Origin of the sequence: Chitinivorax sp. B, assembly GCF_005503445.1 — a bacterium.
In the GTDB taxonomy this organism is placed as follows: domain Bacteria; phylum Pseudomonadota; class Gammaproteobacteria; order Burkholderiales; family SCOH01; genus Chitinivorax.
In genome coordinates this window covers 57,672-288,357 of record NZ_SCOH01000001.1, presented here as the reverse complement: position 1 = coordinate 288,357, position 230,686 = coordinate 57,672, and the positions used below count along the sequence as shown (strand labels likewise).

General features: G+C 52.1%; 212 protein-coding genes and 5 tRNA genes (1 of these 217 running past the window's edge). 114 read left to right on the top strand and 103 right to left on the bottom strand.

What is annotated here, in order from left to right:
• The first annotated feature begins 111 nt into the window (after positions 1 to 111).
• The 8 genes from FFS57_RS01355 (at position 112) to FFS57_RS01320 (ending at position 8,186) form a co-directional block, all read left to right on the top strand.
• On the top strand, positions 112 to 1,686 hold the full coding sequence (locus FFS57_RS01355) for an aldehyde dehydrogenase (NADP(+)) (protein ID WP_137935935.1): 1,575 nt from the start codon (positions 112 to 114) through the stop codon (positions 1,684 to 1,686).
• A gap of 164 nt (positions 1,687 to 1,850) precedes the next feature.
• Positions 1,851 to 3,239 carry an aminopeptidase P family protein gene (locus FFS57_RS01350; RefSeq protein WP_137935934.1) on the top strand — a complete coding sequence of 463 codons (1,389 nt, stop codon included), beginning with the start codon at positions 1,851 to 1,853 and terminating at the stop codon, positions 3,237 to 3,239.
• Positions 3,240 to 3,371: 132 nt separating this feature from the next.
• Positions 3,372 to 4,118 (top strand): Nif3-like dinuclear metal center hexameric protein, encoded by a 747-nt coding sequence (locus tag FFS57_RS01345; protein ID WP_137935976.1) that lies wholly within the window; start codon positions 3,372 to 3,374, stop codon positions 4,116 to 4,118.
• Between the two features lie 274 nt (positions 4,119 to 4,392).
• Entirely contained in the window at positions 4,393 to 4,977 is a 585-nt protein-coding gene (gene petA, locus FFS57_RS01340; RefSeq protein WP_137935933.1) for a ubiquinol-cytochrome c reductase iron-sulfur subunit, read from the top strand.
• Between the two features lie 15 nt (positions 4,978 to 4,992).
• Positions 4,993 to 6,228: a cytochrome b gene (locus FFS57_RS01335; RefSeq protein WP_137935932.1), complete on the top strand. Its 1,236-nt coding sequence runs from the start codon at positions 4,993 to 4,995 to the stop codon at positions 6,226 to 6,228.
• A 14-nt stretch (positions 6,229 to 6,242) separates the two neighbouring features.
• Positions 6,243 to 6,998, top strand: coding sequence for a cytochrome c1 (locus FFS57_RS01330; RefSeq protein WP_137935931.1), 756 nt, complete (start codon positions 6,243 to 6,245; stop codon positions 6,996 to 6,998).
• Between the two features lie 150 nt (positions 6,999 to 7,148).
• A complete protein-coding gene (locus FFS57_RS01325) occupies positions 7,149 to 7,754 on the top strand; it encodes a glutathione S-transferase N-terminal domain-containing protein (protein WP_137935930.1) in 606 nt (201 codons plus the stop codon).
• Positions 7,755 to 7,775: 21 nt separating this feature from the next.
• Entirely contained in the window at positions 7,776 to 8,186 is a 411-nt protein-coding gene (locus FFS57_RS01320) for a ClpXP protease specificity-enhancing factor (protein WP_137935929.1), read from the top strand.
• A gap of 100 nt (positions 8,187 to 8,286) precedes the next feature.
• Here the strand turns inward: FFS57_RS01320 and FFS57_RS01315 are convergent, their stop codons facing one another.
• Positions 8,287 to 9,228 (bottom strand): CobD/CbiB family protein, encoded by a 942-nt coding sequence (locus tag FFS57_RS01315; protein WP_349306710.1) that lies wholly within the window; start codon positions 9,226 to 9,228, stop codon positions 8,287 to 8,289.
• Positions 9,229 to 9,412: 184 nt separating this feature from the next.
• Between FFS57_RS01315 and FFS57_RS01310 the strand changes: the two genes are divergently transcribed.
• Positions 9,413 to 10,003 (top strand): superoxide dismutase, encoded by a 591-nt coding sequence (locus tag FFS57_RS01310; RefSeq protein ID WP_137935928.1) that lies wholly within the window; start codon positions 9,413 to 9,415, stop codon positions 10,001 to 10,003.
• Between the two features lie 294 nt (positions 10,004 to 10,297).
• On the opposite strand, the gene FFS57_RS01305 is transcribed toward FFS57_RS01310, so the two are convergent.
• From FFS57_RS01305 to FFS57_RS01295, 3 genes are all read right to left on the bottom strand, one after another.
• A complete protein-coding gene (locus FFS57_RS01305) occupies positions 10,298 to 10,609 on the bottom strand; it encodes a hypothetical protein (RefSeq protein ID WP_137935927.1) in 312 nt (103 codons plus the stop codon).
• A 583-nt stretch (positions 10,610 to 11,192) separates the two neighbouring features.
• Positions 11,193 to 12,545, bottom strand: coding sequence for a GntP family permease (locus FFS57_RS01300; protein ID WP_137935926.1), 1,353 nt, complete (start codon positions 12,543 to 12,545; stop codon positions 11,193 to 11,195).
• Positions 12,546 to 12,647: 102 nt separating this feature from the next.
• On the bottom strand, positions 12,648 to 13,163 hold the full coding sequence (locus tag FFS57_RS01295) for a gluconokinase (protein WP_137935925.1): 516 nt from the start codon (positions 13,161 to 13,163) through the stop codon (positions 12,648 to 12,650).
• Positions 13,164 to 13,338: 175 nt separating this feature from the next.
• Here FFS57_RS01295 and gntR point away from each other — a divergent pair, with 175 nt between their 5' ends.
• From gntR to xrtQb, 4 genes are all read left to right on the top strand, one after another.
• Complete coding sequence (gntR, locus tag FFS57_RS01290) at positions 13,339 to 14,364, top strand: HTH-type transcriptional regulator GntR (protein WP_137935924.1); 1,026 nt, start codon at positions 13,339 to 13,341, stop codon at positions 14,362 to 14,364.
• Between the two features lie 125 nt (positions 14,365 to 14,489).
• Entirely contained in the window at positions 14,490 to 16,895 is a 2,406-nt protein-coding gene (locus tag FFS57_RS01285; protein WP_171013493.1) for a VIT domain-containing protein, read from the top strand.
• The gene (locus FFS57_RS01280; protein WP_137935922.1) at positions 16,896 to 17,672 is read left to right on the top strand and encodes an archaeosortase/exosortase family protein; all 777 of its coding nucleotides are present in this window, start codon (positions 16,896 to 16,898) and stop codon (positions 17,670 to 17,672) included.
• Positions 17,669 to 18,199 (top strand): exosortase Q subunit 2, encoded by a 531-nt coding sequence (gene xrtQb / locus FFS57_RS01275; protein WP_137935921.1) that lies wholly within the window; start codon positions 17,669 to 17,671, stop codon positions 18,197 to 18,199. Before FFS57_RS01280 ends, xrtQb begins: the two co-directional genes overlap by 4 nt.
• A 424-nt stretch (positions 18,200 to 18,623) precedes the next feature.
• On the opposite strand, the gene FFS57_RS01270 is transcribed toward xrtQb, so the two are convergent.
• Positions 18,624 to 19,457, bottom strand: a complete 834-nt coding sequence (locus FFS57_RS01270) for a class I SAM-dependent methyltransferase (RefSeq protein ID WP_137935920.1) — start codon at positions 19,455 to 19,457, stop codon at positions 18,624 to 18,626.
• A 692-nt stretch (positions 19,458 to 20,149) separates the two neighbouring features.
• Here FFS57_RS01270 and FFS57_RS01265 point away from each other — a divergent pair.
• Positions 20,150 to 22,066 (top strand): lipoxygenase family protein, encoded by a 1,917-nt coding sequence (locus FFS57_RS01265; RefSeq protein WP_137935919.1) that lies wholly within the window; start codon positions 20,150 to 20,152, stop codon positions 22,064 to 22,066.
• 35 nt (positions 22,067 to 22,101) lie between these two features.
• Here FFS57_RS01265 and mnmH read toward each other — a convergent pair whose 3' ends face one another.
• On the bottom strand, positions 22,102 to 23,160 hold the full coding sequence (gene mnmH / locus FFS57_RS01260; protein ID WP_137935918.1) for a tRNA 2-selenouridine(34) synthase MnmH: 1,059 nt from the start codon (positions 23,158 to 23,160) through the stop codon (positions 22,102 to 22,104).
• A 72-nt stretch (positions 23,161 to 23,232) separates the two neighbouring features.
• Here mnmH and selD point away from each other — a divergent pair, with 72 nt between their 5' ends.
• Positions 23,233 to 24,273: a selenide, water dikinase SelD gene (gene selD, locus FFS57_RS01255; protein WP_137935917.1), complete on the top strand. Its 1,041-nt coding sequence runs from the start codon at positions 23,233 to 23,235 to the stop codon at positions 24,271 to 24,273.
• 61 nt (positions 24,274 to 24,334) lie between these two features.
• Here the strand turns inward: selD and FFS57_RS01250 are convergent, their stop codons facing one another.
• The 3 genes from FFS57_RS01250 to FFS57_RS01240 all read right to left on the bottom strand — a co-directional run bounded on the left by FFS57_RS01250 (position 24,335) and on the right by FFS57_RS01240 (position 26,702).
• Positions 24,335 to 24,838 carry a cupin domain-containing protein gene (locus FFS57_RS01250; protein WP_137935916.1) on the bottom strand — a complete coding sequence of 168 codons (504 nt, stop codon included), beginning with the start codon at positions 24,836 to 24,838 and terminating at the stop codon, positions 24,335 to 24,337.
• Positions 24,839 to 24,948: 110 nt separating this feature from the next.
• Positions 24,949 to 25,566 carry a peptide chain release factor H gene (gene prfH / locus FFS57_RS01245; protein WP_137935915.1) on the bottom strand — a complete coding sequence of 206 codons (618 nt, stop codon included), beginning with the start codon at positions 25,564 to 25,566 and terminating at the stop codon, positions 24,949 to 24,951.
• Positions 25,566 to 26,702, bottom strand: coding sequence for an RNA ligase RtcB family protein (locus tag FFS57_RS01240; RefSeq protein WP_137935914.1), 1,137 nt, complete (start codon positions 26,700 to 26,702; stop codon positions 25,566 to 25,568). The genes prfH and FFS57_RS01240 overlap by 1 nt, the downstream gene beginning before the upstream one ends.
• Before the next feature lie 294 nt (positions 26,703 to 26,996).
• Between FFS57_RS01240 and FFS57_RS01235 the strand changes: the two genes are divergently transcribed.
• Entirely contained in the window at positions 26,997 to 27,644 is a 648-nt protein-coding gene (locus tag FFS57_RS01235) for a TOL_0243 family YfiR-like periplasmic protein (protein WP_137935913.1), read from the top strand.
• Positions 27,644 to 29,524, top strand: coding sequence for an ATP-binding protein (locus FFS57_RS01230; protein WP_171013491.1), 1,881 nt, complete (start codon positions 27,644 to 27,646; stop codon positions 29,522 to 29,524). The genes FFS57_RS01235 and FFS57_RS01230 overlap by 1 nt, the downstream gene beginning before the upstream one ends.
• Positions 29,525 to 29,536: 12 nt before the next feature.
• On the opposite strand, the gene FFS57_RS01225 is transcribed toward FFS57_RS01230, so the two are convergent.
• Positions 29,537 to 31,804, bottom strand: a complete 2,268-nt coding sequence (locus tag FFS57_RS01225; RefSeq protein WP_171013489.1) for a TonB-dependent receptor plug domain-containing protein — start codon at positions 31,802 to 31,804, stop codon at positions 29,537 to 29,539.
• A gap of 162 nt (positions 31,805 to 31,966) precedes the next feature.
• A complete protein-coding gene (locus FFS57_RS01220; protein WP_137935910.1) occupies positions 31,967 to 32,677 on the bottom strand; it encodes an ArsR/SmtB family transcription factor in 711 nt (236 codons plus the stop codon).
• Between the two features lie 74 nt (positions 32,678 to 32,751).
• On the opposite strand from FFS57_RS01220, the gene FFS57_RS01215 reads away from it, so the two are divergent.
• Entirely contained in the window at positions 32,752 to 33,093 is a 342-nt protein-coding gene (locus FFS57_RS01215) for an NIPSNAP family protein (RefSeq protein WP_137935909.1), read from the top strand.
• A 1-nt stretch (position 33,094) separates the two neighbouring features.
• Entirely contained in the window at positions 33,095 to 33,466 is a 372-nt protein-coding gene (locus FFS57_RS01210; RefSeq protein WP_137935908.1) for an antibiotic biosynthesis monooxygenase family protein, read from the top strand.
• A gap of 284 nt (positions 33,467 to 33,750) precedes the next feature.
• On the opposite strand, the gene FFS57_RS01205 is transcribed toward FFS57_RS01210, so the two are convergent.
• From FFS57_RS01205 to FFS57_RS25085, 4 genes are all read right to left on the bottom strand, one after another.
• Positions 33,751 to 35,073: a sigma-54-dependent transcriptional regulator gene (locus FFS57_RS01205; protein WP_137935907.1), complete on the bottom strand. Its 1,323-nt coding sequence runs from the start codon at positions 35,071 to 35,073 to the stop codon at positions 33,751 to 33,753.
• Entirely contained in the window at positions 35,070 to 36,893 is a 1,824-nt protein-coding gene (locus tag FFS57_RS01200) for a sensor histidine kinase (protein ID WP_137935906.1), read from the bottom strand. The genes FFS57_RS01205 and FFS57_RS01200 overlap by 4 nt, the downstream gene beginning before the upstream one ends.
• Before the next feature lie 218 nt (positions 36,894 to 37,111).
• Entirely contained in the window at positions 37,112 to 38,416 is a 1,305-nt protein-coding gene (locus FFS57_RS01195; protein WP_137935905.1) for a dicarboxylate/amino acid:cation symporter, read from the bottom strand.
• 625 nt (positions 38,417 to 39,041) lie between these two features.
• Positions 39,042 to 39,290, bottom strand: a complete 249-nt coding sequence (locus FFS57_RS25085) for a hypothetical protein (RefSeq protein ID WP_171013453.1) — start codon at positions 39,288 to 39,290, stop codon at positions 39,042 to 39,044.
• Between FFS57_RS25085 and FFS57_RS01190 the strand changes: the two genes are divergently transcribed.
• Both FFS57_RS01190 and FFS57_RS01185 read left to right on the top strand, forming a co-directional pair.
• The gene (locus FFS57_RS01190; protein ID WP_249383836.1) at positions 39,289 to 39,861 is read left to right on the top strand and encodes a hypothetical protein; all 573 of its coding nucleotides are present in this window, start codon (positions 39,289 to 39,291) and stop codon (positions 39,859 to 39,861) included. The genes FFS57_RS25085 and FFS57_RS01190 overlap by 2 nt on opposite strands.
• A gap of 105 nt (positions 39,862 to 39,966) precedes the next feature.
• Positions 39,967 to 40,353 (top strand): nuclear transport factor 2 family protein, encoded by a 387-nt coding sequence (locus tag FFS57_RS01185; RefSeq protein ID WP_137935904.1) that lies wholly within the window; start codon positions 39,967 to 39,969, stop codon positions 40,351 to 40,353.
• A 68-nt stretch (positions 40,354 to 40,421) separates the two neighbouring features.
• On the opposite strand, the gene FFS57_RS01180 is transcribed toward FFS57_RS01185, so the two are convergent.
• A complete protein-coding gene (locus tag FFS57_RS01180) occupies positions 40,422 to 41,399 on the bottom strand; it encodes a GlxA family transcriptional regulator (RefSeq protein ID WP_137935903.1) in 978 nt (325 codons plus the stop codon).
• 125 nt (positions 41,400 to 41,524) lie between these two features.
• Between FFS57_RS01180 and FFS57_RS01175 the strand changes: the two genes are divergently transcribed.
• Positions 41,525 to 42,136, top strand: a complete 612-nt coding sequence (locus FFS57_RS01175; protein WP_137935902.1) for a cysteine hydrolase family protein — start codon at positions 41,525 to 41,527, stop codon at positions 42,134 to 42,136.
• 179 nt (positions 42,137 to 42,315) lie between these two features.
• Here the strand turns inward: FFS57_RS01175 and FFS57_RS01170 are convergent, their stop codons facing one another.
• Positions 42,316 to 44,235, bottom strand: coding sequence for a B12-binding domain-containing radical SAM protein (locus tag FFS57_RS01170; protein WP_137935901.1), 1,920 nt, complete (start codon positions 44,233 to 44,235; stop codon positions 42,316 to 42,318).
• Positions 44,236 to 44,443: 208 nt separating this feature from the next.
• Here FFS57_RS01170 and pstS (FFS57_RS01165) point away from each other — a divergent pair, with 208 nt between their 5' ends.
• Complete coding sequence (gene pstS / locus FFS57_RS01165) at positions 44,444 to 45,490, top strand: phosphate ABC transporter substrate-binding protein PstS (protein WP_171013488.1); 1,047 nt, start codon at positions 44,444 to 44,446, stop codon at positions 45,488 to 45,490.
• 73 nt (positions 45,491 to 45,563) lie between these two features.
• On the opposite strand, the gene FFS57_RS01160 is transcribed toward pstS (FFS57_RS01165), so the two are convergent.
• Positions 45,564 to 46,460 (bottom strand): LysR family transcriptional regulator, encoded by an 897-nt coding sequence (locus FFS57_RS01160; protein ID WP_137935899.1) that lies wholly within the window; start codon positions 46,458 to 46,460, stop codon positions 45,564 to 45,566.
• Between the two features lie 129 nt (positions 46,461 to 46,589).
• Here FFS57_RS01160 and FFS57_RS01155 point away from each other — a divergent pair, with 129 nt between their 5' ends.
• From FFS57_RS01155 to FFS57_RS01145, 3 genes are all read left to right on the top strand, one after another.
• Positions 46,590 to 47,030 carry a multidrug/biocide efflux PACE transporter gene (locus FFS57_RS01155; protein ID WP_137935898.1) on the top strand — a complete coding sequence of 147 codons (441 nt, stop codon included), beginning with the start codon at positions 46,590 to 46,592 and terminating at the stop codon, positions 47,028 to 47,030.
• Positions 47,015 to 47,323 carry a hypothetical protein gene (locus tag FFS57_RS01150; RefSeq protein ID WP_137935897.1) on the top strand — a complete coding sequence of 103 codons (309 nt, stop codon included), beginning with the start codon at positions 47,015 to 47,017 and terminating at the stop codon, positions 47,321 to 47,323. Before FFS57_RS01155 ends, FFS57_RS01150 begins: the two co-directional genes overlap by 16 nt.
• 403 nt (positions 47,324 to 47,726) lie before the next feature.
• Positions 47,727 to 48,176, top strand: coding sequence for a hypothetical protein (locus tag FFS57_RS01145; protein ID WP_137935896.1), 450 nt, complete (start codon positions 47,727 to 47,729; stop codon positions 48,174 to 48,176).
• Positions 48,177 to 48,271: 95 nt separating this feature from the next.
• Here FFS57_RS01145 and FFS57_RS01140 read toward each other — a convergent pair whose 3' ends face one another.
• Positions 48,272 to 49,219, bottom strand: coding sequence for a DMT family transporter (locus FFS57_RS01140; RefSeq protein ID WP_137935895.1), 948 nt, complete (start codon positions 49,217 to 49,219; stop codon positions 48,272 to 48,274).
• Positions 49,220 to 49,306: 87 nt separating this feature from the next.
• Here FFS57_RS01140 and FFS57_RS01135 point away from each other — a divergent pair, with 87 nt between their 5' ends.
• Positions 49,307 to 50,203 (top strand): LysR family transcriptional regulator, encoded by an 897-nt coding sequence (locus FFS57_RS01135; protein ID WP_137935894.1) that lies wholly within the window; start codon positions 49,307 to 49,309, stop codon positions 50,201 to 50,203.
• 157 nt (positions 50,204 to 50,360) lie between these two features.
• On the opposite strand, the gene FFS57_RS01130 is transcribed toward FFS57_RS01135, so the two are convergent.
• On the bottom strand, positions 50,361 to 51,260 hold the full coding sequence (locus FFS57_RS01130) for a LysR family transcriptional regulator ArgP (protein WP_171013486.1): 900 nt from the start codon (positions 51,258 to 51,260) through the stop codon (positions 50,361 to 50,363).
• A gap of 110 nt (positions 51,261 to 51,370) precedes the next feature.
• Here FFS57_RS01130 and FFS57_RS01125 point away from each other — a divergent pair, with 110 nt between their 5' ends.
• The gene (locus tag FFS57_RS01125) at positions 51,371 to 51,991 is read left to right on the top strand and encodes a LysE/ArgO family amino acid transporter (RefSeq protein WP_137935892.1); all 621 of its coding nucleotides are present in this window, start codon (positions 51,371 to 51,373) and stop codon (positions 51,989 to 51,991) included.
• Between the two features lie 88 nt (positions 51,992 to 52,079).
• Here FFS57_RS01125 and ubiA read toward each other — a convergent pair whose 3' ends face one another.
• Together ubiA and FFS57_RS01115 are read right to left on the bottom strand one after the other, a co-directional pair.
• Positions 52,080 to 52,967, bottom strand: coding sequence for a 4-hydroxybenzoate octaprenyltransferase (gene ubiA / locus FFS57_RS01120; protein ID WP_137935891.1), 888 nt, complete (start codon positions 52,965 to 52,967; stop codon positions 52,080 to 52,082).
• Positions 52,964 to 53,563 carry a chorismate--pyruvate lyase family protein gene (locus FFS57_RS01115; protein ID WP_171013484.1) on the bottom strand — a complete coding sequence of 200 codons (600 nt, stop codon included), beginning with the start codon at positions 53,561 to 53,563 and terminating at the stop codon, positions 52,964 to 52,966. Before FFS57_RS01115 ends, ubiA begins: the two co-directional genes overlap by 4 nt.
• A gap of 520 nt (positions 53,564 to 54,083) precedes the next feature.
• Here FFS57_RS01115 and FFS57_RS01110 point away from each other — a divergent pair.
• The 3 genes from FFS57_RS01110 (at position 54,084) to FFS57_RS01100 (ending at position 57,094) form a co-directional block, all read left to right on the top strand.
• On the top strand, positions 54,084 to 55,535 hold the full coding sequence (locus tag FFS57_RS01110; protein ID WP_137935889.1) for a type IV pilus assembly protein FimV: 1,452 nt from the start codon (positions 54,084 to 54,086) through the stop codon (positions 55,533 to 55,535).
• A 100-nt stretch (positions 55,536 to 55,635) separates the two neighbouring features.
• A complete protein-coding gene (locus tag FFS57_RS01105; RefSeq protein WP_137935888.1) occupies positions 55,636 to 56,262 on the top strand; it encodes a YbhB/YbcL family Raf kinase inhibitor-like protein in 627 nt (208 codons plus the stop codon).
• A 46-nt stretch (positions 56,263 to 56,308) separates the two neighbouring features.
• Positions 56,309 to 57,094: a dienelactone hydrolase family protein gene (locus FFS57_RS01100; protein ID WP_137935887.1), complete on the top strand. Its 786-nt coding sequence runs from the start codon at positions 56,309 to 56,311 to the stop codon at positions 57,092 to 57,094.
• A gap of 45 nt (positions 57,095 to 57,139) precedes the next feature.
• Here the strand turns inward: FFS57_RS01100 and FFS57_RS01095 are convergent, their stop codons facing one another.
• The 3 genes from FFS57_RS01095 to FFS57_RS01085 all read right to left on the bottom strand — a co-directional run bounded on the left by FFS57_RS01095 (position 57,140) and on the right by FFS57_RS01085 (position 59,780).
• Positions 57,140 to 57,889, bottom strand: a complete 750-nt coding sequence (locus FFS57_RS01095) for an acetoacetate decarboxylase family protein (protein WP_137935886.1) — start codon at positions 57,887 to 57,889, stop codon at positions 57,140 to 57,142.
• A gap of 639 nt (positions 57,890 to 58,528) precedes the next feature.
• Positions 58,529 to 58,735 (bottom strand): hypothetical protein, encoded by a 207-nt coding sequence (locus tag FFS57_RS01090; RefSeq protein ID WP_137935885.1) that lies wholly within the window; start codon positions 58,733 to 58,735, stop codon positions 58,529 to 58,531.
• A gap of 118 nt (positions 58,736 to 58,853) precedes the next feature.
• Positions 58,854 to 59,780, bottom strand: a complete 927-nt coding sequence (locus FFS57_RS01085; RefSeq protein ID WP_249383835.1) for a histone deacetylase family protein — start codon at positions 59,778 to 59,780, stop codon at positions 58,854 to 58,856.
• A 195-nt stretch (positions 59,781 to 59,975) separates the two neighbouring features.
• On the opposite strand from FFS57_RS01085, the gene FFS57_RS01080 reads away from it, so the two are divergent.
• The 4 genes from FFS57_RS01080 to FFS57_RS01065 all read left to right on the top strand — a co-directional run bounded on the left by FFS57_RS01080 (position 59,976) and on the right by FFS57_RS01065 (position 65,440).
• On the top strand, positions 59,976 to 60,884 hold the full coding sequence (locus FFS57_RS01080; protein WP_137935884.1) for an AAA family ATPase: 909 nt from the start codon (positions 59,976 to 59,978) through the stop codon (positions 60,882 to 60,884).
• Entirely contained in the window at positions 60,881 to 61,849 is a 969-nt protein-coding gene (locus FFS57_RS01075; protein WP_249383834.1) for a DUF58 domain-containing protein, read from the top strand. The genes FFS57_RS01080 and FFS57_RS01075 overlap by 4 nt, the downstream gene beginning before the upstream one ends.
• Positions 61,846 to 63,828 (top strand): transglutaminase TgpA family protein, encoded by a 1,983-nt coding sequence (locus tag FFS57_RS01070; protein ID WP_137935883.1) that lies wholly within the window; start codon positions 61,846 to 61,848, stop codon positions 63,826 to 63,828. Before FFS57_RS01075 ends, FFS57_RS01070 begins: the two co-directional genes overlap by 4 nt.
• Before the next feature lie 361 nt (positions 63,829 to 64,189).
• On the top strand, positions 64,190 to 65,440 hold the full coding sequence (locus FFS57_RS01065) for an SGNH/GDSL hydrolase family protein (RefSeq protein WP_137935882.1): 1,251 nt from the start codon (positions 64,190 to 64,192) through the stop codon (positions 65,438 to 65,440).
• 62 nt (positions 65,441 to 65,502) lie between these two features.
• Here FFS57_RS01065 and rpoS read toward each other — a convergent pair whose 3' ends face one another.
• The 4 genes from rpoS to surE all read right to left on the bottom strand — a co-directional run bounded on the left by rpoS (position 65,503) and on the right by surE (position 69,037).
• On the bottom strand, positions 65,503 to 66,450 hold the full coding sequence (gene rpoS, locus FFS57_RS01060) for an RNA polymerase sigma factor RpoS (protein WP_502705887.1): 948 nt from the start codon (positions 66,448 to 66,450) through the stop codon (positions 65,503 to 65,505).
• 8 nt (positions 66,451 to 66,458) lie between these two features.
• Positions 66,459 to 67,478, bottom strand: coding sequence for a peptidoglycan DD-metalloendopeptidase family protein (locus tag FFS57_RS01055; RefSeq protein WP_137935880.1), 1,020 nt, complete (start codon positions 67,476 to 67,478; stop codon positions 66,459 to 66,461).
• Between the two features lie 159 nt (positions 67,479 to 67,637).
• Positions 67,638 to 68,297 (bottom strand): protein-L-isoaspartate(D-aspartate) O-methyltransferase, encoded by a 660-nt coding sequence (locus FFS57_RS01050; RefSeq protein WP_249383833.1) that lies wholly within the window; start codon positions 68,295 to 68,297, stop codon positions 67,638 to 67,640.
• Positions 68,294 to 69,037, bottom strand: coding sequence for a 5'/3'-nucleotidase SurE (surE, locus tag FFS57_RS01045; RefSeq protein WP_137935879.1), 744 nt, complete (start codon positions 69,035 to 69,037; stop codon positions 68,294 to 68,296). Before surE ends, FFS57_RS01050 begins: the two co-directional genes overlap by 4 nt.
• Positions 69,038 to 69,468: 431 nt before the next feature.
• On the opposite strand from surE, the gene flhA reads away from it, so the two are divergent.
• The 6 genes from flhA to FFS57_RS01015 all read left to right on the top strand — a co-directional run bounded on the left by flhA (position 69,469) and on the right by FFS57_RS01015 (position 77,684).
• On the top strand, positions 69,469 to 71,565 hold the full coding sequence (gene flhA / locus FFS57_RS01040) for a flagellar biosynthesis protein FlhA (RefSeq protein WP_137935878.1): 2,097 nt from the start codon (positions 69,469 to 69,471) through the stop codon (positions 71,563 to 71,565).
• 517 nt (positions 71,566 to 72,082) lie between these two features.
• Positions 72,083 to 73,594, top strand: coding sequence for a flagellar biosynthesis GTPase FlhF (gene flhF / locus FFS57_RS01035; protein WP_137935877.1), 1,512 nt, complete (start codon positions 72,083 to 72,085; stop codon positions 73,592 to 73,594).
• Complete coding sequence (locus FFS57_RS01030) at positions 73,587 to 74,465, top strand: MinD/ParA family ATP-binding protein (protein WP_137935876.1); 879 nt, start codon at positions 73,587 to 73,589, stop codon at positions 74,463 to 74,465. The genes flhF and FFS57_RS01030 overlap by 8 nt, the downstream gene beginning before the upstream one ends.
• A 251-nt stretch (positions 74,466 to 74,716) precedes the next feature.
• Positions 74,717 to 75,472: an RNA polymerase sigma factor FliA gene (locus tag FFS57_RS01025; protein WP_137935970.1), complete on the top strand. Its 756-nt coding sequence runs from the start codon at positions 74,717 to 74,719 to the stop codon at positions 75,470 to 75,472.
• Positions 75,473 to 75,637: 165 nt separating this feature from the next.
• Positions 75,638 to 76,387: a flagellar motor protein gene (locus FFS57_RS01020; RefSeq protein WP_137935875.1), complete on the top strand. Its 750-nt coding sequence runs from the start codon at positions 75,638 to 75,640 to the stop codon at positions 76,385 to 76,387.
• Between the two features lie 175 nt (positions 76,388 to 76,562).
• Positions 76,563 to 77,684, top strand: a complete 1,122-nt coding sequence (locus FFS57_RS01015; RefSeq protein ID WP_137935874.1) for a hypothetical protein — start codon at positions 76,563 to 76,565, stop codon at positions 77,682 to 77,684.
• Positions 77,685 to 77,789: 105 nt separating this feature from the next.
• Here the strand turns inward: FFS57_RS01015 and FFS57_RS01010 are convergent, their stop codons facing one another.
• The 4 genes from FFS57_RS01010 to FFS57_RS00995 form a co-directional block, all read right to left on the bottom strand.
• Positions 77,790 to 79,043, bottom strand: coding sequence for a hypothetical protein (locus FFS57_RS01010; protein WP_137935873.1), 1,254 nt, complete (start codon positions 79,041 to 79,043; stop codon positions 77,790 to 77,792).
• 16 nt (positions 79,044 to 79,059) lie between these two features.
• Complete coding sequence (locus tag FFS57_RS01005; protein ID WP_137935872.1) at positions 79,060 to 80,178, bottom strand: substrate-binding periplasmic protein; 1,119 nt, start codon at positions 80,176 to 80,178, stop codon at positions 79,060 to 79,062.
• A gap of 378 nt (positions 80,179 to 80,556) precedes the next feature.
• A complete protein-coding gene (locus FFS57_RS01000) occupies positions 80,557 to 80,796 on the bottom strand; it encodes a hypothetical protein (RefSeq protein ID WP_137935871.1) in 240 nt (79 codons plus the stop codon).
• A 28-nt stretch (positions 80,797 to 80,824) separates the two neighbouring features.
• On the bottom strand, positions 80,825 to 81,565 hold the full coding sequence (locus FFS57_RS00995; RefSeq protein ID WP_137935969.1) for an SDR family oxidoreductase: 741 nt from the start codon (positions 81,563 to 81,565) through the stop codon (positions 80,825 to 80,827).
• A gap of 431 nt (positions 81,566 to 81,996) precedes the next feature.
• Here FFS57_RS00995 and metF point away from each other — a divergent pair, with 431 nt between their 5' ends.
• Both metF and FFS57_RS00985 read left to right on the top strand, forming a co-directional pair.
• On the top strand, positions 81,997 to 82,824 hold the full coding sequence (gene metF, locus FFS57_RS00990) for a methylenetetrahydrofolate reductase [NAD(P)H] (RefSeq protein ID WP_502705886.1): 828 nt from the start codon (positions 81,997 to 81,999) through the stop codon (positions 82,822 to 82,824).
• 7 nt (positions 82,825 to 82,831) lie between these two features.
• Positions 82,832 to 83,188: a TfoX/Sxy family protein gene (locus tag FFS57_RS00985; RefSeq protein WP_171013482.1), complete on the top strand. Its 357-nt coding sequence runs from the start codon at positions 82,832 to 82,834 to the stop codon at positions 83,186 to 83,188.
• A 641-nt stretch (positions 83,189 to 83,829) separates the two neighbouring features.
• Here the strand turns inward: FFS57_RS00985 and FFS57_RS00980 are convergent.
• From FFS57_RS00980 to ispB, 3 genes are all read right to left on the bottom strand, one after another.
• Complete coding sequence (locus tag FFS57_RS00980; RefSeq protein ID WP_137935967.1) at positions 83,830 to 84,891, bottom strand: trypsin-like peptidase domain-containing protein; 1,062 nt, start codon at positions 84,889 to 84,891, stop codon at positions 83,830 to 83,832.
• A 439-nt stretch (positions 84,892 to 85,330) separates the two neighbouring features.
• Positions 85,331 to 85,407, bottom strand: a tRNA-Pro gene (locus FFS57_RS00975).
• A 35-nt stretch (positions 85,408 to 85,442) separates the two neighbouring features.
• A complete protein-coding gene (gene ispB, locus FFS57_RS00970; RefSeq protein ID WP_137935869.1) occupies positions 85,443 to 86,411 on the bottom strand; it encodes an octaprenyl diphosphate synthase in 969 nt (322 codons plus the stop codon).
• Between the two features lie 181 nt (positions 86,412 to 86,592).
• On the opposite strand from ispB, the gene rplU reads away from it, so the two are divergent.
• The 8 genes from rplU (at position 86,593) to FFS57_RS00930 (ending at position 92,005) form a co-directional block, all read left to right on the top strand.
• Complete coding sequence (rplU, locus tag FFS57_RS00965) at positions 86,593 to 86,904, top strand: 50S ribosomal protein L21 (protein ID WP_137935868.1); 312 nt, start codon at positions 86,593 to 86,595, stop codon at positions 86,902 to 86,904.
• A 16-nt stretch (positions 86,905 to 86,920) separates the two neighbouring features.
• Positions 86,921 to 87,199 (top strand): 50S ribosomal protein L27, encoded by a 279-nt coding sequence (gene rpmA / locus FFS57_RS00960; protein ID WP_137935867.1) that lies wholly within the window; start codon positions 86,921 to 86,923, stop codon positions 87,197 to 87,199.
• A gap of 196 nt (positions 87,200 to 87,395) precedes the next feature.
• Positions 87,396 to 87,848 (top strand): GNAT family N-acetyltransferase, encoded by a 453-nt coding sequence (locus tag FFS57_RS00955; protein ID WP_137935866.1) that lies wholly within the window; start codon positions 87,396 to 87,398, stop codon positions 87,846 to 87,848.
• Between the two features lie 77 nt (positions 87,849 to 87,925).
• Positions 87,926 to 89,092 (top strand): GTPase ObgE, encoded by a 1,167-nt coding sequence (obgE, locus tag FFS57_RS00950; protein WP_137935966.1) that lies wholly within the window; start codon positions 87,926 to 87,928, stop codon positions 89,090 to 89,092.
• Positions 89,085 to 89,570, top strand: coding sequence for a GNAT family N-acetyltransferase (locus FFS57_RS00945; RefSeq protein ID WP_137935865.1), 486 nt, complete (start codon positions 89,085 to 89,087; stop codon positions 89,568 to 89,570). The genes obgE and FFS57_RS00945 overlap by 8 nt, the downstream gene beginning before the upstream one ends.
• Before the next feature lie 49 nt (positions 89,571 to 89,619).
• Entirely contained in the window at positions 89,620 to 90,879 is a 1,260-nt protein-coding gene (locus FFS57_RS00940; RefSeq protein ID WP_137935864.1) for a hypothetical protein, read from the top strand.
• Positions 90,879 to 91,331 carry a GNAT family N-acetyltransferase gene (locus FFS57_RS00935; protein ID WP_137935863.1) on the top strand — a complete coding sequence of 151 codons (453 nt, stop codon included), beginning with the start codon at positions 90,879 to 90,881 and terminating at the stop codon, positions 91,329 to 91,331. The genes FFS57_RS00940 and FFS57_RS00935 overlap by 1 nt, the downstream gene beginning before the upstream one ends.
• A 14-nt stretch (positions 91,332 to 91,345) precedes the next feature.
• Positions 91,346 to 92,005: a hypothetical protein gene (locus FFS57_RS00930; RefSeq protein WP_137935862.1), complete on the top strand. Its 660-nt coding sequence runs from the start codon at positions 91,346 to 91,348 to the stop codon at positions 92,003 to 92,005.
• 17 nt (positions 92,006 to 92,022) lie between these two features.
• Here the strand turns inward: FFS57_RS00930 and FFS57_RS00925 are convergent, their stop codons facing one another.
• The gene (locus FFS57_RS00925) at positions 92,023 to 92,772 is read right to left on the bottom strand and encodes a substrate-binding periplasmic protein (RefSeq protein WP_137935861.1); all 750 of its coding nucleotides are present in this window, start codon (positions 92,770 to 92,772) and stop codon (positions 92,023 to 92,025) included.
• Between the two features lie 107 nt (positions 92,773 to 92,879).
• Between FFS57_RS00925 and FFS57_RS00920 the strand changes: the two genes are divergently transcribed.
• Together FFS57_RS00920 and FFS57_RS00915 are read left to right on the top strand one after the other, a co-directional pair.
• On the top strand, positions 92,880 to 95,681 hold the full coding sequence (locus FFS57_RS00920) for an ATP-binding protein (RefSeq protein ID WP_137935860.1): 2,802 nt from the start codon (positions 92,880 to 92,882) through the stop codon (positions 95,679 to 95,681).
• Between the two features lie 87 nt (positions 95,682 to 95,768).
• Positions 95,769 to 96,239 (top strand): YehS family protein, encoded by a 471-nt coding sequence (locus FFS57_RS00915; protein ID WP_137935859.1) that lies wholly within the window; start codon positions 95,769 to 95,771, stop codon positions 96,237 to 96,239.
• A 299-nt stretch (positions 96,240 to 96,538) separates the two neighbouring features.
• On the opposite strand, the gene FFS57_RS00910 is transcribed toward FFS57_RS00915, so the two are convergent.
• The 3 genes from FFS57_RS00910 to FFS57_RS00900 form a co-directional block, all read right to left on the bottom strand.
• Positions 96,539 to 97,609, bottom strand: coding sequence for a PA0069 family radical SAM protein (locus FFS57_RS00910; RefSeq protein WP_137935858.1), 1,071 nt, complete (start codon positions 97,607 to 97,609; stop codon positions 96,539 to 96,541).
• Positions 97,610 to 97,688: 79 nt separating this feature from the next.
• Entirely contained in the window at positions 97,689 to 98,291 is a 603-nt protein-coding gene (locus FFS57_RS00905) for an alpha/beta hydrolase (protein WP_137935857.1), read from the bottom strand.
• Positions 98,284 to 98,595, bottom strand: a complete 312-nt coding sequence (locus FFS57_RS00900; protein WP_137935856.1) for a (2Fe-2S) ferredoxin domain-containing protein — start codon at positions 98,593 to 98,595, stop codon at positions 98,284 to 98,286. The genes FFS57_RS00905 and FFS57_RS00900 overlap by 8 nt, the downstream gene beginning before the upstream one ends.
• A 145-nt stretch (positions 98,596 to 98,740) precedes the next feature.
• Here FFS57_RS00900 and FFS57_RS00895 point away from each other — a divergent pair, with 145 nt between their 5' ends.
• The 3 genes from FFS57_RS00895 to FFS57_RS00885 all read left to right on the top strand — a co-directional run bounded on the left by FFS57_RS00895 (position 98,741) and on the right by FFS57_RS00885 (position 100,241).
• Positions 98,741 to 99,106 carry a hypothetical protein gene (locus FFS57_RS00895; RefSeq protein ID WP_137935855.1) on the top strand — a complete coding sequence of 122 codons (366 nt, stop codon included), beginning with the start codon at positions 98,741 to 98,743 and terminating at the stop codon, positions 99,104 to 99,106.
• 319 nt (positions 99,107 to 99,425) lie between these two features.
• Complete coding sequence (locus FFS57_RS00890) at positions 99,426 to 99,917, top strand: hypothetical protein (RefSeq protein WP_137935854.1); 492 nt, start codon at positions 99,426 to 99,428, stop codon at positions 99,915 to 99,917.
• A gap of 18 nt (positions 99,918 to 99,935) precedes the next feature.
• Complete coding sequence (locus FFS57_RS00885) at positions 99,936 to 100,241, top strand: hypothetical protein (protein ID WP_137935853.1); 306 nt, start codon at positions 99,936 to 99,938, stop codon at positions 100,239 to 100,241.
• A 77-nt stretch (positions 100,242 to 100,318) separates the two neighbouring features.
• On the opposite strand, the gene FFS57_RS00880 is transcribed toward FFS57_RS00885, so the two are convergent.
• Positions 100,319 to 103,450: a glycoside hydrolase family 3 protein gene (locus tag FFS57_RS00880; RefSeq protein WP_137935852.1), complete on the bottom strand. Its 3,132-nt coding sequence runs from the start codon at positions 103,448 to 103,450 to the stop codon at positions 100,319 to 100,321.
• Between the two features lie 313 nt (positions 103,451 to 103,763).
• On the opposite strand from FFS57_RS00880, the gene FFS57_RS00875 reads away from it, so the two are divergent.
• On the top strand, positions 103,764 to 104,567 hold the full coding sequence (locus FFS57_RS00875; protein ID WP_137935851.1) for a hypothetical protein: 804 nt from the start codon (positions 103,764 to 103,766) through the stop codon (positions 104,565 to 104,567).
• Between the two features lie 238 nt (positions 104,568 to 104,805).
• On the opposite strand, the gene FFS57_RS00870 is transcribed toward FFS57_RS00875, so the two are convergent.
• Positions 104,806 to 105,810, bottom strand: a complete 1,005-nt coding sequence (locus FFS57_RS00870) for a LacI family DNA-binding transcriptional regulator (RefSeq protein WP_137935850.1) — start codon at positions 105,808 to 105,810, stop codon at positions 104,806 to 104,808.
• Between the two features lie 401 nt (positions 105,811 to 106,211).
• On the opposite strand from FFS57_RS00870, the gene FFS57_RS00865 reads away from it, so the two are divergent.
• The 20 genes from FFS57_RS00865 to FFS57_RS00770 all read left to right on the top strand — a co-directional run bounded on the left by FFS57_RS00865 (position 106,212) and on the right by FFS57_RS00770 (position 132,783).
• A complete protein-coding gene (locus FFS57_RS00865) occupies positions 106,212 to 107,375 on the top strand; it encodes an ABC transporter permease (protein ID WP_137935849.1) in 1,164 nt (387 codons plus the stop codon).
• A complete protein-coding gene (locus tag FFS57_RS00860) occupies positions 107,375 to 108,541 on the top strand; it encodes an ABC transporter permease (RefSeq protein ID WP_137935848.1) in 1,167 nt (388 codons plus the stop codon). The genes FFS57_RS00865 and FFS57_RS00860 overlap by 1 nt, the downstream gene beginning before the upstream one ends.
• A gap of 284 nt (positions 108,542 to 108,825) precedes the next feature.
• Complete coding sequence (locus tag FFS57_RS00855) at positions 108,826 to 109,143, top strand: hypothetical protein (RefSeq protein WP_137935847.1); 318 nt, start codon at positions 108,826 to 108,828, stop codon at positions 109,141 to 109,143.
• A gap of 340 nt (positions 109,144 to 109,483) precedes the next feature.
• Complete coding sequence (fusA, locus tag FFS57_RS00850; protein WP_137935846.1) at positions 109,484 to 111,529, top strand: elongation factor G; 2,046 nt, start codon at positions 109,484 to 109,486, stop codon at positions 111,527 to 111,529.
• Positions 111,530 to 112,785: 1,256 nt separating this feature from the next.
• Positions 112,786 to 113,826: a P-type conjugative transfer ATPase TrbB gene (trbB, locus tag FFS57_RS00845; RefSeq protein WP_137935845.1), complete on the top strand. Its 1,041-nt coding sequence runs from the start codon at positions 112,786 to 112,788 to the stop codon at positions 113,824 to 113,826.
• 27 nt (positions 113,827 to 113,853) lie between these two features.
• Entirely contained in the window at positions 113,854 to 114,144 is a 291-nt protein-coding gene (locus FFS57_RS00840) for a TrbC/VirB2 family type IV secretion system protein (protein ID WP_137935844.1), read from the top strand.
• 16 nt (positions 114,145 to 114,160) lie between these two features.
• A complete protein-coding gene (gene trbD, locus FFS57_RS00835) occupies positions 114,161 to 114,475 on the top strand; it encodes a conjugal transfer protein TrbD (RefSeq protein ID WP_137935843.1) in 315 nt (104 codons plus the stop codon).
• A 2-nt stretch (positions 114,476 to 114,477) separates the two neighbouring features.
• A complete protein-coding gene (locus FFS57_RS00830; RefSeq protein WP_137935842.1) occupies positions 114,478 to 116,937 on the top strand; it encodes a VirB4 family type IV secretion/conjugal transfer ATPase in 2,460 nt (819 codons plus the stop codon).
• A complete protein-coding gene (gene trbL / locus FFS57_RS00825) occupies positions 116,934 to 118,736 on the top strand; it encodes a P-type conjugative transfer protein TrbL (RefSeq protein WP_137935841.1) in 1,803 nt (600 codons plus the stop codon). The genes FFS57_RS00830 and trbL overlap by 4 nt, the downstream gene beginning before the upstream one ends.
• Before the next feature lie 8 nt (positions 118,737 to 118,744).
• Positions 118,745 to 119,497: a VirB8/TrbF family protein gene (locus FFS57_RS00820; protein WP_137935840.1), complete on the top strand. Its 753-nt coding sequence runs from the start codon at positions 118,745 to 118,747 to the stop codon at positions 119,495 to 119,497.
• A gap of 31 nt (positions 119,498 to 119,528) precedes the next feature.
• Entirely contained in the window at positions 119,529 to 120,701 is a 1,173-nt protein-coding gene (trbG, locus tag FFS57_RS00815) for a P-type conjugative transfer protein TrbG (protein WP_171013479.1), read from the top strand.
• Positions 120,702 to 120,704: 3 nt separating this feature from the next.
• Positions 120,705 to 121,922, top strand: coding sequence for a TraB/TrbI/VirB10 family type IV secretion system protein (locus FFS57_RS00810; RefSeq protein WP_137935838.1), 1,218 nt, complete (start codon positions 120,705 to 120,707; stop codon positions 121,920 to 121,922).
• A gap of 65 nt (positions 121,923 to 121,987) precedes the next feature.
• On the top strand, positions 121,988 to 124,915 hold the full coding sequence (locus FFS57_RS00805; protein ID WP_137935837.1) for a hypothetical protein: 2,928 nt from the start codon (positions 121,988 to 121,990) through the stop codon (positions 124,913 to 124,915).
• 61 nt (positions 124,916 to 124,976) lie between these two features.
• Entirely contained in the window at positions 124,977 to 126,005 is a 1,029-nt protein-coding gene (locus tag FFS57_RS00800) for a hypothetical protein (RefSeq protein ID WP_137935836.1), read from the top strand.
• 164 nt (positions 126,006 to 126,169) lie between these two features.
• Entirely contained in the window at positions 126,170 to 127,042 is an 873-nt protein-coding gene (locus tag FFS57_RS00795) for a F0F1 ATP synthase subunit delta (RefSeq protein WP_137935835.1), read from the top strand.
• Between the two features lie 115 nt (positions 127,043 to 127,157).
• Positions 127,158 to 129,059 carry a type IV secretory system conjugative DNA transfer family protein gene (locus FFS57_RS00790; protein WP_249383830.1) on the top strand — a complete coding sequence of 634 codons (1,902 nt, stop codon included), beginning with the start codon at positions 127,158 to 127,160 and terminating at the stop codon, positions 129,057 to 129,059.
• Positions 129,060 to 129,107: 48 nt separating this feature from the next.
• The gene (locus FFS57_RS00785; RefSeq protein WP_137935834.1) at positions 129,108 to 130,298 is read left to right on the top strand and encodes a hypothetical protein; all 1,191 of its coding nucleotides are present in this window, start codon (positions 129,108 to 129,110) and stop codon (positions 130,296 to 130,298) included.
• A gap of 92 nt (positions 130,299 to 130,390) precedes the next feature.
• Positions 130,391 to 131,464: a hypothetical protein gene (locus FFS57_RS00780; RefSeq protein WP_171013477.1), complete on the top strand. Its 1,074-nt coding sequence runs from the start codon at positions 130,391 to 130,393 to the stop codon at positions 131,462 to 131,464.
• Positions 131,465 to 131,473: 9 nt separating this feature from the next.
• Positions 131,474 to 132,085 carry a lytic transglycosylase domain-containing protein gene (locus tag FFS57_RS00775; protein ID WP_137935832.1) on the top strand — a complete coding sequence of 204 codons (612 nt, stop codon included), beginning with the start codon at positions 131,474 to 131,476 and terminating at the stop codon, positions 132,083 to 132,085.
• A gap of 23 nt (positions 132,086 to 132,108) precedes the next feature.
• Positions 132,109 to 132,783, top strand: a complete 675-nt coding sequence (locus FFS57_RS00770; RefSeq protein ID WP_137935831.1) for a hypothetical protein — start codon at positions 132,109 to 132,111, stop codon at positions 132,781 to 132,783.
• Between the two features lie 50 nt (positions 132,784 to 132,833).
• Here FFS57_RS00770 and FFS57_RS00765 read toward each other — a convergent pair whose 3' ends face one another.
• From FFS57_RS00765 to FFS57_RS00755, 3 genes are all read right to left on the bottom strand, one after another.
• On the bottom strand, positions 132,834 to 134,165 hold the full coding sequence (locus tag FFS57_RS00765) for an HD-GYP domain-containing protein (RefSeq protein ID WP_137935830.1): 1,332 nt from the start codon (positions 134,163 to 134,165) through the stop codon (positions 132,834 to 132,836).
• Between the two features lie 98 nt (positions 134,166 to 134,263).
• Positions 134,264 to 135,829, bottom strand: a complete 1,566-nt coding sequence (locus FFS57_RS00760; protein WP_137935829.1) for a cyclic-di-GMP receptor FimW-related protein — start codon at positions 135,827 to 135,829, stop codon at positions 134,264 to 134,266.
• A gap of 3 nt (positions 135,830 to 135,832) precedes the next feature.
• Positions 135,833 to 137,455, bottom strand: a complete 1,623-nt coding sequence (locus FFS57_RS00755) for a cyclic-di-GMP receptor FimW-related protein (RefSeq protein ID WP_137935828.1) — start codon at positions 137,453 to 137,455, stop codon at positions 135,833 to 135,835.
• A 132-nt stretch (positions 137,456 to 137,587) separates the two neighbouring features.
• Here FFS57_RS00755 and FFS57_RS00750 point away from each other — a divergent pair, with 132 nt between their 5' ends.
• From FFS57_RS00750 to FFS57_RS00735, 4 genes are all read left to right on the top strand, one after another.
• Positions 137,588 to 138,589 (top strand): class 1 fructose-bisphosphatase, encoded by a 1,002-nt coding sequence (locus tag FFS57_RS00750; protein WP_137935827.1) that lies wholly within the window; start codon positions 137,588 to 137,590, stop codon positions 138,587 to 138,589.
• Between the two features lie 119 nt (positions 138,590 to 138,708).
• Positions 138,709 to 139,257 carry a metal-dependent hydrolase gene (locus tag FFS57_RS00745; RefSeq protein WP_137935964.1) on the top strand — a complete coding sequence of 183 codons (549 nt, stop codon included), beginning with the start codon at positions 138,709 to 138,711 and terminating at the stop codon, positions 139,255 to 139,257.
• A gap of 57 nt (positions 139,258 to 139,314) precedes the next feature.
• Positions 139,315 to 140,103, top strand: coding sequence for a substrate-binding periplasmic protein (locus FFS57_RS00740; RefSeq protein ID WP_137935826.1), 789 nt, complete (start codon positions 139,315 to 139,317; stop codon positions 140,101 to 140,103).
• Positions 140,104 to 140,275: 172 nt separating this feature from the next.
• Entirely contained in the window at positions 140,276 to 140,905 is a 630-nt protein-coding gene (locus FFS57_RS00735; protein ID WP_137935825.1) for an SEN1982 family lipoprotein, read from the top strand.
• 118 nt (positions 140,906 to 141,023) lie between these two features.
• On the opposite strand, the gene FFS57_RS00730 is transcribed toward FFS57_RS00735, so the two are convergent.
• Positions 141,024 to 141,764, bottom strand: coding sequence for a substrate-binding periplasmic protein (locus FFS57_RS00730; RefSeq protein ID WP_137935824.1), 741 nt, complete (start codon positions 141,762 to 141,764; stop codon positions 141,024 to 141,026).
• Here FFS57_RS00730 and FFS57_RS26200 point away from each other — a divergent pair.
• From FFS57_RS26200 to FFS57_RS00690, 8 genes are all read left to right on the top strand, one after another.
• The gene (locus tag FFS57_RS26200) at positions 141,759 to 141,821 is read left to right on the top strand and encodes a DUF1317 family protein (RefSeq protein ID WP_137935963.1); all 63 of its coding nucleotides are present in this window, start codon (positions 141,759 to 141,761) and stop codon (positions 141,819 to 141,821) included. The two genes, FFS57_RS00730 and FFS57_RS26200, sit on opposite strands and share 6 nt — an antisense overlap.
• 116 nt (positions 141,822 to 141,937) lie before the next feature.
• Positions 141,938 to 142,828: a glycine--tRNA ligase subunit alpha gene (gene glyQ / locus FFS57_RS00720; RefSeq protein WP_137935823.1), complete on the top strand. Its 891-nt coding sequence runs from the start codon at positions 141,938 to 141,940 to the stop codon at positions 142,826 to 142,828.
• Between the two features lie 51 nt (positions 142,829 to 142,879).
• Complete coding sequence (gene glyS / locus FFS57_RS00715; protein ID WP_137935822.1) at positions 142,880 to 144,949, top strand: glycine--tRNA ligase subunit beta; 2,070 nt, start codon at positions 142,880 to 142,882, stop codon at positions 144,947 to 144,949.
• Positions 144,950 to 145,130: 181 nt separating this feature from the next.
• Entirely contained in the window at positions 145,131 to 145,679 is a 549-nt protein-coding gene (gene gmhB / locus FFS57_RS00710; protein WP_137935821.1) for a D-glycero-beta-D-manno-heptose 1,7-bisphosphate 7-phosphatase, read from the top strand.
• Positions 145,676 to 146,452 (top strand): lysophospholipid acyltransferase family protein, encoded by a 777-nt coding sequence (locus tag FFS57_RS00705; protein WP_249383829.1) that lies wholly within the window; start codon positions 145,676 to 145,678, stop codon positions 146,450 to 146,452. The genes gmhB and FFS57_RS00705 overlap by 4 nt, the downstream gene beginning before the upstream one ends.
• Complete coding sequence (locus tag FFS57_RS00700) at positions 146,418 to 147,125, top strand: M48 family metallopeptidase (protein WP_249383828.1); 708 nt, start codon at positions 146,418 to 146,420, stop codon at positions 147,123 to 147,125. The genes FFS57_RS00705 and FFS57_RS00700 overlap by 35 nt, the downstream gene beginning before the upstream one ends.
• Before the next feature lie 135 nt (positions 147,126 to 147,260).
• Complete coding sequence (gene gloA, locus FFS57_RS00695; protein WP_137935820.1) at positions 147,261 to 147,656, top strand: lactoylglutathione lyase; 396 nt, start codon at positions 147,261 to 147,263, stop codon at positions 147,654 to 147,656.
• A gap of 111 nt (positions 147,657 to 147,767) precedes the next feature.
• Entirely contained in the window at positions 147,768 to 147,989 is a 222-nt protein-coding gene (locus FFS57_RS00690; protein WP_137935819.1) for a PP0621 family protein, read from the top strand.
• Positions 147,990 to 148,093: 104 nt separating this feature from the next.
• Here FFS57_RS00690 and FFS57_RS00685 read toward each other — a convergent pair whose 3' ends face one another.
• Entirely contained in the window at positions 148,094 to 148,759 is a 666-nt protein-coding gene (locus FFS57_RS00685) for a CCXG family PEP-CTERM protein (protein WP_171013475.1), read from the bottom strand.
• Between the two features lie 455 nt (positions 148,760 to 149,214).
• Between FFS57_RS00685 and FFS57_RS00680 the strand changes: the two genes are divergently transcribed.
• Complete coding sequence (locus tag FFS57_RS00680; RefSeq protein ID WP_171013473.1) at positions 149,215 to 150,024, top strand: substrate-binding periplasmic protein; 810 nt, start codon at positions 149,215 to 149,217, stop codon at positions 150,022 to 150,024.
• Between the two features lie 91 nt (positions 150,025 to 150,115).
• Here FFS57_RS00680 and FFS57_RS00675 read toward each other — a convergent pair whose 3' ends face one another.
• The 4 genes from FFS57_RS00675 to leuS form a co-directional block, all read right to left on the bottom strand.
• Positions 150,116 to 150,781, bottom strand: coding sequence for an HAD family hydrolase (locus FFS57_RS00675; RefSeq protein WP_137935816.1), 666 nt, complete (start codon positions 150,779 to 150,781; stop codon positions 150,116 to 150,118).
• Entirely contained in the window at positions 150,778 to 151,809 is a 1,032-nt protein-coding gene (holA, locus tag FFS57_RS00670) for a DNA polymerase III subunit delta (RefSeq protein WP_137935815.1), read from the bottom strand. The genes FFS57_RS00675 and holA overlap by 4 nt, the downstream gene beginning before the upstream one ends.
• On the bottom strand, positions 151,810 to 152,337 hold the full coding sequence (locus FFS57_RS00665; protein ID WP_137935814.1) for an LPS-assembly lipoprotein LptE: 528 nt from the start codon (positions 152,335 to 152,337) through the stop codon (positions 151,810 to 151,812).
• 266 nt (positions 152,338 to 152,603) lie between these two features.
• Positions 152,604 to 155,225 carry a leucine--tRNA ligase gene (leuS, locus tag FFS57_RS00660; RefSeq protein ID WP_137935813.1) on the bottom strand — a complete coding sequence of 874 codons (2,622 nt, stop codon included), beginning with the start codon at positions 155,223 to 155,225 and terminating at the stop codon, positions 152,604 to 152,606.
• Between the two features lie 454 nt (positions 155,226 to 155,679).
• Between leuS and bufA2 (FFS57_RS00655) the strand changes: the two genes are divergently transcribed.
• The 4 genes from bufA2 (FFS57_RS00655) (at position 155,680) to FFS57_RS00640 (ending at position 158,133) form a co-directional block, all read left to right on the top strand.
• On the top strand, positions 155,680 to 155,940 hold the full coding sequence (gene bufA2, locus FFS57_RS00655) for a BufA2 family periplasmic bufferin-type metallophore (RefSeq protein WP_137935812.1): 261 nt from the start codon (positions 155,680 to 155,682) through the stop codon (positions 155,938 to 155,940).
• Between the two features lie 150 nt (positions 155,941 to 156,090).
• Positions 156,091 to 156,348: a BufA2 family periplasmic bufferin-type metallophore gene (gene bufA2 / locus FFS57_RS00650; protein ID WP_137935811.1), complete on the top strand. Its 258-nt coding sequence runs from the start codon at positions 156,091 to 156,093 to the stop codon at positions 156,346 to 156,348.
• 172 nt (positions 156,349 to 156,520) lie between these two features.
• The gene (gene bufB / locus FFS57_RS00645; protein ID WP_137935810.1) at positions 156,521 to 157,357 is read left to right on the top strand and encodes an MNIO family bufferin maturase; all 837 of its coding nucleotides are present in this window, start codon (positions 156,521 to 156,523) and stop codon (positions 157,355 to 157,357) included.
• Positions 157,354 to 158,133, top strand: a complete 780-nt coding sequence (locus FFS57_RS00640; protein WP_137935809.1) for an HvfC/BufC N-terminal domain-containing protein — start codon at positions 157,354 to 157,356, stop codon at positions 158,131 to 158,133. The genes bufB and FFS57_RS00640 overlap by 4 nt, the downstream gene beginning before the upstream one ends.
• A gap of 70 nt (positions 158,134 to 158,203) precedes the next feature.
• Here the strand turns inward: FFS57_RS00640 and FFS57_RS00635 are convergent, their stop codons facing one another.
• From FFS57_RS00635 to FFS57_RS00585, 11 genes are all read right to left on the bottom strand, one after another.
• Entirely contained in the window at positions 158,204 to 159,337 is a 1,134-nt protein-coding gene (locus FFS57_RS00635; protein ID WP_137935808.1) for an ABC transporter substrate-binding protein, read from the bottom strand.
• 556 nt (positions 159,338 to 159,893) lie between these two features.
• Positions 159,894 to 161,720 carry a putative bifunctional diguanylate cyclase/phosphodiesterase gene (locus tag FFS57_RS00630; RefSeq protein WP_137935807.1) on the bottom strand — a complete coding sequence of 609 codons (1,827 nt, stop codon included), beginning with the start codon at positions 161,718 to 161,720 and terminating at the stop codon, positions 159,894 to 159,896.
• Positions 161,721 to 161,951: 231 nt separating this feature from the next.
• The gene (gene xerC, locus FFS57_RS00625) at positions 161,952 to 162,899 is read right to left on the bottom strand and encodes a tyrosine recombinase XerC (protein WP_137935806.1); all 948 of its coding nucleotides are present in this window, start codon (positions 162,897 to 162,899) and stop codon (positions 161,952 to 161,954) included.
• Positions 162,900 to 163,598 carry a DUF484 family protein gene (locus FFS57_RS00620; protein WP_249383827.1) on the bottom strand — a complete coding sequence of 233 codons (699 nt, stop codon included), beginning with the start codon at positions 163,596 to 163,598 and terminating at the stop codon, positions 162,900 to 162,902.
• Complete coding sequence (gene dapF, locus FFS57_RS00615; RefSeq protein WP_137935805.1) at positions 163,595 to 164,431, bottom strand: diaminopimelate epimerase; 837 nt, start codon at positions 164,429 to 164,431, stop codon at positions 163,595 to 163,597. Before dapF ends, FFS57_RS00620 begins: the two co-directional genes overlap by 4 nt.
• A 7-nt stretch (positions 164,432 to 164,438) precedes the next feature.
• Positions 164,439 to 164,741 carry a Dabb family protein gene (locus FFS57_RS00610; protein WP_137935804.1) on the bottom strand — a complete coding sequence of 101 codons (303 nt, stop codon included), beginning with the start codon at positions 164,739 to 164,741 and terminating at the stop codon, positions 164,439 to 164,441.
• 18 nt (positions 164,742 to 164,759) lie between these two features.
• Positions 164,760 to 165,176: a CoA-binding protein gene (locus FFS57_RS00605; RefSeq protein WP_137935803.1), complete on the bottom strand. Its 417-nt coding sequence runs from the start codon at positions 165,174 to 165,176 to the stop codon at positions 164,760 to 164,762.
• A 13-nt stretch (positions 165,177 to 165,189) separates the two neighbouring features.
• Entirely contained in the window at positions 165,190 to 166,056 is an 867-nt protein-coding gene (locus FFS57_RS00600; RefSeq protein WP_137935802.1) for an LpxL/LpxP family acyltransferase, read from the bottom strand.
• Positions 166,053 to 166,607: a M15 family metallopeptidase gene (locus FFS57_RS00595; RefSeq protein ID WP_249383826.1), complete on the bottom strand. Its 555-nt coding sequence runs from the start codon at positions 166,605 to 166,607 to the stop codon at positions 166,053 to 166,055. Before FFS57_RS00595 ends, FFS57_RS00600 begins: the two co-directional genes overlap by 4 nt.
• Complete coding sequence (locus FFS57_RS00590; protein WP_137935801.1) at positions 166,604 to 167,464, bottom strand: lysophospholipid acyltransferase family protein; 861 nt, start codon at positions 167,462 to 167,464, stop codon at positions 166,604 to 166,606. Before FFS57_RS00590 ends, FFS57_RS00595 begins: the two co-directional genes overlap by 4 nt.
• Complete coding sequence (locus FFS57_RS00585; RefSeq protein ID WP_137935800.1) at positions 167,464 to 168,321, bottom strand: lysophospholipid acyltransferase family protein; 858 nt, start codon at positions 168,319 to 168,321, stop codon at positions 167,464 to 167,466. Before FFS57_RS00585 ends, FFS57_RS00590 begins: the two co-directional genes overlap by 1 nt.
• A gap of 69 nt (positions 168,322 to 168,390) precedes the next feature.
• Here FFS57_RS00585 and metK point away from each other — a divergent pair, with 69 nt between their 5' ends.
• The 3 genes from metK (at position 168,391) to FFS57_RS00570 (ending at position 171,343) form a co-directional block, all read left to right on the top strand.
• A complete protein-coding gene (gene metK, locus FFS57_RS00580; protein WP_137935799.1) occupies positions 168,391 to 169,560 on the top strand; it encodes a methionine adenosyltransferase in 1,170 nt (389 codons plus the stop codon).
• A gap of 126 nt (positions 169,561 to 169,686) precedes the next feature.
• A complete protein-coding gene (locus FFS57_RS00575) occupies positions 169,687 to 170,328 on the top strand; it encodes a DUF47 domain-containing protein (RefSeq protein ID WP_137935798.1) in 642 nt (213 codons plus the stop codon).
• 7 nt (positions 170,329 to 170,335) lie between these two features.
• Entirely contained in the window at positions 170,336 to 171,343 is a 1,008-nt protein-coding gene (locus FFS57_RS00570) for an inorganic phosphate transporter (RefSeq protein WP_137935797.1), read from the top strand.
• A gap of 302 nt (positions 171,344 to 171,645) precedes the next feature.
• Here the strand turns inward: FFS57_RS00570 and FFS57_RS00565 are convergent, their stop codons facing one another.
• The 5 genes from FFS57_RS00565 to FFS57_RS00545 form a co-directional block, all read right to left on the bottom strand.
• Positions 171,646 to 173,976, bottom strand: a complete 2,331-nt coding sequence (locus FFS57_RS00565; protein WP_137935796.1) for a two-component system response regulator — start codon at positions 173,974 to 173,976, stop codon at positions 171,646 to 171,648.
• A 3-nt stretch (positions 173,977 to 173,979) separates the two neighbouring features.
• Positions 173,980 to 174,723: an Hpt domain-containing protein gene (locus tag FFS57_RS00560; RefSeq protein WP_137935795.1), complete on the bottom strand. Its 744-nt coding sequence runs from the start codon at positions 174,721 to 174,723 to the stop codon at positions 173,980 to 173,982.
• Positions 174,724 to 174,770: 47 nt separating this feature from the next.
• Positions 174,771 to 177,023, bottom strand: coding sequence for a sensor histidine kinase, YfiR-like protein-associated (locus tag FFS57_RS00555; protein ID WP_171013471.1), 2,253 nt, complete (start codon positions 177,021 to 177,023; stop codon positions 174,771 to 174,773).
• Between the two features lies 1 nt (position 177,024).
• Positions 177,025 to 177,567: a TOL_0243 family YfiR-like periplasmic protein gene (locus FFS57_RS00550; RefSeq protein ID WP_171013469.1), complete on the bottom strand. Its 543-nt coding sequence runs from the start codon at positions 177,565 to 177,567 to the stop codon at positions 177,025 to 177,027.
• A gap of 92 nt (positions 177,568 to 177,659) precedes the next feature.
• Positions 177,660 to 179,510: a TOL_0244 family TonB-dependent receptor gene (locus FFS57_RS00545; protein ID WP_171013467.1), complete on the bottom strand. Its 1,851-nt coding sequence runs from the start codon at positions 179,508 to 179,510 to the stop codon at positions 177,660 to 177,662.
• 1,185 nt (positions 179,511 to 180,695) lie between these two features.
• Here FFS57_RS00545 and FFS57_RS00540 point away from each other — a divergent pair.
• The 3 genes from FFS57_RS00540 to FFS57_RS00530 all read left to right on the top strand — a co-directional run bounded on the left by FFS57_RS00540 (position 180,696) and on the right by FFS57_RS00530 (position 185,219).
• Entirely contained in the window at positions 180,696 to 182,354 is a 1,659-nt protein-coding gene (locus FFS57_RS00540) for a DUF6345 domain-containing protein (protein ID WP_137935791.1), read from the top strand.
• A 392-nt stretch (positions 182,355 to 182,746) separates the two neighbouring features.
• Positions 182,747 to 184,051, top strand: coding sequence for a hemolysin family protein (locus tag FFS57_RS00535; protein WP_137935790.1), 1,305 nt, complete (start codon positions 182,747 to 182,749; stop codon positions 184,049 to 184,051).
• Between the two features lie 247 nt (positions 184,052 to 184,298).
• Positions 184,299 to 185,219, top strand: a complete 921-nt coding sequence (locus tag FFS57_RS00530; RefSeq protein WP_137935789.1) for a substrate-binding periplasmic protein — start codon at positions 184,299 to 184,301, stop codon at positions 185,217 to 185,219.
• 68 nt (positions 185,220 to 185,287) lie between these two features.
• On the opposite strand, the gene aceK is transcribed toward FFS57_RS00530, so the two are convergent.
• Entirely contained in the window at positions 185,288 to 187,057 is a 1,770-nt protein-coding gene (gene aceK / locus FFS57_RS00525) for a bifunctional isocitrate dehydrogenase kinase/phosphatase (protein WP_137935958.1), read from the bottom strand.
• A gap of 113 nt (positions 187,058 to 187,170) precedes the next feature.
• A complete protein-coding gene (locus FFS57_RS00520) occupies positions 187,171 to 187,818 on the bottom strand; it encodes a pseudouridine synthase (protein ID WP_137935788.1) in 648 nt (215 codons plus the stop codon).
• Positions 187,819 to 188,153: 335 nt separating this feature from the next.
• Here FFS57_RS00520 and icd point away from each other — a divergent pair, with 335 nt between their 5' ends.
• The 5 genes from icd to mmuM all read left to right on the top strand — a co-directional run bounded on the left by icd (position 188,154) and on the right by mmuM (position 192,420).
• Positions 188,154 to 189,398, top strand: a complete 1,245-nt coding sequence (gene icd, locus FFS57_RS00515; protein ID WP_137935787.1) for an NADP-dependent isocitrate dehydrogenase — start codon at positions 188,154 to 188,156, stop codon at positions 189,396 to 189,398.
• A 74-nt stretch (positions 189,399 to 189,472) separates the two neighbouring features.
• Positions 189,473 to 189,934, top strand: coding sequence for a hypothetical protein (locus FFS57_RS00510; RefSeq protein ID WP_137935786.1), 462 nt, complete (start codon positions 189,473 to 189,475; stop codon positions 189,932 to 189,934).
• A 217-nt stretch (positions 189,935 to 190,151) separates the two neighbouring features.
• Entirely contained in the window at positions 190,152 to 190,631 is a 480-nt protein-coding gene (locus tag FFS57_RS00505; RefSeq protein ID WP_137935785.1) for a hypothetical protein, read from the top strand.
• A gap of 189 nt (positions 190,632 to 190,820) precedes the next feature.
• Positions 190,821 to 191,303: an inner membrane protein YiaA gene (yiaA, locus tag FFS57_RS00500; RefSeq protein WP_249383839.1), complete on the top strand. Its 483-nt coding sequence runs from the start codon at positions 190,821 to 190,823 to the stop codon at positions 191,301 to 191,303.
• A 178-nt stretch (positions 191,304 to 191,481) separates the two neighbouring features.
• Entirely contained in the window at positions 191,482 to 192,420 is a 939-nt protein-coding gene (mmuM, locus tag FFS57_RS00495; RefSeq protein WP_137935784.1) for a homocysteine S-methyltransferase, read from the top strand.
• Positions 192,421 to 192,598: 178 nt separating this feature from the next.
• Here the strand turns inward: mmuM and FFS57_RS00490 are convergent, their stop codons facing one another.
• A complete protein-coding gene (locus tag FFS57_RS00490) occupies positions 192,599 to 193,429 on the bottom strand; it encodes a ferritin family protein (RefSeq protein WP_137935783.1) in 831 nt (276 codons plus the stop codon).
• Positions 193,430 to 193,605: 176 nt separating this feature from the next.
• Between FFS57_RS00490 and FFS57_RS26195 the strand changes: the two genes are divergently transcribed.
• Positions 193,606 to 194,070, top strand: a complete 465-nt coding sequence (locus tag FFS57_RS26195) for a GTP cyclohydrolase, FolE2/MptA family (RefSeq protein ID WP_137935782.1) — start codon at positions 193,606 to 193,608, stop codon at positions 194,068 to 194,070.
• A 273-nt stretch (positions 194,071 to 194,343) separates the two neighbouring features.
• Here FFS57_RS26195 and FFS57_RS00480 read toward each other — a convergent pair whose 3' ends face one another.
• A complete protein-coding gene (locus tag FFS57_RS00480; RefSeq protein WP_137935781.1) occupies positions 194,344 to 194,643 on the bottom strand; it encodes a hypothetical protein in 300 nt (99 codons plus the stop codon).
• A gap of 188 nt (positions 194,644 to 194,831) precedes the next feature.
• Here FFS57_RS00480 and FFS57_RS00475 point away from each other — a divergent pair, with 188 nt between their 5' ends.
• Both FFS57_RS00475 and FFS57_RS00470 read left to right on the top strand, forming a co-directional pair.
• The gene (locus FFS57_RS00475) at positions 194,832 to 196,643 is read left to right on the top strand and encodes a Sel1-like repeat-containing protein kinase family protein (protein ID WP_137935780.1); all 1,812 of its coding nucleotides are present in this window, start codon (positions 194,832 to 194,834) and stop codon (positions 196,641 to 196,643) included.
• 229 nt (positions 196,644 to 196,872) lie between these two features.
• Positions 196,873 to 197,082 (top strand): cold-shock protein, encoded by a 210-nt coding sequence (locus tag FFS57_RS00470; protein WP_137935779.1) that lies wholly within the window; start codon positions 196,873 to 196,875, stop codon positions 197,080 to 197,082.
• A gap of 52 nt (positions 197,083 to 197,134) precedes the next feature.
• Here FFS57_RS00470 and FFS57_RS00465 read toward each other — a convergent pair whose 3' ends face one another.
• Positions 197,135 to 197,821, bottom strand: coding sequence for a DUF599 domain-containing protein (locus tag FFS57_RS00465; protein WP_137935778.1), 687 nt, complete (start codon positions 197,819 to 197,821; stop codon positions 197,135 to 197,137).
• A gap of 331 nt (positions 197,822 to 198,152) precedes the next feature.
• Here FFS57_RS00465 and FFS57_RS00460 point away from each other — a divergent pair, with 331 nt between their 5' ends.
• Both FFS57_RS00460 and FFS57_RS00455 read left to right on the top strand, forming a co-directional pair.
• Positions 198,153 to 200,006, top strand: a complete 1,854-nt coding sequence (locus FFS57_RS00460; protein WP_249383825.1) for a phosphoenolpyruvate carboxykinase (GTP) — start codon at positions 198,153 to 198,155, stop codon at positions 200,004 to 200,006.
• 123 nt (positions 200,007 to 200,129) lie between these two features.
• A complete protein-coding gene (locus tag FFS57_RS00455) occupies positions 200,130 to 200,618 on the top strand; it encodes a type II secretion system protein (RefSeq protein WP_249383824.1) in 489 nt (162 codons plus the stop codon).
• A 144-nt stretch (positions 200,619 to 200,762) separates the two neighbouring features.
• Here FFS57_RS00455 and FFS57_RS00450 read toward each other — a convergent pair.
• The 28 genes from FFS57_RS00450 to secG form a co-directional block, all read right to left on the bottom strand.
• A tRNA-Thr gene (locus tag FFS57_RS00450) sits at positions 200,763 to 200,838 on the bottom strand.
• A gap of 78 nt (positions 200,839 to 200,916) precedes the next feature.
• Positions 200,917 to 200,993, bottom strand: a tRNA-Pro gene (locus FFS57_RS00445).
• 65 nt (positions 200,994 to 201,058) lie between these two features.
• A complete protein-coding gene (locus tag FFS57_RS00440) occupies positions 201,059 to 201,439 on the bottom strand; it encodes a MerR family transcriptional regulator (protein ID WP_137935777.1) in 381 nt (126 codons plus the stop codon).
• Positions 201,414 to 201,722, bottom strand: coding sequence for an integration host factor subunit alpha (locus tag FFS57_RS00435; RefSeq protein ID WP_137935776.1), 309 nt, complete (start codon positions 201,720 to 201,722; stop codon positions 201,414 to 201,416). Before FFS57_RS00435 ends, FFS57_RS00440 begins: the two co-directional genes overlap by 26 nt.
• A 9-nt stretch (positions 201,723 to 201,731) precedes the next feature.
• Complete coding sequence (gene pheT, locus FFS57_RS00430; protein ID WP_137935775.1) at positions 201,732 to 204,092, bottom strand: phenylalanine--tRNA ligase subunit beta; 2,361 nt, start codon at positions 204,090 to 204,092, stop codon at positions 201,732 to 201,734.
• 25 nt (positions 204,093 to 204,117) lie between these two features.
• The gene (gene pheS / locus FFS57_RS00425; protein WP_137935774.1) at positions 204,118 to 205,101 is read right to left on the bottom strand and encodes a phenylalanine--tRNA ligase subunit alpha; all 984 of its coding nucleotides are present in this window, start codon (positions 205,099 to 205,101) and stop codon (positions 204,118 to 204,120) included.
• Between the two features lie 106 nt (positions 205,102 to 205,207).
• The gene (rplT, locus tag FFS57_RS00420) at positions 205,208 to 205,567 is read right to left on the bottom strand and encodes a 50S ribosomal protein L20 (RefSeq protein WP_137935773.1); all 360 of its coding nucleotides are present in this window, start codon (positions 205,565 to 205,567) and stop codon (positions 205,208 to 205,210) included.
• Between the two features lie 12 nt (positions 205,568 to 205,579).
• Positions 205,580 to 205,780, bottom strand: coding sequence for a 50S ribosomal protein L35 (gene rpmI, locus FFS57_RS00415; RefSeq protein WP_137935772.1), 201 nt, complete (start codon positions 205,778 to 205,780; stop codon positions 205,580 to 205,582).
• A gap of 106 nt (positions 205,781 to 205,886) precedes the next feature.
• Positions 205,887 to 206,405 (bottom strand): translation initiation factor IF-3, encoded by a 519-nt coding sequence (gene infC, locus FFS57_RS00410; protein WP_171013496.1) that lies wholly within the window; start codon positions 206,403 to 206,405, stop codon positions 205,887 to 205,889.
• Between the two features lie 26 nt (positions 206,406 to 206,431).
• Positions 206,432 to 208,342 (bottom strand): threonine--tRNA ligase, encoded by a 1,911-nt coding sequence (gene thrS / locus FFS57_RS00405; protein WP_137935770.1) that lies wholly within the window; start codon positions 208,340 to 208,342, stop codon positions 206,432 to 206,434.
• A 139-nt stretch (positions 208,343 to 208,481) separates the two neighbouring features.
• Positions 208,482 to 208,558: transfer RNA gene (locus FFS57_RS00400), tRNA-Val, on the bottom strand.
• Between the two features lie 57 nt (positions 208,559 to 208,615).
• Entirely contained in the window at positions 208,616 to 208,903 is a 288-nt protein-coding gene (locus tag FFS57_RS00395) for a DUF2818 family protein (protein ID WP_249383823.1), read from the bottom strand.
• Between the two features lie 8 nt (positions 208,904 to 208,911).
• Entirely contained in the window at positions 208,912 to 210,366 is a 1,455-nt protein-coding gene (gene nuoN, locus FFS57_RS00390) for an NADH-quinone oxidoreductase subunit NuoN (protein WP_137935769.1), read from the bottom strand.
• A gap of 29 nt (positions 210,367 to 210,395) precedes the next feature.
• Positions 210,396 to 211,889, bottom strand: coding sequence for an NADH-quinone oxidoreductase subunit M (locus FFS57_RS00385; protein WP_137935768.1), 1,494 nt, complete (start codon positions 211,887 to 211,889; stop codon positions 210,396 to 210,398).
• 41 nt (positions 211,890 to 211,930) lie between these two features.
• A complete protein-coding gene (gene nuoL, locus FFS57_RS00380; protein WP_137935767.1) occupies positions 211,931 to 213,949 on the bottom strand; it encodes an NADH-quinone oxidoreductase subunit L in 2,019 nt (672 codons plus the stop codon).
• 48 nt (positions 213,950 to 213,997) lie between these two features.
• Positions 213,998 to 214,303, bottom strand: coding sequence for an NADH-quinone oxidoreductase subunit NuoK (gene nuoK / locus FFS57_RS00375; protein ID WP_137935766.1), 306 nt, complete (start codon positions 214,301 to 214,303; stop codon positions 213,998 to 214,000).
• Positions 214,304 to 214,338: 35 nt separating this feature from the next.
• Positions 214,339 to 214,977, bottom strand: a complete 639-nt coding sequence (locus FFS57_RS00370; protein WP_137935765.1) for an NADH-quinone oxidoreductase subunit J — start codon at positions 214,975 to 214,977, stop codon at positions 214,339 to 214,341.
• A gap of 45 nt (positions 214,978 to 215,022) precedes the next feature.
• Complete coding sequence (nuoI, locus tag FFS57_RS00365) at positions 215,023 to 215,511, bottom strand: NADH-quinone oxidoreductase subunit NuoI (protein ID WP_137935764.1); 489 nt, start codon at positions 215,509 to 215,511, stop codon at positions 215,023 to 215,025.
• Between the two features lie 14 nt (positions 215,512 to 215,525).
• Positions 215,526 to 216,575, bottom strand: coding sequence for an NADH-quinone oxidoreductase subunit NuoH (nuoH, locus tag FFS57_RS00360; RefSeq protein ID WP_137935763.1), 1,050 nt, complete (start codon positions 216,573 to 216,575; stop codon positions 215,526 to 215,528).
• A gap of 1 nt (position 216,576) precedes the next feature.
• Entirely contained in the window at positions 216,577 to 218,952 is a 2,376-nt protein-coding gene (nuoG, locus tag FFS57_RS00355) for an NADH-quinone oxidoreductase subunit NuoG (protein WP_137935762.1), read from the bottom strand.
• Between the two features lie 37 nt (positions 218,953 to 218,989).
• Positions 218,990 to 220,285 (bottom strand): NADH-quinone oxidoreductase subunit NuoF, encoded by a 1,296-nt coding sequence (gene nuoF / locus FFS57_RS00350; protein ID WP_137935761.1) that lies wholly within the window; start codon positions 220,283 to 220,285, stop codon positions 218,990 to 218,992.
• Positions 220,286 to 220,759: an NADH-quinone oxidoreductase subunit NuoE gene (nuoE, locus tag FFS57_RS00345; RefSeq protein ID WP_137935760.1), complete on the bottom strand. Its 474-nt coding sequence runs from the start codon at positions 220,757 to 220,759 to the stop codon at positions 220,286 to 220,288.
• Positions 220,759 to 222,012 (bottom strand): NADH-quinone oxidoreductase subunit D, encoded by a 1,254-nt coding sequence (locus FFS57_RS00340; RefSeq protein WP_137935759.1) that lies wholly within the window; start codon positions 222,010 to 222,012, stop codon positions 220,759 to 220,761. The genes nuoE and FFS57_RS00340 overlap by 1 nt, the downstream gene beginning before the upstream one ends.
• Positions 222,005 to 222,598 carry an NADH-quinone oxidoreductase subunit C gene (locus FFS57_RS00335; RefSeq protein ID WP_137935758.1) on the bottom strand — a complete coding sequence of 198 codons (594 nt, stop codon included), beginning with the start codon at positions 222,596 to 222,598 and terminating at the stop codon, positions 222,005 to 222,007. The genes FFS57_RS00340 and FFS57_RS00335 overlap by 8 nt, the downstream gene beginning before the upstream one ends.
• Before the next feature lie 12 nt (positions 222,599 to 222,610).
• Positions 222,611 to 223,087 carry a NuoB/complex I 20 kDa subunit family protein gene (locus FFS57_RS00330; RefSeq protein WP_137935757.1) on the bottom strand — a complete coding sequence of 159 codons (477 nt, stop codon included), beginning with the start codon at positions 223,085 to 223,087 and terminating at the stop codon, positions 222,611 to 222,613.
• Positions 223,078 to 223,434, bottom strand: a complete 357-nt coding sequence (locus tag FFS57_RS00325; RefSeq protein WP_137935756.1) for an NADH-quinone oxidoreductase subunit A — start codon at positions 223,432 to 223,434, stop codon at positions 223,078 to 223,080. Before FFS57_RS00325 ends, FFS57_RS00330 begins: the two co-directional genes overlap by 10 nt.
• A 109-nt stretch (positions 223,435 to 223,543) precedes the next feature.
• Positions 223,544 to 223,629, bottom strand: a tRNA-Leu gene (locus FFS57_RS00320).
• 6 nt (positions 223,630 to 223,635) lie between these two features.
• Entirely contained in the window at positions 223,636 to 223,968 is a 333-nt protein-coding gene (gene secG / locus FFS57_RS00315) for a preprotein translocase subunit SecG (RefSeq protein WP_137935755.1), read from the bottom strand.
• A 289-nt stretch (positions 223,969 to 224,257) separates the two neighbouring features.
• Between secG and pstS (FFS57_RS00310) the strand changes: the two genes are divergently transcribed.
• The 4 genes from pstS (FFS57_RS00310) to pstB all read left to right on the top strand — a co-directional run bounded on the left by pstS (FFS57_RS00310) (position 224,258) and on the right by pstB (position 228,078).
• A complete protein-coding gene (gene pstS, locus FFS57_RS00310) occupies positions 224,258 to 225,301 on the top strand; it encodes a phosphate ABC transporter substrate-binding protein PstS (protein WP_137935754.1) in 1,044 nt (347 codons plus the stop codon).
• Positions 225,302 to 225,417: 116 nt separating this feature from the next.
• Positions 225,418 to 226,422: a phosphate ABC transporter permease subunit PstC gene (pstC, locus tag FFS57_RS00305; RefSeq protein WP_137935753.1), complete on the top strand. Its 1,005-nt coding sequence runs from the start codon at positions 225,418 to 225,420 to the stop codon at positions 226,420 to 226,422.
• 12 nt (positions 226,423 to 226,434) lie between these two features.
• On the top strand, positions 226,435 to 227,277 hold the full coding sequence (gene pstA, locus FFS57_RS00300) for a phosphate ABC transporter permease PstA (protein ID WP_137935752.1): 843 nt from the start codon (positions 226,435 to 226,437) through the stop codon (positions 227,275 to 227,277).
• Positions 227,278 to 227,304: 27 nt separating this feature from the next.
• Positions 227,305 to 228,078 carry a phosphate ABC transporter ATP-binding protein PstB gene (gene pstB, locus FFS57_RS00295; RefSeq protein WP_137935751.1) on the top strand — a complete coding sequence of 258 codons (774 nt, stop codon included), beginning with the start codon at positions 227,305 to 227,307 and terminating at the stop codon, positions 228,076 to 228,078.
• Positions 228,079 to 228,176: 98 nt separating this feature from the next.
• On the opposite strand, the gene glmM is transcribed toward pstB, so the two are convergent.
• The 3 genes from glmM to ftsH form a co-directional block, all read right to left on the bottom strand.
• The gene (gene glmM, locus FFS57_RS00290; RefSeq protein WP_137935750.1) at positions 228,177 to 229,547 is read right to left on the bottom strand and encodes a phosphoglucosamine mutase; all 1,371 of its coding nucleotides are present in this window, start codon (positions 229,545 to 229,547) and stop codon (positions 228,177 to 228,179) included.
• A complete protein-coding gene (gene folP, locus FFS57_RS00285; RefSeq protein WP_249383822.1) occupies positions 229,544 to 230,314 on the bottom strand; it encodes a dihydropteroate synthase in 771 nt (256 codons plus the stop codon). The genes glmM and folP overlap by 4 nt, the downstream gene beginning before the upstream one ends.
• Positions 230,315 to 230,440: 126 nt before the next feature.
• Positions 230,441 to 230,686 carry the final stretch of an ATP-dependent zinc metalloprotease FtsH gene (ftsH, locus tag FFS57_RS00280; RefSeq protein ID WP_137935748.1) on the bottom strand. Its footprint extends 1,662 nt past the window's final position, so 246 of the gene's 1,908 nt are visible here — the last part of the coding sequence; its start codon lies off the right edge, out of view — the gene reads right to left on this strand; the stop codon is at positions 230,441 to 230,443.

The window sequence follows — 230,686 nt, the reverse complement described above, 5'->3', positions numbered from 1 at the left end:
GTTCTGTTGACTTGGTTTCATGGTTCGTGCCGGCCCCTGAAACCATGTCGACAAAACCCATGCCAAGCAGACAATGCCGCTTGGCACCCAACACATCAGAAAGCCCTCAATATGACTGACTTGCAAGGCCGTTCGCTGATCGGCTCACAATTTGGCGGTACCACAGGTGCCGAATTCCGGGCACTCGACCCGGCCACTGGTGAACGGTTGCAACCGGCCTTTCACACTGCAATGCCAGATGAGATCGATCAGGCAGCGCGCCTTGCAGAGCAGGCGTTTGAGCAATATGCACATAGCAGCGGCGCCACCCGTGCCAATCTACTAAGGCGTATCGCCGAAGGCCTCGAAACCCAGGCTGACCAGCTGGCACAACGTATGCCACAAGAGACTGGCCTGCCTGAAGCCCGTGCCCGCGGTGAGCTGGCCCGCACCTGCGGTCAATTGCGATTGTTTGCAGATGTCGCTGAACAAGGACACTGGGTCGATGCCCGCATCGACCACGCAGACCCAGCCAGACAACCACAACCCAAGCCCGATTTGCGATCCATGTGGCTGCCTCTAGGGCCTGTTGCAGTGTTTGGTGCAAGCAATTTCCCGTTGGCCTTTTCGGTAGCAGGCGGTGACACCGCTGCGGCCTTGGCTGCGGGGTGCCCGGTCGTGGTCAAGGCACATTCCGCTCATCCCGGCGTATCGGAAATCGTCGGTCGAGTAATACAAGCAGCGGTGCAAACGGAAGGTTTGCCCGAAGGTGTCTTCTCACTGCTGTTTGGCGATGGTGGTACGGTAGGGGCCGCTCTGGTACAGCACCCTGCCATGCAGGCTGTCGGTTTCACTGGTTCGTTCAATGGTGGCAAAGCGTTGATGGAACTGGCCGCTGCTCGCCCACAACCCATCCCGGTCTACGCCGAAATGGGTAGTCTGAATCCGGTGGTACTGCTACCTGGTGCATTGGATACTCGCGCCGATGAATTGGCTCGCGGCCTAGCCGGTTCCATGACGATGGGTGCCGGCCAGTTTTGCACTTGCCCCAGCCTGATCTTGGCCATCGACAGCCCAGCACTGGATCAATTCCTGCAAACCCTGCAGACAGTACTGAGCGATACCCAGCCAGGTGTCATGCTCAATCCGGGCATTGCCCGTTCCTATCATGCTGGCATCCGCATGCAGACCCATCTCGACGGTGTCGAGGTACGGCTGGGTGATACGGGAGAAGGCTGCAAAGCCAGCCCAGCTTTGCTGGTGACCGACGCCAACAATTGGTGCAAGCAGCCATTGTTACGCGAAGAGGTGTTCGGCCCGTCCACTCTGGTGGTTCGCTGCGCCAATCCGTCAGCACTACTGCAAGCAACAGCGGCACTTGAAGGTCAACTGACCGCCACACTACATGGCACCGCCGACGAACTGGCCGCATGGCCGGCCTTAGTCAACCTATTGCGACGCAAAGCGGGTCGACTGCTGTTTGGCGGCTTTCCAACGGGGGTTGAGGTCAGCCATGCCATGGTTCACGGTGGCCCCTTCCCAGCCTCATCCGATGGCCGCAGCACATCAGTCGGCAGTCTGGCCATTCACCGTTTTGCACGGGTTGCTTGCTATCAGAACTTTCCGCAAAACCTGCTGCCCGCCACCTTGCAGGATCACAATCCACTGGGTGTATGGCGGTTGGTTGACGGGCATTACCATCGCTGACCCGCAAAGAAGATGACAGCGAGCGACGCAACCAAGATAACCTACCATCCGGTCATTGGGACAGCATCCGCTACCCGGCCGATTTCTACTGATCCAGCTCAGGCAGCACGTGCTCACCGTACTGTCTGATACCAGCAGCCAACCTTCCATCAGGATGTATTACCATGTTCAACCGCGAAACCTATCAACAACGCCGTGCCGCACTGGTACGTCAGACAGGCAAAGGCCTGCTGGTCTTGCCTGGTAATGGCGACAGCCCCAGCAACTACACCGATAACATCCTTCCCTTCCGTCAAGACAGCAGCTTTCTGTATTTCTTCGGGCTGGATCTGCCGGATTTGGTTGGCGTCATCGATCTGGAGAGCGGTGAAGCAACCCTGTATGGCGATGACCCTGGCCTGGATGCCATCGTCTGGACTGGCCCTCTGCCAACGCTGGCAGCACAGGCTGACGGGGTAGGCGTTACGCACAGTGCGCCACTCAGTCAATTGCCAGATCGGCTGCGCACAGCCCGACAGACAGGCCGCACACTGCATCTATTGCCTCAATACCGTCCGCAAAATCGTATTCGCTTGGCGGACTGGCTGGGAATCAATCTACGGGAAGTTGACGTGCTCACCAGCCCCGATGTCACACGTGCCGTCATCCAACTGCGCGCCGTGAAATCCCTTGAAGAAATTGCTGAAATCGAAAACGCGCTGGCCATCACCAAGCAAATGCATCTGACTGCAATGCGCATGGCTCAGCCTGGTGTTACCGAACAGTCGATCGCCGGGGCTATTGAAGGATTGGCTTGGGCACATGGCCGCCGGCAGTCCTACGCCCCGATTCTCAGCAAACGCGGCGAAGTATTGCATAACCACCATCACGACAACACGCTGGTTGCTGGTGATCTGCTGCTCAACGACAGCGGGGCCGAAAGCCCATTGCACTATGCCAGCGATATCACTCGTACCATCCCGGTTGGCGGCCGCTTCAATGATCGCCAACGCGCCATCTATCAGACTGTGCTGGATTCACAGCTTGCCGCCATTGCTGCCTTGAAGCCCGGCGTGCCTTATCTGGACATTTATGAGCTTTCAGCGCGGGTATTGATCGAAGGACTGAAACCATTGGGCCTGTTCAAAGGCGATACAGATGAAATCATCCATAGTGGCGCATTCGCGCTGATCTTCCCACATGGCCTGGGCCACATGCTGGGGTTGGATGTGCACGATATGGAAGCATTGAACGAAGACTGGGTCGGTTACGGCGAAGGTTACCAACGCAGCCACGACTTTGGTCGCAAATCGCTGCGGCTGGCCCGTCCGGTTCAAGCTGGCTGGGTAGTCACTGTGGAGCCAGGTATTTACTTCATTCCGACATTGATTGATCGGTGGCAGGCCGAGGACAAATTCACTCACTTGATCAACTATGCGCGTTTTGCTGACTTTCGTGATTTCGGCGGTGTCCGTATTGAGGACGACATCTTGATCACATCGGACGGCGCACGAGTATTGGGTGACCCCATTGCCAAGTCAATTGCCGAAGTGGAAGCCTGTGTAGGTCATTGACCATCGTAACTTGGAGCAGCCCATGCCGTCAGCCATGGGCTTTTTTGTTGTATGAGGGACGATACATCAGCCTCAGAAGCCGATCGGATATGCGACAATCAACACTAATCCATCTTCGAGATCACCCCCATGATTACCCGCCAGGAACTCGACCGTCATCTGCAACAAATTCTGGAAGTCGCACGCTTCAAGGACTATGCCCCCAATGGCCTGCAAGTGGAGGGCCGTGAACAGATCGAAACCATCGTTACCGGGGTCACCGCCAATCGCGCCTTGATTGAAGCTGCCCTGGACCTGAAAGCGGACGCGATTTTGGTACACCATGGTTTTTTCTGGAAGAACGAAGATGCGAGAGTGGTCGGCCTCAAACGCCAGCGTCTTGGGATGATGCTGAGCAACAACCTCAACCTGTTTGGGTATCACCTGCCGCTGGATGCGCATCCAACACTCGGCAACAACGCCCAGTTGGCGCACAAGCTAGGACTGATTGCGGACGGCACCTTTGGCGACCAGAATCTAGGGGTGATTGGCGTACTCTCAGACACACTCCCGTTATCGATTCTGGCTGATCACATTGCCCAGCAATTGGGTCGCGTACCGCAAATCATTGGGGACATGACCAAACCGATTCGCCGGATTGGCTGGTGTACGGGTGGAGCCCAAGGTTATTTCAGCGATGCCATTGCACAAGGCATCGATGCCTATATCACGGGCGAGATCTCGGAACCGGTTGTCCATACCGCCCGCGAAGCCGACATTGCCTTCATTGCTGCCGGTCACCATGCCACCGAACGTTATGGCATCGAGGCATTGGGCCGCTATCTGGCAGGTGAATTCGAATTGACGCATCATTTTGTGGACATCGACAGTCCGGTTTGAGTCGAGTAGATCGCCAGCCCAAGCCTGATCCAGATCAAACCCGGTGCCTTTCATTCCCCGTGATATCGGTCTGAAGGCTGCGTCGGGTTTTACCCACTATACGATATCGGGTAAAATCGGATGGTTTAGGGTTTCGGTGGCGTTAGTTTTGCCATCACATCTGCGCAGCAGGTTGGCATTGCCAGCGGAGCGTTCTGGTCAGCGGCCAGATCTGATCGCAAAATTAACGTCAACAAACCCAGGGTTATGGTTTCCAAAATAACAGGGATCAACGATGAGCGATACTCAAGTCGATAACAGCAAACGCCGCTTCCTCGTTGCGGCTACCGGCGCAGCCGGGGCCGTCGCAGTCGGTGGCGTGGCGACGCCGTTCGTGCTGACTTTCGCGCCAAGTGAACGTGCCAAAGCCGCTGGTGCACCGGTGGAAGTGGACATCAGCAAGCTCGAATCCGGGCAGAAAATCAATGTGGAATGGCGTGGTAAACCAGTGTGGATTGTCTCCCGCACCAAAGAACAGCTCGCCAATCTGACCAAGCTCGATGACAAGCTCGCCGATCCCAAGTCGGAAGCCGATCAACAGCCTGAATATGCAAAAAACGCCAGCCGTGCCATCAAGCCGGAAATATGGATTGCCGTCGGGATTTGTACCCACCTCGGCTGTTCGCCAACCCACCGTCCCGATCTGGCTCCCGCCGATCTCGGTGCAGACTGGCTGGGCGGTTTCTACTGCCCCTGTCATGGTTCCAAGTTCGACTTGGCCGGGCGCGTGTACAAAGGGGTACCTGCGCCGACCAATCTCATCGTCCCACCACACAAATACCTCAGCGACACCCGTGTGCTGATCGGTGACGACAAATAATCAGGGAGCCTTCAGATGACAACATCCAACAAGGTAATGAATTGGATCGACGAGCGGTTTCCGCTGACCTCCACTTGGAAGGCGCACGTATCCGAATATTACGCCCCGAAGAACTTCAACTTCTGGTACTTCTTCGGTTCGCTGGCATTGCTGGTTCTGGTCATCCAGATCGTCACCGGCATTTTCCTGACGATGAACTACAAGCCAGATGCCGGCCTCGCATTTGCCTCTGTTGAATACATCATGCGTGATGTATCCGGTGGCTGGATCATCCGCTACATGCACTCTACGGGCGCCTCGATGTTCTTCGTGGTGGTTTATCTGCACATGTTCCGTGGCCTGCTGTACGGTTCGTTCCGCCAACCACGCGAACTCGTGTGGATCTTCGGCATGCTGATCTTCCTGTGCCTGATGGCAGAAGCCTTCCTTGGCTACCTGTTGCCGTGGGGTCAGATGTCGTTCTGGGGGGCGCAGGTGATTGTCAACCTGTTTGCATCAATCCCTGTGATTGGCCCGGACTTGGCAGTCTTCATTCGTGGGGACTTCGTCGTCTCCGATGCCACATTGAACCGCTTCTTCGCCCTGCATGTCATTGCCGTACCATTGGTATTGCTGTTGTTGATCGTGGCCCACTTGGTTGCGTTGCATGAAGTCGGCTCCAACAACCCTGACGGCATTGAGATCAAGAAGCACAAAGATCCGAAGACAGGCATTCCGCTGGATGGCATACCGTTCCATCCCTATTACACCGTCAAGGATATCTTCGGTGTAGCCGTTTTCCTGATCGTGTTCAGTGCTGTCGTCTTCTTCATGCCAACCATGGGTGGCTACTTCTTGGAAGATAACAACTTCATCCCAGCCGATCCATTGAAGACCCCGCCGCACATTGCACCTGTTTGGTATTTCACCCCATTCTATGCGATTTTGCGCGCTGTACCATCCTTCCTGGGTACCCAGGTATGGGGCGTACTGGCGATGGGTGCTGCCGTGGTGATCATCGCCTTCCTGCCTTGGCTGGATCGCAGTCCGGTGAAGTCGATCCGCTATCGCGGTCCGAAGTTCAAGATCGCACTGGCATTGTTCGTGGTTGCTTTCGTCGGTTTGGGTATTCTCGGTGCATTGCCATCAACCGATACCCGAACGCTGATTGCACAGGTTCTGTCTTTCGTCTATTTCGGTTTCTTCCTGCTGATGCCGTGGTACACCAAGACTGATTCGACCAAGCCTGTTCCAACCCGCGTCACAGGCTAAGGGAGCACAACAAGATGAAAAAATTGTTCAGCAAATTGCTGGTTGCCCTACTTACGCTACCGCTAATGGCAATAGCCAGCGAAGATGTGAAACTCGATAAGGCGGAAGTCGACACCCGTAACTTCGAATCACTACAACGCGGCGCCAAGCTGTTCGTCAATTATTGCTTGAACTGCCACAGCGCTGCCTACATGCGTTACAACCGCCTGCAGGATATCGGCCTGACAGAGCAGCAAATCAAAGATAATTTCCTGTTCAGCAAGGAAGCCAAAGTTGGTGACCTGATGAAAGTATCCATGACGGCTCCAGATGGCAAGAACTGGCTGGGCGCCCCCCCGCCAGATCTGACCGTGATTGCCCGTTCTCGTGGTGCAGATTGGCTGTATACCTACCTGCGTGGTTTCTACCGTGATGACACTCGCCCAACTGGCTGGAACAACACCGTATTTGACAAGGTTGGCATGCCACATGCCTTGTATGAACTACAGGGCGACCAAGTGCTTGAAGTGAAAAAAGGCGAGCATGGCCATGAGGAAAAAACCCTCAAGCTGATCAAGGCTGGCACTCTGACCAGCCTGAAAGATGGCAAGCCCGATACCCGTGAGTACGACCAATTGGTCGGTGACCTGGTGAACTATCTGGTGTTCATGGGTGAACCTTCACGCAATACCCGCGAAACGATTGGCTATATCGTGCTGCTGTTCTTGATTCTGGTGATGGTGCCACTGACATATGCACTGAAATCGGAATACTGGAAAGACGTGCACTAAAATCGTCACATATGGACAAAAAAACGGGAGAGAACCTCCCGTTTTTTATTTATAAACATCAACTTATCAATCAAAATTGGCAAATTACCCACTGCATTTGGTAAACTAGCTCTCTCCATTTGATTATCTGCAACACAAAGGCTCTCCATCATGATGATCCTGTACTCAGGTACCACCTGCCCTTTCAGCCACAGCTGCCGTATCGTTTTGTTTGAGAAGGGAATGGATTTCCAGATCAACGATGTCGACGTGCACAACAAGCCCGAAGATCTCGCCGTCATGAACCCGTACAATGAAGTGCCCGTACTGGTTGAACGCGATCTGATTCTGCATGAATCGAACATCATCAATGAGTATATTGACGAGCGCTTCCCGCACCCTCAACTGATGCCGGCCGATCCGATCATGCGCGCACGTGCTCGCCTGTTCCTTTACCGCTTCAGCCAAGAGTTGTTCTGCCATGTCCGTGTGCTGGAAAACAGCTCCAGCACCAAGAAGGATCAGGATAAGGCACGCAAAGCCATCAGCGAGAATTTGAGCCAGATTGCACCGATCTTCTCCAAGCAGAAATTCATGCTGGGTGATGAATTCTCAATGCTGGATGTTGCCATCGCGCCATTGTTGTGGCGCCTGGAACATTATGGCGTTGATTTCTCCAAACCCAATCCGCATCTGCTGAAGTATGCTGAGCGTCTGTTCAGCCGCCAGGCCTTTATCGATTCACTGACGCCTGCCGAAAAGGCCATGCGCAAATAAGGCAGATTGAGGAGTTACCGAATGAGTGAAATCTCCACCAAGCCGTACATGATTCGTGCCATTCACCAATGGTGCGTTGACAGCGGCTACACGCCGTACTTGGCGGTTGCTGTGCTCGACGACAATGTCAAAGTTCCCCATGAATTCGTCAAAGACGGTGAGATTGTCCTGAACATCGGCTATGGCGCTACCAAGGATCTCGACCTCGGTAACGATTGGATCATGTTCTCTGCGCGTTTTGGCGGGGTTGCACGTGAGATCATCGTGCCTGTTGGTGCGGTCATCTCAATCTTTGCCCGGGAAACAGGCACAGGTATGAGTTTCCCACCCGAAGCGACCACACCACCGACCGAGCCGCCACTATCGCCAACACCAACGGATGGTACGACTGACCGAGCCAAAAGCCGCGCCAAGCTGCAGGTGATCAAATAAATGGCTTGATGGCGTACAGTCAAACAAAAAGCCGTGAATGATTCACGGCTTTTTGTTTGACTCGGTGAAACACCAATTCGCAAGCAGCTCAAGACTAGTACTATCCAACCCAGTGTGTCACACTGAACAACAGGATCAGGAACAACCACAGCAAGACTGCCCGCCATACCAATCCCACCGCACTGGCCAGATAATCCGCATCAGCCTCGTCACCAATACCCAGCTCCGGCCTGAATTTCAAGGTGTTATCCTGATGTAACGGCTCACCCAGCTTGATTCCAATTGCCCCGGCCCCACTGGCCAACAAAATGCCATAATCATAGTTAGCCCAAGCCTGTGCCTGCGAACGCCAGCAATACACCGCGTCCTCAAAATCCCCCACAATTGCAAAGCTGATAGAAGTCAACCGAATCGGCGCCCAATCCAGAACGGCTACCATCATGGTCGCAAAGCGCCCGAACTGATCCGCTTCCTGCCCTTCCCGTCCTCCCCACTTTTGAGCAAGTCGTGTAGCAAAGCGATACAACACTGCCCCCGCAGGTCCCGGCAGAATCAGAAACCAGAAGATCGTACCAAATACATGCCGATATGAATCGATCAATCCCTGCTCAATCGCCAACCTCGACACCTCCCCATCATCCATTTCGGTGGTGTGCTGATTGGTCCAATCCGCCAGCAACTGACGTGCATGATCCGCATCGCCCGATTTCAATGCATCGGAAATACCACTGAAAGCATGACTGAAATGGCGGAAGCCAATCATCATGTACAACACAATCACATTCCAGATCCATGCCAACACCGGTGATACCTGCATCAATAGGTAATACACCCCGACAGCGATACCGCAGGCCGGCACCGTGGCGATCAACCATGCAATCAGGCCATGTTTATATTCCCCAGCATTGAGTTTGCGCTCCAACTTGTTGGCAAAGCGTGTAAAGGCACGCATGAACTCATTGCGAAACTCAAGCGGTTTGAACTGCTCAAGCAACAATGCGGCAATCAGCGATAACAGGCTCATGGCAATGGAGGACATCATTTTATTGATTTGCCTTGAAGATAACACAGCAACCGCACGGAAACTAGCTTAGGTGCGCCCTGCCTAAAAGAAGACTATTTTACTCAGGTATTGTCGCGATCAAGCCGAAACTGTTAAACTTCTGACTAGGTTTTCGCCTCCTGAGCCCGTAGGCGCTCACTCAAACCATTCCCTGGAGAATTAAATGGAACACAAGTTGCCAGAACTACCCTATGCCCTCGACGCCCTTGCACCTTATATGTCCAAGGAAACCCTCGAGTACCACTATGGCAAGCACCATCAAACTTACATTACCAACCTGAACAATCTGATCAAGGGCACGGAGAACGAGAGTCTGCCACTGGAAGAAATCGTTAAAAAAGCACCGGCAGGCGGCCTGTTCAACAACGCCGCACAGGTCTGGAACCACACATTCTTCTGGCTGGGCTTTGCGCCGAACCCAAATGGCGATGTTCGCGCACCTGCTGGCGTGCTGGCTGACGCCATCAATGCCAAGTGGGGCTCATTCGACGAATTCAAGAAAGCCTTCAATACCTCCGCTGCCGGTAACTTCGGTTCTGGCTGGACATGGCTAGTGAAAAAAGCGGATGGCTCGCTTGACATCGTCAATACGACCGCTGCAGGCACACCGCTGACCTCGGCAGATACTGCCCTGCTGACCTGTGATGTGTGGGAACACGCTTACTACATCGACTACCGCAATAGCCGCCCGAACTACCTGGAAGGTTTCTGGAAGCTGGTTGACTGGAATGTCGTTGCCAAGCGACTGGGCTGATTACCTAGTCCGTTGTTTGTCGAACGTACTGGATTGAAGACAACAACGCTTTAAAGCTTCAGGTTTCAACAAACGATGAATTTCAGAGAAAGGGCACCCTAAAGATGCCCTTTCTTTGTTGATAACGTGAAAAAGAGGCCAACAAAGGTTAGTACGTTGATCTACTTGGGCAGCTTCAACGAAGCCATCAACCTTCCCTTGTCCCCATTGCACGATGGCGAGAACATAAAAACAATCCTGCCCAAATTGCCCGGCACAGGTATATCAGAACGCTATGGAAGCAGGCAAGTTACGTCATACCATCGGCAATCCCGACAGTGCATCAGTAGGCTCACCATCCAAACCAACGCTTCGCAATTGAGTGACACCTTGCGCATTGACTTGCAAGACAACCTGATCGGTCAGCACAAATCCCTCCGCCGTATTGGCCAGTACCCAGCAGACATCCCCCTCCCGCAACAGCTCAATTACGAGAGACACAGATGCCTTATGAAGCGTTTCGACATGAAACTGCTCGTTGTCGCCAAGCACTTCCCCAAACACCAGCTCCTCTATTTCGTTGCTTGATGGATGACGTTGAATTGCCGTGATACCAAAATGGCGCATAGTGCCCTCTCCTCAAACACAGGTAAAACAACCGCCTTTGGTCAAACCGTAGCACGTCAAACGACATACTGTGTGGAAAGTTATCATTACACTGCAGAAACATGGTAGACAGAGATTGCCCTGATGTAACCAGCGATGCTGTCGTGGGTTGGATGCCAACCATGACATACTGACGCAGTCAGATTGCAGCCTAGCACGTTGGCTATCACCAGCTTGGCCCGAAAGGCTCGATTGCCTGGATATCACTGGTGGTATTTGCTGAACGCATCGTCAGCAGCAGCGAAATCCACCAACCCATACTACTATGATGCAAACTCAGGACTACTCTCGCTGCTGTTGGTATGCCCAGCGACCGAAAGCCAATCGAATCCAACCCTCTTTAGGAAGGACTGAGACGGTTATCGGACGGCTACGTGGGCAGACAATCATGCTGTAGACCATTGCCAAACACCACACCACCAAACTCAATCGAGCAAACACGCCTACTTGTACCTCAATCTGGACGCGACACTGTATGCCTCGGTGCCGAGATGAGGTACCCCCACGCCCATACCATCGATTCAAAGTGACAGGACGTTGCCGATTACAAGAAACATGACAGTAGCAGAATGAACCCCAGACCTACCATCGAGATCAATGTCTCCATCATGGTCCAAGTCTTGAACGTCTCAGTGACTGACATATTGAAATACTGTTTCACCAGCCAGAACCCAGCATCATTGACATGCGACAGGATCAGCGAACCGGCGCCAGTGGCCAGCACCAACAACTCTCGATTGACACCAGGTACCAAAGTGACAATTGGCGCAACAATGCCAGCCCCGGTAATCGTAGCCACTGTTGCCGACCCCGTTGCAATTCGGATCACCGCAGCCACCAGCCAAGCCAATAGGATGGGTGAAATCTGCGCCTGTACGGCAATCTGGCCAATGGCGCTACCCACCCCCGACGCCACCAGCATCTGTTTGAAACCACCACCCGCCCCTACAATCAGCACAATGGCAGCAGTCGGTGCCAAGCTTTGGTCAAGGTATTTCAGCACTTGCTTGCCGTCAAATCCGCAACTGCGGCCAAACGTGTAGAAAGCCAGTACCAGTGCGGCCAACAGCGCGACAATCGGGTTCCCGATGAAATCCATCCATTTGCGGAATGTGTTGCCTTCCACAAATGCAACATCTGCATAAGATTTCAACAGCATCAGTGCAACAGGCAACAGAATCGTCAGTAGCGTAATGCCAAAACTGGGCAACCGACCCGTGGTCGGCTCATGCGCCAGCTGCTCGATCAGCTCTTCTGATGGGCTGCCAGGTACCCGCTTGGCGATCCACGCGCCAAAAATCGGGCCAGCGATCATTGCCGTCGGCAAACCGACCAACAAGCCATAAAAAATGGTTTTGCCAATATCAGCGCCAAACACGCCGATGGCAAGCAATGGCCCCGGATGAGGTGGGACCAGCCCATGCACGACCGACAATCCCGCCAGCAATGGAATACCGATCTTGACGATGGAGATACCGGTTTCACGTGCAATGATGAATACCAATGGGATCAACAACACAAAGCCGATTTCAAAAAACAACGGGATACCGACCAGAAAGGCACCCAGCATCATTGCCCAATGTACGCGTGCTTGTCCGAAGCGTTGAACCAGCGTTATAGCAATCTGCTTGGCCCCGCCAGATTCCGCCATCAGCTTGCCCAGCATGGTGCCGAGCCCAAGCACGATGCCAACGAAACCCAATACACCGCCAAAACCCTCCTGAAAGGATTTAATGATTTTATCCACAGGCATGCCCGAAGTCAGGCCAAGAAACCCAGCTACCAGAATCAGCGCAACAAATGGATGTACTTTAAGACGTGTGATCAGAAGAATCAGGCCAATGATTGCAAGCAATGCATCCAGCAGTAAAAAGGCCTCGTGACTTAAACCGAACATGGGTTGTCTCCTGCTTGTTATAAATGGACACGACAACAACTTGAGCATGTGCTGCACCGCAAAGACAGCGCTATCTTTGCGGGGTGTAATTTCCAGCAGCCATCATGGAACGGACTGCCACCAGTCCTTGACGGCATCAACAATGCCAGCCAGTGGCAGGGTGGCATCAACCGACAAGACATTGGGCTCACCAAATGGTGGCTGCAAAGTAGCAAACTGGCTGGCCACCAGACTGCTCGGCATGAAATGACCAAGGCGATTGGCTACGCGTTCGGCAGCCACTGCTTGCGGTAACATCAGATATACAAAACCCAAGTCAGGCACCGACCTGCGCAAGCGATCCCGATAATGCTGCTTCAAGGCGGAACAGGCCAATATGGGTACACGACCACTGGCAATTGCAACAGTCAGTTCAACAGCCAAGCGATCCAGCCAGCCCGCCCGATCCTCGTCTGTCAATGGAATCCCTGCTTGCATCTTGTTCACGTTGGTAACAGGATGAAACTGATCACCTTCGATCAACAAGGTACCAGTCAATTGGCAGACTGCTGCTGCCACGCTGGTCTTGCCACAGCCAGCCACCCCCATAATCACCAGGGCAGGACATCGTTGATTCATGCATGGCTCCAAACAAACCCACTCAAGATAGCGCTGTCTTGGAAATTTCAAAAAAACGCGAGCTGAATCACACGCGAAGCCTTACCTGGACTAGTTTTGCTTCAAAGCCAGTTATCTTGAGCAAACAAAAAGATAGCGCTACCATAGCATTGCCTTTTTCCACTTGCAAGCAGACATGCCTCCAAACCAACGTCATTCCCGTGCAACCGGCCGTACCACTTTGTCTGACGTCGCCAAGGCCGCTGGCGTCAGCCCGATTACTGCATCCCGGGCGCTACGTGGCGTGGCCAGCGTGGCACCTGAGCTGGTGGAGCGCGTCAAAGCTGCAGCAGATTCACTGGGCTATCTTCCCAACCCAGCTGCCCGTGCCTTGGCATCCGCGCGCAGCAACGCTGTTGTCATCGTCGTCCCATCATTGTCCAACGCGGTTTTCATCGATACATTGGAAGCCGTCCAGCGAGCCCTGCAACCTGAAGGATTTGAGGTATTGATCGGCAATACCCATTATTCACGGGATGAAGAAGAGCGACTGCTGCGCAATTACTTTACACAGCGCCCCAGCGGCTTGATCGTAACCGGCTTCGACCGCACTGAAAATGCCCGTCGTATGATTGAAACCAGCGGTGTCCCCTGTGTCTATATGATGGAATTGGCCAATGCAACTGGTGTGCACTGTGTCGGCTTTTCACAGCATGATGCTGGCGCCATCGTCGCCAGACATTTGATTGCCAGCGGACGCAAACGAATCGCATATGTCGCAGCCCAACTTGATCCACGCACCTTGCAACGTGGTGAAGGTTTCCGTCAAGTATTGATTGAGCATCAGCTACATGATCCGTCACTGGAGCTACTCTCCCCGGCACCTTCGTCTGTTGCCATGGGTGCGCAATTGTTCCAGGATCTGTTAAAACGACATTCAGATATCGATGCCATTTTCTTCGGCAACGATGACCTTGCTCAGGGCGGCTTATTGGAAGCCATCCGCAAGAAAATTGAAATACCGGATCGAATTGCAGTGGTGGGTTTCAACGACCTGCCTGCGTCTGCAGAAATGGTGCCACGTCTCACTACCATTCGCACACCCCGCGCGGCGATTGGACTTCGGGCTTCGCAGTTACTGCTGCAGCTCATGCAAGGTCAGGCGCCGGCGCAACCTGTCATTGATCTGGGATTTGAATTAGTGGTACGAGAGAGCACTTGATGTTGTGTCCGCTGCGCTAAGCAGGATGATCTCCCCACTTCACACTCGCTTCACATTGAATGCGTGATGACTTCATCCGAATAGTGGATCATCGCAAGCCTGATTCCTATCAGGCCAGACCAATCATGACCGACGATACCGATCTTCATCAAGAAACAATCGACCAGCCAGAAGTTCAGCGTCACTCCCGCATTGGATGGGCATTTCTGATCATCTGCGGTATTTTGCTACCCACTATCACGCTTGTGGTCGAAACATTGACCCATATGTGTCGCGATACTTTTTTTGACCCGATCCCCAATCCTGGACACTGGCTGTTGATAGCCATGGTGCCAATCAGTAATGCCTTGTTGGTCTTCACCCCACCAAGCCTGATACAGCAACGACTAAAGTGGTTCGGCTGGCTGAATACAATCTCACTCTGTATCGCACTGTATTACACACTGCTGTTTCTGCCACTGGTGCCATTGAGCGCAATGGCAATACTGTTCTTTGGCATGGGCTTGCTGCCGCTGTCCCCACTATTGGCATTGATTGCAACGTGGCTTATCCGCAAAGGTTTGAAACGCAGTCTAGGGGATAAAGCAGACCAGTTACCCAACTTCTGGCGAGGGATCGCCTTAGCCAGTGTGACACTGCTTGCGATTAACGTGCCGGCAATCGTCACACGTATTGGTGTCGAAATGGCGATTGGTGAGTCACCCAGTTTACGACAGTCAGGCATCACCCTGTTGCGCGCTGTTGGCAGTAACCGGGAAATGCTAAAACTGTGCTATGCCGACCAGGGCCGATCCAATGGTTTGTTTGACCTGACTTTGCTGGAAGCTGATCTCGATCAACAAGAACGGATACGCGAGGTGTTTTACCGTGTCACCGGTACTGCATACTTTGAGCATAAGTTGCCAATCAAACAAAGTATCCGAGATTGGGCGAGCAATTTCGATGAACAGCAGGGCGGCCAGATGGTCGGCGGGAAAATCCTGGGAGTGAAGTTATCCCGTTCGCAGATCGACGGCACCATTGACCAGCGGGCGGCCACTGCCTATCTGGAATGGACGATGAATTTCAAAAACGATACTCACCAGCTTCAGGAAGGCCGAGGCCAGATCGTGCTGCCACCAGGTGCTGTCGTGTCACGTGTCAACTTGTGGATCAATGGCGAAGCCAAAGAAGCTGCATTTGGTGGGCGCGGCCAAGTGCGCCAAGCCTATGAAAAAATAGTTCGGCAACAACGCGACCCATTGTTGGTCACTTCGGCCGGGCCGGATCGCGTACAGTTTCAGCTGTTCCCCATTCCGACAGATGGCCAGGAAATGACGATACGGATCGGCATGAGCGTACCGTTACAGGTCATGAATCAGCAATCTGCACAATTACAGTTACCTGCCCTGCTGGATCGCAATTTCGAGCTGCCAACCCAACTACGGCATGCCATTTCCCTGCAGTCCGATTCCGCATTGATGCATTCCACAGTATTCCAGCAGCGGGCCAGTTCAAATACGGCTTACCACATCGAAGGCGCTTTACCAGACGAACAATTGGGTCGACGTGCGTCGCTGGTCACAATCGCCCAGCAACAAGGCACCTCTCCGGCTTGGCAACTGGATACCCTAGCCAAACCTGCTGCCGTGGTCATCCAGCGGATGACACAAACCCCAGCGTGGCGCCCCAAGCGGGTCGCGTTGGTGATTGACGGCTCGGCAGCCATGAAAACCAGTGCACGACAGCTTGACCAGGCCATGCGCAATTTACCTGCGGATCTGGAGTGGCAAGTGGTGGTGGCTGGTGATCAGGTCCCTAAATTGCAGCCGCTTAAACCAGTAGACGGCCACACATTGGCAACCATCCTGAAACAGGTGGACTTTAGCGGCGGCCAGGACAACCTGCCAGCACTGATTGCCGCATGGGACTGGGTCGCCCAAAGTGAACGGGGAGCCGTGGTTTGGCTGCATGGAACACAATCGATCACACTGACCCAACCAGACAATTTTCAGCACCAGATGCGGCAGGGGCATGGTGATATCCGACTGTATTCGCTACAGATGGTAGCCGGCTCAAATCGCCTGCTGACTGCACTGGATGGCATTGCAACCCTGCATCCCATTCCCCGCCTGGATACCCCGCAAGCAGACTTGAACCGCCTGCTCCAAAGCTGGCTGCCCGGTACACAGGCTTACACCCTGAATCGTGAACGAGTCATGGCAGATGTCGTCGATCAATCAGCGCTCAGTACCCCCAGCGAGCACTTGGTCAGGTTATGGGCATCAGATGAAATTCACCGGCTGAGCCAATCCAGGCAGGCCGGTGCCTATCAAACTGCCGCTACAACCGCGCAACGTTATCAGCTGGTGACAGCGGTATCGAGTGCAGTCGTGCTGGAAACCCGGCAACAATACGATGAAGCGGGTTTGGAGCCCGTCTCGCCAGGTACCGTACCAACGGTGCCAGAACCGGAAACCTGGGTGCTGATCATTGTGGTCATCAGTGTACTGACTTGGCAGGCACGCCGTTTACGCAAGGACCCGTACTGAATGCACACCATGCTGATTCCCTTTGCCATGTTGGCTGCCACATGGCCGGTATGGCAGTGGTTTGCGGAAGGCAGCCTGGATGCATCCAATCAAAGCTGGGGCTGGCTCGCAGCTGTGATTGCCATCCTGTTGATGTGGCGGCGCCCGCAGGCAGCCACCTTGCCAGTACGACCATTACTGTTGCCCACGGCATGGATCGCCACTTATGCAATGGCAACCTGGTCGGCCTGGCCAATGGCGGTGCGGGCCACATTCGCCTGCATGGCGCTGGCCACTTGGGCCAGTGCCATGCGGGCGGGTCGACGTCTGGATCTCGCCTTCTGCCTGTTGCTTCTTTTGGCTTTGCCATTGGCTGCTTCATTGCAGTTTTACCTGGGCTATCCGCTCCGTGTGCTGGCTGGCGTAATATCATCCGCGTTACTACAGGCACAGGGTTTGTCGGTGATTCGTGATGGCGCCTTATTGGTATGGGGTGTACAAGCAATTGCCATCGACGCGCCCTGTAGTGGCGTCAACATGTTGTGGTCGGCATTGCTGTTGAGTACTACCTTGGCTTGCGCACGCAATCTGGATACGCGACGAACGGCTATCGGCCTGCTGTGGGCTGTCATTGTCGTCATCCTGGCCAATGCCGTACGAGCAGCCGCCCTGTTCTACACCGAAAGTGGCATTATCAGCGCCCCTGCCTGGATCCATTCTGCGATCGGTATCATGATGTTTACGATGGCCGCCCTGGTAATTGCGGCAGGCCATCACAAAATCGAGATGAAACGATGAGCCGATCCAGACTGGAGTATGGTCTGCTGACTTTGTGTGCGATTGCAGCGTTGATACCGCTTATACGAGACATGTCTGCTGCCGAAATATCCAATGTCCCATTCCCCGGCTGGCCCAGCCGGTTTGAAGGCAAGACTTTAAAGCCATTGCCACTGACAGCACTGGAGCAACGCTTTCAACATGGCTTTCCCGGCAAGCTTGGGCGCTTTACCGATGGTCAACGCGAAATCATCCTACGCTGGGTCACCACACCCAATCGCAAACTTCACCCAAGTATTGATTGCTTCCGGGCCAATGGCTACCAGATCGAACTACTACCCATTCGTACAGATGGCCAAATGCAATGGTCACAGTTCACTGCAATCAAGGGGTCACAAAAACTCGTCGTTACTGAACGAATAACGGACGCCGACAATCGTCAATGGCGAGATGTATCCTCATGGTATTGGTCAGCCACATTGGGGCAAAGTAAAGGACCATGGTGGGCGGTAACCGTCGCGCAACAAGCAACGGCGAATGCCAGCTGACGCAACGATACCCCATGCAAAAAAGCATAGCAGCCTCAACCCGACACAGTATGTTAACAAGTTGCGTGCAATCCAGGTGCTAAGCTCCAATCTTCTGTGGGGTATCGCGCAGACAATGAAAGGCATACTGATTCAAGCACGCATCCCGAAACTGTAGTGGTCTAACCTTCTCAGAACTTCAAGACCTGTTATGAGTGATCACCAGCAGGATAAAGCGCAGCATAAAAGCCGGAACGTATGCGCAATACATGAGATTGAACGGGTTCTCAGACACATTTAGAACCGCTAACAAAACCCAGCGAAGTGGTTCTGGTTAGGCGTGCAAACAAAGGCAGTACGAGCGTACGACGAGTTTGCACAACAACACCAGAAGGGTTTTGTTAGCGGCTCTTAATGCAGTAGGCAGTATTCCCAGCTACATTGTCTACATTCGCTGAAAAACAAATTCATTACAACCATGCCCCCCTGCACATGTTTTCATCTCTTTAAGGGCAAACCCCTTCTCACTGTAGAAGTAGAATATTTGCTCCGGTGTCGCCGTCTCAAAAGGAAGGCCTCCAACCCAATCCACTACATCCCTCCATGGCGACATACCACGTAAACTTTCTTCACTGTAGTGTCGCCATGTATGAAAAGGCCTTCTCAAAACTAAATCGCGTATGGTTGTTGGCCCCCAAAGCCGGATCATTGCAGGCCATAGTACCAGCCAGCGAAAACCAGATGGCAATTGATTGTAAGCTTTCTTAATCTGCAGCCAGATTTTGCTTGCACGACCTTGATTATTGTAAATGGCAATGAATAGCTTTCCATCTTCAGATACGAGACTTGAAGTGTTATTCAGTGCTTTGAGCATATTTCCTGTATGATGGAGTACCCCCCACGAGTATACGACATCAAAATTTCCTAACTCGGAAATGAACTTATCATCCAGCACTGAACCTTCATTAATCTGCCAATGTGGATCACTTGGAAAATATCGGTTTTTCAACTCACGAGTGCATGCTACTGATTTAGGATCATAATCAAAAGAGTGAACAGTCGCTCCAAGCCTTCTTGCTGCCAAGCTAAACAAGCCACTTCCAGAGCCAACATCTATAAATCGTTTACCATTCAGATTCTCGACTTTTAACATGTCACATAACGAGCGCTCAGCTTGACAAATTCGCCTGTCATCAAGCAACTCTAGAAATCGAGACCAATTTTCTCCAAAGGAAAATCGACTGCCTGTATGAATTTCCGCAGCATGCTGTGCGCTCATGCCTTCCCCCTTTTCTTTAAGGCTTCAAATTTTCATTCATCATGAATACATCCTTCTCAATAATGACCTCTATTTGTCCAGCTGGTCAATATTATTGATTTATTTGAATTTAAACCAGTGCTAATATTTAGCATCATAGATACTGCTTCGTTGCCCGGAGAGTGAGTAAAGCGTAACGTTTTGAGTCTACATAACCATCCAGGATAAAACACTTATCCAAACAGCCCTGACTACCAATCTACTTTTCAAAATCAAGAGACTATTGCAAGCGACAAGACAATCATCAATATTTTCAAACATGATGCTAACTGTTTGATACGGGACAAACTCAAGCCACATCGAATATTAAAGTCAAAATTAAATCAATTCGAAACATTTAACATTCCAAATGTTGCATATAAAACAAACAATACAATACGCTTGTAATTAAAATAAGTGATGACTATAGATAAATACATCGCCATACCAGTTCATTTCCCATCCATATCACTCACCCGTTCAAGAGGACATCATGTCCGCCCAATTCAAGCCGTTGGTAAGCCACATCCGCATGATGCGGTTGCGATGACGTTTCATTCCATGCGATCACCAGCCTGACTCAATCTGTATCCCGTTACAACGTCCCCTTTCCGAATTCGATCCGTAAACATCTTGACATGCTGTTTTAACTCATCCTCATCAGGAGACACACCATGTTTGAGCTATTTCCACGCAAGCACCCCACCCTGCCACAACAGGATACAGCCAGCCAAGCCATAGCCCGCAAACAGCAATTGGCAACCGCACAAATGACCTACCGCTGGACCACGACCATGCCGAATGTTGAAGGTGTCCCGATGGCTGCGGAAGTGCCAACGTCAGATACGCCAACACTGGCCTGGTGGATCATGGTGGTAGAAGTCGGGCTACAGGTCGCCGAGAATCAACTGGCAGCCACGTTGGGCTTGCAACCCAATGACATGACACTGGGCGGAATCAAACAACGTCTGGGTGAATTAAGGAGTTTGGTCACCGATGTGCACAATACATTCGATGCCACAACCAGACAAACTAGTCTGATCGCTGCTGGCGCAACACTGGCGGCGTTTCTGACCCAACACATCGGTACATTGAGACAAGTCGCTACTGAATTGCAGGATATCGTCGCCAAACTGCAGGATGCGACAAAACCCGTCGGAAGTCTGGCCGATTACCAATCACTGTTCAAAACCATCCCGTTACCTGAACTCGCCAATACGTTCCTACAAGATGACACGTTTGCCGGGCTGCGTGTAGCAGGGCCCAACCCCATGCTATTAACGGGCATTACCAATCTGCCGGCCAAATTCCCACTGAGCGATACCCAGTTCAAGCAAGTGATGGGCAGTGACGACAGCCTGACTGATGCAGCAGCGACACACCGGCTGTATCTGCTGGACTATCAGGAACTGGATTCGCTGGTGGCCAATCCCGGCAACAATCAGGGGACACCAAAGTATGTCTACGCACCCATTGCATTGTTTGCCTTACCGAAAGATCGAAGCGCACTGAAACCCGTCGCCATTCAGTGCGGGCAGGATCCAAACCAGTTCCCGATCTTCCTGCCCGCGCCACCCAACCAAACCGCCACATATTGGTCTTGGGAAATGGCCAAAAGCGCCGTACAGGTCGCTGAAGGTAACTATCATGAGCTGTTTGTGCACTTGGCCCGCACACACTTGGTAATGGAGGCCTGTTGTGTGGCCACACATCGCAATCTGGCCATGACTCACCCAGTGAATGTGTTGTTGTTACCCCATTTTGAAGGGTCACTCTTTATCAACAACAGTGCCGCCAACAGCTTGATTGCCCCTGGTGGTCCGATTGATGACATTTTTGGCGCCACCATTGGTGCAACCCAACAGGCGGCCGGCACGGACCGACTAGCCTTTGACATGACCGCCAATCGTCTGCCGAATGAATTACAAACTCGGCGGGTGGATAATGTGGCCAACCTGCCCGACTATCCCTACCGCGATGATGGCCTGCTGGTCTGGCAAGCCATCAATCAATGGGCAAACAGTTACTTGGCCGTGTATTACCTGAACGATACGAATGTCGTGGAAGACACCGAATTGGCTGCATGGGCTGCTGACTTGAGTAGTAATGGCCAATTGAAAGGCGTAGGGCAGTTGCAGACTCGCAGCCAGCTGGCTGACTTGATCACCATGATCATCTTCACAGCCAGTGCACAACATGCTGCCGTGAACTTCCCACAGAAGCCCGACATGGTCTATGCCCCAGCCATTTCAGGCGCCGGCTGGGAACCGACTACCACCCAAACTTCACAGACGAGCGAAGACAGTTGGCTGAAGATGTTGCCCCCGTTGACTGCCGCACAACAGCAATTGAATACCTTGTTCTTGCTGGGATCTGTACATTATCGCCGCCTGGGACAATATGTTAGCAATGATTTCCCCTATCTCCCCTGGTTTCAAGACCCTCGAATCATTCAACCAAGCGGGCCGTTGGAGCAATTCCAGTTGGATCTCAAAAGTGCGGAGGAAACCATCCAGGCTCGTAACCGAGCCCGCAGCCAGCCTTATACCTTCTTGCTGCCCAGCCTGATTCCGCCAAGCATCAACATCTAACGGGTTCTGGCGATGACGCATGACGCGTCATCGCCTTACCTGACCGAGGCGGCCGGTGCGGCCAGTTCGTATAAGAATCGTTGTGCGCTGTCTGGAAGCGAACTGGCCTGTGGTGAAAAATGAAATACCGGCGCTTGCGCCATGCGCGGATAAAGACGACCTATACTACGGCGATAGCCAGGGTCATAATGTTGCTCGATCAAAGCTTGAAACAGCACCGTCATTTCACGATGATCCACCATACCTTGCCATGCAGCCACCTGTTTGTGTCCAACCAGTTCGGTCAAGCGTGTCAATTGCCGTTTGAACGCATCGGGCTGATCAAACAGGCTGGCATAGTCTTCACATAACAAGGCCACCCGGTCAGTCAGTGCGGTCTCCACTTGTACACAATCGGCTTGCTGCAAGGCCAGCATCAGGCTATCAGGCAGTTGCACCAATCCAATCCGCTTGTTTTCCGCCTCCACGAATACAGGCTTGGCAGGATCAAACCGGGACAGTGTTTGTACCAACTGGGTATCAAACCATTTCTGACTAGGCTGCGCCCGCCCAGGCCACTGCCCCAGCACGGAGCCGCGATGTACGGCCAGTTGCTCCAGGTCAAGCACTTGCGCACCGCTGGCAGCCAAAGCATGTAACAAGCGGGTTTTACCGCTGCCGGTCAGGCCACCCAGCACCACAAAACGAAACAATGCAGGTAAACGCAACAATTCTGCCAACACATGATGCCGCCAGCTTTTATAACCGCCTTCCAACTGACAGGCTTTCCAGCCGATCAATCGGAACCAGGCTGTCATCGAACCAGAACGCTTGCCACCACGCCAACAATAGATCAGCGGCTTCCAGTTGATGGGCCGATCGGCAAACTGGCGTTCCAGGTGATGGGCAATATTCTTCGCCACCATCGCCGCCCCCAACTTGGTTGCCTCAAATGGGGATACCTGTTTGTACAGAGTGCCGATGGTGACGCGTTCCTCATTGCTCAACACAGGCGCATTGATGGCGCCGGGCAGGTGATCTTCGGCAAACTCCAACGGAGTTCGTACATCGATGAGCGTATCAAAGCCGTGCAGATCGACCAGCGTAGCGAGCATGTTAGGAGAATGCTTGTTCAAGGTGGCCTCTGAGGGATAATGACGTCATCAATGTTAATTGAGGAACAACTTATGGAAGCCATTCGGCTGACCCAATTATCCCACGGTGGCGGCTGTGGCTGCAAAATTGCCCCGGCTATGCTGGCCGAGATGCTGCGGACCTTGCCACAGGCGCAACTGTTTCCCAACCTGCTGGTAGGGACCGAGACCAGTGACGATGCAGCAGTGTACAAGCTGAATGACCAACAGGCATTGGTCGCCACCACCGATTTCTTCATGCCGATTGTCGATGACCCATTCGATTTCGGCCGCATTGCCGCCACCAATGCCATTTCCGATATCTATGCCATGGGGGGCACGCCGATCATGGCGCTGGCCATTGTTGGCATGCCAATCAATACCTTGCCATTGACAGTGATCCAAAAAATCATGGAAGGCGGCGCCAGTGTCTGTGCAGCCACGGGCATCCCGCTGGCGGGCGGCCATTCCATCGATGCACCCGAACCCATCTACGGATTGGTAGCACTTGGGTTGGTCCACCCGGATAAGATCCGCCGCAACAGTGCTGCACAGGCAGGTGACGTGCTGATTCTGGGCAAGCCGCTGGGAATCGGCATTCTTGGCAGCGCGATGAAGCAGGATAAATTAGACGCGACCGGCTATCAGCAACTGATCGATACCACCACTCAGCTTAACCGCATTGGCAGCATATTGGCTGACAACCCCGCTGTGCGCGCCATCACCGATGTCACCGGATTTGGACTATTGGGCCATTTGCTGGAGGTCTGCCGAGGCTCAAACTTGAGTGCACGCATTGTCGCAGATCAGCTACCGCTGTTGTCGGCCGCCGTACCACTGGCACAGCAGGGTATCGGCCCTGGCGCCATCGCCCGTAATCTGGCCAGCTACGGTGATTCAATCTATGTTGCAGAACAGGTACCAGAATGGTTGCAACGGATGATGGCCGATGCTCAGACCAGCGGCGGGTTGCTGGTCAGTGTTGTGCCAGATTCAGCGGAAAACGTACTGGCCGAGTTTCATGCCGCCGGATTTGCTCAAGCCAGCGTGATTGGTACATTACAGGCAGGTCAGCCAGGCATTTCAGTTCAATGAGCATGATGACGGGAAGGCGCTGAAAGCCCCCACCTTCCCATCCTTCACTCGGAATACCGGCTCAGGGTTCGCCTTCCCAGTAATCCAGGCTGGCATCACCTCGTTGCGAGGCTCGAAAGTACTTTCCTTCGCCAATTGCCGCAACCGCCAAGTATTTGCCAGAATCCGGATATTCACATATCTCCGGTAATTCCTTGGTGCTCAGCGACAGGTATTTCAACGGCGCATCTGACGTGTTGATGATCTGATGTGGATAGGCCGGCCCGGCCGGAATGAACATCACATCACCACTGCGAATCGGCAGCATCTCGCCCGCCACCCGCAACGTACCACTGCCCTCCAGCACAATGAACATTTCCTCCTGAGCATGATGAAAATGATAAGGACAGCAACGCTTGCCCGGTGGAAGGATATCGATCGATATCCCCATCTTCCTGGCCGCTGTCCCATCGGCCAGTCGTGCGGAATCAACCTCATACAATGGTTCACGGACAAATTTCTCCAAGCTGGCATCATTGAAATTACGGATCAACAGCTTGGCCAAGTCATTGGCTTTGTCTTCCATGTCAGTCCTCTTGTGTTGATGGAACGGCCATCATAAAGCTGAATTTAATCACAGTAAATTATAGTTACATGCCAAAAAAGGGGCCAATCGGCCCCAACGTTTCTTATGCTTCAAGTGGCCGGTTCAAACCGTTCACCACGGAATACCAAACTGGCGTTGCCCCGCTCCACGCCATGGTGGAACATGCGCCGCTCAGCGCGCCGAACCCCTTCGTTCTGTGCCGCCAGATCAGCCAACTTCTGCTCAATCAACAATACAGCCAGCCGTTTGTTGGCGTGCTGACTGCGCTGCGTCTGCACTTTGACGCTGATGCCACTGGCAAGATGCGTCGCACGTATGGCTGAATCGGTCTTGTTGACATGCTGTCCGCCTGGGCCAGAAGCACGACAGGCTTCAAAACGGATCTCGCCCATCTGTTCCACAGCCTGCTCGGAAAACAGTGCCACACCGATAAACCAGTTTTTCCGTCCATGATTAGGTCGATAAGGACTTTGACAGACCCATTGCACCGTACCGCACCAGCGATTGGCCAACTGATCTGCCCCTGCCCCATCCAGTGCCAGCAACACTGATCGAAAAGTACCTAGCTTCGGCCCGGTCACATGCTCGATGATGTCAACAGCGACACCAGCCTGCTTAGCTTCAAATGCAATACGGTGTAATGCCTTGGCCACGGCCAACGCGCATTCCACCGGCCCTTGTGACGCGGAGAGTTGCAGCAGATTCATCAGCAGCACTCCCCGTAGGTCTTGTAAGTCAATACCGGTTTCAAGCGTGCGATCACGTCGATCAACCTAGCTTGCTGCAGGGATTCGATCACCGTATCGATGGCCTTGTAAGCTTGAGGTGCCTCTTCAAAAATCAGTTGTCGATCATTGCAAACCACGCGGCTGCCCAATTGGGTTTTGGCCAGTTGTGCAACGGTATAACGCGCCGATAGTCGATCCTTGCACTCACTGCGCATCCATTTGCGGCCAGCACCATGTGCCAGCGAATACAGACTGACTTCAGCCGGTACAGGCCGCACCAGATAACTGTAGTCCCCACGAGAGCCGGGAATCACTACCACCCCAGCATCCGATGGGGTTGCCCCCTTGCGATGTAACCAACCAGTTTGGTCGCCAAGGGTAATTGGCGCCAATAGATTATGATGAACATCCAATACCACATCGCCGTCACCACGCAGGCGATCCAACATGCGTAGGCCGATCAGTCGCCGATTGGCCCAAGCAAACAACAGGGCCGCCTCATGTTGTTCAAGATAATCGGCAGCCTCTGCCGCGCCTTGTTGCAAACCACCATGGCTGAACTGATCGACATGCCGACGCAGAATCTGTTGCCCCAAGCCACGCGAGCCACTGTGCACCAGCAACAGCAGCTGACGCTTGTCGATCCCCAATGTCTGCAGGGCTGCCTGATCATGGATGTCATCGACCTGCTGGATCTCGGCAAAGTGGTTGCCACCGCCAATCGTGCCCAATGATGCTTCAAAACCCGTTTCCGGCACGGCTAGCGATGCAACAACATCTTGCCAGGTGTCATCCAGTGGCCCGTCAATATTACCCAACCGCTTTTCCAGTTTGTCCGCCGCCAACTTGGACTTATCCAGCGAGGTACGCCACAAGCTCATGCCGCAGCCAATATCGTTACCAATCAAGGCTGGGTAAAAACGCCCAACCGAGAAAAACGCCGCGCCGACCGGATAACCGCGCCCTGGATGCAAATCCGGCATGCCGACGACTTGTTGCATACCCGCCAGTTTGGCGGTGGTGTGAAGTTGCTGGATCGCATTGCCCTCGATCCAAGTGTTTGCCGAGGCGATCAATGACACGCCGTCAGCCAAATGCTGTATGGAATTGCCCATATACCAATCCAAAAAAATCTAATAAGGAACGAATTGGCAGGTCGTAACCAGGGCAGAACAATGTCCGCCGCACCCAGTGCGACGAAAAGGGAATTAAGCCTGACGAGACCTGCAAAGGGTGCGGTGATGTGTCATGGTGCGACCTCCTTGCAAGTATGTGAGAATGAATAAGAGCACACATCGTAAAACAGAAACCAGCCTGTGTGCAACCCAGGGTGTTTACTACCGTACGATTCGTCAGCGCCGTTCCGATTTCCTTTTCTTTTCCATGAGTCGCTTCGTACTATGTAAAGTATGATGGATCTTCCTACAGCGTTTGGCCGCTTCCTCGGTCTCGCCTTGTTCCTCGGACGCCAGAATCGTCGTGGTCGCTGGCCGCCCGGTGCCCAGTCGAGCTTACGCCAGGTGATCACCTGTCTTTGCCTGGCGCTGTTTGCAAGATCGACGGCCAGCGCAGATGCAATGCCGGACTACGATGTCAAGGCAGCTTATCTACTCAATTTTTCCCGTTATGTTTCGTGGCCTAGCACCGCTTTTGCAGATCAGAAAGCACCGATGGTCATCTGTGTGTTCGGCAATCAGCCATTCGGGTCGTGGCTTGCCAAAGCATTTTGGGGGCGGGTGGCTGGCGAACACAACCTGGTGGTGCAGCGCATTCACGAGCTAGGCCGGCTTAAAGCATGTCACTTGGTATTTGTTGGACAGGAAGAAGAGCCGGTTCAAGCACAACTACTCGATAGCTTGCGCGACCAGCATGTCCTGACAGTGGGCGAGTCCAGCCACTTTCTACAAGACGGCGGCATCATCCGCCTGGCGATGAGCGACAACATCATGCGTTTTGAGGTCAATCTGACCGCTGCCAGCCGGGCCGGCCTCAAGATCAGTTCCCGCATGCTCAGCCTATCGGCCAACGTACAGCCTTCGAATGTGCGGAGGGAATGATGGCGAGCCTGCATGATGCACCGGTGTCGAAGAAAATCGCCCTGGCGATCCTATTTGCCAGTAGTGCTGCTTTTCTGCTGGCTGTGGCGGCCATGCTGAGTTACGAGCTGACTACCGTCCACAATCGAGTATTGAAGGATCTGTTGTCCAAAGCCGAATTGGTCGCACTCAATCTCCACGCGGCGCTCAATTTTGAAGATACGCAATCAGCAATGGAAAACCTGGCGGTATTGAAAAAGCTGCCGGAAATCAGTGCAGCTTGCCTGTACAAACGCAATCGCCAGCCATTCGCGGGCTTTGCCAATCGCCAAGGGAAACCATGTAGTTGGCCCAAGGAGTTCACCACACCGAATCATCGTTTTGACGACAATGACTTGACCCTGTTACGTCCAGTGATATTTTCCGGCGAAACGGCGGGCTATCTCTATTTGCGCTACACCATGCCCCCGTTGCACATTCGATTGCTACCCTATGGCGTCCTGCTACTGCTAATTCTGTCAACATTGGCCCTGGGCGCGCTATTTTCACTCAAAACCTTGCGGCGACTGGTTTCCGATCCGATTGTCCAGTTGGCCAACCTGACTGCCGCTGTCACCGAACACCAGCAGTATCAGTTGCGGGCACAAGTACTGGGCAAAGATGAAGTCGGGCTATTGAGTACGGCCTTCAACACCATGCTGAGTACAATTGAGTTGCGGGAAAAGGCCCTGAAGGAGAGCCAGGTGCTATTGCAGGCGATTATCGACAATGCGCCGGCTGTGATTTATGTCAAGCATCTGGACGGACGTTATGCTTTCGTGAATCACCGATTTGAACAGCTCTTCCAACATTCAAAGGCAGAGGTGTTGCAGCGGACGGATTTCGACATCTTTCCGGCAGAGCAGGCACAGGCCTTCCGGGATATTGATCTCAAGGTGATCGAAGCCCGCACACCACTGGAAATCGAGGAAGTGCTAAAAAAGGACGACGGCTACCATGCTTATATATCAGTCAAATTTCCGTTGATCGACGATAGGGGGCAGCAGTACGCCGTGTGCGGTATCTTGACCGACATCACAGATCGCAAGCGAGCCGAGGATGAACTGATGCATTATCGCGACCATCTGGAAGAATTGGTCGATGCGCGGACTCGAGACCTTGCCGCGGCCAACCACGAGTTGGAAACCTTCAGTTATACGGTCTCGCATGACTTGCGCGCCCCATTACGGGCCATTTCCGGCTTTGGCACAATATTGCTTGAAGACTATAGCGACGAGCTCAACGATGCCGGTCGTCAGTTGCTGGAGCGCCAGCACAAGGCTGCCACTCGAATGGAGCAAATGATCGAAGACCTGCTGATGTTGTCACAAACGGTGCGAGCCGAACCCAGGCTGACACGGGTCAACCTCAGCACCATCGCTCAGGAGGTCGCCGATGAACTGCGGGGCCGTGCACCCTGGCGCAATGTGCGCTTTGTGATCACACCCGCTATCGAAGTAGATGCCGATTGCGGTTTGATACGTCAGGTATTGCAGAATCTGTTTGAGAATGCCTGGAAGTATTCCAGTCAACAACCATCAGCTCTGATCGAATTTGGCCGCGATGAACAAGAGGGCACAGATTGCTATTTCGTGCGTGACAATGGCGTTGGCTTCGACATGAAATTTGCCGACAAGCTTTTTTCCCCGTTTCGACGATTGCACTCGGACAGCGAGTTTGAAGGCACTGGTATCGGACTGGCCACGGTCCAACGCATCATTCAGCGCCATCATGGAAACATCTGGGCGAAGTCCGCGCCGGGGTCCGGAGCAACATTCTATTTCACACTCCCATCAAAAGGGGGTGCACAGAAACAAATCAACCTGGAGCCTGAAGCAGGCTGGCACGATGCAGCCAACTGACCAGCATGACACTCAGAACCCCCATTCCAGACCGGCAAATACAGTACGTGGCGCTTGTGGCGATGCCGAGAAGTTGACGTCGACGGCGACGCCTGGATTGTAATAACGCCGGTCGAACAGATTATCGATCTTGAGAAATAACCTGGCCTGGTCAGTGATATCCATGCCAGCGAAAAGATGGGCAATAGCATAACCGGGAGAAAACTTATCTGGTTGCCCGAGCAGGCGGGTATTGGTATTGTCCACCGGCACCCTGCTGCTGCAGGACAGCGACGGTGTGACGAACCACTGGCCGGCATGGTGATATGTGAGCCCAATGCGCGCTTTCTGCCGCGCAGCGTAGGGCAAATCGACCTCGGTACTGCGGGTAGTGTCATGTAATCCACCACTGACGGCAGAATACACGCCCCAGACCTTGAGTCGGCCAGTTGGCAACAACGTTTCATAGGTCAGCGAAACATCCAAACCACGCGCTTTGGCCGTCCCGATGTTGTCCGTTGTTTGTGTCAGTTGAATGTAGCCGCCCGGGATAAAATCGGATTGCGGTGTGCTGCTCAACAATCCGCCACCAAATAACCTCTCTGCCCTCAAATAATAGAGCGTGAGATCCATTTTGAATTGTCGACTGAATGCATGGTTCAAATGCATTTCCAGCGTTCGCATGCGCTCTGGTTTCAGGTCTGGATTCGGAACGTAGAAGTAGTTGGCCGTATAACGACCTTGGGCATCCTTGTTGCCAGAAAATGCGCCGAAATGTTGGTGCGTGAAGAACGGTGCAGGGGCGAGAAATGCCGTGCCATATAGCAGTTTCCACGTTGTATCGGCTGAAGCTTGGTAGACCAGTGACAGGCGTGGATTGACACTGCCGCCATAGGTTGAGCTGCGGTCGTAGCGGATGCCCAAGGTCGAGATCAAGCGAGCATTCCACCGCATTCGATCCTGCAGGTAGATACCAATATTGCGGTAACGAAGCTCGAAAACACGTACCGGCAGTGTCTGGTCGGTACCAAGATAAAACAGGTTCTGGTCATTTGCCCCTTTGCCACGATCATAGGGACGCTCTAGGTCTGCCGTTTTAGGCAATGAATAAAATCGCTGAAACAGCACGCCACCAGTAAGCTGATGCACATCACCGGCCTGATAAGTCAGCCGCCCTTCAATCTCGCCTTTGTCGCCACGGGCATACTTGTATCCACTTTGATAATTAACAAAGGAATTGGCGTAGGCGCTATCCGGATCAAGCTCATACTGCGAGAAATTGCTTTGGATTTCCATCCGATAGCGCTCCCCCAATCCGCGTTGCCAAGCGCCATAGGCTGTATTGAGCGTGGTCCCAAGGGCGGGGTGGGCATTGTAGTTGGTATGATCGGGCAGCTCCACGGTCGACGTCGGATGGCGAAAGTAGCTGTGAACCAGCCCCAGTGCAAACTCCTGGCCAAGTGCCAGTCGCAGATACGCATTACGGCCTGCTGACGGTGCCCAGTAGCTACGTTGATTGGCTGGGACCACCGTATTGTTGCCAATTTTCAAGTCCGCCAACTGAAACTGCGCCGGGTTGGCCGCAGCAAGATTGGGATTATCACTACGTTGCGCGCTGAGACCAAACGTCAGTGCGAGATCATCAGTAAACCGGCTGGTGCCAGTCAGATAGCCATAGCGAAAACGGGCGTCACCCGCCGCGCCACCCACACGCAGGCTTTGCTCTTGGGTTGGCACCTCAGTAATCAGATTGATTACGCCAGTAAAAGCATCCGCCCCATACAACGCCGATGCCGGGCCATAGACGATTTCTACCTGCTTGATACCATGCAGTGGAAAATTGAATTGAACCGGAATTGGCTCACCAGTTGGCGAACTGATGCGCACGCCATTCTGCAGGATGATAAATTTATTGTTACCGTAGATACCTCGAATCGCAATGCGGTTGTAGGTATCTGTATCCGCATATTTGTGTAGGTCGATACCTGGTAAATCCTGCAATATGTCCTGCAACGTGAAGTAGCCTCGCTCCCGGATATGCTGCCTGCTGATCACCACTACGGTACCTGGTGCCTTCAGCAGTGATTCCTGTTCACGAGAGGCCGTCGTCACCACCACCTGTCGTAGTGCGTCGAGATCCAGATCCAACGTAGCACCGCTGGTGCTTGCAGTAGCAAAATGGGCAGGCATGAGCAGGCAGGCGAAGAGAAGCAGGTGGAATTCAATGCGATTGATCGCGCCAGTCCAATGGCAACAATTTGCCGATGGACCGGTAGCAACCCAGGCGAGGTCTTGCAACATGGCAACCTCCTTCATATCCCGGTCACTTGCTTGGAGTTATTCTCGATTTCCCAGATTAGTAAAAATTCGATGCAAGTCAATTGATTGAATACCCGTTGTGACAATCGACCTGCTGCAGCTACGTTAGCACGGATATTGCGACGATAAAGCTTGAACAGGTACTTAAGTTGATCTACCTGAATCTGAATGGATGCTGTCCCCAAACAACCCGCAAAAAGCCCGCTCCCCTGCTGGATTGAATACCACCACACGAGAGTCGGTAACCCGCTCAGCCCAACCTCGTTCAAAAATGTAGGCCAGCAACGCAGCCCCCAATGCACCCGCCAAATGATTCCGACGCTCCCCCCAATCCAAACAGGGTCGGCAGAACGACCGTTTTTGACGGGCCAACTGGGCGGTATCGATATTCAACCTACCAAACCAGGACTGCCCTGCTTCAGTCAGACAAGCACCATCCTGTTCCAGGATGACGATCCGTTGCGCCAGCATCCAATCAAATGCTTGTACCGCCAGTTGTCCAGCCAAGTGGTCATAACACACTCGGGCTCTGCGCAAGGCAGGTTCGCGAGGGCTGGAACGCAAGCGCACGGCCCCCGTTCGGAAAGCAACACCCATCAGGGACTCAAGCAGATGCGCCACGTCCTGATTGGCCAAACGGAAATACCGATGCCGCCCTTGCTGATCCACCACAATCAGCCCAGCATCCAGCAGTTTGGCCAAATGCCCGCTGATGGTTTGTTTGGTGACATTGGTCAAGGCGGCGAGTTCAGTTGCCGTCAACGCACGATCTGCCATCAGAGCGGTCAGCACGTCTGCACGGGCATGGTCGCCGATCAGCGCAGCGATTCGGGCGATATGGGGGCCATCTTTCATGGTTCGATCTTAACCGAACCATTTCCCACCGCCTATCGGTTATCGTATTGGCTATCGATCACAAAGGGCACATCATGGCCATCACCTGTTTCATCCGCTATCAAATCGACCCGTTTCAACGCGAAACTTTCAAGGAATATGCCATTAACTGGGGACGCATCATTCCTCGCTGCGGCGGCCACCTCCTGGGCTACTTTCTGCCTCACGAAAGTACCAACGACATTGCCTGGGGCTTGATCTCATTCGACAGTCTGGCCGCCTATGAAGCTTACCGTAAGCGCTTGAAGGCCGACCCAGAGGCACGCGACAACTTTGCATTGGCGCAAACCAAGCGCTTTATTCTGCGAGAAGAACGAAGCTTTGCTGAGAATGTGGCGGGCACAATCGACCTGCCGGCGCCTGATCAGGAGCGCTGACATGATCACCATATTGTTCGAAGTCCTGCCTCACACCGAACGGCAACAGGATTATCTAGACCTCGCCGCCGATCTTCGCCCACAACTGGAACAGGTCGATGGCTTTTTATCGGTGGAACGCTTCACCAGCTTGACCACGCCAGGCAAGATGTTGTCGCTATCGTTCTGGCGGGATGAAGAGTCGGTCAAACAGTGGCGAAACCTGCCGCAACATCGGGCAGCCCAATCCGCGGGCAGGACACATATCTTTGCCAACTATCGGTTACGGGTGGCCAGTGTAATACGGGATTACGGATTGCATGAACGGGAAGCAGCACCAGACGATGCCAAAGTTGTGCATGATGTGGCGGTGTCCTTGCATTCCGGTTCATAGACGGCAGTGACCGCGCTTCGGATCGGCTCCAACACATTGCGAACCGGCGCCGGTCATACAGAAAAGCTCGATCTATTATCCGCATTGAATACCATAGCCAGATCATCAACTGGCGAAAATGGTTGACCGAGGTGATGCCGACACGAGTTCATCCAATGGCCGGTCCCGTAATCATTCCAATCCAGGAAGATGCGGGACACGTACCAATGAATCAAACACCTCGTCAATGGCCGGTTACCGACTCGTCGACGTACCGAAACCTATCTCTTCGTAAAGGCAAAAAATCACGACAGCCCATACTTCTTCACTTTGTCGAACAGCGTCGTTTTGGCTACACCCAAGGCTTCCGCCGCTTTTGACAGATTACCTTCACAGCGTCGCAAGGCATCGCGAATCAAGGCTTTTTCAAACTGCTCCACCGCGTGGGCCAAGCTGACCTGGGACATGGGTTCCGGTACCTCACCCAGTGCCAAACCCAGCCCCAGCACGTAACGCTCGGCCACATTGCGCAGTTCCCGAACATTACCGGGCCAACCATAAGCCAACAGTTGCGAGATATCTGACGGTTGAATGGCAGGCAGGTCGCGCTCAAAACGTTGCGCCGCCAGCAGCAGAAAGTGCTGGAACAGTAAAGGAATATCCTCGCGCCGTTCGCGGAGCGGCGGGAGCTCCAAAATGATCACATTCAGCCGGTAATACAGATCAGCCCGAAAGCGGCCTTCATCGCTCATTTGCTTGAGATCGGCCTTGGTCGCGGCAAGCACACGGATGTCAACCGGCAATAGCGTGTTGGAACCGAGTCGCTCCAGCGTTCGTTCCTGCAACACACGAAGCAGCTTGATCTGCATGGGTAAAGGCATGCTCTCGATTTCATCAAGAAACAATGTACCACCCTGTGCATGTTCAATCTTGCCGATACGGCGCTTGGCTGCGCCGGTGAAAGCACCAGCTTCATGACCAAAGATTTCGCTGTCGATCAGTTGCTCTGGCAGACCGCCACAATTGACCGCGACAAAGTGCTTGCCATGGCGCTGGCTGCTGTCGTGCAGGCAGCGCGCCACCAGCTCCTTACCCGTACCGGTTTCGCCATGAATCAATACATTGGCGCCAGTATTGGCGACTTCGGCAATGAGTTGTCGCAAGCGATCCATCGCCGGCGAATGACCGATGATCTGGTTGGCCAATGCCCCCCGGTTGGCGAGTTGGGTGCGTAAAGACGTTACTTCCAGCGCCAACTGGCGTTGCGCCAGTGCTCGGCGGGCAACGTCGACCAAGCGTTCCGGAGCAAAAGGCTTCTCCAGAAAATCGTAAGCTCCTTCTTTCATCGCCTGCACCGCCAACGCCACGTCGCCATGGCCGGTGATCATGATGACCGGCAGGTTGGCATCCTGCTGTCGAATGTTGGCCAACAGCGCGATGCCATCCTTACCGGGTAAGCGGATATCGGTGATCACCACACCAGGAAAGCCGGGTTCGATCAGTTTCAGCGCAGCCTCCGCACTGCCAGCCTCCATCGTGGGTATGCCTTCCAGGACGAACGCCTGTACGCAGCCCAGTCGTACGACCGGGTCATCTTCTACAATCAGAACGCGCATGATGTCGGTCATCCCAGTGTTTCCTTCGTAGTTTGTGGCAGCGCCAGGGTAAAGCACGCGCCACCATCCGGATGATTATATGCACTGAGCCGGCCACCGAATTCATCCAGAATGCCAATAGACAGCGTCAACCCCAAACCCAATCCCTGTCCAACCGGCTTAGTGGTGAAAAATGGCTCGAACAAACGGGCTTCAACCTCTGGTGCCAATCCTGGTCCATTGTCGCGAACACTGAGCGTAATTTCACCATGCTCAGCCGTACCGGTGATCCAAAGCCTGGGGGAAGACAAATCCACTATGGCATCCAGTGCATTGGCCAGTAAATTGACCAGCACCTGTTCCAATCGGGTTGCGTCACCTTTGACCCAGGCATTGACGGGTAGATGACGCTCAATCGTGATAGGAAGTATCCGTATACGGGTATCCAGCAGAAACAGTGCGTTATCCAGTGCAATATTGACGTCAACAGGCATCATCAGGTTGGGTGATTTGCGGGCAAACGACTTGAGCGCACCAGAGATCTTACCCATACGCTCAACCAGTTGAATGATGGTCTCCAGATTGGATTGCGCAGTAGCCCAATCCCCTCTGGCCAGAAAACGTAACGTATTACCAGATAAGGTGCGCAATGCAGCCAGCGGTTGATTCAATTCATGCGCAATACCAGTGGACATCTGTCCGATCACAGCCAATTTGCCGGCCTGCAACAATTCATCCTGTGCACGGCGCAGTGTGGATTCCGCACGGATACGCTCGGCCACCTCGGCTTGCAGCTGCCGATTGGCAGCAGACAGATCAGAAGTCCGTTCGATGACTTTGCGTTCCAGCTCGGCGTTGGCTTGCTCCAGCGCAACCCGCGCTTTCAATCGTTCAGCCGTGATACGTCGTCGCGTATTCCAGATCACGCTCAGCAGCACCATCAGGGCGGTACCACCACTCACCAGCGCCGCGGTTTTGAGGGCGCCCACCTGTAATGGCCCCGTACCAGACAGCAGGTACAGACGCCACGGCGTACCCGGCAATGCGGCCGTTTGCGCCAGCAACAGTGACCCTTTCTTGATACGAATCAGTTCCGCATCATCAGCAATACTTTGCAAGTGCTCGATCCCCAGACTCGGCAAGGGCGCACGATTGTATTGCAAGGTACGATCAAGATAAGCACGCCGAGCCGGTGGGATTGCAGACATCGTCTGCAGTCGCCATCCCGGCTGCGAGGCCAGAATCACAACGCTGTTTTCATCGGCCAGCAGCACTCCACCATCCAATCCCTGCCAGTTGGCTTCCAACGGCTCCAGGCCGACTTTGACTACCGCCACCCCACTTGGTGACAGGCGATTACCCAACGGTGCGGACAAATAATAGCCCGGTTCACTACGTGTTGTGCCCACGCCGTAAAACCGGCCGGTCTGCCCTTTGATGGCAGCGCGGAAATAAGGCCGATAGCTGAGATCCTCACCCAGATAACTATCTGGTCGCTGCCAATTGCTGGTCGCCAGCACCTTGCCACGTCGGTCGAGAATGTAGATGGCACGGGTAGCAGTGCGCTCATTCAATGCAGACAGATACAGATTGGCTGCCTGCACCGCAGTTGGCCGATCCGGCTCGCTCAACAATTGGGTGATCTTGCTATCCAGCGTCAATACATGCGGTACATAGTCATAACGTGCCAACTCGCTGGAAATCGTCTGACTGAACACACGCAGTTGAATCTGGCTACGTTCCAGCTGCTGCTGATAGGCCAGTGTACGACTGACCTGAAAGCCGATTGCACCAGCGCCAGCAATTACCAGCAGCACGGCCAGTACACGCCAGGTGCGTCGCAAACGGGTCATACCTTGAACCAGATAAGATGGGGAATGATTGATGATACATCGTAAGCGATCAGGCCACACAAGCCCGCCGCCGATTGTTTGAGTAGCAGATACACGCATTCCAAAGAACGCAGGAAGAGGAAAAAAACGGCACGCGTTTGAATGCGTGCCGCAGGACGGCTGTACCAACTCACACAGGGACTACCGGTACAGCTGTGGGGCTGACGACGTAATGCGGCTTAGGCACGTGCGCCCAGTGGGGTTTGGACAGGCAGATCAACGGCCTCAACCGGCTCGACTTCTTCGGCAGCAGCCGGTCCGATCGCACCTTCACTCTTGGCCACTACCGTAGTCGCAATGGCGTTGCCCAGTACATTGGTCACGGTCCGGGCCATATCCATGATGTGATCAATCCCCAGGATCAACAAAATGCCTGCTTCCGGCAAACCGAACATAGGCAGTACCGCGGCAACCACCACCAACGAAGCACGTGGCACACCTGCGATCCCTTTACTGGTTACCAGCAGCACCAACAACATGGTGATTTGCTGAGTCAAGCTCAGTTCAATACCGTAAACCTGTGCAACGAACAGCGCTGCAAACGAGGTATACATGATCGAGCCATCCAGGTTGAAGGAATAACCCAGTGGCAATACAAAGCCTGAGATACGCTCTTTCACACCAAAGCGGGTCAGTTGCTCGATCACCTTGGGGTAGGCAGATTCGCTGCTGGCTGTGGCGAAGCCGATCATCAACGGTGCACGCATGGTTTTGATCAAGCGGAACACGTCGCCACGCAGGAAGAAATAACCACCGGCAATCAAAATCACCCACAGCAATGCCAACGACAGATACAGACTGCCGACCAGCTTGGCATACACCGTCAGTACCGACAGGCCTTGCTTGGTGATGACAGAAGCAATCGCCGCAAACACACCAACCGGCGCGAACAGCATGACATAGTTGGTAACACGCATCATCAGTTCAGCTAGGCCTTCCACTACAGCCAGAACCGGTTTACCAACACCATCCTTGATGGTGCCAAGCGCAAAACCAGTAAACAGCGAGAAGATGACGATCTGCAGGATCTCGTTAGTGGCCATTGCTTCAAAGAAGCTCTTTGGCACCAAGTGGGTAATGAAATCCTTCAGATTGAGCGAGCCGGTCTTCAGGTCGGTTGCGGCATGTGCATCCGGCAACGGCAGGTTCATTCCCATGCCCGGTGTCAGCACATTGGCCATGATCAAGCCCAGAAACAGTGACGCAATGGATGCCGCCATGAACCAAGCCATGGCCTTCAAGCCAACCCGGCCAACGGTCTTACCATCCCCCATACCGGCGATTCCGGCTACCAGAGTCGCAAAAACCAGGGGGCCAATGATCATTTTGATCAAGCGCAGGAAGACATCGGTAAAGATCGAGAAGTAACCAGCAATGGTTTTAGCCGCCTCAGGTGATGGGGCCATGTTATGGGCCAGCGTGCCGACCAGCACGCCAAGCACCATGGCGATACCGATGAGGGTGGGGAGTTTCTTCATGTTCATGAGTTGTCTCTCTGTTCGCAGGGACGACCTGTGGGGGTAGGTCGTCACCTTTTCGAATGAATCGGTTGTTACGGGCCTGATGGAAACCTGGATTTCCATCTGACTTGGGCAGTGCACTGATCACAGCAGTGAAGTAAAGGCCGGCCACCGTCGTGACGTAAGTTCGGGAATATCAGCACGAATACAAGGCAAACTCGCTGCCAATGGCACGATTCCGCCTGCTTTCGCCCTGGGACTTACCCGAACTCAAGCACTGGTAATCAACTGTGTATGGGTTCCGTCTCCAGACACTGCATAGCTGTCAAAGCCTGATGCTGACTGGGTGCTGTTCGACAGGGAATATCCGTCATGTCTCGCTACCGCCTCCAATTGATGATGTCGAATTCTGGTTTTTACCTATTGAAGGGCGTTTATTGCACAGACCATGCCAACTTATCGAAAGGCAAATATAAAGATAAGGCATTGAAAAGTTGTTAGAGTTTTTAACCCACACCCTCAACCCGTTCGAAAAACCGAACAAACATCGTTTGATACGTTCGGCATTCCGATCAATTTTTGAAATCGGATAACAACTGATGCGCATTGAGAAAATGTAGGCGTGATACACGAGGAGCAGAGCAGCACACTAACCCCGAACACCGACTAGCAATAAGTCATGGAACAGGCTCATTGGTCGGTTCCAACGGACGATGCCGTGACGATGTGCTATGGTCTGCGCCCAGTCATCGTCAACCCACGTCACCCATTTAATGCCAATACGATCGATTTTCCTGCTCTGCTGCTTGTTCAGCACATCGGCTACAGCCCAGACACAACGCAACAGCACGTTCGACAGCTGGGTACCCGCTGGCTGGAAATTACATTCGAGTGCCATGGGTGATCTGAATCAGGACGGCAACAGTGATGCGGTACTGGTACTACAAGAGAACAATCCAGCCAAACGCCAGCGAAATGACAACTTTGGCAGCACTGTACTGAATCTGAACCCGCGAAGACTGGTCGTACTTTTCCAGGCCGGCACTGGTTATCAGCAGGTACAACATATCGATGGCTTTCTGCCCAGTGAGCATGATACGGAAACCCCTTGTCTTGAAGACCCGCTGGCAGAGGGTGGCATTGAAATCAAACGAGGCATACTGAACATTGACATGCATTACTGGCTAAGCTGCGGTAGTTGGGAGGTCAACCACAAAACCTTCCGCTTTCGTCATCAGCACAACCGATTCCGGTTAATCGGGCTGGATAGCTGGTCATTCAGGCGTAACTCCGGCGAGCGAGCGGAACGCAGCATCAATTACCTGACTGGCAAAGAGAAACACACCACTGGACTAAATGAGTTTGCAACCTCCAAGCCTGTCGTCACCTGGAAAACGCTGATGGGCAAACAAGACTTTTATCTTGATGCGATGAAAGACTTCTGGCTCAGCTACCACGATGAAGATTGATGAGAACCCGGCCTCAACCATCATGAAATACCATACATATTTCATCGGTATCACAACCCAAACCCCGCTCACCGCCCGGCAAAAACAAATGGAGGTGACGTTCCCATGCAGGACTTACTGACGTTACTCCAAGCCCTGGAAACATCGCTTCATGATCCAACCCTCAAAGGTGATGCAGATTACGTCAGCCGGCTGTTACACCAAGACTTTCTGGAATTTGGCCGATCCGGTACGTCGTATGACAAAGCAAGCATCTGCGCGAGCCTGGCTGCCGAATACCTACCCGTGACTGTATGGGCTCAAGATTTTTCGCTGAAGGTTCTAGGGGGTGAAACGGCTTTGCCGACCTGCCGATCTACACACTTCGCTGCAGACAGCACGCTTGAGCGGCACACATTGCGAAGTTCGATCTGGGTACGGGTTGGTCAGCAATGGCAAGTGATTTTTCACCAAGGCACGGCTACACCGGCTTTTGAAAAATCAACAAACTGATGGCCAGTCCCCGCGTGATCAACCTTGGCTCGGCAGCCGATTTTCGCGATATGAAGGTGCTACCAACATCATCTGCCCAAGTTGATTTTGAACTGTTTGCGATACACCGCAGGCGATACCACGAAGGTACGGGTGAAATGCTGACGCAGCGATACCGTTGAACCAAAGCCCGTCAGTTCAGCAATCCTATCCACCGAATGATCGCTGGTTTCAAGAAGCAATTGTGCTTGGCGCAAGCGCTGGTTAAGTAGCCATTGAACGACCGTAGTGCCGGTCTTCTGCTTGAAGCGGCGGGTGAAGTTGCGGCGGCTCATGGCAGCCTTATCCGCCAGTGAATCCACCGTCAGACTGGTGTGCAGATTGGATACCGCCCAATCCAGTGCGATAGTCAAGGTATCTGCGCCTTCTGTGATGGGTACCGGGTATTCGATGTACTGCGCCTGGCCACCATGGCGGTGCGGCGCCACCACCATGCGTCGGGCAACGCGATTGGCAACGTCTGCACCACAATCCCGCCGCAATAGATGTAGACAACAATCAATCGCTGCTGCTGTGCCAGCAGAAGTCAGAATATGGCCTTCATCCACATACAGCGCCTTGCTATCCAACTTGACCTTGGGATACTTCCGGGCAAAATCACCACACCAAGCCCAATGTGTCGATGCCACCAGGCCATCCAGCAAACCGGCCTCAGCCAACACAAACGCCCCCAGACATAGGCCAACCACCCGACTGCCCTGTGTGTGAGCATCACGCAATGCCTGTAACAACGAATCTGGTGGGGTCACATCAGGATCAGGCCACGCCGGCACAATGACTGTCCCGGCACCCTGTATAGCAGACAAATCGTGGGAGACCTCAATATCAAACCCTGCCAGGGTTGGGATACGGCCCGGCTGCGGTGCACATACTCGCAATTGATAGCGTGGCACCCCCAGTCTGCCCAGATCGTCTCCAAACACCATGCACGGTACCGAAAGATGAAATGGGCTGATGCCAGGGAACACCACCACCGCAATTGTCTGATTGATGTCTGATATCAGCATGGCCCGATCCTATCACTTTTTGTCTTTTGGGACACTTTCAACTGAGGCTCCAACATTCGACAATACGCTCCGTGCATTGGCCATGTCACACCACTTTTAGTTGGATCACGTTCAGGAGCCACACCATGTCACATCCCACCCTTCGCGCCATCCTCGGTGCTACCCCCCCTAACCGTATCGTTTCAGCCCAGACTGCACTGTTGGTAATCGATATCCAGAAGGAGTACTACAGTGGACGTTTGCCAATCCCTGATGGCCACAGTGTGTTACAGCACGCCAACCAACTGATCGATTGGGCCGACGACCACAACCTGCCTGTATTCCAGATTCAACACCTGACACCAGCCGGTTCGCCGATCTTTGCAGAAGACAGTCCGACAGTGAGTTTTCACCCGGCATTGCATGTCAAGCCACATCACACGGTACTGAAAAAGACATCCGTCAGTGTCTTTCCGACCACGGATATCGAAACCCGGCTGAAAAACGCAGGCATACGTACTTTGGTAATTACCGGACTGATGACCCATGCTTGCGTGGCCGGTGCCACCCGTGATGCCAACCTGCTTGGCTATGAGGTGATTGTCGCAAGCGATGCCAGTGCCACACGGAATATCGATATCGAGGATACTCAGCATGTCGCTCATGCAACCTTGCATCAAGCTACACTCGCCACCCTGGCGGATGCATTTGGCGATGTCATGACGACAGCGGCAATCCTCACACTACCCATTGCATGATCACTGATCAATTACGATATTGATTTGCTCAGACAGCAAGAAACCCACCACCAAACATTACATGGGGGTTTCTTGCCCAGTCTGACTGTTCGAACCCGTCTTTGGCTTGCGAACCACAACAAGGAAAATTGCCCTGTCAGATGCGGGTCGTTTAACCGGTGGCATGTCAGCACAGCCACTCACCGGGTAGATAGGGCTCGTGCAATGAAATGCTTGGGCACTTGTGGCTTGGGTACCCGTTCATCGAACCAGCGGCGTACATCCTGATCCAACCCAATGCCATGCATGAAGTTGTACAACGCCTTGTTTAAGGCCACACCCAACCGATCGTGATCCACCCCGGTCGGATCGATGAAACCCACATCGTTTTTGGCAAAGGTAATGTCCGGCAACGGTTGCAAGGTGACGCCATATTCTTGCGGATTCTGGCCCACGGGTGAATGCACGGTACAGACAAAGCGATGGAAAAAGCCTGACTGGATACAGCCGGCCTCGAACATCTGCCGCACATATTCCAATGCATCTACCGTATCCTGTACCGTCTGAGTCGGGAAACCGTACATCAGGTAAGCGTGCACCAGAATGCCGGCTTCGGTGAAGGCACTGGTGACCCGCGCCACCTGATCGACCGAGACGCCTTTTTTCATCAACTGCAGCAAGCGGTCGGATGCCACCTCCAACCCACCAGTGACGGCAATACAGCCACTGTCGGCCAACAATTGACACAGTTCGGGCGTAAACGACTTTTCAAAGCGGATGTTGCCCCACCAGGAAATCGACAGATTGCGCCGCAGCAGCTCTTGCGCCAGCGCCTTCAGGGCTTTGGGCGGGGCAGCTTCATCCACAAAATGGAAACCGGTCTGCCCCGTTTCGGCAATGATGGCTTCGATGCGATCTACCAGCACACTGGCGGACGCGGCTTCATAACGCGAAATGTAGTCCAGCGTCACATCGCAGAAACTGCACTTTTTCCAGTAACAGCCATGCGCCACGGTCAATTTGTTCCAGCGTCCATCCGACCACAACCGATGCATGGGGTTGAGCATGTCCAGCAGCGACAGATAACGATCGATCGGCAACCCGTCCCAGGTTGGCGTACCTATTTCATCAAATGGGATATCTGGCTCTTGCCAGTTGAAATAGCGAACCTGGCCGGTATCCATATCGCGGACAAATGTGCGGACCAGCCGTTGCTGTGAACGTTGCCCCTGCAGGTGTTCCAGCAGCGCCAACAAGGGGCGTTCCCCACTGTCGAGCGTGACATAATCGATATGATCGAACAGGCGAGGTTCGCGTAATTCTCGCAGCTCCGTGTTCACAAACCCGCCACCCAACCCAACTACAATGTCCGGATCGAATCCCTTGATAGACTGTGCAATACGCAACGCAGCATAGACTGCCCCCGGGAAAGGCACCGACAACAGCACCAGCTTTGGCTGATGTCGTTTTATCGCATCCAGCGTCAGCCGATGAAGGGTTGCATCGACCAGATTGTGTGGTGCAGCCAGTGCGGCGGCCAATGGGTCGAAACTGGGTTGGGCCTGCGCCAGCGATTCGGCATAACGCACAAACTCAAAACGTGGGTCGATTGCTTCACGCAGCACATCGGCCACATCATTCATATACAGGGTAGCCAGATGTCGCGCCCGATCCTGCCCACCCAACGCACCAAACGCCCAACCCAGTGGATCCCCTCCTTCCGGGTCATCCGGGTCGACATAGACATCCAGAGAGGCAAAACGCGGCCCTTCTGGCAAGAAATGGCGGCTGCAGATTCGATAGGCCAGGGTACTGTCCCGCCCTTGCAGAAATGCAATCACTGGGGAAATGGTCGCTTCATATCGATCAGCATGTTCCAGGTATTCCGCGACCAGTGGCGTACGCAGATGCGCAGGCATCGTCACAATTACTTCCCGCATTGCCTGCAGTCCACTGCGGGAGAACAATTTCAGCACCAAAGCCAGGGCCAGATCCTCTTGCACTGCATCAAACCCACGTGAGCGGAGAAAACCCGTGAGATAGGCCGTGGATGGATACGGGGTATTGAGCTGTGTCATCGGTGGAATGATGGACAGCACACGAAACGGTGTGGTCTGCATGATGAGTCGGGCCAGATTTGCAAAAACTAAAGTACCAGCCTGTTGGCTGGCAGCGGGTCAACCTGCCATTGTCACACGAAACAAGCCAATCTGCCGAGCAGGATGCTCAAGTGAAAACAAGTGCTTATACTCGAAAAATTTTGTGGCATCGCAACATTCGAATTTGATAATATTAAACTTTTATGACAAAGAAACATTCGGAAGTCTCATGCCCGCAGTAAAACATGCTGTTTTCAAATTATCCCTCGCCGTACTCTGCGGCCTCTCTACTGCCCAAGCCGTTGAAATTCAAGGCACTGGCTCTTCTGCAGCAGCACCGCTCTATGTCAAATGGGCCGGTGCACTGCAAAAAAATGGCCACTCCCTGAAATATGATGCTGCGGGCTCTGAACGTGGCTTGGCTGCGGTCAAAGCCAACCAGAGTCACTTTGGCGCCACCGATGTACTGCCACCTGCCGCCGAATTGAACAAGGCTGGTCTGGTTGCGTTCCCCATTGCCGTGACCGCAGTGGTCCCAGTGATCAACTTGCCAGGGGTCAAGGGTGGCCAACTGAAGTTGAATGGCGATGTTCTGGCACAAATTTTCAGCGGCAAGATCACCGACTGGAATGACCCGGCCATTGCAGCGCTGAACAATGGGGAACGATTGCCCAGCAAATCCATCAAGCTAGTTGTACGTGCAGATGGTTCAGGTACTACTTTTGCGTTGAGCGAATACCTGGCTGCCACCAACAAGGACTGGAAAGCAGGGATGGGAACAGGCTTCAGCCTGAAGTGGCCTGCCGGTGTACAAGCGGTCAAAGGTGGGCAAGCCTTGGCTAGCGCGGTGAAAAACACCGAAGGTGCGATTGGCTATGTCGACTTTGGCCATGTCGCAGACCAATCGCTGGCGGATGTCAAACTCGGCAATGCTGAGGGAAAATTCATCAAAGTCACCCCTGCCGCCATTACTGATGCGGTCATGAACAGCAACTGGGCCAGCAAGGGCGATTTCGACGATAAACTGATCAACAAGACTGGTGCCGGTACGTGGCCGATCGTGACCGGTACCTTTGCCGTGCTGCCCAAAGTGGTCGACAAGGCCGCTGGCAATACAGTTGCAGAGTTGTTTGTCCGTGGCTTCATGTCTGGCGATGCGGCAGTCAGTTCACTAAGCTTGGTCCGCCTGCCTGACCAGATCAAGGGTAAAGCCACCAATGCCATTGCCACCGTACGTGACAAGGCTGGCCAGCCGCTCAGCATTTCCTACTTCTGATCAGAAACAAGCCACGCAAACTGATGGCCAGAACACCAGCGCACCGCTTCCCCTGCTGTGCGCTGCCTGCATTTCACGTTGCGCTGATTTCGGACACGGTCATGCCTGACACCGCACCCGCCAAGCGAGCCAATACCCACAACGCAGCCTGCCCATAGTCACGGCCGCGCAGCCACAGTACGTCTACACTCATCTCAAGCGGCCAGCCCGGCACATTCAGCTCCACCAGATCACCACCACCGAATGTCTCTGCCAACCAACGTGGCAACGTCGCCCAGCCAAATCCATGACGGGCCATTTCCAGTAACAACAGATAACTGGGGGCAGACCAGCAGCGGATACTCTGGCTTTGCAGTGGTGCATCTGAATAAGTACTCAAGCGCAATTCCCGTTCTGTTTGCAGATCTGTCATGCTCAACTGTCGCTTTGGCTGCGCCAAAACATGATGCCGCGCTGCAAACAGCGTCAGCTCAGTACATTCCGGCAATGGACTGTGGCCAATATCTTGAGGATAACTCGGCATAGTGGCAGCAAAACCAAGGTGAGCACGTCCCACTCGCAGCATCTCGATCACATCCGCAGCCTCGCCCACCAGAAACTCCAGCTCCAGATCCGGAAACTGTTGCTCAAACGCTACCAGCAACTGCTCCAGCGTACCCGATTGCACCGTATCGGATACCACCAACGATAATCTCGATTCCACACCCGCAATCAACGAACCAGCCACACGCCTCATTGCATCCTGTGTATTCAACATGGACTGTGCGTAAGGTAATAGTTGCCGGCCAGCTTCCGTCAATATCGGCCTACGACCACCTCGATCAAACAGTGTCACTCCCAATTCGATCTCAAAGTTTGAAATCGTTTCGCTGATTGTGGACTGGCTACGTCCTAGACGACGAGCACAAGCCGAAAACGAACCCAATTCAGCTGCGACAGCAAATGCATGCAATGCCTCGGTCGATATCATCGTCAGAACAGTCAGTTATGAAAGCACATCAGTATATATCGGAAAAACCGATGATTTCTATTTATGAACCATACTATTTTCCGATCACAATACGAGCCATCCCCTCCCATTAGTGCGAAAGGTATTCAGATGACGCCCCAAAAAACTGTGAAGGAACGCATATTGCACAGCGTACTGTTCGAAGTGGGCGGCTTGCTGGTCATTGTGCCGTTGGCTGCTTGGGTACTTGACAAGAAACTCGTCGACGTTGGCGGCTTGGGCATCATGCTGACAACGCTGGCACTCCTGTGGAACATGCTATTCAATGCCGGTTTCGAACACCTGGAACGAGCGATGAATTGGACACGCACGGTTCGTATTCGTGTACTGCATACATTGTTGTTTGAAGGTGGCCTGATACTGGGTGGTGTCCCACTGGCGGCCTGGTGGCTGAACATGAGCCTGATCGGTGCCTTTCTTGTTGATGTGGGCCTATTTTTAGCTTACTTGCCCTACACCTTCTGCTTCAACTGGTTGTATGACCACCTGCGCGACAACCTAGTGGCCCGTCGCCAATGGCAAACTACCTGATATTCTATCCAACCACAGTTGGCTGGTGGCCTACGTCACCAGCAAAACAACAGGCAATTCCCCCTCAGCCCTGCATCCCAACCATTCCTTTTTACCTTGGCAATTCCTGCCTTTTCCACTCAACCAAGGTCACCGCCCTCAGTGCTGATGTCCTCAAAAGAATGCCGATGCCAGTTTCACATCCGCACTGTGTTAAAATAAAAAGCAGCATCGATATTTTCATTTGTGCAGAACCCGAATTCATGAACGCCAAAGATAGCAGCCTACCTAATGAAGGCTATTCGGCTCAATGAATCTAAATATCTGAAAGTCAAAGATACTTACACCGACTTGAAACACGATACCATCGTCAGAAATATCCGGAATATGGATGATGATGAAACTGAATGTCGTGTAGAAAGTATCAAAGGCTGAGTGTTGAGAACCTGCTTTCTGGAAAAAATCCGAGAACGCGCTTAAGACATTGAACAGATTCTGATTAAGGTAAGGTCAATAGTCTCCTGTTTCACAGGATCAGCCAGTAATCGCCAGTGGCATTGCGTCAGGCGCGCAATATTGATACAAGATGACACACTATAAAATGCACGGGATGCGGACCCCGATGTCTTGGTGTCATATCAATTTGTGATAAAAAATAACAACATGGTGTGGCAATACTGAATCGCAATACTCAGTATCTGACCGCAAGGGCGGAAGATGGATTATCAATTAGGACTCGTTGGCACAAAATTATTTGGCAAAGTAGACGAACTGGATCATGAAACTTATGTAGCTTCACTGTTTCATCATTTATTCGGTATTCCGCTGATATTCAAAGGTACCTATCTGGTCGTCGCCGATTACCCGACAGGCTTTGCCGGTACCAAAATCATCATCAGCTGGAAATCCGTCCTGTTCGCTTACTTGCGGACTTTGTTATTTATTCCGGTCATTTTCGGCATCTTGGCCATCATCATTGCATTGATGGACCGATCCTGGGGAACCTTCGGCATCGCCTTGCAAGCGATTGTTCCCGCGTGGCTAGGGTTTATCATCACTTATAAACTGGGTGAAGCCTCCCCTGTTCGTAAGCGCAAGCTGCGAAAGTTGTTGGATGAAATGTTGGGTCATGCACCCGTAAAAATGCAGCCCGACCAGGCCGGTTAAGTCATCTGCACTTGGCAGGTTATCTGGCCTGCCAAGTACTCAGCCATGGATCCTTCGTCAGTCACCAAACGGCCTCAACCATTCATATCCTCGGCCTAGCGGCCAGTTGTAATGATCCGTCTCGTTATGGCAAGACGACTCTGCCCTATTTGCAAGACATTGGTAACTCTGGGTGTTACCGACGAAATCAACACGCCCACAATCACCAGCACCGCACCAGCCAGCTGTGCCGTCGAAACGCGCTGCCCCAAACCCAACCCGATCAACGTCGCGAACACTGGGACAAGGTTCATGAAAATCGCCCCTTTGGCCGCCCCCAATTCACGGATGCTGTCATTCCACCAGATGTAGGACAGGGCTGAGCCAAGTAATCCCATCACCACAATCGCGACCACGACCCCAGCGGGTGGCAAACTGAAAAAATCATCCGCTGTCACTTGTGCAAACAGACTCATTGCCACTGCCCCCATCACAATGGTAGCCGTCGTGATTTGCAAGGGCGCCAAACCTTGAATGAAACGTTTGGGAATGACAGTGTAGATCGCCCACCCCAAACTCGCCAACAACACCAGCGCATCACCTTGAGAAAAATGCAGTGACAATAATGCCTGCAACGAGCCATGACTGACCACAACGGCCACCCCGATCAAGGCAAGCGCGAAGCCAACAATCTGACGTGGCGAGATCCGCTCTCGATTCAGAGTGGCGGATAGTATCGCAGTCATGGCCGGCGCCAATGCCACAATCAAGGCACCGTTGACCGGCGAGGTCTGACGAAGACCATAGAACAGGCTGATATTGAAACCACAGATACCAATCACCGACATCAATATCAGGAAAGGCAGGTTACGCCGCAACCCTTGCCAGTTGATGCCCTCCTGCCAATGCAGAAATGGGATCAATGCAGCGCCTGCGATCAGAAACCGCCAACCGCCAATACTGGCAGGTGACATCCAGGTAACAGTGTACTTGGCCAGATGGAACATCAGCCCCCAGAAGAAGGCCGTCAATACCAGTTTGATCAATATGGATCGATGCATCATGTTGTTGCTCCCATCACGAATGGCAGCAAGTATAATTTTTCAAATACAGAAAACTAATAGCAAACACAGGAAAATTATTTTCTATATATGAAAAATACGAATTCACTGGATTGGAACGATCTCAAGTATTTCCTAGCCGTGGCACGCGGCAATGGGCTGACCGCTGCAGCAGAACGACTAGGCAGCAGCGCATCAACAGTTTCCCGCCACATCAATGCGATGGAGGCAAAGCTCGGCATGCGTCTTTTTTTACGGCAGCAAAGTGGTTATCAGTTGACTGATCAAGGCAGCTCACTGTTTATCCATGTTGCCGAAGTAGAACGGGCAATGCAGGCCGTCGAGCGACAAAGCGGCCTGACGGCCAAGGAAGAAGCCGTTGGCCTGGTCAGGCTGGCTACGTCCGAGATGCTTGCCAGTGCCTTGATCGCTCCTCATCTTGGTGAATTTGTTCAGCGCCATCCAAAGGTGCAAATTGAGCTGATTGCCAGCCGTACGCTGGCCGACCTGACCAAACGTGAAGCCGATCTGGCCCTGCGCATTGCCGCACCCAACGGTGACAGCCACCATCCCGACTATATCGCCCACCACCTCGGCGGTATGACCTTCGGGTTGTATTGCGCACCTATGCTACTAGAGCAAGCTGCCAACGGTGACTGGCATACCTTGCCATTCATCAGCTGGGATGAATCCTGGATGCACGATCCACGAGGTCAATGGCTAAACAGGATCTTTTCCGGCAAAACACCCATTTTGCAGGCCAATAGCATGCAAGCTCAGTATGCTGCCGCCTGCACTGGCCTGGGCGTGGTGATACTGCCACGTTACATGGGTGATTCAGCCCCCTCGCTCCAGCGGCTTGATGCGCCGGATATCCAGATGGAGCGTGCTTTATGGCTGGTTTATCATCGGGATCTGAAGGGAAGCCAACGGGTATTGGCAATGCGGGATTTTGTAATGGCCTTGGTCAAAAGACTGGTGTACTGATACCCACCTCACTCGAACTGATGGTCAGCGAAAACTTCCACACCATAACCATCACCAAGCATTGGCAGATGCATAGACATTCGTTAAGGTGTTTTTAAGTTAATCCATGGCAAAAACTACTGAAGAGCCCATCTGGCCAAAAGCGAATCATGTTGGCTTATCGCAGCGGTACCAATACGTCCTTTGCATATGTTATCAACCGCTGACTCAGCCGTGCCAATAACGGCGTTTCCCACTGCCAACGATGCCAATACAAGGTAATCAACATCGGTTTATCCGGGGCAAGATTGATCAACCGCCCCGAATCAAAATGTGGATCAGCCTGTACGTCCACAACCATGCCCCAGCCAATCCCAGCCAGAATACCACCGACAAAGCCAACATTGGTCGGAAAGCCATGTTGCGGGTAATCATTGGCCTTTAAACCAAAGTGGCGGGCGAGGAAGTCAGCTTGCAGTGTATCCTTGCGGTTGAAGTTCATCACCGGAGCCCGGCGCATTGTGTCGGCGGTCATGCCATCCGACAGGTGTCGGGTAACAAACGCTGGGGAAGCCACACTCCAGTAGCGCATCTGCCCCAGGCAATCGACTTTGCAGCCTTGCATGGGGATTGGCGAAGTACTGATACACCCCACGACATCGCCGTTTTTCAATAGTTGATGCGTATGGTCCTGATCGTCCACTGTCAACTCCAGTAACAGTCGTTCCTGTTCGAGGACTGGGGCAACGGCATCGATCAGCCAGGTATCCAGGCTGTCAGCATTGGTGGCGATGGCGAGCCTCGCGTAGTCACTATCATCACCGGGACGAATTGCCTGTAACAATTCCCGCTCCATCAGCCTGACAGCCTCACCATGTTGCAATAAGCGGCGCCCTGCCTGCGTCAGTTGCGGTGGTGTACTCCTCACCAGCAATGGCTGCCCGATCCGTTCCTCCAACAATTTGATACGCTGTGAAATGGCAGATTGCGTCAGATGCAATTGCCGTGCCGCAGCCTCGAAACCCTCGTAACGCACAACGCCAGACAAGGCATCCAATAATTTGTAATCAATCTTCACATTTGCCCTCCTAATAATTTTTTTTAATATTACAGAAGAAATATCACTTTCTCTAATAGCAACAAGGTTTGTTAGGATGGCTCATCACTTGAATATGCAGGGAATTGGATATGCTGGCAACATGGTTACAGGGCTTATTGATGGGCGCCAGCCTGATCATGGTATTGGGCGCACAGAATGCTTTTGTACTAACACAAGGACTGCAAGGCCGCCACCGAATGCCCTTGGCGTTGACTTGCTCACTATGCGACGCGCTATTGATCATGATTGGCGTAGCCGGCATGGGCGCCTTGTTTGCCAATAGCCCGACCTTGTTGGCATGGGCGACATGGGCCGGTGCCGCTTTCCTGATCGCCTATGGTGCACGATCTCTACTCAGTGCCTTGCGCCCAGCGACACCTGGCGAGTTGGCAACACGTGACGCGGAGGTCGGCATTACCCGTCTGGTGCTAACTACTCTAGCGTTCTCACTGCTCAATCCACACGTGTATCTGGATACCGTGGTGCTATTGGGAAGTCTGGGGAGTCAACATGGGGATCTAGGCCGCTGGTGGTTTGGTGCCGGTGCGGCAACCGCATCATTTGTGTGGTTCTTCAGCCTGAGTTATGGTGCCAAGCTGCTGTTACCGCTGTTTCAAAAACCGATCAGCTGGCGGATTCTAGATGGATTGAACTGTCTGGTAATGTGGGGAATTGCAGCATCGTTGATTCAAAAGGCACTGGTTGCATGACCCGGTAAGAGGGCAAAGCTTGTCAGTGAAAACCGGTACATCATTGCATGTACCGGTCGTTGCCTGCGTTCCAACAGGTGTTGGTCGATTACCAGAATCGCTTGTTGATCAGCAGAAAATGAAGAAACGTCCCCACAAAGATGGCGGCGCCAATCCAATTGTTGTCGAGAAAAGCCCTGAAACAGCGCTCCGGGATACGATCCTTGATGAGATGGTATTGATAACCAACCAGCATCAAAGCCACACCCAGGCAGCTGTAATACACCCAGCTCATTTGCAGCAGGTAGCCGATGTAGGTCATGCTGGCCAGAAACAGGATATGGCACAGCATGATGGCTGCAACATCGAAACGGCCAAAAGTAATGGCAGAAGTCTTGATACCGATCTTCAAATCATCTTCACGATCCACCATCGCATAGGCTGTGTCATAGGCAATGGTCCAAAATACATTGGCCAACACCAGCATCCAGGCAATCAATGGCACCCGCTCCTGCGCGGCAGCAAACGCCATTGGAATACCAAAACTGAACGCCACCCCCAGATAGGCCTGTGGTATAGCCAAGAACCGCTTAGTGAAAGGATAACTGGCCGCCAGCAACACCGCGGGCACCGACATCCATTTGGTCAGGCTGTTCAATGGCAAAATCAGCAAGAAAGCACAAATCGCCAATCCACCCGCCAGCAGCAGCGCTTCTTTGGTAGTCACCCGTCGGGCCGCCAATGGGCGCTGTTGGGTACGCGCCACATGCGGGTCAAAATCGCGATCGGCATAATCATTGATCACGCAACCGGCCGAACGCATCAGCACGGTGCCAAACGTAAAGATCCAGATCAATGTCCAGCCGGGAATGCCATAGGCAGCAATCCACAAACCCCACAATGTGGGCCATAACAGCAGCAAAATACCGATTGGCTTATCCAGCCGCATCAGCTGTTCATAGTCATCCAGGCGTTGCTTCAACGCATTCCAGGTCATTTTGGCAGTTCCAATACCGCTGGCAGGAATACCTCCGTCACCAGCATCGGCGAATGTTTCAATAAAAATACCGAACGGCGCGCCCACAAGCGGGGTGGTACATTCGGAAACAATTGTTGTACCCGCCGATACAGCGGGTGCCGCCGATCAATACACTGATAATGCAGCGGCTGCCTTGCCACCAAAGGATTGGCAAACAGCACCGAACCCAGCGATCGATTGCCTAGCTTGGCCAGAAAGCGCCAGGTCAGTCGCAAATGGCGCGGGCAGACCACACTATGGCCGAATACGGCGGGCTGGTCATTACAGCGTAGCACCACTTCCCGCACCAGCCCTTTACGACGAACGTCAAGCTTCACCAGCCGGGCTTCATCACGGTTCACATGTTTCAGCCGCTGATCAATCACTTCGACCTGAAAATGGCGGCTACGCAACACCAGCCGTGTTGTCAGCGAGCCACGCTCGGTCAACCAGGGCCGAAGTCGATGGGGATGGGAAGGAGCCAGCGATAACCAGGGGTCGTGCGGATAGCGTGTTTTCAAAGTCAAACTCAGTTGGTGCGAATCGGTTGCCTGGGTATTCAGCCATGTACACATCTCACGGCACCCACATGGAGTTTGATGATTTCCAACCCAACTCAACCGTCCACAAAGGCTGGTTGGGCAAGGTAGCCCAACAGCCAACAATACTTTCATGTTCCGACCACCATTAGCGACAGCCAGATCATGTTGGATAGTGCACCCATGATCGCTGGGCGATGTTTGGGAAACAAATGCCCGACATTATGCCAAAAAGCCGCAACATGAGCCTACTCAAGTCATTTCACTTCATATCGGCGCGTACTTACATTCGTTTTCGATAGCATTGTTAAATCACCAGCAACTCTTGGATTGCTTGCTAATATGAAATGAGCAGGCAGCGCATTCTTCACTTTACGCCAAGCCATGTTGACCTGAGTTTCAAGCGTGTCCGCGATGCGTGCCAATGGGGGTAGCAGGTACCGAACGCACCGGCTGATTCGCAAGTCCATCCGTTTCGTAGATGGGCTCAACGAGAGCAGATGCAAACCTTGAACTCAATTCAACCGTGGCTAGACGGAAACTGACGATCGGAAACATGGATATCCATCACACATTTCCATTTGCAGTGCGGCGACGCCATTTTGGATGGCTGACAGCTTTGCTGGTAGCGAGCAGCCATGCGCTGGTGCTCGAAGACATTCGCGTTCGCAGCTATCTGGGGCAACCGTTTCGTGCGCAGATTCAGTTTCATAGTGAAGCCGATGACATTGTGGAGCCCCGTTGCGTCAAACTGATTCCGCTCGATGTTGGTGGTGGCACACTTCCCATAGCCAATAGTCAGATCCAGATCACGGACCGGCCCGGTGGTGGAATCATTCGCATCCATACCCGTCAAGCTATCAACGAACCGGTTTTACAGTTTGCCGTCCAGCTGGATTGCGGCAGTGGCCAATTGACTCGCGAATACACAATATTGATCGACCCGGAGGAAATGGCACCGAGCATTGAGCCTGCAGAAAGCCCGGCCATGGCCGTAGCACCCCGGGGACCTTCTGGTGATCGTGTCGTGTCCAATGTGCAAACGGAGTTGCCTCCCCAAGGCCGACCATCGCGCACCACCCCTCGCCGCAAACCAACAGCAACGCCATCTGCAGCCAAGCCCAACGACCAGCCCCAACTTCATATTTCGCCCACTACCTTTTTGAACAATTTCAAGCCGGATGGCTCAGATATCGATTTCGGTATACAGCTCCAATTCAGCAAGGAATTGGGCACTACCCGGCCCGGGGCACGTGAGAACAATACATCACGTGATCTGGCACGCGCGATGCAATCGGACGACCAGACAGCTGCCATCCTGCAATTGGAACACCAGATTGGCCAGCTGGAAAAGCAATTGGCCGCGCTACGGGCCCAAATGCAGACCATGCCATCAACCCCGCCAGCTGCCGGCCCGGCCACACCACTGCAGACAGAGCCATCCACAGCGACAACCTCCACTATGCCATCACGCAGTCCTGCCTGGCTCAACTACCTGTTCTGGGCACTGCTGGGCGGTGTGATACTGGGCTTGGTGGCATGGCTGTATCGCTACCGTTCACGTCACATGACCGAAGAGGAGACGTCCGTTGTGCTGGAAACCAGCAGCGCTGGCGATGAGAAACCAGCCATGTCTGACATTGCACAGCGCGCTGCACAGAAAGCGGCGCTGGCAGATGGGTTGGATTTCGACTCAGCCAAGGAAGATGCAATCATCGTCAACGACCACGAGCGCTGGTTGATTGAAGAGGCACAAATCTTCCTGAAACAAGGCTGGCGAGATCAGGCTATCAATCTGCTGGATGAGGAAGTAACACGCAACCCTTATCAGTTGGATATCTGGTTGATGTTGTTTGAAATCTTCCAGAAGGACAAGGACAAGAGCGGCTTTGCAGCGCACGCCGAGCGCTTCAAGGCTCTGGTTCGGGGCCTGCCGATCTGGCGTACCATCCGCGAGATGGGTGCCACCATCGATCCGGAAAACCCGCTTTACCAAAACGACAACTAAGTGGGCTGGCACGACTAAAGGTCTGTGCCACAATGGATTCGTATCCAGGGCCAATGGCCCTGATTCCTATTATTCCATTTATTCTATTGTTGGAGCTGTTATGCATCTGACTTCACAAGCCATACGCGATGGCGAAAAAATTCCTGCTGAATGTTGCTTCGGCAAAATCGACGTTACCCAGCATGTTGCCTTGTCGGGCAATTGCAATCCTGATCTGGCGTGGCACGACTTGCCAACGGGTACCCGCTCGCTGGTGGTAATCTGCCATGATCCAGATGTTCCCAGCTGTGGGGATGACGTCAATCAGGCAGGTAGAACCGTTCCGGCCTCGCTGCCTCGCGTGGATTTTTTCCATTGGGTCCTGGTAGACCTTGACCCAAATGGTGCCCCGATTGCCGAAGGCGAATTCAGCGATGGCGTCACCGCCAAAGGCAAATCCGGGCCAAGCGGGCCACGGGGTAGCCGTCAGGGGGTCAACGACTACGCCGGCTGGTTTGCTGGCGATACATCAATGGGCGGCAACTACTTTGGCTATGACGGCCCCTGCCCTCCCTGGAACGATACGATCAAACATCGCTATGTCTTTACCATTTATGCACTGGATATCGCCCGCTGCCCGGTAGAAGGCCACTTCACAGGTGCCGATGTGCGTCAGGCCATCGCTGGCCATGTATTGGGCCATGCCGCTTTGACCGGCTGGTACACCCTGAACCCAAATCTGGCTTGATCAGCAGTCTGGCCCATCTCAATTCAATCAGCAGGAGATTGATGTCATGCAACCTCATTGGCTTACTGTAACACTAGGCATGCTCTTGCTTGCCCTGTCGCAGGCCGCCCTAGCAGTCAAGGGCGAAGTGGTGAATTACAAGCAGGGAGACACCGAGCTTGAAGGCTACGTGGTCTGGCCCGACAAGCTGGATGGCAAACGCCCTGCAGTCTTGATCGTGCATGATTGGACGGGGGTGGGCGACTATGTCAAAGGCCGTGCTAAACAGCTGGCCGAATTGGGCTATGTGGCCTTTGCCGCCGATATCTATGGCAAAGGTATTCGCCCGGCATTTGGCCCCGAGGCGTCCAAGGTATCAGGGCAGTATTACAAGGACCGCCCACTATTGCACGCCAGGCTGAGTGCCGGCCTGGATTGGCTCAAATCACGCAAGGAGGTCAACACCGACAAGATTGCCAGCATGGGTTACTGCTTTGGTGGCATGGCTGCTCTGGAACTGGCAAGGTTGGGTGCGCCGGTAGTCGGTGCCATCAGCTTTCATGGCAACCTCAGCAATCCAACACCCGAAACCGCCAAGAACATCAAAGGCAAGGTGCTGGTATTGCACGGAGCGATTGATCCATTTGTGAAACCGGAACAAGTGGACGGATTCATGAAGGAAATGAATGCAGCCAACATCGACTACCAATTCATCGCCTACAGCGGTGCAGTCCACTCGTTCACGCAACCACACGTTGGCACCGACATCAGCAAAGGCACTGCTTACAACGCCAATGCCGATCGACGATCTTTTGATGCCATGAAGCTATTCCTCACAGAAGTGTTTCAGTAGCAGGTGATGGTATAAGTATGATGGGCCCCTGGCCAACCGGGCCTACTATTCCAGATCGCCCTCCAGATCCAACGGCTGGATGGCTGCGGGTGGAAACTGCATGCAGAAATCGCTGATACGACAGGTCAGCAAGTGCTTTCCTCGCGTGAAATCCGGGAAATGTGCCGGATCGACCTCAGCACTCAACAAGGCCGCACGTCGGAGATGGCCTGAAGCACGCGGCGTATAGATGAATGTCAGGCCGTTTCGTTGCTGTCCCAAGGTCCGGAAGCGCGCCGGGGCAAGACTGGTGTGCACAGGCAGGCGCATGCCGCTATTGGTAAAGTGCAGATCGGCGAACACCTTGCCATGCTTGATGGCCCGCACGCGATCAATGCCATCTGCACCATAGCGTACATCAAACTCGCAATGCTCCTTGGGAATCCCCCAGTTACGGGCACCATTTACCACACTGCTCAGACTGGATACATAGATTTTGCTGATAGTCAGGCAGCGCTTGCCGGAAAACAGGCAACTACCGGGAATGAACAACAGCTCGCGATACGGGCCACAATCTGCTGTCTGGTAATCGACAAACATTACATAGGCGATCTTCCCCAGACGTGATGCACGTAACGACTCATCCAGAAAACAGTCCTGATCCAGCTGCCTTTCTGGCAACCTGACGGCCATGACATAGCCTGTACCCGTCAATTGCCAAGGTGCGGGCAAGACCGGTAGCTGCGTTGTTTGCAGGCGATCCACTTTATGCCATCCGTCCACACTCACCTCATTCATACCAAAAATTTCAAGCAATTATAATTTCGTTAAGCAGATTAACAAAGTTATTATGCCATCGATATATAGCAATATTAGCCATTACCTCAGCATTTCAAGCTCGCAGTCACAACCTCTGTCGATCAATGGCCCACCAATCGTATTCGCGTATGCAGTATGAATCGCTGAAACAGACATCGATTTCCACAAAGCAAGTACACCTGCGATACCTGATTTGTACCGGGCAGCAAACGAAGGCGATATCCAGACAACTCAACCACCAGACACGCCACGCATTATGTGAGATACCACCAGGAGCCCAGTCAAACTGACGACCGTTGATCCCACGGCAGTATTGATGATGATATGAACGAGTGTTGTTACGAAAACAGCTAGGGCGCAGATGTTAAGTCATTCAACGATGATGTCAATGCAATCCAGAAAATGACCGCTGGTGCCATGTTGGCCGCATCACAAAGCGATGGGGAAACAACAATTTGCATGTGCGATACGCCAAGCAGTCATCAGGTATTTTCAGGACAAGACAGCCCAATGTTCCATAGGCAATAACCCTCCCTCCGGCATTCGGCATGAATGTCGGTTCCGACACATCCTGCTTCCTTCAAGGGGCCATACTACCAAATTGGCAATTTTACATGGCCCACAACCTGAAAGCTGTCAATGCAGATGAGGATGATGGTCGTGGTAATAATGCCGCAAGTATTCCACACCCTTCGACACCCCCATCACCATGGCCCACCCGATCAGGGTTGCCACCAGTGCCAGCGGTATCCAGGGTTGTGAGACAAACAGTACAGCGACAGCCATCAATGCAATGACACCTATACTGTTGTACCAACCTTGCTGGGCTTTCCTAGAGGTCATGACTGCCTCCTTGACTGCCATTTGACGATGTATGTCGCGAACGCGGCACAGGCATCGTTAAACCTTGGACGAGATGGATCACAAAAAGCTCCCACTCCCCCAAATTATTGTCATCTGGTCATGACAATCCGGACAATGCCCTGAGATGGGCAACCACACTACGCCCAAGGGCAGATAAGGCGTAACCACCTTCCAACACCGATACGATCCGGCCTTCTGCACATTCGTCGGCCAAGGCTTTCAATTCATTGGTCACCCAGGCATAGTCGGCTTCCATCAAACCAAATGAAGCCATATCGTCTTCCATGTGGGCATCGAAGCCCGCGGAGATCATGATCAGATCCGGCCTGAAATCACGCAATGCCGGCAGCCAATGATGACCGACTGCCTCGCGCCATGTGTCACCTCGGGTACCGGCTGGTAGTGGCACGTTGACCATATTTCCCCCCATCGGCCGATCGCCCGAGTAAGGATAGAACGGGTGCTGAAAGGTGGACACCATCAGTACACGCGGATTGTCATGGAAGATTTCTTCGGTGCCATTGCCATGGTGGACATCAAAATCAACAATCGCCACCCGCTCCAGCCCATAATGCATCATGGCATGGGCGGCCCCCACTGCTATGTTGTTGAAAAAGCAAAAACCCATTGCACGCCGCGACTCAGCATGATGTCCCGGTGGACGCACACAGCAAAAGGCATTCGGCGCCTCGCCGGACATCACCACATCCACCGCTTTTACCACTGCCCCTGCTGCACGTCGAGCAGCCTTGAGCGTATGGCAGTTCATGGCCGTATCGGGGTCAAGGTGAACAATGCCTTGCATCGGGCTGCTGGTTTCAACCTGCTCAATGTAACGCTGGGTGTGGACCCGACTGAGTTGCTCATGGGTCACTACTGGCGCCTCGACATAGCTGAGAAAATCCATCAGCCCGTTGGCAATCAGTTGGTCTTCAATGGCCTGAATACGCTGTGGACATTCGGGATGGTACGACCCCATGTCATGCAACAGGCAGTCAGGGTGCGTAACAAATGCGGTAAGCACCGGCCTCCTCCATTTATTGATGAACCATTTGAGCAATTAACTTGGCCTTTTGCGGCTTATTATGAACTAAGGCAGTGGCGGTGTTGAACCCGCCATCATCTGACTCGCTGACGACTGGTGGAACTGTCATTTTAATACGAACCAGGCAACAGACGCGCTGTCTGTCCATGAATTACTTCATCAAGATAAGAACACATGTCGAACCTCTCTGCTGCACTTGATCAGATTGATCAAATCATCCTTGGCAAAACCTATCAGATCAGGCTTTCCGTGGCATGCCTGCTTGCAGGCGGCCATCTGCTGATCGAAGACCTACCTGGGGTGGGTAAAACCACCTTGGCGCATGTCCTCGCCCATACCTTGGGGCTGGATTTCCAACGCATACAGTTCACATCGGATCTGTTACCCGCCGACTTGATCGGGGTGTCAGTGTATGACCGGGCTGCCAACGAATTCCGCTTTCATCCGGGCCCTGTATTCACTCAGGTGATTCTGGCCGACGAGATCAACCGTGCAACACCCAAATCTCAGAGTGCATTGCTGGAGGCCATGGAAGAACGCCAAGTGACACAGGATGGCGTTACCCATAAGCTGCCTGAACCCTTTTTCGTGATTGCCACCCAAAACCCACAACAACAGATTGGTACATTCCCCTTGCCCGAGTCACAGTTGGATCGTTTTCTGATGCGGATTGCATTGGGTTATCCGGATGCATCGGCAGAACGTGCGCTGCTGGCAGGTGAAGATCGTCGATCGATGATTGCCGAACTGCAGCCCAAGCTGACAGTATTGGCGCTACGCGAACTACAACAGGCAGTGCGTCGGGTGCGTGCATCCGACGCACTGCTGGACTATCTGCAGGCGCTGCTCGCGCATACCCGCCAGAGTCCACGTTACAGTAATGGTCTGAGCCCGCGCGCCGGCTTGGGGCTATTGAATGCAGCACGCGCCTGGGCTCTACTGGATGGCCGCCAGGCAGTATTGCCTGAAGATCTGCAAGCCGTTATGCCGGGCGTAGCCGGTCACCGCCTACTCAACGCCAACGGGCAGATGGCAACTGACGAGGACATCAAGGCGTTGCTACGTGAGGTCGCAATTCCGTGATATCTGCTTTTACTGCGCCAGTGGCCCATGTTCGCCGTTTGCTGTTTCGCCCGACTGGGCCGATTCCAGGCCCGATCGAGCTGACGCATCGCAAGATTTTCATTATCCCGTCCCGCTTTGGCTTGGGGTTTGGTGTGTTATTGCTGGTCCTGCTGGTAGGGTCGCTCAATTACGACCTTAGCCTGGGCTACGCCTTGACCTTCTGGTTGGTTGGCATCGGTCATGCATCGATGTACCACTGTTTTCGCAACCAGTCGCGGCTGAGCTTGCGTTATGGCAAATGCCAGCCGGTGTTCGCCGGCGGTTTGGCCAGCTTCGAAATCGTAATCGACAACGCCACCAAGCATCCACGACGGGCCTTGACCTTGACTGTCGCCGGAGCGGAGCCGATCGCCACGGATGTCGCTGCCCATGGCAGCGCCGAAGTTCATGTTGAATTACCTGCGCCGCACCGCGGATATCTGCCCCTACCCAAATTGACACTCTCCAATCGTTATCCGTTGGGTCTGTTTTACGCATGGTCGTATGCAGAATTTGACGTACGTTGCCTGATCTATCCGGCACCGGAGATCGGCACTGAGCTGCCCCCCCCCAGTGGTGAGGGTAAATTGGGCCGTCGCAGTGGCGAAGGCTTCGATGACTTTGCCGGCCTGCGCCCCCATCGCCCCAGTGATTCGCCTCGTCACATCGCCTGGAAATACGCTGCCCGCGATGACAGCCTCTATACCAAGCAGTTTTCTGGCGAAAGCAGCGGTCGCATGTGGCTGGATTGGCAAAACCTACCGGCGGGCATGGATGTCGAGGCCCGTTTATCTCGTCTGACAGCATGGGTGTTGCAAGCGGATAGCAGCGGGTTGGAATACGGCTTGCGCCTACCAAGACTGGAGATTACACCTGGTGCAGGCCCAGCTCATCGTCATCAGTGCTTGCAAGCACTGGCGCTATTTGGGTTGGAGGGGGTATGAGCAAGCCACTGGTTTCGACAGATCAACTTGGATTGACCAACACGTGGTGGTTACTGATTGCGGCAGTATCCTGCCTGTTGCCCTTGACCCCACATCTGAATCTATGGGTACCCTTTTGCACATTGGGCCTGCTGGGCTGGCGGGCACTAATTGTCTGGCAACACCGCGCCCTGCCCAGCAAGTGGATTCTGATGCCCGTCACACTGGGCACCGCTGGCGCCACGCTGCTCAGTTATGGCACATTGGTGGGCCGTTTTGCAGGGGTCAGCCTGTTTGCCATGCTGGTGGCGCTGAAGCTGATGGAAACCCGCAGCAAACGTGATGCACTCATTGTGATACTACTGTGCTATTTCTTGATCGTTACCCAGTTTCTGTTTGGGCAAGGCATGCTGTCGGCACTGGCTATGATCATACAGCTGATTGTCGTCACCGCCACACTCCGTGGCCTATATGGTGTTCACCCGGCCCCTTGGCGAGAGCGGCTACGTGAATCGGGCCTGCTGCTGACCCAAGGCCTGCCAGTCATGTTACTGCTGTTCGTACTGTTCCCTCGTATGCAAGGGCCATTGTGGCGCCTGCCCGATGACAAGACTACCTCTACCAGCGGACTGTCGGATTCGATGTCGCCCGGCAATATCGCCGAACTCTCGCAGTCCCCGGAGATTGCATTCCGCGTCACCTTTGACAATGCCAATCCACCACAATCGCAGCTATATTGGCGCGGCCCAGTGCTCTGGCAGTTTGACGGCCGCACTTGGCATCAGGCTTGGCAGGCCAATAGGCGACTCCCAAGCACACGGCCGGAGCAGCTTCGTGGCGAATTCAGCTATACCGTCACCTTGGAACCTCATCACAGGGACTGGTTATTCGCCCTTGACCTTCCTACTCAATTACCCGCTGATGCACGGATAAACGCAGATCATCAGATGCTTCACAAAGGCATGGTCAACGAGTTGAAGCGCTATAGTGTCCGCTCCGCAACCCGCTATGTTCTGCCCGCGACAGCGATGGAACTCAAGCGCGGCTTGCAGTTGCCGCCCGATTTCAACCCACGTAGCCGCGAATTGGCCCGCCGCATTCGAGATCAAGCCGGTAGCCCGGGCGCCGCAGTGCGGGCGGTACTCAATCACTTCAACCGTGAGCAGTTCTATTACACACTGCAGCCACCACTACTGGGGCGTGACAGTATTGACGACTTCCTGTTCGGCAGCCGCCGTGGGTTCTGCGAACATTATGCCGGTGCATTCGTCTTCCTGATGCGGTCAATGGATATTCCAGCACGTGTGGTCACCGGCTATCAAGGGGGAGAATACAACCCAGTAGGTAATTACTACATTATTCGCCAGAGCGATGCTCATGCTTGGACAGAAGTCTGGCTGGATGGCCAGGGATGGACAAGAGTTGACCCGACCGCCGCGGTGGCCCGTGAACGTATCGAGCAAAACCTAGCGGCAGCGCTCCCCCAGTCCGATAACCTGCCCTTTACCTTACGCGGCCAACCTGAGCTGCTGCGCATGATGCGGTATGGGCTGGATTCGATGGTAAATCACTGGAATCAATGGGTGGTTGGATATAACATGCAACGACAGTCGAGTCTGCTACGTGATTTCGGCATTGAAGACATGCTTTCCGCGCGGATGCTGGGTACCTTGCTGGCCGGCGGAGCCCTGGCATCACTGCCGGTACTACTGTGGCTTTGGTTCAAAGGTCGCCCCCCTACACCCAGCCCCGCCGTGCGAGCCTGGCAACTGTTCCGGTATCGCTTGGCACAGGCTGGCATCGTCAGCCCACCTCATGAAGGCCCACTGGAACTGACTCGTCGGGCGGCCAATGCGTTGCCGGAACTGGCGCCAGCCATTCTGGAAATTGGTGCTCTCTATATTGATCTGCGCTACCAAGGTGTGATTGATCACCAATCGGAAGTAGCCCTTCTTGCCATGGTCAGGAAGTTCACCCCCCCACACCGCCCAGTTGTCTAGTCAGGACCACCACGCAAGGTCATGTCTCCATTACATGGTGGCATGACCAACAGTCACCCCCAATCCACTTGACTCACCACAAAATCTGGCCATCACGCTATTGATGATTTCCACACACCCGACGATCTGCGTGTATTTCACCGACAAACCGATTTCCCATTCCCGTTGAAACATGCGAAATTAGACAAACATCGATCAGAACAATAACAATCCTCAAAATCCAACATCGATACTTCATTCCCCATCCATCCCCACGAGGAGGCCATTGACTGGATATACCTTGGAAGGTCGGACCGACTGCCTGTCGGCCGTTAGAAAACATCAATAAAAAGCAAAAAACACCAAATTGGAGGAAACCAACATGAGACAGCTTTTGATTGCTGCAGTCCTATCCGTATTGCCCGCCGCGTCCTGGGCAGGTGTACCTATCGACGATGCTCAGTACCCCCGCGCAAAGCAGGCCCGTTCAGTCAATACCTATACCTATCTACGTTGCTGGTACCCCATCAGCGACAATCCGCTCCAACCCAAGGCATCATATGAATGGGCACGCGACCCGGTAAGCGGGGACTGGTTTCGGGTTTATGGCAACTGGTGGGCAGGTGGTGCATTGCGTTGGCAGAACATGTTCTATAGCAACACCTCGCAACAGACCCTGCAATCAGTCTGCCGACAAACACTGGAAAAAAAGGGGATTCAACGACCGGTGATCTCCACCTTTGCAGCAGACAACGCCACCTCATTCAATTACACCATTTGGACCAATGACTCTGCGGCACAAGGCAATACGTTGAACAAAGTCATCAGCTTTGGCGACAGCCTGTCAGACACTCAGAATGCCTACAATGCCAGCCTGTGGCAGCTACCAAATACCAGCTGGATGGGAGGCCGTTTCAGCAACGGCCGTGTGTGGGCGGAATATCTGTCACAGTCGCTCAATTTGCCATTTTACAACTGGGCATTTGGTGGCTCGGCCACGGATCAGCAGACCGTAGTGCCAGGCTTGGTGCAGCAAGTTAAGTCATGGCGTGAATACATGCGTGAGGCATCTGATTACCACCCGGAAAACACATTGTTCACCGTGCTGAGTGGTGGCAACGATCTGGTGAACTATGGCCGGAGCCCCACCCAAGCCATTGCCAGCATCCGTGAAGCATTGATCAATCTGATTGATGGCGGGGCACGTCACATCTTGTTGCTGAACTTGCCGGATGTGTCGCGGGCACCTGTATTCAAGTTCCGTCAAAACGGCGCCCAAGTGGCGGTCGATGTTCAAAATTACAACCAGCGTCTGAACGAATTGGCTGATGAGATGCGAGCACGTTATGGCAGCTCGTTGCAGTTGAAGTTATTCAACACCAACAGCATGTTTGATGACTTGCTGAACAACCCAGCCCAGTATGGAATCAGCAATATCAAGGATTCATGCTTGGACATCCGTAAATCGTCACCACTGGTCTATTTGCAACCCCAGAAGGTGCATTCGGATTGCCGTGACCCGAATCAATATGTGTTTTGGGACGCGCTACACCCAACCACCCGCACTCATCAACTGATGGCCAGCAAGGTGGATGGTTTCGTTCGCCAGCATTTCCCGAACCTGCCACGCTGATTGCGTGGCCGTAACGCAAAAGCACACGGCCCGGGATCACCGGGCCGTTTTCTGTTTGCTGTTCACAGCAAATATTCTTTTGTCACTCCTCGCCGGCGTAACAACCGACGCAAGCCTTCCAGTGCTTCGATCTGGATCTGGCGGACCCGCTCACGTGTCAGGCCCAGGCTTTCTGCCAAGTCTTCCAGCGTACAAACGTCATAGCCACTCAGCCCGTAACGGCGCTCAATCACCATGCGCTGCTTGTCGTTGAGTTGCCCCAACCACTCGCGCACATAACGTTCAACTTCAGCATTGTGGAAGATTTCCTCCGGACCATCACGCTGCTCATCCGGGATCGATTCGCCAATGGACAACATCGGGTCGATATCGAGCGGGGCATCCAGCGAGGCCATGCGCTCATTCAGATTCAACACCCGACGCACATCATCAACCGGCTTACCCAGCAGGTGGGCAACATCTTCTACTGTTGGCTCACGACCCATCTGGGATTCCAGATGGCGCTGTGCACGCAGGTAGACGTTAAGCTCCTTGATGACATGAACCGGCAGGCGAATGGTACGCGACTGATTCATGATCGCGCGTTCGATGCTTTGCCGAATCCACCAAGTTGCGTAGGTGGAGAATCGGAATCCGCGCTCCGGGTCGAACTTTTCCAACGCATGCATCAAACCGATGTTGCCTTCCTCAATCAGATCAAGCAACGCCATACCACGATTGATGTAATGCTTGGCAATATTCACCACCAGACGCAGGTTGTGTTCAATCATTTTCTGCCGGGCCTCAAAATCACCCGCCACAACCCGGCGCGCCAACATTCGCTCCTGCTCTTGCGTGAGCAGTGCATTGTGGCCTATATCATTCAGATAGATCTGAGTGACATCATTGATTACTTCAGTGGTATTGTTTTCTTGTTCTTCCGCTGATGCCTCTTCTGTCTCCGCCTCGTCGTCGAGCTCTGCTTCGAGTAACTCTTCATCCTCGACGATCTCTTCCTCTTCGATGGTCATTTTTGCGCTCATGATTTGTCAGCCGGTAAGAATTTGATCGGGTCCACCGGTTTTCCAAACCGACGGATCTCGAAATGCAGCTTCACTTTATCTGTGTCGCTGTCCCCCATCTCTGCGATTTGCTCACCCTTATTGACAACCTCCCCTTCCTTCACAAGCAGTTGCTGATTGTGGGCATAAGCAGTCAGATACGTTTTATTATGTTTTATAATCAACAACTTACCGTATCCACGCAAGCCCACTCCGCTATATACGACCTTGCCCGCAGCCGCAGCCAGCACAGGCTGACCACGCTTGCCAACAATGTCGATTCCTTTGCCACCCACCGCAAAACCGCTTGCGACCTTACCACTGGATGGCCACTGCCAGGTTTCCACTTCCCCATCAGTATCCACGTTCACAGTGGATTTACTGTCAGGCCTTGCCTCGGGCTTTGCTTCCTTCGGCTCAGGTTTGTTGTCCATCTTACTACCGACCTTGGCAACTTCTTTCGCCAGCTCGGCTGACTTGCTATCAGGCTTATCGACCACTTTCGCAGTCTCTTTAGGCGGCGCGGGTTTCGCCACCTGCAGCTTTTCCACTTGCGCAACTGCCGTCACACTGTATGGCAGTTTGTAAAGCTTGGGCTCACTGACCACTTTGCCCGGTCCGATGGCTTGCATCATCTGTACAGGTTCACTTTTCGGATCATTCTGCGACAACGGTGTGACAATTACGTTACTGTTTTCGACCTTTATATCTGCTAGTGGTTTCATATGCAGAACCTGATCTATCTTGATCAGGTTCGGGTCTTCCAACCGGTTCCACTGCGCCAGCTCACGGTAATCAAAACCGTATTCCAATGCAATGCCATACAACGTATCGCCTTTTTTGACGACATAGGTCTCTGGACGTAAATCCGGCTCTTTGTCGGACGAACCACGTTTCGAGGCAGCAGGCGGGATGTTGTTGGGGGATGACCTCGGGCGATCGGCTGATCGGTCGATGACGGGCGCTCGTGCAGGAGAATGCGTCGCACAAGCACTCAACAGAACCGATATGGTTACGATGACTGCCCAGACCCCACGGTCAAACCGCGGATGCGCGCCTCCTTCACGAGTTGGTCCAGCACAGGGCCGGAAGTGATTGATCTCGTTGAACAGCAATTGTCTAGTAGGGATTACGATAGTTCAGAAAACGAATATAAGTCAAGCAGTACCTGCTAATAAAGGCACAAATTTTACTGCTTCCAGCTTGGTCTCTGTATAGCCTTCATTTGTGCGCTCAATCATATACAAGTACTGGTCTTGTGTTCCGAGCGGCAACACCAATCTGCCACCGATCTTGAGTTGCTCCAGCAAAGATGGTGGGACATGACTGGCCGCTGCCGTCATCAAAATTGCATCAAACGGCGCAGCCTCAGGAATCCCCTGATGGCCATCGCCATGCTTGAGACGAACATTCATGATGCGTAATTGCCGAAGATGTTGACGTGCCTTATCAAGCAATGATGAAAGCCGCTCAATCGAGTACACCTCTTTTGCCAGCCGCGACAGAATACAGGTCTGATAAGCACAGCCAGTACCGATCTCCAGCACCTTTTCGAGCGGTTGCCCGCCACGCACCAGCTCGGTCATCCGCGCCACGATATAAGGCTGGGAGATGGTCTGACCAAACCCCAATGGCAAAGCTACATTTTCATACGCCCGATGGGATAGTGCTTCATCGACAAAAATGTGTCGTGGCACATCTGCCATCACCGCCAGCACAGCTTCGTCGCGAATGCCTTCCTGCCGCAACTTGTCGACCATCCGCAAACGAGTACGGGGGGACGTCATGCCAATACCGCGATGATCGGTGGTTTTCATTCAGCCAGCCATCCCTGTACAAATTGCGCCTGACCATGTGCCGTCAAATCCACCTGCAATGGCGTGATCGACACTTTCTGATTTGCTACCGCATGAAAATCGGTCCCCGGTCCCGCTTCGGCAGCCGCACCAGCAGCCCCCACCCAATAAACCGTCTCACCACGAGGGTTGTTGGATTTAACAACTGGCTCGGCCTTGTGACGGCGCCCCAAGCGGGTGACATCGATCCCTTGAATCGCATCCTGCGGTAGATCCGGTATATTGACATTGAGTAATACCGGCTGCCCCAGCGGCCGGCTGATATGGCGTTGTACCAATTGCAGCGCAATCATTGCTGCGGTATCAAAGTATTTACCAGTCTTGCTCGCCAGTGAAACAGCAATCGCCGGAATACCCAGCAGATAACCTTCCATCGCGGCAGCTACAGTGCCGGAATAGATTGTATCGTCACCCATGTTGGCACCGTAATTGATACCGGATACCACCAGATCAGGTTTGGCATCAAACATGCCCGTCACGGCCAGATGCACGCAATCCGTCGGCGTGCCATTCACAAAATAAAAACCGTTGGCGGCCTTGCGCAGAATCAGTGGGCGATCCAGTGTCAGCGAGTTGCTGGCACCACTTCGATCCCGCTCCGGCGCGACTACCGTTACATTTCCCACCTTCGACATGGCTGCAGCCAAGGCTGCAAGCCCAGGCGCGAAATAGCCATCGTCGTTGCTGATCAGAATATTCACACCGCCTCCCAAACCTTGGCTGCAATATGCAGGCCAAAGGCTGATTTCCTGCTGACTATTATTTGTGTTTGTATGTAATGGTGGGCTGGTCCGATATTCATCGAAGCCGGTACCAGGCTTGGTACCACAAGCGCCACAGTGAAAGCGTGCTTGGTAGCCCTTACTATCGTCCACCATTGTCACGCTTCACATCACCGCAACGATCACACCCTGGCGGCCATCTTTGCCAAACACAAATTAGCCGAATATTCCGCCACGCAGTTGTTCCAAACAACCACAGGATACTGTCTCATACGGTGAGGAACGGTCCATTGTAACCGCCGACATGACAAATACCAAACGCTTCCGGTCAAGCGGAAACAGATACGTACCGATCGTGAAAATGTCACCAGCCACGTTATACTAAGTCCATTTGATAGCTTGGGATCGGGATGGAAGCGCCACAGTCCACGCTACCGCCACTGAGTGGCATGAATCTCACCCGCCTAGCCGGGCCGGTATTGATCCTGCTCATCTTGGCAATGTTGATTCTGCCACTACCGACCTTCCTACTGGATTTGCTGTTCACCTTCAATATTGCACTGTCCGTGATCGTGCTGCTGGTCAGCCTCTATACCACACAGCCCTTGCAATTCTCCGCTTTTCCAACAGTGCTTCTGGTCACCACCCTGTTGCGGTTATCATTGAATGTAGCATCCACCCGGGTGATTCTGGCGCAGGGCCACACGGGTGGGGCTGCAGCAGGAAAAGTGATTGAGGCATTCGGACATTTCCTGATCGGCGGTGACTTCTTCATCGGGATCGTGGTGTTCGTGATCCTGACCATCATCAACTTCGTGGTCATCACCAAAGGCGCCGGCCGGATTGCTGAAGTATCGGCTCGCTTTACCTTGGACGCGATGCCTGGCAAGCAAATGGCTATCGATGCCGATCTGAATGCTGGCCTGATCGCTGAAGACGAAGCCCGCAAACGGCGCACAGCCATTGCGCAAGAGGCCGAATTCTTTGGTTCGATGGATGGTGCCAGCAAATTCGTTCGAGGAGACGCAGTAGCCGGCATTCTGATCATGATCATCAATGTGGTTGGTGGCTTGTTGGTAGGGGTGTTTCAGCATGACTTGGATTTCGCCACCTCATCCAAGCACTATACGCTGCTCACCATTGGCGATGGCCTGGTGGCACAGATTCCGGCACTGATCATCTCAACGGCGGCTGGTGTGGTGGTCAGCCGGGTGGGGACTGATGAGGATTTGTCACAACAGCTGATTGGACAGCTGTTCCAGCGCACCCAGGTACTATACCTCACGGCAGGCGTACTGACCTTGTTGGGCATTATCCCTGGCATGCCGCATGTGCCTTTCCTGCTGATGGCAGCTGCCATGGGTGGCCTAGCCTACTGGATGGTACAACGTGAGCGCCGTGCCCACGAAGCACCTCCCCTTGAAGAAGCCCCTCCGCCACCTGCCATCCCAGAGCTACAGGAAGTCGGCTGGGCTGACGTCTCACCAGTAGATCTGATCGGATTGGAGGTCGGTTACCGACTGATCCCGTTGGTTGACCGGAATCAGGACGGTGAACTGCTAAGGCGCATTCGTGGCATCCGTAAGAAAATTGCGCAGGAAATGGGTTTCTTGGTGCCTGCTGTACACATCCGTGACAATCTGGAACTCAAACCCAATACCTATCGCATTACCCTGAAAGGGGTAGACGTGGGTACTGGTGATGCCTACGCTGGCATGTTTCTGGCAATCAACCCCGGCCGTGTACTGGGAGAAATCGCCGGTACCCCGACCAAAGATCCGGCCTTTGGCCTACCTGCAGTATGGATTGATTCCGGAGCACGAGATCAGGCGCAGAACCTGGGCTATACGGTGGTGGACGCCAGCACGGTTGTCGCTACCCACCTTTCCAATATTTTGAATCAGCATGCATCAGAGCTGTTGGGACGTGAAGAAGTCCAAGCACTGCTTGATCATGTCGGCAAGGAATCGCCAAAGTTGGTTGAGGAACTGGTTCCAAAGATCATCCCGCTTGGTACCTTGCAGAAGATTTTGCAGGCACTGTTGGACGATGGCATCCACATTCGCGATATGCGTACCATTTTGGAAACACTGGGCGATCACTATATGCAAACTCAAGATATTGATGAATTGACAGCTGCAGTCCGCGTCGCACTTGGCCGTGCTATCATTCATCAAATATACGGAGATGCGAAAGAACTGGAACTGATTGCACTTGACCCACAACTGGAAAATATTCTGTTGCAAGCGGTGCAGTCGAAAGGTGGCGCAGCAGGTGGATTGGAGCCGGGACTGGCAGAAGCGATGCTGCAACAGGCTGCACAGGTTTCCAATCAGCGAGAGGAACAAGGTCAGGTATCGGTACTGATGGTACCGCCACCGCTAAGACCGCTGCTGTCGCGCTTTCTACGGCGAAGTGTGCCGCAGTTAAAGGTTGTTTCGCATAGCGAGATACCCGATACTAAGAACATCAGAGTCGTCGCGGTAATTGGTGGGAGGACCCAATAGCCCGGTTTGATCGGCAACGTTCAAGACGAGGTGCCGCAAAGGCCGTGTAGTGGTGTTGTACTTGTACTGAGCCCAAACTTGCAATGGCAGGATCAATGTCCGACAGCAGGACGTGGCCAAGCCGACAATGACCGAATCGGCGCCAGGCAATGCAAGGAGGCCATGATGCACGTTGCTGCCATCATGCAGACAGTGCGGGTTAGCCACCGCTGTCGAGTATTTGCATCTGTTCCTCCCATCTCCATCCGTTGACATGGTTCGGCATGGATGTCCCGTTTTCGGGCAAATCATGCCTGAGCACCCGGCGTAGTTCGTGCTGTGCAGTACAAGATGCCGGTCTCATGTCCGGCATCGCGAAACAACGCGAGCTTCGACGGGTTTGCGAGTGGAAGCGCTGAATAGATCGCACGTGTATGTGCGAGTTCAGCGCTTCTCGAATCGATGGGCCGAATTTGCTGTTGCGCGCAATCAGCACAACCGGTTCGGCGCCTTAGCGAAACACGTGCCTGGGTATGCCATGATTGTCAAAAAGTTTTACGGCACCAATACGCGTGACGCGCTCCGCCAAGTACGAGATGCCTTGGGGCCTGACGCACTGATTCTTGCCAACCGGCAGATTGCCAGTGGTGGCGTAGAAATCATGGCGGTATCCGATACAGATGTCGCCACTCTGACAGCGGCTCCCTCTGGGAGCACCAGTCGCCCGAAACCAGTCGTCACTGTGCCGCCAGCGGATACACCACGTGGTCGTCAGCTACAGAATACCTATGCTTTGCCAGACGATGACCCGAGTGATACGGATGCGTTTGTCACGGCTATTTCAGCACCAGCTCCCAGCCCACGCCCAGAACCTGTCCGTGAACCGATCCTGCGAGCACCAACCAACCCGCAACCGTTTACACCGCCTCGAATCGCCCCGGAGCCCTCGCCGGCTCAAGCACCCCGACCTGAGCTCGTTGCAGCCAAACCGGCCCAGCGCTATGTAGTCGATAGCGAAGTACCCAAACACAACGGCAGTGGGAGCGGCTCCCATTCTGTTACGGCGAATGTGGGTGAGCCGATGCAATCCATCATGCAGGAATTGAAAGCCCTGCGGACATTAATGGAAGGGCAATTGGCAGGCTTTGCCTGGAGCGATATGCAGAAACATGCCCCAGCCAAGCTGGAAGTCTTTCGCCGCATGCTGGCGTTTGGTTTCAGCCCGGCCTTATGTCGCCAATTGCTTGAACATATCCCGGCCAACTACGATGCAGATACTGGGCTACGCTGGGTACGGGCCGCGCTGCAACGCAACCTGCCAGTGATCGCGGCCGGGGATGACCTGATCGAATCAGGCGGCATCTATGCCTTGGTTGGCCCCACTGGCGTTGGCAAAACCACCACAGTAGCCAAACTGGCAGCCCGTTGCACCCTCAAGCATGGTGCCAGCAAGGTAGCACTGATTACCACAGACAGCTACCGAATTGGTGCGCACGACCAACTGCGCATCTATGGCAAGATCCTGGGTGTGCCGGTGTACTCGGTCAAAGACGAATCCGACTTACAACTGACACTCTCCGACTTAGGCAACCGCTTCATGGTGTTGGTTGACACCGTTGGCATGAGTCAGCGCGACAAACGCCTAGCTGAACAGATTGCCTTGTTGACCAGCCCAGGTTCCACAGTGCGGCGCATCCTTTTGCTGTCTGCCACCGCCCAGAGCAGCACACTGGATGACGTGGTGCGTTGCTATCAGGCTGACGGCCTATCTGGTTGCATTCTCACCAAGCTGGATGAAGCAGCGGTACTGGGCGACAGCCTGGACGTGATCATCCGCCATCGGCTTACGCTGCACTATGTCACCAATGGCCAGCGTGTCCCCGAAGACTTGCACCTGGCCAATCCACTATATCTGCTGGATCGCGCCTTACGCATGATGCAGGACCCGTCGGCCTATGTACTGAGGCCGGACGAATATCCTTTACAAGCTGCAGCTCGTGCCAATGCGGTCAGCAGCCCGCTGGATATAGGTGGTGGATTGCATGGCTGATTGGCAGGATCAGGCTGCAGGCCTGCGCCGGCTTGTCGCACGCCCAACCGCCCGCAGTATCTGCTTCAATGGTGGGCGTGGACACACTGGCACCACCAGCATTGTGGCCAACCTTGCCTTGTCGTTGGCATTGGCAGGCCAACGGGTACTGATTCTGGATGAACATACCGGTAACGCCAACATTGCCCAACGTCTGGGCCTGCCGTCCCTGATCAATCTGGAACAGGCATTGAACAGGCACCTACCAATGGCTGCATTGTGGGCAGAAGCCACGGCAGGGGTCGGCGTGATGCAGATTGCCGCCAACCAACGCCAGCTGGCTGCACTGACATCGTATGAAGAAGACCGCCTGGCCTTTGAATTCAATCAACTGACGTCGGCCATCGATTTCATTCTGATCGACGCGGTAACTACCACCTGCGACCACGTGCCCAGCCTGAATCTGGCTTCGGCAGAGAATGTCGTCGTGGTCTGCAATCGTGCCGAATCACTGACCGATGGTTACGCAATGATGAAATTGTTGAACAAAGGTTATGGCCAGCGCGCCTTCCGTATTCTGGTCAATCGGGTTGATACCTTCGCCGAAGCCACGGCGGTATTCGAACGACTACAAGAGGTCGCCAGCCGTTTCATCGACGTACAGATGAAACTGATCGGCTATGTGCCGGAGGATGAAAAACTGGCTCGAGCCAATCGTCTTAGCCAGCCTGTAATCACCGCCTTTGCCGACGCTGAATCCAGCATTGCCTTCAACCAATTGGGGGAAAGCATCCAGCGTTGGCCACCACCAACCGATGATCGCTTTGCCCCGCCTGGCATGGTACATCGCTTGATTCAGAACAGCCGCGCATTTGCCGAACACAACCCTTGAATCATCCGATCGATACGCAACTAAACTAAAATGCTTGGTGACGGATAATGTAATGAACGGCAAGCGAAATCGGCCTCAAGCTCGCGTAGTTGGCCAACATGGGCTATGAAACCGTGCAAACAGCACCTAAGCTAAGGGAGTAGAACAACAACGAACATCGATGGTCATTGTGTCTAGGACGCTGCCACCAGTCCCTGACCAGCACCATGATCAATCAGGATGTTCCATTACCAGGCTTTGAAGAGGGTTGTATGTACAAGCCGGATATCGGCGTTACACCGGAAGACCGAGTTCATCAGTTTGCACCGCTGGTCAAACGCATTGCTTATCACTTCATGACTAAAGTGCCAGCCAGTGTCGATGTGGAGGACCTAATTCAAGTCGGGCTGATCGGACTGATGGAAGCGGCCCACAACTTCGATGCATCACAAGGTGCGCAGTTCGAAACCTATGCATCGCAGCGCATCCGTGGCGCCATGCTGGATTTCTTGCGTGAAGCTGACTGGATGCCTCGTAATACGCGCCGCAACCTGCGTACTATCGAAGCGACCATTCAACGAATGGAACAGCGGCTGGGGCGCCCCGCTACCGAGCTGGAAATTGCCGGCGAGATGAACCTGCCATTGGCGGATTACCAACAAATGCTGGACGATGCACGTGGCTATCAGCTGATCTATTACGAAGATTACGAAGACGAAGGTGAACATAGCCAACTCGATCGCTTTGCCGCGGATACCGAAGCGAACCCATTTCATGCGCTGGACGATGCAGACTTCCGGAAACACTTGAAGCAAGGAATCGACATGCTGCCCGAACGGGAAAAACTGGTCATGGCACTTTATTACGAACAGGAACTCAACCTGAAAGAAATCGGCGAGGTGCTGGCAGTGACAGAATCGCGGGTATGCCAGTTGCACAGTCAGGCCATCGCGCGCCTGCGCGGGCAATTGACGGATTGGCTACCCGCCAACCCTGGCCGCAAGCGCAAGGCGAAAGGGAGCAACTGACCCATAATCATCGCCCCTTTGCATACTGTACTGGAGACGGCAAGCCTGGTCATTCAAGTCATCACACCAGATAGCCGATAACCATTCAATTTAGCCAGTGGTATTGGCATACGCCAACACACTGGCCGACAACCCAAACAGTCCATCAGGTGCATCGGCAGTCCCATGCAAAATTTCGACAAAATCAGCCTATTCGGCATCATCATCGCGCTGGGCGCCATTATTGGCGGACAAGTGCTTGAGGGCGGGCATATCAGCTCGCTACTACAACTGACTGCATTCATGATCGTTATTGGCGGTACGGTAGGTGCCGTGATGTTGCAAAGCTCACCCAGCGTATTCATGAGCGGTCTACGCATGGCGAAGTGGATTTTTCTTCCGCCCTCCTATAATCCTCAGCTGTTACTCAAAATGATCATCGAATGGAGCCAGGCCAGCCGCAAAGGAGGATTGCTGGCACTGGAAGCACATATTTCCGCACAAAAAGACCCATTCATTCGCAAAGCCCTTCAAATGCTCGTCGATGGCGCAGAACCCGAGGCCATGCGACATGCAATGGAGCTGGATATCAATACCTATGAAGAACGAGCCCGCCGAAGTGCCAAAGTGTGGGAAGCAGCAGGCGGTTATGCCCCCACTATCGGTATTCTTGGTGCGGTCATGGGTTTGATTCATGTCATGGAAAATCTGTCTGACCCTTCCAAACTAGGTGCAGGTATTGCCGTGGCCTTTGTCGCTACCATCTATGGCGTGGGTTGTGCCAATTTGCTGTTCTTGCCGATTGCCAACAAGTTGAAAGTACACATTGAAAATCAGGTGATATTGAAGGAAATGCTGATCGACGGCTTGATCGCCATTGCCAATGGCGAAAATCCACGCTTGGTCGAGAACAAACTGGCAGGCTACATCGGCTGACTTCATCAGCCACCAACCTGATCCTCATTGGCAGCATACTCGCCGCCAAGTCTGCTTTCACATCAACACAACAGTTTTCCCAATTGCAACATTGATTTCGAAAAGTTGGTGGTGCTAGACTGACTTACAAATTTAACGGCGTTAAATATAAAAATAGCGATATAGAGGAGCCAACATGAGAACACCCCGCTTGGGCACTGCCCTTTGGGTGCTGGCCGCTTGTTGTCTGGCAAACCCAGCCTATGCCGATCTCACCACCCTGAACGATGACGAACTGGCCAGTATCAACGGCCAGGCCCTCATTGAAATCGTACAGACCGAATTTGCCCAGCGCCCCCTGCATTTTGTTGCAGACTTCAACCGAGATGGCTATCGCAATGAATGGCGCAATCTGTCCAACAGCATCAAAAGCCGTATCGACCCAGCCACCGGGCGTACCTTTGAAGATGGTTATGCCATTGATGGCTGGCCCACTGATGACTTCGGCAAGGAAATCACCGGCCCCATCCAGTTCACCAAAATGCGGTTCGGTGCTGATATCGACATTGATGTCGATATCAGCAAGATGTGGCTGGGCGGTTATGATCCCAACCACAAAGGCGGCTGGGACCTGAAGCAGGACAATATCGTGCTGACCGGCTGGCGCAATACCATTCTTGGTATCCCACACGGGGCCTACTACCCATTCCACCTTGGCAAACCCTATATCGAATTCGCTACCAAGAACGGCCCCACTGGCAAGGAAGTGCTGGGCATACGTATTGGCTTTGAAGAAATGGATGGCCTGTTCGGTATGAACTTCCGCATTGGTACCGGCCGCGGCTTTGTCACCTCCAGCGTATTGGGTGGGCTGGCCACTGCCACGGTCAACAACTATGGGCGACGAGCGGAGGGGGATCATGTATTGCTGCAGCTTCCACCCAACTTCCCAATTCCAACGGAAATATTGGACGCATTTCCGGGAGTTGAGGCCCACACAAGTGCAGATGGCCGCTTCAAATACATTGATGTCGCCGACAAAGGCCTGACACACACCGATGCCCTATGTGTTGGTCGCACACCCAAGTTGGGCGCATGTCAGGCATCCACCGAAACCACCAGTGATTTCTGGATTTCCTTTTCCAAGGTCAATACGCTGATGTACCCCGCTACCAATACCAAAGAAAACTTCCCAGCGCAAAAAGGGGTCTGGCTGAATCTGACTGACAATGTGCGTACTTATTCCGTAATCGGGTTGACAGGCATTTTTGCCTTGGCCAATACCGGCCCAGCCAATCTACGCAGCAAACGCTGGTGAGCTTTTGAAAGGCAGATGCGTGGGGGAGCAGTCAACGGAAAAAGCTTCTTCAGCCTGTCGGATACTGGCTGCCAGAATACATCCGTTGATCACGCAGATCCCGTGTTAAAACACACCTTGCAATGACAAAGTCCAGATCTGCGTATGGTTGTTTTCGTTCGGGGCGATCTGGGCGGCGCCAGGTTCGGCCAGCAAATACCCCTGTTCGCCAGCCCGGCGGCTGATGCGATCCCACTGCAATTTGATTGCCATTTGTTTCGGTAGATCGTAACGCACACCAAACGACAAGGTGCGCTGCTCACCAGCCACCGAACGAGCCATCAATTCGGCGACCTCGGCAGCCTGTTGGCTCAGCACCGTATTACCACTGAAGCCATTGTTACGCTTGTCGCCATATTCGCGGATTTCCCCATAACCTACATAAGGTGTCCATTGCCCGAAGCGATAACCTGCCATCACGCTGCCGGAAACAGATCGTTTCGGTAACGGCCGAAACTTACCACGAAATGCAAAGACCTCACTTCTCACCGTCCACCGACTATCTTGCCATTCCAACCCTAGGGCAAGTTGATCCAATCTGAAGTTTTTCTCATTGAATCGATGTGCCAACGCTTCGTTGCCTTCGGTACGGGCTGCATCCCGCAGGAAGGCAGACGTTTCAGCCAGCATCGGGTCATGCAGGCCGAAGCGTGTGGTACGCAGTGCTAGCCGGGCCGTGGCATTCTGCCGATTGATGGCCAGCGAGAAACCAATGCAGTCACGCAAGGTGCGTCGGAAATTGACCGAATGGTAGTCGGACTGCCCCGCCGAAGCCTGAAACTTGAACAGCCAATCCTGTACCGACAGATCGTGCTGTACCATGACACCATCCAGCTCGGATTTAGGTACATAGGCATAGGGCTCATGCGGCACCCGCACCATCAGGTTGGCATAATCGGTGTACATGGCCTCTTCCAGCATCAACAAGCCCTGAACCGTTCGCCCAAGCTTGACGGACCAATCAGTGTGAGGGCGATACTCAACGAAGGCCAGCCGGGTACGGATCACTGGGTCACGACTGGAACCCCGTCGCAACAACCACTGAGCCTTGGCGCTGAATTCCGGCGTCCAGCGTGCCCCCACCATCAACCCGAACTTGCTGTCCGGTCCCACATCGGGTGACTTCTGCTTGGCAGGCCGATCCTGATCACCATAAGGAATGTAGCGGTAGAACTCTCCCTCACGATTGGTACGTACCGCCGATATACTGTAATACCCGTTGATGGACCACTCCACTGGCAATGCCCCACCCTCGCCTTCCTCCGCTTGGGCAATCAGCGGAACAGAGGTCAGCAGAACAATCATGGCGAATTTGTTCATGTCGGTGGCACCTCCCTCATGGTACCCAGTAAACCACTTTAACCCGGTCACTGACCAACGTGCCATCGATATAGGCAACGCTACCGGGCCGTTCGACCACCCTCGCCAGCGCATCCTCCGAGCTACGCACCACCTTGGGCTGCAAGGCCATTCCCGAAAACAGCTGGCGTGCCCATTGTGACTTGACCTGCTGCACACTGAGGTTGGCGATCTTCAGATAGAACAATTCCCGCAGCGGGTCGGTATCTGCCAGATCAATCGGTTGCAACGCCTGGCCTGATGACCCCTGCGTCTTCCCCAGGAACAAGGCCGCCACCTGCGCTTCGTTCAACTTATGTAATGGGCTGGATGGGTTCACTACCACAGCGATACTGCCTTGGTGGCCAGGACGACTGGCATCGTCAACCAGTGTCCAGCGTTGCCGGAGCTCGGCCAACTTAGGCAGCTTGCGCAGCTGTAACAAGCCACGGTTGAGTGCGTCCAGCTTGGTTTGAGTATGCTTGCCTGCCCGGTTCATCACAACGACCAGGTTCAATCGGTCGACCGCCGGGTTGAGCACCTGATAGCGTCCAACATAATCTGGATACTTGGTATTGGCCAATTGACGCACAATGACCGGGTCTTCCAGAAACACATCGAAGCGCTTGTACATCAACTTGCGCAGGTTCAATTCAGCTTCGGAGACAAATTCAAATTCAATACTCGGAAATCGAAGTTCCAACCCCAAGCCGGCGATCGCCCCGATCGGGCGGCCTTCAAGGTCAGCCATGCTGCGATAATTGAGCATGGTATCGGTACGGGTAATGGCGTGCAGGCTGATGGTAATCAATGGTAACGAGCTGATCTGCTGCTCAAATCCGGGGTAATCACGTTCTATCCCGACAATGCCATCAATTTCTCCCGACAGCAGCATTGCACGACTTCGTCTTGGTGGAATGATCTGCAATCTGAATTGATAGCCGCTACCCCGCAATGCTTCAAGCAGCAGGTCTCGGTAGAAGCCGCGGACTTCGCCCTTGTCATCGAACGCATAAGGTGGTGTCGGTTCGGCACCCAGTACCAGTTCCTGCGGAAGCGTCTCCGCCCGCAACAGGCACGTCCATATGGTCAAAAGCAACCACAGCGCTCGCCGCATCAATGACCCTGCCTCGCGACTTTTATGGGCAACCCGCGTTCAGGCTTGGTGGTCAGCACGTCAGGTTTCCAAACCATCCAAGTCAGTTTGTTATCGCAGGAAATTACCGATCCGATTCATGCCGAGTCAGCTTTAGGCAATCTCAATGTCCTGACACATGCATGCATACAAACAGAAGAGCAGACCAACTGAAGCATAGATCAAGCGTTTTGTGGAAAATAAGATCGAAATTCCGCATTTAAGATAGCTAACCGCATGGCCACCTTACCAATAGTTGATGTGACACAGATCGCGAAATCCGATTAAATCCAACACCCAACCCTGATTTAGATACAGCGTAATCAACAAGGCAAGATGGGGTTAGCCCTGCCCCGACTTCTACCAAATCACGAAAGCCATCAGTGAAGGCAAGGTAAAAATCAACAGAAATATCGATATTTCTCCTGTCACAGCATAACCAACCTTGTTCACGCCAACCCACATATTGAAACTGGCTACTGCAAACCAGATCGGCACGAAAGTCAACAGGGAGCAGGACAGATGCCCGAGTTGCAGCCCGATCAGCACACTGAGCAGCAACATCGTGAATCCGCCACCCATGACCAGAAGTGTATGCACGATGTGAATGCCTTCTCAGATTTGGCGATCAAATAATACCGCCATTGACACGAATCACCTGACCATTCACCCATTCTCCTGCCGGGCTGGCCAAGAACGCGACCATATCTGCGATATCCTGCGGCTTGCCAAGTCGTTCCAATGGCGCGGTCTTGGTCAGACGTTCAATGGCTTCCGGTATCTTGCCATTGAAGAACAGCTCCGTTGATGTTGGCCCTGGTGCCACGACATTCACGCTGATCCGCCTGCCACGCAGCTCTTTCGCAAATACTCCTGACATGGCTTCCACAGCAGCCTTGGTTGCCGTATACACGCTGTAACCTGGCATCAACAACCCAACCAGGCTGGAGGAGAGATTGATGATCCGACCACCGTGGCACAAACGGGTACTCGCTTCGCGCAGTGTATTGAATGTACCTTTCAGGTTGATCGATACCAATTGATCAAATGTATCATCCCGCGTATCAGCCAATACTGGCAAAGTTGCAGGCACGATGCCGGCGTTGTTCACCAACACATCAACCGCCCCCCACTCGGATTCAATCACATCGAACATACCTTTGACCGCCTGGGTATTCGACACGTCTGCCCGCCAAGCCATGGCCTGGCCACCGGCTCGGACAATGTCATCAACGACCTGATTGGCATCCACCACTCGACCCGCGTAGTTGACCACCACCGCCAAACCATCTTCTGCAAGTTGCTTTGCGATTGCCGCGCCAATACCACGTGAACCGCCCGTTACCAACGCAATCCGCTTGTTTAACATCTTCATCCCCGCTTTTCCATTAACTACCCAGGGCACTAGGCTAGGTACCACACTTGATTTGATGGCGACATGCGGCCACCCTGCATTACAGACACATCGACTTACCTACCTGAGGTGGAAAAGAGTGTAGAGATGAGACTGGTTTTGATAATCTAGGTAGTGCTGGATAGACTTTTCAGGAATCGCGAACAATAAGGAAACATCGAAGGAAGACCCAGCAACAGAGCACGCATTTGGACAATCGTGCTACACAGGGATGACATCAAGGCAGCATTCAGCGAACAGCCTACAGCTCCCAACACCCTGTGTTTACGAAAATGCGATAACGACCGGACATGAGACCACTTCATGCAAGCCGGTATATTTTTCAATCGTCCATTCGTGCCCTTGGTGTAACATCTTGGTCAATCCGAACATTGCCCATTGCAATCATGACCCAAACCTTCAGCTTCGAATTCTTCCCACCCAAAACGCCGGAAGGCATCGAGAAACTTCGCAATACCCGTCGCCAATTGGCACAGTTCAGCCCAAATTTCTTTTCCGTCACATTCGGGGCTGGTGGTACCACCCAACAAGGCACGATCGATACGGTACTGGAGATCCAGTCAGAAGGGCATCAGGCGGCACCGCATCTATCTTGCATTGGCAGCACACGTGACAATATCCGTCAGTTGCTCAACTTATACCGGGATAACAATATCAAACGCATTGTCGCGCTTCGTGGCGACATCCCATCTGGCATGGTGGAAGTTGGTGAGTTCCGTTACGCCAATGAGCTGGTGGAATTCATCCGAGCCGAGCACGGTGACTGGTTCCACGTTGAAGTGGCTGCCTACCCTGAATACCATCCGCAAGCCCGTACAGCACTGGATGATCTGGATAATTTTGCCCGCAAGTGCAAAGCGGGTGCCAGTTCAGCAATCACACAATACTTCTTCAACCCGGACGCCTATTTTGCATTTGTCGACGAAGTGAAATTCCGTGGCGTGGATATCCCTATCGTGCCCGGCATCATGCCGATCAACAATTTCACGCAGATGGCACGTTTTTCCGACACGTGCGGTGCCGAGATCCCGCGCTGGTTACGCAATAAATTACAGGCGTATGGTGACGATGTGGCATCAATCCGCTCATTGGGGCTGGATGTGATTACCGATCTATGTGACCGCTTGCTGACTGCAGGCGCGCCAGGCCTGCACTTTTACACCTTGAATGGTGCAGGAGCAGTCTCAACCATCTGGCAACGCCTTGGGCTATAAGGAGGATATGATGGCTCAGTACAACGAATATGTGGAATACATGAAGGAACAACTGGCGCCCATGGGTGCGTTAACGTCTCGGTCCCTGTTTGGTGGTCATGGTATTTATCTGGATGGAACTTGCTTTGCGATCGTCGATGATGACGTCTTCTATGTCAAAGTGGATGACCATACCCGCCCTGATTTCGAAGAACACGGCCTGGGCCCGTTCACCTATTCGAAAAAGGACGGCAACACGGCCAGCATGTCCTACTACCCATTACCTGCCGAAATCCTGGACGACCGTGAACTACTGATCAACTGGTCACGTACCGCTTATGAAGTGGCCTTGCGTGCCAATGCCAAAAAGCGCAAATCCGCATAATCACCTTTCCAGTCGTTACAACAGTGGGCCATGCTGAATATGGCCCACTGTTTCTGGTGACACATTCTGGTGACACAATATAGCGTGACGCTTTTCCGCCATCAGCATTCCCCTTCGGGGACATCACCCACTCTGTCCCACCCACGGAATTCGAATGAAAGTCAATTCAGCCCCAAGGTCGAATAGGCTGGCACCAAGGTTTAGGCCTTGCAATATGATGTTACCGTTATTTCGATGACAGAATAGTTGGGGCAAAGATACCGTTTTGCATTACGAAGGTACCAACGCAACCCATACCATCGCATCAAGTCATGGACCGGGTAGCCTGACAGTAAGCCTGATACACGCGGTGTATTCTCGCAAGTTGTAGTGTCGTGAACAGGTATGAATAGCTGATTAATTCCCAAGCAGATACTCAATGGCGGCGCAACCAGATGTATCTTTCTTTAGCCCATCGCCTTCCCCCTGCACTTGCCCGGTCGTCACAATCGAATTTGATCGCGAAAGGCAGCAAGCCAACGCCCGTCATCGTGTGGATTCATCTAAAAGTGGTGACGCCACAAGTGAATCGTCAGGTAATAGGCTAAGCACTACCTGACAGTGCCCGACTCCGATCACATCAAGTGTCGACCACATCACTCCTATTCCGATTGCAATGTCACGCTCAGCTCAACCAACTTACCTTGTCGCAGCACGGTCAGGCGAATTCGCGCACCAATGTCGAAGTCATCCAGTCTTGCCGACATCTTGCTGACACTGTCTACCGGCGTTCCCTCAATTGCCGTGATGATGTCACCTGCTGTGATCGCACCCTGGCGGGACATGACGACTCCACGCAATCCGGCTCGTTCCGCTGCACTACCCGGCGCTACGCGCAAGATGACGACACCACTGACGTTCAGCATTCTGGTCAAGCGCTGATTCCAAGCCTCATCGATATGAATGCCAATGGCTGGGCGCAGAAATTTGCCATAACGAATAATCTGCGGAACAACTTTGTTGACCGTATCTACTGGCACGGCAAAACCAATGCCTGCATTGGCCCCGCTAGGGCTATAAATGGCGGTATTGATCCCAATCAGTCGCCCGGCAGAATCCAATAAGGGGCCACCGGAATTCCCTGGATTGATAGCGGCATCGGTCTGAATCAGGTTGTCGATGGTAGGGCCGCCATCATTGCTCAAGGTACGATTGAGTGCAGAGATGATGCCATTTGTCAGCGTCCAATCCAGACCAAATGGGTTCCCAATGGCGTAGACTTTCTGGCCCACCCGCAAATCCGAGCTGGTACCAATTGGCACCGGCTGCGGCCGTTTTTGCGCAACCGCAATCCGAAGTACAGCAATATCGTGACCAGGGCTGACACCAACCAAGCTGGCCCTATAATCACGGCCGTCTGCCAATTTGATGGTTGCTTCGCTGGCACCCTCAATGACATGAAAATTCGTCACCACGTGTCCAGCATCATCCCAGATAAAGCCTGAACCCGTACCACGCGGCACGGAAAAGACATTGCGAGACCAAAAATCCTGAAGTTGTTCCCGCGTGGTGATGAACACTACGGAAGCCCGTGATCGTTCGAACAGATCTATCGTCGCCTTTTCGTCAATCGCCAATTCACCACGCGGCGTCACCAATCGCGGCTTAGCGCCCGCCGGTGCAGCCAGTACCGCTGTACCCAGCGTCAACAATACAATCAGCATGGTACCCAACAACAGCTTCGTACTCGTAGAGACTGCCACCTTACTGGGGAACACATCTGGAATCCGCGACACGCATTTATCTCCTTGAACTTGAGTGCTAGAGGCAACAGCAATAACAGCTTGTAGTTAACAGACCTGTGACAACCCAGTAACACAATCTGTCATCTCGCGAAATCAGTCTTCAGATTGAAGGCCATGCACAGCATCACCGCTGCCTGGTCGATGAACATATTATCGAATTGGCCATATTCAAGTACGTTGGTGCAAAGATGAAATGACTGCGGATCAATTACTGCCAGGCCATGAATCAACCTGTTTCCAGTGTGGTATCCATTCCGGAAACACCACTTCGTTAAGAGAGTGGTTATCAGGTTGTTCAATCGAATTGATCAAAAACGAAAAAGCCGGGTCAGAAAGCTGATCCGGCTTTTTTGAATTCTGGTCGGGGTGAGAGGATTCGAACCTCCGGCCTCTACGTCCCGAACGTAGCGCTCTACCAGGCTAAGCTACACCCCGAACTGCTTTGATTATCTGCCAACTTCGCCGAAACCTTACGAACGGCGCTGAACAGCGAAGGAGGACAATTCTAGCAAAGCATCCTTGTATTGTGAAGAGGGCAGAACATTTAATTTTCCCGCCGCGGCCTCTGCTACAGCCCTTGCCCGACCATGTGCATAGTCCAAGGCACCGCAGGATTGCACCGCCTTCAGAATTGCCTGAAACTCGTCGCGACCGCCATGCTCGATCGCATGACGCACCAACGCCGATTGATCAGCATTGCCATGCAACATGGTATATATCAATGGCAAGGTAGGCTTACCTTCAGCCAGATCATCACCCAGATTCTTGCCGATTTCCTCTGCATCACCTTCGTAATCCAGCACATCATCGACAATCTGGAACGCCGTACCAAGCAACATGCCAAATTCAGCAATGGCCGCTTCCTGCTCTGTGGTCGCATTGCCCAGAATGGCACCCAAGCGAGTGGCTGCTTCAAACAGCTTGGCGGTCTTGAACTGAATGACTTGCATATAGTCTTCTTCAGCCACATCGGCGTTATGTACGTTCATCAACTGCAGCACTTCACCTTCTGCAATGATATTGGTCGCATCTGCCAGCACTTCCTGTACCCGCATACTGCCGACCTTGACCATCATCTGAAACGCGCGTGAATACAGAAAATCACCTACCAACACACTGGCCGCATTACCGAACAGGTTGTTGGCCGTCTTGCTGCCACGGCGCAAGTCTGACTCATCTACAACGTCGTCGTGCAACAAGGTGGCGGTATGGATGAATTCAACCACTGCAGCCAAATCAAAATGATGCGTGCCACGATATCCGAATGCACCGGCGGTCAGTAACACCAGCGATGGACGCAGGCGCTTTCCACCACTGTTAATAATGTATTCGGCAATCTGGCGAACCAAAACCACGTCAGAGAAAAGATTTCTACGAATGGCGTCGTCGACGGCGTGCATGTCGTCGGCAATCAGGGCGCGGACTTGTTCGATGGACACGGAGGCAAACCTGTATTTTGTAGATGTGAAATGCGCTGCCAGCCACAAGGCTGTAGGCGGCGTGCATCATATCAGAATTTGGTGATGTGCGGAAAATTTGACTGGCTTCAATCACTTAAAATATAATGCGCGATTCTCCGCCAAGTGGTGGGGAAAGCATTTATCAGTTAGGAGCCCCAGCATGTATGCGGTCATAAAAACCGGCGGCAAACAGTATAAAGTTTGCGTTGGCGAAAAACTCAAAGTAGAACAGATACCGGCAGACATCGACTCCCAGATCGTAATTGATCAGGTTTTGATGGTAGCCGATGGTGACAATATCGTTCTGGGCACGCCCATTGTGGCTGGCGCAGCGGTTAAGGCTACTGTCGTATCACACGGCCGTGGCGAAAAAGTTCGCATCTTCAAGATGCGCCGCCGTAAGCACTATCAGAAGCGTCAAGGTCATCGTCAGAACTTCACCGAACTGCGTATCGACGCAATCGAGAAGTAATCGAGGAGCGTGAAACATGGCACATAAGAAAGCAGGCGGTAGTTCACGTAACGGCCGCGACTCCCATTCCAAACGACTGGGTACCAAAGCATACGGTGGCGAGTTGATCCCCGCTGGTTCCATCATCATTCGTCAACGTGGCACCAAGTTCCACGCTGGTCTAAATGTTGGCATGGGCAAGGATCACACGTTGTTCGCGAAGGTCGACGGTACTGTTGAATTCGTAGTCAAGGGTGCGCAACAGCGCAAGCTGGTTAACATCGTTCCTTTCGAGCACGCTGAAGAGCTGGCATAAGGCACACACTGACTGGCAAAAGCCCTATCTCAACGATAGGGCTTTTTCATTTTTGGACACAGGGCAATGCATCGTGACCTCTTCACAGACGGCCACCAGTTGCAGGCCTGTGACAAAGCATCCATAGGTTGCAAACCACTTGGGATTCCAAGCCAGATAAACAATTGGTACTGATCACACATTGCCAGGGGTGAACATGTCTTTTACCATTCGCATGGCAAATCATGCAGATGCCGAACAGATTGCGCCGTTATTCGATGCCTACCGCCAGTTTTATGGTAAAGCAAGCGACCTTGAGCTAAGCCACCACTATATCGCGGAACGACTGGTCAATCAGGAATCCGTCATCTTGCTGGCAGAGTATGTAGGTGAAGCTGTGGGCTTTGCACAGCTCTACCCGACTTTTTCATCACTGGCTGCAACTCGGTATTTCGTGTTGTACGATTTATATGTTGCCCCAACATGCAGACGTATGGGCATGGCCCGTACATTGCTGACTGCGGCAGCTGATGTTGGACGCCAACAAGGTGCTGCCCGCCTGTCCCTTTCCACCGCGACAACCAATCACAATGCCCAGGCATTGTACGAGTCGCTCGGCTGGGTGAGAGATCGCGAATTTTATTACTATGACCTGCCTTTGGTGAATTAACCCGGCAGGATAGCTTGGCCGGAAGCATTGACATTCCGGATCAGGCTGACGAATCCAACGAAAGGCGGCAAGACGCCATGAAATTCATTGACGAAGCCAAAATTGAAGTAGCAGGCGGTAAAGGCGGAAACGGTTCCGCCAGTATGCGCCGTGAGAAATTCGTACCCCGTGGAGGCCCGGATGGTGGCGACGGAGGCCGTGGTGGTAGCGTAATTGCCATCGCCGACATTAACATCAACACGCTGGTCGACTACCGTTTTGTCAAACGCTATCAGGGCCGCAATGGGGAAAACGGTCGCGGTGCCGACTGTTATGGTAAAGGTGCCGATGACATTACCCTGCGCATGCCGGTTGGCACATTGATTACGGATGCCATCACGGGTGAAGTTGTTGCAGACCTGACACACGATGGCCAGGAAGCCATCTTGGCCAAAGGTGGTAAAGGTGGATTGGGCAATATCCATTTCAAATCCTCTACCAATCGGGCACCACGCCAATTCACCCACGGTGAGGAAGGTGAGCGTCGCGAGCTGAAGCTGGAGCTCAAAGTATTGGCCGATGTAGGCCTGCTGGGTATGCCAAATGCTGGTAAATCCACGTTCATCCGCGCAGTATCTGCCGCCCGTCCTAAGGTGGCAGACTATCCATTCACCACATTACATCCCAACTTGGGCGTGGTGCGTGTTGATCATAATCACAGCTTTGTCATTGCAGATATTCCAGGATTGATTGAAGGCGCTGCCGAAGGTGCCGGCCTGGGCCATCGCTTTTTGAAGCATTTGCAACGCACAGGCGTCTTGCTGCATTTGGTTGATTTGGCACCTTTTGATGAAGCAGTCGATCCAGTTCAGGAAGCCAAGGCGATCGTTGAAGAGTTGCGCAAATACGATGAGGAACTGTACCGCAAACCGCGTTGGTTGGTGTTGAACAAGTTGGACATGGTAGCTGACGAAGAACGCCAGCAACGCATTGAAGATTTCCTGCAACGTTACGGCTGGCAAGCCGGCAACCCACTGGCAGATTTCGATCCCTATGAGCCTCGTTACTTTGTTATTTCAGGATTGACGGGCGAAGGTTGCCAGTTGCTATGCCAGTCCATCATGGAATACCTTGTCAACTTGCGTGTCATGAAGGCACGCGAGGAGGCAGACCGCCAAGAAGCCGAAGCACGTGCCCGAGTTGCTGAACTGAACGATATGGCCCCGATCACCACACCCACCCCGTCGGAAGGTGCGGATGCCTGACTTGGCATCGACAGTGGCGATTCGTACTGCCAGCATGGCCGAGGCACCTGCCATGCTGGCACTCTATCGAGCACTACAGGCCTATCACGAGCAAGCTGTACCGCATCTCAGTGAGATCGACCCAGGGCCTAAAACCCTGGCAGAGATCGATGCCCTGCTCAACAAGCAGGGTACACTTTGCTATATCGCGCTAAGTCAAGAAAATGTCATTGCGATGCTGGCTGGCCGCATTGAGCCGTCCAACTCACCATTCCTGCAGCCGCATCTCATTTTTTGCATTCATTCTGTCATCGTGGCAGCTTCGGCCCGTGGCCAGGGGATTGGACGCCAGTTGATTGAACGGGCAATCGAACAGGCCAAAGCAAAGGGTGCGCAAGCTGTCGAATTGTCCGTGTTTGCATTCAATCAGCCAGCCCAAGCACTGTATGAATCCATGGGATTCGAATCCTGGATCACTCGACTACGGCAAAAACTATGAGTGCCCTTGCCGAAATGTGATCATCGACACGCCCTGATACAATCCCACCATGCAAGATAACCCTCTCGCCGATTTCTTCAGACCTGGCGTCGAACTAGCCGATCTCCCTGCCCTCTTCCCATTGCTCCGTGCTCGCGAAGCATTGAATGCCTTTATCACACTGTTTCGTGGCGGTGATGATGAGGTACTGATCCGACTGATGATCTTGCGTGAAATCGGCGCTCGTGCCGACGCACCACGCTGGAGCCCACAGGAGCTCAAGGCAACCTTTGCCTATCTGGATGCCACCAAACTCAACACCGTGCTACACCGTTTGCGGGATAACGAATTGTTGGTGTGGGATAACGACGAATCGGTCTACCAGATCAGCACGGCTGGGCGGATGGCATTGGCAGCTATCGCCACCTTGCTGGGATTCTCCGATGATGAAGACGCCGAATTAGGATTCATCACCGCACAGGTTGCCGCTGGGCAAGCTGTGGGCAAACTGTCGGTTGAAGCGCTGCAGCATTTGCTGGGGCGACTGAATGAGTTACAGGCAGAATTTGAACAAGCCGTCCTGTCAGCGTCAGAATTTGTTATTCGAGCCGCCCAAAAAAAGCTCGATTCTGTCTGGCACTGGGTAGAAAAAGGCACCGACATCATCCGCGTCATCACTGCAGATGAAGAACTGGATGGCCCGACCCATCGTGTCGCACAAGCTATCGGACAGGCACAGAGCCGAATGTTGCGAATGACTGCGGTCTTTCAACGCACCTTGAACAGCATTCAGGCCCAGCGAGTGCATCTGGGCGAGTCCGGCCTGACGTCCACCGATATCGCTGACTGGTTGCGTCGACAAGGCGTGCAAGCCACCCCGCTGCTGAATGGCTGCCTACATGCTCACCCGGAGCCTGCCTTCGTCACTGAAAGCGAAATGCTGGATATTGCCGAATACGAGCTGCTGGAGCGTGAACGCGAACAGTCTCGCGAGGCCGTCATTCCATCCGCCCTGGATGCCCCTACCACCGATCATGTCGAAGTGGAACGTCTGTTATTCGCTGAAACATTCCGGGACAGCCTGGGCGACATCAAGGCGCCACAACCCGTTGCAGATATCGTGTTGGGCGACAACTATGCGCAAACAGCCTACCGGCTTTCGCTGCTGGCATTGTTGAATGACCCCGAGTCCCAAGCCTTGAATGGTCCGGTAGCGGATATTGCGCGACTCCCACTGCATCTGGACATCAGTGCTGAGCTGGCACCAGTCAATCGCAATGGCGTTGCGCAAATCAGCAGTGGCAAAGTCAAACCCCGGAAAACCCGTTGATGTTGTACTTCCGCCGCGCCGCTGCATCCGATGCCGAAAGCCTCACCGACTTGTATCGTCAATTGGTCTCCGATGATCGCATTCGCGTCCTACCGTCACGGCTCGCATGGCTGGCCCTGCAACTGGACAATGAGCTGCTGCTGGCCATTCACCATGATCAGATAGCAGCCACAGCCCATGTCCACTATTGTGCAGATGCAATGTATGGCGAACAACCTTATGCTGTTGTCGAGAGCATCGTAGTTGATCAGGTGCATCGACGATTGGGTATCGGACAACGGCTGATACAAGAGATCGAAGCACGCTGCGTGGCAAGAGACTGTTCAAAGATCATGCTGATGAGCAGTGCTGCACGCCATGCTGCACATCGGCTATTTCAAATCAGTGGCTTCAACCCTGAAGGTAAATACGCATTTGTGAAATATCGCCGTCATTTCAGATTGGCGATGTAACTGAGTTCCGAGATATGGATAACGAACTGCAAACTTTGATCGCACGGCTACTGGCACATCGCTATATCGATCGCAACGATAAGCTGGCCCGCCGTGCGCTGACTGACGAAGCTTTCCGACAATTGCTGGATGAACGCTTGCAAGCTTGTGGCTTGGTACTACTGGAAAACCCCTATTCGGAATACATTGCCGTCGGCATCAAGCCCGAGGTCGAAGAATCGGTTTTTGGTGCCCATGACGCATGGCTATCCAACAACATCAGTTTGCCGCGCGATGGCATTGCATTGTTGGTCATCATCTGGGCGCTGATCATTCTACCCAAGCGGGAGCGACAGATTGCCCGCCGTGAAAAAGAACAGGCAGCGCAATCAGACATGTTCTCAGAAGCCAAGCCATTGCCCGCTGCAGAAGATGTCTCCAGCGGTATTCCCGAAACCGCGTTGTATGCAGATTTTGGCGAACAACTTGGTGGTCGGATGCGTTTCAGCACCAACCTGGGTGTACTCTCCAAACTGGGGTTCATCACCCGCCGTAACAAAGTGATTTATGAAGGGCCAATGTTGGATTTGCTGATCGATTACTCGAAACTGGCACCACGAATCATTGAAGGTGCGCTAGGCGATGTAGTGAAACGCATGCGCGAACGCCCGGACAGTCAAGTCTCACTACTGTGAACATCCTTATTCCGAAACTATTTGCTCGACATGGTAGACAGGTATTGCTGCTGCAATACAGTCAGTTCACCTTGTTGCTTAAGCTTGTCGAGCTGGTTTTGCAGCGCGTTCAACACATCACTTGCCGTATCCAGTCGGCACCCCAGGTAGGTTTCAACAGTAGCCAGCTTCAGCAGTTGCTTGATCGGCACATGCAAATCACGCGATTCATACTGTGCCACTACATCATGTACAGCCCACAGATCAAGCATGCCCTCCGAAAGCTTGCGCATATTGTTTTCCGATTTAGGATCTCCGAAATAAGGCAGACCCATCGTTTTCAAGGTCTGTTCCACCGCACTGCCAGCCAGTACGCCAATGCGATAGTTGCGAGCCTGGGCCGGATTCGTCAGTTGGATTGGATTGCTCTCCAGTGCAACCAGCACATGAGCACCGGTCAGGAATGGCCCAACCCAACTAAAACGGGCCTCACGTTCACTGGTACGCGTCATGGGAAAAACACAGCTGACGGTGCCCGTTTCCACCAACGCCATCGCACGCTTCCACGGCACGAGCTCCACCTGATGTGCATACCCAGCACGGGCAAATACCAAACCAACCGCGTCATAAACAATGCCAGACAGTTTGTCACCCTGCACGACCGTCATTGGCGGGTAATCCAGTGTAACCAGCTTGAGCACTTGCGGCGGGCCTGCCGAAGTCAACGGGGCCAACAACCATGCCACCCATAACAGCTTTTTCCACACAATGGCCTCGCTTGCATCCACAATGCATCAAAATCCGGAAACTTCGAATTTCACTATAGCAGTTGGTATTTTTCATATACGCCAAACTGAAAGTAACAGTCTATCCAAATCAGCTGATCGAACACATCATGTTCCACTTCCGCAAACTTGAAGTCATGCACTGGGATTTCTGGCAGCGTTTTTCGCTGCCGCTTGATGCCCAGATCATCACCATCATCGGCCCTAATGGCTCTGGCAAAACCACCCTGTTAGACGGATTGCGTACCTTGCTCGCCTTGAAGTGCTCAGGCAAGCGCGACTACAAGCGCTACGTTCGCAATGCCAAGGAGCCCGTCGCTTGGCTTCGTGGCGTCGTTGATAATGAACGTTCCACGTCCGGCCGGTATCCATTCTTCCCGTTTCTGGACAACCAGATCACCCTCGCCTGTCGCATCAAAAAGCAAGGGGGCGACTGGTCGCGACAGTACGCCATTTGCGAAGGGGATACGGCCATTGAGGACATCGAAGCGCGTGGTCAATGGCTTGGGGTGAATGACTACCGTCGCAGGCTGGAATCCGCTGGGTTGACACCTGCCATCGCCGAAGTACTGGCATTGGAGCAGGGTGACACCGACAAGCTATGTGAATACAGTCCGCGAACATTGCTGGACCTGGTCTTCCAAGTCTTCGGCGAAAAAGAAGTACTGGATAACTATCAGCAAGCCAAGCAGGAACAAAAGCAAGCAGAACGGGAGCTGGAAGAACTGGATGGTCGGCTGGCCAAACTGGGTGCCACCTTGGAAAGCCTGACGGGCAAAGCCAACCGTTACCTTGAATGGCAGCACCTGACAGCCGAGCGAGCCCAACTCGAGGCAGAAATCCTACCCCGCCTGGAGCTACATGAGCTGATCCATTCACTCCTTCATGCTCGAGGCCAAAATCTTGGCGCCCGTCGCCATCTACGTGAAAAACAACTAGCGATGGAAGACGGACAGAGCAAGTTGCATGACATCGAGCAGCAACTGCATGAAGCCGGCCCCGCATTAGCGCGTGCCAAGCTGGGGCAGACTGAAGCCAATAGTCAGTTCATGAAGTTACGTGAAGAAATTCGCGGCTTTGAAGTCAAGCTGAACGAACAGGCAAAGCTGCAGGAAATGGCACGTGCACAAGGTGGTGACCTGACTTCGGAAATTGACGAGCTGGGCCAGAAACGTACCGAGTTTGCGTCACTGCATGCTGACCTGAAGCGCATGAAGAAAGAACGCGAAGAGACCGTTACCCTTGCCAACGCCTTACGTGGCGGCCAACAGCCCAATTTTACCTTTGTCGAACGCTTCCGCGCCGCACTAGATGAAACAGGTATTCGCCATGAAATGCTGGCAGACATCGTCGAGGTCAGCGATCCAAGCTGGCAAGGTGCAGTGGAAGCCATGATGGCACCATTCAAGCATGTAGTGCTATTGAAACGACCTGAAGATAAAGCTCGCGCTTGGGCGTTAGGTGAGAAACTGCAATACCGACACTTTGTCGTCGCGGAGCGCCAAACCCCGCCACGTGCAGAGCGAGGCTCTGTACTGGAAGTGGTTAACTTCAATGCAGACACACCCGATTGGCTGATTCGCCAACTCAACCGAGTGCAACGTGTCGAAGACGCTGCCGCTGGCGCCAAAATGGGTAGCGACACCGAATGGATCACTCGTGAGGGCTTTCACCGCGAACGACGTGGTGGGCGCTTCATTGGTGTGGCAGCTCATGAATACCACTTTGGCGAGGCAGCACGCAAGTCGCGTCGTGCCGCGCTCGAAGAAGATGTCGAGCGCATCGATACCCAAATCGAACAACTCGAACGCCGTTTGGAACCGCTCGCCAACCGCATTGGCATGTTACAAGCCAAAGTAGCGGGGGTCGATGCCGCCAACATGCTGGCAGCCCGGGCAGACGAATTCAAACTTGCCCAAGACAGCCTGCAGGCCTACAAAGAAAAAGCACTGGCCGCCAGTGATCAGTTGATTGCTGCCAACCAAGCCTTTGAACAGGCTCAGGAGCACCGGAATAAACTGGAACTCCGCCAAAGTCAGTTAGCCGACCGAGCCCAGCAAATACGCATCGAAGTTGAGCGGCTTCGGGCTGCAGGTATCGCTCATCGTCGCGAGCAGGTCGAACGCTATCAAGCCATCAGAGCCATGCGCGAGCGCATGCCCGCACATTGGACAGACCGGGCTGGCCGGACACAGCTCAAGCAAACCTGGGAAACGCTGGGCGCAGTACGCCGCCGCATGGATGAAATCGATCGCCGCTTCGAGTATGAAGCCTGGGAAACCGACGACAGCGTGATTGAACGACGCGATAAGCTGCAGGCCGATTTCAATGCATTGGAATTCCAGACCGCGGCTCGACAACGAGAATTCGATCGAGCCGGTCAGCTATGTGATGACGCACGCGGTGCCTACATCAATGTTTTGCGCAATACCGTCCGACGCTACGCCAAAAATATCCGCTCACTGGGCGAACTGGCTGGCATTGAAGTACACGCCGATACCCCGCATCTGGAAAACGACGATATCGTCCTGGCGCAAGCTGGCCTGACCGTTCAATTCAACTTTGATCGAAAAGGCATGATGGGCCTCAACGACGGGGAAGCATCCGGTGGTCAACAAGTCATGAAATCACTGATCCTGCTGATCGGCATGATGATGGACGATGCCCGACCTGGCGGCTTTGTATTTATTGACGAACCATTTGCCCATCTGGACATCTTCAACATCGATAAAGTCGCCAGCTTTCTGAAAGCCACTCAAGCGCAATATCTAATCACCAGCCCGACCACACACAATGTCAATGTATTCGAACCGTCTGAACTGACCCTGGTCACCCGTAAAAAACAACCTGGGGAAGGCTATGCCCAACCGATCATGGTGACCGTACGCGAACGTCCGATAGCAACCGCGTAGCCAGATCTACAATTATGCCCAGCACACACTCGCTGGCCAACTAACCCGCAGCCTGCCAGCCTAGCAGGCTACTGAATGGATCACCTCATGAACAACAACGATGTATTACGCAGCCTGCGCTATGCTATGGATCTGGCTGATCACAAAATCATCGACATGATCAAAGCCGGACATGGCTCAGACCTTGATAAAGCCACCGTGCAAGCCATGCTGAAACTGGAAGACGAAACCGGCTTCCTCGCTTGCAACAATACTCAACTCAACGCCTTCCTTGACGGACTGATCCTGGATCGTCGCGGCCCCAGCGATCGCAACACAGAGCCTAAAACCACGTTGCAACGGATGACACATAACCTGATCCTGAAAAAGCTGCGCATCGCGTTTGAATTGAAAGAGACTGATCTGGTGGAGATCATGCAACTGGCTCAGTTCCAGATCAGCAAACCAGAGCTGAACGCCCTGTTCCGCAACCCTGGCCATAAGAATTATCGCGCCTGCGGTGACCAGTTTTTGCGGAATTTCTTAAAAGGGTTGACCATGCGTATACGGGGAAAATGATAATAATGAGTCATTGTGGATGAAAAACCACTCAAACTCGCATACAACCAAGCAGAGCCATGTTGCTCTGCGGCATACCGGATACCCGGCAACCGTCAGGCCATCAGAAGATGGCTGATGTGGACACATAAGGACAATCAAGTGCCATTCGACTACATTCTATATTTCACCTGCAGCACACAGTCTTTACTTGAGGCCCATGCCATGATGGGCAGAACACATTCAACTTAAGCGTCACTTAAGTGTATTAGCCCTGAACAAACTCGCCTCTGCACACACTTTCAATTCAACATTCAAGACTATTCAAACAAATCAAGCTGAGTTCCGTGCCCGGGAACGTGAAAATTGGATACATCCAGATCCAACCGGCGTCGACCCAGACTGTTTCTACGGCAAGCCAGCTCGAAACGGTTGCGAAGCAGCTGGGCGAAGATGCCGGTACCTCGCATACGTTCACCGAAACGAGAAACGTTTTCCTGGCCACCGCGCATCTGACGGATCAGACTCATGACATGTTCAGCCCGCTGTGGAAAATGGCGGGCCAGCCAATCCTTGAACAGTTCATTGATCTCCAGTGGCAGACGCAGGATGATGTAGCTGGCCATGCCAGCACCTGCTTCTGCAGCTGCAGATACGACCGTTTCAATCTGGTGATCAGTCAAGGCCGGGATGACAGGTGAGCACAGGACACCCACCGGGATACCTGCCTGGGACAAATTACGTACTGCTTGTAAACGGCGGTGCGGTGCACTGGCACGAGGCTCCAGCACCCTGGCCACATCGGCTTCCAACGTACAAAGCGAGATATAGACCTGTACCAGTTGTTGCTCGGCCAACGGCTTGAGCAAGTCCAGATCCCGTTCGACCAATGCATTCTTGGTAATGATCACCAATGGATGACGGTGAGCCAACAGCACTTCGATCACCGACCGGGTCAACCCCAGCTTGCGCTCCAGAGGTTGATAGCAGTCGGTGTTTGAGCCCAGGCAAATTGGCTCGCATTGATAACCAGGGCGGGCCAATTCAACACGTAAACGCTCAGGTAAACCTCGTCGTGCGACGATCTTGGTTTCAAAATCCAACCCTGGTGAGTAGCCCCAATAGGCATGGCTGGGGCGCGCATAGCAGTAGATGCAGCCATGTTCACAACCATGATAAGGGTTAATGGATTGAGAGAAGTAGATGTCCGGGGAATTGTTACGAGTGATGGCGGATTTGGCATCCTGCCAGATCAGTTCGGTTGGTAGTGGGGGCGGATCATCGATGTCGCCCGGCCAATCGGGTACCACCGCTTCGCGTGTGAGTCGATCGAAGCGGATGAGGGGATTGTAGGCCGTGCCACGGCCTTTGATGGAATCATGGCTTGACATGACTGTATTTTAGTACAGTCAACATCAAAACGATAGTACCAAATAGAGATAAGGCGATACTTCCATCGCCCTATTTGCTTTACCACATTCGATCGATCACATCTGCCAACTGAGTCAATTTGCCATGAAAGAAATGACTGCATCCTGGCACCACCACCACGGGTAATGCTTGGGGACGAGCCCAATCCAGCACATCGGCCAGAGGGATGACCTCGTCCTCTTCGCCGTGAATGACCAAGGTATCCTTCGGCACCTCAGGTACTGGAAAACGCTTGCAAGCAGGGCCCGCCAGAATCAGCTTCTCTGCTTCCACACGCTGCCGTGCTTGCGATGCCACATGGGTACCGAACGAGAAACCACCCAGCACCAGCGGCAGATCGCCTTGCTGAGCTTTGGCATAGTCAATCACGGCCACTACATCATCGGTTTCGCCGTTACCCCAGTCATATTCACCAATGCTCTGCCCTACCCCGCGGCAGTTGGGCAGATAAGCCATATAGCCGCGACGCGCAATGACCTTAGCCATCATCTGCACCACTTTATTGGTGTTGGTGCCACCCTGTGTCGGGTTAGGATGAATCAGTACCGCAATCCCCAGCACATCGCTAGGCGGTGGGATAACGATGGTTTCCAGTTTGCCGACTGGGCCGTCGATCCATTCAATCTGTTGCTGCTTAATCAAGTTTCAATCGCTCCACAATGCGACCATGGACAATATGTTCGTCAATGATCTCGTCAATATCTTCCTTGTCAAAGAAGGTGTACCAGACCGCTTCCGGATAAACCACCATCACGGGTCCCTGATCACAACGATCCAGACAACCAGCCTTGTTGATGCGGCATTTGCCCTGCCCTTTCAAGCCCAGCTTGGAGACACGATCCTTGGCATAAGCCTGCAGTTCCGATGCGCCACGGGCATTACAACAGGTTTCGCCTTCCGCGCGCTGATTGGTACAGAAAAACACATGGTGTTTGAAATAGCTCATGATCGGCACCGTCAAAGTAAAGAGAGATTATGCATGGAAACCTACTTGGTCCGCATCTGTGGATGTCCTGGCGGGATGCCTTGGTCTTCAGGGGTTATGATTCTATATTTAAGTACATGGCGATACGGTTTAGCAGGAGGCAAAGATGTCAGCGCAAGCAAACCCGTCGAATGACGACCTGTCGCTAGGTTATCTCGTCTACCTGTACCTATGGCCATTCTGGATGTTCAAGGATGTACAGCGAGGTAATGCCCTGGAGCGGGCCGCAGCCTTTCGCCATAACCGTGAACGCCGCATCTATCTGCCAGCTTATTTGCTGAAATGGAGCCTGCTGTTCGTGCTGTCAGTTGCTGCCATATCGTTGGTGGAGCAAGCAGGTCTGCAGAATCTGGAATGGCGTACAGCTTGCCTGATGCTGGCCTGTTCCACAGGCATCTTTGCCGCTTGTGCGTTTGTCGTAATGACACAAATTACGGTTGCGTATCTGTTCTTATGCCGCTGGGAGCAATGACATACGGGCGCGACCGGTCAACGGCAAGGCATTACATCCCATAAATCACATATTAATTAGGCGCGCCCGCAACAATTCCAACGCATTTGGTCTCATCAGAAATCAGGCGCAATACCGAATCAGCACATTCTTTCATGTGCACACACACATCTTGTTGCAACCTCCTTCAAGGCGGATTACCGTAAGTTATCATGCGTGCCAGACCGGTACTGTAGTCAATCCTTCCATCACGAATCTTGCCAAGCCTTTAGCTGTACATCACCCATCTTGATGGTCTGACTGCGAGCGTTCATCCTGCCCTTCTGCCTGGGAGCCATTCGTGCCTAACCTGAACCAATTCAAAACACTGACAGAGTTAAGCGAGATCATCCAGCAACTGCGCGGTATCGAAAAGAAATTGTTCCTTGCCCGCCCTGTCAAACGCGGTGAACACCCCACACTGTATGCCAATGCAACCGATGGCAAATACCGTACGGTTTGTGGCGTGCGAGTGTGCGATTATCAACTGTCGACAGACGAGCAATGGGTGGAGGCCAACGAGCAGATGGGCTTGTCGTTCTCAGGAGACTGGCAACACTTGAAAGGTGTCCACAAGATGGTATCGCGGTATGCCGATGCGCCAGTCGATGTATTCTGGGTACTGGGTGAAGCCAACCTGCCACCTGGCATGGCTTTCAAGCCTGATCTGGCAAAGAAGGGCCATTACTTTCTGGCAGTGGTCGAGCGCATGAAATTGAGCACGCTGATCACCAATCTGGAGCTGATTGCCCATAGAATGTCAAAGATTGAGCATGTCACGCTCGATGAGTAAGCCTATCAGGAATCCCCCATGATCAAATTTGAACGCTACCCCCATGTGAACGCATTGTTGGCGCATTACGCCGATGCGCTGAATGATGATGCCGTTCGCCAATTGTTGGCGAATGATGTGAAGACCGAAGACGATGCCTTTCGCCTTGCCCGCTTCGTGTGGGCGATGGTGGATGCCATGCGTGCTGATCACGATGCGAATCGTACCGTGTTGGGCCGGGTGGACAATGGCGACATGCTGCCGGACGTGCATTATGAAGTCAGCCTGTATCTGACCTTGGCCGGGTTTGAAGAGGTGTGGAATCAGGTGACAGACGAAGCCTGACGTATTCAAAAAAGTGGCCCCTTTCGGGGCCGGTCAAATCAGCACTGCTTGTGTACTTTAACGATACCTGCCGGTGCTTACTGCAGCATGCGAATATTTCGCAACTGGTAAGCCACACCTTGCTGTTCATCCCATTTCGGCAAGGTACCAAATGGCATGCCGACGTTTTGCAATGTGAAGCAGGCAGTAGCAGCTAACAGTAGCTGCGGAATCGGCACCGATACCGACTGCCAGCTGCCAACTACAGGGCGGCCAAATAGATAATCCCCGGTATTGCAATTATTGCCGGGGCTTTCCATTTTGACCGTCAGACCCGCGCTGTTACTACCATAACTTTCCACCAGAATGTCGAACGTCAGCTTGCCCTGAGCAAAGTTACTGAGGTTGACTGGGTTGCCGGTCAGGTAGAACAGGCCGTTGCCACCATCTGCCTTGAAGCTCAATCGCAACTCACCCCCTGCCTGCACCACGTGTTCAACATGGGTCCCGTTGGTGGACCAACTGCCAGATGCAAAACCACTGGCAGGCTGGCCATTGGTGAACACGTTGTATTGCGGGCCAGGTATAGGGTCAGGATAGCTGGGTGGGGGTGGTACCAGTTCAGAGCATGCGACCGCATCGGCATCCTTGCCTGCATTAGGTACCCAACGGATATCGGCAAACGCTGCGATAAACGCTTTGTCGGTGAATATCAGCAATGGTGTGTCAATCGTGGCGAAGTCCGTCCCTTTCTGAGAGAAGCACGCCAGTGGTATTTTCACTTTATGCTTCTGGCGGTCAGCCAATCGTTTGAACACGTTGGTTGCATCCACCTCGCCGACACAAGGGTACTTACAGTCCACCCGCACTTTCACCAGACCATCCGGCGCTTTTTCGACAATACTGTCAAATACCAACGCCGAATCAGCATTCAGATAATCCTGCCGATCCACCGTTTCTTTTGACTGCGCATAGAACTGGCCGGGGCCATTGCCATTCCAGGTGATCTTTTTCGCATCCTGCTGGATGTTGACCTGCGTAGTTTCCGCCTTCAGGTTGCCATGGGTGATCACCGCATTCGGATCGTTCCCCAATGCCGTGCCACCCCAGTTTTCCGGCGAACCGATATATAGTGCATAGGGTGGTTTGTCAGTCTGCTTGAACACCTCCAGGTCTTCCGTCGCCTTGCCACCGCCACCATCCGTTTGACCGCAGCCCAGTACCGGTGCCGTTTCATCCAACTGGCCCAGGTGGGAAGGCTTGCCATAGCTCAAGCCAAAACCATACGCAAACAGCGGTGAATAGCCTACATCACCCCAATTCAGCGGCACTTGGCAGGCCGTTTTAGGCCAAGAATAAGATAAGCGACCCGTAAACGGCTTGTTAATGATGCCTGCCGCGTTTCGGAACAACACATCTGCCACACCTTTGCCTTCCGTACCGGGCAATGCGGCCATCACAAAGGCATCTGAGCGGTTCAGTTCTTTATTGACCCACACCGGGCGACCCGATACCAATACCGTCACCACCGGCACGCCTTTACCCGCTACATTGTTCAATACCGCCAAGTCTTCCGGATAACGGCGGGCGTGTTCCAGAGTACCGGTCCTGCCGATATCCCCAACCCCTTCCGCATAAGGTGTTTCGCCTATCACTGCAATCACCGCCTTGTAACCGCTAACGTCCACACCTTGCCCGGTCTGACTATAGGTCATGTTGCCAGCACCGGCCGCTTCCTGGATGCCTGCCAGAATGGTATCGGCATTGGGAAAATCCGCATTGGTATTGCCTGTGCCCTGCCAGCTCAGTGACCAACCACCAGTCTGATTGGTCAGGTTGTCGGCCGATTTGCCCACTACCAGAATCTTTTCGCCCCGTTTCAATGGCAGCACGCCACCATTGTTCTTTAGTAGTACCAGTGATTTCTGCACGGCTTCACGCGCCAGTACACGATGTACCAGCGCCTTGCTGTCCCCAGCCCCCAACCGTTTGGATGGCATGGGTGCCTTGAACAAACCGGCCCGCATTTTGACACGCAGAATCCGCGTCACCGCATCGTCGATCCGCGCCATTGGAATCTCACCCTTGCGCACCTGATCAACTGTGTTTTCAATGAACAGCTTCCAGTCATCTGGCACCATCACCATGTCAATGCCCGCATTAATCGCTTGGGCACAGCGATAGTTGGAGCAACCTGGCACTTGGGCAACGCCATTCCAATCACTGACCACAAAGCCGTCAAAACCCATTTTGTTTTTCAGTACGTCGGTCAGCATGGTTTTACTGCCATGCATTTTGCCTTCGCGGATACCGGCCGCTTCGTTGGTCCAACTGTTGAACGATGCCATCACCGTTTGTGCGCCGGCAGCCAAAGCCGTGTAATAGCCCTGGCCATGAATATTGATCATGTCGCGCTTGCTGGCCATGGTCACGCCCTGATCCTTGCCCTGATCAGTGCCGCCATCGCCCATGAAATGCTTAGCAGTCGCAATGACCGATTGACTGCGATGGAAATCGCCTTGCAAACCTTTCACCATCGGCCACGCCAGCCGACGCACCAGATAAGGATGCTCACCATAACCCTCGTAAGTACGGCCCCAACGGTCATCACGTACCACTGCCAGTGTTGGAGCAAAAGTCCAATCGATCCCGGTCGCCACCACCTGCTGAGCTGTGGCTAGCCCAATTCGATAAATCAAGTCCGGATCATTAGCGGCCCCCAACCCAATATTGTGTGGGAACAAGGTCGCGCCATAGACGTTGCCATGACCATGCACCGCATCCGTCCCCCAAATGACGGGAATCTTCACCCGGCCATTGGTAGTCATCGACGCCTGCCAGTAGGCATCAGCCAAGGCCAGCCAGTCTGCAACCGTGGCCCGCTTGTTGTTACCAGGCCACGAGCCCCCGCCATTCAACACAGAGCCGATGTAATAGCGGCGGACCTCATCCGGTGTAATAGCCTTGATCTCGGGCTGAGTCATCTGCCCAACTTTCTCCTCCAGTGACATGCCTGCAGCAATACGCGCAATCTCGGCTTCAATTTGTGGGTCTTGGCGAATGCTGCTGGGTATCCGCGGCCAGTCATTGAACTGACCGGCAGGTAAGCGGTGTTCAATATCCGGGACATTGGCTCCCGGCTGCCACTCCTCTTCACATGCAGCCAACCCAGCTACGCTCGCTATTGCCAGCAACAGGGCCAACCGACCTGGCGAAAACTGCAGTTTCATATGCCTCTCCTTTCGATGGATATTGCCGAGTGGCTTATTCGGGATCACACCCACCCTCACAAATACTGCGCTGGGCAAGCATGCCTCCCGCATCACGCTGCATATTGAATATGCTCACCGGCTTCGTTTTCATCATTCCTTATTTTTGCTTACTTATACCTTACCAATGAAAACGTTTACAATTTATCGATCAATTTAAGAACAAATGCAAGTACATCTGCAGCCAACCATATGGAACGACAGCAGGACGCCAGTTTTCGCTGTCAGATCACGCTGATTTCTCTATACTTCCCGCTTTTTAACCTGCCCTGCCATGAACCACGATTTCCTGATCCGCACCACCAATCGGCTCGCTATCTACTCGATCTTTGTGCTGTTGTACTGGGTGTTTGTGTTCATGCTGATCACCATTTTCGATCTGAAGATCTTCAGGGAACGTACCACTGAAAGCTTCTTCATCAGCCTGCTGGGCATCTTCGCCATGTTGGGTGGGGCTGTTGTATTGAACGTGATGTCGAATCTGTCAAAGATTTCAGCCGCCATTGCAGACAAGCCAGGCCAAGCACCAGTGATACAGGTAGGGTCCCGCCGTCAATGGCTATGGGTGGCGTTGTCGTTTCCTATACTGGCTGCAGCCTTGCTGGGTGGCGACGCGTTGTCGGCCCAGCACAAGAAAAACCTGCTGATCCACGCCGCCGAAAAGCTGATTGAGGAAAACCGTAACGAGCTCGCAACGCTGGCCCACTATGAGTTTACTCAGGCCTATATCGACAAGGCTGACGACGTCCTTGGTACCATTCAGCGCATTGACAGCAACCTGCCACAAGTCACCTTGATCATGCCGGACGAGATTGCCGGGAAGCGGGTGTTTTTATCATTTGGCGATAAATCTTATGCCAGTGAAAGCAACAAGAAACCTGAGAAAAAACGATTTATCGAGCCTAGAACCAAAGACGAACGGGACTACCTGATGGCCGTCTTCAATCATCAATATGACGGCGTACGATTTGAGGCCGAACGTGGCAACTATCGGCTGTACTTTCCCACCACTATCGCCAACAAGCGGGTGGTGATGTATTTCACCGACTATCAGCAATATGGGAAATTAGGTTCCTGACACCTGCTCACGCTCTTGGCAAGTGCGTTTCAATGGGGTGAAATGCGATGTAAATTGGTGTTTATGTAACATCCAGTAAGATGGTTGAGCAATACATGGGCTCTGATAGCACACATAACAAGATTGCAGAGCGGCCCACAACCTCGCTGGCATTGCACCCAACCGCCGTCGCCATCTGCAGTAATCAAGTCAACACAACCACACCTACCAAAGCAGGTGTGGTGATCGCAAGTCACGATCAATCGGAAATCACGGCGACCGACTCCCGCAAGGCCAATCGAGGCTGAATGACGTGGCTATCATCCGTCATTGCCTCGCGCTTGGCCAAACGCAGCGCCAGCGTACCCGCAGTACGGCCAATGGTATCAATCGGCTGATGGACTGTGGTCAACCGGGGCGACACCAGGTCGGCGAACTCAACGTCGTCAAAACCCATGACCGCCATATCGGCCGGGACGGCAATCTGGCGGCGCTTGCAGTAATCCAGCACACCTAACGCTGTCTGATCGTTGAAACAAAAAACGGCGGTAGGCGGTTTGGACAACGCCAAAAAGGCTTCAGCCCCGGCTAACCCAGATTCCGGTCCAAAAATCCCTTCGAATACATAGTTGTCCGGCAACGGTAAGCCGGCTTTGGTCATGGCATCACGCATGCCACGCAGGCGATCCATGCTTTCCGGGTTGTTATGTGGACCAGTCACTGCCGCTATCCGGCGATGACCTTGCTCGATCAAATGGCTGACCGCCATGAAAGCCCCCTGGTAATTGTCCACCACAACACAGCGGTGCTCATAGCCCGGCACCAGGCGGTGAATGATCAGTATATTCGGGTGGGTTTCCAACAGGTTGACCAGCGTCTCATGCTCCAGCGCACCAGGGGTAACGATGATGGCATCGCAGGATCGTTGCTTGAGAAAACTAAGGGCAGCCAGTACCTCTGCCTGGGTGCAGTTGCCACAACTGACTACCAAGTGACTGCCGCCAGCGCGGACAGTATGTTCAACCGCGCTGATGAGTGGGGCGAAGAAAGCGCCAGAAAGTTGAGGGATGATCAATCCGATGCAGCCAGTACGCCGTGTCACCAACGATGCCGCCAGGGCATTGCGGGAAAACGACAGCTCCTGCATGACTGCTTCCACTCGCTTGCGAGTGGGCTCCTTGACCTTGTCAGGTTCGTTGATCACACGTGACACGGTTGCTATCGACACATTAGCGTGCCGCGCGACATCTTTGATTGTTGCCATACACCTACAGTTTGTTGATATCGCCGCAGCGATCGGTTGAAACACCCAATGACAGGGCAAGTATCTGGAACATCGACCTGGGTAGGTACACCAGCACAACCTTGTCAGGGTGGTTTTTGACCGCCCTGCGTGTTGCCTAGCTTGAACGATAGCCTTAGCTAACACACAACGCAATCAGGTATCCCACCCAGATGTAGACTGTGTTGCAGGTCGGAACTACTTGTTGCAATGCATCAATCCGGCCCGCTGCTACTTGAAAAACAGCTGGATATGGTGTCCAGTCATCCATCCGCTACCGATATCACATCAGCGCCCAGCCACGCGGGGCTCGTCTGATGTAAGCTTGCAGCTGTGGTGTAATCGTCGTCCTCCCCAACAGCACAGGCAACAGAGACCGAACCATGTTCCTTTTCTTTGTGCGCATGTCGTTTCGCAACGCGTTTCGGCACCGACTCCGGGCAACCTTGACCACATTGGGCATCGTGGTAGCGATTCTGTCGTTCGGTTTGCTTCGCACGGTGGTGGATGCCTGGTACTCGGGGGTTGACGCCGCCTCCGACGCACGCTTGGTCACACGCAACGCCGTCTCGCTGGTATTCCCACTACCGCTGGCATACAAAGACCGCATTCGCCAGGTTGATGGTGTTGAGACTGTGTCATGGACCAACTGGTTCGGTGGCATCTATATCGACGAATCAAATTTCTTCCCGCAGTTTGCGGTGGATGCCCCCAGTTACTTCGCGCTATACCCTGAACTTGTCTTCAATGGTGATGAATATCGGACCTTTCTTCGAGACAAGCGTGGTGCAGCAGTCGGCCGAAAATTAGCGAACCGCTTCGGCTGGAAGGTAGGTGATGTCGTGCCATTGCGAGGCACCATCTACCCCGGCAATTACCAATTTGTGATCCGTGCAATTTTTGATGGTAAACAAATCAATACCGACACCAACATCTTCTATTTCCACTGGAGCCTGGCCAATGACCGACTGGAACAGCTGGCCCCTGGCCGCAGCAATCGGGTAGGTGCATTTGTCATGGGCATTGATGACCCTACCAACGCGGCGCCGGTCTCCACCGCAATTGATAAGGAATTCAAAAACTCACTGGCCGAAACTCTGACTGAAACCGAAAAAGCCTTTCAACTTGGCTTTGTGGCCATGCTGCAAACCGTGGTGGATGCCATCAAGCTGGTATCGTATGTGGTGATCTTGATCATCATGGCGGTCGTAGCCAATACCATGGCAATGTCAGCCCGTGAACGCACCGCCGAATACGCCACCATGAAAGCGCTGGGCTTTTCACCCACGGCGATCCGTAGCCTCATCGCGATGGAATCGCTGATGTTGGTAGCGGTGGGTGCCGGGCTGGGCATTCTGTTGACCGGGCCACTGGTTGTTGCGTTTTCCAAACCTGTATCAGCATTTTTCCCGGTATTCAATATCTCTGACGAAACTCGCCTGTTGCAGTTGGGTGGTGCCATGACCATTGCTGTCATGTCTGCGTTACTGCCTGCATGGCAAGCCGGGCGGGTACGGATTGTGGATGGCTTGAGAAAGTTGGTGTGATGAAGATTCCATTACGCTACATTGCACGCAACCTGATGGTACGAAAACTGACCACCCTGTTTACCGCTTCTGGCATGGGTATGGTGGTATTCGTGTTTGCCTCGGTGTTGATGATGTCCAATGGACTGAAACAGACGCTGATCCAGACTGGCAGTTACGATAACGTAGTCATGATTCGCACCTCATCGCAAACCGAGGTGCAAAGCGGGGTATCACGTGAACACGCCAGTATCGTCGAATCCAGCCCCTTGATCGCCATCGGCCGCGATGGCCAGCCGATGCTCTCCAAAGAAGCAGTGGTACTGATTACCCTGCCCAAGCGTACAACCGGTATCGCCGCCAACGTAGTAACCCGTGGGGTGCTGCCAGTAGGCCTGACACTGCGGCCACAAGTCAAGTTATCTGCTGGACGGATGTTCCGACCTGGCAGCAATGAGGTCATTGTCGGCAAATCCATTACCGAAAAGTTCAATGGGGCCAACATAGGAGAGTCACTACGTTTTGGCGGACGCGACTGGCTGATCGTTGGGCAGTTTGATGCAGGACAGACTGGCTTCAGCTCCGAGATTTGGGGCGACCGGGACCAAATGATGCAAGCCTTTCGTCGAACCATGTATTCCGCCGTGATTGCCAAACTGGTTGATAGTGAACGCTTTGAGCAATTGAAGACAGATATCGAAGGCAACCGCCAGCTCACGCTGGAAATCAAACGTGAAACCCGCTTCTATGCCGATCAATCCGAACAGATCGCCCTATTCATCAACATCCTTGGAATGACCATCTCCATCATCTTCTCCATCGGCGCCATGATTGGTGCAGCCATCACCATGTATTCCTCTGTCGCCAATCGCATCGGTGAAATCGGTACCTTGCGTGCACTGGGTTTCAAACGCAGCAGTGTGCTGGCCGCCTTCATGCTCGAATCCATGTCGCTGGCGCTATTGGGTGGCGTCATGGGACTGTTGCTTGCATCTACCTTGCAATTTCTGTCGCTCTCAACCACCAACTTTCAGACATTTTCAGAATTGGCATTCAGCTTTGAATTAAGCACAGGTATTGTATTTCAGTCGCTGTTCTTTGCATTATTGATGGGGCTGGTAGGCGGTTTTCTGCCAGCGGTGCGAGCTGCACGCATGAAAATTGTCGATGCCTTGCGAGAAGCCTGATACCCGCCACCTGCATTTACCCTCTGCATTTACCCTTGGTTTGCTCCTCGACCAAACACCATCAATCAATATGATTTTCAATGTAACTCAATGACTTGCACTATGATGCAAGAATACATTGCACATCGTTACCCATACACGAATACAGTTGTCTTTCGGCGACCACCCGCTCAAAATAGAGCATTAGCTCTGTCGATCCCACCGCCAACTGCCAGGGGAACACAATGAAAACAGCACAGTCATCCCGAACATCACAATCACAAGACCCACCCGAGGAGGATCGCATGTCGAGCGAGGCGGACATCACCTTGAAAATCAACAGCCAAGAAGCTGGCATCATTGATCTGTGCCGCAAATACTGGCTGGTGACCAACCCGCCCAACTTCCGCTATTCAGTCGAACAGTTAGCTGACGAATTCGGCTTGGATGTCAAAGCCATTCACAAAGTCGTCGGCCACTATTGCTGCGCCCTGGGTGAAGAAACACATTGCGCGGTGTGCAACAAAGCCATCATCTACCGCAACCGCACCACCTATAAGCAAGTAAAGAGCTATTTGCTGTCTGATTGGGTATGTCGAGATTGCTTTAACAAGGCACATTGAATTAAGCGATCAAGCTGGCCACTTAGTCAATCAAGTCAAAACAAAATATCAGATCCCCGAATTGACATCTTATCCTTGACCGACGCCATCAAAGACACCAACCCATACGCTACAACCTAGATGCCTGATATGTCACATTTGAGTACAACGGCGGAGATGCTGGACACCATGTCCATCGAGTTGTGACGAATGCTGACTGAGGTGCATGGGTCAGACAAATCGGCGAAGTGCGCTGTTACACTTAACTACATGCCACTGGCAAGTTCAATCCCGCCCTCCCCCATCCGTCCCAACACCACCTATATTGAAGGCATACCCCAATAACAAAAGGGAGCGCGCCATGCCCCACTATTCAGTGGATGCGATTCGCACTGTTGCATTGGTTGGACACTTTGACAGCGGCAAAACCACATTGACCGAGATGTTGTTACATCGGGCCGGGGCGATTGGCGCCCCTGGTACGGTTGAACGTGGTGACACAGTTTGTGACTTCGACCCGATGGAGCGGGAATACCGGCATTCGCTCAATTCTGCGCTGGTCAACTTCAGTTATCAGGACACAGAAATCCGGCTGATCGATACGCCGGGGTACCCAGATTTCATTGGTCATGCCATCTGCGCGTTGGCAGCTGTGGATACGGCGCTGATCACCGTGAATGCGGCCAGTGGGATTGAATTGACCACCACTCGCATGATGGATTGGGCTGCGAAGCGACAGCTGTGCCGGATGATTGTCATTAACAAGATTGATGCGGAACGGGTGGATTTACCGGGGCTAATGGCCAATCTGCGGGCAACTTTCGGCAAAGAAGTACTACCGATCAACCTACCGGCCGATGGCGGCAAGCAAGTGGTGGATTGTTTTTTCAACCCAGGCGGCGAAGCAGATTTTTCATCAGTGACTGAAGCACACCGGGCCTTGATCGATCAAGTGGTGGAGGTAGATGAAGACCTGATGGCCACCTATCTTGAGCAAGGCGACGTAGCCCCAGAACAACTGCACGCGCCGTTTGAGCAAGCCCTGCGCGAGGGCCATATCATCCCGGTGTGTTTTGTATCCAGCCGTACCGGGGCGGGCGTGACGGAATTACTGAATGTACTGGCAAAACTGGCACCCAATCCTCATGAGGGCAATCCGCCACTGTTTGTGAAAGGGGAAGGCAGCGCGGCGACAGGATTCCGGTCTGAGCCTGCCCCGGACAAACATGTGCTTGCTCACGTATTCAAGGTAGTGATGGACCCGTTTGTCGGCAAGATGGGCATGTTTCGGGTACATCAGGGCAAGATCACACGCGAGTCACAGCTGTTTGTTGGTGATGGCAAGAAACCCTTCAAGGTAGGGCATCTGTTCCGCGTGCATGGCAAGAGTTACACCGAAGTCGACAGCCTGTTGCCTGGCGATTTGGGCGCAGTAGCCAAAGTAGATGAAATCGAGTTCGATTCAGTGCTGCACGATTCACACGATGAAGATCACATCCACCTCAAACCCCTGGATTTTCCGACGCCAATGCATGGCCTGGCAGTGGAGCCGAAGCGGCGTGGTGATGAACAACGCATCGCTGAGGTACTACATAAGCTGCAATTGGAAGACCCCTGCTTCAAGATCGATCAACATCAGTCCACCCATGAAACGGTAATGCGTGGGCTGGGTGACCTGCACTTGCGCTTCGTGCTGGAGAAAATGGCCAGTCAATATCATCTTGAAGTATTGACCCAACCACCGCGCATCCCATACCGTGAAACCATCACCCAACCGGCTGAAGGCCACCACCGCCATAAGAAGCAGACCGGCGGAGCCGGACAGTTTGGGGAGGTGATGTTGCGTGTCGAGCCTTTGCCGCGTGGCGAGGGTTTTCATTTTGTGGATGAAGTGAAAGGTGGCGTCATTCCTGGCCAGTTCATTCCATCAGTCGAAAAAGGTGTACGTAGCGTACTGGAAGCTGGGCCACTGGCAGGCTTTCCGGTCACCGATGTCAAGGTGACCGTACACGATGGCAAACATCATTCGGTAGATTCAAAAGATATTGCCTTTCAGGTCGCGGGCCGCAAAGCTTTCATTGATGCGCTGCGTAATGCACGTGCCATTGTGCTCGAGCCCATGGTATCCATCGACATCACCTGCCCTGAAGTCAATCTGGGCGACATCACAGCAGATCTGACCACTCGCCGCGGTCATGTCACCGGCACACAGGCTTTATCCCATCAACAGAGCAGCGTACAAGGCATTGCCCCCTTATCGGAGTTGACCAACTACCAGGCACGATTGAAATCGGTGACCGGCGGTAAAGGCAGTTATCTGATGAATCTGAGTCATTACGATGCGGTACCGCAGGATGTTCAGACCAGGCTGGCCAGCGAATACAAAATTGCCCCTGACGAGGAATAGTCCACCCTACCCCCTATCCCGTTCCGCCGCAGTGCCCCCCGGCCGCTGCGGCGACAGAGCAAGCGCCAGCGCCACTTCGAACCGCTAACAAAACCCAGCGAAGTGGTTCTGGTTAGGCCTGCAAACAAAGGCAGTACGAGCGTACGACGAGTTTGCACAACAACAACAGAAGGGTTTTGGTAGCGGCTCTTAGACCGGTTAGTTGTGATATGCGTGTGTGTAAACACCTCACACGCTGTTCAGCCTGCCCAAACAGCCACAGGAACAATGAATGGATAGAGGCTGACATGCTGCCAAAGGCCCGGATACCGCCAAAGACATCATACTTCCGAGCCACCATATCATTGACGGGCACAAGCCGACCGCTCCCTCTGAGCTGGCCCGCATGCCCTTGGGTCACATGACCATCTCTCGCTGACACAGCAGCGATACCCGCATCTGCCCACTTTCAACAGCCTCCATGCAAGGTGAACCTCACGATTACGTGTGCTCAGCCATACAAGGTTCAGCAAGACCAAAGACTCATGCCTGCGGCCAGCCCTTGCCACCACCCAAACCATCCCATTCCCCCCGCCAATCAAAATGACAAAAGCATAAATAACTCTACTTTTGGCTGTGTGGTGACAGATCTACGCAGACTATCCGCCATGCCTTACCTCTCAAACCATGACAAACAGATCCAACTGGCAATCAAATGCCATATGAATAAATTGCTTTTAATCCCAATGACTTACCTCAATTCCAGCGTATTCAGTCACCTTCAATTCATATCAAAATATTAATAATAACGAATATTCGATAATACAGAAATGGGATATGCATATAATAAAATACATTCGCAAACAACGAATATACTTTTCTATAATTAAAAAGATGAAACGTTTACACACTTCACGCAATGCCAATATACTTTCTCTTATATGGACATCAGATCGTAAAACAGCGACAATTCGACTCAATAAAATGCCAATGACATTCTTAAATACAAAACAGCACAGCAATATAACATTGTTTTTATTTAATAATTTTAACAAAAACCCTTCAATTTCATAAAATTATTACAATAATAATAACGATAGATAGAAATTATCTATAGATATGATTAAGTAAAGCTATTACGCAGATTAACTGAACGAATGATGAACAAATTAAAAGAAACCTCACAGCATTAATGTACTTTTAACGCAAAAAGTACATAAATACTTTGCAACACATTGACATGAAAAGGAATACACCCGCTGGGTAGTGCAGGAAAAATGATGAACAGTCAGAAAGAATTGGTCAGACAGCGTCTGGAAGAAAAGCTGGAGCGGGAATGCGGGCCGATCATGATGGCCGCGCTACGCGACCCTGCGGTCATCGAGATCATGCTTAATCCCGATGGCAAGCTATGGCTGGACGTTGCAGGTAAAGGCATGGAATACACCGGCCACACCATGTCACCCGGTGCCGCTGAAAGCGTGCTGACCACCTGTGCCAGCATGTTGAACACCGCCGTCACCCGTGACGTGCCGATTCTGGAAGGTGAGTTTCCGCTGGATGGATCACGCCTGGAAGGCATCATTCCACCAATCGTCCGCGCGCCTACCTTCACAATCCGGAAGAAGGCGCTCAAGGTGTTCACATTGGATGACTATCGAGCCAAGGGCATCATCGGCGAATCGCTCGGCATTCGCCGCCCCCATGCTGAATCGCAAGCAGCAAAGGCCTTTCCGCATCCGATTGAAGCGATTCGCGATGCGGTGAGACAGCGCCACAACGTGTTGATCGTTGGTGGTACCGGCAGCGGTAAGACCACTTTGGCCAACGCCATTCTGGCGGAAATCGCCAGCTTGTGTACCGAAGACCGGTTGGTCGCCATCGAAGACACGATGGAACTGCAGATCACCATGCCCAACAGCGTACTGTTGCGTACCAGCGAACAAGCCAATATGCAGCGCCTGTTACGGGCCACCATGCGCTTACGACCCGACCGTATCGTGGTAGGTGAGGTACGCGGCGGCGAAGCCTTGACACTGTTGAAGAGCTGGAACACCGGCCACCCAGGCGGTATTGCCACCATTCACGCCAACTCGGCTGAAGGCGGATTGATCCGCCTGTCACAGTTGATTTACGAGGCACCGGAAGCACGCAATCTGTCGGAAACATCCATCGCCACCATGATCAAGGAAGCCGTGAACCTGGTGGTGTTCATCGAACGTTCGGCCACACCGGCCGGGCGCTCAGTCAGTGAGCTGATGCAAATCAGTGACTATGTGCAGGGCCGTTTCGTCATGCAGCCCATTTCAATTCAATAAACCAACTCAAATACAGGGAGTTACAAAATGCAGTTCTTATCCTCCACTTGGCGTCGTCTGGTTACCGGCCTGATCACATTCATCTTCACCAGCGGTCTGGCCCATGCCGCCCTGCCTTGGGAAGGCCCATTGCAACAGCTGCAAACTTCGTTGACCGGCCCGGTTGCCAAGGCCATTGGCGTGATCGCACTGGCGGCTTCCGGCGGGATGTTGGCATTCGGCGGCGAGCTCAGTGACTTCACCAAACGCATGTTGATGGTGGTATTGGCGTTGTCAGTGATGTTGCTGGCCAACAATTTCATGTCGATGTTCGGCTGATCGGGTGAGGCAGGCCATGGAAGAACCACGCCGCATCGCGATCCACCGTTCACTCAATCGTGCGCACCTGTTGCTGGGGGCGGAACGCAGCCTAGTCTTGATGGCCGGGTTGATCACGGCCTTGTTGATCTTCTCCGGCAACATCTCGGTGTGGTCGATCACCCTGGCCGTCGTGTTCTGGAGCAGTTCGTTCTGGGCGCTGGTCCGCATGGCCAAGGCCGATCCGCAGATGAGCCTGGTGTATCAGCGCCACATCCGCTATCGCGCCTATTACAACGCCCATAGCTGTATCGAAGCCCCTCTGCCTGGTGGTAGCAAGCCGAAAGCCTAAGCATGTTGAGACTGAAACAATTCCGCGATCGCACCCAGGGCTTGCCCGATCTGTTGAATTTTGCGCTGATGCCGGAAGACGGCATTCTGCAGAACAAAGATGGCAGCCTGACCGTCAGCTGGTATTTCCGCGGCGAAGACATGGACAGCGCCACCCATGCCGAACTGGCTGGTATTTCTGCCCGCCTGAATGGCATTCTGGTGGGGTTGGGTAACGGCTGGATGCTGAACTGTGATGCGATTCGCCGCCCAGCCACCACTTACCCATCCGGCGGACAATTCCCGGACCTGACCAGCTGGTTGATTGATGAAGAGCGTCGTCATCAACATGAGTTGGAAGGTGCGCATTTCGAGACCACCTACGCACTGTCGTTGACTTATCTGCCACCATTGCGCACGTCCAACAAGATCATCGAAATGATCTACGAAGACGATGGCCGTGACGATTCCGAAGCCGGCTTTGCAGCACGTATTCTGGAACAGTTCAAACGCCAGATCGACGATTTCGAATCGGCGCTTTCAGCCACACTGCCATTGCGCCGGATGCGGGGCATTCACCGGACAGATGCCTTCGGCAAGGAATACATCGAAGACGAACTGTTGCAATACATGGATTTTTGTGTCAGCGGCCAATTGCGCCCCGTGCGGCTGCCAACCATCCCAATGTACCTGGACGCAGTGATTGGTGCCTATCCGTTCTATGGCGGCATTGCTCCCCGTGTCGGCGATTACCACATCAAAGTGGTCGCCATTGATGGCTTTCCGCAGGAAAGTTACCCCGGCATCCTGCATGAGCTGGATGCGCTGGGTTATGAATATCGCTGGTCAACCCGCTTCATTTTCCTGGACCCGCAACAAGCACGATCCGTAATGAACGGTGTCCGCCGTCGTTGGCAACAAAAGCAGCGTGGTTTGAAGGATCAGGTATTCAACACCAGCAGCGGTGCCATCGATCTGGATGCGCTGGAAATGACCGAAGATGCGCAAAGCGCCATCGGTGAAGCCGAAAGCAATATGGTGCGCTTCGGTTACTACACCTCCTGCGTGGTGTTGATGCATACCGACCGCGACCTGCTGCTCGAGCAAGCACGGGAAGTACGCAAGTCGCTGCTCAACTTGGGCTTTGGTGCCCGTATTGAAGATATCAACGCAGTGGAAGCCTATCTGGGTTCCATCCCCGGTCATGGTTATCCCAATGTACGCAGACCCATTCTGCACACCCTGAATCTGGCCGATCTGCTCCCCATCACCGCCGTATGGGCGGGTGCAGAATACAACCCTTGCCCGTTCTACCCAGACCGCAGCCCGCCGTTATCTTATGCCGCTACCACCGGTTCCACGCCGTTCCGGATCAGCCTGCACGTGGGTGACGTAGGCCATACGCTGATGATCGGTAAGACCGGTGGCGGTAAATCCACCGCCCTCAACTTCTTACTGGCGCAACATTTCCGCTACCCGAACGCACAGGTGTTCACGTTCGATAAGGGCTATTCCTCTTATCTACTGGTGAATGCCTGCGGGGGAACTTATTACGACATCGGCGGCGAGCACAGCGATCTGGCCTTCTGCCCACTCAAGCATATCGATACCCCTGCAGACCAAGCCTGGGCGGCGGAATGGATCGAAATCATGCTCACCCTGCAAGGGGTGAACGTCACACCCATGCTACGGCAGATGGTGTATCAGGCCATCATTCGGCTCACCCGCTCCCCACGTCGCACACTGACTGAGTTTGTGGCCGAACTGCAGGATGATGAACTGCGTCAGGCGCTGTCGCACTACACGCTGGCCGGCCCAATGGGCTCGTTGCTGGATGCCGAGGAAGACAGCCTGGTGGATGGTGCTTTCCAGGCATTCGAGATGGAGCACTTGATGAACATGGGCGAGAAAAATGTCGTCCCGGTGTTGCTCTATCTGTTCCGGCAAGTCGAAAAACGCATGGATGGCCGGCCCACCCTGGTGGCGCTGGACGAATGCTGGCTGATGCTGGCTCACCCGTTGTTCCGTGAAAAGGTCCGCGAGTGGCTGAAAACCTGGCGTAAGAAGAATGCCTTGGTATTCCTGGCCACCCAGGAACTGGCGGACGTGATGAACAGCCCGATCCGCGACGTGATTCTGGCCAGTTGCCCGACCAAAATCCTATTGCCCAATCCAGAAGCAAACGAGAACTCGTCACGCCCAATGTATGAGCTGATCGGCCTGAACGACCGCGAAATTCAGATCCTGGCCCATGCCACGGTCAAGCGTCACTACTACTACAAGTCACCCTTGGGCCGCCGCATCTTCTCCTTTGGCTTCGGGCCAGTAGCCCTGTCATTTGTCGGCGCCAGCAGTCAGGACGACATCCGCACTGCCCGACAACTGATGGAACAGCATAACGAGAACTGGCCAGCCTATTGGTTACGCCAGCGTGGGCTCGATGAATGGGCTGATCTTTGGCAAGCCGAGGAGTTACCAGCATGAATGCCGTATTGCATACCTGGACTGTTTTCGCTCAATTACGAGCCGATCGCCCCGAGCGACCCATTAAACCGGGTCGCGTGATGGACCCAATGTTGGCCCGCCAGCTACAGCGCTTTCTGTGGACAGCCCTCACCTTCGCCGCACTGTATGTCCTGCTTGGCCATATGGCTTGGGCTGCTGATGCATCAGTGGGTGGCGAATCTGCATCGTTTGCCCTGTTTGACTCACTGGTCACGCAGACAGAAGGCCAAAGCCGTAGCTGGTTTAGCACCATCCTCGGCTTGGTTCGCCCGACCTTCCTGATTCTGGCGACCATCGAAATCTGCTGGGCGGCAGCCATCTGGGCGTTCGAGAAAGACAATCTGAACAGCCTGGCCGTCGAGATCATCAAGAAGATCATGTTCATCGGTTTCTTCTACGCATTGCTGCAATATGCACCGGAATGGATCCCGACCATTGTCGATTCCTTCAAGAATGCTGGTGAAGCTGCGGCTGGCACAAAGGAAGTCACCACTGACTACATCATCGCGTTGGGTCTGGCCACCATCAAGCTGGTGTGGTCGAAAGCGCCGACGGGGTTGTTCGCCATTCTGGGTGCATTGGGCAAGATCATCGTTGCCTGCTTTGTCACCATCGGTATCGTGATTGCCTTTGTCGTCGTGGCTGCGCAGTTCTTCACTCTGAAGATCGAGTCCTACATCCTGTTTGCCGCCGGCGCCATCTTCCTTGGCCTGGGCAGCTCCAGCTGGACCAAGGACTACGTCTCCAAATACCTGAACTACGCCATCAACGTCGGTATCCGCCTGCTGGTATTGATCCTGATCCTGAGCATGACACTCAAGACCATCAACGACATGGCAGGCGGCTTCCAGTTTGAATACGACAAACTGTTGGAAATGCTGGCGGTATCCATCCTGCAATCCATTTTGGCGATCAAGGCCCCGGAAATGGCGGGTGCCCTGCTCAATGGTGGCGCGGGCTTGTCGGCCGGTTCAGCAATGGGAGCCGGAGCTTCGGCAATGGGCAATATGAAGATGGCTGCCACCATGGCTGCTGGTGCGGCCACAGGTGGCGCTGCTGCTGCAGCGGGTGCATTGAAAGCCGCAGCCGGGGCCGGCCTGTCAACGGCGCAAGGGGCCAAGAATATTGGCGGTGCGCTTAAAGCGGGCACCCAATTGGCCAAACAGGATGGTAAAAGTGGGGCAGCAGCAGCAGTGGGTGGCTTGAATAAAGCCATCGGCCAAGCTGGTACAGACGTAAAACAGAAAGTCACCGATGCTGCCAAGGCATTGCCCAGCAAGCTGGCCAATGCAGTCAAAGGTAAGGGTGAAGGTGAACGCGGCAATAATCCTGGGCTATTTGATCGCACCAAGCAAAAACTACAGGAAGAATTGCAAAAGAACCAGTCAGGTAGCGACGCTGGAAGCGATATCGCGTCGCTGTCATCGGCAGCTGCCAATTCCAGCCTGGGCACGCTGAGTGACAGCAGCAAGTCCGGCCCTGGTTCTGGTCCATCTCTTGGGCAACCTGACAGCACCACACCAGCAAAAGATGGTGACAAGTCAGCCAGCCTGACAGCCAGCTCAAACGGCCCAGCCAGCCTTGGCGATTCCTCACCATCTGGTCATTCTTCGTCTGGATCAGGTTTCAAGCAAGCCAGTACCACCACGAGTCCGGCATCCAACACACCCAAACAATCAGGCGGCGGGGGCTCACCCGTCAAGCCGACCGGTAACCCTCGGCCAACACTGAAAGGTGCCACCAATGGCCAGAAGTTACCTACGCCACCTAAAATTTAGGACACCTCATGTTGAAACGTCTCATCAACCCACTGCAGGCACTGCGCAAGCAACCAACCGAGGCAGAAAGAACCGGTGGCAATGGCAAATTGCCGGCAGGCAGCAAAGCACCAGGCCAGCTCAACCCGTATGTCGAGGCTCGACGCGAATGGAATGAACGTTACGGCGATTACGTTCAGCAAGCACACCATTGGCGTTCAATGGCCATCATTTCAGGCTTGATCGCGCTCACGTCGGTCGTTGGCGTGGTTTACATTGGCGCACAGAACAAAATCGTCCCATACGTAGTCGAGGTCGACAAACTGGGCCAGGCGGCGGCCGTGGCTCGGGCCGATCAACCGGTCACTGTCGATCCCCGCGTGACAAAAGCCTATCTGGCCCGGTTCGTGGCTGACTGGCGTACGGTCACCATTGACCGCATGGCACAAAAAGGCGCGATTGACCGTGTCTATTCGATGCTACCCAGCGGCTCGGTCGCCCTGAACAAGCTCAACGATCATTTCAAGGCGCACAACCCATTTACCGTGGCCGCCAATCAAACCGTTGCAGTGGCCGTCACCAACATCCTGCCCATTTCCGATCAGACCTGGCAGGTGGAGTGGCAGGAAGTGACCCGCGATTTACGGGGTGAACTGCAAAGCAATGTGCGAATGAAAGTTTCCATCATTGTCGGCATCACCCCACCTACCGATGAGCGAATGATTTTGATCAATCCGCTTGGGGTGTACATCACAGACCTGAACTGGTCGCAACAACTATAGCAACGCGTGTTTTCAAGGGATGCATAACAAAATGAATTACAAAAAGAACTTATCGCTGGCACTGTGTTTGTTGGCTGCCGGCACAGCCAATGCAAGCAACGATACCAACAAACCAGCTGTACCCGCCGTTGAAGTCAAGGTACCCAATATTCCGCCAGAACTCGCCGCCCCACCGGTTGTTGCACCCGTGTCAGCACCATCCGCCAGTAATGCCTTGGCCACGACAGCAGCACCAGCTGCTGGTGCCAAGCAGGAAGCTCAACCGCAAGTGCCCGCTTTGAATGGCGATGCCTGCACGGGTACGGATTGTCAACCAGCCCCAGTCAGCAAACCGGCCCCCAAGGTCAGGAAGCGCAAGCCTGAATTGGTCATCTCACCCAATGTCAATATTGGCGAACCCGCCCAACGCGCTGTGACCGAATCTCACAGCTGGGCCGAAAACCGTCTTGCCATGCCTGTGCGTGATGCGGGTGGCCGCGTCGTGTTTCCCTTTGGCGAATCTGCCCCCACGATTGTCTGCGCCCCATTGCGAGTGTGCGATATCGAATTGCAAGCAGGCGAGAGCGTACAAGGTGCACCACATATCGGTGACGCCGTGCGCTGGAAAGTGGCCCCTGCCGTTTCCGGCAGCGATGACCAGAAAGTCACCCACCTGATCATCAAACCGACTGAACCCGGCCTGGATACCAATCTGATCATCCCGACCGATCGTCGCACTTATCACATCCGACTGGTATCCAGCGCGGAACGCTATGTATCCCGCGTCGCGTTCGATTACCCGGAAGACCATCAACAAGCTTGGCAGGATCTATCCAAGGCGAGTACGACCGGCACTGCCAGCAGCAAGGGTGATATGCCAACCGTAGCGGTCAATCGCCTTAACTTCAACTACCGGATCAAGGTGGTCAAGGGCAACCCCTACTTCAAACCACTGCGCGCGATGGATGATGGATACCACACCTACATCGCCATGAATGAAGACATGCGCCAGCAGGAGGCCCCGGCATTGATTGGCATCTCACCAAGTGGTGAAGAGCAAATGGTCAACTACCGCCTGAAGGGCAATATGTACGTGGTGGATGGCACCATCTACCGACTGGCCCTGATCTCTGGCGTGGGTGGAGATCAACAGCGTATCGAAGTATCGCGTGACGAATGTCAGAAACGTGGTTGGCTGGGTATTTGCTGGGATGCAAAGGAGTAAACCATGGCTGACAACGCACCCGTTACGCCTCCCAAATCACCAGATGGCCTGGAAATTCGTGGTGCGCCCATGACCAGCGCCCGCCTCAACAAAAAAGCGGCGATTGCCGCCACGGTAGTAGTTGCAGCCATTCTGGGTGTCATCGTGACCAATGTCTCCAGCGAGAAACCCAAAAAGACAGCGGAAGAAGACGCACCCAAGAAAAATCTGGAACCTGCGCTGAATGCTGCCAAAACCTTGACCAAAGATGTGCCTGACATCGTCGCGGAACCCAAGCAAAGCGAACCGCCACCGAGTCTGCCGCCAACCTTGCCCAGTAAACCCGAACCCACTTCCAGTGCATCACCGCCCGCACCGGTCAAAACAGTAGAAGACGATGCCCGCTTGGCCGACACCGCGCTGCCAAAATTCTCGGCAGGTGAAGGGAGTGGCTTGGTGGCCGCCGTCAATAGCGGTGGCGGTAATGCCAGCAACTTGGGTCGTGCTGCCAACGGCCTGCTCAACAGTGGCTTGGCTGCGGCTGGCAACGGTGAAACAGGTGACGAGCCGGATTTGAATCGACAAGCCCAAAAGCTGGCGTTCAAACAGCAAACCCACAAGAGCAGCTACCTGAACAGCCAACTGACACCACCTGTCAGCCCGTTCGAGTTGAAGACCGGTACGGTGATTCCATCGATTCTGGTCAGCGAACTCAACTCCGACCTGCCCGGTGAAATCATCGCCCAGGTATCGCAAAACGTGTACGACACCGCCACCGGTAATCACCTGCTGATCCCACAAGGTACCAAGCTATTTGGTCGTTACGACTCGCAGATCTCGTTCGGTCAAGAACGCCTGTTGGTTACCTGGCAACGGCTGATCTACCCCAATGCCTACACACTGGAACTGGGCGGCATGGCTGGCCACGATCAGGAAGGCAAAGCCGGCTTCGCAGACCGCGTCAACAACCATTATGGCCGCATCTTCGGCTGGGGCCTGTTGACCTCACTGCTATCCGCCGCCTATCAGCTGTCGCAACCCGCACAGGATCGCAACAGCGACCGTGCACCCAGCAATCAGCAAGTAATGGGCGCTGCCGTGGGCCAGCAGATGGCGCAACTGGGGATGGAGATGGCCAAGCGCAATATGCGCGTGCAACCGACCATCGAAATTCGCAAGGGCTATCGGTTGAATGTGATGGTGAACAAAGACATCACCTTCCCTGGCACATACGACTTTTGAACCTGCAGCCACGTGCCCCTTGAAGCGGCACGTGGGCTGTTCAGCATTGATCATGCGAGAACATCATGGCAAATCAATACAACTTTGACGAAATGAAGGGTCTGCTCAAGGAAGTCATTGAGCAGAAACAAGCTGCGAGTACGGATAGCAGAACGCCTTGGTACCAACCGGATGATCAATCGCTTGATGAATACACCCATCATGTTATCCATCACCTGAACAAGATTCAGGACTCGTCGCTCAACATCGCAACTGCTGTCGCCTTGGAAGCTGAAGAGGCAGACGGCTTGACACCTAAGGCCCGTATTGATCGCACCGGCGATCTGCTTCACTCTGCGCTCAGCCAGCAACGATCCTCAGACCCAGAAAAACGAGCCGCACAGGAAAAATGGATTCAAGGGCTGCAACGAGAACTGACAGCCCTTTCGACCATTCAGCAAGGGCATAAAGATTCGGTCGACCAAACTGAATCGGAACTGAATCTGCCCAATATCCGGCTTAGCTATCTGGGCAATTCTGAAGAGCGGGTTCGTGTCTACACCGCCATCGTTGGCCCGACCGAGCGTGGCTCGCCCTATAAAGATCTCAAACTGGACGAGAATCAAGGTCTGGTTACCAGCGGGCAACAAATCTGGATGGGGATTGGGACACCTTACCGTGCACTGGGGTGGCTACAAAAGTACCAACTGGAAAACGTTCGCGGATCGGACAAGCCCGAAGCTGCTCACGCAATGATCCGCACATTTGAAGTCAGCCGAACATTCATTGATCAAGCCCTCCCCAACGCAACGGTAGAAGGGGGAGTACGTTTTGAAGGCAACGAACCTCGTTTAGCCCACTCCGACGTCAAGGTTCCCAACCAGTTCGCACTGGACACGACGACCAAGGATGGCAAAGAAGCCAGCCAGCTCAATGAGCTACTGAAGAAAGAGGCAATCCCCGGCAGCTTTGCCACCATTTCACTGAAGGCGAATTTACGATCGCGAGTCAATGAAGGCGACGGCAAGCATATTGACGTCAACCGGTTCATGCAAGAACTGGGTATCCCCATTTCTGAAAATGGTCCCAACGTCTATCTACTCGACCCCAACAGCACCATGTTCCATACACGGAACAATGACGGCACCTGGGGTTTCAGTACGCCGCAGGATCAACTGACCAAGATCAACAATCTAAGCTCGCTGTTTGGTGAACTGGAACAATATTGCGTTGATCGCCAATTCAATTTCACCCTGGATGGCGATGATTTGTCCGATCGGATTTCCCTTACCGGACGCAGATCCTCTATCGGCTCCGAACATTCTGAATCAAGTGAACAATCACTTCATACCACTCACTCAGAGTCCAGCGAGCAATCGTTTCATACTGCGCCACTTTGGTCACCCAGCGAAGACTATCTGCCCATTGATCACGCTCCCGAGATTTTTTACGACTGCATTTCCGACTTCACACCTGCCGATCAGAACCCTACCCCGGGTACACCTGAGCCAGCGCCTGCAGCCCCCACCCCAGAGCCCGACGATCTGAAGAGTCGGCTGGGCACCTTGCTACATATCAATCGACTGACACCCGGCGCCCTGTTGGCACCCCGCAATGACCTGACTGTCGATACGAAAGATATCTATGGCAACAACAAGGTGAAATCCGCCGTCGAACGTGAAATTGCCAGACAGGTGATGGGCGACAAAACGTTGGACATGAAGACAGTAACCAGCGGGCTACTGTCTTACATGACACAGGAGCTTGGCAAAAATGCACCCGAGTTGGTAGCCCAAAAAACTGCGAAGGCAAACGATCTCGAAGCCAACCAAGCCTCCATAGCAAAAAAAGAAGCCAGTGGAATGGACATCAGCGAGGGGCAGGCAAATCGATCAAGAAGTCTACAAAACGATATCGAAAAGCTGGAACTGGGTATTGATAAAGCGCTCCGGACCTCGCCTTTGATCGAACGGATGCTGAGCAATCATCTGGTCAAAAATGACTTGGCTGCACTCACCAGAAGCACCGGCGAGCTACATACACCTGAAACGTTAATGAAAGAGTTGAAAAACTTTGCCGATCGCAAAGATGACAAATCAATGCGACTGGGTGGCAACTTGTTTTTTCATTGTCTCCGCGTAGCAGCACACGAAATCAACAATAACCCGGCGAACACAGCCCCCCCCACGCCACTGACACATGACACCATCGATCCAACCAGGCCTGATACGGTACCAGTCAATAACCGGCAGGAAACCTTGGACCCGATTGGCGTGTTAAATCAGTCCGCACAGGCTTACGGACTGCCATTCGACCGTAACCGCAGCAATCTGTATTTCTCCCCCAATGCGAGCAACGCCAGTCAATATATGAAGGACTTGGATGTGCCCTTTACCGGCGGCATCTCAGGCACGACTCGCGACATTTGTACTGCATTACCAACCATTGCACCAAACCTGAATCCCAAAGAACAGAAAGACCTGTTCCTCAGCAATGCGGCATTCATGGTCGAGAACCAATATCACTCCATGTTTGAAGCACTATACCCTGCGGCTCGATACAACATGGGGGGCAATGGCCAAGAGCTGATCAACACCTTCGACAGGTGTCGGAACAATGCGTTGAATGACCAGAAAAGTAATACCGAACTGTACCAACGCACGCTTTACCAAATGACAGGCAGCACCAAATTGTGGAATGCCGTCAGCCAAGAACTTGACAACAAACTCAGGCAAGCACCTGACAGAGACCAATCCATCAAGGTAAGCGGATCAGAAAGAGCACTGCCAGAGTTCAAAAGCGGCACAGATGATGCTAGTCGATACAAGGTCAAAGAAGTTCAATACGACAAGCAAGTCGCCATTCTGGAAAAAAATGCACAACAGCGGGATCCAGAAAAGAACATGTGCTATGTCCGCCTATCCCAACTTGAAGCCTTGCCAGAGATAAAACATCAGGTAACGGTTAAAAAACCAACAAACAATAATCAGCAGATTAAAAGCAGGGGCTTCTAGTCTTTCACTGTGTGAAATTGTCATTGCCCCCGAAAACCATTTGCCTGTAGGAAAGTAAAGCATGCCCATCCACCTATTTGACGATCAAGATCAAAACAGGCGTCTGGCCAGCAAAAATATCAAGTCTGATTCCCTGCTGAAACAACTGCAGGCTGACGGTGCAACGGTACGGATCCGGGACGGCAATACCTGGAAACCCATCAAGGCGGATGAACTGATCAAACTGGCGGAAAACAACCCGCAGCAGGCTTTTGATGTGCAGATCAGCTCCCACGTCCAAGTTGCCGATATGCCTGATGCAAGCCAAGCACAGGGCAAGGCGGTGGTTGCGGTCTATACACCAACGGCATCAGCCAGCGCCACGTCAATTGGCCCGATCTTTGATGCATTGGAGAAACAGGTCGAGCAAGCTGCCAACAAGGGGACCCAATTCTTTGTTGCCCCGGAATACCTGTTCGCCAGACAAACCGTCAACCTCGATGGAAACAGCATTCAAAGCTCGTTCAGTTCGGAAGACCAGGTATCGCTGCAGGCCAAGCTGGAAATGCTGGCCGGCCGATTCCCGGGCATGGTGATTGTGGCTGGCACGCTACTGTGGGAAGACGATACGCACCTGCGGCACGCCGCACTGGTACTCCATGACGGCAGGGCATCGTTGCACGACAAACCACGTGACCCACTGAGCGATTCTCCCTTCAATGTGGCCCTGGCCCATACCGACAAATCACCACTATTCGGTCATGCCACCCATCTGGATCTGGAAGCCCATGACCTGAACTGCCGTATCAACCTGGGCGATGAACCGCGCGAACACAAATCGGGCATTAAGCACTTTGATATTCAGTTGATACCGGCCAATGCGCTCAAAACGCTGAATCATCACGTACACGAAGGGGGCCATGTTTTCATTGCTGATCGCATCACAGGGGCTTCCCATTTTATTGGGAACAACAAAACCACCCTGCCCTTGAATGGTGGCAATACCGGACTGGCAATAGCAACGTGCAATGTTGCCAAACCCACCCCAAACCACGCAGTGGAAAACACACGAAACGGTCGGTCATTACGATTGGCCAAGCCATTTACCTGACCATCTCAGCCCCGTTTGGCAAAAACAAAACCAGTAACCACGACCTAACTCGAATAAATAAAGAATGATTTCACGCTTTAAACTCCATGCATCCTAAGCAGCATCATGCATTTTTATTAAAGGCGTAGATTTCATCATTTACTTAATCAAAGAAAGAGGATGTTATGGATAACACAAATGTAAGTGCGAAAATTCTTGCAACTGCGGCCGTTGTTGGTATCTCAAAAGTAGCCTACGACTTATACAACGACACAAAAATTCGTGAGGAACACTATGCAAAGCCGCTGGAAAACATGCCGAACAACGCAAAAGCCCTTGAAGAGGAAATGAAAACTATTGTAGACAATGCAATAAGCATCATCCAATCAGCCTACTCAAATGATTCAGTAGCCATTTCTGACGAAAATAAACTGGCCATGGCAAATGCCGGAATTACATCGACAGATTTGGAGAAAATCCAAAAATCAATTGAACAAGATAAAAAAAACAATAGTATTGAATCCCAGCTATCAAACCTAGTGGAAGAGCTCAGGACAGATAAGCACAATCAAGTTGATATGGCCCTCGCGGTCGGCGCGTCATTGCAACGCAATCATGAAATGGAAGCAACCCGCGCAAAAATCTCTGGTGTAGGGTTGATGCTGTCGAGCTTCATGAAAGAGAAGGGCCTATCGATCGAGCAAGTACAAGAAAAAGCGATCAGCAAGCTTCATAAGAGTGGTAACGCAGAACCAACCGTCAGCGATATAAGCAAAGAGATGATTCAAAGTGCCAGCCGCGCCAACCAAGACTTGGTCGGAAAATTAATGAAGACACTGACAGGTTCGGGACATGCGCCACATGCTACGCCCGATACTCAACAAGCGCCGTTACAAGCCAATATTGGCGACAAACAACCCCAGCAACGATCAGACAAATCTTTGATTGCCCAAGGTCCGTCAGACCCAAAACCCCAGAGAAGAGCCGACCACCCGCTTCCTGCTCAAACCGACCAGAAAGTACCCATCAAGTCCCCAAAACTTGGCCCCAAGCTTTGACCAGGCTCGGGTTGGAAACTGGAAGTATTCATTCCCTACCCACCAGTTACAGCCCAAGTGCCTGATTTCACCGCGCGCCACCTGGGACGATTAATCGAACGCTAAAGATATTGCTATGGACTCAAAAAACTCGCTTGCCACCCCGCTGTATACCGTCCCGACTCAACGCAGCAACCCCGGCACCATGCTGATGCGAAATATAGGTGCCGGCGTGTTCCTGGTGCTGATCCTGAGCTGGCTTTGTACCCAATATGTCGCCAGCCAGCTGGGCTATCAGGCTGCGCTGGGTGAACCGATGCTGGCGATTGGTAACTGGAAGCTATACACCCCGATGGATTGGTGGGGTTGGTATAGCCGCTATCACGCGGTGAACAATCCCATTGTACAAAGCGCATTCCGTTTGGCTTTGTGGCTGAGCTTGTTCGGTGGCGTTGCCGTTGCCGGCTTTATTGCCTACCGCGCCAAACAGGATAAGGAACGACTGGCCAGCGAATCCGAACATTTACACGGTTCAGCACATTGGGCATCCGCCAAAGAGGTCGAGCAGACCGGGCTGCTGGGCAATGGCAGTGGTGTCTATGTTGGCGCCTGGAAAGATACCAGTACCAATAAGATTCGCTACCTGCGCCATGACGGGCCGGAACACATCATGGCGTTTGCGCCGACCCGATCAGGTAAAGGGGTGGGCCTGGTACTGCCCACCCTGCTCTCTTGGCCACATAGTGCGTTGATCTATGACATCAAGGGTGAAAACTGGGCGCTGACTGCAGGTTGGCGGCAACAGGAAGCCGGCAACCGCGTGATCAAGTTTGAACCGTCTGCGATGGATGGCTCCAGTGCCCGTTACAACCCCTTGGCCGAGGTGCGGGTGGGGACTGATCGTGAAGTGGCGGATGTGCAGAACATCATGACCATGATCGTCGATCCAGATGGCAAAGGTTTGGAAGACCACTGGCAGAAATCTAGCCAGGCATTGTTAGTTGGCGTAGCGTTGCATGTGCTCTATGCCGAAAAGAACAAGACGCTGAATGGTGTGATTGCCTTCCTCAGCGACCCCACCCGGACAGTGGCACAGTCTATGCAATTCATGCTGGACACCGATCATGATCTGGTCGGGGATGGTTGGCCACATCCAGATGGCACACCCAACTATTGCCACCCGGTGGTGGCTGCAGCCGCGCGTGACATGCTGAACAAGGCGGATGAAGAACAATCCGGTGTAATCTCCACTGCCATCTCGTTCCTGACGTTGTACCGCGACCCCATTGTGGCGCGTAACACATCCGCCAGTGATTTCCGCGTTCGCGATTTGATGAACGATGACAAGCCCGTGTCGCTGTATCTGGTAGTACCGCCTTCAGACAAAGACCGCTTACGCCCACTGATTCGCCTGATCATCAACCAGATCGTGCGTGGCCTGACCGAGAAGATGGAATTTAAGGATGGCCGCAGCGTTGCCGGTTACAAGCATCGCCTGCTGTTGTTGTTGGATGAATTCCCCAGCCTGGGCAAATTGGATGTATTTGAGGAATCCCTGGCGTTCATCGCGGGCTATGGCATGAAAGCCTACCTGATCATTCAGGATATCTCGCAGCTATGGACTGCCTATGGCAAAGACGAAAGCATCTTCTCCAATTGCCATGTCCGCGTGGCCTATGCACCGAACAAGATCGAGACCGCCGAACTGCTATCAAAGATGACCGGCACGGCCACCATCGTCAAACAGTCGCATTCCTATTCCGGCAGCTTGTATGGCTCGCAGTCAAATGTCTCCACCTCCACTCAGGAAACGCAACGGCCACTACTGACCGCCGACGAAGTCATGCGCCTGCCCGCTGCCAAAAAAGATGCCAAGGGCAACGTCAGTGAGCCAGGGGACATGCTGATCTTCATGGCCGGCCAGACACCGATTTATGGCAAGCAGATTCTGTACTTTCTGGACCCCACTTTTTCGGCGCGGGCCAAAGTGCCGGCGCCCGAGAAGAGCGATGTAATTCACAAAGACGCGGGCCTGTAACAACGCTACCCCATTTTCCCCTTTTGACAAAGAACTTGAGAACATCACATGCCAGAGCACGCCAACGAAATCATCCAGCTTGAAGACAATTTCATTGAACAGATGAAAGATGCCATCAGAGAGACGCATCAGGTAGGCGATGAACCGCTGAATCGCCTGAGCGTGGAGCGCTTCGGTGACGAAAATGGTGCAATAGATCGTTACATCAACAGCTTCATGGATCATACGTCACCAACCGCCAGCACCGAAGATAAACAGGCCGCGGTTGATTATTACAAAGATAACCGGGGTGCATTGCCCCCTGCCTTCACTGATCGCAATGGAAAGATCAGCATGCTAGATGTACATCCTGATTTCCATCCAAATGGTAACCAGGATACCACTCTCTACAAATCAGTCTTGATTCACGAGGCTATGCATTCCGTTTCCATGAATAGCCAGGGTTTGCAGCAGCATTCAGGTCCAGGTCAATATAATTGGGACGAAGCCGTCACCGATTACTTGGCCGAGCAGGTAGCAAGAAATGACCAGCTTAACGTCGACTTCCGCTCAAACTATTACACCAATACCGGTGGTCAGGTAAATACAATCCAATTGCGCAATCAAATGGGTAGTACATTTGCTGAAGCTATCGATGAGATCAAGCACAGCTATTTTAATTCCCCAGGCGACTTCAATCATGTACTCGAACGAACTGATCTGACTGCTACTTCAAATCAATCTATAAAAAACTACGCAAATGATACGTTGCAAACTGCTATTGGTGAGCGTGCCTATAAAAACCTTCAGTCAAGCAGCCAGTTGAAGGCTATTTCCTCGCGCAACACAGAATTGGCTGGCCAGATTAATAACGCCCTTCCAGTAGATGCGGAAAAAATGGCATCAAATGCTGTTCCTGATTACCACGTCATGGTCTACGGCAACAACACCAGAAATGATTTCGAGAACCTATATCGTGTTGCACACCCTTCAGAAGCAAATAACCCAACGCCTGATGTATTTCATGCAGGTAACAAAGTTTTTGTATTTTGCGCGGAAGAGAATCTGACAAATGCAACTCATCGAGCCGATATCGGAAGGCAGGTTACAGAAGCATCAATTCAGGCAACCATCGAATCACATTGCCAATCCAAGAATATCGACATTGAAAGAGCCAATCCCAAGAAGATGACCGAAGACATTGCCAAATTACGTGCCACTACGACCGGAAGAACGTCTAACCAAAATGTAAGACGATAATACTTTATTTACTACATGATCAATCAAATAAATCAAGTCAAAAATGACAAGCACACAAGAACTTGATTCCAGCATTGACATCGGAGATTTAATTGGTACAAAAAAGAAAACCAGTTGAAAAGAACAATACATTAGCAGAATCTACTGAGACACCCCATACCGTAGGGGATATCTCATTTTCGGGTAGCACGGTCAGAGATTTTTCGCAAATGGCCGAATTTCCTTATAAAAATCACGACACTGCACACGTCCCTCAAGGCTGGCAAATCGTTACGGATGGTACAGCCACTGCCATCGCTACTCAGCTCCAGCAACATGGTATGGGTAAGGTGAGAGGAGCAGATCAAGTCGGTTATGTTGGGTTGGCTAGTCAAGGAGCCAACGCCTTCTTGCTAGGACGCAAAGATCAGCAAGGAGAGTGGCAAGAAATTGCCATCGCATTTGGTGGCACCAACTCCACCGGCCCCAGTGGCGAGCTGCACAGGTTCAAGCAATGGACCATGCACAATGCAGGCAATTTTGTCGGGTTCGTCCCAAGCAACCTCACTTTTGCCGATCGATTGACAAAGGAAGTACAGGCCCATTTTGGCGATCAGGTCAAAGTCATGACCGTCGGGCACTCCAAGGGGGGGCTGGAAGCCGAATATGCCGCCAAGTGCAATGGCCTGGATGGCATTTCATTCAACGCAGCGAAGGCAGGCATTGGTACACGCAGACGGGCTGATTTTCAGGCCAAACAGTTACCACCAACGCAATCGCAAGGGACCATACTTGGCCTGCGTAATTCATTCGACCTGGTCTCCAATGCCAAACCAGGCCAATCCCTCGCGACTGAACAGATTTTGCTTCGTTCCCCCACCCATGATGACATGGATCTCAACAAGGTAACCCGACAAGTTGAAGCGCATTCACAGCCTACTCCCGGCATGATGTCTGCTGCCGCAGTCTTGAACTCCATCGCCAATACCAAGGATTCAGTCATGCTGGGGATAAAAGATCATGTGGATTTCGACTCAATCCGCAACATGCCACTGGACACCGGCCCAAATCGCAAAGTCAGAGGTGATGGCCCTATTCTGCGAGACTCCATGTCCAAGGTAGCCGCACACAAAGCCAAGCAGACACAACCTACACCTCCCACGCGCACTCAAGGACGCTCTCGGTAACTCAATAGCATGATCGACCTCCCCACCCTACTCCATCAATGCGCCCCCAACGTGGCGCCCAGCACCATGCAGGCCATTATTCGTACCGAGAGCGGGTTCAATCCACTGGCGATGAATGTAAATGGCGGCGTGCGCTTACAGCGTAAGCCCAAAAACATGACGGAAGCGGCTGCCTGGGCCAGTTGGCTGATCAAGCAAGGCTATTCGGTGGATATGGGGCTGATGCAGATCAATTCCCGCAACCTGGCCCGATTGAATCTGACACCTGCGGAAGTCTTCGAACCTTGTCGCAATCTACGGGCTGGGGCCGCGATTCTGACAGCACAATATGGTAAGGCCTCGCAAACCCATGGCACGGGCACCAAAGCCTTGTTGCAGGCCATTTCAGCCTATAACACCGGTAATTTTCAGGGCGGCTTCAGCAATGGCTATGTCGCCAAGGTGGTACGTGCATCGAATACCCGTACCAGTCCTACGCTGGATCTGGCACGCATGATGACACAACCCATCAGGCGTTCAGGCCAGGTCGAATCACCACCATCCACCCAGCCCCATACGGCCGACAGTGCCATTCAGGGGTTTGGTAGCACACAAAACACGGCAGCCATGCGCGCTGGATAACTTGTTGTTATAGGAGTTTCGTTATGAGATTGATTGCCCCCTTAATACTGGCTTTGTTGGCCCCCCCCATCCTCACCGGCTGCCCGGGTTTAAGCGCAAGTGACAAAGCCGAGTTCAAGAAGATTCAGGATCAAATGCCGGAGCTACGCACTTACGCGATTGATACCAAGTCGATGGCCGAGGTATACAAAAAGATCAAGGACAAGGAAGAAGGCAAGATCAAGCCGCGAATGATCGGGACGGTGCTGAGCGTACTGCCCGCCAACGACCCAAGCGCCGCAGACCTGATCAAAGAGAACAATTTGCCGAATGTGCCAGGAGCCAGTGTTGCCATCATCTACACACCACATGGCTGGAGCGTGATGCTGGCCAAACCCGGTCTGGAGATTAAGGAAAATCAGGTCGTGGAATTTACTTTACCGGCCGCTGCTGACTTCGACGATCTGGACAATCAGGAGAAAATCAAAACCAAACTGACTGAACTACAGACTGATGGATCCGTTGGTATTCAGTCAGTTCGCGAGGATTGTATCGGCAACACGTCTGGCAATGGCCCCTTTGCAATGACCTGCAATGGCGCCCCGGCTGAGTTCGTAGTGAATGCCAGCCAATTTTCCCAATCCACGCTGGATTGGCTGAACAATCCCAACAAACCGGTTCCAGCATCGTCAAACGAACAGGAAAAAAACCAACAATAATCGTCCCCTTCAGCCGGGGCCTGTATCCGTCAGGACATAAACACCCATTATCAACTGGTGGATAGTGCTTCACCGTGCTGGCAGATAACTGCAGCACGGTGCATTTCCTGAATGACAGGGTCGATGACTGCCCGGTGCGCAGATGGCATGCCCTCACTTCTCAGGTAGATATCTCTGGCCAGTTCCCTGAGTCGCCAGGCAATCTCGTCGATGATTGCCACCACCATGAAACGCATTTCACCATTGTCCTCAGCCAGCCAGTCCGCACGCCGATGCGCTGGCCACGAATCCAGACCGGTACTGGAGAATGCACGTTGGATGATATCTAGCCGTTTTGAAATGAATTCCAGCAGGTGCCGAAGTGGTACTTGCGATTTGATCAACGGGTGCTCTTCCAGCTCCAACAACATCAACGTCAGATGTCCAATCAAGCCAAACAGACCGTGCATGGCTCGGGTAGCCTCCTCACTGGACAGTGCATCAGCGACCCAATCACCACGTGGCTGCTTACTTAACAGCCCGGACAGATAAGACACCAACTCCATCGGAAACTGGCGCGGAATGATGCGCAAGGCAATATCGGCCCGGCGGATCGGATGGCCAAATGTCTGGCTAGCGGCACAAATAGTGTTGGTGACAGAGAGTAATTGACCCATCGACGAAATCTGGTTATCTGCCAACCGATGCGGATAACCACTGCCATCAATGCGCTCATGGTGTTCCAGCACGGCACGGCAGACAGCAGGGTTATATGTGCCCATTTCTGTCAATACCTGATAACCAATCAATGGATGGATCGCGATCTGCTTCCATTGGGCAGGACTCAGCGAATCTGCACGCGATGTCAATACCGGGCTGATATACAACTCGCCAACATCATGTAATGCTGCGGCTGTGGCCAAGTCATCCAGCCCAGCTCTCGGCCAGTTCATCAGCTTACCAAATGAAACCGCTACCACCATGGATTGCAACAGATGCCATCGCTGATATCCCTCCCCTGTGTCGGTCAGTGCCAGCGACAAGCAAATCAGCCGATTAGCCGCCAGATCATCAATCATTCGGGCCAGCATGGCTGCACATCCGGCATGCCGGACCAGAATCCCGGCAGCCGTATGGCTTTCAACCAGTTCTGCCAGCTGATCACGCGCATTGGACACCACCTGAAAATGGTCAATTGTCAGGCAACACTCCAACGGCCGTCGCAATTTATGCAACAGCAGGTCTTCTCTTGATTCAGCTGATAATCGGCCCCCTTTGGGCAACAACGTCAGGCCGGTTTCATCACAAACATCCTCGGCGGCAGTGACCTCATGATGTGAGGCCAGCTCGATCAAGCGTTCAAGAAAGTGAGGATTGACGTTGGCTAACACGGAATCCGACATGGCTGCGTGTACTCATCACAACGCTACCTTCTGATCATAGAATCACCCAGCCAGAATCCAAGATCGTAAGATCGTATATAACAATCCCATCATGCCAATCAAGCAGCGCCCAGCTTTTCCAGTTTGCACACAACAAAGCGCGCATTGCTGACCGTGGCATCAGCCGAAATGCGAGCTTTGACGATGCCATTACTCAGAGCCACCACGAAAATGCCATCAATCCCGGTTTTGGTTGCCGGCAGCAACAACCGCTCTGATAGCAGCGGATTGGCGGATTGCGCAACGAAGATAGCCTCGAAACGGACCTTGGTGCCGGGGTCCTGCACCACAACCGGTACGGCATGCAGGGCGATGACCTCAATGCCGATTTCGATATCGCCACCCAGCCGTCGCGCAACGCGGGCGACCCGACCAATACGTGGAGCCGCATCACCTGCTGAATAGGCGCCAATCAATTCTCCCACTGGGACATCGAAACGATCCTGCTTTGGAAACCGGACACTGATGCCAATCGCACTTTGATCGATGAGCGTGCATCCCGGTTGGGACTGTTCACTTGGGTCCGGTGCATCGCTGTCCGGTTCCTCACCAAACCAGCTTTCAAATGAATACCGCTGGTTATCGGTCTTTTCAGCCAGAATTGCATCTGGATTCTTCAGCAATGCCAATACATCGGCCACACCATGGCGCAACAGTACTTCTCGATTGGCCTTTTCCCGTTGTACACGACGACGGAACGAACGAGGCTTGCCACCCCAGGCCAAGCCGATATCCAGTACCAGCTCTTTCCATTGTACCGGTCGACCGGACAAGGGTGGGCTCTTCAACCAGGCGGTCACCAGTTTATCCGTTGCTACCCCACGACAGGCTTCGCTCTGCACCATCCGTCGTGCCCCAGTTGCTGATTCACCACTTTGCAGATCGATGCACAGCGCATCCCGCCTGACATTGACACCCGTGGCCAATTGGCACATCGGGACGGCCTGACGCAACCATTCTGCAGTAGCGCGGATTTCTTGCGGCAACATGCGGGAATAGGGCATGCGAGCCAACAGATGCCCTGCAATCAGCCATTGTCCCGGTGTCAACGACGACTCTGTCTCGCGCTTGGCAACCACCTGATGTTTTTCCGCCAACAGGTAGGCGCTATGCAATGTCCGCCAGGTACCTTCGCTGATCTCATAGTGCCGATACAACATGCATTCCAGGATATAAGCAGAAAGTGCCATGGTTCGTGAACATACCGACAGCACCAGTTCAGCATTGCCGCCTTCTTTTTCGAAATGCTGCAAACAACGCTGATAAGAGGTACTCAGCTCCCCCCAGGACTGTGTAACAACCGGCAAAGCCTTGAGCAGATAGGTGTCTGCAGTGCCAGGGGCAAACAAACGGGCAATCACTTCATCAGATAACGGTCGGGATTTATCGTCCAGATACTGGGTGGTACGAATACGCTCCTTGATACCCAACCAGTCCAATCCGTTCAGATCGCTCAATGCAGTACGGATTTCACGCAAGGCTTGCAGGGCATCCTGTTCACGTAATTCCTCAATCAATTCAGTTGCACTGCGCAGATCCGTCACCCTTATGTTGGCATCGGCCTTGCGCAACACCGCGCGCAAAAAGCGGCGCAAACCGGATTCAGCAGTTTTGTTCTCACTCATGTCTTACCCCAATCGGTCGGCAGCGGCCATCAACCAATGATCACCCTTGATCAGCGTTTCACGCATGCGGAACCGAACCTGTCGCTGCGCAATCTCTGCAGTCAGCTCAGCCCCCTGACAATAGGCAGAATACGGAACAATCAACGCCAGTTGATCCGCCACTTGGTTGTCACCTGAACTGATCACCAGACCAGCCTGCCCGCGCGCGCTTGGCGCCAGGGCCACGCCGCCTCGGACAATCAAGGGTTCTGCCCGTGTGCCCAACAACTCCGTACCAATCCGCTGTCGGTTATCACCCTGCTGAGTCATGACCCGTCTGACAATGCCAATCTCCCACGACCGACCATCCAGACTCATCCCCAGCAGTACACCTGACTGCACTGGACGCGCCAGGGCGTCTGCCAGCAACCCCAAGCCCCGCTCACTACGATCCGTCATAATCCAGTGAACAGCGTCCGACACCACGCCTGTCGCAACCTTGCCCTCTTTGGCAGTCGCCTGCTTGGTCCGTTCTGTGATGAAACCATATTGCTGCATGTCCATCATTTCACGATCACCAATCCCACGATCGGCCTCCAGTTGCTCGTGTTCTGGCGGCGGCAGGCCTCGCGCAATCGCATCCAGGCCAATCAGCACCTGCATTTCACCGGTGACTGCCACGCGCTCGCTGGTACGCAACGCCTGCAGGTCGAATTCTGCGCTCCACCATCGCTCCAGCTGTCGAATCAGATCTGCGGCCCCCGTCCCCGCCAATGACTCAAGCAATGCGGCGGATTGCCTGGCCCGGTGCTGCCGGGCATTCATCAACGCATATAACCATTCAGACATGCTCCAATAGCGACCACGCGGCACTCTGGGCTCACCCTTGTAACGCGCCGCACCGGTGTAACCCGTCAGATCCACCCAATATTGCCCGCTGGTAGTTGTGGGCAAGTGTTCCAGCACCACATGCTGCGACAACAGTGCCAGCCAGGTATCCACCGTATCCAGTTGACGTACCGTCAACCCACAGCCCACCACGGTTCCAAGCATCACCAGTCGAATGTATTCATCGGCACAGGAAGTCTCAGCCCGCATTGCGTTCGGATAAAGACGGATCACATCCGATTCGCGTTTTTCCACTTCTGCCAGACTATATAACTGATTGGCTGTAGCCCAGATCTTCTTATCTGGGGACTGGTTATGAAAGTAGTGAAATCGGTTGATGGTGCCCAGATAACGTAATGATCGCGCCAGCAATAGCGCCATCTGTGGCGAGCTTTCCTCGTTGCTTGAAGAGGAATCCTTCACAAACACCAAGTAGGCCTTCAACATCGTTTCGCAATAGCGAACCGCCCGGGTCCACAACTCCACCTCCAACTGCTGTGGCATGCGTGGGTTCTGCACATACTGAAGGCATACCATTTCGAAGGTAGGGTAAGCCAAGCCATCCAGTTGAATGAGCGCTGCCATACGGGAAGCACTCAACTTAGGCTTGGCCCCAAGAAACTGGGCCAATGTGTCACGAACCGTGTCGAGTATGGTGGCAGCATCACGCTGTTCGATGGCTTTCCACCATACATCGGCAGCCTGCGGATGTGACAAGGGATGCGCCTGCTTGTCACGTAATTTGTCGAAAAGCCCCATCGTTTCCTTCGCTCTGCAACGCGGATGAAGCAGCTATTCTCCAACAAACCCCAAGGTCAGGCCAGCGGCCTATTCACTCGGCATGAGCTTGAAAAGGTATAATACACCGCACTAAACCATTGAGAGACTGACATGAGCCGAATTTCACTGAGCCGCTTTCTGATCGAACAGCAGCGCAAGAACAACGCCATCGATGCGGAACTGCGGCTGTCCATCGAAGTAGTGGCGCGTGCCTGCAAGGCCATCAACCATGCCATCCGTAAAGGTGCATTGGCTGGCGTACTGGGCGAAGCCGGCACAGGTAACGTGCAAGGTGAAGCCCAGAAGAAACTGGATGTGATCGCCAACGAAGTATTGCTGGATGCCAACGAATGGGGTGGTCACCTGGCGGCCATTGCATCGGAAGAAATGGAACATCCGCATCCTATCCCGACCGACTACCCGAAGGGTGGCTACCTGTTGCTGTTCGATCCGCTGGATGGTTCGTCCAACATCGACGTGAACATCTCAGTCGGCACCATCTTCTCGTTGCTGCGTTGCCCGGAAGGGGTCGATGGCACTGATGAAAAGGCATTCCTGCAAGCAGGAACCCAGCAAGTTGCGGCCGGTTACACCGTGTATGGCCCGCAGACCATGCTGGTCCTGACCTTGGGCAATGGCGTACATGGCTTTACGCTGGATGCGGAAATCGGCAGCTGGGTTCTGACCCATCCGGATATGACCGTACCGGAAGAAACCAAGGAGTTCGCCATCAATATGTCGAACATGCGTCACTGGGAACCGCCGGTCAAACGTTACATCGATGAACTATTGGCCGGTAAGGAAGGCCCGCGTGGCAAGGATTACAACATGCGCTGGGTGGCCTCGATGGTGGCCGATGTACATCGCATTCTGACCCGTGGCGGTGTCTTCACCTACCCACGTGATGCCCGCGAGCCGAACAAGCCCGGCAAACTGCGCCTGATGTACGAAGCCAACCCGATGTCGTTCATCATTGAACAAGCGGGCGGCATGGCAACCAATGGTCATCAGCGCATCATGGATATTCAGCCGACTGCACTCCATGAGCGCGTAGCGGTCTTCCTGGGCTCAAAACGTGAAGTGGAAGTGGTGACCCGCTACCACCAGTCCTGATCAGTATTGCTGCTCAAATCAAGCCGCCATGACTCGCTGTTGTGGCGGCTTTTGACTGCCTGATTACGGCCAAACCAAGGACCACGTTGTCTTCAATTGATCTGACCGCCGATTTCATCATGCCAACCATCATGACCCATGCTGCCGTCCCCCTGACGGCTGGCCTTGCTCTGGGGCGCCACCTACTCCCACCACGTCTGATTCTGCTGGGTATCGTCGTTGCCATGCTGCCCGATCTGGATGTCGTCGCGTTTAAACTGGGCATTCCTTATGCCCATGCATTAGGGCATCGCGGCATCACCCATTCACTTACGTTTGCTGTTTTGGTTGCTGTGCTTGCCGGTCTGGCTTACAAGCACTTGCAAACCGGATTCGGGCGCGTTGTTGCCTTCATTTTCATCTGCACTGCATCACATGGCGTATTGGATGCGTTTACTACCGGTGGGTTAGGCATTGCGCTATTTTGGCCCTGGTCAGAAGAACGGCTATTTGCGCCTTATCGGATGATCCGCGTCTCCCCTATCGGTTTGTCTCGCTTTTTATCCGACCGCGGCCTGATAGTTCTGTGGTCCGAATTAAGATGGGTCTGGCTTCCTTGCCTATTGCTTGGCCTCAGCATCCGTTACTGGCGACTGAATCGCACCCAACGTGTCGCAAGTCCATCCTGATATCTGCTGCTGTATTGAAACAATGGCGCCACATGCCAGACCTGTCACGTCAATGTGTTGACAAGCAACTATGATGAAGAAGATACCTCGACAGCCTTCTTCATCATGTACAACCCGTTACGCTTATTAACTTTATATCTTGCGCTGCTTTGCCACGCACTACCTAGCCACGCTCAGGATTTGCTGATCGCCTTCGAACCGAGTCATTCCGAGCCCTATGTGATCATGAATGGCAATGAACTGGCCAACAGCCTGACCAAAAGCCTAGGAGATGCCATCGCGCAAGCCGCAGGCATGACTGCTGTTTACCAGATCACATCTCGTGCCAGAATCGAGAAAGACACCGAGCTGGGGATTGTGCACATGAATTGTCTGACCACACCACAATGGTTCAAGAATCCCCAGTCCGTACTATGGTCAGTGCCGCTCTTGAATGAAGAGGAGCGCTATCTACTTCCTCACGAAGCCGCCGATATTGTGACTCAAATCGATCTTGATGGCCGCAGTATCGGCTTGATCCGCAACTATCGGTACCCCAGCCTTGAAGAAGGCTTGGCTACCGGTCGCTTTACTCGTGATGATTCCATGAACGTTCAGCAAGCTTACAGAAAACTCAAACGCGGACGGATTGACGCCATGCTGGCGAAAGACATCCAGATCAATTACCTGATGAAAAATGATCCCACCGCTCGCCAATTCAAGCTCGCAACCCGGGTGGAAAGCCGCAATACACTGCTATGTGCGATCTCACGTAATTTGCCCTATAGTGCCACTCGGCTGGAACAGGCCTTTCAAAAGCTCAAAGTGACTGGTCAATTGGAGCGGATCGCCAATGAATACCGTTAATGGATACAGTAGCTGAGGGTTGCATACACATTGCCGGTGGCACTGCACCATTTCACAATTCGCCATCCATGGCACGTTGTATCAGTCCCCACATTAAACGAACAAGCATGTCACCAATGCGGCTTCACGCCTGACGGCACCAACGACCACTGGCACCACTCGAAGGGAAAACATGAAAAACCTGTTTTATGGTCTGGCTGCCGCACTAATCGTGATGCTACTGTACCGTTTCATACTCGGCGGCAAGCACAAAGGCGAAATTGAAGCACGTTACAAGCAACCGATCATCAGTCAATTGAGCGATCAGCTTAAAAAACAAAGTCCCTTGTGCATTTATGAAGGCCCTTTTCCCATTCAGCCTGACAGGACGTGTTTATATTGCAACACCTTGCTGAACGCAGGCCTGATTGACAAACAGGAGTCGGGTAACGACGCCCGATACACCTACTCCCTGACCGCGGCAGGTAAGGTTGCCTACCGCGATGACCCAGAGCCAGGCATCAGTGAACCACGACCCCGTCTGTGCATGGGAGATGCCAGCCTCGATAGCATTGTCGATGCACTGCCAAGCATGGAGTTGGGGGGTATACGCTATTTGTCGTTCAAATATCGGATTCGTGTAGCTAACCCGCATCCATGGCTAAAGGACAAAGGGATACCAGCCATGCAGATTCCAAAACTGGTGCCAACCGAAAATGTCCTTGATGAGGTTTACACTACAACGGCACGCATCATACCCAACAGCACGGATATTGAGTTCGATAGCGGATTCCGCTACGGACGATGGGTGAACAAACCATGAAGGTCGACCCTCAGAACAATGAGTGCAAGTAGTCAATGACGGCAACGAGACAAGACCTCGTCACGCCCGATCAACAGCACAATCCGATGCTGAGGCGCTCGGCGCAGACAGTACGGCACTACCGGTACTTGGCAGCAATCCGCTCCAGTTGCCCACTCTCCTTCAGCTGTTGAAAGGCATGCTCCAGTATCGACCGGTCAAACGGGAGATGTCGTGAAATGGCGCATTGCAGTTCATTCCGACTCTCCACCCGGGTTGCTAGTTTGAATCGTTGCGCGTCCGGTTCGTGCTTCAACAGGTGATTCAATTGAAGATCCTTGATCAGCATCGCATCCACCCGGCCAAATTTGAGTTTTTTGAGTGCCTGATGAAAATCAGCCGAGTTATCCCGGATAAATTGACCGTCAGCAATCCGCTTTTCCAACGTCGGATAACGAAAATTCTTGATCAGCCCTAACATCAAGCCATTCAAATCATCAAGTTCCACGATATCTGCCGCCTGTTTCGGTATCAGGTATCGTTCATTCTCCGTGATCAATGGAATGGACCAGTCCATTCGCGCTGGCTCCCTGAACCAGGCAGGTACAATCAGGCAGGTCATGTGATAGCGCCCTTCGATAATTTCAGATTCAAGCCGGGCACGTGACGTGACGTGATAACTCACAGACAGGCCGGATACCGACGCAACAGCATCGCCAATATCCTTCATCAGCCCATCGGTCAGAGTCAAACCATTGACAATCACATAGGGGGTAGAAAAAGCTAGATGATATGAAACCCGAAGGTCAGCAGCCACGCAAGCCATTGGTGTGGCCAATAGTGCCAAGGCCATGCCTCGCCAATAGCTTGAAATATGCATGACAACATTCAGGTTGGATTCGTCTACTTTATCTATAGTCGGTCAATCCACAGATGACGTGCCAATCCGGGCAGGTTTCCCCATGTCCCTCGATATCGCTGCACATCCGGGTTTTACGGTGTATCCAATCGGGTTAGAATGCCCGTTTTGACCTTACTCGCAAGCATCAATTCATGCTGACCTTTCAGGAAATCATTCTCACCCTCCAGAATTACTGGAACAAGCAAGGCTGCGCCCTGCTCCTGCCGTACGATATGGAAGTCGGTGCCGGTACCTTCCACACTGCTACTTTCCTGCGTGCTATTGGCCCGGAACCATGGAATGCTGCCTATGTTCAACCTTCACGCCGTCCGAAAGATGGTCGTTACGGCGAGAACCCCAACCGACTGTTCCAGCATCACCAGTTTCAGGTGGTACTCAAACCCAGTCCGGACAATATCCAGGATCTTTACCTCGACAGCCTGCGTGCTTTGGGCGTAGACCCCACCGTCTACGACATCCGCTTTGTCGAAGATGACTGGGAATCGCCCTCATTGGGCGCGTGGGGATTGGGTTGGGAAGTGTGGCTGAATGGCATGGAAGTCACCCAGTTCACCTACTTCCAGCAAGTGGGTGGCTTGGACTGTAAGCCCGTTACCGGCGAAATCACCTACGGTCTGGAACGCTTGGCCATGTACCTGCAGGGCGTGGAAAACGTTTATGACTTGGTATGGGCAATCACACCAGATGGTAACAAGCTGACATATGGCAATGTGTTCCATCAAAATGAAATCGAGCAGTCCAAGTTTGCCTTTGATGCCAGCAATGTCGCACTGTTGTTTGAACAGTTCAACAACTACGAAGCCGAAGCGACTCGCCTGTTGGAACTGGGACTGCCATTGCCTGGTTACGAAATGATCATGAAAGCCAGCCATACCTTCAACCTGCTGGATGCACGTGGTGCCATTTCCGTCACCGAACGGGCTGCCTACATTGGCCGCCTTCGCACCCTGTCACGAGGGGTGGCCCAAGCCTATTACGATGCGCGTGAAGCTCTGGGCTTCCCGATGTGCCAGGCAAAATAATGACCACGTCAGTGCTCGTTGTCGCGCTGACTTACCGATGAAGAATTGGCCATGCAAGATACCCTGCTGATTGAACTGTTAACCGAAGAGCTGCCGCCCAAGGCGCTGCCCCGCTTAGGTGCCGCCTTTGCGCAGACGATTGTCGATGAGCTGACCAAGCTCAACTTTGTAATGACTGGCGTGGAACACCATGTCTTCGCCAGCCCACGCCGCCTCGCGGTCACCATTCCCAATGTGATCAGCCTGCAACCGGATCAACAAGTGGAACGCCGTGGCCCGGCTGTCGCCAATGCCATGAAAGACGGCCAACCCACGCCAGCACTGACAGGCTTTGCCCGCTCCTGCGGGGTAGAGGTTGCCCAACTGACCATCGGCAATGATGGCAAGAACGATGTCTATGTACATCGTTACACCAAGACAGGTGAAAGCCTGGCCAGCCAATTGGTCGTCATTGTTGAAACTGCACTGAAAAAACTGCCCGCACCCAAATTGATGCGTTGGGGATCGCGCGATAGTCAGTTTATTCGTCCAGTACATGGCCTGATCATGTTACATGGCGATCAGGTTATTGATGGCTGCGCACTGGAACTGAACAGTGGACGAACCACGCTGGGTCACCGTTTTCTGTCCAAAGGCGAGATTTCCATTCCCCATGCCGATGCCTATGCCCGTACCTTGTATGAGCAAGGCCACGTCATCGCCAGTTTTGTAGCCCGCCGTGCCAATATTGAGGATCAACTGAAACGGGCTGCATCAGCAGCTGATTGCCAGTTGGCCGATCATGAAGCATTGCTGGATGAAGTTACCGCATTGGTGGAATGGCCAGCCGTCTATATCGGCAGCTTCAGCGAAGACTTCCTGAAAGTGCCACAGGAATGCCTGATCCTGTCGATGCAACAACATCAGAAATATTTTCCGTTACTTGATGCCAATGGCCGTCTGCAGTCGCGTTTTCTGGTTGTCAGCAATCTGCAGACAGATGACCCGAGTCACATCATCCATGGCAACGAACGCGTCTTGCGCGCCCGCCTGTCTGATGCCAAATTCTTCTTTGAACAGGATCAAAAACAGCGACTGGATGCTCGAGTACAACGTCTGGAAAACGTGGTCTACCACAATAAGCTGGGAACGCAGCTAGAGCGTGTCCAACGCCTCTGTAAGCTGGCAGGCATCATCGCTGGCAAGTTACACGCCGATGCCAAGCAAGCCGAACGCGCCGCTTATCTGGTCAAGGCAGATTTGCTGACCGACATGGTTGGTGAATTCCCGGAGCTGCAAGGGACAATGGGCATGTATTACGCCCGTATCGATGGTGAATCGGATATCGTAGCCCACGCCATTGAAGGCCACTATCACCCGCGCTTTGCCGGCGACACTTTGCCACAAGACAATATTGCAGCTGCAGTGGCACTGGCCGACAAACTGGATACATTGGTTGGTATCTGGGGTATTGGCCTGATCCCGACAGGCGACAAAGACCCGTTCGGCCTGCGTCGTCATGCGCTGGGTGTCCTGCGTATCCTGCTGGAAAGCCCATTGGCACTGGATTTGATGGAATTGCTGGAACACGCCCGCGCCTGCTTTGTGACAGCCAATCTGGCGGAAGATACCGTTCCGAAACTGTTCGATTTCATGCAGGAACGACTGAAAAACTATCTGGCCGGTCGCGATTTCGACGTGACCGTGATCGAAGCTGTAGTCAGTCAGGGGCCACGCCGCATCGATCAGGTGTTGCCACGTGTCGAGGCCGTGACCACTTTCCGCAGCCTGCCTGAAGCTGAGAGCCTTGCCGCTGCCAACAAGCGTATTGGTAACATCCTGAAAAAAACCGATGCCATTCATAGCGCACCCGATTTCACATTGCTTCAGGAAACCGCCGAAAAAGCGTTGTTTGAAGCCGTTGCCAAAGTGAAGCCGATTGTAGAATCACATGTTGCCAACCAAGGTTACACAGATGCGCTGAAAGCATTGGCAGGTTTGCGCGAAACGGTTGACGCCTTTTTCGACCAGGTCATGGTCATGACCGATGAGCCGCTACTCCGTCAGAACCGCTTGGCCTTGCTCACCCAGCTTGGTAACTTGATGAATCAGGTTGCTGACATCTCAAAATTGGCAAGTTGATCACACCACTTGGCAAGCCGATAAAAAAGCCGCTGTTGCGGCTTTTTTATCGGCATTGAACCGCCCGCCATCCATTGCGTGCGCATGCTGTAAAATACCTGAAATAGCTATGCGTAAGATCAAGGCAAGCCGGGACTCCCCCTGCTAGTCGTCTCATTTTGTTTATGTTAAGGTGGCCGCCATGAAATTCGTCATCCTCGACCGCGACGGCGTCATCAATTATGACAGCGCCGAATTCATCAAGAATCCGGATGAATGGCAACCGTTACCCGGTAGCCTGGAAGCCATCGCCCTACTCAATCAGGCTGGCTATCGCGTGATTGTTGCCACCAATCAGTCGGGCATTGGCCGCGGCCTGTTCGACATGTCTGCCCTCAATGCCATGCACCAGAAAATGCACAAGCTGCTGTCACAAGTAGGTGGCCGGGTAGATGCTGTATTCTTCTGCCCACACACGGCAAAAGACGAATGCAATTGCCGTAAACCGGAGACAGGCATGTTCGAGCAGATCGCAGAACGTTTCGGCATACGGATGGCTGGTGTGCCCGGCATAGGCGATAGTTTGCGTGATCTGCAAGCGATTCATGCCATGGGTGGTCAGCCTATTCTGGTACTGACCGGCAAAGGAGAAAAGACCCGTGCTGACGGCAGCCTGCCAGAAGGAACCCTGGTATTCGATAATCTGCAGCAAGCAGCAGAATACCTTGCCAAGCTTCCGGAGGACGAATGAAAGTCTGGCTACGCTCACTACTGTTCCTGCTGGCACTGCTGATCACAACACCGGTTTTTGCCATCATCGCCTTGCTGATCCTGCCGTTAGCCCCAATCCGACGTTATCGCATCGTCACGATGTGGTCACGTATTTACATGTGGCTGAGCGTACATCTGTGTGGGGTCAGATATCGTGTCGAAGGCATCGAAAATCTGCCTGACACCCCCTGTATCATCTATTCCAAGCATCAATCAGCCTGGGAAACCGTGGCATTCCAAGGCATTTTTCCGCCCCAAGTATGGGTTGCCAAACGAGAGCTGGCTTGGGTCCCTTTTTTTGGCTGGGGGCTGGCCACGCTATCACCAATCCTGATCAACCGTTCAGACAAACGTAAAGCCAATCAGCAATTGATTACCCAAGGACGTGATCGCATTGCCAAAGGTTTCTGGATTGTCATCTTCCCCGAAGGCTCCCGAGTACCAGCCGGTCAAGTTCGTGACTTCAAAATGGGAGGGGCACGGCTAGCACGTGATCTGAACGTACCGATTGTCCCGGTCGCACTCAATTCTGGTGAGTTCTGGCCTAAGAATTCACTATGGCGATTCCCTGGTGAAATTGTAGTCGCCATCGGCCCGGCCATCTCGCCGGATGGTCATACAGTGCAATCCTTGACCACTGCCGGTGAAAGCTGGATCAAACACGAGATGCCACGCATCAGTGGTGTTGGCCCCTGCCATCCACGCAATAATTCCAATCTTGCCAACACCCCAAGCCGAGCAACGATCGATTAAGTTGGCAGACCGCCACATCGATTACATCTTGAAACGCAGTGCCAAGCGACGCACCTTTGGTCTGCGTATTGATCGCAATGGATTGACCGTCAACGCCCCAGCACGAATTGCAGAAGCTCATATTCAGGCATTGTTGTTTGAGAAGGCCGATTGGATACTTGATAAGCTAGCCAATTGGTTGGACCCGGTTACACCCAATCTTCGCAATAACGCAACACTTTGGCTGCTGGGTGAGCCTTTGACTCTCCGCATGATCCAAGCCAGTAAGTCAGCCATCAAGCAGATTGGCAATGAACTGTTGGTAGGCCTGCCAGACGAATCCAATCTGGAAATAACCTTGAAAAAATGGTTGATGCGTCAGGCCAAGGTTTATTTTGCAGAACGGTTGGCGGAATTGGCTGGTCAGTTGAACGTTACACCCAGCAAATTACTCCTATCCAGCGCTCGTACACGGTGGGGTAGTTGTAACAGCAAAGGTGAAATCAGACTTAACTGGCGACTGATTCAGGCACCTACACATTTGATCGACTATGTGGTTGTACACGAATTGGCACATCTATTGGAAATGAATCACTCACCTCGGTTCTGGTCGCATGTAACAAAACTATATCCCGACTACCAGCAAGCGCGGGCAGAACTGAAATCGCTCGGACCGAGTCTGAATCTGTTGTAATTCTAATCTCAAGTTGGGACACGGCTCATGGGCCGTTTCTCTTGTACCATGCCCGCGTGTGGTGGCATTGCCTATTCCATTACACCTTCCCATACGCCTAGGCTCGCTCAACCCTTGTTTTCAGGAACCTATATCATGCGTATCCTTCACACCATGCTTCGTGTTGGCAATCTGGATCGTTCCATTGCGTTCTACACCAAAGTGCTAAAAATGCGTGAACTTCGGCGCCAAGACTATCCGGAAGGTCGATTTACCCTGGCCTTTATTGGCTATGGTGCAGAAAGTGAACAGACCGTCATTGAACTGACCCACAACTGGGACACCGAACAGTATGATCTGGGAAATGGCTATGGCCACATTGCCATTGAAGTTGATGATGCCTACCAGGCCTGTGAAGAAGTCAAACAATTGGGTGGTAAGGTTACCCGAGAGGCAGGACCAATGAAGCATGGCACAACGGTCATCGCATTTGTTGAAGATCCCGATGGCTATAAAATCGAGTTCATTCAGAAGAAAGCCCCATTGAATTAATTAGTGGGGAATGCTTAACAACCAGCCAAGCACACTCGATCAAACGGTGATATGGCTGGTTGGGCCGCAAGCCCATGCCATATTCAGCATTTTGATGAGACACCGACAACCATGCTGATTCGAATTCTTATTTTGTTGGTGATTGGTTACCTGATCTGGCGATGGTTCCGGGCACGTGAACAATCGACCAAGCCACCTGAGATTCGGCCGGCAACGCAGTTGGTGCAATGCAATCACTGCCATACGCTGATTCCGGAATCTGAATCGACCAAGGTAGGACAACGTGTCTATTGCTCCGAAGAACATGCCAAACACCACCAGGATGTTAGCTAGTCTGTTATAAAGATGTAAAAAAAACCGACAAAAATATGTCGGTTTTTTCGCTAGCTGCGACAACACATTTCGGAAGACACACCACCGAAACGGAATTTGTGGTATCACGCCCATAAGCGACGGCTAATACGTAAACCGATCAGCGCTGCGCCGAACAGTGCAATCGATGCGGGCTCCGGTACACGGTTCTGCTTATCTTGGCCTGAGAAAGTCGTCCACTGCCCATTACCGATTCGGAACTGAGCAGATTGCAATCCGTCACAACACCCCTCAAAACCGTAAATATCAAGTGTGTGATTGCTTGCCACCAGATTGCCGACGGTCGTGGAGAGCAATTCGCCTGAAGCATTGAAATTACCATTCCACCACAGATCATCGTTCTTGACAGCCAACAATACACCATCCAGAAAGACGGCACCGCCTTTACCAAAATCAGGGCCTAGACGGAATGACCATTGACCTGCATCCGCAGCCCCAACGCCAAATGCGATGTTATAGTGAAACGCAATATCGCGATAAGAGCCACCATTGCATACTGCTTGATTGCTGATACCTGCGAACGTACTAATGGTGCGATCGCAATAACCAGCGGTTGGCACTGTGGCCACCAGACCGTCAATAGTGGATTGGTATTGTAAGCCTGTAGCGAAGTTACCCGCAGGTGAGTAACGGCTTTGGTAAGAAATCACACTTGCACTTGCGACAGATGTCGCACCAAAACATACGGCCAACGTAATGGCAGTGGCCAGCAAAGAAGTTGTTTTTCCCATTCTATTAACCATTTCTGATTGTTACTCAACAAGACTTGACCCAACAGCGCCACATCAAAGCAACAACCATTCCATATATAAATTAATCATTATATTCAGCTAAATGAATTAATTTAACCCAATAGCTTTTAGCTAAGTGTAAAGAAAATCGACACATTTTTTGCTCGCTACCGCACGAAGAAATTTTGCTTTTTTTCACAATCGATCCAGCAGATTGAAATGCTCTTCGAGCCCAATAGCGGACATGGGCAACAACCGTGATTACCTCAACAAACATGGTATGCCTGATTCAGCCACAGACTTGGCGCTGCAACAGAAATAAGGTGATATGGCAGGTCATGGCCAGAATAGCTGAATGCTTGCTAAAGTAGTTGTTATCAATAGGGATTCCCCTAACTTCTCGGGACCGCATGCAAACACTAGCATGCAAGGTTTGCCTATCCAATTCAAATGTCATGCTCGCTCGCCTGCTCTGCCTGTTACTGACATACCTGGTCGCCAACCTCGTCATGACTGGGCATGTACTTGCGCAGCCAACCATCATGTTGTTCACCACCGACACCGGCACCACCACATTGCATTATGAGAATGGTCAGCCCAAAGGTATCTTGGCGGATATAGTGCGCTACATTGAAAAGCAGACAGGCCTTCGCTTCGAAATCAAGTGTTTTCCGTGGGGGCGAACAGTTGCAATGGGTACTGCAGGGCGAGGTGGAATATTAGGTATATCAAAAACGGAAGCCCGGGCCAGAATTTTCGATTTTTCCGAACCGCTCTACTTTACCGATTCGATTCTGGTTACCAAGCGTGGGCATGAGTTTCCATTTGAAACGCTGGAGGATTTGCGTGGGAAACGCATCGGCATGCAAGCTGGTTTTCGTTTAAACGATACTTTCGAGCATGCGCGGCAAACTTTTCTGACAATAGATGAGGATGCCAACACCACTACGGCCCGCATGAAAAAGCTACTCGCGGGGAGAATCGATGCAGTACTGGTGGGAGGCGGCCAGGAAGGGCTGTATCAAGCACTGCGTAACGATGCCATTCTGTCAACCAAGGCAAAGGAGTTCATCGCGCTTCCTCGCCCTCTAACCCGCAACGAGTTCTATCTGGCTATTCCCAAGGCACTTGGACAAGGTGACGCGATGATTCTTATCAATGCCGCAATCAAACAAGGTAAGCAATCTGGTGAATTCGCGCGGATCGCTACTCGCCACAAACCACATGAAGTCATCTACGAGAAAGCACCTGTACTGCAACCTTGACACTGGCCACGGTATGGAATTTGGCAATGAACCAACACCAACCCATTAGCTTAATCAGTGGTTAGCTGACGCCACTTGACGGATTCGAGAATTATTGGTTTATCCACAAAGCACAGACAGTGTGCAAATCGGGCACAATGGGATGACCGATCATGCGGATCGCATCGCTGGGCAGCCGAACATCTGGCACCTGGATAACATGCATTCCTGCCGCCGTTGCGCCGCGCACGCCAGGATCCGAATCCTCCAGCACCAAGCACTTGCCTGGTGTTACACCCAACCCTTCTGCAGCACGCAAAAAGATCTCTGGCTCTGGCTTGCCTGCCCTCACCTCGTCGCCACAAACCGTAAACGCAAAACGATGCAGGATTCCAGCCAAAACCAGCTTTTTTTCCGCATTGACTCGACGCGTTGAAGTTGCAACTGCCTTGGGGATGCTCAAGGACTCCAGCTTGTCCAACAGTTCAAACAAGCCAGGCTTGGTTGGAATGCCCCTTGAAAAAGCTTCAAGATACAATTCATTGGATGTCTTGTTGATCACGTCAACCGGAAAATCTTCACCCAGTGTCTGCCGTATCCATTGAGCAGAGTCCCGACTGTTCAACCCAACCATCCCCAAACCTATCGCGGGATCGACCTGATAACCGTGCATTTCCAATGCCTGGCTCCAACAAGCCAGCGCAATTCGCTCGGTGTCCAGCATCAGACCATCCATATCAAATATGACAGCTTCAATGGTTGCAACATTCAACATCATGCACTCAAATCAAAACGTGTAGCCGTACTGGCACACAATGATAAACCCAACCGCATCATGGCTGCCCACGGCTCGTTCGCACTTACGCCTTTGATTGATCGGTCAATTTCATGGGATTTCCGTAAACCGGCCTGCAACGCAGGAATCGCGACACGACGCAATGCCGGTTCCATCAACTTCTGGCGCTCCCCCCACACCCGATGGTCCTTCATTAGTTGAGAAAGCGACTGCCGCATCGCCAAACCCTGTTTCAGTTTCAGCATGGTGCGAATCTCTTCGGTCAGTGCCCACAGCACCAGCACTGGCGATTCCCCTTCCGCATGCAGACCATCCAGTACTTTCATGAATCGACCTGCATCCCCTTGTAATAAAGCTTCACCCAACTTGAACACATCATACCGCGTGACATCCAGTACCGCGTCTCGTACCAGCTCTAGGCTCAAAGCACCTTCAGGATAGAGCAAGGCCAGTTTTTGCACTTCTTGATGTGCCGCAAACAGATTTCCCTCGACTTTATCGGCCAAAAACTCCAGGGTAGTGCGCTCCACTTGCTGATTCTGTAAGGCCAGTCGGGCTGAAATCCATTGCGGAAGATGGCTGCGATCAATTGGCCATGCAGCCATGACCACTCCTGCCGAGTCCAGTGTGGTAAACCATTTACTACTTTGTTGCGCACGATCCAGCTTTGGAAGTGTAATCAGCGTGACCGTATCTGATGACAAATTGGCACAGTAGTCTTGCAGAACCTGTGCACCCTCCGTCCCCGGCTTACCTGACGGGATGCGTAGTTCCAATAACTTACGATCACCAAACAGACTCTGGCTGGCACCAGCCATCATCAGCTCATTCCATTTGAACCCTGGTTCAACGGTCAGAACTTCCCGCTCGATAAAACCATCCTGGCGAGCTCTGGAACGAATCCGGTCTGCCGCTTCCAACAACAGAAAAGCTTCTTCACCGTGCAACACATACAGCGAGGACAATCCTCGCTGCAAATGTTGTGGCAACTGTTCAAGCTTGATTTGCAATCAGGACGCCTTTGCCGGTAATTGGCTGGACATGTCTTCTGGCTTGGGTCGGAAGACACTCAAACGACGGATGACTTGTTGCGTGGCATCCTGCTGCATATCGCGAATCAGCATAGCTTCTTCTTGCTCTTTTGCCAGCGCCAATGAGTCGCTATAAGTCATGTAACGACGAATATTGATATCAGTCACGGGAAAAAGCTGTTGACGCTTCGACCCGAGCAATGTGTAGGTCAGCGTGTATCTCAGTTCGTATTCGCTGACATTACCTGATTGATTCAACGACCGGATGACTTTCTCCGTTCGCTCATTCACGATGGAGACTGTCGCCTCAGCATCTGCAGCAGGAACCAGTTTCATATTTGGCACGGCACGGAGATATTGCTGCAGTCCTGACACAATGGCGCCAGCCCCTTCAACCGCCATCGATTGATAAGGCAAGGTATATGACCCGCCCTGGCCACGCAGATGAAAACCACACGCGGTAAGCATCGCTACCGCTGCAAGCGGCATCAGATAAGAAACCTTCATATCAGACTCGACCCGTCATTGGTTTGGTTTTGCGGCGCATCGTCAACGCCCTTGGAAGAGATCTGTCAACGTCATGACAGATCTCAGACAGTACAAGAGGTGGCAATACCACCTCTTAGTGCCTGTTCAAGGTCTGTGATGAGCGGCCACCAGCAGGGTGAAGCGCAGCGCAAAAACCGGCGTGTAGGTGTGATACATGAGGATTTTGAGCAACACATGAGCCCGATCGTAGTCGCGCAATAAGACATTGAACAGGTTATTAGCAGTTACAACACAATGTTGATCAACCGACCAGGCACCACCACAATCTTCTTGATGTCCTGACCTTCGACCCATTTCTTGACATTTTCGTCAGCCAAAGCGGCTGCTTCAATCGTCGCCTTATCAGCATCTTTACCCACACGAATGTTACCGCGCAGCTTGCCATTGACCTGAATCACCAAATCGATCTCGGTTTGCACCAGAGCAGCAGCATCCACCTTGGGCCATGGCTGGTCCAACAATTGGGTGCCAGGACGCAGCTCGCTCCACAACGCATCACAAATGTGTGGCACGATTGGCGACAGCAGAATGACCGCATCCTCCAGCACTTCTTGTGCCAAGGCACGGCCCAACGTCCCTTGCAAATCGGTTTTGCCATACAGATTGAGCAATTCCATTACTGCTGCAATAGCAGTATTGAATTGTTTGCGCTGGCCATAGTCAATAGTGATCTTTTCAATACCATGCCTATGCAACTGAAAGCGCAGTGCCTTTTGTGCATCATTCAAATCACCTGATGTGTACTTGGTTACCACGCCAGTGCTGACATGATCGTAAACGGTCTTCCAAAGCCGCTTCAGAAAACGATGTGCACCTTCCACACCGGCATCAGACCATTCCAGACTTTGTTCTGGCGGAGAGGCAAACATCATGAACAAACGAGCAGTATCCGCACCGTAACGGTCAATCAGTTCCTGTGGGTCAACACCGTTATTCTTGGACTTGGACATCTTTTCAGTCCCGCCAATGACAACAGGCTGCCCGTCGCTCTTCAGCATCGCTTTGGTGATTTTACCTTTGCCATCACGCTCCAACTCAACATCCGCCGGATTGATCCAGTCTTTCTTGCCTTCCGGCAAATCGCGATAGAAGGTTTCTGCCACCACCATGCCTTGAGTCAGCAAGTTGGCAAAAGGTTCATCATTTGAGACCAAACCTTCATCCCGCATCAACTTATGGAAGAAGCGTGCATACAACAGATGAAGGATCGCATGTTCGATCCCACCAATGTATTGATCCACGGGTAACCAGTAATTAGCCGCTGCCTTGTCGACCATACCATTGGCAAATTGCGGTGACGCATAGCGGGCATAGTACCAACTGGATTCCACGAAGGTATCCATGGTGTCGGTTTCACGGCGTGCTGGCTTGCTGCATTTCGGGCAAGTCGTTTCGTAGAATTCGGGCATTTTTGCCAGCGGATTGCCACGTCCATCGGGGACAACGTTTTCTGGCAAGCACACCGGCAATTGATCAGCAGGAACCGGTACGTCACCGCAGCATTCGCAATGAATGACTGGAATCGGGCAACCCCAATAACGCTGACGGGAAATACCCCAGTCACGTAAACGGAATTGAGTGCGCTTGGCGCCATGTGCAGTGGCTTCCAGGTCACCAACAATACCGTCGAATGCCCCTTGGAAACCCTTGCCATCATATTTACCGCAATTTATGGTAACCAGGGTATCGTCCTTGGCACCATACCATTCCTTCCAAATGCGGCAGTCAAAATCATCACCACCTGCCGCCAGTGTATAAACCTGTTTGATCGGCAGGTTGTACTTGTTGGCAAATTCAAAATCGCGCTCATCATGGGCCGGAACCGCCATCACCGCGCCTTCCCCATAACCCCACAGTACGTAATTAGCTACCCACACAGGCAGCTTGTCACCAGTCAATGGATGGATGACAAACTCACCAGTCGCCATACCCTTCTTTTCCATGGTGGCGACATCGGCTTCCGCTACCGAGCCTGATTTGCATTCGGCAATAAAGGCCGCCAATGCCGGGTTCTTTTCTCCCGCACGGGTTGCCAACGGGTGTTCCGCAGCGACCGCCACATAAGTTGCCCCCATCAAGGTATCCGGGCGTGTGGTGTAAACCCGCAACTGGCCTGCTTCACCCGTAGTTGCCACATCATAGTCAAACACGACTTCAGCACCGAAGCTCTTGCCGATCCAATTGCGCTGCATGGTTTTGACCTGCTCTGGCCAACCTTCCAGTTTGTCCAGATCACGCAACAGCTCATCAGCGTAAGCGGTGATCTTGAAGTAGTACATCGGGATTTCGCGCTTTTCCACTAGCGCACCGGAGCGCCAGCCACGGCCATCGATCACTTGCTCGTTCGCCAGCACAGTTTGATCAACCGGGTCCCAATTGACGATACCGGCTTTCTTATAGATCACGCCTTTTTCAAACAATCGAGTGAACAGCCATTGCTCCCATTGATAGTATTCCGGTTTGCAGGTAGTAACTTCCCGCTCCCAGTCAATCGCCAGGCCTAGGCTTTTCAGCTGGCCTTTCATGTATTCGATATTGGCGTAAGTCCACTCTGCAGGTGCGCGGCCAGACTTCAGTGCTGCATTTTCCGCCGGCATGCCAAAGGCGTCCCAGCCCATGGGTTGCAACACGTTGTAGCCATTCAGTTTATAAAAGCGCGATAGCACGTCGCCAATGGTGTAGTTGCGGACGTGGCCCATATGCAACTTGCCGGATGGATAAGGGAACATCGACAGGCAGTAGTACTTGGGCTTAGTGGTGTCTTCCGCAACGTTGAACACCTTGTTCCGGTTCCAGTGATCCTGCGCGGCCTGTTCAACCTGCGACGGGCTGTACTGTTCTTGCATGTTTGGCGCTTCCTTGCTAATCGCGAAAGGGCAAATTATACCTTTAAGAAACGATTTCCTGCGGCATGAACTGCGTGCTTTTTTGCGCGATCATCCAATTTCTTGCATCCAGTTCACCTTCTGCCACGTATATCCGTTCATCAAAAAAGATGTAAGAAAAATCGTGGTCGCACGACAAACGCTCAGATGTGATGCTGCGCACATAAAAATAGCGCACATCCAACCAAGTTGATTGAATTCGCCTGTGCGCACAAGCGACTGCATAAAAGCATATTAAGCAACTGATTAATAATAGAACAATATACTCGAAGCCATTCCATCAAGCAGATGGGAGAAAAGCTGAAATCCACATAAAATCATGTGTTTGTCATGCATCTGGAATGGGTGTTACGGTAGATGGCGATTTCAGCAATCGTGCTGATTTCAACATCAATCGTAAACAAAGGAGTAAACAATGAAAATCAAGGCTACCCGTGTTGCACTCGCTTCCGCTGCTGCACTGATGTTTGGTGCAATCGCCGTGCCTGGCGCGCATGCCGCTGACGAAGCCAAGGTCAAGTGCGAAGGCATTAATGGTTGCAAAGGCCAAAGTGCCTGCAAAACAGCAAAGAACGATTGCAAGGGCTTGAATTCATGCAAGGGACAAGGCTGGGTTGAAGCCAGCAAACAAGAATGTGACGCGGCACAGGCTGCGGTCAAAGGTGCCCAGAAGTAAGCAATTTCAGGGTTAACCGACTAAAGCCAGTGTCTGTGTCCAATAGGCTTTGCAGGCATTGATTGGGCCGGCAAGGCGTCGAAAATGGCCACATCGTCGTTTTCGCGTTTTTCGTGTAGTTGTTAATTGTTAAACCAAGGAGATATTGCAATGGACAAGAAAAAACTGACTGGACTCGCGCTGGCTTCCGCTGCTGCAGCACTGTTCTCAACTGTTGGTGTCGCAACCACAGCCCATGCCGCTGAAGCCGCAAAGGTCAAATGTGAGGGTATCAACACTTGCAAGGGCACCAGTGCTTGCAAAACCGCATCCAACGAATGCAAAGGCCAGAATAGCTGCAAAGGCCATGGTTGGGTGGAAGTGACCGAGAAAGAGTGCAAAGCCAAGAAGGGCAAGGTAATGCAGTAAGCCCAGCTTGTTGGCGGGCCGGCTACGTGCCGGCCTTTTTCCATTGACGCAAACCCGACAAGTTATTGCTGAAGTGTGTTTTTCCATATTGCCCATGTCCAAAACACACACCAACAATGTCTTGGTACCTGTTCACATCTTGTGAGCCAACCTGTTCTGAAAGCAAGTGACCATGGCTGTCTTTCCCTCTCTGGGCTTTGGCCTGGGATTACGTACCGACCACTACAGTGAAGTACTTGCGCAACGCCCCAATGTCGACTGGTTCGAAATCATCTCGGAAAACTACATGGTGGGTGGTGGTAAGCCATTGCACTATCTGGACCAGATTCGCGAACATTATCCGATGGTAATGCATGGTGTCAGCCTGTCGATCGGTTCCAGCGATCCACTCAATCAGGACTATCTGCGTGAGTTGAAGCATTTGGCGGATCGGGTGCAGCCCGCCTGGATTTCTGATCATTTATGCTGGACCGGCGTAGGTGGTCACAACGCGCATGACCTGTTGCCGCTACCCTATACGGAAGAAGCCATTCGGCATGTCGCCTCTCGCGTCATGCAGGTTCAGGACTATCTGGGCCGACAAATCCTGCTTGAAAATGTCTCCAGTTACCTGACATATGCCAGTTCAGCATTATCGGAATGGGACTTTCTCTCTGCAGTGGCAGAACAAGCGGACTGCCTGATTTTGCTGGACGTGAACAACATCTATGTCAGCAGTGTTAACCATGAATTCGACCCATTGCGCTATCTGACCGGCGTACCCAGAGCGCGGGTACAACAAATTCATCTTGCTGGCCATACCAATGAAGGTAGCTATCTAGTAGATACCCATGACCATCCCATCCCAGATCCGGTGTGGCAGCTATATCGCGAAACCATTACCCACCTGGGGCCGATTTCCACCATGATCGAACGGGATGATCACATTCCACCACTCGCCGAGCTGATGGTTGAACTGAACTGTGCACGACAAATCGCAGCAGAAGCCATGGCTGAGGTAACAGTATGAGTCTTATTCAATTGCAGCTTCAGTTCCATAACTTTCTGAAGACACACTCAAGCGATTTTGCGCAGCAAGTAGTCGGCACGGAGCGCTTTGATGTAGCGACCAGACTCAATGTGTATGCCTATGCCTACAATGCCAGATTGATCGAAGCCCTGGACGCCAACTTCCCGATCATGCATCAATTGGTTGGAGACGACGCTTTTGCCGACTTGGGTGAACGTTATCTGGCCGCCTACCCACCTACACATTTCTCGATCCGTTGGTTTGGGCAGCATCTGGCCAAGTTTCTGGCAGAGACCCCCCCCTATTCAGAGCAGATACGTCTGATCGAGTTGGCGCAGTGGGAATGGGCTATGACCGAAGCGTTCGATGCAGCCAATGCACAACCGTTGACGTTGGCAGAGATGATCAATATTCCACCTGATGATTGGGCAAATTTGTATTTCCGGTTTCATCCATCCGTTCGACGTTTAAACCTGAAAACCAATATCCCACCAATCTGGAAGGCAGTTTCGGCAGAAGAGGCCATACCAGTTTCCGAGTCCAGCAGTCGACCAACTGGATGGCTGATCTGGCGCAGAGGCATCACCAGTTACTACCGGTCCCTGGCGGCGGCGGAGGCAGATGCGCTGGATAATGCACAGAGTGGCTTGAATTTCGGTGACATCTGCCAGGAGTTATGTGCATTTGTCAGCGACGACGAAGCGCCATTGCATGCGGCCCAATTTCTGAAAACCTGGTTGACCGAAGATCTGATCATCGGTCTGGATATACGATGAAAAAAAGCGCCCCCATATTGGCGAGCGCCTCAGTTCTGTGTCACGGCTTCTTACATCAACCTGGCTAGTTTCAATTTCTGAAACTGCCATCTTTCTGCATCACAGTCAGATCGACAAACTTTGACTGACTGTGACTGTTGGGTGAGAAAGCAACTTTGAACTCGCCCGCATGAACGGGATCGCCTTGCTCCAACGCAGCAATCAAACGTTCACGTGTGAGGGCTTCGCCGGCCCGCTTAAGCCCTTCCACCATGCTCTTGGCCGCAATGAAACCTTCCATACTGGTAAACGAAATTGGTGCTTTAGGCTGATACTTGGACATGGCCTTGCGATATTCGCGAACCACGGCCTGACTTTGATCAAATGGTGACGGCACCACTTGGCTGACAACAACACCAGCAGCCTGTTCACCCAGTTCCTCCGCCAATGGACGACTGCCTACGAAAGAAACGTTGTAGTACTGTGATGTAATACCAGCCTGCTGGGCACTCTTAATAAATGCAGCTGACGATTTATATGCAGTGATCATCACAATAGCGTCAGGCTTGCTTCCGGACAGTGACTGGATTGCACTTGCAACCTCCGTACTATTACGTTCCACAGTCCCAGTTGCCGCGATGACAAGTCCTCGTTTCTGCATCGCTTGCTCAACACCAGCCAAGCCAGCTTTACCATATGCATCATTCTGATAGAACACTGCGATCCGTTTCAGTCCCAGGTTAGTGGCATGACGGATGATTTTCTCGGTCTCATCGGCGTAACTTGCACGCACGTTGAAAACATAACGATTATGCGGTGTCCGAAGTGAATCTGCCCCAGTAAATGGCGCATAAAATGGTACCTTGGCAGCAGTAAACATTGGCATGACCGCGTTACTGGTAGGTGTTCCAACATAACCAAACAAGGCAAACACTTTGTGTTTCTCGATCAGTTTTTTGGTGTTGTCTGCAGCACGCTCAGGCTCATAGCCATCATCCAGTGAGATCAATTCAATCTTTCTTCCATTCACACCACCTTGCTCATTAATCTGCGCAAAGTAGGCCAGTGCGCCGTCACGCATTTCCTCCCCTAGAAATTTGGCAGGTCCACTCAAGGCAGCAGACTGACCGAGCACGATCTTGTCATCCGTAACCCCGACCTCGGCTTGCGATGTTGCTGCAAGCCACCCGACAGATAATGCTGCAACCAGCTGACGAATCGACATTTTCTTGCCTCCTAGTGGATACACAACTCATGCAAGTTGTGGATGTCAGTCTACCAAGCAGCATTGCTATCGCAACAACCCGACTGGCTCAAACCGGTTTAAAACCGTTAATCCGCCGATAAGCGGCAAATCACTTTTCTATGTTGCTATATATTGATTTTTATACATATTTTTTACATTCAGGCTTTTTGATGTTTGGGTTTAAATCGCCAAGAATCGTAACGACGGTCTGATCAAGCCAAGGTGTATCAACCGAATAGCATTTGGCCCAGCACATCAGCCAGCCAATTTATTTCAACACACGTGTTCAGCTGATCCATGATGGCTGGTAAAACTATATATTCGATGTTAATTAATTGATCGATTTAACCGAGCATCAAAAAAACCTATCGTCGCTGATGGAAGACATTTACAGAGTATTTGCTCTCAATCACCTTAAGACTAAGCCATAAGCGTGATCAGGCAAGGCTTGTGGGGAATACTCCAGCTTTGAATGGAGAGGGAGAATGAATAGGCCGGCTTCCGGCAGCTTAACTATTTTGAAAAATCACTTGGCTCAATGACCGTTCTTCACCAACAGTTGTTCGAAATCCGCTAACGGCTTGGGTGGGCTGAACAAATAGCCCTGCACTAATTCACAACCTGCGTTGCGAAGAAATTCAAATTGATGCTGCATCTCCACCCCTTCTGCGGTCACGCGAAGATTGAATGCCGATGCCAGTGACAGAATGGATTGGGTAATGGCGACATCACCTTGGTGGTCCGGTAATCCGCTGACAAAAGTACGATCGATTTTCAATCGATGAATCGGTAACCTTTTCAGATAGGCCAAGCTGGAATAACCTGTACCAAAGTCATCAACAGCCAGTTCAATGCCAAGCTGATGAATCCGCTCCAACGTTGCAATATGGGTTTCAACGTCAGCCATCAACACGCCTTCAGTCACTTCAAATTCCAGCGCAGCACCAGGAATACCATATTCCGCCAGCCAGGCAGCCACCTTATCGGCAAAATCATGTTGGGCAAATTGCGCTCCGGAAATATTGATGGATAGCTTGAAATCGGTCGCACCTTGATTCAGCCAATGCCGCATTTGTTGAAAGCAATGTTGTAGCACCCAGTCACCAATAGGCAGAATCAAGCCGCTTTCTTCTGCTACCGGCACAAACATGGCTGGCGATACCAATCCCTCTTGCGGGTCACGCAAACGTAACAGTGCCTCTGCCCCCACGATACGTCGGGTAGCCACATCGATGACTGGCTGGTAATGCAATTGAAAAGTGTGCTGTTCCAAAGCACGTCGTAATACCATCTCCAGCTTGCGGCGATTGACAGCCTCTGATGCCATACCAGGGTCAAACCAACATACCCGGTTTCGCCCGGTACGCTTGGCTTCGTACATGGCAATATCAGCATGCTTGATTAGCGTCTGCCGGTCTTTACCATGCTCCGGGCACAGCGCAATACCAATACTGCTGCTGACCGCATATTGGGCATTGGCAATATCGAAGGGCGTACCGACAGCCACGCCCAGACGTTTGGCCAAATCCTCGATGTGATTGATGTCCCCATTGGGAACAGGGGCCAAGATCAGAAATTCATCCCCGCCCAACCGCACCAGCAACTCATGCTCACTGACTTCTTCCATCAATCGCTTTGCCAGCATGCGCAGTAACGTGTCACCAACGGAGTGGCCATCAGTGTCATTAATCAGCTTGAAGTTGTCGAGATCCAGAAAGATGGCCGCCAAGTGGGGATACCACATCAGGAAGTTGTCGAAATGCTCCTCCAGCTGCCGCCGATTGGCCAAACCGGTGAGTGGGTCATGGTTGGCCAGAAAAGCAGCCTGCTCTTCCAGGCGTTTACGAGAGGTCACGTCACGGGCAATACCCGCAGTACCAATGACCCCACCTTCTTCATCAAACACTGGCACCTTGACGGTCTCGGTCCACCCAATGTCACCATTGGGCATATGTACCTTTTCTTCAATTCGCTTGGTACTACGAGATGTCATCACAGCAAGGTCGTCGTCGTGATAATGTTGGGCCACATCAGGTGGTAACAGATCAAAATCGTGCTGTCCGATGATGTCCGCACGGGAGATGCCGAATACCTCCTCAAATTTCCGATTCACCAACACAAAACGGCCTTCACGGTCCTTCAACCAGGCAAGATCATCAATGCTGTCCATCAACGCTTGCTGTCGCGCCTGCAGCAATTTGACTTCCCTCAGTGCAAGTCGTGTCGCACTTTGCAAAGGCTCCGCAACGGTCTTCATCTCTTGCAGCATGCGCAACGCACGACTTCGCCCCAGCCAGTAACTGATACTCGCCGTCGCGACAATGGCGATCAATGACAATAAGGTCATCCATACCAACGACACGATGTCCTCGGCTGAATGTGAAATAGATAGACCAAAATTGCGTATCCCCAGCAGCTGAAACGTGCCGGTATCGACTGGTGTCAACCGGTGGTCTCAAGTCAAAAGCAATCCATATGCCATAACAATAGTATAGATGCACAGGGCTGTCATGCCGCTCCAATGACGTGAATAGCCCCACAGACGCCACGACCAACGAGGCGCAGTAAAGAAGATTCCTATTAGGCAGTACGCCTATTCTGGCTTGCGCTTGGCGCGCGGGTGAGCAGTATCGTAAATCTTCTGCAGATACAGATAGTCAAGATGGGTATAAATTTGAGTTGTGGTAATGCTGGTATGGCCCAGCATTTCTTGCACTGCGCGCAGATCTTGGGAGGATTGCAGCAAATGGGTTGCCATAGAATGACGCAGGGCATGTGGGTGAACATGATCACTCAAGCCCTGCTTGATCCCCCACTCCGCCATACGCTTCTGAACCGCCCGTGGAGTAAGCCTCCTGCCAGTTTGCCCCACAAACAGGGAGTGCTCTTCTGGTGCAGCCATCGTCAAGCGATGTGGTAACCAGGCACGGATCGCAGCCAATGCCATGCGCCCTACCGGCACGACACGTTCCTTGTTCCCTTTACCCGATACACGCACTTCACCACTGTCCATTTGAAGTGCATTGACGGGAAGTGCCACCAACTCCGACAGGCGCAGACCGGACGAATAGAACAGCTCGTACATCGCTTTGTCACGAATCGCCAATGCATCTTCCGGAGCAATCGCTACCAGCTTGGCAGCCTCGTCAGGAGACAACACATGGGGCAACTTTTTTGGCGATTTTGGCGCACGTAGACCAATGACCGGATTCAGATCGACACCGTAACGCTTTGCCAAAAACGTATAAAAACCACGCCAGACAGATAACAAACGTGCCAACGAACGTCCAGATAAACCATCGTGATGCAATTTACCGATAAAGCGGCGCATGTTTGGTGGGGTCAAGGTCAGCAGATCCTGCCCTGCCGCCAAGACTAGCAGATGATCCATATCGCGCCGGTATGCCTGCCAAGTATGGTCGCTCAACTTCCGCTCATCACGAATCCAGGACAAATAAGCATCCGTTTGCGCCACCCCACCCACCGGCATTGGACGAAATTGGCTTTTTACAGTAACTGCATCCGGTTCATGCTGACTCATCTAGTCAACCTTTTTACCCAGCGGTATCGTCCGTAACAATACAGCCGACAGCAATTCACCAACACGCTTGAGATAAAGCGTCCCCATTTCTGGATAAAAGCGTTGCGGATCTTCACTGGCCAATACCAACAGGCCTGCCGTTCTATCCGTGACCAACTGCACTTGGGCAAAACTGCGCAATCTTGGGCTGGCCTCGCCGAACCAAGCTTGCACTTCATCTAACACATGTGGGCCACAATAGGGCTCAGTCAAATTCTCCGCCAGGGCTTTCAGGCTATCGGAAACTGGTGCAAATTCAGACTGGGCGGGGTCTGCACCGTCAATTCCCCAAACACGCAACCCCACATGTGGTACCGAGAAATCTTCCAACAGATTGTAAACGAATCCATTGATTGCCTCGGTGGCATCCCGCGCGGCCAGCAACGTCAACGCAAGACGATGTACCTTCTCGCTGATACCGTCGTTTTCTTCACCAAATTGCAGCAATTCAGCTAGTTTGACTTCAAGCAACCGGCTTTTTTCCCGCAGCGTGAGTATCTGTCGTTCGGTAATCGAGATAGCATGGCCACCGTGCGGATGTGGAATGAAAATATCTGCCAGTACATCGGCATAGATCTCGAAAAACTCAGGATGAGATTTCAGATAACTTACAACGGCGTTGGCTTCCATGGTCTGCTCTGCCATTTTGTCGACACTCATAATGTGATTTCACCTTCAAACACAGTCACAGCAGGGCCGGTCATCATTACCGGACTGCCCTCCCCTTGCCAACTGATACTCAGCATGCCGCCACGTGTATCGACTCGCACCGTGGCATCCAATAAGCCTCGACGAATACCCGCCACCACTGCTGCACATGCACCTGTGCCACATGCCAATGTTTCACCAGCCGCACGTTCGAAAACCCGTAACCGAACCCGACCACGATCAACGATTTGCATGAAGCCCGCATTGACCTTTTGTGGAAAGCGCGGATGGCATTCGATCAACGGACCGATTTTTTCCACCGGAAACTGATCAACATTTGGGACGACCTGAACTGCATGTGGGTTGCCCATTGAAACCACACTCACATCATAGTGGGTATCCGCCACTGCCAATACATGAATGACTGAATCCGCATCCGCAATGAAGGGAATCTGATCCGGCTGAAAGCGAGGCGCCCCCATGTTGACCGTCACACTACCATTATCCTCCAGTCGTGGCATGATCACGCCCTTGGCCGTTTCCACCTGGATTTCGCGCTTTGTGGTAAAACCCTTGTCATAAACAAAGCGGGCAAAGCAACGGGCACCATTGCCACACTGCTCCACTTCCGTGCCGTCACAATTGAAAATGCGATAACGAAAATCAGCCATTGGCGTCTGGGCAGGCTCAACCAGCAGCAACTGATCAAAACCGATGCCAAAACGACGATCGCCCCAACAACCAATTTGTTCTGCAGAGAAAGTAAATGGCTGATGAATACCATCCACCACCATGAAATCATTGCCCAAGCCTTGCATCTTGGTAAAACGCAGTGTTTTGCCCATCGCTGGTCTATACCTCGTAATCTGCTACCGTCCGACTTTCGCGCACAGCACCGATAAAGTCCTTTGTGGCCACATGGGCTGGATGCTGGTGATAGGCATCCAGTGCGGCACGACTTACAAATTCGCTGAACAGTACGACATCAGCCGACTGATGCGTCGCTGAAAAATCGATACCAATCTCAATATGCAATAGGCCGGGTATTTGCCCACGTAACCCTTCCAACAAATCTTTTATCTTTTGTGCATTACTTGCACGATCAGCACCTTCTGCATGATCTTTCAGTTTCCACATGACAATGTGACGAACCATGGTGTGTCCCAAACCGATTTACAAACACAGGTGAAGATAGTCGATGTAAATACAACGATCCATCACCACAAACAGGCCGGCATCGCGAGCCCGGCAGGCCGCTGCTTCATTGATGATACCTTGCTGAATCCAGATTGCCGGCATACCAAGCGAAATGCAATTTTCAACAATGGTGTCCAACTCATTGGCATTACGAAAAACATTCACCAGCTCAACCCGACCAGGTACATCCTGCAGGTGAGCATAGGCCGGCTGCCCCAGTACCGATGCCACACCAGGGCGAACCGGGACGATGTCATACCCAAAACGTTGCATATGTGCCGATACGTGGTAGCTTGGCCGGTGTTGATTGGGTGAAAGTCCCAGCACAGCAATCCGTCGAATACGTTGCAGAAAATCACGAATGGCAAGATCGTCTGGATTGGTGAACTGCATCTTGCTCATCCTTTCAGTACAACGACGGTTCGCCTTCCGGCCGGGTTTTGAAGCGCTTGTGAGTCCAGAAATATTGCGCCGGCATCTCCTTGACCCTCGCCTCGATGAATTCGTTCATTCGTTGCGTGTCCTGCAACACATCATGACTGGGAAAATCCGCCAAGGGAGGATAGAACCGGGTGATGTACCCCTCCCCTCCTGGACATTGACGTGTCACCACCGGGATCACCACCGCCCCTGTCAATTTGGCAATGCGGGACAAACCCGTGATCGTGGCTGCCGGCACCCCAAAGAATGGCGCGAATACGGCATCTTCACGCCCAAAGTCCTGATCAGGTAGATAGTAGAAAGGCAAAGTATCACGCTTGACCGCTCGAACCAGGCCACGGATACCGTCCTGACGTGACAGCAACACTGCATTACCAAAACGCTTGCGGGCTTTTAACAACAGCTCGGTCACCTGGGGATTTTTCTGCTGCGAGTACATCGAGCAAACCTTGGCATCCATTGCTACCCGAATGCCACCATGGTCCAGGCCCATAAAGTGTGGTGCAAACAAGATGATGGGTTGTCCGATTCGGCTCTCCAGCTCATACCAGCCCTCTACTTTCATCAATTGCCTGAGTCTTGATTCGGGTGCCCACCATAGCAATGCATGCTCCAGCGCACCACGTATGAAACTTTGCAAATGCTGCTTGATCAGCTTTTCACGCGCTGAATCTGATAAATCAGGGAAGCACAGACGTAAATTGGTACGCGCCACGTTGACCCGGCTTTTCGCCAGATAGTAAGCCAGCCAACCCAAACCATTACCGATTGATGCCTGCCAGGACAACGGTAAGTACTGGAACAGCCACAACAGGACCAACGCAACTCTCATACCACCCGATCCTGTCCAACTTCAGCGAATGCCCAATGCCAAGGTTCATACGATATACCGTGCGGATTGGCACGCGGAAAACTCATGTGAAATCCATACTCAGCAGCATGTGCTATCAACCAAGCAAAAGCCTGGGTGGTTTCGAAAATCTCTTCCAGCACATCAACATTAGGAGTCGTCACATCCACCGCCCTCCCTGTATGGTGTTCGCTGAAACCAGGTGCGGCACTGGCAAGCAGAATGTCATCCATCGATAACCCTTTAGCCATCTTGCGCGCAATCAATCCTTGTTGATACGCCACGCTGCGAAAAGCGGACACCAGCTCCAACACGATACCTTCCGCCACTGCCGCCGCCTGCATACTAAGCCACGCGTTAGCCGCTGCCGGAATCAAAAAAGCATCGCGGTCATATGTATCCAGCCCTACTGGCGTCAACAAAGTCGCTTCCTGTTGTGGGATTAACTGGCGGGTTGCGGCATAGTCCGGCGCAATTCCCAATTGCCGATGGATAACAGCCAAGCGATCAAGGTAATTGGAAGAAATGCTCATTTGTAGAGGTTTTTCTCGCCCGGCGGACGACGTCCAAAGCGTTTATGTACCCAATAATACTGGTCTGGCATTTCCAGTACACGTTGTTCCAGCCAGTCGTTGATGTTACGTGCATCCTGTTCCGGATCTTCGCTTGGGAAATGCATCCAGGCAGGATAGAAAGTCACTTCATACCCCTGCCAGATCGACAACTGCCTTGTCACCACCGGCACAACCTTGGCACCTGCCATTGCCGCCAACCGGCTTGGCATGGTCAAAGTCGATGCAGGAACACCAAAGAATGGTACGAACAGGGCATCCTTTGAATTGAAATCCATATCCGGCAGATAAAAAAACGGCACGCCACGTTTCAAATGCTTGACGATCGCACGCAAGCCATCTTGTCGTGCAAACAGCATTGGCTGACCGAACCGATGTCGTGCCTGATACAGAAACGCCTCGACAGTCGGGTTTTTGTTGCGGCTATACAGTGTCATTGACTCACTCAGCCGCTCCCCAATCGCCGCAGAGCCGTTGTTCAAGCCGACAAAATGCGGGTTGAGCATTATCACGGGTTGCCCAAGACACTGCTGCAGGTGTTCCCAGCCGTTTATCTTCACCATTTTCAATATGCGTTGCTTGGGTTGCCATACGTGCAAAGCCAGCTCTAAAGCAGCCCGGGTCAAGCGCATGAAATGACGCTGCCCAACACGTCGTCGCTCGGCAGGCGTCCAATCAGGAAAGCACAACTCAAGATTACGTAGGGTGGTTTTCTTGCCCACCCAAAACAACAACCAGCCTAAACCATAACCCAGTATGCCAATAATCGGCGTAGGTAAATAACTGACCAAACGCCACAACACCATCCACACACGCATCACGACATGACTCCGGTCGGCGCTACCACACCCGCAGGTACTTTATAGCGGTTATAACTCCATAAATACTGGCTCGGACACCGTGCAATCAATTGTTCCACCGCCTGGTTGAGCAAGGTCGCATCTACCACTGCATCCCCAGTAAAAGCTGTCGACAATGGTTCGATATGCACTGCGTAACCACGGCCCAGCGACAAACGCTCGCCATAAAACATCAACACCTTGGCATTGGATGACAACGCCAAACGGGCCAACAGGGTCATAGTGTAAGCGGGCCTACCGAAAAACGGCGCCCAGACACCACCACCTTCTCCTGGAGCCTGATCAGGCAAAATGATCACCGGTTCACCCAATCTGAGTGTTTTGAACAGTTGCCTTACCCCTGCCGATGTAGCAGGTGCTGTCTTACCATTGCCCCGTACGCGACCAGCATTCATCAGGGGCTCCAGCCATTTGAGCTTGGGCGGGCGATACATGGCAGTCAATGGAGATGGCAAACGCGAACTTAAGTAACGGCCAGCAATATCGAATCCACCAAGATGGGGAGTCACAAAAACAATCCCTTGCTTAGCAGACAACGCAGCTTCAACATGCTCCCACCCGTCACAACGCTTGACCAGACGCGCCACACCGGCAGGTGATCGACCCCATGCAACCAGTAATTCCATCGCCCCCTTACCAATTTCCCCCGCAATTTTCCACGGGGAGACATCCAGTCTGCTTGCAGCCAGATTGGCTCTCAATATGTTGGCAAAGCGTTGAGAAAAAGCATAAATCAGACGGCCAATGACACTGCCTATTCCATGGAACAAAAACAAAGGCAGGCTTGCGATTGCAACCAGAAGACTGTTGAGCATTGCGGCTTGTGATACACTCGAAAGCGACTATTCTAACTGCAACCTTACACAGTGAGCGATACGACAATTATGAGCGATACATTCCTGTTTACGTCCGAATCGGTGTCTGAAGGTCATCCGGACAAGGTAGCTGATCAAATTTCGGATTCCATCCTCGACGCAATTCTGGCCGAGGACAAATATGCCCGTGTTGCGGCAGAAACCCTGGTCAATACTGGTTTGGTAGTATTGGCTGGCGAGATTACTACAACTGCCAACATTGATTACATCCAGATCGCTCGCGACACAATCAAGCGTATTGGATATGACCATTCCGATATTGGCTTCGACTACAAAACCTGCGCGGTATTGGTTGCATATGACAAGCAATCCCCAGACATCGCCCAAGGGGTTGACGAAGGCCGAGGCCTTGATTTGGACCAAGGTGCCGGGGACCAGGGCCTGATGTTCGGCTATGCCTGTGACGAAACGCCACAGTTGATGCCTGCACCAATTTATTATTCACATCGGCTGATGCAGCGCCAGGCGGAACTGCGCAAAGATGGCCGTTTGCCTTGGTTACGCCCGGATGCTAAATCTCAGGTCACGATTCGTTACGACCAAGCCAGTGGCAAGGTTCAAGAAGTTGATACAGTGGTGATTTCCACCCAGCACCACCCAGATGTCTCACATGCACAGCTTACGGAAGCCGTCATCGAGGAAATCATCAAACCCGTGATTCCATCGGAATGGCTGAAGGGCACGCGTTTCCTGATCAACCCCACAGGTCGATTCGTCATTGGCGGCCCAATGGGCGATTGTGGCTTGACCGGCCGCAAGATCATCGTTGATACCTATGGTGGTGCAGCGCCTCATGGTGGCGGTGCTTTCTCTGGCAAGGACCCTTCCAAGGTAGATCGGTCTGCCGCCTATGCAGGTCGCTATGTAGCCAAAAATATCGTTGCAGCGGGCATTGCCAAACAGTGTCTGGTTCAGGTGAGCTACGCGATCGGTATTTCGAAGCCTGTTTCCATCATGGTGGATACCTGGGGCACATCCAAGCTCAGCAACGAGCAAATTGTGGAATTGATCAAGACCCACTTTGACTTGCGTCCCAAAGGAATCGTGCAAATGCTGGATCTATTGCGCCCGGTCTATACCCGAACTGCCGCATACGGCCATTTTGGCCGCGAAGAGCCGGATTTCTCTTGGGAGCGAACAGACAAAGCCGAAGCGCTTCGCGCAGCAGCAGGTCTCTAGACCAATCCAGACAAGGCTTTATGACGGGGCGATCACCGCCCCGTTTTTCATTTTTCTGCCATGCCCTTATCTCGGGGCGCTCAACACGCTAAAATACAATATTTTTTGCAACGATCAGGGAAGCCCATGTTCGCTCGCTTCATGCCTCAAGAAGGCAAATTCTTCGAATTCTTCAATGCACACGCGGACCAAATCGTCCTCTCCGCCCAGAAGCTGGTCACCCTTATGGACCAACTGGGCGGCGACGCCCGTGCAATTGAAGAACACGTCCAAACTATTGAATCAGCCGAATTCAAAGCTGACACCCTGACACATGATACGATCATCCTGCTGAACAAAACCTTTATCACGCCACTGGATCGTGATGAAATCCACCAACTGATCAGCTCGATGGATGACATCATCGATGTCATCCATAGCATTGCGCAGACCCTGACCATGTATGACGTCCGCCGTGCTACACCAGAGATGAAACAGCTCGCGGAAATCAGTTTGTCAGCAATCGAACGCGTTCGTTCCGCAGTCAACCTCATCAAAGACCCTGGCGAGCATGCTCAGGATATCCTGAAAACCTGCAAAGATATCGACAAGCTGGAAAGCGACGCCGATCGGATCATGCGCGGTGCTGTATCACGCCTGTTCCGTGAAGAGCAGGACGTACGCGAACTGATCAAATTGAAGGCTGTTTACGAACTGCTTGAATCAATCACAGATCGTTGTATGTCAGTTGCCAACACGCTTGAAGCCATCGTGCTCGAGAACGCTTGAGGTACTCATGACAGGAATGGAAATCAGCCTCAGTGTTGTCGTCATGTTAGTGGTGCTTGCACTGGCATTCGACTTCATGAACGGCTTCCACGATGCAGCCAACTCCATCGCCACCATCGTGTCAACCGGGGTACTGAAACCCCAGCACGCCGTGCTTTGGGCTGCCGCGTTCAACTTTATCGCGCTATTCATCTTCCATCTGAAGGTGGCCACCACCATCGGCAAGGGCACTATTGATCCTGGCATTGTCGATCAGTATGTCATCTTCGGCGCATTGGTCGGGGCCATTGCATGGAACATCATCACTTGGTATTTCGGCATCCCCTCATCATCGTCCCATGCATTGATTGGTGGCCTCGTTGGTGCCGGGCTCGCCAAGTCCGGACCTGATTCGCTGATCTGGGCAGGCATTGGCAAAACCGTTGCATTCATTTTCATCTCCCCGATCTTGGGCTTCTTTCTAGGCGCCATTTTGATGGTACTGGTGTCGTGGATTTGTTTCCGCGCGACGCCGCTTGCGGTAGATAACTGGTTCCGTCGGCTGCAATTGCTATCGGCAGGTCTTTACAGCCTAGGGCACGGTGGCAATGACGCGCAGAAAACAATCGGTATTATCTGGTTGTTATTGATTGCAGCTGGCTACTCCACCCCTCAGGAAGATGTTCCCATGTGGGTTGTGTTTGCCTGCTATTTCACGATTGCCTTGGGCACCATGCTCGGTGGCTGGCGAATCGTCAAAACCATGGGTCAACGGATCACCAAACTCAAACCCGTAGGTGGATTCTGTGCCGAAACCGGTGGTGCAATGATGCTTTTCTTTGCCTCCGCATTGGGCATCCCGGTCTCCACCACACATACCATCACCGGCTCGATTGTCGGTGTCGGTGCAGCCCGTAAATTCTCATCAGTCCGCTGGGGCGTTGCGGGTGGCATCGTTTGGGCATGGATCCTCACCATCCCCGCCAGCGCAACAATCGCTGCATTCTTCTTCTGGATTGGCGAACACTTGTTCTAACCCGAAGCTGCACCATCACAACAGCGTGTGCTCCACCCAAAACCGCTCACGAATTTATTCGTGAGCGGTTTTTTATGGACTGACTAAGCTGCCCCGTGCAGCATGACTTGCAATGATCAATTGAACCCTACATGGGAAGGAAGCCGTCTCAGGCTAAGACTGGAATCAATGATTACAGCATGCGAATCCCAATGGACATTGTGGCGGCAGGTCGGTCTTGACTAAGTATCGCCAGCAGGGAAAACAGCTCCGTTTTAAATGCTACGGTAAATAGGCGATTCGCAATGTCTTCTGCCTTCATGTCACCGATGATGCCATGATGCGGGCGATGAACTGGTCCCCTTGCTGGTCAACGGTAGTAACCATTCCGCATCTGTTACTGAATCAGGTTCCAGTTCCAGATGTTTATCGTTGCGTAACATCGATTCAAATTCCGCTGCTGGAACTGGGCGGCTGAAATAATACCCTTGAATCTGATCACACCCCTTGGCCCGCAGAAACCGTAACTGCTCGTTCGTCTCCACACCTTCCGCAATCACATGCATTTGCAAATTGTGAGCCATGGAGATAATCGCGCTGGCAATTGCGGCATCCTCTGAATCAGTCGTAATGTCCGAGACAAATGTCCGGTCGATCTTCACCGTATCAAACGGGAAGCGCTTCAAGTAAGCCAGTGACGAATAGCCCGTGCCGAAATCATCCAACGACAGATGCAAACCGCATTGCGTGAACGCCTGCATGGTTCGTTCAGCTTCCACCAGATTTTGCATCACCAACGTTTCCGTCAATTCCAACTCGACGAAATTGGGAGCCAGTCCATAGGATGACAAAGCTTCCTGTACCGACTCCTGCACATCCCCCTTACGGAATTGCAAGGCGGACAGGTTCAGCGCGATTGGCACGGTCCGAACCTGTTGTGCCCGCCACTCAGCCTGCTGTTCGCACACTGACTGGATCACCCAACTGCCAATGGGCACAATCAGTCCCGTTTCTTCCGCCAGCGGGATGAAGTCGCTCGGTGGTACCATTCCCCGTTCCGGATGGACCCAACGGATCAGTGCTTCGGCCCCAGCAATACGGCCGCTGGCCAAATCCACCTTGGCCTGGTAATACAGGACAAACTGTTTTTGTTCCAATGCCTTGCGCAGCAGGCTTTCCAGCTCGAATTTTTCCGCCATGCGCGCATTCAGTTCTGGAGAATAGTAGGAATATCGTTCATTGGATGCCTTGGCCTGCTTCAAAGCCGCTTCTGCATTCTTGAACAATGTTTCTGCGTCGTCGCCGTCGCTGGGATACAGTGCCACACCGACATGCCCTGATAAGTGCAATTCAGCACCATCAATCACCATCGGCTGGCTCAACAATACATTGATCTGATCCACCAACACCGCCACTTCATCAGCTGCTGTCTGAGTACCTGCCACAGCAAAGCTATCGCCCGTCAGGCGGGTAATGCTGTACCGCCTGTCCAATTCGTTGGTCAAGCGATTGGCCACCTCCTTCAATACCTGATCGCCCGCATGACGTCCCAGGCCATCGTTCACTTGCTTGAAGCGATCCAGATTGGCAATCGCCATCACTGCGATCCCACTTTCGTGCTTGGCCGCCTGCACAATCTGGCTCAACCGGTCCAGAAACAGCACATTGTTGGGCAAACCAGTCAATACGTCATAGAAGGACAAATAATTGACACGCTCTTCCTGTTCGATATGCTTCATGGCAAACGAAATATCACCTGCCAGCTCGTTCAACAATTTCAGCTCTTCATCATCAAAATAGCCTGCATCATGGGCATACAACACCATTGCCCCAGTTGCTTGGGTATCGGGCATCAATGGCAGGGCAATCAGTGATAGAAAGCCATGATCAAGTGCATCCCTGCAAACCTGATCTGCGTCGGAGCAAGCCCGGATATCGTTGCTGAAAGCTGGTCGCCCGCAGCCCATGGCCATATGGACCACACCCTGCTGTCCATTGGCTTGCAACGGCAGCGCCATGATCAGTGAATTGAGACGCTCCTCTGTCATTCCTTGCCGGGCCACCTGGACCATCGTGGCCCCTTGGGCGAGCACAATCCATGCCGTATCGAAACCGCCTTGTTCCACCGCAATGCGGCACGCCTCGGTAAATAGCATCTGACGGTCACGCGTGCGTAGAATCACTGAATTGATGTCGCTCAGCAGCGTCTTGATACGACTTAGCCGTGCAATCTTCTGCTGCTGTATTTCGAGCTGCGTCACATACCGTTCAAGCATGGTCGCCCTCACCAGGGAAAGATGGGTACGCACTCGTGCCCGGACAATCGCAGGTGACACAGGCTTGATGATGTAATCCACCCCACCACATTCAAATCCGGCAGCTTCGTCACCCACCTCACCCAGCGCAGAAACAAAAATCACCGGGATATTTTCCGTCTTGGCATCTTGCTTGAGTTTGCGGCACACCGTGTAGCCATCCATGTCCGGCATACGAATATCCAACAGAATCAATGATGGCTGGTGTTTCTCTGCAGCAGCCAGCCCTTCCGTTCCACTCCGTGCGAATGCCAACGGGTAGTCATTTTTCAGAATCTGCTTCAACGTTGCCAAATTGCTTGGCTCATCGTCGATGATCAGAATAGGATTGGTCGCCATGGGTTACTCCTCCAACACAATCTGCAAGTCCGTTGCAAGTTGGCGTGCCAATTGCTCCGCACTACGGAAATCAAATGCATCGATACAGGCACGAATCGCCATCAGAGACTCGGCCTGGATTGCCCCTGCCAAAGCGTTGAGCACAGGCTCCGCCTGATCCGGATTGTCGGTATCCAATGCCCGAATCAGCTCCGCAAGCAACGGCGAGGAGTCAACCTCGTGCTGCAGAGGGGCTGTCACAGTCGAATCACGCAGCTCGGCTTGCCCAACCCATTCGGCAATGGACTCCAGGGCGGTTTCCAGTGCAACATTCAATCTGCACACAGCATCGGCAGGATCTTCGTTTCGGACAATGGCACCTTCGATTTCCGATGCATAAGGGTACACTTCGACCAGTGCAAGATTACCCGCTGCCCCGACCAGTTTGTGCGCCATGCCCCGAAGGGCAGCCCAATCTTTGTTCTGATACAGCAGATTGAGCTGAGCACCGCAATCTGCATAGTCCTCAGCAAATTTCCCCAAAAATTTCCGATAGATTTCAATCTCCCCCCAGGATCGCATGCCGCGCTCAAAGTCGATTCCCGGCAGATCGGGCAATTGGGGTGCTTTAGGGGTCGGCAGCGGCGGCGACAGTGGCGCAGGGGCCAATGGTGTTGGGTCAGGATTACGCATGGTATACCTTGTCAGCTTGAGAATGGTCTCCAGCAAATCATCAACATTGAAAGGCTTGGCAACAAAGGCATTCATGCCAGCCTGTTGCGCTGCATCTTGCTGGGCCTTGAATGCCCCAGCGGTCAGGTCAGGGCAATCACTGGCAAGGTATACAAGTGCAACGTTTCACGCAGTTGGCGAGTGGCTTCATACCCATCCATGACCGGCATTTGAACATCCATCAGTACCACATCGACATCACTGGAATGTGAAAGCAGCCAATCAATCGCTGCCTTGCCATCTGGCGCCAGCGAAACCGTCGCTCCCTCCGATTGCAATATCCGTGATGCCACTTCACGATTGATCTCGCTATCATCCACAACCAGCACACTGATCCCGGTCAACCGTTTGTCATGCCCAGATTGCGAAAGTTGGCATTGACCATCACGCCAGCGCCGTCGTAACGCCTCGGCCACACTGTTGTAAAGTGAGGAACCGGTGACAGGCTTACTCAACACGCCATCAACCACATTGATATCGGATTGTTTCAACAATTCCTCACGTGAAAAAGCGGTCACCATCAATACAATCGGTGCAGTTTGCTCACCAAGTGACTGCCTGATCGATTTGGCCACGGCCAAGCCATCCAGGCCAGGCATTTTCCAATCCAGAAGTAATACATCGAAACCATGACTTTCACTCGCCTTGGCGGCCATCTTTTGGATGGCAATCTCGCCTGATTCGGCCTGAATCGGGGCCCAGCCGATGGAGCGTGCTGTCAGTACCAGATTTTCACGTGCGATTTCGCTGTCATCCGCAATCAGCACATCAAGATTTGCCAATTCCGGCGGGGCATACTGCTTGGCCTCTGCCAGATCCACTTTGATGGTGAACCAGAATTCACTCCCTTTTCCGGGCACGCTGATCACGCCGATGTCGCCCCCCATTTTATTGACCAGATGCCGGCAGATAGTCAGCCCCAACCCAGTACCACCAAACCGGCGCGTGGTCGACGTATCCGCTTGTGAAAACGCGTTGAAGATCTGGGTTTGCTTTTCCAGCGGGATACCGATCCCGGTATCGGCAACGGAAAATCTCAACGTGACGGTATTGTCTTCGCGCGCCAGCAAGGTGATGCCCACTTTGACAGACCCGCTCTCGGTGAACTTGATGGCATTGCCAGTCAGGTTGATCAAAATCTGCTCCAGACGCAACGCGTCACCCAGTAACTGCACACCGATTTCCGGTGGAGGGGCAATGACCAGCTCCAGATCCTTGTTGCCCAAGTTGGCCCCCATGATGCTCGCCAAGTCGTCCAGCACATCAGTCAGACGGAATGGCGTATGCTCAATCTCCAACCGGCCGGCATCGATTTTGGAGACGTCCAGGATGTCATTGATGATGGATTGCAACGAACGGCCTGCTCCACGTATCTTCTTGACCAACTCGGCAGAGTCGTTGTCCAGTGGTTTTTGATCAAGCAGATAAGCCAATCCCAGAACAGCATTCATGGGTGTTCGGATCTCATGACTCATATTGGCCAGAAAATCTGCCTTGGCGCGATTAGCCGACTCGGCCTCCTCCGTTCGAACGACCAATTCCTGATTGGCGACCTGCAACGCGGTGGTACGTTCTGCCACACGCTGTTCTAATTCGGCATTCAAAGTGCGTACTGCATTCTCGGCGTGACTACGCTCTGTCATCTCATGCTCAAGCGTCTGCAGCATGCCATTGAATGCATCGGCCAACTGGCCAATTTCATCTTCAGTGGTTTTAATGGCACGTAAGTGGAAATTACGTTGTGCCATGACTTGACGTGCCACGGTGCTGACCGCCTGAATCGGCTCTGAGATCCAGCGCTCCAGCTGAGAATACACGGCCAGCCCCAGCAGCATACTTGCCAGCAAGACCCCCCCCAGAATGACCAGATAGTCCTGTAACCATTGCGACAGGACATATCGCTCACGTAGATAGACCGTACCGATGATTTCAGCGCCGATGACGACGCGCTTGAACAGGATCAACTCGTCATTATCGAATCGATGACCGTCCAATGCCGGGACAGCAGGTATTTCAGCAACCCTGACACCCTCCCTGATGTAGCGTGCAAACAACTTGCCATTTGCACGGTACAAGGCGGCACCCAGAATATTGGGGTTGGCACGCAATTGCTGCAGGTTATCTGTCGCCACTTTGGCATCATCAAATTCCAATGCAGTAGCAGACCCCTGTCCCAGAATATTGGCCAGAACCGTCAGTTGATCTACCGTCTTGGCACGTGCCTCGGTCAGATCGTGGTACAGCAGTGCACCACCAGCCGCCAGTAATGTGCACACATTGGCAATCACTACCAGTAACAGCAATTTGTGCCTTATCGATCGAAGTCGAATCGCCACGTCATGGCCTCCCTGTTTCGATACGTTGCGCAACCGCCAGCAACCGGGCACTGACCTTAAGCCCACTGCGCTCTGCGTGAACAACGGAAACCTCAAAACGGACCCGATTATCAACTGGTACAAAGTTGATGACACTTCCAAAATCCAAGCCACCGGCAGAGTCGGTAATCGTCAAAACAGGCTGGGCTTGAATGGCACTCAACAACCTTTTCAAATTGCTGGCTTCCTGTTGGGCGATATACAACACGTGCACACCGGCGATCGAGTCATCTGTCCTGAGTTGCTTGACCTCAATGGCCCGATTGTTGACCAACCGGCCAGATTTCAGCCTACCCAGTTCAGTTGCCACTGCATCGGCTCCAATGACGCCGATGATGACAGGCGCCCCCAATTGAGCAAAGGCGGTAGATGGCCATTCGACATAGCCCAGAAACTTATACAGATAGGCAGCCTTGATCTGATGCTCCAGATCCGGTTCATTCAATGCCATCGCCGACGGGCCAGTAGCACATACCAACATCAACAAGAGCAGACGCTGGCACATTTGGCCAGCTTTCCCTTGTTGACACAGCCTTCTGATACCTGCCAACAACATATGCAGACAAGAATGGCATGCTCGCTGCCGTACAGTTCCCATCAAAACCTCACTGTGACGACCAGATCGACAGCCCGCTTGACCTGAATGACGCTGGTGTCAGGCGTAGCTCGTGATAAAAATTCCGGATGACGCGGATCGGTCAGGTTGCGACCACTCAAACCAAGTTCAACCGTTGGCGATAAACGCCAACCCAGATGCGCATCAAGCGTTGTGTAGGAAGGAACATGTGGCGCGGGTAATGCCCCAACATGGCGTACCTTGACCGTCAGCGACTTACTGTCATCCAGACGCCATGTTGCACCCAGCTTCCACTGGGTTCGAGGGTCATTTCCCGGCGGCATTTGCGAAACATCCACACCACTGAAACGCTCGCGTAACCATACGCCACTGACATCAACTGAGAGGTTTTCCCTTACTTCATAGGTGGCCCATCCTTCCAAGCCACTGACCCGTCCATGTAACGCATTACCCCACTCAATGGTACGGCCGCCCGGCTGCAGATCCGCACTACGCAATCTTTTGTAATTCCCGGTAAATGCAACTGCCGTCAGACCAATCCGATGCCCCTGAAATCGCCAGCCAAAGTCCAGGGTATTAGCCACTTCGGAACGGAAATTCGGCCCGCCCAACAACACGAAAGGCGGTTGACCAGGCACATAAAAATCCACTTCAACCCGGGAAGGTGCTCGGACTGCACGGGAAACTGATGTCCAAAGCAGACTCTTGGGTGTTGCCCGCCATGCCAGCTTCAGATTGGGTAACCACTCAATATGCGTATAACTGTTGTACTCCGCCTTGGTACCCGCAATTAGCCGTACATCTTGCGCCACGGGTCGCTCATGCTGCACAAACAAATTGGCCCACTGCAATGTGCGCTGTGCCGGCATGAAAGCCAGCAGGGCTGAATTCACCACTTTGTCATCCGCCACGCGATACCCTCCCCCAACGATCCATTGCTTATCCTGGTCGGCTGAAAAAGCATACTGCACGTCCACATCCGCCATATTCAAACGCTGGGCATAAACGCCCGGGGTATAGCGCTTTGTATAGTCGTAATAACCTTGGATGTGTAAGGTAGCGCCACTATCGAACTTTCGCTGCCAACGCGCTTGCAAATTGCCACCCTGGTTACGTGCGTGATCTGCCATCTCCCGCTTGATCACATCACGGTAAATATCTCCCTGTATCGTCATCTGCGTGGCATCGCGTAACAGATCAGTACGAAACCCACCCTGCCAGTGCCGCCATGTGTCATCGTAAACGGCACCACCGCCTCGAACACTATTCGGAATGCCAAAGGCCTTGGCATATAGCCGGTAGCCACCAGCTTCCAATACACCACCATGGCGGGCGGAAAAGCTATCCCCGCTCTGCCCTGCCTGTAGTTGCGCCAAGTTGCCCTTGGTGTCATTGGCCGACTTGGTAATGATGTTGATGACACCATTGACTGCGTTGATCCCCCATACGGTACCGGCCGGGCCACTAATGACCTCAATGCGCTCGACATCCTCCAGCATGACGTCTTGTGCATCCCAAAATACCAGGGAGTGCAGCGGTGAATAGATGGTTCGGCCATCAATCATCACCAGCAGCTTGTTCGCATTGCCACCATTGAACCCACGGGCACTGATGGCATAATCGAACGCACTGATGCGTGCCACCTGTAGGTTAGGCGCCAACCTTAATGCCTCAGGTAAGGTAAACACGCCAGCACGACGAATTTCATCATTGGTGATTACATAAATTGCAGCAGCAGCATCCGCCAGACGCTCAGATTTTTTGGAGATGGATGTGACCTCGATATTGCCCAGTTGCTCAAGCGACAAATCCAGTATCGAGTCCGATTGATGCTGCGTAGACCATACCGGCTGGCTGACAAGCCCACACATGACAAATCCCAGATAGGGTGAAAAACCCCTGCACCAACGATTTGATTGCCCGCTAGCCATATGGAGGTATCCCCTGGTCAACATAACCACCACCTTGCATGGTGCGTTGTCATTGGCCTGGCTGTACGGTTGTACATTCCATAGCCCGACAGGAAAATCAATGCCGCGCGTTGCCCCATACAATCATCCAAGAGCAGGCGTGCCATAGACACACAACGATCAACGACGCATTCGTTTCATATTGCTTGCAAATAGACTGCCCAACACATGAAAAATCGAATGTATGCACTATTAAGACTAGACCAAATAATCACAAATATCACAAACCCATAATTTAAAATATGTCGCGCATTTTTTCAGGCAAGCAACAACCAACCCAATACTTACATAAATACGAACATACGAAATCAATAAATTAGCAAACACGCAATGTGGCATACCCTTGTCAAGTGCTCATCTTTCGGTTAACCACCTGGCCCCCGGAAACAAGTGGTGGATACACTGTCGATTTTTCTTACGACACAGTATCGATCTCCAACCCCAAGCCAGAACTTGCAGCGTGGCCAAATTGCCAGATACGTTGCCTATCAAGCACCGAGACAAAACAGACTTCTCAAGAAGTCCGTCAATAAATGTCAACCTTTTTTACACTTCAATTCATCCGGATTAAATTCAACCAACAACAATCAGCCATTACCAGCCATCGAGATAATCCACTATGCATCGCCAGTAAATATTCATACAAAATTCGATATATCAAATAAACAAATTTTTAATTTACGTGGAATATAAATTGCATTCATTCATAGTTGCAGCATTTTGCATTCAGCAAATCAATGCACCTCGTAACAGACCCCAATATTGTTCAACTCAGCCACTCAATTTTCCACAATGGCTGCCAGCCATTTTTACGTTGGCCCAAGTACATTCCATTACACACATTCAATTCGACATGACCAAGCTGGCAGATGCCTGCCACCTATCGGATCCATAAGGTTCTACCCAAGCATTTGGCCTGTCATCCGCCAATGATGTGTGTAACGGGTTGTGCTTGCGCACAACATCTGTTGTCACTGAGTTCAGGAGCCAATCATGAGCACGGAAGAGAAACAACGCAGGCAAGTAATCAAGTACAGGCAATGCTGCATACTGGCAATTTGCATCGGCTTTTCACCATCGATACTCATGGCAGAGCAGCTACCTGTTTTCAAACTGGCCGAACCGGAAATCAATTACAGTCAGGCCAATGCTGTATTGACCGGCTTGCATGGCGGCCGGTTACCATTTTCAGCAGAAATTCAAGATAAACAGCACAGTGTCGTTCAGCGTGTTGCAAACAAAGAAGTGGAATTTCAAAAAGCAAGCGGTGGCATCTTTGCAAGAGACACCACCCAACTTTGGAACCCCAATCTCAGGCCTCAGTTGCCCGATCAGGCAAATACAAAATCCATTGCAGACCAATTCATCAATCGGCTTAATTTACTACCAACCAACCAACCCAATGTCCGCGTATCGTTTGCAGGATTCAGCGAAACCGGCATGGCCACGGAAGGCGCCAATAGCACGTTATCAACCAAAACCATTCTGGACCGACAGGCCAACTATCAAGTTGACATGGTGATCAGCACACCTCATGGCCAAGCCCGCACCCTGCCAGTTGTCGGCGGCGGTGGAAAATACAAGGTTGCAGTAGGCGATCAAGGTGCGGTGATCGGATACCACGGTGTATGGCGCCCCATTACAGGCGTGGTCAGCCGTGAGGAAATCTTGTCACGAGCCGAGGCAGAAGCCCAATTCAGGAAATCCGCTGGAAAGCTGCGACTGTTACGTACAGAATCATTCCTAGCCTACTATTCCGCACCAGCTTTTGAAAAACAGGAATATCTGGCGCCTGTCTGGGTCGTGAAGGCAGAGGCCAACATTGCTGGCAATAGAGTGCCATTACGTAATGCCATCATTGCCGCAACCCGGTATGGCCCTCGGATCAACATTCCACAATTGGCCACGGTCGAACAACGACAAGCACTTTCCTTCCCCGAAATCGGAGCTGTCAATCTTGGCGAAACAATTGGCGGTTTCCAGCTCAACCCGACAGCCATCTATACCTTAAGTGCAGATGATGCAATCAACGAAGGTGGCACTTCCTGGATCGGTGCCAGTCAAGGATTGCCTGGCAGCCAAGCCAATGCTCAAGGCTTCGTCAACAGACTTTCGTCAGCAGGTTGGACCATCCGGTTCAACTGGGGTGAGGGAAACGCTTGGGAATCTGACTGGAATGCCAATGATGATGTCTATGTCGACGCAGTGGATTTTGCGTTCTACACAGGACACGCCAATTCAGATGGTTGGGTGTTCAATGCACCGAATGATACCTTCCTGCACTACACCGAGGTCGGTGCCATCGCCGGGAGTCCAAACGATCGATATGGAGAACAAGACCTGGAATGGATGGTAATCGCTGCGTGTGGTCCACATCAAAGCAATCACTTCACAACAGGAATTGGTAGTGCCTTCGATCGGTGGCGCGGCATCTTCGATGGCTTACATGTCTTCCTTGGCTATGGCGCAGTCACCTATGACAATACCACCGAAGGTTCCCGTGTCACTGAGCTGGCCCTGGCCGGCTGGACCATCATCGATGCCTGGTTCCGAGCTGCCTGGGAAATCCAGCCATCCACCAATGGCTTCAGTGCCCCGAATGGCCCAACCATCTATGTGACAGCAATGTACGCCCACATGGGAGATAACGCCACCCGCAACGACCGCATCTGGGGAGCCGGTGCGACAGTAGCTGACCCAGTTGGCCCAATCCAGCAACGCGTACTCCTGTGGTCCGGCACATGATGACACTTGCTCATCTATGCTGTCCTGTATAGACAACATCGTCGGTCGATAATCCGGTATTTCACCGGATTATCGACCATGCCAACCCAAGCGACACAAAACGGTCATCGCCGTATCACGATGCAGATACCCATCCTCACCTCAATCCAGACCACTGCCGTGATTTGACATCATGGCAACCACTTCGTAGCATGGCCTTCCCTTGAAAAATTGAAAGGAATGATCGGGCAATCGCCCGGCTCCCATATGGAAAGTGCCAGTTGTCGAAGTTATTGGATCACGCGCCCTTCATACCGGCAAATCGCTCTGATTGCCATTGGCCACTTCGTTATCTCATCGGATCATTCATCCTGCACGACATTGTCTAAGCTTCAAGCCAGCCAGGAGGCCACATGGAAGTCCTGATCCTGTTTGGTCTGATTGTATTGAATGGTCTGTTCGCCATGTCCGAAATCGCACTAGTCACAGCACGTAAGGCACGGCTGATGAAAATGGCCGCCGAAGGTGACAGTGCGGCAGAAATCGCACTGAAATTTGGCGAAGATCCGACAAGATTTCTGTCAACGGTACAGATCGGCATTACCTCGATTGGTATTTTAAATGGTATTGTCGGTGAGGCTGTCCTGGCCGCGCCATTTTCAAACTGGATGCAAAGCCTGGGTTTGGCACAACACATCGCTGACGTTTGCGCCACCGTCATCGTTGTGGTTATCGTGACCTATGTCTCGATCGTCGTGGGTGAACTGGTCCCCAAGCGGCTGGGGCAAATCAGCCCGGAACTGATTGCACGACTGGTTGCACGCCCAATGCAGGTGTTGGCAGCACTGACACGACCATTTGTCCTGCTGTTGTCATTGTCGACCCACACACTGCTCCGTCTCATGGGCGTGCGGCAAAATGGCAGCAATATTGTCACTGAGGAAGAAATCCACGCCCTGCTGGATGAAGGCTCTGAAGCGGGTGTTATCGAACAGAACCAACATGCCATGGTCCGTAATGTCTTTCGTCTGGATGAACGCAAACTGGGTTCGTTGATGATCCCTCGTTCAGACGTTGTATTTGTGGATACCACCTTACCAGATACCGAAAATCTGCGCCGGTTGGTTGAATCCGAACATTCACGCTTTCCGGTTTGCGAAGGCGGGTTGGACAAACTGCTTGGTGTGATTCACGCCAAGCAAGTGCTGGCCTACACGGCGAAAGGTGAAGCACCCAATTTCATAGCCAATCTGCAACCCAGTGTCTTCGTGCCGGAAACATTGACCGGCATGGAATTGCTTGAGCAATTTCGTGCCAATAACATGCAGATTGCCTTTGTCGTGGATGAGTATGGTGAGATAGGCGGGATTGTCACATTACGCGATCTGTTGGAAGCGGTCACAGGTGAATTCACACCTCGCAATGCTGAAGATGCCTGGGCGGTACAACGTGAAGACGGTTCATGGTTGCTCGACGGTGCGATCCCGATTCCGGAGATGAAAGACCGCTTGGAACTGAAAGCCGTTCCAGAGGGAGACCGAGGCCAATACCATATGCTCAGTGGCATGATCATGTTGCTGCTGGGCCGAGTGCCTGTCACTGGTGATTATGCAGATTGGGAAGGGTGGCGATTTGAAGTTGTCGATATGGATGGCAAGCGCATTGACAAGGTTTTGGCTACACCCGTGATTGAGCATATCCCATCCCCATTGGTATAAAGTAGACACTAGCCGAACCATGGCCGCCAAGTGCGGCCTTTTTCACGTCCTTGACGCTGCCCCTCAACAAGCATTGCGATAGAACAGCCTCTGCCTTTAGACATGTGCAATTGATTCAACAAACCATTTTCCGCATATACTGAATTAATGGCGGCATTGACAGGCAGTCACCCAGCCGCGTGGGCACCTCGCAAGCAGGCCAGCACACAGGTTTCGTTTTTGTCCTCTCTGGACTGATTGACTACTCATGAGCTTTGTTGCCGTACTTCCCCCCTCACGCCAACGTAGTGGTTTTGTGCTGATCAGTATGTTGATCTTGCCCAACCTGCTCGTACTGGCTGATGATCAAGTGATTTATCCTGCTGCAGAATCGGCCAACGATGTACGCCATGATGACAAGCTGGAATTGCTGACAGGCGCACTGGAACGTACCCGTTCGGATTTTGGAGGCTATACACTGGCCCCCGCGCCGGTTGTCATGAACAAGGCAAGACAGTTCGCCTCGCTTGAACGCGGGATGGCATTGACGGTTATCTGGAGTGCGACATCGCAAGAACTGGAAGATCGCTTTTTACCAGTCCGTATTCCTCTACGTAAAGGCCTTCTTGGCTACAAAATTGCGTTGATTCCACACGATAAGCAACCTTTTTTCGATAATGTGCATTCACTGGAGGATTTGAAAAAGGTGGTGATCGGCACAGGCAATGGCTGGGTCAGTACCGATGTCTTCAAAAATGCAGGCTTGACGGTCTCGGTCAGCAACTATGAGAGCCTGTTCAAATTAACGGCACTGGGCCGGATCGACATGTTCCCTCGTGGACTGAACGAGGTATTTGCAGAGTACGAGGCCAACAAAAAAGAACTGCCAACATTGGCAATCGAACAACGCCTTGTGCTTTACTATCCCAATGCCTACTACTTTTTTGTCGGCAAAACCAACACTCGCCTGGCAAGACGTTTGGAACAAGGCCTGCGGACCATGATCAAGGATGGCAGCTTTGACGCAATATTCTGGCGTTACAACGGCGATGCCATCCGTGAAGCAAAATTACATCAACGCCGTTTCATCGAAATCATTGATCGGTCATTACCTCCAGCCACACCACTGAAGGAAAAAAACTTATGGTTCGATCCAACAGCCCCAAGGCCCGGCAACCAGAACAACTGATTGCCCCCATAACCCACCTCACTTTGCAGCCTTGGCTATCGGAGTCGGTCTACACCTTTCCCCGTACCTCATCCAATATCCTCCTGCCCGATCCCGCCATGGCGCCTCCCAAAACGTAACGATTCCGGATAGGGATAGAAATCTTCGATAAAACCGGCACGAATCTTCGCTTGCTTGGTCTGCCACAACTCAGCCTTGAAAAGGTCGGCGTGGTATTGCATGAATACCTTGCGTACCCCTGTCGCGCCTAGCAAGAAGGAACCGAATTCTTCTGGAAAGACATCGTTTTTGGCAATTGGATACCATGGCTCACTAGCCATTTCAAACTCAGGTGTTGGCGCTGGTGGCACCTTGCGAAAATGACAGTCCGTCATGTATTCGATCTCATCGTAATCGTAGAAGATCACACGACCATAGCGGGTGACACCGAAGTTCTTGAACAGCATGTCACCAGGAAAGATATTGGCTGATGCCAGCTCCTTGATGGCGTTGCCATACTCACGTATACCATGTTCCACTTGCTCTGGGGTCCCGCGCTCCAGATAGATATTGAGTGGTGTCAGCCGACGCTCAATATACAAGTGGCGAATGACAATACTGTCATCCTTTTCCTCCAGCAGCGACGGCGCCATCTTGCGGAACTCCTCAAGCAATTCCTGCGTGAAACGCTCACGCGGGAATGCCACATTGGAAAACTCCAGCGTATCCGCCATACGACCCACACGGTCGTGCTGCTTGACCAATTGGTATTTGGCTTCGACAATCTCTTTGGTCACTTCCTTAGGCGGTGCAATGTAGTCCTTGATCACCTTGAATACATAAGGATAGGAAGGCAACGTGAATACCAACATGACCAAGCCTTTGATACCTGGAGCAATAATCAAGTCATCGCGCGAATGCCGCAGGTGATGCATGAAGTCACGATAGAACATGGTCTTACCCTGCTTCTGTAAACCAATCATTGTATACAGCTCGGCACGTGACTTGGTTGGTAGCAAGGTACGCAAGAACTGGACATAGCCACTGGGCACCTCCATATCCACCATGAAGTACGCCCGGGAGAAGCTGAACAGCACACCGATTCGTCGAGCATCCAGCAAAATGGTATCCATATACAACTTGCCTTGTTCATCGTGCAGGACAGGCACGCAGAATGGATACTCCAGATTGCCGTTGACCGCCTTACCGATCACATAAGCAGCCTTGTTCCGATAAAACGGTGAATACAGTACCTGAATCTGATAATTCGGCTCTGCTTCCGGCCAATCTCCCAAATGCTCCTTCAATGCCTGGACGACATAGCTGATATCTCGCTGCAAGTCTGCAAACGGCGTTTGCCAGTCAAAATCCTGTACGATCTGACGGATGGTTTTATGTAGCCCCAGGCGGCTTGGATAATAGCTGCGATAAGTTGGTGGGTCGGATTCGATATGCTCGGTCGAAATGGTCGGCCGGACAAAGATGAAATCGTTGTTGAAGTAATCCCGATGCAAAATGCGACAACACACCGAATTGAAGAAGGTCTCGGCACATTCCGGTTGCTTGTGATTAACCAACAATGAGACAAAGTGAAACTTCACCTGCTGCCAGATGCCTTCACCCAAGCTATCCGCCTTGAATTCCATATGTAACCGGTCAACACACTCCTGCACCCGATCATCGTAATACTGAATACGCTCCTTGGCCGCCAGCTGTACCGATTGCCATTGCCCTTGCTCAAAACGTTGTTTGGCCTCTCGAGAACATTGGCGAAACAAAAGATAGTGGCGATCAAAGCCTTCTACCAGCGCGGTCGCGATGCGGCGGGCAATGGGATGAATGGTATTGGGCGTATCCATGATGGTGTAAGCAGTTTGGGCGTTGCGATCCATGTCGGGCGATACCTGTCACATTACCAAGAATTGGCGATACAGCCCTGACGGGCCAGCGTTATTCAAACAGTGTTCCGAGCTCATCGACGCTGAGCGGTTGAACGAGTACGCAGCTTATGCCCCCGCCGTGTCGTGCCATGATCTGCCTTGGGCTTATCAGCAGACACACCGCGCGATAGTGGCGGTAACGCCACCTGTACACGTCGCCACTCGCCAGGCGCCAAATCCGTCACAAAATAATCCCCAATGCGAACACGTACCAGACGCAGTGTCGGAAAGCCCACTTTGGCGGTCATGCGCCGTACCTGACGATTCTTTCCTTCCCGAATCACCAGTTCAATCCAGCTGTCCGGCACGCTTTTACGCACCCGGATCGGCGGATTACGTGGCCACAGGTCAGGCGTTTCCAACCGCCGCACTTCTGCCGGCAAAGTAACAAAATCGCCCAGATCCACCCCTCGTCGCAGTTGATCCAGTACTTCGTCGGTCGGCACGCCTTCCACCTGCACCCAATAGGTCTTTGGCAGTTTGTGTTTCGGATCTGCAATATGGGCTTGCAATCGACCATCGCTAGTCAACAACAACAGACCTTCACTATCGGTATCCAGCCGACCTGCTGGGTACACATCGGGAATATCGATCAAAGACGATAAAGACGGATGTGTCTCGTGTGGCGAGAACTGGCAGATTACCCCGTAGGGTTTATTGAGTAAAATCAACTCGGGCATTTACTAATGGCACGTTTCAAGCGGTTGCTTGATAATAACAGGGTTATGCGCAGCGGGCAGTGGTTTAGCTACGTGGGTGAATGATCGAAGCAGCTTGCCTCATCACCGCACTGCGGGCAGACCAACGCAGGATTACTGTCAGTTCGCCTACCCCTTCCAGCATTGACGGTCTATAAACCGAAACAAATGTCGAGCGACATCTGCCCAGTCTACCGCTGCAGAATGACGGTGCCAAGCCGTATCGCCCCTGTGGATTTCTCTACGGCCGTTCCGCGCCGTCTCGACGCCCGATGCTGTAACTCAACCCCTCAACATCACGATAAGATGGAGCAGGCATGACGACTTCCCATATCACGGTACCGCAAGGCGGCGCACAAATCGTTCCCGGCCAAGCGATTCCCAACAACCCCATCATCCCCTTCATTGAAGGCGATGGTATCGGTATCGACATCACCCCAGTCATGATCAAAGTAATCGACGCTGCCGTTGAAAAAGCTTACGGCGGCCAGAAGAAGATCCACTGGATGGAAGTCTTCGCCGGCGAAAAGTCCACCCGTATCTACGGCCCGGACGAATGGTTGCCGAAGGAAACCTTCGACGCACTGAAGAAATACTCCGTATCGATCAAGGGGCCGATGACCACCCCGGTTGGCGGCGGCATCCGTTCGCTGAATGTAGCACTGCGTCAAGAACTGGATCTGTACCAATGTGTACGCCCAGTACAATACTTCAAGGGCGTGCCTTCCCCCCTGAAGAACCCTGAGCTGACCAACATGGTGATCTTCCGTGAAAACACTGAAGACATCTATGCCGGTATCGAATGGCAAGCTGAATCAGACCAAGCCAAGAAAGTCATCGCGTTCCTGCAGAACGAAATGGGCGTGAAGAAGATCCGCTTCCCAGAAACCTCTGGTATCGGTATCAAGCCGGTTTCCAAGCAAGGTACCGAGCGTCTGGTTCGCGCTGCAATCAAGTATGCAATCGACAACGATCGCAAGAGCGTGACCATCGTTCACAAGGGCAACATCATGAAGTTCACCGAAGGTGGCTTCCGTGATTGGGCTTACGCATTGGCGAAGAATGAATTCGGTGCTCAACCGATCGATGGCGGCCCATGGTGCTCATTCAAGAACCCGAAAACTGGCCGTGAAATCGTTGTAAAAGACGCCATTGCCGATGCATTCCTGCAACAGATCCTGTTGCGTCCGGCGGAATATGATGTAATCGCAACCTGCAACCTGAACGGCGACTACATCTCCGACGCGCTGGCTGCACAGGTTGGTGGTATCGGTATCGCCCCAGGTGCCAATATCTCCGACCAATACGCCTGCTTTGAAGCAACCCACGGCACTGCACCGAAGTATGCTGGCCAAGACAAGGTGAACCCTGGCTCACTGATCCTGTCCGCAGAAATGATGCTGCGTCACCTTGGCTGGGTTGAAGCCGCAAACCTGGTTATCAAGTCGATGGAAGCTGCGATTTCCGATAAAGTCGTGACCTACGATTTTGCTCGCCTGATGGATGGCGCGAAGGAAGTCAGCTGCTCTGCATTCGGCGATGCCATGATCGCGCGCATGTAAGCAAGGCTGATTACAGCGAAAACGGCACGTTATATAACGTGCCGTTTTTTTGTTCCCCACCTCAGGAGCACCGAATGAATAACGACCTTGATGCAATTTTTGCGATACTGACGTCAGCGGCAGCCGATGCCAGCGCGAAGTACGACAAATGGATTGTGATTGACTCCGCTTATGCTCAACAGACGGCCTTATCAACACATGACTATCAGCAAGTCCTTACTCATATTCTGACTCTGATTGAGCAATATCCCGAGCTGGATTATGGCGGCCCAGGCCCTTTTGGTACGTTGATTGAAGCACAGCCTGTCGGGGCCTATTCCCAGCAATTGCTGGATTCGTTACACCGCCAGCCCAGCATCCAGGTCATTGGCTGGCTCAATCGAACCATGCGAATGGATGGATCGGAACGATCCATATCCGGCGGTGTATCCGAGGTAGATTTCACCGAAGCGCTCAGGATGGTTTTACAACATCCTTTGGCCAGTGAGGATTGCAAGTCATTCGCTGAACTTTGTTTGACGGATCTGGCTCAATAATAAGAGCTACTCACAAAATTCTTCAGGGGTTGTTACGCAAACCTGTCGTACCTTCTACCATCTTCGGCTGCGCGCCTAACCAGAACCACCGCACTGCGTTTTGTTCGCGGTGCCAAGGCAAGCATCATTGACACGACACTGCGTGACAAACATTGGGTACCAGATGTCCATATTTTTCGACCAACCTGACAGCCCAGTCGCATCATAAGGGGGAGTAATGCTTCCAAAGAACATAGATGAACTCAACGCGGTTCGCGACGAATGCAAATCACTGGTCATGAAGCGCGCAAGCTTGTCTGCTGGCGCGGCCATTGTACCGATCCCAGGTATCGACCTTGGGGCAGACGTCACCTTGCTGATCGAAATGATTCCGATGATCAATCGAAAGTTTGGGTTATCCCCTGACCAGATGGATCAGCTCAATCCACAACTACAACAGCTATTGCTTGTCACCATCACCAGCATCGGGAGTGAGCTGGTCGGCAAAATGATCACCCAACAACTGGTGCTCCAGGTTCTTCAACGAATTGGCATTCGGGTGACCACCAAGTCTGTGGCCAAGTTCGTGCCCATTCTTGGTCAGGCCCTATCAGCGTCAATCAGCTTCGCAGCCATGAGACTGATTGGGAATTCGCACATAAACGACTGTTATGAAGTCGCCAAGAAGGCACTCTTGACAAACAACCCAGCCACGTGAATAGCCAAATCAATTCACCCTAGCACCTTACCTCCTTTCGGACCTGATCTCATCCCTACAAATGGAAGCATGTTGGCCATCTCGGCTCCAGATCACCATACCTGGGGAGAGCAACAGCGGCCCTTTACCCCATCTCCCTGCGCCGCTCAAATCACATAGCGCACTGCAGCAAAATGCCAAAGATTGACTATGCTTGGCTTAATCATCCCAATGCCACTAAAGGATTTTGCCATGCACCCATCGGCTACTCGCCCATCGTCCGCCTTCGTCGCCGCATCCTGGCTTGCGCTGGCGGTCGGTTCGCTCTCTTACTTGGTTGGGTTGTGGAATGCCACCATGCAGCTCAATGAAAAAGGCTACTATTTGATCGTGCTGCTTTATGGATTGTTTGCCGTGGTATCGATGCAAAAAACGGTAAGGGATCGGCAAGAAGGTATTCCCGTTACCAGTTCCTACTATGGTATGTGCTTGGTTTCAGTAGCAGCAGCAATCCTTCTATTGGTCATTGGATTATGGAATGCCACGCTGGCACTCAGCGAAAAAGGGTTTTACGGGATTGCCTTCACCATGAGCCTGTTCGCTGCGATCACGGTGCAGAAAAACACGCGAGACATTAATGCACTGTCCAACAACAGGCTATCTCACATGGATGAGCCCCACCCCCTTCAGTAATCTCGGCAGCAATCTACCCTCATCATTCATGGGATCACAGCCCGTCAGGTTGTCCCCGCCTTAAGACCTTCCCACTTGATGCGACCCAAACCACCACAAGCTCAAGCCCAATATTACCTGACGTTGTCGACAAGGTTTACAATGTTCAATCACAAGTCAGTGACTGATCGATACCCGCATGAACACCCTCGACACACTTCAAGCCATTACCAATCAACAGCGGGTGATAATCCTAGATGGCGCCTTGGCAACTGAACTGGAACGACGTGGTGCCAAACTGAACGATTCGCTCTGGTCGGCTAGATTGTTGATGGAACAGCCGGCGATGATCGCTCAGGTACACCTCGACTATTTCATGGCCGGCGCCAATGTGGCCACAACCGCAAGCTATCAGGCCACCTTTGCCAGGTTAGCCGAACGCGGGATTGGCCATGCGGAAGCACGAGTGCTGATGATGAAATCGGTTGAACTTGCCCAATCGGCACGAGATACCTTCATGCAGCAGCGACCGGATGCCATCCGGCCGTTAATAGCAGCCTCGATCGGCCCCTATGGGGCATTCCTTGCCAATGGCGCCGAATATCGAGGTGAATATGGTCTGGATGATGCCCAGCTAAGGGACTTCCATCACGAGCGAATTGCGGTACTACTTGCAGCAGGGGCCGATCTACTGGCGTTCGAAACTATCCCCAGCCAGCAGGAAGCCCGTGTACTGGCAAGGTTACTATATGACGAGTTTCCTCAGGCAAAAGCCTGGATAAGCTTTTCCTGCAAGGATGAAATGCACATTTGTGAGGGTGATCGCTTTGATGCTTGCGTGGCAGAACTGGCCAACGTGCCACAGTTATTGGCAATTGGCGTGAACTGCACCTCGCCGGTATTTGTGTCAAGCCTGTTGCGGCTAGCGAGGCAGGTAACGGATAAACCCTTACTGGCCTATCCTAATTCAGGTGAACAGTACGACCCTTTGAGCAAAACCTGGCAAGGCGCTGCGGAGCTGGCCAGTTTTGCGCAAGCAGCACAAAGCTGGCACACCGCCGGGGCTAACTGGATTGGTGGTTGCTGTCGTACAACGCCGGCAGATATTCAGGCTATTTACGACTGGGCACGTCACTGAACCACCAAGACAGGATCATGGGGAAATGATGTTCATGGAGCCACAACCCAGCACCAGGCATGCCCCAATCCCAAGGCCAATGACCGTAGTTTTCATCACCAGAGTCAAACCGAAATCGTCAGCACGATTTCAATCTCACTCTGGGCACAAAACATATCAATATTTGGCACCATACGAATTAAACAGAAGGCGCCAAACCTTTGCGGAAGCGGTTCAAATCAGCCACCGATTTGAACTCTGAATCAAAAAGGCTCGACAGATTGCGCAAGATCCCTCCTACCACACGCTCCTCCCACTCCTTACCAAATTGGATCTGCTTGTCCAACCAGCGTTCCAACCAATCCGGATCAGGTAGACGGCTTTGCACCGTGTCATTTGGAAACAAGGACTGATTCACATGTAGATTGGTCGGATGCAAGGGCTTGCCCGCACGATTACTGGATGCCATCAACACGCCGATCTTGGCAAATGCACGCTTGGCTTCCAATCCACAACGCTCAATGGCCCGCTTCATGTACTTCAGGTAGGCCCCGCCATGACGCGCCTCGTCACGTGAGATAGTCTCGTAAATGAACTTGATCACTGGCTCGGTATGCCACTCCGATGCCCGGCGGTACCACTGAGTCAGTCGCACCTCACCGCAGAAATGCAGCATCAGCGTTTCCAATTTTGGCGCCGGATCAAAATCAAACCGGACCGCATGCAATTCCGCCTCCGTTGGACACAGCTCGGGACGGAAACGACGCAGGTATTCCATCAACACTAGCGCGTGCTTCTGCTCTTCATAAAACCAGATCGACATGAACGCACTGAAGTCGGAATCATCGCGATTATCGCGCAGGAACATCTCCGTTGCCGGCAGCGCCGCCCATTCAGTAATCGCATTCATCTTGACCGTCTGTGCCTGTTCGTCGGTCAGCATAGAACCGTCAAACTTGCTCCAGGGAATGTCCTCCTGCAAGTTCCAACGGGCTTTTTCCAGCGAAGCAAACAGTTCGGGATACAACATCGGTCTCACTCCATCGGGTGGTTTCAACTCACTATATAACAGCGGTGCAACGGCATGATGACAACACGACTACCGTCACAACCGCGCTAAATTTGCACCATAAAAATAACCACTAAGCTATTTCCAGCACCTAGCATAAACGCCGCATTGTATGGTATGTATTTGGCCGTACCTACATGTCAGTTCCCACCGTCTATTTACCGGCGATCGCTCACCTCATTCCGTTGGATCGGGGACATGTTTTGCAGAGACTTCCTTATGCAGGAAGCCAGCAGACGCCATTGACTCAAGAGCACTTTCGCAACCTTCTATCCCGTATGCAGGCAAGGCTGGGTGCCAATTTTGACCAAATCAACATTCGCCTTCCCTGCTTTTTCAAGAAAACGACCACTCTCTCCGACACTCCCGGCTGGCTGAGGCATGATACAGCCCGGCTTGGCCAGACCTTACTGTTAGATAGACACCACATTAAGCGGGAAGTTGTTATCCCAGCTAGCAGTTTTTGCTTCTGCGCCAAACAGATTTCTACCCATGGTACGAAATCAACATTCATACCGATATCCCCAAGTGAAGAAATTAGCCTAGCTCACAGAGCGGGTTGTCTCCCAAGAATTGTACGGTCAGCGCAAGTATCCGGATGAAATAGGCCCTCAATGCCAGTATTCAGCCTCTCAGTGTGATACATCAATCGTGCCACTGAGCCGACACAGCAATCCGGAACGGAAGTACCCATTGGTATTCGACGTCATTCGCCCCATGTTTTTATCCTCAGCCCGATTTTGACCGAGCAGCTTTTCAATACTGTCCGGGCACATCTGATACGCCCATCAAATCTAGCGCGCGCTCGATAGAAATCGAACCCACCAATAGAAACGGGGCTGCACATGCAGCCCCGCTTTTTATGATTGTGCTAGTTATTTACGCTTTTTCCCAGCTTTTTTCGCAACCCCGCCCCGCTTGGCACTAACCGCTTTAGCTGCTTTGGCCTTCCCCCCCTTGCTCACGGCGGATTTACGTTTTCCTTTGTTGGTTGTCACAGCCTTACGCTGCAGATAGTCACGCTTAGTTGACTTGGCTGCAGACGATGACGCCTGGACTGCTGTCGCAGTACCAGGTACATCACCCGGCAACGGTGGCGGACCATCTTCGGCCCAAACCAAGTTCGCTCCCAGCATCAGGCATCCTACCGACAACATCGCAATACGCTTGATCATGTGTCATCCTCATACTACAACCATCAAGGTCGAAGTCCATTTCGCACCTTGACGATAAATTCAAAACGGTACGCCCCACGAGCAGGCATGCGCGCAGGAATATGGCATAATCCTTCGCAACACAAGCATGCCGATGCAGTTGCGGCTTATCAAAAGACCGATCAACATCGACAAAGTTGCGCACCCATATGTCCAACCTCGGCGAACAACCCGGCACCCCGGCACCGATCATTCAGATCGAAAAATTCCTCAGCTCGAAACACACCGAGCGATGGTGCAAGATACTATCACCTGTCCATCCTGGTGCCGCTTACTGGCTATGCCAGGAAGCACGCATTTTACAGGAATTCAATCACCAGCATCCCTATGTTGCTAAATTCATCGGGGTTGATGTAGAACGACGTATTCTTGTGGTTGAAGCACCGGGCTACACCCTATCGCAATGGCTGGCCACACCAACCAGCAATCTGGATCACCCTTTCCAGCGCTCAAGTGACCTGATCCGTTTGATGATTGGAGTATGTGAAATTGCAGAAAGCCTTCACCAGAAAGGCATTGTGCACGCCAGCCTACGCCCGGATGCCATCTGTATCAACCTTGACTCCAGCCGATACATTGATTTCACTTCAATCCGGCTGATTGATTTCAGCAACGCGCACAGTCATCAACACCCTCTTGAAAAGCCTCTGTTCATTGACCCCGACCACAAGAATGCCAGCTACCTGTCCGCCCTCGCCAAAGAGGCCATTCATGCCGATTGGCAAAGCTATTTACGCGTAGTCAATGAAGCGGACAAGCTAGGTTGGTTTGAACTGTCGGAAATCAGCAAAAGCAAATACGACACCACATTACTTTCCAGCTTGCAGGCCAATCGCCTGGATTGGCACGTTGATATGCACAGCTTGGGTTACTGGTTTTCGCAGATCTCGCTGCATCGTATTGATTATTTCAACGCTTATCACCAAGAGAAACTGCCAAAGATTCTCAAGCGCATGCAAAAAACTTTCTGGCAGGGTGGGTATCACCATTTTGATGCCTTGCTTAGCCAATTGCGCCGCTTTGAACTTGATCCGCAACCCACATTGGTCGATACAGTTCCATCACACAGTTCCGTCCCATCATTGGCCCCCACCCCTGTCAGCGCCTACATCCCACGCACTGAGGTAATTGCTGCGACCAACGCGGACCCGTTTCAACCCAAACCACGTGACAGCCACCTCAGTGGTGCGCTGGATGCCGCGCGGCAGAAAGCGGAAAAACGGCAGCAGATGACAACCTATGCCGCTATTGGCGCTGGAATCCTAGTAGCGTTTGGCACAGGCATCTGGGCTCTGTGGCAACCTGAAGAGCCTGCTGCTGAATTCACAACGACACCGGCCGCTGCCCCTGTGCAGGTCATGCCGCCTATAACATCTATTCCAGCTTCCACAGTACCGGATAAATCAGAGGTACCGACATCTCCAAGCAACATCATGGATACCCCGCCCCCTTCGTTACAAACCAATCCAGTGCCCACGGAAGATCCACTACAAGGACTGAAACAGCGTGCCGAAGCTGGTGACGCCCAAGCCCAGTTGGATTTGGCTACGGCCTATCGCAACGGCAAGGAAATTGCCAGCAACCTGGGTGAAGCGGTCACGTGGTATCGCAAGGCGGCCGAACAAAATTTGGCAGAAGCTCAAGCCACATTGGGCTTTCTTTACATGACGGGCAAAGGTGTAGAGCGCAATGACGAGCAAGCGGCATCCTGGCACCGCAAAGCCGCAGAACTAGGCAATGCCATGGGACAATACAACCTGGGGCTGATGTACCTGCATGGACGTGGTGGACTGGCCCAAAACAATGTCAAATCTTTTACTTGGCTGAGCATTGCAGCCCAAGGGGGAAATGGTGCCGCACGTTCGCAACTATCCACACTTGAAGCACAGCTGAGCAAAGAAGAACAACAAGAAGCTCGCCGATTAGTCAATGCAGTCAAGGCAAAATACCGTTTGAAATAGCGCATACATCAGGCTTACCTTATGCAGAAAAATGCATATCACTTCAAACGTTTACAGTAATCTATTCATGCGTCATCACAAGTCTCTTGACTCGTGACAGGGTTTGCTCTTAAATGCCGTTCTAGAATTTGGACTCTACGAGTAACACCGTTACAAACTAGTCGTCTGGATTCGAAAACAAACCACACAACACAACAAGTTGGATTGCAACACAAGTAGGTGAGGGAAAATGGCAACTGGCACCGTAAAATGGTTCAATGACGCAAAAGGCTTTGGTTTCATCACCCCGACGGAAGGTGGCGAGGATGTATTCGCACACTTCTCCGCCATCCAGATTCAGGGTTTCAAAACCCTGAAAGAAGGTCAGCGGGTCTCATTTGACGTCGTAACAGGTCCGAAGGGCAAGCAGGCTAGCAATATCCAGCCAATGCAGAACTGATCGGCTGTTATTCCGTCAGGAACAGGCCCGGTTTAATGGGCCTGTTTTCATTTCAACTTAAATCACCCCGCATCGCCGCCAACGTCCGCGATCCAAAATCTCGCCGATACAAAACATAGACAATCAGCGCAATGGCTGCCATGAATACCGCAGGCCTTACAAACCAAGCGACTGCGGCCAATCCAAAGTAATAGGCGCGCACACCACGATTGAATTCCTCCCCTGCCTGCGTATTGATTGTAGCCGCCTTGACCGCAAATGCCGCGTGTTCGCTTCCCTGATCCGGCATGGGCGCGCAACCAATCAGAATCGACAACAGATTGAACTGCCGAAGTGACCAGGTGAACTTGAAATAGGCATAGATAAAAATCACCAACATCAAAATCAACTTGATGTCCCAACCCGCTTTGCTAATACCACCTGGTGACAATGGAAGCTCTGCCACAAATGACATAACCTGTTCAGATGTTCCCATCAAGGCCAGAATACCAGCGATGATATACATCGATGTCGTCGCAAAGAACGATACGCTGTTGATCAGGTTGCCAACCAATGCAGAATCGGTAATGCGGTTGTCTCGCAACAGCAAACGTTGCATCCATTGCAAGCGATGTGCCTGTATGTAATGTGTCAGGCTACGTCCGTTCTCGGTCTCCCGGTCAGCGAAGTAGCCATAGCCAAACCAGCAAGCAAAGAAAAATGCCAATGCCAACCAATCAGAAATAGATAGATAATTCATAAGCCTAGCTCACTTTTATGACAACACGTGGCGACGAGCGCATCGTCTTCAGTTAAAATGGTCTAAAAATAGTCATGTCAACAGCAGCATCCTGTGCAGAAATGCAAACGAATGTAGGTGATGTTGGCATATATAACAAGCTTCCAATCAAACAACCAAGCTGCGGCCAACAATAACCCAGGCCATCAAGACAGCGGTTGCGGTAAGCGCCCAGGCGGAGCGATTCCGCCAAGGAAACAATCCAAGTTCTTGGAGTTCGATCACACGCTTCATGTGATACCACCTCCGGGCCGAAGATGTTTCTTTTTTTGTTTTATCAGGAGATCAATTTATGCTGTCATCGACTATGGCCGGTGCGGGCCAGCTTAACCCGCCCGCTTACGTCAAAAATAAGTACTTGCTTGAATGGGCTCGCGAAATGGTCACATTGTGTGAACCTGAAAAGGTTTACTGGTGTGACGGATCACAAGAGGAATATGACACCCTCTGCGCACAAATGGTTGAATCCGGCACGCTCATCAAGCTCAACTCCACCCTCCGTCCCAATAGCTTTCTTGCCCGTTCCGACCCTTCTGACGTCGCTCGAGTCGAAGATCGTACGTTCATCTGCTCCAAAGAGAAAATCGATGCCGGCCCAAATAACAATTGGGTTGCACCAGATGAAATGCGCAGCACATTGAACGAACTATTCAAAGGCTGCATGCGTGGCCGCACGATGTATATCGTGCCGTTCTCAATGGGCCCATTGGGCAGCCCGATTGCACACATTGGGGTAGAAATTACTGACAGCCCATACGTGGTCATCAGCATGCGCACCATGACCCGCATGGGCAAAGCAGTTTACGACGTATTAGGTGAAGAGGGAGAATATGTTCCTTGCATGCACACCGTGGGCTCGCCGTTGGCACAAGGAGAACAGGACGTTTCCTGGCCCTGTAACAAGGAAACTAAGTACATCGTGCATTTCCCTGAAACAAGGGAAATCTGGTCTTACGGTTCCGGTTATGGTGGTAATGCCCTGTTAGGCAAGAAATGCTTTGCCCTTCGCATTGCATCGACCATGGGCCGTGATCAAGGCTGGCTGGCGGAGCATATGCTAATTCTTGGCGTAGAGTCTCCCGAAGGTGATAGAACCTATGTTGCGGCAGCCTTCCCGTCAGCTTGTGGCAAAACCAACTTTGCCATGCTCATTCCCCCCAAGTCGTTCAACGGCTGGAAGGTCACCACGATTGGAGACGACATTGCATGGATCAAGCCAGGTCATGATGGCCGCCTGTATGCCATCAACCCTGAAGCAGGTTATTTTGGTGTGGCACCGGGCACGTCGGAAAAAACCAATCCGAACGCCATGGCCACTCTTAAAGAAAACTGCGTTTTCACCAATGTCGCGTTGACTGATAACGGCGATGTATGGTGGGAAGGTATGAGTAAAGAGGCGCCCACACACCTGATCGATTGGCAAGGTAAAGACTGGACACCTGACATTGCACGAGAGACCGGCCGCAAAGCTGCTCACCCGAATGCTCGTTTTACCGCACCAGCCTCACAATGTCCGTCTATTGATGCAGACTGGGAAAATCCGGCAGGCGTACCGATTTCTGCGTTCATCTTCGGCGGCCGACGTTCACACGCCGTACCACTAGTCGTAGAAGCATTCAATTGGAACTACGGTGTCTATATGGCAGCAACCATGGGCTCGGAAACCACTGCTGCTGCGATGGGCAAACAAGGTGAGACACGCCGCGATCCATTTGCCATGTTGCCATTTTGCGGATACCACATGGGTGACTACTTCAACCATTGGCTGCAGATGGGCCATATCGTCGACGAAAAACCAAGCATCTTCTGCGTCAACTGGTTCCGTACCGATGCCAGCGGCAACTTCATTTGGCCTGGCTTTGGCGAAAACATGCGAGTTCTGCAGTGGATCGTCAATCGCTGTAAAGGCAAAGCACCCGCCCGCCAAACCGCACTAGGCTGGATGCCCGCCTATGAGGATATCGACTGGAGTGGCCTGAATAGCTTTACAAGAGCTGACTTCGAACAGGTCACCTCAATTGACGCAGCACTCTGGCAAAAAGAGCTGGATGAGCATGGTGAACTGTTTGAAAAACTGAAGGAACGCTTACCTCAGGAACTGGTATTGAAGCGCGAATTGCTGCGTATGGCACTGGCTGATCGATAACGCCAAACAATAAAAACAGAGGCGAGCCCAGCAGCCGCCTTTGTTTTTTACAGATCATCGGCTTAGGTATTACGACCATCAGCCATACTGTCCCATATCAATCAAGCACGTTACAATTGGCGAATGAATATCATACACGCCAATAAAATGCACAAAGGTTTCACGCTGATGGAGGTGCTAGTCACCTTGGCTATTGTCGCCATTTTGGCTACGATGGCAACACCCATTGCGCTAAATGCCGCCAAAAAGCAGAAAGAGGCAGAGCTCAAGCAAGCACTCGCTGAGATACGAAAAGCGATCGATACCTACAAAGCCGACTCGGAGGCGGAGCGAATCCCCCGACTTAAAAGTGAATCCTTCTATCCTCGCTCACTAGGAGAACTGGTCAATGGTGTCAATGACTTAAGAAATCCAGGCCAGAAAATCTTCTATCTTCGCCAACTACCTCGCGATCCATTTTTCAAGAATAAGAATGCAGCCCCCGATAAAACCTGGGGGCTACGCAACTCGCAAAGCACCAATGAAAACCCACAACCCGGTGCAGATGTATTCGATGTTTATTCTACCAGCCCCGATACCGGCACCAATGGCATTCCATATCGCAAATGGTGAGAAGCTTTTTGTAGCCTAATGACTTCAATACAATACCCGCTAAGTAGCTGGCATTGATTTGAACAGCTCTAAAATATATTTAAATCAAATAGCCTTGAAAGCAAAAAAGAAAAACGCGAACCTCATTGAGATTCGCGTTATATTTGGTGCCGCCTATCGGATTCGAACTGATGACCCCCTGATTACAAGTCAGGTGCTCTACCAACTGAGCTAAGACGGCATATTTATTTTTATACCAAAAAATTTGGTATTTACTACCCTTTCACTGCACCACAATTTTGCAATGCACTTTAATTTTTGGTCGGGGCGGCGGGATTCGAACTCGCGACCCCTTGCACCCCATGCAAGTGCGCTACCAGGCTGCGCCACGCCCCGACGAAGAGCCGGAATTATAGCAAAACCAGAAAATAATACTAGTACTTTTTTTAAAAAAACTGCAGTTAACTTTCAAGAAACTGCAGAATATTGACCAACTCATTTCGCAATTGCGAAACCGACATTGACTTAGAAGGAGAAAATGGTAATTCAGTATCCCGATGACCATTCGCCACTCCATCTTCACTTAATTGATGTCGCGCGCCACTAATTGTGAAACCTTGCTCATACAACAACGACCGAATCTTGCGTATCAGTAGTACCTCATGATGCTGATAGTACCGTCGATTACCTCGACGTTTAACTGGCTTGAGCTGAGTAAACTCCTGTTCCCAGTAGCGTAATACGTGGGGTTTCACCCCGCACAAGTCGCTGACCTCCCCAATGGTGAAATAGCGCTTGGCGGGGATCGGCGGTAAATCAGTTGTTGGAACTGTTTCCACCATAACGTTTCTCGACCATTCCCTTCAGCTTTTGACTAGCATGGAACGTCACGACACGGCGTGCAGTGATGGGGATTTCTTCCCCGGTCTTCGGATTGCGGCCAGGGCGCTGCGGTTTATCACGCAGCTGGAAATTACCGAAACCCGACAGCTTGACACTGTCTCCTGACTCCAGTGATGCCCGAATTTCCTCAAAGAACGATTCAACCATATCTTTGGCTTCGCGTTTATTGAGCCCAACCTTTTCAAACAACAAATCAGCCAATTCGGCTTTTGTTAACGTCATGAATACTCCCTACACTCTTAGTTTAGCGCCGTGCTTCTCACTCAGCACGCTGACCAGCCGGGACATTACGGCCTCCACCTCTTCGTCAGTGAGCGTTTTTTCCATATCCTGCAACATGACGCGGAAAGCCAAGCTCTTGAAGCCAGCGTCCACACCCTTGCCACGATACACATCAAATAACGCTATCTCGCTGATTATACTTATTTTTTCATCAACAAGCGAGTCCATCAGTTGCTGAACTGCAATCTGTTCTTCCACCACAACGGCAATATCCCGACGCACGGCCTGGAACTTGGAAATAGCACGCGCTTCTGGAACCATACGACGAGCAATGATACCTGCATCAATCTCAAAAACGATAGGTACTTGATGCAATTCGTATTTCTGTACCCATTGAGGATGCAATTCACCTAACCAACCCACACATTCGCCATCAACCAAAATGCGCGCGGAACGGCCAGGATGTAAAGCCGGATGCACTGCGGCTTCAAAGCGAGCAACCAACGGCTGCAACATAGCTTCAACATCTGCTTTCACATCATAGAAATCGACGCGTTCAGCACCTGCTGCCCATTGCTCAGCATAACGACTACCCGCAGCCAAGCCAGCCAAGCGCTCTGGCTGCGTCAATTCATCCGCCTGCTGAACAAAAACGCGCCCCAATTCGAATACACGTACACGTTCATGCTTACGATTCAAATTGTGCTGCAACGTAGTGATCAACCCCCCCCACATTGTGGAACGCATCACGCTCATTTGACTGGCAATGGGATTTTGCAACTTGACCGGGCTCAAGTTATTGGCGAAATCCGCCTCCCAAGCCGCATCCACAAACGAATAATTGATGACTTCTTGATAATCGCGTGCTGCCAGCATTTGCTTTGCCTGCGACATCGGGCGCTTCAAACCACGTTGTGGCAACATCGCCAAAGATGCTTTGGGCGGCCGAACCGGTACAGTATCGTAACCATACAAACGTGCGACCTCCTCGATCAGGTCCTCTTCAATCTCAATATCGAAGCGGAACGAAGGTGGCGTCACGGCGATCACGTCCCCTGCAATTTCCACGTGCAAACCCAAGCGGGACAGTAGATTAACAATCAAATCCGCAGCCAATCCAACACCCAATACTTTGGCAACGCGACTTACGCGAAGCTTAACAGGTGGTCGCGCCGGTAGAGCAGCCGTTGCCTCTGTAATCGGCGCAGCCTGACCACCACAAATTTCCAATACCAGCGCAGTTGCACGCTCCATCGCAAGCTGAGTAGCGGCAAAATCAACACCACGTTCAAAGCGATAGGAGGAATCCGATCCGAAACCCAGACGACGAGATTTGCCGTGAATCACCTTTGGTGCAAAAAATGCACTTTCCAAGAAGATATCCTGCGTATCGTCAGCAACGGCGCTTTCGGCACCACCCATGATCCCAGCCAATGCCAACGCCTTTACTTCGTCAGCAATCACCAACATATCGCCTTTAAGCTCAATGATCTTGTCATTGAGCAGTGCAATTTGCTCGCCATCGCGCGCGAAACGAACTTGAATACCGCCGGCTAGCTTGTCCAGATCAAACGCATGCATTGGTTGACCAAGCTCAAGCAATACATAGTTTGTGATATCGACAATTGATGAGATCGAGCGAACACCACTACGCTCCAGACGGCGCTTCATCCATGCTGGGGTAGGTGCGACAGCGTTCACGCCGCGGATAACGCGCCCACAGTAACGTGGGCAAGCAGCCTCCGCTTGCAACTGAATGCTGCGGGTATCCTGAATGGTTGCCACGATAGGTGGCACCTTCAACGGATGAACTTCCGCTCCTGTAATGGCAGCTACATCACGGGCAATACCTTGAATGGATAAGCAATCTGAACGATTTGGGGTCAGCTTGAGGACCAAAACCCGATCATTCAGTTCATAGTATTCTCGGAAGTCAGCGCCAATCGGGGCATCACTCGGTAACAACAATAATCCGTCAACGTCTGCAGGCATGCCCAGCTCATCTGCCGAACACAACATACCAAACGACTCAACACCACGTACTTTGGCTTGCTTGATACGGAAATCACCCGGCAAGACTGCACCAACCAATGCACACGGTACTTTTACACCAACTGCAACATTGGGTGCACCACAGACAATTTGTAACGGTTCTGCTGTACCAATATTCACCGAACAAACATTGAGTCGGTCTGCATTTGCGTGGCGCGTAACGGACAGAACCTCTGCCACAACAACCTGCGTAAAGTCAGGTGCGGCCGGGTCATTTTCTTCAACTTCCAAACCTGCCATTGTCAGCAAATGGGCAAGTTGCTCGGAATTCATGCTGGGGTTCACCCAGCTGCGCAACCACTTTTCTGAAAATTTCATAAGCTCGTTTCCACTTGGCGTCTGTTTAATTGAACTGCTTCAAGAATGTCAGATCGTTCTCAAAGAACAGTCGCAAGTCATTTACGCCATAGCGCAGCATGGCGAAGCGATCCAAACCAATGCCAAAAGCAAAGCCAGTATAGGTTTCGCTATCGATCCCCACATTGCGCAATACATTTGGGTGCACCATCCCGCAGCCCCCAACCTCCAACCAGCCACGCGCGCCTAAAACGTCAATTTCTGCAGATGGCTCGGTAAATGGGAAAAACGAAGGACGGAAGCGAACTTGCAAATCATCACGCTCAAAAAAGCGTCGCAGGAAGTCAATCAAGACCGCCTTCAAATCGGCAAAACTGACATCTTTATCCACCCACAACCCTTCCATCTGGTGAAACATGGGTGAATGCGTTGCATCCGAATCAACGCGGTAGACACGTCCTGGCGCAATAATCTTGATAGGAGGCTGATTGGACAGCATGTATCGAATCTGGATAGGTGAGGTATGAGTACGCAGCACGTCACCATTTTCAACGTAAAAAGTATCCTGCATCGCCCGTGCCGGGTGATCTTTAGGAATATTCAGCGCTTCAAAATTGTGGAAATCACTTTCGATCTCAGGGCCATCAGCGACCTCAAAGCCCATGGAGTGGAATAATGCTTCAATACGCTGCTGCGTCAGCGTAACTGGATGCAATCCCCCGGTGTGCTGACCGCGACCCGGTAACGTTACATCCAGCGCTTCGGCAGCCAACTGCTTTTCCAGAGCCAATTTTGCCAACGCGTCGCGGCGATCATTCAATGCCGCTTCAAATTTCTGTTTTGCTTGATTGATACTCGCACCCACCGTGCGTTTTTCTTCTGCAGGTAGCTGCCCCAGTTGTTTGAGGAGCTCAGTCAACGCGCCGCTTTTACCCAGATATCTAGCTTTGACCTGCTCTAGTTCAACTTGGTCTTGTACCGCTTGCAGCTCGGTTAAACCACGATCCAATATTTCATTCAGATTCTGCATGATGGGTCTGTGATAATGTGGAAAAAACAACAAGCCCGGCCGAGCTTGGGAAAATTTAGTCGGAAAAAAAGGGAGGCTTTTGCCTCCCTTTCATCTTCCAGACAGCTTAAGCAGCGAGGCCGGCTTTAGCTTGCTCGACGATACGAGCAAAAGCGGGCTTATCAAACACTGCCAGATCGGCCAGAACCTTACGATCGATTTCGATCATGGACTTCTTCAGGCCGTTCATGAATTTGCTGTAGGTCAGACCACATTCGCGGGCAGCAGCGTTAATACGTGCGATCCACAATTGACGGAACTGACGCTTACGCTGACGACGGTCACGGTAAGCATATTGACCCGCCTTCATTACCGCTTGCTTAGCGATACGATAGACGTTCTTACGACGACCACGATAGCCTTTCGCTAGGGCGAGGACTTTCTTATGACGCGCGCGCGCCGTTACACCACGTTTTACTCTTGGCATAATTCGATCTCCTTAGGCAGCGTAGGGCAACATCGCACGAACATGACCCATGTTCGTCGGGTGAACCATCGTCGTACCACGGAGTTGACGCTTATTCTTTGTGGTCTTCTTGGTCAGGATGTGGCGCTTAAAAGCCTTACTGCGCTTAACACCGCCCGAACCCAGAACCTTGAGGCGCTTTGCAGCACCGCTCTTGGTCTTCATCTTCGGCATAATGCTCTCCTTATATTCGGTAAAAGGTGGCTGCGATTACAGCACTTGAAACCCGTTACCAACCAATTTACCAAACAGACTGCTCTGTTCGGCAAATCCTTGCACCTTATTTCTTCTTAGGTGCGATAACCATCACCATCTGGCGTCCTTCCATCTTCGGGAACTGTTCAACAGCCCCTACTTCGGCTAGGTCGCTTTCAACACGCTTCAGCAACGCCACACCAAACTCTTGGTGAGCCATTTCCCGACCGCGGAACCGCAGAGTAATTTTAGCCTTGTCACCTTCCTGCAAAAAACGCAGAAGATTACGAAGCTTAACCTGATAATCACCCTCATCCGTGCCAGGTCGGAATTTGATTTCCTTAACCTGGACCTGCTTTTGCTTCAGCTTGGCTTCATGGCGCTTTTTGCTCTCGCGGTATTTGAACTTGCCGTAGTCCATCAAACGGCATACCGGCGGCTGAGCCTGCGGGGCAATCTCAACCAAATCAACCTCAGCCTCTTCCGCCAAGCTCATTGCCTGAGCAAGCGTAACGATACCGAGCTGTTCACCTTCCTGACCCACCAAACGGATTTGCGACGCATCAATTTCGCCGTTGATCCGTGGTTCACGTTCCTGAGCTATAGCAGTGTCTCCAAGTCGTATAAAAACTAAACCGTGCTACCCGGCATTTCTTGGCAAAGGCGCTCAATAAAGGCCTCTACCGTCATCTGCCCCAAGTCTTCGCCTTGGCGGGTACGCACGGCAACCAATCCTGCAGCCTTCTCTTTATCGCCGACAATCAGCTGATAAGGCAAACGCTGCAAACTATGTTCGCGAATTTTATAGGTTATTTTCTCGTTTCTCAAGTCCGAGATTGCACGGAAGCCCGCTTTTCTAAGGCTTTGAGTAACTTCTTTGACATAATCCGACTGAGTCTCGGAAATATTCAAAACAACCATTTGCACTGGAGACAGCCATAACGGGAGGCTTCCGGCATAGTTCTCAATCAAAATACCCAAGAATCGCTCCATCGAACCCAGGATTGCACGATGCAACATTACCGGCCGTTTACGTGCATTGTCTTCGGCAATATACTCAGCATCAAGCCTCTCTGGTAGCACAAAATCCAACTGCAATGTGCCACATTGCCATACTCGGCCAATCGAGTCTTTCAAAGAGAATTCAATTTTGGGCCCATAAAATGCACCTTCACCAGGCTGAAGATCAAATGCCAAACTCTTGGCTTTTAGTGCATCTGCCAATGCAGCCTCCGCCTTGTCCCAAACTTCGTCAGTGCCTGCTCGTTTTTCCGGGCGAGTAGAAAGTTTCACCAAAATCTGGTCATAACCAAAGTCCAAGTACACACGCTGCAACAGCTCAATAAAGTGCATGGACTCTTCTTGAACCTGCTCTTCCGTACAGAAGATATGAGCATCATCTTGCGTAAATCCACGAACCCGCATGATGCCATGCAACGATCCGGAAGGTTCATTTCGATGGCAAGCGCCAAACTCCGCGATCCGCATTGGCAAATCACGGTAGCTCTTCAATCCTTGATTGAAAATCTGAACGTGACCAGGACAGTTCATCGGCTTTACTGCGTAATCACGCTTCTCCGACTCTGTCGTAAACATATTCTCACGATAGTTTTCCCAGTGTCCAGATCGCTCCCATAACACACGGTCCATTACCATCGGCGTCCGTACCTCTTGATAGCCAGCCTCTTTCAGAACCTTGCGCAGGTACTGTTCGACAGTCTGCCAAATAGTCCAGCCTTTAGGGTGCCAGAAAACCATCCCAGGTGCTTCTTCCTGCAAGTGAAACAAGTCCTGCTGCTTTCCGATTTTCCGGTGATCGCGCTTTTCTGCCTCTTCCAATTGGTGCAGGTAAGCATCCAAATCCTCTTTCTTCGCCCAAGCAGTACCGTAGACACGTTGCAACATTTCATTTCGTGCGTCACCTCGCCAATAGGCACCAGCCACCTTCATCAACTTGAACACTTTCAACTTGCTAGTTGACGGCACGTGCGGACCACGACATAAGTCGACAAAATCCCCTTCACGATATAGGGAGACTTCTTCGCCACTAGGGATTGCTCCAATCAGTTCTGCTTTATAGCGTTCACCTTGCTCTTCAAAAAAGCGAACAGCGTCATCACGCTGCCAAACTTCGCGTGTAACCGGGATATCGCGCTTGGCCAACTCGCTCATCCGCTTTTCGATTGCGACCAAATCTTCTGGTGTGAAAGGACGCTTGTAAGCAAAATCATAATAAAAGCCGTTTTCAATGACCGGGCCAATAGTCACCTGAGCCTCAGGGAACAATTCTTTCACAGCATAAGCAAGCAAATGTGCAGTTGAATGGCGAATGACCTCTAATCCATCTGCGTCTTTATCAGTAACAATTGCGAGCGCAACATCACGATCAATTACGTGAGAGGTATCAACCAATCGCCCATTGACCTTTCCAGCCAACGCAGCGCGTGCCAAACCCGCACCAATACTTGCAGCCACCTCTGCAACAGAAACAGCATTTTCAAAGGTACGCTGCGAACCATCAGGAAGCGTTACGATAGGCATTGTTTGGCCCTTCTAACTCGTTACAGGTAAATTGGGTACTATAAATCAGCGAACAAAAAAAAAGTGCAGCTAGGCTGCACTTTTTATACAAGTTAACATAGCCATTTCTATTCAACGAATGCTAACTTGTTCTATGTCGTGGTAGGCGCGATTGGACTCGAACCAACGACCCCCACCATGTCAAGGTGGTGCTCTAACCAGCTGAGCTACGCGCCTAAAGAGCTACGCATTATAGGGAATCTTTTCCCCTTTCGCAACACTCATTGCTATTTTCTATATGCCAGGTTTTCGCCACAAATAACGAAATATAAATCCTGGCGCAGCCATCACGATAAAGACAGCTGCTGTCGAAGCATAGAATTGCCACTTTTGCGCTTGTACGGGGCCAAACTGACGTTCAATCAATATTGATACCGCACCTAATAGAAAATATAGAATCAGTAGCTCAAGCAATCGCCACTGCAATCCTTTTTTCCCGTTACATTGAAATACAAAAAACAAACGATTCGATATAAAAGGTAAATTGGCGACCATCAGGGCCGCCAATAGAATCGTACTCACACCATAAATCACGACAGTTTCACACTGTGCTTGATTGCTTCAATGCAAATCGACATCAATCCGTTGGGCATTATGCCGAGGATCAGAATCAATGCTCCATTGAAAGATAACAATACATGTGAATCGCCCGTTCCCTGCAAGGGATTATCTCTCTCCGCGGCATCAAAAAACATCAACTTGATGATGCGCAGATAATAGAAAGCACCTACCAATGAGAACATGACTGCAACAATTGCCAACCAATATGCCTTGATGTCAACAACCGCCTGGATTACCTGTAACTTGGCCCAAAAACCGATTGTACCTGGAATACCTGCCATTGATACCATCAACAACAACATCAGGAAGGCATACCATTTGCTACGGTCAGCCAAACCTTTAAAGGTATCAAGACTATCAGCATCGTCATCCTTACCAGACAATAACAACAAGATACCAAATGCACCCAACGTCATTAGTACATAAGCCAGTGCGTAGAACATGGAGGCAGCGTAACCAGTTACGTTTCCTGAAAGAATACCCAACAACAGGAAACCCATATGGGAAATGGTTGAGTAAGCCAACATCCGCTTGATACTTGTTTGCACAATTGCAGTTAAATTACCAACCGCCAATGAAGCAACAGCCAATATCATCAACATCGGCTGCCAATCTTTTACCAACCCGCTCAGCGCTATAACCAGTAGGCGAATAACAAATACAAATGCTGCCAACTTTGGCGCAGAACCGATGAACATGGTAATCGCAGTAGGAGCACCCTGATATACGTCAGGTACCCACATATGGAAAGGTACGGCACCGAGCTTAAATGCTAGGCCAGCAACAATAAAGACAACCCCTAAAGCCAACAAACCTTGGCGAGCATCCCCACTGGCAATCTTGCTTGCAACAATCTGAAGATCCAAACTACCAGTAGCACCGTAAACCATGGACATACCATACAGCAGCATACCGGACGCCAAAGCCCCCAGAACGAAGAACTTCAATGCTGCCTCAGTGCTAATCGCAGAATCGCGTTGTAATGCAACCAAGGCATACAAGCTCAACGACAGCAGTTCCAGGCCGAGGTACAACACCAACAGATTGTTGGCGGACATCATGACCATCATCCCCAACATTGCAAATAGGGACAAAGAAAAAAACTCACCCTTAAAAAGACCACGTTGTTGTAAATAATGACGCGAATAGATAAACATCGAGCCAACACTGACATAGGTTGCCAGCTTCAGCCAATCTGACATGGCATCATCAACGAACATATTGTTGAAGGCGTAGCCAATATCAGGCGACATGGTGCTCACTGTGAAGTAAGCACAACCCAAAAGCGTCAGCAACGACAAACCGAACACAACCTGTGACGATTCATCCTTGACCAACACATCTACCATCAAGATCACGGCAAGTGCACACAACAGGAATACTTCTGGTGCTGCGGCGATCAAGTTCATACCAGCGAAATTCATTACGCGCCTTCCCTCAAACTTGCCTGTCTCTAGATTTTGCTACGAGCGACATGTGCGATCAGGTCATTCACAGACATGTGCATCTTAGAAATAAACATTTCAGGATACAGACCCATGCCTAGTACGGTGATTGCCAATATGCCTAGCAGGACAAACTCACGAGTATTGATATCTTTCAATTGTGCGACATGCTCGTTCGCAACATCACCAAAAATGACACGTTTATACATCCACAGGGTATAAGCAGCACCAAAGATCAGTGTGGTTGAAGCCAGGAATGCATACCAGAAATTGGTCTTAACCGCACCCATGATCACCAAGAACTCGCCCACAAAGCCAGACGTTGCAGGTAAACCAGCATTTGCCATAGCAAATAACATCATAAATGCTGCGAACTTGGGCATAGTATTTACAACACCACCATAGTCAGCAATCTGGCGACTATGCATGCGGTCATACATCACACCAATACAAGCAAACATGGCAGCAGAAACAAAGCCATGCGACAGCATTTGGATCAAGGCACCTTCAACACCTTCGTTCGTCAGATAACCGCCCGCAAACATAAATAAGCCAAGAGTCACAAAGCCCATGTGCGAAATTGACGAATATGCAACCAGCTTCTTCATGTCAGACTGGATTAGCGCAACCAAGCCAATATAGACAACACCAACCAACGACAAGAAGATCATGATACCGGACACAGCATGTGCTGCATCAGGAGCAATCGGTAGGCTGAACCGCAGGAAGCCATACGCACCAATCTTCAGCGTAATCGCAGCCAATACCATTGAACCACCTGTAGGGGCCTCAACGTGTGCGTCCGGCAACCAAGTGTGAACTGGCCACATTGGAACCTTCACGGCAAACGACATGAAGAACGCAAAGAACAGCCACTTTTGGACATCAAGCGGCAAGCGCAGCGCATGGTAATCCATGATATTGAAGCTGTGGCCTGACTGAATATACAGGTAGACAAAGGCTACCAGCATCAGTAACGAACCCAGCAAGGTGTACAAGAAGAACTTAACTGCAGCGTAAACACGGCGCGGCCCCCCCCACACACCGATCACCAGGTACATCGGGATCAACATGGCCTCAAAGAACACATAGAACAGCACTGCATCCAGCGCTGCAAATGTGCCGTTGATCAACCCGGACATGATCAGGAATGCAGCAAAATATTGTGCTACACGGCGTTCGATGACTTCCCAGCCAGCGACCACTACCAATAGTGTAGTGAAGCTGTTCAACACTACAAACAGCATGGAAATGCCATCAACACCCAAGTGATAATTGATGTTGAATCGATCAATCCAAGGCTTCAATTCCTCAAACTGCATACCACCATGCAAGGATTGAAATCCCGTGTACAGTGGCAACGACACCACAAAACCAGCCAATGCCCCCAATAGCGCTATCCAACGCGCCAGCCCGGCATTGCGATCACTACCTGTCGCCAACACCAGCACACCAGCCAGAATGGGCGTCCAGATGGCTAGACTCAGCAAATGTTCACTCATGACTTACCTATTCTCGTTTCTCTGCAGGTGTATTGAATTTCTCAACCAATCAGGCCTTTAACGACGAGGTGCAACAACAACAATGCACCAATGATCATCGCAAAAGCGTAGTGATAGATGTAGCCAGACTGCAAGCGACGTGTCAGCGTAGCAATCCAACCAACCACTTTCGCAGAGCCGTTTACAAACAAGCCATCGATAATCGCAACATCGCCCACCTTCCAAAGCCCAGTACCCAGCAGACGACTACCTTTAGCAAATACGTTGAAGTACAAGTCGTCCATGTAGTACTTGTTTTCCAGCACACGATAGATCAATGCACACTTGTTCTTGATCATCTCTGGAATATCAGGACGCTTCATGTACAGGAACCAGGAGGAACCTACCCCAGCAGCAGCTAGCCAGAAAGGCAACGTCTGCAATGCATGTACACCCATCGCACCGGCACCGCGGAAAGCTTCCTTCAATTCAGCCATTACATGGTGGTGATCAGAAACAAAGATCACGCCTTTGAAGAAATCGCCAAACAACATCGGTTCGATTGCAAAGAAGCCAACCAGAACCGAAGGGATCGCCAGCAACACCAATGGCAACGTAACAACCCAAGGCGTTTCGTGCGGCTTCTCACCCGGAGCCAAGCCATGATGGTGGTCATCATCATGATGATCGTCATCGTGATGGGCAGCCTTACCAAATCGCTCTTCACCATGGAAGACCAAGAAATACATCCGAAACGAGTAGAAGGCTGTCACGAAGACACCGGCAACAACCGCAAAGTAAGCAAAACCACTACCTGCAATGTGCGATTCCTTCACGGCTTCGATAATTGAATCTTTTGAATAGAAGCCCGACAGGAAAGGCGTACCAATCAGTGCAAGCGAACCAACTAAAGAAGTCAACCAAGTGATTGGCATGTATTTGCGCAGACCACCCATATTCCGAATGTCTTGATCATGGTGCATACCAATGATTACGGAACCAGCCGCCAAGAACAACAGCGCCTTAAAGAACGCGTGAGTCATCAAATGGAAGACAGCGACTGAATACGCCGACACACCAAGTGCAACCGTCATATACCCCAATTGGGACAAGGTCGAATATGCCACCACACGCTTGATGTCGTTCTGGATAATCCCTAGAAAACCCATAAAGAGCGCGGTAATCGCACCAATTACAGTAATAAACGACAATGCAGCGTCAGACAATTCATACAATGGCGACATCCGCGCCACCATGAAAATACCTGCGGTCACCATGGTTGCAGCGTGAATCAGCGCTGAAATCGGGGTCGGGCCTTCCATTGAATCTGGCAGCCAAACATGCAACGGGAATTGGGCCGATTTACCCATCGCACCGACAAACAGTAAGATACAAGTCACAGCCAACAAAGGCCACTGAATGTCGCCAATCAAATTGATAGTTTTACCAACCAGTGCCGGTGCTGCTTGGAACACAGTCTGATAGTCCATGGATCCAGTATGGGCAAACACCAGACCAATCCCTAAAACAAAGCCAAAGTCGCCAACACGGTTTACCAGAAATGCTTTCAGGTTAGCGAAAATAGCTGTCGGCCGTTTGAACCAGAAACCAATCAGCAAATAGGACACCAAACCTACAGCTTCCCAGCCAAAGAACAACTGCACAAAGTTGTTCGACATAACCAGCATCAGCATCGAGAATGTGAACAGCGAGATATAGCTGAAGAAACGCTGATAGCCAGGGTCATCGTGCATATAGCCAATGGTGTAGATATGGACCATCAGTGATACAAATGTGACCACGCACATCATCATGGCAGTCAGGTTGTCCACGAGGAAACCAACTGACAGGTCAATGCCATTAATCGTCAACCAGGAATAAACCTGCCCATTGAACGGCTGGCCCCCCTGCAGCAAATAATTCAGCGTATAGGCAGAACCGGCGAACGCGGCAGCAACGCCAAGAATGGTCGCCCAATGCGCACCCGCACGGCCAATAAAACGGCCAAACAGGCCTGCCAGAATCGCACCGGCCAAAGGCGCCAGCGGAATCATCAGGTAGAGCGTTTTCATATCAGTCATGATGAAGCGTCGTTTTCTGTTTATTAGAGGAGGCCAAAGATAAAAATATCAGCCCTTCAGCTTATCGATATCTTCAACATTAATTGTGCTCAGGTTGCGGAACAGCACAACCAATATCGCCAAACCGATCGCAGCCTCGGCTGCAGCAACAGTCAAAATGAAGAACACGAAAATCTCACCTGCGGTATCACCCATGAACCTCGCAAAAGCAACGAAGTTCATATTGACGGCAAGCAGCATCAGCTCAATTGCCATTAGTAATACAATGATATTTTTTCGATTCAGGAAAATGCCCAAGATACTGATTGCGAACAAAATAGCGCCAAGGACAAGATAGTGAGTCAGCGTTAACACGTTATTGAATCCCTGATTAATTGGCCTTGTTGCCGTTATTCGGCAGCTTTCTGTTCATCGGTAACAGCAGGCTGTTCGATGACTGGAGCCATTTTAATTACCCGAACGCGATCAGAACTCTTAACTTTTGCCTGTTCACCTGGATTTTGTGCTTTTGCATCTTTGCGGCCACGTAAAGTCAGCGCAATTGCTGCCACAATGGCGACCAGCAAAATAATAGCCGCAATTTCAAACGGATAAATAAACTGCTGGTATAAAGTCAAGCCGATGATTTTAGTGTTGCTAACATCAGCTGCCTGCGGCTGTATAGGCGCAACAGTACTCAAACCACTCACAGGGCTCTTGAATACTGCAACCATTTCAACAACCATCAAACCAGCTACAAGGCCCGCAAGCGGCAAGTTTTTCCAGAAGCCACCACGTAACTTCTCGAAATTGATGTCAAGCATCATCACCACGAACAAGAACAACACCATTACCGCACCAACGTAAACCAGTACCAGCGTAATTCCGAGGAACTCAGCCTGTATCAACAGCCACAACGCGGCACCATTAAAAAATGCCAGCACAAGAAATAAAGCCGCATGTACCGGATTTTTTGCCGTAATGACACGACCGGCCGAGAAAACCAGTATGGCCGCCAGAAAATAAAATACGAGCGTCTGAAAAGTCATGACCCAGACCTTGTTGTTATGACACTAAACCCATGATGGGGCGTTTTAACGATATTTCGCATCGGCTTCACGCGCTTGCGCGATTTCAGCCTCGTATTTGTCGCCTACAGCCAACAACATCGGCTTGGTGTACAACAAATCACCACGCTTTTCACCGTGATATTCGAAAATGTGTGTTTCAACAATCGAATCAACGGGACAGGATTCTTCACAAAAGCCACAGAAAATGCACTTTGTCAGATCGATGTCATAGCGTGTTGTGCGTCGTGTGCCATCATCCCGTTGCTCTGATTCGATAGTGATCGCCATCGCAGGGCACACAGCCTCACACAACTTACATGCAATACAACGCTCCTCACCATTTGGATAGCGACGTAATGCATGCAAGCCACGGAAACGTGGACTTAATGGTGTCTTCTCCTCAGGAAACTGAACGGTGATCTTGCGTTCAAAGAGGTGGCGGCCCGTCAGCATCAGACCCTTCACCAGCTCATACAGCAAAAATGTTTTGAAGAAACTGGTCAACTTATTCATTCGGTGTCTACCTACTAACTCCACAAGGAGAGCGGACTCATGATCCAAACTCCGACAACGGCAACCCATACCATGGTCACAGGCAAGAAGACCTTCCAACCCAGGCGCATAATCTGGTCATAACGATAACGGGGGAATGTTGCCCGGAACCATAAGAAGCAGAAAAGCAAGAACGAAACTTTGAATGCCAACCACAGGAAACTCGATGCCCCAAGAACAGGCCAACTCTTCGGGAAGGGGGACAACCAACCACCCAAGAACATCAAGGCAGTCAGTGTCGACACGAGAATCATGTTGGCGTATTCAGCCAAGAAGAATACTGCAAATGGCATACCTGAATATTCGACGTGAAAACCTGCAACGATTTCCGATTCACCTTCCGCAATATCAAAAGGTGCCCGATTTGTTTCGGCCACACCTGATATCAGATAAACAAGGAACATCGGAAACAAAGGCAACCAGTTCCAGCTGAAAAGGCTACCACCCAACATCCCATGGGATTGCGCTTCAACGATCTTAATGAAATTCAGACTAGAGGAAACCATTAATACGCCAACCAGCGCAAAGCCCATCGATACTTCGTATGACACCATCTGGGCAGCGGAACGCATCGCACCCAAGAAGGCATATTTCGAGTTTGATGCCCAACCAGCCAGAATAATTCCATACACACCCATTGACGAAATGGCCATGATGAACAGCAGGCTTGCATCAATATTTGCCAATACAGCGTAATCTGTGAACGGAATAACTGCCCAACACACCAATGCAGGGGCAATGGCCAAAACTGGGGCTAGCCAAAACAGAGATTTGTTAGATTGAGCTGGTACGACGATTTCCTTGAAAATCGCTTTTACCGCATCCGCAATTGGCTGTAGCAAACCAACAGGGCCTACCCGGTTCGGGCCAATACGAATTTGGATATAACCGATAACCTTACGTTCGGCCAACGTAAGATAAGCTACTGCACCCAACAAAGGTAACACGATGGCAACGATTTTGATCAAGGTCCAAATCGTAACGCCCGCCGCTTCCCCTACCACACTTGTTAGCATCTCAAGCATGTTATGCACGCTCCAAAGCAATGGCACCAAACATATTGCCCAGGCCAGCAGTTGCCGGATGTCCCGCGGGAACACGAACAACATTGGCAGGCAACTTGTCGTCAATCAGCACCTTCAACGTTACGCTACCTGACTGCTGAGATACCTTAACTGCATCACCGAACTTCACACCCAGCTCCTCAGCCAATTTGCTGTGGATCGATACTGCAAGCGCCTTGCCATCTTTAGTCATTTGCAAGGCGGGTGCACGGCGAACCAATGCATCAGCTTGATAGATCGGTACTTCACCCAAGCGAACCAAGCCACATTGAGCAGCATGACTTTCAAGTGCTACTGTTACATCTGTTACATCGTTATTCAGCAAAGTTTCAATAGATGTCTGCCCGGAAGCTAAAACGGTGTCGCGAACTTCTTCTGAAGAATTGAATTCGAATCCATCCAAGCCCATCAAATTAGCGATTACACGCAGAACCTTCCAAGCAGGACGCGTATCCCCGAGCGGCTTCACGACACCATTGAAGCTTTGCACCATTCCTTCCATATTGATGAAGGTGCCAGACGTCTCACTGAAAGGGGAAGTCGGCAACAGCACATCCGCATAATCCAGCGCATTATGCTTGAATGCAGACATAGCTACGACCATATCGGCTTTCACTACAGCAGCCAGTGCTTGTTGTCCATTGTGGGCATCCAGCTCCACTTCTGTGTTCAACAACAGATAAGCTTTGCGCGGACTTTCGAACATTTGACACGCATTCAAGCCCGTGATGCCAGTTTTACGCAACTCGGCATGCATTGGGTGTGCACCGGCAACAGCCGCACCAACGGTATTCGCGTTAGGCACTAACTCACCACATACCGCACCAGTCAAGACTTTGAGTGCATTCGCCAAAATACGTAGGGATACGTATTCTGGATGATACAAAGCAGACTGACCAAGTAATACAGCGCTACGTTCACCAGAACTTAAACTTTGGGCAATAGCTTTTGCGTCTTCCGAAACAGCAGCGCCTGATACGAAATTCGCGACCGCGTCAGGCAATGTGACAGATTTTAGTTGTGCAACCTCTTTTACTACCGCTGCCAACACATTGACGATTTCATTAGGTGCAACCACAGCTTTCGCATTAACCGCGCAAAGCAGATTGTCGTCATGTGACTGAATGAAATTAAGCTGTGCGCCCTTCTTCACTGCATGACGCAATTTAGCCGCAATCAATGGCTGTTCTTTACGAATATTTGCGCTAACAAGGAGAATACGATCCAGCTTGCCAAGATTTGCAATCGGCATGCCGAGATGAGCGATACCACTCTCTTTACCATCTGCACGGAAATCAATCTGGCGTGTACGTGTATCAACGTTGCCACTACCCAAGCCTCTCACCAGCTTTTGCAGTAGATACAATTCTTCCAGTGTACTGTGTTGACTTGCCAATGCACCAATGCTATCGGCGCCATGACGAGCTTTAATATCAGCCAAACCATGTGCTACATAATCAAGCGCAGTTTGCCATTCAACTTCATGCCATTTGCCATCTTGCTTGAGCATGGGCTTGGTCAAACGCGCTTCAGAATTCAAAGCTTCATAGGAGAAGCGATCACGATCCGCTATCCAGCACTCGTTGATCGATTCATTTTCACGCGGCAGAACCCGCATGACTCGACCTTGCTTAACTTGCACTATCAGATTGCTACCCAGTCCATCATGTGGACTTACCGACTTACGGCGGGACAGTTCCCAAGTACGGGCAGAGTAACGGAACGGTTTGGAGGTCAATGCACCGACTGGGCACAGATCAATGACGTTACCGGAAATTTCTGAATCAACCGTTTTATTGATAAACGGCAGAATTTCGGAATGTTCGCCGCGGTTGGCCATCCCGATTTCCTGGAAACCACCGATCTCTTCTGTGAAGCGGACACAACGGGTACAATGAATGCACCGGGTCATATCTGTAGAAATCAGGGGGCCCATGTTTTTATTGACAACGACACGTTTCTCTTCCTGATAACGGGAAGCGGTGTTGCCATACCCTACAGCCAAATCCTGTAACTGACATTCACCACCCTGATCACAGATTGGGCAATCCAATGGGTGGTTGATCAACAGGAATTCCATTACTCCTTTTTGTGCTTTGGAAGCCAAAGGAGAATGCGTGTGCACTTTCATCCCGTCCGTAACGGGCGTGGCACAGGCTGGCAAAGGCTTAGGCGCCTTTTCCACTTCAACCAAGCACATGCGGCAATTCGCTGCGATCGACAACTTTTTGTGATAGCAGAAGTGGGGAATATAAGTCCCAACAGAATTGGCTGCCTCCATGACAGTCGAACCATCGGGAACTGTCAGTTTTTTGCCGTCAATTTCAATTTCAAGCATCGCTTTTCGCTACCTGTCGCTCGACCTGCACCGCAGGTCAACACCATTTGTGATCGATCATGCACTTCTTGTGCTCGATGTGATATTCGAACTCTTTGCGGAAGTGCTTGGTAAAGCTGCGAACTGGGAATACCGCTGCATCAGCGAGCGCGCAGATGGTACGGCCAGCCATATTGTTTCCGACTGAATCCAGTAGATCCAAATCTTCTGGTCTACCTAAGCCGTTCTCAATTCGGTGAATAATACGGTAAAGCCACCCTGTTCCTTCGCGACATGGCGTACATTGACCACAGGATTCCTCGTGATAGAAATACGCCAAACGCTCCAGCGCCTTCACCATGCATACATCTTCGTTCATGATGATGACTGCGCCAGAACCCAACATGGAACCAGCTTTCGAAATGCTGTCGTAATCCATGGTAAGTTCCATCATGACGTCGCCTGGTAAAACAGGCGCAGAGGAACCGCCAGGAATGACTGCCTTCAGCTTCTTACCACCACGCATTCCACCAGCCATCTCCAACAATTTAGAGAATGGGGTACCCAATGGAATCTCAAAATTGCCAGGACGATTCACATGCCCAGAAACAGAGAATAACTTGGTGCCACCATTATTCGGCTTACCTTGCTCCAGAAATTTCTGCGCACCATCACGGATGATGAAAGGCACGGAAGCAAACGACTCAGTATTGTTAATGGTGGTTGGCTTGCCATAAAGACCGAAACTTGCGGGGAATGGCGGCTTGAAACGAGGTTGCCCCTTCTTACCTTCCAGCGATTCCAACAATGCCGTTTCTTCACCACAGATATACGCACCGTAACCGTGGTGTGCGAATAGATCGAAAGTAAAGCCCGAATTCAGGATATTCTCACCCAGAAAGCCAGCTTGCCTCGCTTCATCCAAGGCTGCTTCAAACAGCTCGTAGACTTCGAAGATTTCACCGTGGATGTAGTTGTACCCACGCTTGGAGCCCATCGCATACCCAGCGATGATCATCCCTTCGATCAAAGAATGGGGGTTGTAACGCATGATGTCGCGGTCTTTGAAAGTCCCCGGTTCACCTTCGTCACTATTACATACAACGTACTTATCGCCAGGAAACTGACGAGGCATAAAGCTCCACTTGAGCCCGGTTGGAAACCCCGCACCACCACGGCCACGTAAAGAAGAATTCTTGACCTCAGCAATCACTTCATCCTGAGTCAGTTTGCTTTCAAGAATTCGCTTCAATGCTTGATAGCCGCCACGTGCCATATAGGCATCGAGCTTCCAGCAATTCGGATCGCTAGTGTCCAGGCCCTCGAAAATTACGCCGTTTTCAAAGACTGCCATTTATTCCAGCTCCGAAAGTTTCTTGTCGATGGCCTCATTCGACATGAAGCTACACATTGTATGATTGTTCAGCAACATAACCGGCGCATCGCCACACGCCCCCATGCATTCACCTTCAACCAAAGTGAATTTGCCATCTGCTGTTGTTTCACCATAACCAATTCCCAGCTTTTGCTTGAGATAGTTACCGGCATCCACACCACCAGACAGGGCACAGGGCAGATTGGTACATACTGTCAACTTATGCCGACCGACTGATTTCAGGTCATACATGTTGTAGAACGTTGCCACTTCATAAGCGGCGACTGGCGGAATCTGCAGGTAGTTAGCGACAAACTCAATCAGCTCAGTCGACAACCAACGCCTTTCGGTCTGGGCTATACGCAATGCCCCCATTACAGCCGAGCGTTTTTGGTCTGCAGGGTACTTGGCGACCTCACGGTCGATTTTTGCAAGAGATTCAGCGGACAGCATTAGCGGTCGATCTCCCCGAATACGATATCTTGGGTACCGATAATGGCTACCGCGTCAGCAATCATGTGACCACGAGCCATCTCGTCCAGCGCCGCCAGATGCGGGAAGCCAGGTGCACGAATTTTCAAGCGATAAGGCTTGTTGGCACCGTCAGATACCAGATAAATACCAAACTCACCTTTCGGGTGCTCAACTGACGCGTAGGCCTCACCCTCAGGAACATGCATACCTTCTGTGAAAAGTTTGAAGTGGTGAATCAACTCTTCCATATTGGTTTTCATTGCCAGACGAGAAGGCGGTGCAACTTTGTGATCATCTACAATCACAGGCCCCGGATTCTTCCGCAGCCAATCAATACACTGTTTGATGATACGGTTGGACTGACGCATTTCTTCAACACGAACCAGGTAACGGTCATAGCAGTCACCCTCTACACCAACTGGAATATCAAAATCCATATCGGCATATACTTCGTACGGTTGTGTCTTGCGCAAATCCCAGGCAATACCGGAACCACGAAGCATTGCACCCGAGAAACCAAGTGCTTTGGCTCGCTCAGGGGAAACTACGCCAATACCAACTGTCCGCTGCTTCCAAATGCGGTTATCCGTGAGCAACGTTTCGTAGTCATCCACACATTTTGGAAAGCGATTGACAAAGTCCTCAATAAAATCGAGCAAAGAGCCCTGACGATTTTCGTTCAAGGCTTTCAATTGCTGATCATTTTTAATCTTGGAGAACGTGTATTGTGGCATCCGATCTGGCAGATCGCGATAAACGCCACCTGGGCGATAGTACGCAGCATGCATACGTGCACCAGAAACTGCCTCATAACAATCCATCAAGTCCTCACGCTCACGGAATGCGTAAAGGAACATTGTCATCGCTCCGATATCCAACGCGTGGGCACCGATCCAGAGCAAATGATTGAGAATGCGAGTGACTTCATCAAACATCACACGGATGTACTGCGCACGAATAGGCACTTCGATCTGTAACAGCTTCTCAATCGCCATTACATAAGCGTGCTCGTTGCACATCATCGAGACATAGTCCAGACGATCCATGTAGGGTACAGACTGGATGAAAGTCTTACTTTCCGCCAGCTTTTCAGTGCCACGATGCAACAGACCAATATGGGGGTCTGCCCGCTCAATCACCTCACCGTCCAGCTCAAGCACCAACCGCAATACACCGTGTGCAGCCGGGTGTTGAGGACCAAAGTTGAGGGTGTAATTACGGATTTCAGCCACCGTAGCTCTCCTCGCGAATAATGCGCGGGATAATTTCGCGCGGCTCAATGGTGACAGGCTGGTAGATCACACGCCCCTGCTCAGGGTCATAACGCATCTCCACGTGACCGGACAATGGAAAGTCTTTACGGAATGGATGGCCAACAAAGCCATAGTCCGTCAGCAAACGACGCAAGTCCGGATGCCCTTCAAAGACAATACCGAACAGGTCAAAGGCTTCACGCTCGAACCAGTTCAAGCCAGCCCACGTCACTACAACAGAAGGAACAATCGGCATCTCATCATCATCCGCAAAGACGCGGACACGAAGACGCCAATTATTCTTAATTGACAGCAGATGATAGACCACAGCAAAGCGGGCACCATCCCAAGCACCATCGCCATAGGTGCTGTAATCCATACCACAAGCATCAATACATTGCTCAAAAGACAACTCTGGGCTGTCGCGCAACGTACAGGAAATTTCCAGCCACTGAGATGCCTTGACCACAACGGTCAACTCACCCAATGCCATTACCGTAGAAACAAGTTTATCCGCCAAAACACGATCAAGTGCTGCGGATAGATTTTCCAGCTTTTGACTCATGCTCAACCTTGCTTAGCGGGCGATCGTACAGGTACGTTTGATCTTGTTTTGCAACTGGATGATGCCATACAACAGAGCTTCCGCTGTTGGCGGGCAGCCCGGGACATACACATCCACTGGAACGATTCGATCACAACCACGTACAACCGAATAAGAATAGTGGTAATACCCACCGCCGTTCGCACAAGAACCCATTGACAGAACCCAACGCGGCTCTGGCATCTGGTCATATACCTTGCGCAAAGCTGGTGCCATCTTGTTGCACAGCGTTCCTGCCACAATCATCAGATCAGACTGACGAGGACTTGGACGAAAAACGACACCAAAACGATCAAGATCATAACGAGATGCACCGGCATGCATCATCTCAACCGCACAGCACGCCAGACCAAAGGTCATCGGCCATAAAGACCCTGTTCGCGCCCAGTTGATCAGCTTATCAGCCGTGGTCGTAACAAAGCCTTTTTCCAATACGCCTTCTATTCCCATTCCAGCGCACCTTTTTTCCACAGATAGACAAAACCAACTACCAGCTCGATGAGGAATACCGCCATCGTCAGCAAACCGCTGATACCCAGATCTTTCAACGCAACACCCCAAGGCAACAGGAATGCGGTTTCCAGATCAAAGATAATGAACAGAATTGCAATCAGGTAGTAACGAACGTCAAACTTCATACGAGCGTCTTCAAACGCCTCGAAGCCACATTCATAAGGAGAGAGTTTTTCCGCATCAGGCTTACTAGGAGAAACGAGCCAAGCCAATAGCATTGGCCCAACACCCACAGCCAAGCCGACAACACAGAACAGAAGAATGGGAAAATATTGTTGCAGCATTTGCACCCCACTACCGCGCACTAGCTTTTAAGGGCGGTCAAGCCGCCCTTAAAAGCTGATTTTTATCAGTTGTAGCGCAAACCAGGCAAAAGAACCACCTGATTAATGTTGGTGCCGACAGTGAGACTCGAACTCACACGGGCTACGCCCACTACCCCCTCAAGATAGCGTGTCTACCAATTTCACCATGTCGGCTAATTCTTACTCTGGAATCCCCGTAGGCTTGGGAGCTACTGAAGGCGCAGCGGGCTTCGCTGGCGCAACATGAGATTCCATCACACCCAACCCACCAGGCTTTTTAGCATCCAACGCCACCAAACCCATGCAAGTCGAGAAAAATACCAGCGCAGAAATCGCAGTCGCACGACTCAAAAAATTCGCAGACCCAGCTGCACCAAACAGACTACCCGAAGCACCACTCCCGAAGGCCGCACCCATGTCAGCCCCCTTGCCATGCTGCATCAACACCAGCACAATCAAAACCACTGCAGAAAGCACATTGACAATTTGTACTATCAGCTTCAGGAATTCCATATATTTTACCTAAGTATTTGAACCGATCGCAAACTGAACAGATCAAATTTTTACTCAAACTTTTTGTTGCCTGAGCATCGAAAAACCAGTCAAGATGAATCCCTAAAAGGTTTGCCGTTCTGCAAAGCCTGCGGATTATACTCATAGCTTTTGCACGCAGTCAAATACGCATCAACACTTGCTCAAAAGACGATTTGTAATATTTCTGCAACCTTCCTAATCTAAGATGGCCCCGCTAAGTACGCTTTTCATTGTTTTGCAACTGAAATCTTCCTTATCGGAGTCGTTCATGAAAGCCATTTTTGCCCGAAGCCTAGTGTTTACCTTCTTCGCGACAGCACTCTACTCGCCCGTTGCGCTAGCTGCAGACATTACTGGGGCAGGAGCAACATTCCCCTACCCACTTTATGCAAAATGGGCTGAATTATATAAGGCAAAAACTGGTGTTGGTCTGAACTATCAGTCCATAGGCTCCGGAGGCGGCATTAAACAAATCAAAGCAAGAACCGTTGATTTCGGCGCATCGGACAAACCGCTAACACCCAAAGAGTTGGACGAATCCGGATTGATGCAGTTCCCGACGGTGATTGGCGGGGTTGTTCCTGTCGTGAATATTCAAGGCCTACAGCCAGGGCAACTGAAGCTTACACCCGCAATTCTGGCGGATGTTTTTCTTGGCAAGATCACCAAGTGGAATGATCAACGCATTCGTAACATCAACCCAGGCGTAACGCTTCCCGATCAAAATATTACCGTTGTACGACGCTCAGATGGCTCCGGGACAACATTTATCTTCACAAATTACCTTTCCAAAGTAAGTTTAGAATGGAAAGAAAAAGTTGGCGAAGAAGCCTCTGTCAAATGGCCCACGGGGATTGGCGGCAAAGGAAATGAAGGCGTAGCCAATTATGTAAAACTCACTTCTGGTTCAATTGGTTATGTCGAGTATGCCTATGCCTTGCAAAACAAGATGAACTTTGCCCAACTTCAGAATAGGGATGGCCAGTTTGTCAGCCCCAGTGAAGAATCATTCAAGGCAGCTGCCGCACATGCCGACTGGGAAAAGGCACCTGGCTTTTATGAAATTCTGACAGATGAACCTGGCAAGCAAAGTTGGCCCATTACAGGCGCCACCTTCATTCTGGTACATAAAATGCAAGACAAGCCGGAGCACGGCAAAGAAGTGTTGAAATTCTTTGACTGGGCGTATGATCAAGGCGACCAAACTGCACTGCAGCTTGACTATATTCCACTACCTGACAATGTAACCAAACTTGTACGCAATGCTTGGAAAACCCAGGTGAAAGATACTAGCGGTAAAGTACTCTACTAAATTAACTACACAAGATCGTACATATTTCAGCCCGTTTTGGTAAAAACGATCATATACGGAAGGGGCCTTACGGCCCCTTCCGTGCTGTTTGAAAAATATGGCAATCGAGGCTATCAATGCATCCAGCTCCAGCTGCCCCCGCTTTGCTTAATACGACCCATCAGCATCAGCCCTTAGCAGGTCGGGCCAACGCCGGTCGCTTTTATGACGCAATATTCCACAACGTTACCCGCCTCTTTGCATTTTTGGTCTTGGCGTTACTTGTGGGCATCATTTTGTCATTGATTGATGGATCCATACCAGCAATCAAACATTTTGGTGCCACTTTTCTAGTTACCATGGACTGGGACCCCGTTCAGGAGAATTTCGGCGCGCTCATACCGATTTATGGCACGTTAGTGACATCTGCAATTGCATTACTGGTTGGCATCCCAGTCAGCTTTGGTATTGCTATGTTTCTCACAGAGTTAGCCCCAATTTGGCTTCGCCGCCCATTAGGAACTGCTATTGAATTATTAGCAGGTATTCCATCCATTATTTATGGCATGTGGGGACTCTTTATCTTTGCACCATGGTTTTCCAAGAACATTCAACCATGGATGAATGAAAACCTGGCCCCTGTGCCATTGGTTGGCCAGATTTTCAGTGGCCCCCCTATGGGTATTGGCATGTTCACTGCCGGCCTGATCCTGGCAATCATGGTGATTCCATTTATCGCATCTGTGATGCGTGACGTGTTTGAAATTGTTCCTCCCATGCTCAAGGAGTCCGCATACGGATTGGGTGGTACAACCTGGGAAGTCATGCGCAGCGTGGTATTACCCTATACAAAAGCAGGTGTAGTTGGCGGCATCATGCTTGGACTGGGGCGGGCTTTAGGGGAAACTATGGCAGTCACATTCCTGATCGGCAATGCCCATGAATTTCATGTCTCGTTATTTATGCCCGGCAACAGCATTGCATCTTCACTTGCTAACGAATTTACTGAAGCCACAGGCGATTTATATACCAGTTCACTTGTTGCATTGGGGCTGATTTTGTTCGTTATCACTTTCATCGTCCTAACGATGTCAAAAGTGCTGCTGATACAACTGAAAAAGCGTGAAGGGCAAACAAGCTGAGGCAGAATGGATATGAACAAATCGCTTTATACCAAACGACGCTTTATCAATCTTTTCAACATCATCATGTCAGTTCTTACAATGGGTTTTGGCCTATTCTGGCTGGCATGGATTCTAATTACGCTCTTCCAATATGGTTTTGATGCTATTTCGGTCACCATGTTTACCCAAACCACCCCACCACCAGGCTCCGCCGGTGGCCTACTGAATGCCATTGTGGGTAGTTTACTGATGGTTTGTTTCGGCACCTTGATTGGAACGCCCATTGGCATTCTTGCGGGTACCTATCTTGCGGAGTTTGGTGAACGTGGCTGGCTGGCACCAACCACACGTTTCATTAATGACATTCTGCTATCAGCACCTTCTATTGTGATTGGCTTGTTCATCTACACAATTTATGTTGCCAAGGTGAAACATTTCTCCGGCTGGGGGGGCGCTTTTGCACTGAGCCTGATCGTAATCCCTGTGGTTGTCCGCACCACTGAAAACATGTTGCGCCTTGTTCCCAGTAGCTTGAGAGAGGCAGCAGCAGCCCTCGGCACACCTCAATGGAAGGTAATTACATTCGTCACCTTACGTGCGTCACGAGCGGGCATTCTGACTGGCATCTTGCTTGCTGTTGCTCGCATCAGCGGTGAAACCGCGCCGTTGCTGTTCACTGCGCTAAACAACCAGTTCTGGAGCGTGAATATGAATGCTCCCATGGCCAACCTGCCGGTCGTCATTTTCCAGTTCGCAATGAGTCCATATGAAGACTGGCAAAAGTTGGCATGGGGTGGCGCTCTGTTGATCACGGTAAGCGTATTGGCGTTGAATATTATTGCCCGTTCATTGTTTAGACAAAAATCCAATTGATTGATCATCATGCGTAGAGAATTCGTCATGACCCAACAAACGCTCAGCACCGTGAAACTATCCATCCGTAATTTGAGCTTTTATTACGGCAACTTCCACGCGCTGAAGAACATTAACCTCGATATTGAGACCCAGCGAGTCACTGCATTCATCGGACCATCAGGCTGCGGAAAATCCACGCTTCTGCGAACATTGAACCGAATGTATGAACTCTACCCCAAGCTTCGGGCTGAGGGCGAGATCATGCTGCACGGCCAGAATATCCTAGACAGCGGTATTGATCTCAACTTGTTACGTGCACGAATTGGAATGGTGTTTCAGAAACCAACTCCTTTTCCCATGTCAATTTATGACAATATCGCCTTTGGCGTGAAGCTGTACGAAAAATTGAGTAAGAATGATATGGATGATCGCATCGAATGGGCGTTACGCAAAGCTGCGCTGTGGGAGGAAGTAAAGGATAAACTGAAACAAAGTGGTAACGGCCTATCAGGTGGTCAGCAACAGCGCTTATGTATCGCTCGTGCCATTGCGGTCAAACCAGAAGTACTATTGCTTGATGAACCAACATCAGCATTGGACCCAATCTCAACGGCACATATTGAAGAACTGGTACATGAGCTGAAGAATGATTACACCATTGTAATAGTGACGCATAACATGCAACAGGCAGCGCGAGTATCTGACTACACCGCCTATATGTATCTTGGCGAGTTAATTGAATATGGTGATACCGACGAAATCTTCACCAAACCCAAGAAGAAAGCTACCGAGGATTACATTACTGGCAAGTTTGGCTGACCCGTCTCAATAGATGCACCTTACAGCCCTCCAATGTTATGTCCAAATAGCAAAAAGCCAGCATTAACGCTGGCTTTTTGCATCACAATGTAGTCATATCAAACTGCCAAGGCTGCATGCTCCACAATCTCAGCAATGTGTTCAGCCCAGCGCTTGATCTTTTCGCCATTCTTGCCTTCAAGCATCACTCGAATGACTGGTTCGGTACCTGATGCTCGAAGTACCACACGCCCTTGGTCACGCAATTCACATTCAGCCTCCACAAGCGCAGCCTGCACAGGTAGTGAGTCACGATAATCAAAACCTTTTGGTACTCGAACATTGATCAGCACCTGCGGGTAGGTCGTCACATCTTTAGTGCTATCTGCCAAGGATGTGATAGCCCGATGAGAACGCAAAGCTTGTAACACTTGCAATGATGAAACGATGCCGTCACCAGTCGAGTGCTTGTCCAAACATATAATGTGCCCCGAACTCTCTCCACCTAGCTGCCACCCCTTCTCACGTAACATTTCAAGCACATAACGGTCACCCACCGCAGCGCGAGCAAAAGGTATTTTATGCTTCTCAAAAGCATGCTCTATCCCAAGGTTGGTCATTACAGTCCCAACCACACCGCCAACCAAGATGCCATCCTTTTGTCGCTGACGGGCAATCATGTACAACAATTTATCACCATCAAATGGAGTGCCGTCACGATCCACCATAATCAAGCGATCACCATCCCCATCCAAAGCGATTCCAAAGTCCGCTTGATGCTCGACCACTGCTTTTTGCAAAGCAGCCGTATCGGTGGCGCCAAAACCGTCGTTGATGTTGGTTCCATCCGGCTGATTACCAATGGTAATGACATCCGCGCCAAGCTCATGAAACACGTGGGGTGCGATGACATAGCTAGCACCATTTGCACAATCCAGCACCAGCTTGATGCCACGTAAATCCATATCTGACGGGAATGTGCTCTTACAGAACTCAATGTAACGTGCAGCCGCGTCTTCCATGCGACGTGCCTTACCAAGCTCTGCAGAAGGAACACACTTTAGCGGTTCATCTAATGCAACTTCAACGGCACGTTCAACTTTGTCCAGCAACTTGATACCACCAGCGCCAAAGAACTTGATCCCGTTATCCTCATAAGGGTTATGCGAAGCACTGATGACAACCCCTGCCTGCAGACGCAAGGCACGCGTTAAATATGCAATGCCTGGTGTTGGCATTGGGCCAATCAATACAACATCAACCCCACTGGCAGAAAAACCAGCCTCCAGCGCCGATTCCAGCATATAGCCAGAAATACGCGTGTCTTTTCCAATCAAGACCGTCGGGCGTTGCCCTGGGCGCAAGCGGCGATCAGCCGATGCAAGCACCTTTCCGGCCGCATAACCAAGGCGCATTACAAACTCAGGCGTAATCGGTTCTTCACCTACACGCCCACGAACTCCGTCTGTTCCAAAATATTTTCTGCTCATTGTTCTACCGCAGTCAGGATGGTTAATGCATCTTTTGTTGCTTTGACATCGTGCACCCGCACAATCGCCGCACCTTTTTGTACCGCCAGCAACGCTGCAGCTACGCTAGCGTGGATCCGATTTTCCACAATCTCACCCGTCAACATACCCAGCATGGATTTACGAGAAAGACCCACAAGCACAGGAAAACCAAGTAACGTTAGCTGGCGCAGTTTCTTTAACAAGTCTAAATTATGGTCAAGCGTTTTTCCAAAACCGAATCCTGGATCAATCACAATTCGGTCTCGGGATACACCCGCTTGCAATGCAATATGCGCGCGGCGCTCAAGATAAGTAGAAACCTCATCAAGCACATTGGCATAGTCTGGGTTGTGCTGCATATTATCCGGATTACCTTTTTTATGCATCAGGCAAACGGCAACTTTTGAAGAGGCAGCCACATCCATTGCCCCTGCATCTTCAAGCGCACCAACATCATTAATCATGTCAACACCGTGCTCAACTGCCAACCGCATAATGGTTGTCTTGCGAGTATCAATGGAAACAGGAATACCTAACGACACTAATTGAGGTAAGACGGACACCAACCGCTTCCATTCTTCATTTTCAGAAACAGCAGGCGCGTTGGGTCGAGTTGATTCCCCCCCCACATCGATAATGTCAGCTCCCTCATCCAGCATCGTTTTCGCACGAGCAATAGCTAAGCTGGTATCAAGGTAGCGCCCGCCATCCGAGAATGAATCAGGGGTGATATTCAGAATCCCCATGATTAGAGGCCGATTCAGTTCCAATTGAAACCTGCCACATTGCAATATTTGTTGACTCATAAAGTACTTGGGAAAACGAAAACAACCGACCTTATGGTCGGTTGTCTGATTGGCTATGTGACGAAATTACACTTCCTGCGCTGGTGTAACTGTTGCGGTGGGTGTTGTTGGTGTGGAATTATCGCCAGACGCCGCCGCCTTATTTGATGGCTGCTTGGGCGGGCGCGGTGGTTTGCCAGCCATGATGTCATCAATCTGATCTGCATCAATGGTCTCCCAATCCAACAATGCTGCGGTCATCGCTTCGACCTTATCACGATTTTCTTCCAGCAACTTTCTAGCCAAAGCATACTGCTGGTCTATGATACGGCG

Excerpts from the sequence above, each read along its gene's own strand:
- FFS57_RS01355 (WP_137935935.1), top strand. The coding sequence starts at position 112 with ATGACTGACTTGCAAGGCCGTTCGCTGATCGGCTCACAATTTGGCGGT.
- FFS57_RS01350 (WP_137935934.1), top strand. The coding sequence starts at position 1,851 with ATGTTCAACCGCGAAACCTATCAACAACGCCGTGCCGCACTGGTACGT.
- petA (WP_137935933.1), top strand. The coding sequence starts at position 4,393 with ATGAGCGATACTCAAGTCGATAACAGCAAACGCCGCTTCCTCGTTGCG.
- FFS57_RS01335 (WP_137935932.1), top strand. The coding sequence starts at position 4,993 with ATGACAACATCCAACAAGGTAATGAATTGGATCGACGAGCGGTTTCCG.
- FFS57_RS01330 (WP_137935931.1), top strand. The coding sequence starts at position 6,243 with ATGAAAAAATTGTTCAGCAAATTGCTGGTTGCCCTACTTACGCTACCG.
- FFS57_RS01325 (WP_137935930.1), top strand. The coding sequence starts at position 7,149 with ATGATGATCCTGTACTCAGGTACCACCTGCCCTTTCAGCCACAGCTGC.
- FFS57_RS01320 (WP_137935929.1), top strand. The coding sequence starts at position 7,776 with ATGAGTGAAATCTCCACCAAGCCGTACATGATTCGTGCCATTCACCAA.
- FFS57_RS01315 (WP_349306710.1), bottom strand. The coding sequence starts at position 9,228 with ATGATGTCCTCCATTGCCATGAGCCTGTTATCGCTGATTGCCGCATTG.
- FFS57_RS01310 (WP_137935928.1), top strand. The coding sequence starts at position 9,413 with ATGGAACACAAGTTGCCAGAACTACCCTATGCCCTCGACGCCCTTGCA.
- FFS57_RS01305 (WP_137935927.1), bottom strand. The coding sequence starts at position 10,609 with ATGCGCCATTTTGGTATCACGGCAATTCAACGTCATCCATCAAGCAAC.
- FFS57_RS01300 (WP_137935926.1), bottom strand. The coding sequence starts at position 12,545 with ATGTTCGGTTTAAGTCACGAGGCCTTTTTACTGCTGGATGCATTGCTT.
- FFS57_RS01295 (WP_137935925.1), bottom strand. The coding sequence starts at position 13,163 with ATGAATCAACGATGTCCTGCCCTGGTGATTATGGGGGTGGCTGGCTGT.
- gntR (WP_137935924.1), top strand. The coding sequence starts at position 13,339 with ATGCCTCCAAACCAACGTCATTCCCGTGCAACCGGCCGTACCACTTTG.
- FFS57_RS01285 (WP_171013493.1), top strand. The coding sequence starts at position 14,490 with ATGACCGACGATACCGATCTTCATCAAGAAACAATCGACCAGCCAGAA.
- FFS57_RS01280 (WP_137935922.1), top strand. The coding sequence starts at position 16,896 with ATGCACACCATGCTGATTCCCTTTGCCATGTTGGCTGCCACATGGCCG.
- xrtQb (WP_137935921.1), top strand. The coding sequence starts at position 17,669 with ATGAGCCGATCCAGACTGGAGTATGGTCTGCTGACTTTGTGTGCGATT.
- FFS57_RS01270 (WP_137935920.1), bottom strand. The coding sequence starts at position 19,457 with ATGAGCGCACAGCATGCTGCGGAAATTCATACAGGCAGTCGATTTTCC.
- FFS57_RS01265 (WP_137935919.1), top strand. The coding sequence starts at position 20,150 with ATGTTTGAGCTATTTCCACGCAAGCACCCCACCCTGCCACAACAGGAT.
- mnmH (WP_137935918.1), bottom strand. The coding sequence starts at position 23,160 with ATGCTCGCTACGCTGGTCGATCTGCACGGCTTTGATACGCTCATCGAT.
- selD (WP_137935917.1), top strand. The coding sequence starts at position 23,233 with ATGGAAGCCATTCGGCTGACCCAATTATCCCACGGTGGCGGCTGTGGC.
- FFS57_RS01250 (WP_137935916.1), bottom strand. The coding sequence starts at position 24,838 with ATGGAAGACAAAGCCAATGACTTGGCCAAGCTGTTGATCCGTAATTTC.
- prfH (WP_137935915.1), bottom strand. The coding sequence starts at position 25,566 with ATGAATCTGCTGCAACTCTCCGCGTCACAAGGGCCGGTGGAATGCGCG.
- FFS57_RS01240 (WP_137935914.1), bottom strand. The coding sequence starts at position 26,702 with ATGGGCAATTCCATACAGCATTTGGCTGACGGCGTGTCATTGATCGCC.
- FFS57_RS01235 (WP_137935913.1), top strand. The coding sequence starts at position 26,997 with ATGATGGATCTTCCTACAGCGTTTGGCCGCTTCCTCGGTCTCGCCTTG.
- FFS57_RS01230 (WP_171013491.1), top strand. The coding sequence starts at position 27,644 with ATGGCGAGCCTGCATGATGCACCGGTGTCGAAGAAAATCGCCCTGGCG.
- FFS57_RS01225 (WP_171013489.1), bottom strand. The coding sequence starts at position 31,804 with ATGTTGCAAGACCTCGCCTGGGTTGCTACCGGTCCATCGGCAAATTGT.
- FFS57_RS01220 (WP_137935910.1), bottom strand. The coding sequence starts at position 32,677 with ATGAAAGATGGCCCCCATATCGCCCGAATCGCTGCGCTGATCGGCGAC.
- FFS57_RS01215 (WP_137935909.1), top strand. The coding sequence starts at position 32,752 with ATGGCCATCACCTGTTTCATCCGCTATCAAATCGACCCGTTTCAACGC.
- FFS57_RS01210 (WP_137935908.1), top strand. The coding sequence starts at position 33,095 with ATGATCACCATATTGTTCGAAGTCCTGCCTCACACCGAACGGCAACAG.
- FFS57_RS01205 (WP_137935907.1), bottom strand. The coding sequence starts at position 35,073 with ATGACCGACATCATGCGCGTTCTGATTGTAGAAGATGACCCGGTCGTA.
- FFS57_RS01200 (WP_137935906.1), bottom strand. The coding sequence starts at position 36,893 with ATGACCCGTTTGCGACGCACCTGGCGTGTACTGGCCGTGCTGCTGGTA.
- FFS57_RS01195 (WP_137935905.1), bottom strand. The coding sequence starts at position 38,416 with ATGAACATGAAGAAACTCCCCACCCTCATCGGTATCGCCATGGTGCTT.
- FFS57_RS01190 (WP_249383836.1), top strand. The coding sequence starts at position 39,289 with ATGGGTGATCTGAATCAGGACGGCAACAGTGATGCGGTACTGGTACTA.
- FFS57_RS25085 (WP_171013453.1), bottom strand. The coding sequence starts at position 39,290 with ATGGCACTCGAATGTAATTTCCAGCCAGCGGGTACCCAGCTGTCGAAC.
- FFS57_RS01185 (WP_137935904.1), top strand. The coding sequence starts at position 39,967 with ATGCAGGACTTACTGACGTTACTCCAAGCCCTGGAAACATCGCTTCAT.
- FFS57_RS01180 (WP_137935903.1), bottom strand. The coding sequence starts at position 41,399 with ATGCTGATATCAGACATCAATCAGACAATTGCGGTGGTGGTGTTCCCT.
- FFS57_RS01175 (WP_137935902.1), top strand. The coding sequence starts at position 41,525 with ATGTCACATCCCACCCTTCGCGCCATCCTCGGTGCTACCCCCCCTAAC.
- FFS57_RS01170 (WP_137935901.1), bottom strand. The coding sequence starts at position 44,235 with ATGCAGACCACACCGTTTCGTGTGCTGTCCATCATTCCACCGATGACA.
- pstS (WP_171013488.1), top strand. The coding sequence starts at position 44,444 with ATGCCCGCAGTAAAACATGCTGTTTTCAAATTATCCCTCGCCGTACTC.
- FFS57_RS01160 (WP_137935899.1), bottom strand. The coding sequence starts at position 46,460 with ATGATATCGACCGAGGCATTGCATGCATTTGCTGTCGCAGCTGAATTG.
- FFS57_RS01155 (WP_137935898.1), top strand. The coding sequence starts at position 46,590 with ATGACGCCCCAAAAAACTGTGAAGGAACGCATATTGCACAGCGTACTG.
- FFS57_RS01150 (WP_137935897.1), top strand. The coding sequence starts at position 47,015 with ATGGCAAACTACCTGATATTCTATCCAACCACAGTTGGCTGGTGGCCT.
- FFS57_RS01145 (WP_137935896.1), top strand. The coding sequence starts at position 47,727 with ATGGATTATCAATTAGGACTCGTTGGCACAAAATTATTTGGCAAAGTA.
- FFS57_RS01140 (WP_137935895.1), bottom strand. The coding sequence starts at position 49,219 with ATGATGCATCGATCCATATTGATCAAACTGGTATTGACGGCCTTCTTC.
- FFS57_RS01135 (WP_137935894.1), top strand. The coding sequence starts at position 49,307 with ATGAAAAATACGAATTCACTGGATTGGAACGATCTCAAGTATTTCCTA.
- FFS57_RS01125 (WP_137935892.1), top strand. The coding sequence starts at position 51,371 with ATGCTGGCAACATGGTTACAGGGCTTATTGATGGGCGCCAGCCTGATC.
- ubiA (WP_137935891.1), bottom strand. The coding sequence starts at position 52,967 with ATGACCTGGAATGCGTTGAAGCAACGCCTGGATGACTATGAACAGCTG.
- FFS57_RS01115 (WP_171013484.1), bottom strand. The coding sequence starts at position 53,563 with ATGTGTACATGGCTGAATACCCAGGCAACCGATTCGCACCAACTGAGT.
- FFS57_RS01110 (WP_137935889.1), top strand. The coding sequence starts at position 54,084 with ATGGATATCCATCACACATTTCCATTTGCAGTGCGGCGACGCCATTTT.
- FFS57_RS01105 (WP_137935888.1), top strand. The coding sequence starts at position 55,636 with ATGCATCTGACTTCACAAGCCATACGCGATGGCGAAAAAATTCCTGCT.
- FFS57_RS01100 (WP_137935887.1), top strand. The coding sequence starts at position 56,309 with ATGCAACCTCATTGGCTTACTGTAACACTAGGCATGCTCTTGCTTGCC.
- FFS57_RS01090 (WP_137935885.1), bottom strand. The coding sequence starts at position 58,735 with ATGACCTCTAGGAAAGCCCAGCAAGGTTGGTACAACAGTATAGGTGTC.
- FFS57_RS01080 (WP_137935884.1), top strand. The coding sequence starts at position 59,976 with ATGTCGAACCTCTCTGCTGCACTTGATCAGATTGATCAAATCATCCTT.
- FFS57_RS01070 (WP_137935883.1), top strand. The coding sequence starts at position 61,846 with ATGAGCAAGCCACTGGTTTCGACAGATCAACTTGGATTGACCAACACG.
- FFS57_RS01065 (WP_137935882.1), top strand. The coding sequence starts at position 64,190 with ATGAGACAGCTTTTGATTGCTGCAGTCCTATCCGTATTGCCCGCCGCG.
- rpoS (WP_502705887.1), bottom strand. The coding sequence starts at position 66,450 with ATGACCATCGAAGAGGAAGAGATCGTCGAGGATGAAGAGTTACTCGAA.
- FFS57_RS01050 (WP_249383833.1), bottom strand. The coding sequence starts at position 68,297 with ATGAAAACCACCGATCATCGCGGTATTGGCATGACGTCCCCCCGTACT.
- flhA (WP_137935878.1), top strand. The coding sequence starts at position 69,469 with ATGGAAGCGCCACAGTCCACGCTACCGCCACTGAGTGGCATGAATCTC.
- flhF (WP_137935877.1), top strand. The coding sequence starts at position 72,083 with ATGATTGTCAAAAAGTTTTACGGCACCAATACGCGTGACGCGCTCCGC.
- FFS57_RS01030 (WP_137935876.1), top strand. The coding sequence starts at position 73,587 with ATGGCTGATTGGCAGGATCAGGCTGCAGGCCTGCGCCGGCTTGTCGCA.
- FFS57_RS01025 (WP_137935970.1), top strand. The coding sequence starts at position 74,717 with ATGTACAAGCCGGATATCGGCGTTACACCGGAAGACCGAGTTCATCAG.
- FFS57_RS01020 (WP_137935875.1), top strand. The coding sequence starts at position 75,638 with ATGCAAAATTTCGACAAAATCAGCCTATTCGGCATCATCATCGCGCTG.
- FFS57_RS01015 (WP_137935874.1), top strand. The coding sequence starts at position 76,563 with ATGAGAACACCCCGCTTGGGCACTGCCCTTTGGGTGCTGGCCGCTTGT.
- FFS57_RS01010 (WP_137935873.1), bottom strand. The coding sequence starts at position 79,043 with ATGAACAAATTCGCCATGATTGTTCTGCTGACCTCTGTTCCGCTGATT.
- FFS57_RS01005 (WP_137935872.1), bottom strand. The coding sequence starts at position 80,178 with ATGCGGCGAGCGCTGTGGTTGCTTTTGACCATATGGACGTGCCTGTTG.
- FFS57_RS00995 (WP_137935969.1), bottom strand. The coding sequence starts at position 81,565 with ATGTTAAACAAGCGGATTGCGTTGGTAACGGGCGGTTCACGTGGTATT.
- metF (WP_502705886.1), top strand. The coding sequence starts at position 81,997 with ATGACCCAAACCTTCAGCTTCGAATTCTTCCCACCCAAAACGCCGGAA.
- FFS57_RS00985 (WP_171013482.1), top strand. The coding sequence starts at position 82,832 with ATGATGGCTCAGTACAACGAATATGTGGAATACATGAAGGAACAACTG.
- FFS57_RS00980 (WP_137935967.1), bottom strand. The coding sequence starts at position 84,891 with ATGCTGATTGTATTGTTGACGCTGGGTACAGCGGTACTGGCTGCACCG.
- rplU (WP_137935868.1), top strand. The coding sequence starts at position 86,593 with ATGTATGCGGTCATAAAAACCGGCGGCAAACAGTATAAAGTTTGCGTT.
- rpmA (WP_137935867.1), top strand. The coding sequence starts at position 86,921 with ATGGCACATAAGAAAGCAGGCGGTAGTTCACGTAACGGCCGCGACTCC.
- FFS57_RS00955 (WP_137935866.1), top strand. The coding sequence starts at position 87,396 with ATGTCTTTTACCATTCGCATGGCAAATCATGCAGATGCCGAACAGATT.
- obgE (WP_137935966.1), top strand. The coding sequence starts at position 87,926 with ATGAAATTCATTGACGAAGCCAAAATTGAAGTAGCAGGCGGTAAAGGC.
- FFS57_RS00945 (WP_137935865.1), top strand. The coding sequence starts at position 89,085 with ATGCCTGACTTGGCATCGACAGTGGCGATTCGTACTGCCAGCATGGCC.
- FFS57_RS00940 (WP_137935864.1), top strand. The coding sequence starts at position 89,620 with ATGCAAGATAACCCTCTCGCCGATTTCTTCAGACCTGGCGTCGAACTA.
- FFS57_RS00935 (WP_137935863.1), top strand. The coding sequence starts at position 90,879 with ATGTTGTACTTCCGCCGCGCCGCTGCATCCGATGCCGAAAGCCTCACC.
- FFS57_RS00930 (WP_137935862.1), top strand. The coding sequence starts at position 91,346 with ATGGATAACGAACTGCAAACTTTGATCGCACGGCTACTGGCACATCGC.
- FFS57_RS00920 (WP_137935860.1), top strand. The coding sequence starts at position 92,880 with ATGTTCCACTTCCGCAAACTTGAAGTCATGCACTGGGATTTCTGGCAG.
- FFS57_RS00915 (WP_137935859.1), top strand. The coding sequence starts at position 95,769 with ATGAACAACAACGATGTATTACGCAGCCTGCGCTATGCTATGGATCTG.
- FFS57_RS00910 (WP_137935858.1), bottom strand. The coding sequence starts at position 97,609 with ATGTCAAGCCATGATTCCATCAAAGGCCGTGGCACGGCCTACAATCCC.
- FFS57_RS00900 (WP_137935856.1), bottom strand. The coding sequence starts at position 98,595 with ATGAGCTATTTCAAACACCATGTGTTTTTCTGTACCAATCAGCGCGCG.
- FFS57_RS00895 (WP_137935855.1), top strand. The coding sequence starts at position 98,741 with ATGTCAGCGCAAGCAAACCCGTCGAATGACGACCTGTCGCTAGGTTAT.
- FFS57_RS00885 (WP_137935853.1), top strand. The coding sequence starts at position 99,936 with ATGATCAAATTTGAACGCTACCCCCATGTGAACGCATTGTTGGCGCAT.
- FFS57_RS00880 (WP_137935852.1), bottom strand. The coding sequence starts at position 103,450 with ATGAAACTGCAGTTTTCGCCAGGTCGGTTGGCCCTGTTGCTGGCAATA.
- FFS57_RS00875 (WP_137935851.1), top strand. The coding sequence starts at position 103,764 with ATGAACCACGATTTCCTGATCCGCACCACCAATCGGCTCGCTATCTAC.
- FFS57_RS00870 (WP_137935850.1), bottom strand. The coding sequence starts at position 105,810 with ATGGCAACAATCAAAGATGTCGCGCGGCACGCTAATGTGTCGATAGCA.
- FFS57_RS00865 (WP_137935849.1), top strand. The coding sequence starts at position 106,212 with ATGTTCCTTTTCTTTGTGCGCATGTCGTTTCGCAACGCGTTTCGGCAC.
- FFS57_RS00860 (WP_137935848.1), top strand. The coding sequence starts at position 107,375 with ATGAAGATTCCATTACGCTACATTGCACGCAACCTGATGGTACGAAAA.
- FFS57_RS00855 (WP_137935847.1), top strand. The coding sequence starts at position 108,826 with ATGTCGAGCGAGGCGGACATCACCTTGAAAATCAACAGCCAAGAAGCT.
- fusA (WP_137935846.1), top strand. The coding sequence starts at position 109,484 with ATGCCCCACTATTCAGTGGATGCGATTCGCACTGTTGCATTGGTTGGA.
- trbB (WP_137935845.1), top strand. The coding sequence starts at position 112,786 with ATGATGAACAGTCAGAAAGAATTGGTCAGACAGCGTCTGGAAGAAAAG.
- FFS57_RS00840 (WP_137935844.1), top strand. The coding sequence starts at position 113,854 with ATGCAGTTCTTATCCTCCACTTGGCGTCGTCTGGTTACCGGCCTGATC.
- trbD (WP_137935843.1), top strand. The coding sequence starts at position 114,161 with ATGGAAGAACCACGCCGCATCGCGATCCACCGTTCACTCAATCGTGCG.
- FFS57_RS00830 (WP_137935842.1), top strand. The coding sequence starts at position 114,478 with ATGTTGAGACTGAAACAATTCCGCGATCGCACCCAGGGCTTGCCCGAT.
- trbL (WP_137935841.1), top strand. The coding sequence starts at position 116,934 with ATGAATGCCGTATTGCATACCTGGACTGTTTTCGCTCAATTACGAGCC.
- FFS57_RS00820 (WP_137935840.1), top strand. The coding sequence starts at position 118,745 with ATGTTGAAACGTCTCATCAACCCACTGCAGGCACTGCGCAAGCAACCA.
- trbG (WP_171013479.1), top strand. The coding sequence starts at position 119,529 with ATGAATTACAAAAAGAACTTATCGCTGGCACTGTGTTTGTTGGCTGCC.
- FFS57_RS00810 (WP_137935838.1), top strand. The coding sequence starts at position 120,705 with ATGGCTGACAACGCACCCGTTACGCCTCCCAAATCACCAGATGGCCTG.
- FFS57_RS00805 (WP_137935837.1), top strand. The coding sequence starts at position 121,988 with ATGGCAAATCAATACAACTTTGACGAAATGAAGGGTCTGCTCAAGGAA.
- FFS57_RS00800 (WP_137935836.1), top strand. The coding sequence starts at position 124,977 with ATGCCCATCCACCTATTTGACGATCAAGATCAAAACAGGCGTCTGGCC.
- FFS57_RS00795 (WP_137935835.1), top strand. The coding sequence starts at position 126,170 with ATGGATAACACAAATGTAAGTGCGAAAATTCTTGCAACTGCGGCCGTT.
- FFS57_RS00790 (WP_249383830.1), top strand. The coding sequence starts at position 127,158 with ATGGACTCAAAAAACTCGCTTGCCACCCCGCTGTATACCGTCCCGACT.
- FFS57_RS00785 (WP_137935834.1), top strand. The coding sequence starts at position 129,108 with ATGCCAGAGCACGCCAACGAAATCATCCAGCTTGAAGACAATTTCATT.
- FFS57_RS00775 (WP_137935832.1), top strand. The coding sequence starts at position 131,474 with ATGATCGACCTCCCCACCCTACTCCATCAATGCGCCCCCAACGTGGCG.
- FFS57_RS00770 (WP_137935831.1), top strand. The coding sequence starts at position 132,109 with ATGAGATTGATTGCCCCCTTAATACTGGCTTTGTTGGCCCCCCCCATC.
- FFS57_RS00765 (WP_137935830.1), bottom strand. The coding sequence starts at position 134,165 with ATGTCGGATTCCGTGTTAGCCAACGTCAATCCTCACTTTCTTGAACGC.
- FFS57_RS00760 (WP_137935829.1), bottom strand. The coding sequence starts at position 135,829 with ATGAGTGAGAACAAAACTGCTGAATCCGGTTTGCGCCGCTTTTTGCGC.
- FFS57_RS00755 (WP_137935828.1), bottom strand. The coding sequence starts at position 137,455 with ATGGGGCTTTTCGACAAATTACGTGACAAGCAGGCGCATCCCTTGTCA.
- FFS57_RS00750 (WP_137935827.1), top strand. The coding sequence starts at position 137,588 with ATGAGCCGAATTTCACTGAGCCGCTTTCTGATCGAACAGCAGCGCAAG.
- FFS57_RS00745 (WP_137935964.1), top strand. The coding sequence starts at position 138,709 with ATGCCAACCATCATGACCCATGCTGCCGTCCCCCTGACGGCTGGCCTT.
- FFS57_RS00735 (WP_137935825.1), top strand. The coding sequence starts at position 140,276 with ATGAAAAACCTGTTTTATGGTCTGGCTGCCGCACTAATCGTGATGCTA.
- FFS57_RS00730 (WP_137935824.1), bottom strand. The coding sequence starts at position 141,764 with ATGCATATTTCAAGCTATTGGCGAGGCATGGCCTTGGCACTATTGGCC.
- glyQ (WP_137935823.1), top strand. The coding sequence starts at position 141,938 with ATGCTGACCTTTCAGGAAATCATTCTCACCCTCCAGAATTACTGGAAC.
- glyS (WP_137935822.1), top strand. The coding sequence starts at position 142,880 with ATGCAAGATACCCTGCTGATTGAACTGTTAACCGAAGAGCTGCCGCCC.
- gmhB (WP_137935821.1), top strand. The coding sequence starts at position 145,131 with ATGAAATTCGTCATCCTCGACCGCGACGGCGTCATCAATTATGACAGC.
- FFS57_RS00705 (WP_249383829.1), top strand. The coding sequence starts at position 145,676 with ATGAAAGTCTGGCTACGCTCACTACTGTTCCTGCTGGCACTGCTGATC.
- gloA (WP_137935820.1), top strand. The coding sequence starts at position 147,261 with ATGCGTATCCTTCACACCATGCTTCGTGTTGGCAATCTGGATCGTTCC.
- FFS57_RS00690 (WP_137935819.1), top strand. The coding sequence starts at position 147,768 with ATGCTGATTCGAATTCTTATTTTGTTGGTGATTGGTTACCTGATCTGG.
- FFS57_RS00685 (WP_171013475.1), bottom strand. The coding sequence starts at position 148,759 with ATGGGAAAAACAACTTCTTTGCTGGCCACTGCCATTACGTTGGCCGTA.
- FFS57_RS00680 (WP_171013473.1), top strand. The coding sequence starts at position 149,215 with ATGCTCGCTCGCCTGCTCTGCCTGTTACTGACATACCTGGTCGCCAAC.
- FFS57_RS00675 (WP_137935816.1), bottom strand. The coding sequence starts at position 150,781 with ATGATGTTGAATGTTGCAACCATTGAAGCTGTCATATTTGATATGGAT.
- FFS57_RS00665 (WP_137935814.1), bottom strand. The coding sequence starts at position 152,337 with ATGAAGGTTTCTTATCTGATGCCGCTTGCAGCGGTAGCGATGCTTACC.
- leuS (WP_137935813.1), bottom strand. The coding sequence starts at position 155,225 with ATGCAAGAACAGTACAGCCCGTCGCAGGTTGAACAGGCCGCGCAGGAT.
- bufA2 (WP_137935812.1), top strand. The coding sequence starts at position 155,680 with ATGAAAATCAAGGCTACCCGTGTTGCACTCGCTTCCGCTGCTGCACTG.
- bufA2 (WP_137935811.1), top strand. The coding sequence starts at position 156,091 with ATGGACAAGAAAAAACTGACTGGACTCGCGCTGGCTTCCGCTGCTGCA.
- bufB (WP_137935810.1), top strand. The coding sequence starts at position 156,521 with ATGGCTGTCTTTCCCTCTCTGGGCTTTGGCCTGGGATTACGTACCGAC.
- FFS57_RS00640 (WP_137935809.1), top strand. The coding sequence starts at position 157,354 with ATGAGTCTTATTCAATTGCAGCTTCAGTTCCATAACTTTCTGAAGACA.
- FFS57_RS00635 (WP_137935808.1), bottom strand. The coding sequence starts at position 159,337 with ATGTCGATTCGTCAGCTGGTTGCAGCATTATCTGTCGGGTGGCTTGCA.
- xerC (WP_137935806.1), bottom strand. The coding sequence starts at position 162,899 with ATGAGTCAGCATGAACCGGATGCAGTTACTGTAAAAAGCCAATTTCGT.
- FFS57_RS00620 (WP_249383827.1), bottom strand. The coding sequence starts at position 163,598 with ATGAGTGTCGACAAAATGGCAGAGCAGACCATGGAAGCCAACGCCGTT.
- dapF (WP_137935805.1), bottom strand. The coding sequence starts at position 164,431 with ATGGGCAAAACACTGCGTTTTACCAAGATGCAAGGCTTGGGCAATGAT.
- FFS57_RS00610 (WP_137935804.1), bottom strand. The coding sequence starts at position 164,741 with ATGGTTCGTCACATTGTCATGTGGAAACTGAAAGATCATGCAGAAGGT.
- FFS57_RS00605 (WP_137935803.1), bottom strand. The coding sequence starts at position 165,176 with ATGCAGTTCACCAATCCAGACGATCTTGCCATTCGTGATTTTCTGCAA.
- FFS57_RS00600 (WP_137935802.1), bottom strand. The coding sequence starts at position 166,056 with ATGAGAGTTGCGTTGGTCCTGTTGTGGCTGTTCCAGTACTTACCGTTG.
- FFS57_RS00595 (WP_249383826.1), bottom strand. The coding sequence starts at position 166,607 with ATGAGCATTTCTTCCAATTACCTTGATCGCTTGGCTGTTATCCATCGG.
- FFS57_RS00590 (WP_137935801.1), bottom strand. The coding sequence starts at position 167,464 with ATGCGTGTGTGGATGGTGTTGTGGCGTTTGGTCAGTTATTTACCTACG.
- FFS57_RS00585 (WP_137935800.1), bottom strand. The coding sequence starts at position 168,321 with ATGCTCAACAGTCTTCTGGTTGCAATCGCAAGCCTGCCTTTGTTTTTG.
- metK (WP_137935799.1), top strand. The coding sequence starts at position 168,391 with ATGAGCGATACATTCCTGTTTACGTCCGAATCGGTGTCTGAAGGTCAT.
- FFS57_RS00575 (WP_137935798.1), top strand. The coding sequence starts at position 169,687 with ATGTTCGCTCGCTTCATGCCTCAAGAAGGCAAATTCTTCGAATTCTTC.
- FFS57_RS00570 (WP_137935797.1), top strand. The coding sequence starts at position 170,336 with ATGACAGGAATGGAAATCAGCCTCAGTGTTGTCGTCATGTTAGTGGTG.
- FFS57_RS00565 (WP_137935796.1), bottom strand. The coding sequence starts at position 173,976 with ATGGCGACCAATCCTATTCTGATCATCGACGATGAGCCAAGCAATTTG.
- FFS57_RS00560 (WP_137935795.1), bottom strand. The coding sequence starts at position 174,723 with ATGAATGCCTTTGTTGCCAAGCCTTTCAATGTTGATGATTTGCTGGAG.
- FFS57_RS00550 (WP_171013469.1), bottom strand. The coding sequence starts at position 177,567 with ATGTGCCAGCGTCTGCTCTTGTTGATGTTGGTATGTGCTACTGGCCCG.
- FFS57_RS00545 (WP_171013467.1), bottom strand. The coding sequence starts at position 179,510 with ATGTGTGGGCTTGTCAGCCAGCCGGTATGGTCTACGCAGCATCAATCG.
- FFS57_RS00540 (WP_137935791.1), top strand. The coding sequence starts at position 180,696 with ATGGCAGAGCAGCTACCTGTTTTCAAACTGGCCGAACCGGAAATCAAT.
- FFS57_RS00535 (WP_137935790.1), top strand. The coding sequence starts at position 182,747 with ATGGAAGTCCTGATCCTGTTTGGTCTGATTGTATTGAATGGTCTGTTC.
- FFS57_RS00530 (WP_137935789.1), top strand. The coding sequence starts at position 184,299 with ATGAGCTTTGTTGCCGTACTTCCCCCCTCACGCCAACGTAGTGGTTTT.
- aceK (WP_137935958.1), bottom strand. The coding sequence starts at position 187,057 with ATGGATACGCCCAATACCATTCATCCCATTGCCCGCCGCATCGCGACC.
- FFS57_RS00520 (WP_137935788.1), bottom strand. The coding sequence starts at position 187,818 with ATGCCCGAGTTGATTTTACTCAATAAACCCTACGGGGTAATCTGCCAG.
- icd (WP_137935787.1), top strand. The coding sequence starts at position 188,154 with ATGACGACTTCCCATATCACGGTACCGCAAGGCGGCGCACAAATCGTT.
- FFS57_RS00510 (WP_137935786.1), top strand. The coding sequence starts at position 189,473 with ATGAATAACGACCTTGATGCAATTTTTGCGATACTGACGTCAGCGGCA.
- FFS57_RS00505 (WP_137935785.1), top strand. The coding sequence starts at position 190,152 with ATGCTTCCAAAGAACATAGATGAACTCAACGCGGTTCGCGACGAATGC.
- yiaA (WP_249383839.1), top strand. The coding sequence starts at position 190,821 with ATGCTTGGCTTAATCATCCCAATGCCACTAAAGGATTTTGCCATGCAC.
- mmuM (WP_137935784.1), top strand. The coding sequence starts at position 191,482 with ATGAACACCCTCGACACACTTCAAGCCATTACCAATCAACAGCGGGTG.
- FFS57_RS00490 (WP_137935783.1), bottom strand. The coding sequence starts at position 193,429 with ATGTTGTATCCCGAACTGTTTGCTTCGCTGGAAAAAGCCCGTTGGAAC.
- FFS57_RS26195 (WP_137935782.1), top strand. The coding sequence starts at position 193,606 with ATGTCAGTTCCCACCGTCTATTTACCGGCGATCGCTCACCTCATTCCG.
- FFS57_RS00480 (WP_137935781.1), bottom strand. The coding sequence starts at position 194,643 with ATGATCAAGCGTATTGCGATGTTGTCGGTAGGATGCCTGATGCTGGGA.
- FFS57_RS00475 (WP_137935780.1), top strand. The coding sequence starts at position 194,832 with ATGTCCAACCTCGGCGAACAACCCGGCACCCCGGCACCGATCATTCAG.
- FFS57_RS00470 (WP_137935779.1), top strand. The coding sequence starts at position 196,873 with ATGGCAACTGGCACCGTAAAATGGTTCAATGACGCAAAAGGCTTTGGT.
- FFS57_RS00465 (WP_137935778.1), bottom strand. The coding sequence starts at position 197,821 with ATGAATTATCTATCTATTTCTGATTGGTTGGCATTGGCATTTTTCTTT.
- FFS57_RS00460 (WP_249383825.1), top strand. The coding sequence starts at position 198,153 with ATGCTGTCATCGACTATGGCCGGTGCGGGCCAGCTTAACCCGCCCGCT.
- FFS57_RS00455 (WP_249383824.1), top strand. The coding sequence starts at position 200,130 with ATGAATATCATACACGCCAATAAAATGCACAAAGGTTTCACGCTGATG.
- FFS57_RS00440 (WP_137935777.1), bottom strand. The coding sequence starts at position 201,439 with ATGGTGGAAACAGTTCCAACAACTGATTTACCGCCGATCCCCGCCAAG.
- FFS57_RS00435 (WP_137935776.1), bottom strand. The coding sequence starts at position 201,722 with ATGACGTTAACAAAAGCCGAATTGGCTGATTTGTTGTTTGAAAAGGTT.
- pheT (WP_137935775.1), bottom strand. The coding sequence starts at position 204,092 with ATGAAATTTTCAGAAAAGTGGTTGCGCAGCTGGGTGAACCCCAGCATG.
- pheS (WP_137935774.1), bottom strand. The coding sequence starts at position 205,101 with ATGCAGAATCTGAATGAAATATTGGATCGTGGTTTAACCGAGCTGCAA.
- rplT (WP_137935773.1), bottom strand. The coding sequence starts at position 205,567 with ATGCCAAGAGTAAAACGTGGTGTAACGGCGCGCGCGCGTCATAAGAAA.
- rpmI (WP_137935772.1), bottom strand. The coding sequence starts at position 205,780 with ATGCCGAAGATGAAGACCAAGAGCGGTGCTGCAAAGCGCCTCAAGGTT.
- thrS (WP_137935770.1), bottom strand. The coding sequence starts at position 208,342 with ATGCCTATCGTAACGCTTCCTGATGGTTCGCAGCGTACCTTTGAAAAT.
- nuoN (WP_137935769.1), bottom strand. The coding sequence starts at position 210,366 with ATGAATTTCGCTGGTATGAACTTGATCGCCGCAGCACCAGAAGTATTC.
- FFS57_RS00385 (WP_137935768.1), bottom strand. The coding sequence starts at position 211,889 with ATGAGTGAACATTTGCTGAGTCTAGCCATCTGGACGCCCATTCTGGCT.
- nuoL (WP_137935767.1), bottom strand. The coding sequence starts at position 213,949 with ATGACTGATATGAAAACGCTCTACCTGATGATTCCGCTGGCGCCTTTG.
- FFS57_RS00370 (WP_137935765.1), bottom strand. The coding sequence starts at position 214,977 with ATGACTTTTCAGACGCTCGTATTTTATTTTCTGGCGGCCATACTGGTT.
- nuoI (WP_137935764.1), bottom strand. The coding sequence starts at position 215,511 with ATGAATAAGTTGACCAGTTTCTTCAAAACATTTTTGCTGTATGAGCTG.
- nuoH (WP_137935763.1), bottom strand. The coding sequence starts at position 216,575 with ATGCTTGAGATGCTAACAAGTGTGGTAGGGGAAGCGGCGGGCGTTACG.
- nuoG (WP_137935762.1), bottom strand. The coding sequence starts at position 218,952 with ATGCTTGAAATTGAAATTGACGGCAAAAAACTGACAGTTCCCGATGGT.
- nuoF (WP_137935761.1), bottom strand. The coding sequence starts at position 220,285 with ATGGCAGTCTTTGAAAACGGCGTAATTTTCGAGGGCCTGGACACTAGC.
- nuoE (WP_137935760.1), bottom strand. The coding sequence starts at position 220,759 with ATGCTGTCCGCTGAATCTCTTGCAAAAATCGACCGTGAGGTCGCCAAG.
- FFS57_RS00335 (WP_137935758.1), bottom strand. The coding sequence starts at position 222,598 with ATGAGTCAAAAGCTGGAAAATCTATCCGCAGCACTTGATCGTGTTTTG.
- FFS57_RS00330 (WP_137935757.1), bottom strand. The coding sequence starts at position 223,087 with ATGGGAATAGAAGGCGTATTGGAAAAAGGCTTTGTTACGACCACGGCT.
- FFS57_RS00325 (WP_137935756.1), bottom strand. The coding sequence starts at position 223,434 with ATGCTGCAACAATATTTTCCCATTCTTCTGTTCTGTGTTGTCGGCTTG.
- secG (WP_137935755.1), bottom strand. The coding sequence starts at position 223,968 with ATGGAATTCCTGAAGCTGATAGTACAAATTGTCAATGTGCTTTCTGCA.
- pstS (WP_137935754.1), top strand. The coding sequence starts at position 224,258 with ATGAAAGCCATTTTTGCCCGAAGCCTAGTGTTTACCTTCTTCGCGACA.
- pstC (WP_137935753.1), top strand. The coding sequence starts at position 225,418 with ATGCATCCAGCTCCAGCTGCCCCCGCTTTGCTTAATACGACCCATCAG.
- pstA (WP_137935752.1), top strand. The coding sequence starts at position 226,435 with ATGAACAAATCGCTTTATACCAAACGACGCTTTATCAATCTTTTCAAC.
- pstB (WP_137935751.1), top strand. The coding sequence starts at position 227,305 with ATGACCCAACAAACGCTCAGCACCGTGAAACTATCCATCCGTAATTTG.
- glmM (WP_137935750.1), bottom strand. The coding sequence starts at position 229,547 with ATGAGCAGAAAATATTTTGGAACAGACGGAGTTCGTGGGCGTGTAGGT.
- folP (WP_249383822.1), bottom strand. The coding sequence starts at position 230,314 with ATGGGGATTCTGAATATCACCCCTGATTCATTCTCGGATGGCGGGCGC.